We start from the raw sequence: 230686 nt of genomic DNA on the forward strand, positions 1-230686 counted from the left end.
CAACCCGTCCGTCTCGGACCACGAGCGCATTGCGGAATCGGTCAGCGGTACGCTGGCGAAGCGCAATGAGCCCGAGGTCCAGACCGGATTGCAGCGACTGCACCGATTCTTCCACGCTAACCCGACGGCGGCGCCGGCCATTGTTTTGCTGGCGGCCATCGCCGCGTTTACGATGATCGTCGGCGAGCGCTTCCTGGCGCCGTTCAACCTGTCGCTGGTGCTGCAGCAAGTCACCATCATCGGCACTCTGGGCATCGCCCAGACCCTGATCATTCTGACCATGGGCATCGACCTGAGTGTCGGCGCCATCATGGTGTTGTCCACGGTCGTCATGGGCCGGATGGCGGTCGAGTTCGGTCTGCCACCGGCGCTGGCGGTGACACTGGGGCTCGGCATGGGCGCGCTCTGCGGCGCCATCAACGGGGCCCTGGTCACGAAGGTCAAGCTGCCGCCCTTCATCGTGACGCTGGGTACCTGGAACATCTTCTTCGCGTTGAACCTTTGGTACTCGAAGAGCGAGACCATCCGCTCGCAGGACATCGAAGCCACAGCGCCCCTGTTGCAATGGATGGGCACCTCGTTCGAAGTCTTCGGCGCGCGGCTGACCTACGGGTCCCTCCTGATGCTGGCCCTGTTCGGTCTGGTCTGGTACGCCCTGAACTGGACCGCCTGGGGGCGTCACGTCTACGCCACCGGGGACGACAAGGACGCCGCCGAACTGGCCGGTATCCGCACCCAACGTGTGCTGATGTCCATCTACGTCGTCGCCGGCCTGGTCTGCGGTGTCGCCGCCTGGCTGATGATCGGCCGCATCGGTTCGGTCAGCCCGCAGGTCGGTTTCATGTCCAACCTGGACAGCATCACGGCCGTGGTCATCGGCGGCACCTCGCTGTTCGGCGGGCGCGGCTCGATCTTCGGCACCCTGATCGGCGCACTCATTGTCGGCATCTTCCGCAACGGCCTGGCGCTGGCCGGTGTGGATGTGCTGTGGCAGGAATTCACCGTCGGCCTGTTGATCATCGTGGCCGTCGCCATCGACCAGTGGATCCGGAGGGCTTCCGCATGAGCAACGCAACTCCCGTATTGTCGGCCAAGGGCCTGGTCAAACGCTTTGGGCGGGTCACCGCCCTGGACGAGACCGACTTCGAACTCTACCCCGGCGAAGTGCTGGCCGTGATCGGCGACAACGGCGCCGGCAAGTCCTCGCTGATCAAGGCGCTGTCCGGCGCCCTGACTCCGGACGCCGGCGAGATCCGCATGAACGGCGAGCCGGTTAGCTTCTCCAGCCCGATGCAGGCGCGCGAGGCCGGCATCGAAACCGTCTACCAGACCTTGGCCGTGTCCCCGGCGCTGGGCATTTCGGATAACCTTTTTCTGGGGCGCGAACTGCGCAAACCCGGCATTCTGGGCTCCGTCTTCCGCATGCTGGACAAGGCCGAAATGCGCCGCCAGGCGACGCAACAGCTGAGCGATCTGGGCTTGCTGACCATCCAGAACATCAACCAGGCCGTCGAAACCTTATCCGGCGGCCAGCGCCAGGGCGTGGCCGTGGCTCGCTCAGCCGCCTTCGGCAGCAAGGTGGTGATTCTGGACGAACCGACGGCCGCCTTAGGCGTCAAGGAATCCCGGCGCGTGCTCAACCTGATCAAGGACGTGCGCGATCGCGGATTGCCCGTGGTGCTGATCAGCCATAACATGCCCCATGTGTTCGAAGTGGCCGATCGGATTCACGTACACCGCCTCGGCAAACGCGCCGCCGTGATCCGGCCGGATACGCACACCATGTCCGACGCCGTGGCGATCATGACCGGGGCGGTGGAGGTGGAGTCCGACGCGGCTTGAAGAAGAGACCCTCCCACACCTGGAGCCTGTAGGAGCGCAGTCCCCTGCGCGACATGCTACAAGTGGCGAGAGAGTGCCACCGCTGGACGGTCGCGCACGGAGTGCGCTCCTACAGAGAGGGTCAAACCCACCCAAAACGAGACCACCCATGAAACGACTCCTCGCCGCCTGCTTCCTGGGCCTGATCATGACACTCAGCACGACGGCCGAGGAGCCGCTGCGGATCGGCGCCAGCCTGTCCGATCTGGGCAATCCGTTTTTCTACAGCCTGGCCGAGTACATCCAGGACGCGGCCAACGAACAGTCCGACCGGCCGGTGGATCTGACCGTGGTCTCCAGCGCCTACGACCTGGAGCGACAGCGTCGGCAGATCCGCCGGTTCATCGACGAACAGGTCGACATCATCTTGCTGAACGCGGCCGACAGCCAGGCCATCGAGCCCGACATCCGGCTGGCGCAGAAAGCCGGCATCGTCGTCACCGCCATCGACATCGACGCCCAGGGGGCGGACATCACCGTCACCACGGACAATGTTCAGGCCGGCGAGATCGCCTGCCAGCATCTGGTCGATCAGCTCGACCACCGGGGCCCGGTCGCCATCATCAACGGGGCCAATGTGTCCTCGGTGACCGAGCGCGTGGCCGGCTGCCGCGCGATTCTGAACAACTACCCGGACATCGACCTGGTCAGCGACCAGTTCAATGGCGGCGGCACCTATGGCGGTGGCCTGGAGGCCACCACCTTCCTGCTCAGCCAGCATCCGGATGTGCAGGGTATCTTCGCCATCAACGACCCGTCTGCCCTGGGCGCGGCCCAGTCCGCCGAACTGAGCGGTCGCGGGGATGTGAAAATCGTCTCGGTGGATGGCTCCCCGGCTTTTCTGGACGCCATGCGCGACAACCAGCCCAACCTGATGGCCACGGCGGCGCAATCGCCCCGCAAAATGGCCCGGTTGGCGGTCGAGAAGAGTCTGGAACGGCTCGAACGGTCCGGCGGAGCGCCGTTGACCATCCGCATTCCGACGCATCTGATCAGTCGGGATACCGTGGTCGACGAGGACGATGGAACGCAAACGCCCGGCTATTGATCATCGATCGGCCGGGCGCGCGTTTCGGGTGGAGGGTTTGCCCGGGGCAAGGCCCGGGCTGAACCGACCGCTCGCGGTCAGGGGTAGGCGACGCAGGTCGCCGCGTTGGCGCTGGCGTCGTAGGTCAGCGAACCATGGCTGATATCGCCGACGCAGAACTCGTAAGCGACGGTGCCCTTGATCGCCGAAGTCGACTGCAGCACCACATAGCCACTGGCATCGGTGGTACCGCTGACGGTTTCGTTATAGCTACCGGTCAGACTACCGGTAACGGTCGCGTTTTCGACCGGCTGTCCCAGATCGTCCGTGACCACAACGGTCACCTCGGCGGCTTCAGACCCTTTCACACGGCGGGTGTTGGCTGACAGGGCCGACACCTGGGTCGAAGTCGCCGTTTCACCGCCCGTGTCGCCGCTGATCGCCGGATCCTGATACACCCGGACATAGTCCACCTGCATGGCCGTCGGGAAAACCGTCGTACTGTCGGGGTCGCCCGGCCAGTCGCCGCCCACGGCGACGTTCAACAGAAGGTGGAAATCCTGGTCGAACGGAGCCGGGTAGGCGCCATTGTCCGAATACCACTCGGTCTGGGTCTGATACAGCAGGCCGTCCACATACCAGCGGATCTCGCCCGGCTCCCACTCAACGGCGTAGGTGTGGAAGTTGTCCGTGACCGAAGTCGATGGCGTGTAGACCTGACCGCTGTAGACGTTGTCCGGCCAAGAGCCGCCGTAATGCAGGGTGCCGTGCACGTCGTTACCGCCGGTGCCGCCCAGGTTCACCGCTTCCATGATGTCGATCTCGCCGCTGGCCGCCCAGCCGCCGTAGGCCTCGTCGGTCGGCAGCATCCAGAACGCCGGCCAGATGCCCTGGCCCGCGGGCAGTTTCATGCGCGCTTCGATGCGACCGTAGGTGAAGTCGCCTTTGAAAATGGACCGGATGCGGCCCGAGGTGTAGGCGGACCCTTTGTTGCGCTCTTCCCGAGCTTCGATGGTGAGCAGTCCGTTCGCCACAGTGACGTTGTCGGCCTGATAGTACTGGCGTTCGTTGTTGCCCCAGCCGCACAAGCCGATGTCGCAGCCGTCGCCGATCTGGTAGGACCAGAGCGATTCGTCCAGCGAGGAGCCGTTGAATTCATCCGACCAGACCAGTTCATAATTGGCCGCGAAGGCCGTTGTGGAAGCGGCCAGGCCAAGGGTGGCGATCGCAGCGCCAAGGGTTTTGCTTCGCATCATAAGTACCTGTCTTATTGTTGTTCGCCCAGTAGGCATTGATATCAGGATAGTGAAAGCGCTTTCATCTTCAGGCTAGACAAGCCCGTCAATCGATACAAGGTTCGAGGAGTTTTCGTCAGGTCTGAAAGAGGATGGGACAGTCGGATCGGATGGATCGTCGCCGGTGCATTATGATTCGACGCCGGCATCAGTGCGCCCCGGGTTCGATCCATTCCACGCTCGCCAATTGGCCGTCTCGCATCGGTGCGATCATGTCCACCTGATCGGCGATACCGGGCAGGTAGGCGCCGATGAGGCGTACCAGTGTATTGACCATCTCGTCCCCCACACGATCGCCCAGGGTATAGAGACCAACTGTGAAGGGCCCCTGGGGTTCGATAATATCCAACTCACAGATGCCGAATTGCGCCAGGTAGTTCGCCAGGGTACCGGTGTAGGTCATGACCGCATCGCTCTCCAGCATGATGTCGAGACTCGCGCTCATGGAATTGCTCGACCAGACCACCCGCTCGGCCAGGTGATAGACGTTGCGGTCCGCTTCTTTCAACTGGGTATCTTCGATCACCTGTCGACGATAACGGGACTCGTCCGGCGTGACGTCCACATGCGGATAGTCGAGCAGAGCATCCAGCGAACAGGGCCGGCCCAGTAACGGATGGCCGGGCCGGACAAAGCATTTGTCATAGATCCGGAACAAGGGCATGAACACCGCACCGGACCGCGGGCTCAGCCCCACGATCTTGTGGCCGATGAACAGATCGATGTCACCGCTCAACAACTGATCCATCGAGCGCAGATGGTTGGCGATGTCGATGTGCGCCGGCGCGCCCGGATGTTGGGCGCGGTACTCGCGAAACAGATCCCGAAAAAACAACTGCCACCAGGCGAACCCCACCCCCACCTTCAGCCCCCGCTCCTGGCGGGTGCGCATCTGCTCCAGCTTGCTCAGGGTATTCTCGTGTACCCGACGCATGATGCGCGCCTGCTCCAGCAGAGCCTCGCCATAGGCCGTCAGACTCATACCCTTGGGTGAGCGCACGAACAACTCCACCCCGAGCGACTCCTCCAGCTTCTTCATGTTGTGCGTCAGCGTCGGCTGGCTGATGAACAACCGCTTCGCCGCATGGCTCAGGCTGCGCATCTCAGCGACCATCAGGAATTGGCGTAGGGATTTTTCCATAACAACTCCAAGGGAGTGGTGGAGGATTTTCGTAGGGCAGAAGAGTCCCAGGCGACATCTGCCAAGTGGGCGCAGCCCACCCATTTGCCAGTGGACCAGCCATAGCCAGGGTAAAAACGGCAGATGTCGCCTAAGGCTCTTCTGCCCTACCTGTCTACCCCATAGATCCTATCTATATTGACGCACGAATAAAGCATTATATTTCTGCATCCCGCTTTCTTAATCTGTGCCTTGCCGAGTCACCGGGCTCCCCGCATTACCCGACGTTGCCTCGGCCGCGATTTCCAAAAAACCAAAACAAATACAAGTGCACAGGAAACCGACATGAAACCGATTCATCTGACAACCGCCTTTGCCCTGGCCGCGTCCGCCGCCCTGGGTGTTGGCACTATTCAGACCGCTCAGGCCGCAACCCTGAAAATGGAATGCGGCGCGACCGGCAACGACCGCGCCTTTTGCGACTACGTCGAACAGCGCTTCACCGAGGCTACCGGTCACGACCTCGAATTCGTCGAGTTGCCCAACTCTTCCTCCGAAAAACTCGGCCTGTTTCAGCAGATCTTCGCCAGCGGCCAGAGTGGTGTGGTCGACGTCTTTCAGGCGGACGTTGTCTGGCCCGGTATTCTGGCGCCGCACATGCTGGACCTGTCCGACGGCCTGGGCGATCTCGAACCCCATTTCTTCCCCGGCGCCTGGCAGAACAACGTCATCGACGGCGAACTGAAAGCCGTGCCCGGTTTGATCGACACCGGCCTGTTGTTCTACCGCACCGACCTGTTGGACCAATACAACGAGCAGCCCCCGCAAACCTGGGCCGAGATGGAACGCATCGCACGGAAGATCCAGGCCGCCGAGCGCGAGGCCGGGCACGACAACTTCTGGGGCCTGGTGTTTCAGGGCAAGGCGTACGAAGGGCTGACCTGCAACGCCCTGGAATGGGTGTCGTCCCACAACGGCGGAACCCTGGTGAACGCCGACGGCGAGATCACCATCAACAACGCCGGCGCCGCCGAAGGGCTGGACATGGCCGCCGGCTGGATCGGTGACATCGCGCCGCGCGGGGTGATGGGCTATCAGGAGGAAGAATCACGCGCGGTCTTCCAGAACGGCGATGCCCTGTTCATGCGCAACTGGCCCTACGCCTACCTGCTGGCGCAGGATGAAGGCAGCCCGGTCAAAGGCAAGGTCGGCATCGTGCCGCTACCGAAAGCCTCGGGCGACGGGCAGCACGCCGCCGCCCTCGGTGGCTGGCAGTGGGCGGTCAGCCGCTACACCGACCACCCGGACGCGGCTAAAGCCCTGGTCCGTATCCTGGCGGACGCCGAGACCCAGACCCAGCGCTTCCTGATGACCGGCGTCTCCCCGGCGCGCAAGGACGTCTACGACGACCCGCGCATCCTCGACAAGGCACCGTACATGAGCGAGCTGCTCTCCGTCTTCGAAGCGGCCATCGCTCGTCCGGCCTCGCCCACTGGCGACAACTACGCCCGGGTCTCCAACGCCTTCTACAACGCCGCCTTTGCCGTCCTGAACGGCGAAATGAGCGGTGAAAAGGCGGTGGCCGACCTGGAACGGCGCCTCGCCCGCATCAAGCGCAACGCCTGGTAAGCCCGCGATGACACTTGCGACCGAGACCCAAACCCGGAGCCGCGGCCTCGCGGCCCGGTTCTTCAACCACCGGGACCTCAGCCTGATGCAGCGGCGCGCCCGCAGCGCCTGGTTGTTGGTCGCGCCCGCTTTGATTTTGCTCTTTTCCGTGGCCGCCTGGCCGCTGCTGCGGACTTTTTATTACAGCCTCACCGACGCGTCGCTGAACGCGCCCGGGGAGGCAGCCTTCATCGGCCTGTCGAACTACCTCGACATGGGGGGCGATTTCGCCTTCGGCGTACTCGCCGACCCGCTGTGGTGGCGCGCCGTGACCAACACCCTGTTGTTCAGCGCCACCACGGTGTCGATGGAGCTGGTGCTGGGCATGCTGGTGGCGTTGTTGCTGCACCAGAAATTCGCCGGCCGCACCATCCTGCGCACCGCCATGCTGATTCCCTGGGCGATTCCGACCATCGTCTCGGCCAAGATGTGGGGCTGGATGTTCCACGACCAGTACGGCGTGGTGAACGACCTGCTCGCCAAGCTGGGCTTCATCGAGGAGCCGCTGGCCTGGGTCGCCGTCCCGGAGTTGTCGATGTGGGCCGTGATCATCGCCGAAGTGTGGAAAACCACGCCCTTCATGGCGCTGATGCTGCTGGCCGCCCTGCAGATGATCCCCGAGGACCTGTATGAGTCCGCCCGGCTCGAAGGCGCCTCCGCCTGGCAGCGGTTCTGGCGCATCACCCTGCCGTTGATCAAGCCGGCGATGATCGTCGCGCTGATCTTCCGCACGCTCGACGCCCTGCGCGTGTTCGACCTGATCTACGTACTGACTTCCAACAGCGAGGCGACCATTTCCATTTCCGGCTATTCGCGCCAACTGTTGGTCGAATACCAGGACATGGGCGGCGGTTCGGCGGCCTCGGTACTGGTGTTCATGCTCGTCGCCGGCGTGGCGGTCAGCTACCTGTTCATCGGCCGTGTCAAACTGAATGAAACCGGAGGGCACCACTGATGTCATTCACCCCCGCGCCCCGCTGGCACAAACTGCTCGGCCGCACCGGCCTCTACCTCGCCGCCGTGGTCGTTTTCGTCGTCAGCGTCTTCCCGTTCTACTACGCCTTTCTGACCTCGTTGCGCAGCGGCCAGGATTTGTTCACGCCGTCCTATCTGCCGGAAGTGTTCGACTGGAGTAATTACGTATCCGTGTTGAGCGACACCGGCATCGCCCGCAGCCTGTTCAACTCCTTTGCCGTGGCCACCCTGACCGTCGGAGGCTGCCTGCTGGTCTCGATCACCGCCTCGTTCGCGCTGGCGCGGATCCAGTTTCGCGGCAAGGGCACCCTGTTGCTGACCATCCTGTGCTTCTCGATGTTCCCGCAGGTGGCCGTGCTGTCCGGCATGTTCGAACTGATCCGCCTGTTCGGCCTGTACGACAACTTGGGCGCGCTGATCCTGTCGTACCTGACGTTCTCGTTGCCGTTCACCGTCTGGGTGCTGACCACCTTCATGCGCTCGCTGCCCGGCGACCTGGAAGAAGCCGGCATCATGGACGGCGCCTCGCTCTGGGTCACCATCACCCGCATCTACGCCCCGCTGCTGGCCCCGGCCATGATCACCACCGGCCTGCTCGCCTTCATCGGCGCCTGGAACGAATTCATGTTCGCCCTGACCTTCGTCATCTCGCCGGAGAACCGAACCGTCCCCGTCGCCATCAGCATGCTGCAGGGTGCGTCGAGATTTGAACTACCCTGGGCCAACATCATGGCCAGCTCGGTACTGGCCACGCTACCGATCATCGTACTGGTGCTGATCTTCCAAAGAAGAATCGTAAGCGGCCTGACCAGCGGAGCGGTAAAAGGATGACAACTTCGGCACAAACCCCGTAGGGCAGAAGAGCCCTAGGCGACATCTGCCGTTCGTACCGTGGCAATGGTCACACCATCGCCACATAAGTGGGCTTCACTTCAAGGTAGGGCAGAAGTGGTCCGACACGTCGGGCGACAGCGTTATCTGCCGTTAGTGCCGTGGCACTGGCTATACCATAGGCAAACAAGTGGGCTACGCCCACCCGGCGGATAACGCCTACGGCTCCGATGCCGGGGTGCCGGACCAGACGTACCATTCCGCCCTACACCTACAAACCCAACTCAACGTTTAATAGGTAATCAAATGACAAACCCCTGGTGGCACAACGCCGTCGTCTACCAAATCTATCCACGCAGTTTCATGGACAGCAACGGCGATGGCATCGGCGATCTGCCGGGCATCATCGACAAGCTCGATTACCTGGCCGAGCTGGGCATCGATGTCATCTGGCTGTCGCCGGTGTGCACATCGCCGATGGACGACAACGGCTACGACATCTCCGACTATGAGGACATCGCCCCCGAGTTCGGCACCCTCGACGACATGGACCGTTTGATCGCGGAAGCCAAACAACGCGGCATCAAAATCCTGCTCGACCTGGTCGTCAATCACAGCTCGGACGAGCACCCCTGGTTCGAAAGCGCACGCCAGTCGAAAGACAGCCCCTACCGTGATTTTTACATCTGGCGCAAGCCGAACGCGGACGGCTCACCCCCGAACGACATGGGTTCGGTCTTCGGCGGTTCCGCCTGGGAATTCGACGAGACAACCGGCGAATATTACCTGCACCTGTTCAGCAAAAAACAACCCGACCTGAACTGGCAGAACCCCAAAGTGCGCCAGGCCGTATACGACATGATGAACCGCTGGCTCGACCGGGGCATCGCCGGTTTCCGCATGGACGTGATCGACCTGATCGGCAAGGACCCGGACAACAAGATCACCGCCAACGGGCCGGACTTGCATCCGTTCCTGCAGGAAATGCACCGTGAAACCCTGGCCGGCCGCGATGTATTGACCGTAGGCGAAACCTGGGGCGCCACCCCCGAGATCGCCAAGCTGTATTCCCATCCGGACCGCCACGAACTTTCCATGGTGTTCCAGTTCGAACACATCCAACTGACGCACGACCCGGTGGAAGGCAAGTGGCGGCCGCGTCCGTTCGACCTGATAGAACTGAAGCAGGTGTTCGCCAAATGGCAGAACGAGCTGGCCGGCGAGGGCTGGAATTCATTGTTCTGGAACAACCACGACCTGGCGCGTTCCGTCTCCATCTACGGCGATGACGGCGAATACCGCGTCAAATCCGCCAAGATGCTCGCCACCGCACTTCACGGCATGCAGGGCACGCCCTACATCTACCAGGGCGAGGAAATCGGCATGACCAACGTGCACTTCGACAGCATCGACGATTACGACGACATCGAAACGCACAACCTCTACCGGGAAAAACGCGACGCCGGCTACACCGAAGCCGACCTGATGAGCGCCATCCACACCCACAGCCGCGACAACGCCCGCACCCCGATGCAGTGGGACGACACCGAGAACGCCGGTTTCACCCAAGGGCAACCCTGGCTCAAACTGAACCCCAATTACCCCGAGATCAACGTAGCCGCCGACCGCGTCAGTGAAGACTCGATATTCGAGCACTACAAACAACTGATCGACCTGCGGAAAACCCACGACATCCTGGTGCACGGCGACTTCGAATTAATCCTCAACGACCACCCACAGGTGTTCGCCTACCTACGTCGCCAAGGCGATGAAACCGTAGCCGTCTTCAACAACTTTTCCGCACAAGAAGCCCGCACCGAACTCCCGGAAACACTGCAAGACCAAAGCGGAGAATGCTGGATCCACAACGGAACAGAACGAATGGAATTATCACGAAACCTAGTCCTGGCACCCTATGAATCCTTCATGATGCGCCTATAACCCCGTAGGGCAGAAGAGCCGGAGGCGACATCTGCCGCGTGGGCGAAGCCCACTTATTTGGCCGCCGCTTGTATCGGTGGCACGGGTGGGCTTCGCCCACTTGGCAGATATCGCTTCGCTCTTCTGCCCTACACACTACCAACACTCAACCCCCGGAAACCCCAATGCAAAAAACCTGGTGGAAAGAAGCCGTGGTCTACCAAATCTACCCACGCAGCTTCATGGACAGCAACGGCGACGGCATCGGCGATTTGTCGGGCATCATCGCCAAACTCGATTACCTCAAAGACCTCGGCGTCGACGTACTCTGGTTGAGCCCCATCTTCCCGTCACCGAACGACGACAACGGCTACGACATCAGCGACTATCAAGGCATCCTCGACGACTTCGGCACGATGGAAGACTTCGACCGGTTGCTCTTCGAGGCGCATCAGCGCGGCCTGCGCATCCTGCTTGACCTGGTGATCAACCATACCAGCGACGAACACCCCTGGTTCCAGGAATCCCGCTCGTCGAAAGACAACCCGAAACGGGACTGGTACTTCTGGCGCGAAGGTAAAAAGAACGGCCCACCGAACAACTGGGAAAGCATCTTCAGCGAATCCGTCTGGTGCCACGACGACACCACCGACGAATATTACCTGCACCTGTTCTCCCGCAAACAGCCGGACCTGAACTGGGACAACCACGACATGCGCGCGGCCGTGTACGACATGATCCGCTGGTGGCTCGACAAAGGCGTCGACGGGTTTCGCATCGACGCCATCACCCACCTGAAGAAAACGCCGGGCCTGCCGGACATGCCCAACCCGGACGGTCGGGAGACGGTGCCCTCGACACCGATGCACCTCAACGCCGACGGCATTCAGGATTACATCGCCGACCTGTGCGAAAGCACCTTCGCGCATTACGACATCATGACCGTCGGCGAAGCCAACGGCGTCGGCGTCATCGATGCGCTGAACTGGGTCGGCGAAGAACAGGGCAAGTTCAACATGCTGTTCCAGTTCGAACAGCTCAAACTCTGGGGCTCGGATACCGAACATGGCCTGAACCTGCCGGAACTGAAAAAGACGCTGACCCGCTGGCAGCAAGGATTGGACGGCCGGGGCTGGAACGCCCTGTTCGTCGAGAACCACGACATCCCGCGCATCGTCTCCACCTGGGGCGACCCGGAATGCTATTGGCGTGAAAGCGCCACAGCCATCGCCACGCTCTACTTCCTGATGCAGGGCACACCCTTCATCTACCAGGGCCAGGAATTGGGCATGACCAACTACCCGTTCAGCCACCTCGACCAGTTCGACGACGTCGCGGTCAAAAACCTGGCCGCACAGAAACGCCGCGAGGGATGGACCGACGCCGACATCCTGGCCCACATTCAGGATAGCGCCCGCGACCATTCGCGCACCCCGATGCAGTGGACCGCCGACGCCAACGCCGGCTTCACCACAGGCACACCCTGGCTGGCGATCAACCCGAACCACACACACCTGAACGCGGACACCCAGAAGGACGACCCGGACTCGGTACTGAACCACTACAAAGCGCTGATCCGGTTACGGCGGGAAGAACCGGGCCTGGTGTACGGCCGCTACGACCTGGTGCTGGACGACCACCCGAGCCTCTACGCCTACCGCAGAACCGATGGCCACGACCGCTTCCTGGTGCTGTGCAACCTCACAGACCAAGTCGCCGACTTCAGCGACCTCGACGACGAACTGCGACGCCACAACCTGCTACTGGCCAACTACCTGGTTGCCGACCACACCCCAACCCGAATGGGCCGCCTGCGCCCGTTCGAAGCACGGGTCTACCGGTTGTAACGCATTACTCCCTCTCCCGCTTGCGGGAGAGGGCTGGGTGGTCCGACACGTCGGTGAGGGTAGAGCGCCAAAAGCGCTCTCCTAACCCTTCTCCAATGACAGCTCCTCACTACCGCTGGATGCCATCCCCACAACCGCCGCCCGACTCAACCACTCACAAAACACCATCTCACAATAACGAAACCCGCGACCGGGAAAACTCCCATCCATCAACCGCAGCAGACTGTACTTCAACGCCATCTCCGCATCCCCGGGGTTCACCCGGGCCAAACGCCGCGTCTGCTCAAAGAAATCCCGCCCACGCCCCGCGGCTTCCTCCGCCGTCAGCTCATCCTGCCCGTCGAACTCCCACCAAGCGATATCCCCCGGCCGATCCTCATCCCACCGCAAATCGCGTACATACCCCAGCTCATACCGGGTATGCGGCGCCGAATCCAACCCCGCGGGCCGGGAAGGCTCACCCAAAGCCCGCAACACCGCCAAAGCGAAGCCATCGCCAATCCAGAGCGCATAAGCCTGAACCAACTCCCGCCGCCCAAACACCGAAACCGACCCCACCGGCCGCCCACCCTCATCCTGTAGGAGCACACGCCGTGCGCGACCACCAGTATCCTCCTCCCGTACGAACGCACACCGTGCGCGACCGCCAATATCCTCCTCCCGTACGAGCGCACACCGTGCGCGACCCTCCAAATCCGCCATCCAAGCCTCCGCCACCGGCGACTCCAAAAACCGCTCAGGGTGAAACCCCGGGTCACCCCCGGCAGCCTCATGCAGATCACTCAACGAATAGAAATCACCCCGACGACGTACGGGATGGGACAGGACAAAAAGGGAATTATTTTGGGACGAGCGGGATTCTGGCGTACTATTGCACGTAGCCATTATGACCTCCTGTTCAGGTTGTGATGGCAAGCTGCCTTCGGGTGTGCCAGCACCCGGAGGTAGCGCCTATTTAATAACGATCAAACTATATCGATAGTGCGACCTTCTCTCTGTGTTTCGTGCTTACTTTTACTAAGCGCTCCGTGCGCAAAACGCACCCGTCAATTCACGCATGAAACACTGTAAAAATCAATGAATTTTTGCCGGCTATTGGCTCCCTGTCCCGCTTGCGGGAGAGGGGTAGGGAGAGGGTGTCTTTAAGGTACCTCCAAGGTAAATCCACTCGCTAAAGCGGACACGTTTGAAACAGCTCGCGTTCAAAACCTTGCACTCAGTCACAAAAACTTCTACACCTTATCTCATGGGTGACGCATATCCCGAAAAAAAACCCGAGATATGCGTCGGGGAGGACTCTGATCTCGGGGATAGTCGTCGTATGAGACGGTTTTTCCGGATTTGATATCTGGCTTTCTGCTTCATCGAATTGGGCTGAAAGTGCTTTGTTAGCTGGGTCTCGCTGTGGCAGCGTGCTAAGGTTGAAGGGTAAATGTGTCGGAATAAGGGGCGCAGGCGACGATGAAAAATAGCGTTAACTTTCAAAAGGTAGAGGTCTATGAGGGTATCAATCAGTAAGGAAGAGCGGGATAAAGTCCTTTCCGTAGAGGAGGATCATTTCAGTGACCTTAAGGCAAAGGAAATTGCGCCCTCAAAACTGAGCCAATCAATCTCTGCATTTGCGAATGCAGCGGGCGGAGAAATCTTTGTCGGAGTACGTGAATCACAGAATGGGGCAACTAAAGAACGCACTTGGGATGGATTCTCGGATGTAGAAGAAGCGAACAGCGTGCTGCAAATGTTGAATCAGATTGCGCCTCTCGCAGATTTTATATCGACAACGTTCTTGGAGTGTCAGGGGGAGTCAGGCCTGGTCCTGAAAATTGAGGTTCTACGGAATGCTGCTATCACAAAGTCTACTGATGGGATTGCTTATGTTCGCAAAGGAGCACAAAAGCTACCCATAGATACAGACGAGGCATATGAAAAGTTACGCCTTGATAAAGGAATTTCCTCTTACGAAACATATAAGGTCAAAGCCAGTCTTGATGTAATCGAGAACTCTTCAGTTACTCTGGACTTTCTCATGGGTGTCGTGCCCATTGCTGAGCCTGAACCTTGGCTTCGTAAACAGCAACTAATAATTGACGATAGCCCAACAGTTTGTGGAGTGCTGCTTTTTTCGGAAGAGCCCCAAGCACTTCTTCCAAAAAGAACAGCGATCAAGATATTTAGGTATAAGACAATTGAAAATGAACCAAGCAGAGATCACTTGGCATTTGATCCGATAACAATAGAAGGATGGGCATACAAGCTAGTTTATGATGCGGTAGCAAAGACTCAAGAATTGGTTGAGGAAATTAAAAAGCTTGGAGAAGCAAGCTTAATGGATGTTCAATACCCAGCTGAAACACTTCACGAAATAATAACAAATGCAGTATTGCATCGTGATTATAGTATCGCTACCGATGTTCAGGTTAGAATTTTCGACAATCGAATTGAAATAGAAAGCCCCGGAAGATTTGCTGGACATATAACAAGAGATAATGTCTTACATTCGCAATTCGCTAGAAATCAACAGCTGGTCAGGCTGATAAATAAATTCCCGAACCCACCAAACAAAGACGTCGGAGAGGGATTGAATACTGCGTTCGATGCAATGAGGAAATTGCGGTTACATGACCCCATAATAGTGGAGCAGCAAAGCTCTATTTTGGTCACGATTCCACACCAAAAACTGGCTTCCCCAGAAGAGATTGTGATGGAGTTCTTAGGCAAAAATCCAGAAATAACTAATAGGGAAGCTCGTGCCTTGTGCGGAGTTAGGTCAGAGAACTCGATGAAAGCTGTCTTCAAACGACTCCAAAAAAGAGAAATGATAGAACCCGTTCCAGGTCGCTCTCAGTTTAAAGCGGCATGGAGAAAGGTCTAAAGTTAACAAGCGACTGTGACCCCAAGTCAACCTAATCTGCCCCAAATTTTGTAACGCCTAGCTGATACACCACTCGCTATCGTTCTTCACCATGGTGTTCAGGATCGTCATCATTTTTCGCATACATGCGGTCAGGGCGACTTTTTTGTGTTTGCCCTGAGCGACCAATTTGTTGAAGAACCGGTTCATGACTGGGTTGTGCTGAATGGCACACATCATGGCCATGTATAAGACCGTTCGTATGGGGGCTCTACCACCTCGGATTCGACGCTTACCTTTAAGTTGACCGCTGTCTCGATTGAAGGGTGCTAACCCACAAAGAGCCGCGATCTGACGATTGGTGAGACGCCCCAGCTCGGGGAGTTCACCCAGCAGGGTAAAAGCAACACCGTCACCAATACCGGGCACCGAACGTAGGATGTCATGGGTACGGCGCCACTCTGTAACGCTGGCAACGGCTTTCTGAAGCCGTTCGTTGACCCACTCGATCTCTTTGTCGATCGTCTTCAGGAAGCGCCTGTGCGTAGCAACGAGAGCCTTGGGGGCTTTGTGCTGGCGATTGAGCTCTTGAGTACGGATTTCATTCAATTGCCGCTTTCGAGACAGTAAGTCCCTGACATACCTGACTTTTTTGCTGCTGATAGGCCGTAGCTCGGGCTGCATGACAACCCCAAATTCAGCAATGATCCGGGCATCGATCTTGTCGGTCTTTGCCAGAACACCCTGGGCTCGGGCGAATTGACGAACCTGGACCGGCTGTACCACGATGACAGGCAGTTCTTGCTCAGCACAGGCTTCAACGAGGGCTCGTTCATAACCACCGGTAGCCTCAACAAGGACCCGAGTCAGTTTATAGCGATTGAGTTTAGAAACTAACTTTTTAATACCCGACTCATCATTGGCTGATTGCCAGTGAACGTCGAGCTCATAGATGTGGACATCGAAAGTGGATTTACCCACATCGATACCGACGTGGCGCTGTGTTTTCTTGCTGTAACGATTGGGAATTGAGTTCATATCTCACCCTTGCTACATTCGGGCTTAGGAGCCCCTTCGACTGTTCGAGTTAACGAAGAAGATCAGTTCAGCGCTCACGCTTGTTAACGGTCTAGACCATGTCTGAGCCTGTGCTGCACCGAGCTACTGAACTGAAACCTGGTGGGACAGGTTGGGCTCCACTATATCGTTTTACTGAAATCCCTCAAATCGAAGGATTTTGATCACGCGGTTTCGTATAATAAGTGCAATTGGATAGAGAGGGAGGTCAGCTGGTAGACTCGGCGCTTTCCTCCGCCAAGAGAAAAAGCACTTATGAGTTACCACCAGCTGACCAAGAACGAACGATACCAAATTTACGCGCTTATGAAAGCCGGGCATTCACAAAAAGACATTGCAGATGTGTTGGGTAGAAGTGCCTCTACTGTCAGTCGAGAACTGAAAAGGAACCGAGGGCTGCGTGGTTACAGACCCAAGCAAGCCCAGGAACTTACCGATAAACGCCGTCACGAGGCTTACAAGGCGTTCAAGGTCACGGAGAGCATCCACGATATGATTGAACGGCTAATTCGTCAGGATCTGAGTCCACAGCAGATCGCAGACTATCTGGAAAGGCATATAGGGGTGTCACTGCATCATGAGACGATCTACCAGATCATACTCGCAGACAAGGCCAATGGAGGGGACCTCTACACACACCTGAGAGTGGCGTCAAAGCCTTATCGAAAGCGCTACGGCCATTATGATCGCCGTGGCAAGCTCAAGAACCGCGTAAGCATTGATGACCGTCCTGCGATTGTTGAAAGGGGCAACCGAATCGGTGACTGGGAAGGCGATACGGTAATAGGCAAAGGCCGTCAAGGTGCGCTTCTAACGTTGGTCGAGCGGAGAACACTGTACACTGTGATAGCGAAGCTTCCAGGCAAGCGTGCCGATGCACTGGCAGATGCGGCTATCGAAAACCTGGCATCGTATCGGGACAAGGTAAAGACCATAACCTTGGACAATGGCCTGGAGTTTGCCGAACATGAAGCCATCGCGGCAGGCCTAAAAGCAGACATCTATTTCGCACATCCATACGCTTCCTGGGAACGCGGAATCAATGAGAATACAAACGGACTAATTCGCCAATACTTTCCCAAGGGAACTGACTTCAACAAAGTGACCGATGAAGAGATCCAATTTGTCATGGACAGGTTGAACTCAAGACCAAGAGTTACACGAGGCGGGAAGTCGCCGAACGAACTATTTTTGGGGCGGCAGGTAGATTTGCTTGCCGCATGAATGGATTGCACTTATTACTTGAAACCGCGTCATACAAACGGCTGCACCGGACAAATTTCCGCTGTCACCTTTTGTGCAAAAACACGCACAAAAGCCGCCATCAAATATTTGCTCGGTTAGCCGGGCGTTATATTCTGGGTGCTATATGCAACAACTTTCCACATCTTTGGATTCCTTTCTCTCCTCCAAGGAACAAGTTGCCGTACTCAAAGGTGCTTGGGGCGTGGGCAAGACCCATTTCTGGGACGCCTACATTGACCGCAAGATCAGACAAAATGGTCTTCATCAGATTGCATATAGCTACGTATCGCTTTTTGGCCAGTCGTCCTTGGAAGGCGTAAAGGCAAAAGTCTTTCAGCAAGCTCGAGCGGTTCAGGCGAAAGATGTCATAGAGAAAGCATTTGATGAGTCCTTTTCAGAATCAACGTCACTAATGGATCGTGTGCCGTGGATTCGGGAGGGTCTTTCCAAAGCTAAAAGGCGTAGCCCTTGGCTAGGATGGTTCTCTAAACATGCCGACTCTATTCCTTACCTTACTAAATTCAGCGGACTGATTGGATCTGTTGAGTATGGCTTGGTGCAGGACTACATCGTTTGCTTCGATGACTTAGAAAGAAAACAAGATAGCCTCAGTATTAAAGAGGTTATGGGCTTAGTAGATGAGTTGGCTCGAAGGAAGCACTGCAAGGTAATTTTAATTTTCAACCAAGAAAGCCTGAGCTGCGAGGAGGAGCAAAAGGCGTACGAAACCTATCGAGAAAAGGTCGTGGACATCGAATTGACGATGCTTCCGGCAGTGCGGGAAAACTTCCAACTTGTCTTCGATAGTGCGTCCGTAGATTTTAAACCTGTTTTACGGGTTGCAGAGGAGCTTGGGATAGTAAATATTCGAGTCCTCATGAAAATGAAATCAACTCTCAATCGATTCGATGAGCTTCTTTCTGACGTCCACGAAATAACTCGCCAAACATTTGCAACCCATGTTGCAGTCCTTGCTTGGGGATACTTTGATCAAGACCCTCATTTAGATTTTAGGGGTATTGTTGAGCGTTTAAGTGGTAATCCATGGCTTTCATATTTTTCAAAGAAAGAAGATGAGGAAAATCCAGCAGATCGCCGGTTCAGAACTATATCATCGAATCTACAATTGAGAGGGTTTGATCTCGATCCATATATATCTAGGTACTTGGAAAGCGGTCTAATCGATGAGGAAGCATTAAAACGCGATCTCGAAGAAATTTCGCAAAACCAAATTAACCTTGAGGTGTCCTCCAAATTCAGTGAGGCTTGGGGTATCTACACTGATTCTTTTGAAGACAACCTGGATGAGTTCAAGGGTGCATTGATCGAGGCGCTTGGTGACCTGTCCCGAGTTTCACTAGGCGACTTTTCATCCGCCATTGATACTTTGGAAGAGTTCGGTGAAGACGTTTCAGGTTATGTCTCTGAATACCTAAAAGTGCATCAACACTCCCTTGGAATGGTGGATAGGACGCATCCTATGAGGTATGAGCGGATTAAAAATCCAGCACTTCGCAATGGAATCGATCAGATAGCAGATAAGGCAAAATCATTTAGTATTGATGAGGTAGCGGAAAAGATTGCTACTCAGCATGGGTGGAATCCAGAAGACATCAAATATCTGGAATCTCTTTCCAAAGATGACTTTAAGGTCTGGATGAAAAGCTCTCCCGAAAATTTAACAGTTAAGCTAAGAGGTGGGTTGTTGATGTTCAGGGACTTGCAATCTTCTAATCCGGAGGACGGAAAACGTTATGCGGCTATTGTGCAAAATGTCGAGACAGCATTGCGTGAAGTTGCTTCAGAAAACGAGTTCAATCGACGCAGAGTAAAGAATATCTATGAGGTTGAGTGACGAATATAACCAAGTCAGTCACAGCGACGTCTACTACATTGCGGCTTCGCCTCCATTTCGCAGCCGCGCGTGCTGAGCGGCGCTGTTAGGCACTAGAATGAAGGGGTCGCTATGAGCTGTACGTTTAAGTCAATCGGATTCGCTACTGCAATGTTGGTTTGCTGCACTGCCTTCGGAAAGGCTTCAAACTATCGCTGGCATATTTCCGGAAACGAGCTACTCGAAATCTGCGAATCGAACTCAGTGTCTTGTTACTTTTTTGCTATGGGTGGATTCGAAACGTACTCATTGCTCAAAGGAACGGGCCAGGCAACCACAGATCTAGAAGTCTGCATGCCTCCAGAGGCTACTGGGCACCAAATTGCTGACATAGTTACCGCCTACCTCAAGCGAATTCCCGCGGATAGGCATAGGCCTGCAGCGCTTCTCTCAATGTACGCGCTTAGCGAGGCATTCCCATGTGGCTATGAATAAGCTGACTTCAACCGACAACCGAAGGTGGTTTTTAGATCAAGCACAAGGCAGTTCCGCTTGCTCTGAAAAATGCCTAATTGTCGCTGAAGTTGACTGCCCAAAGCACTGGTGCGTATTGGGTTCTACGGTTGCCCCAGAATAAACTGAGTGAACGCGTTAGGCGTTGGGAGCCAAGTATGGAAGAATTTGGAACAAGGTCTGAGGAAAGTGTAGAAACACGGCAAGCAGCAGAGTCAGTTAATGAAAGAGTTTACTTAGCTGTGCAACAACTGTGTACCGGTCAAGGGGACGTTCGAGCGAGACTACAAACGGCTGTGTTGACGCTTTTACCACTTCATGAGAAAGAGTTTCCAGAGGAGCTAAGGAAAGATTTCAGCTGGGTTATATCTGAATCAAGCAAGTATCGAACGGAGATGCCTCAGTTTCGGGGTGACCTGGAGGCCACAATGCGTAGAATCAGGAATTCAACTGGGCAAAAAATTGCGGCACGTATTTTTCAAATTTTCTTACGGCTCCAGGACATTAGAGGGTTTCCTCTTATTGAGTATCGTGATCCGAGGGAGTAGGCCTAACAAACGGCTGTTGTCGCCCCTTCGGAGCTGGGACGGCCTTTCCGCCGCTTCGCGACTACAAGACCGCCCCATAGCCGGGCATTAAGTGAGAGTTGAATGAAAGCTAGACAGGTATTCTACGACTGTACATACGCAAGGGATTCTCTGGAGACTGCGCTTTCTGATGAACGCATAGAAGATGCGAAAATCATGTGGTTTGCGGCATTAGCGATGCTCAGGTCGATAGGCCATGTATTAAGAAAGGTGGATGCAAAGGTGCTAGGTGAACCCTTTCAACGCCTGTTGGACCAGAGGTTCCAAGCATGGAAGGACGACCCGATGTTTTACAACTTCATCGAGAGAGAGAGGAATTCAATTCTTAAGGAATATGATAGTTCTCTTGAAAAGGAGACTGTGCGTAAAGAGAGTCTACTGGAGTTAAGTGACGGGTCTGTTCTTGCTGTTAGTTCAGGAGAAGCTTTATTGGTGACAACGGAGGTGGCTACTCTCACTAAGCGCAGGGGAGAGAGTGCTGGTGTATCTCCAGAAAAGGCTCTCACCCTTGCATTAGAGTGGTGGGATCGAGAGCTCAAAGTCCTCGAAAATGCGACAGTGTAGAAACCATCTACAAGTAGCTGTTGTCAGACGTTGAACTTGACCCGGTTTAACGGACACAAAAGTCAAACTGACGAGGTGTCCAATGCAGGGACTAAGGACTATTAGGACACCAAGAATAGCAAAGATTCCGCGTTGCGTGCATTGATCGATCGAAGTCTCCAAGCATGTGAGTCCAGTTGGCCGGGGAAGAATAAAAATTACTTGGTATTCGGTCTGAAACGCTAGGTTTTATCCACAGCTTTACCCTGAAGGTGATTTCAGAATTTGGAAAAGGATTGGAGGGTTGTTTAGGTCAGCAACAGGCCGGCCGAAAGGCCGGGAGTTCGTTGGTACCCGAGTTTTCGGCGGGCGCTGACCATGGCGTGTACGGTTCCAACAAAGCCTTTGAAAGAGAACTCATAGTGTGTAGAAGAATAGAGCCACTTGTCAGGGTCGAAGTTCAGACGATCAAAATGGGAGGTAACGCCTTCTCAATTGTAGCGCGTTTTCCTTTACGCAGTTGTCGGCCAGTCCAGTCCAGCAACTTAAGGTAATCCTGTAGTTGAAACGCCTGGCCGGACGGCATATCGTCGTGAGGGTATCCAACAAAGTGGTTACGACAGGTGTCCCTGTAACCTTGGTCATCAACTTCGAAGACTGACTTCAGCAGGGTATGTTTGAGCACACCATCCACTATTTATTGAACATTGGATCGATACGAGCGTGTTTCATGAGGTGTATCAGAACGACAGCACTGGCCGACCCGTCTAAATTACTGAAAGTCATGCTGTTTGCCAGTTTCAAGGGCGTAACCTCAAGCCTCGGCTCACTCCTGTGAATTACGTCACGGACACCCGCGACTGTGGCCAGGATACTCTTGGGCCCCACTCGATAAGGAAAAGGACCATCATGGCAGATTTAAAATTCAACAGATCGGCGGGACCTGCGGCACCCGTGGTTGCATCGGCATTCGAAGTGGGGCCGCAAGTTTCTATCGAGTGCTGGCAGCCACCGGGACCAGTGCGAACCTGACACTGGAGGTCTACTGACATGCGGCGTTTAATGGCCCTGGCTCTCACGCTCACTTTGGGAGCCTGCACTACATCCCCAACCAAACAGGGCGAGCCCGTGGAGTTTGAGATACAGTCGGTGAATAGCGAATTCACCGTGAGATCTACCCATCTCCGTGAGGACTTCCAGGAACGCACTCTGTACGGCCCCATTGAACCAGAGGTTGTTCTTATACTGGTTCCATCAAAGGGCACCCAGAAGGAACTTGAGCAGAACCGCGAGTTGGATAAGGTCGATTCAGAGGCACGCACTTTTATCGGGGTAATCGCGGACCTGTCCGGCGAGAGGGAGCATTATTATCACGTTGACGTCGAAACCGTGAAACGGCTTTACCAAGGTCGCAAAAAAGGCTTTCACATCCTGCTACTGGATTGCAATGGACACCTCATTCTTGAGTCCGATGAGGTGTTGCCTGCTGAAGTGATTCGAAGGCATTTTCCGATTGACCCAGAGCATGAGGCCCGCCAAGAGAGGAATAAAGAAAGCGCCGCACATGAGGCTCTCTTACCAGCTTCAATGTGGGGCACCGTTCAGTATTACGAGTTTAAGCAAGTCGATCAGTACCAATTTCCGCCCCGGTATGTAAAGTTACAATCTGATGTGTCGTACTAACTCAACTTTCGGAGTTCGTTCGAAGCTGAATAGCGCTGATAACCGATTGATTTAGAAACAAAAAAGGCCTGCCGTTTGGTAAAATGTAAGGCGACTAAACCAAACGACAAATCACCAACGGAGGCCCACATGAATTCTCGCACAAGACAACCGGAACTGCCATCTCTGATCCGGCAAGTGCTTCACGAATCCCAGGCTTTCATCGACAACGTATTCGCCAACCATTGGAAACAGCTCAACCTGAACGCGCTCGTCAGAAAAGTCGGCTTCAACAAGCGCACCGGGCTGCCCGTGACCGAGGTCGTATTCCTGCTGATGGTCTGGCGCTGGCTCAAGGTCCAGTCCATCGCCATGTTCTCGCGACAGGGGCTGGACCTGTTTTCCCAGGCGAATAAGGACGTCATGTACGACCTGCTCAAACGGAACGACCTGAACTGGCAAGCCCTGCACGGCCAGACCGCCAAGTCGGTGTACCGTCAGCAAGATGTGGCCCAACATCAAGTTCGGGCCTACGTTCTGGATGACTCCATCCAGGCGCGCCGAGGTTGCAAGATGGAAGGAGTGTCCAGCCACTTCGACCACACCGAGGGCCGTCATGTCCTTGGGCACCAGGTCTTGACGCTGGGACTGGCCACCGAACAAGCGTTCCTGCCGCTGGACTCTCAGCTTTATGTGGGCCAAAGCCGGGTCCAGGCGCCGCAGGAAGACTTCGACGACCAGCGCTGTGTGGTGGCGCGCCGCTTCCGGGAGGCCACCCGGTCCAGCAAGCCCGAGATGGCTGCGAACATGTTGAAACGCGCCCGTCGTCTGGGCCTGAACGCGGAGTATCTGCTGGGCGACGCCTGGTTCGGCACCAAGACCATGATCCGCACCAGTCAAGAAGTGGCGGTGACCGCCATCCTGCGCATGAAGAAAAACGAGATGAAGTACCGGTTCTCGGAGAACGGACAAGCCATCATGCTCACAGCCAAGGAGTTGCATCAACGCGTGGCGCGCCTGAACTGGCGCAAGGTCAACAACCTGCCGTACCAAGCGATGTCGATTGACGTTCAGTTGGATGTCTCGGCCAAAGGGGAACCTCAGAACTGGCGACCGGTCCGTCTGGTCTTCGTCAGGGGTGTTGCGGATGGATCAAAGTCCACGGTGGGCAAGAAGGACTGGGCGCTGTTCTTGTCCACCGATACCGGTCTGAGTCTCGTCAAGATCCTGGAGCTGTATGCGCTGCGCTGGAGCATCGAAGTGTACTTCAAGGAGGCCAAGCAGCATCTGGGCTTGCTGCGGGAACAAACCATCTCCTTCGCCTCGCACACGGCGTCGATCCATCTGGCGGCGATGCGCTACCTGATCCTGGTCGCAGCGATGCTGGAGGATGGGGAGCGACGAGTCTGTGATCATCGGTCGGACATGGAGGCGCAACTGACTACGTTGAACTTCGCCCATCGGTTATGGTGGCTGTTCCGGGCGCTGATCTGGGAGACCCTGGATACCGTGTGGCCGGACGATCTGGATCAAGCACTGAAAGGAAACGTGCTGGACGCCATCGACGAACGCATGACAGAGTTCTTCACACGGTCGCTACAACTGGATGCGTTGTCGATGCGTCTTGAGCACGGGTGTTGACCATGCCTGGAATGCTCAAACGAACTCCGAAAGTTGAGGTACTAACCACTCTACCTGGCTTTCTGTCAGTTCACCGGCCAGAAGGATGTGACTATCAGTGCCGGAGGTAAGGATATAGATTGAACTCAGTGGCTCGGGATGGTGAATGATTGCAACAATAGGGGTGTCGTTGGAACCGAATCGTTTTATCATCGTGTTTGACTCCAACCGGAGCACGGAAGAAATAAGCTGCCAATCCGAATCGGAGTAGCTGTTTTCATCCAGATTGATCAAAAAGTCCGGAACGGATTTGTTAAACCGACCGCTCAGCTCGCTTAGTCCCGATTCGTCTGATTGACGAATAAAACTGACACTAAACGAGCCTTCCATGACGGAAGGATTGAACTCGATCTCAGCCCCTGGTTCAGACAGATTGAGGTGGTTCAAACGAACGACGCTTTCTTTAGGAAAGCAAAACTCTGTTTCGGTGAACTCATACCAGGCAGTAAGGTCTTGGCAGGGAGGAGTGCTGGCGCAGGCCGCAGTTACCGAAGAGATGATCACTAGCGTTAATATTCGGAAAAATAACATGGTTAGAATCCTTGAGCGGCCAATTCCATTCTGGTTCGGTATTTTAAAATGATGGTCTTTGCACAGGTCAATGAGTGACTGTCACGCATTCTGTCTCGAATGCTTCGAGTAAAAATTTGACGGTTGCTTTTCAGCCATTACGTCTAGAAACCCAATCAAGCTTACTGGCCTCCACAAATGAACGTACCGTAGTGTCATCGTCGTATTCAATCAACCGGTCCCTTGTATTCCGTATCAATTGGAAAGTGCTCTTGAATAACGTCAGCAGGCACTACCTCATCAGACTCCAGAATAAGCCGCCCCGAGTTGTCCAGTAGCAGAATGTGAAATTCATTGCTGCGCCCTTCGTATAATCGCTCGGCGGTACTTACATCGACAGAGTAGTAATCCTTCCTTAGACCCGTCAGATCGGCCATAACGACTATAAATGTTCGACTTTCCGGGTCCGCTTCGAACACCTCTCGCCACTGCTGAGACTCCTTCTCCGTGCCTTCTGATGGAACCAGCATTAGAGCAATCTCTGGAGCGTAAGGCCCGAAGTGAGTGCGCTTCTGGAAGTCTTCTCGAAGGTGGGTTGATCGCAGGGTAGGTTTGCCCTCTCGCCAATGGATATCAAATTCCACGGGTTCACCCGGTTTGATCGAGTTTGTACTACAAGCTACTAGTGAAAAAATGATTACTAGAGTGACTAGGTGCTTCATTCTAATACACCTCCAGTGTCAGGCTGGCATCGGTACCTGTCGCCTTGAGAAGTCGGTAGAAGCTGGCTGCACCACTTCGAATTCCTATACAGCCAAGAGTTCCGTAAACCCCACCATCTGGATGAATGCCCAGTCGGCCGCCTTCTTTGCCCCTATTGGTCGAGAAAGTCGGGTAGATCGGAATGAAGAACCCTTTCCCTGTTTCGTCACGGAATGAAGAAGCGATTGCACTGGAGTACGGCGTCACTTCACGACGCCCTAGCTTGTATGTACCCGTGGGTAGTTCACCTGGTGGGTGAGGCCCGCTGACGGCTTCCCATCGACCCTTGTCACCCCAGGTGAGAATGCCCGCTGATCGGTTGAACTTGAGATCGGCCATAATAATCCTTTCCCTGTTTAGGAGAGAAAAGGAGTATCCATTCTGCGTGCACGGGTGTCCGTGATGTTGTTCACAGGGATGGTGCAGTCATTACAGTTTGTGGTCTTTTGAAGACGGTGCGAGCACGCAATCGAAATATGCGTTGCCTAATCGGTGAATCCGTACTTTGGAAGGTCTTCACTACTTATGTTTGTGAATAAGAGCACAAAGTAAGGTCTGACACACACTTGTTGTAAGTGGTGGATTGATCATCAAATATACTCAATGCTAGTTTGGCGCGGAACAGTGTCTGCCAGGGCGGTACGTCCAGCGCAGCAAGACAAGGAGTCAGGAGAATCTTCATGCCTATAACCCGCGCCCACTTGGTCATAGCGGCCATTTTCGTATCCCTGCTGAGTGCCTGCACGGACGACGTTGGCGAAAGCGCCCCGGACGTCCGTTCTGTCACACCCGCCGACGGCGCCACCGCTGTCGAACCGGATCAGGTGGCATCCGCCGAGTTCAATACAGACATGCTTGGCTCCAGCGTAGACTCAAGCAGCGTGCACTTAACACGCAATGGTCAGGAACAGGCCAGTACCGTTAGCTTCGACGGCGCCAACAATACGGTGACTATCACGCCGGAACAGCCCATGAGGTTGCTGGGTGAATACCAGGTCACCCTGGATGCAAGCATAGCGGACCTGTCCGGCGAGCCGATGGCATCCAGCCACTCGTGGAGCTTTAGCGTACGCGAGGGCACTTGGCGCGCGGCGGAGACGATCGAGTTGCAGAACGCCGGCCCGGCTACGGACCCGCAAATCGCGTTCGATGGTTCCGGTAATGCTCTGGCGGTTTGGGAGCAGGACGACGGCACACGTTTGAATATTCGAGCCAACCGTTATATCCCCAGCACGGGCTGGGGTAACGCGCAAACCATTGAAACCGAAAACGCCGGAGATGCGAAAAGCCCGCAGATTGCATTCGACGGTTCAGGCAATGCCCTTGTTGTTTGGGAGCAGTACGACGGCACGCGTTTCAACATTCGAGCCATCCGATATACAACTGACAGCGGCTGGGGCAGCGCGCAAACCATCGAAGCGAACAATGCCGGAGATGCGAGAGGCCCTCAGATCGCGATCGATGGCGAAGGCAATGCCTTGGCGGTGTGGCGTCAGAACGATGGCACACGGACCAACATTCGGGCGAACCGCTTTAACCCTGAACATGGCTGGAACGACACGGCGGAAACCATCGAGGCCGAAGATGCCGGAGGCACGATAGACCCGCAAATCGCATTCGATGGCGAAGGCAACGCACTGGCGGTATGGGTTCAGCACGACGGCACGCGTTATAACGTTCGGGCCAATCGTTTTGATGCGAACAATGGCTGGGGCGCAGCGGAAACCATCGAAACCGAGAACGACGGAGATGCGGCCGACCCTCAAATCGCATTCGATGCCGCAGGCAACGCCCTGGCGGTGTGGGATCAATACGACGGCACGAACTATAACATTAGGGCCAACCGCTTTGATGCGGACAATGGCTGGGGTGCGGCGGAAACCATAGAAGCCAAAGACGATGGCGATGCGATCCTCCCGCAGGTCGCGGTCGACGGGGAAGGCAATGCCCTGGCGGTTTGGGCGCAACTAGACGGTACGCGTTTCAACATTCGGGCCAACCGTTTTGATGCCGACAACGGCTGGGGCACAGCGGAAACCATCGAAACCGACAATGACGGAGGCGCGTCGGACCCGCAGATAGCGTTCGACGGCGCAGGCAATGCTCTGGCGGTGTGGGAGCACAGTGACGGCAGCCGGTTCAACATTCGGGTCAACCGCTATACCCGGGACAATGGCTGGGGGTCAGCAGAATCCATCGAAGCCGACGATACCGGCAGTGCGCGAGACCCGCAGATTGCATTCGACCGCTCCGGTCGAGCGCTGGCTGTTTGGGAGCAGGTTGTCGGCACGCGGAATATTCGGGCCAACCGGTTCGATTAACGCTGGGTTCCTGAAACATGACCGGTGCCTTTAAGGTGTGATGGGTATAGTGAACCGGTGATGTTTTGGGGCGGGTGGGGATTGGAACTCAGTGGTGTTATGTGCATTGACACCTGATACGTTACAGGGTACGATCTGTGAATGATTCGAAGCTTCAAACATAAGGGCTTGGCCAAGTTCTTCAAGTCCGGCAGCACCGCAGGGATCCAGGCCGCTCATGTTAAGAGGCTTCGGCTTATTCTCGGTAGGCTAAATGCGGCATCGGACGCTAAAGATATGGATTTGCCCGGTCTTCGGCTGCATGAGCTCTCGGGCAATCGAGCCGGAATTTGGTCGGTAACGGTAAGTGGCAACTGGCGCGTGACGTTCCGGTTCGAGGACGGAGACGCCGAGATAGTGAACTACGAAGATTATCACTGAGGTACCGCCTATGTTGATGCACAATCCTCCCCACCCCGGTGAAGTAATACGAGAGCTGTGTCTGGATCCTCTTGGCCTCTCCGTAACCGCCGCTGCGGAAGCATTGGGAGTCAGTCGCAAAACCCTGAGTGCTGTGTTGAACGGAAAGGCCGGTATTAGCCCCGAAATGGCCATCAGGCTCTCTATCGCGTTTGATACCTCGGCGGAAAGCTGGCTGAATCAGCAGTCCCAATTTGAACTCTGGCATGCTGAACAACATCGTAACGAACTCAAGGTTAAGAAGCTCGTTGCCGCCTAAAGCGCTGCTTAGCCAAACCATGGAGGTATGAGAATTTTGGAAAAAGTGTCGGAAATGCTCATAGCCGTCGGTGGTGACCTGTTGGAAAACGTGAACAACCTGGAGGAAATGCAGGCACATTTGGACTTGGTAAAAACTGCATGGAATATGTCGCTGTGCTCCGGGAAAAAACGAAATGGAAGGCTCCATAAATTCATTGAGTCTCAGCGACCGTATGCGCCAAGCATAGAGGCGCTCGAAGGCCTCGAGCGGATGTTCATGCGAATCATGAAGCAGAAGGACGAGCTTTTCCCCGCAATAAAGAAAAAAGTAGAGTTCGCAACGGCCATAGAGACAAGTAAAGACAACTACATAATTCGGGCTTACTTCACTGGAGGTGCGACACATTAGCTTCCGCGGGACCCTGTCGGGAGCGGAAGGCATTGAAATAGTTGATTGTCACCAGAAGGTAGCTTCATGCGTAATATTGATGCCGTAACGCCCGGCGAGTTACTGAAAGAAGAATTTCTTGATCCGATGGGGATCTCACAGTACCGGCTTGCCAAAGAAATAGGTGTGCCAGCCCAGCGCATTGGCCAGATTGTTGCCGGAAAGCGTTCAATCACTGCGGACACCGATTTGCGTCTGTGCCGGTTTTTCGGCCTTACCAATGGGTATTGGCTGCGCGCACAGGCGGCTTATGATACCGAGATCGCTGAAGATGACTTGGCCGATCAATTGAAGAATATTCGGCCCTGGAACTCCGGATCGGATATGGGCCACAGGGCACACTAAGGAGGGGCTTGGCCTCCTCGTCACAGCCTTAGGGGCATTGGGAGTCGTGACGGTTGTTCGAGCCAGTGGCCAATCAGGAGACTTGTCATATTCCTTACGGCAGATAACGCTGTCGCTCTTCTGCCCTACCTGTTGATTCATTCAATATAAATGTTCCGGGTAAAATTAGCCCGTTGTCTGTCTCGCCCGTCTCTCCTCCAGGCCGTATGTTGCACACTGTTACCGCCCCGCCGTCGAATCTGAACTAAACTGATCCCAGTGATTGTCTCGTTTTCCAGAACGCTGTGGGACAGAACACCATGCCGATGAGGTTCATTCTCTTTCTGGGCGTCTGGCTGTTGCTGGCGCCTGTGTCCCTGCTGGCCGCCTGTGAACGGCCTGTGCAGGTCGGTTGGGCACCCTGGCCGCCTTATCAATATCTCGACAATGGTGACCGGCCGGCCGGTCTCGATATCGATATGGTCGAGGCGGTTCTCGACGAGATGGGCTGTGAGCGTATCTACCAGAATGTACCCTGGAAACGGCGCCTGTTGCACATCGAATCCGGAAAGCTGGACGTCATCGCGGGCGCCTCTTATGTGCCCGAGCGCGATGAATACGGTCGTTTCAGTCAGCCTTATCGGCAGGAGAGCGTTGTGGTGTTTGCCCGACCCGAGGACGCCGAGCGGTTGAGCGATGAGTCGAACCTGTTGGCGCTCGGGAATGAACGGGAACGGATTGCGACTGTGCTGGGGTACTATTACGGCGAGGATTTTGAACGGGCGATACGCGATCCGGATTTCCGCGACCGGGTCTTCGAGCTCCCCACCGAGGAAGCCGCTTTCCGCATGCTGGAGGCCGGGCGGGTGACCACCGTGGTGGCCGACCCTTATGTGGCCGCGCGATCGTTCAGTCGTAACCCGCAGTGGGGGCAACTGGTGCCGGTCGAAACCCTGTATCGGACCGATATTCATTTTCTGCTCAGTCGGGCATCGCTTCCGGCGGACTTCGCCACCGAGTTCGATGCCGCCCTGGAACGGTTGGAGCGTCGGGGAGTCCTGAACCGGATTCGGGATCGATACGAATTGCATCAGTCCGGGCTTGGCGATGCGAAACAGCCGTAGTCGGGGCTGTCGCTTAGGGGCATGTCCGGCCATGGTATGGTCCGGAGGGCTCAACTATAGTGAGTACCTGCTAACCCCAATTAAAAAGAGGGGCGGAACCATGGGGCGTCGTTGGTTCGTATTATGGGTCGTGGCCGCGTTGTGCCTGTGTTTGGGTGTGCCCGTACAGGCCGAATCCGACGTCCTGCAGGCGATCTATCCCCGGCATTTGGCCGATCAGGATGTGCGTCAAGCGAACGGCTTCGCCATGGTCGCCTTGGCGCTGGAACACAGCGGGGCGGATTTCAAACTGGCGCTGTCCGACGCGCCGATGTCCCGTCGTCGCCTGGAACTGGAGCTGAAGCGGGGTGACTTGATCAATGTCGTCATGTTGCCCGATGCCCCGACCTACGACGAAGCCTACCTGAAGGTGGATTTTTCAGTGGATAAGGGTCTGCTGGGCCAGCGCGTGCATCTGGTCAGTGAACAGTCCCTCGATGCGTTTTCGGGCGTAACCACCATGGATGAACTCAAGACGATGACCGGTTGTACCGGTTCGGCCTGGCGGATCACCAAGCAGTGGGAGGCGCACGGGTTCAAGCTGCTGAAAATCGAGAACTACGAGGAATTGTTCATCCATCTGGCCCGGGGCAGTTGCGACTATGTATCGCGCGGCGTCATGGAGATCCTGCCCGAGTGGGACGCCTACCATGACCGGTACCCCAACCTCCGCATCGAACCGAACCTGCTGGTGCAAACGCCGCTGCGTAACGTGATCTATGTCTCGCCGAATGCACCGGACTTGCGCGATGCATTGTCGCGCGGCCTGACCGAAGCCGAAGACAGTGGCGCGTTCGATGCGTTGTTCGAGCAGCTCTATGGTGACCGGCTCCGCGCCCTTAATCTGGGGCAGCGCCGGGTGCTGACCCTGGGCGACCCGCCGCCAGCTCCCTGATCAGAAAATCAATCCCACGTTACTTGAACGGCCCGGTGCCCGAATGGCGCCGGGCCGGCTTTACAGCCCCGTCCCGCCTCAGTAATCTTGCGCGCTTTTCAATACCCCACCGATAAGAGCCCGTTCAGGGCCACTCCGTCGAAAGAACGGAAACAACAACGCAAATGCACTGAGAGGCAAGATGACAAAACAGTCCATTCATGGCGGCTGGAGCCGTCGTTTGACGTTTATTCTGGCGGCCGCCGGTTCGGCGGTCGGTCTGGGTAACCTGTGGAAGTTCCCCTACATCACCGGGGAATACGGCGGTGGCGCATTTGTGCTGGTGTATCTGGTGTCCATCGCCCTGGTGGGCGTGCCGCTGTTCATCGCCGAGTCGCTGATCGGCCGACAGACGCGTGAAGCGCCGATTCGGGCGCTGGACAGTCTGGCTCAGGCGTCCGGGCGCAGCCGCGGCTGGCAGTCCATTGGCTGGCTCGGGGCGGTCAACGGCCTGTTGATCCTGTCGTTTTACAGCGTCATCGCCGGTTGGTCGCTGGATTACCTGCTGGGCATGGCCCAAGGCCGTTTCAGCGGCGCCAGTAACGATGAGGTGGCCGCTGTATTCGATGGCCTGCTCGGTTCGGTGCCCCGGCTGATTCTCTGGCATACGGTCTTCATGGTCGCCGTCGTCTGGACCATTGCCCGGGGTGTGCAAAAAGGCATTGGCGAGGCGATTCAATTGATGATGCCGGCTCTGTTCGCCCTGATTCTGGCGCTGCTGGTCTATGGCGCACTCGAAGGCGACCTGCCGGCGGCCCTGTCGTTCATGTTCAGCGTCGATTTCAGCCGATTGTCGCTCGAAGCCTGGGTCGTGGCGCTGGGCCATTCGTTTTACACACTGAGCCTAGGCATGGCGGTGATCATGGCGTACGGCGCCTATATGCCGTCCGGCGTATCGCTGGTGCGTACCGCCGGCATCGTCGCTGTGACCGATACCCTGGTCGCTCTGCTGGCCGGTCTGGCCATTTTCGCGTTGGTGTTCGGCAACGGACTGGACGCGGGTTCCGGCCCGGGGTTGATGTTCGTCAGCCTGCCGATGGCGTTCGCCCAGATGCCGTTCGGCAGCCTGTTCGGCGCCGCTTTTTTCCTGCTGGTGGCGTTCGCCGCCCTGAGTTCGGCAATCTCGCTGATCGAACCCATCGTCGCGTTCTGGGTGGAAAAAACCGGTATCGCGCGGACCAAGGCCACCGTCCTGCTGTGTCTGTTCGCCTGGTGCCTGGGCATGGCCACGGTGTTGTCGTTCAATGCCTGGTCGAGCGACACCCTGTTTCACGACTGGTTTGGCAAAACGCCCTTCGACAGTTTCGACTGGCTGAGCACCAACATTCTGTTGCCCCTGGGCGGTGTGTTGACGGCGCTGTTCGCCGGCTGGTTCGTATTGCCGGCGCTGCTGAAGCAGCAGTATCAGGAAGGGGGTGATTCCAAAGGCTTTTCGGTATGGCTGTTCGCTTTGAGGGTGATCTCACCGGCGGGCGTGACGCTTGTACTGCTGACGGGACTGGGCGTGAACCTCTGGGCCAGTGCGGCTCTGGCGGCCGGAGTCGTCATCGGGGCGGGCTGGCTGAGTGCCCCGCGCGGGTGGCGGACCCGGGAAGCCTAAACTTCCCGACGAGCCGGGTGCCCGACGATTTGGGCACCCGGCAAACACAATCGAGTCGGGGAAGGCCGACTCAGTTGGCCATGTCCTTCAGTTTCTTCAATGGGCGGATCTTGACGGCGGTGCTCGCCGGCTTGGCCGCGATCATGATTTCCTCTCCGGTGAACGGATTCACACCCGGACGTGCTTTGCGGGCCGGCTTCTTGACCGATTGAATCTTCATCATGCCCGGCAGTACGAATTCGCCACAGGCGCGCTTCTTGATGTGCCGTTCGATCAGATCGCCCAGTTCATCCAGAACCGCCTGAACGTCTTTCTTGGTCAGTTCGGTGTTCTCGGCAATCTCGGAGACGATTTGGGTTTTGGTGTAACGTTCTTTAATCGCAGTGGTTTTCTTGGCCATGCTCGCTTCCCGATGTGTTGATTCAGTGCTGTATGGGTGACGATGCCGTTTCGGCGCATACAAAGCCTGCCAACGGCATTGCTCTCGACTTTAGCGCATTGTTCGACGGTTGAATACGGGGAAAATGGGGCTTTGCGCGGGTTTTTTGACATTCGACCGGTAAAACGACCCCGGGCGATGCCATTTTGGGCTTTCCTGTCCATTCGCGAGGCCGGCCCGACCGGCCGCGCGGACGGTTCGCCCAACCCGGCTTGCGCGAAGCCGGTTGCGGCGGGTGTCCGACAGCGGTCGGTCGGGCCTTGAAAATCAGAGTACGCCAATCCGCCGGAGAGCGCCATCAGCCGGGACTCCTACTTTGGTCGTTACTTTCTTACGACGTTCCAGTGACAAAAAATGGCTGTGTGAGGGCTTGAGTTGACCTAAACTGGTTGGAAGCATGTTCAGCCAGTTGGAGCAGTGGTTGAGTGGCTCGGGTTGAGAAATCGCGGAGCGCCGCTCATCGAACCGGACGTCATGATTCACTCTCAGTCTTCGACTCCCGTCGGTCCGTTGTGGGAGAACCAGTCCCGAATCGACCCCCGACATGTCCAGATGGGGCATTTCGTCGCGCGTCTGGATAAACCCTGGGAAGATTCCCCCTTCATGATGCAAGGGGTGCTGGTCGACAACGAGGACACCAAGCTCTGGCTGGTCCGGCATTGCGCCTGGGTCGTGATCGACCTCGAACGCAGCCTCAACAAAGCTCCCCCCACTTCCCATGCCCGAATCACACCGGGAGGGCGTCAGCCTTCCGACCGCGACGCCATCACCCACCCGGTGAACATCCTGCGTCGTGCCCGGGTCGACCGCAAAACCATGAAAGCCGCGCTGCGCGGCTACATCGCGTTGGACAAACAAGCCCGCCGACTGATCAAGGCGTTCGCCGAAGGCGGTCAGTTGGATGTGCACACGGCCCGCAGCGTGGTCAAGGAACTGTCGAGCGCGATGGAGCACAACCTGGCGGCCATGGTCTGGCTGACCCGGATCAAACAGCAGGACAACTACACCGCCGAGCATTGCATCAACGTCGCCATCCTGGCGATGGGGCTGGCGCATGCCCTGGAATGGAAACAACCGGACATCGAACTGGCCGGAGTCGCCGGCCTGCTGCACGATCTCGGCAAGATGAAACTCGACACGAGCATTCTCAACAAGGTCGAACAGTTGACCCCCGAGGAATTCGAGCATCTGAAGTCGCACGCCCTGGTGGGCTATGAACTGCTGAGCGAAGACCCGGATGTCTCGGAGAACATTACCCAGGCCGTGCGCGATCATCACGAACGGCCCGACGGCCACGGTTACCCGCACGGTAAGCATGGCGCCGAGATCAGCCCGCTGTCCTCCCTGGTCGCCATTGTCGACGCCTACGACGCCATCACCTCGCACCGAGTCTACGACGCCGCACGTTCACACCACGAGGCGCTGGGCATCCTGTGGCAGCAACGGGGCAAGCAATTCGACAAGGACATGGTCGAGGTGTTCATTCAGTTCATGGGCTGGGTTACACCCGGTACATTGGTGCGCCTGTCGAACAATCAGTTGGCGATCGTTGTACAGGCCAAACCCGGTCAGCGGTTGTTACCGGTGGTCCGTCTGCTCGACCCCTCCAATGACGGCTACGCACTGGGCGAGACCTGCGACCTGTCGACGCGACTGACACCCGAAGGCGATATGCAACTGCGCATCGCCCAGGTCCTGCCCGATGGCGCCGAAGGCGTGGATATGGTGCGCATGTCGGCCGACTACATCGCCCGTTGAATCGTCACTGCAGCCAGTTCCGCTCGTTGTACGGCTGCATCTCCACCTTCTCCAGCTTGCGTCCCACCATGATCACCCAGCCCAGAAAGCGCCGGTCCCCGATCGAGGTGAACTCGAACTGGTAATACCGCTTGAACGCGAACAGGGTCTCATCCGACCGGCACGGGCGGATGCGGGCGAGGATGATGCTCTGGTCGAGCAGTTGCACGCCTTCTTCCTTCAGGGTGCGGCGCGCGTGGCCCAGCGCTACCTGGCGAATACCGAGGTGGTGCCAGAACCAGGCTCCGAAGGCGGCGAAGACAAGAATCAGAATGAGGGTTTCGTTGCTCAGCATAGGGTTAGGTTCGACGAGTCGCGCCTGATGGCCGGGGTTCGAGAGTATATTGGGATTCCCGTGGCGTTTTCACCCTTGGATGAGCCGGCCACGGCTATTGCGGCCCATCCTTCTGCCAGGGCCACCGGCCTTCGACTTCCAGGAACAGAGTCAGGCTCAGGAAGGTCCGTATCAGCACGATCACGGCGAGAATGCCGACATTCTGCAGCGAATCCGCTACGATCACGGTCCGGATGATGTCGCCGGCGATCATGAATTCCAGACCCAGAATGATCGAGCGACCCAGATTCTGCCGGAATTTCTTGTAGGCCACGCCTTCACCCAGCGCCCGATAGGTGCGCACGAAGACGGCCGTCGCCAGGCAGGATCCGATCAGCACCACCAATACACCGAATGCCTCGAGGGCGTAGCCGGTAACGGTCATGATTTGGATGAATTCCGATTCCATGGCGATGTTTCCGTAAGGTAAGGTACTCCTATTGTTAGTCGCCAAATGGCTCGAAGGCAAACGGAGCCGCAGGGGCGGACACCTCCGAAACGGTTATTCAATTGGAGGTATGTGGCCCGGGTAATGCGGGGTACACTGGCTTGTGTGGTAGTCGATCCGACGCTGTTGATCTGAAAATATGGAGTTCAAGTGGCAGTACGAGGTGGCCGTTCGCAGTGGGTGGTAGCTTTTTTGGAGTGGACCGTGAGGGTCGCGCTGGCGTGCGCCCTGGCCACCACCGTTAACGCCGACGTTCTGCCGGCGAACGATCTCCCCGAAGACGTGGCGGGCCAATTGGAACTGATGCGTGAACCACCCGGTAGCGACGGGTCCCTGGGTTTAGCGCTCGGCCGGCCGGAGGCCGACTGGACGACGTTGACCGAATCGTCCCCCAATTTCAGCTTCGACCGCGCCGCCTACTGGGTGCGCTTTCGGGTTCACAACCCCACGGAAGAAGCGATCCGCCTGATTTTCGATGTCGCCCAACCGTTGCAGGACTACATTGACGCCTGGGTGCTCGACGCGACCGGTTCCCCCATCGAGACCTGGCACACCGGCGACCGCCGCCCCACCTCTCAACGCCCCTTTCTGTACCGTGCCTTCGCCTTTCCGTTCACCGTCGAGCCCGGACAGGACATTACGTTCATCGCCCGCTTCGATACGCACGACGGCCTCTACGATGCACTGCCGATGCAACTGGTCGATCAGCCGACCTTTTTCAAGCAAAAGGATCGGGAGTCACTCTGGTTCGGGTTCTATTACGGCGCCATCGTCATTCTGCTGCTGTACAACTTGGTGGTGGGGCTGGTGACGCGTGAACGCGATTTCCTCTGGTACAGTCTCTATCTCGGCTGTTTCCTGGTCTGGAACCTGGCCTTCCGGGGGTACCTGGCGTTGGGCCCCCTGGCCAACGCGCCGGTTGTGAATAACATGGCCGTCGGTTTTGTCGGTAGCAGCATCTTTATTTCACTGATCGTCTTCACCAAACGGTTCCTGTATCTGAGTGAGCGCATGCCCCGCACCGATCTCCTGATGGTGGTTCTCGCCATTATGATGGTGGCTCCGATGGCGCTGTCCCTTCTGGATTACTATGCGCTGGTGTTTTCCATCGAAATTCCACTGGCGCTGGTCATAATGATGACAGTGTTGTGGGTCGGGATTTACCAGTCGTGGAAAGGGTATCGCGCCGGCAAGATCTATCTGTTGGCCTGGATTTTCCTCATCGTAGCCGCCTTCGCCTACTACGGCCGGGTTTATTCCCTGGTGCCGTCGACCTGGTTGACCGAGAACGCGTTGAACATCGGCTCGATGATCGAAATCCTGGTGCTGTCACTGGCGCTGGCGGATCGCATTTCCACCTTCAAACAACAGCGACTGGACGACCAGGCCTACCTGATTGCGCGCGAACAGGAGATGAATCAGGAACTGAAACAGCGGGTTGAAGAGAAAACCCAGGCGTTCAAACAACTGGCCGAACGGTACGAGCAGGAATCGATCACCGATGTGCTGACCGGACTGAGAAACCGCCGAACCTTCGACGACATCGTGTCCCAGACCCTGCGCCATCGCGACCGCGAAACCCCCTGGATGTGTCTGGCGCTGATCGACCTGGACCACTTCAAGACGTTCAACGACCGCTACGGCCATCCCGCCGGCGACGATGTGCTGGAACAGCTCGGCTACCTGCTGCAGGGGTTCTTCCAGCGCACCGACGACTTCGTGTTCCGACTCGGCGGCGAGGAATTCGGAGTGGTGTTCCGTGTGGACTCTCCGGACGCCGTCACCGAAATGATGGACCGTTTCCAGATTGCCCTGGCGGACACCGAGTCGCTGGCTTCTCTGGCCGGCGCCGAACCGCTCACCGCCTCCATCGGGGTGGCCTGCGTACCCGCCGGCGGCTCGATGAAACCGGCCGACTTGTATTCCCACGCGGATCAGTTGTTGTATCAGTGCAAGGAAGGGGGCCGGAATCAGTATCGGGTTGAGGTGATCGATTCACCGGGTGTCGATGCCCGACACCTCGTCTCAGAATAGAGGATCCCCGGGGTTTTCGGCGGCCTGCCGGATCCAATCCTTCATTTGCGCCTCGTCGTAGGGTTCGTTCTCAAAAATGTGAAAGTAACGCGTGTTCGGATCCTTGGATCCGACGGGCGGCAATGGGTCCAACGACGTACCGCGCAGGAAGGTCACCTTGATGTACTTGTTGAAGCAGTGGTAGCTGAGAAACCAACCATTGCCTTCGATGCCGTAAAAGGGTGAATTCCACCGAACGGCCTTTTTAACGTTGGGAACCGCGCTTTCTATCAGTTCATCGAGGAACCGGCCGGCGTCATGCTTCCAGCCCGGCATGGCGGCGATGTAGTCCTGCACTGGCGCGTCGCCGTCGGCCTTGGGAATTTGCGGGTTGCCGCCGGAGAGGAGTACTGGCTTGCCATCCGCGGGTGGCTTCGGGGTCGCCGTCTTTTTGCCGGCTTTCGGTGCTTTGGGTTTGGATTTGGTGGCCATGGTTGGGACCTCCCGGTTGAATCGGTTGGCTAGCGGTCGTTCGGACCCTTGCCATTGAAGATCGCTTCCAGGCTTTTTTCAATCCGCGACACGCGGGTTTTGGATTGTTTCGCGCCGGAGAAGTGCAGCAGGTAAGCCCGTTGCCGGCCGGGGGTCAGGGCGTCGAAGGCGTCTTTCAAACCGGGCACTTCATCGAGCTTGGTGATGAGCTCTTCGGGGTAGTCGAATTCCTCGGTTTTCTTGAATTCCACCTTCAGACCGGCTTTCTCGGCATCGATCGAAGCCTGAATGTAGCGGCGGATGAGCGGTTCCCGTTCATGGACTTCGTCGACGCTGGTGAATTCCAGCCGCCGCGCCGCCTGGGTGTTCTTGCCCGGTTGCCGGAGCAGACCCTCGGGGTCTTCCAGCAGTGAACCGTTAACGATCAACAACGCGCAGAAGTGTTTGAAACCCTGCAGGATCAGCAGGTTGGTGTTGTCGAGTGTGTAGCAGGGGTGGCCCCACTTGAAGTCTTCGGTCAGGGGGCTGTCGAGGCAGATGTCCCGCAGGGCGCTTTGTGCTTCCCGCCATTGTTTTGATCGGGCCAGATAGCCATCGACCATTTTGGCTTTGAGGTCTTGTTTCATGGAGGCTCCTTACTGTTTCCTGTACCGCCGCTCCGGCCGCCCGACGGTGCCGTAGTTCACCTCGGCGCTCAATTCCTCCGTGCTCACCAGGTACTCCAGGTATCGACGGGCCGTTGTGCGTGAGGCGCCGATGCGTTGGCCGACGGCTTCGGCGCTCCAGTCGTCGCCTTCGCTGACCACGGCCCGGATCTTGTCGAGCGTCAGGGTGTCGATGCCCTTGGGCAGGCGTGGGGCGGATTCCGATTGCGCTTCAGTGTGGCCCCGAGGGAGCAGGGCGTCCACTTCCTTCTGGGCGACCTTGTGCAGGCCGTCCAGGGTGTCCAGGTGTTGGCGGTAGTTGTTGATGGCTTCTTCGAGCCGTTCGTACACCAGGGGTTTGAGGATGTAGTCGAACACGCCGCCGCGCAGGGCGCTTCGTAACGTGGTCACTTCACGCGCGGCGGTGATCAGGATGACGTCGGTAGCGCTGTTGGCGGCACGCAGCTGGCGCAGCAGGTCGAGGCCGTTGCCTTCGGGGAAGTAGACGTCGAGCAGCACCAGGTCCGGTTGCAGGACTTCGACCAGGTCGCGGGCGTCTGCCAGGCTGTGGGCCATGCCGCACAGTTCAACGGCTTCGAGGCGCTCCACGAAACGGCGTTGGATCTCGGCGATTTGGCGGTCGTCTTCGACGATCAGCAGGCGGATGGGTCTCATCGGTCAGTCTCCTCGACCACCGACATCGATTGGGTCGGACGCTTCGGTAGATAGAGTGTGAACCGGGTACCGCTCTGCGGCAACCTTTCCAGCGTGATCGAACCGCCCCAGCGGTCGACGAAGCTGCGCACCAGGTGCAGGCCGATGCCGTGGTTGATCCCGGGTTTGCTGGTGAAGCCTTTCTCGAAGATGCGCTCCTGGTCGTCGAGCGAGATACCGGGGCCCTGGTCTTCGACCTCGAAAATGAGGTCATGGCCCAGATCGCTCATACTCAGATGCACCTCGCCGCCGCTGCTGTGTTGCTGGCGAGTGGCTTCGAGGGCGTTGTCGATCAGGTTGCCGAGCACACTGACCAGTTGGTCGCGCGGCAGGGCCTCGGGCACGGTCATCATGCGGCTGCCCGGGTCGATGATCAGTTTCAAGCCCATCTCGCGGGCGCGGTTGTATTTGCCGAGCAGGCAGCCGGCGATGACCGGGTCGGGTACCGCTTCAAGCAGCAGATGGATCAACGCCTGGTGGTCGCTTACCTCGCTGCCGATCAGCGCCAGCGCCTCGTCGGTGGCGCCGATCTGGATCAGACCGGCGATGGTGTGCAGCTTGTTGGAGTATTCGTGCGTCTGGCTGCGCAGGGTGTCGGCGTATTGCTGGATGCGGGTGAGCTGGCGGCTGACCTGGTCCAGCTCGTCGCGCGGGCGAAAGCTGGCGACCACGCCTATTATATCGCTGCCCTGTTTCACCGGCAGGCGGTTGACGATCATGTGCCGGCCCTTGAGCCAGACTTCCTGATCGAACTCCGGTTCGCCGCTGCCGAGCACCTTGGGCAAACCGCTCTCCGGCAGGACATTGGTGATGGGCTGGCCGGACAGGCGGGTTTCCGGCATCAGGCCCAGGGTTTCGATCGCGGTGCGGTTGAAGGTGGTGATGATGCCCTCGCGGTTGATGGCGATGATGCCTTCGCGAACCGATTGCAGGGTCGCATCCCGCTCCTCGAACAGCCGGGCGATCTGCTCCGGTTCCAACCCGAAAATGGCGCGCTTGAAACGTCCGGCGATGACGATGGCGGCGGCGACACTGCCGAGCAGCATCAGGGCCATGACGGTGAACAGCACCAGGTTGTAGCGGGCGATGGTGGAGCGGACCTGGTCCAGCGAATAACCGACCGAGACAATGCCGATGATCTCCTCGCCGGCCAGATCGATTATCGGCGCCTTGCCGCGCATGGATAATCCCAGACTGCCCAATGCCTTGTTCACATAGCCCTGGCCTTGCTCCAGCGCGATGGCACCGGTGTCGCCGTCGTCGTCGGCCATTGAGTGGCCCAGGCGGTCCGGGTTCGGGTGAGCCAGACGAATGGCGTTGTGATCTCCGATGACGATGAACAGGGCCTCGTTGGTGGCGGCGAGTTTCTGGCTCAACGCCTGCAGGGAGTCGACATCGCGCCGCTGCACACCGGTGATGATCTCGGGCATGGCGGCGATGGTCTTGGCCACCATCAGGGCGCGCTGACCGATCTCCTCATCCAGCGAGTCGCTGAGGTAGTACCAGGCGAAGCCGCCGATCAGGCCGGTCTGGAAGGCGCTGACCAGGCCCAGTACCAGGATCATCCGGGTTTTGAGTTTGAGTTTCTTGAGCACGGTTGGTGACACTGCAGAGTCATGGTTTTGGCCGGGTTGTTTTTATAGGCCTTCCCCTCTCCCCAGCCCTCCCGAGACGTCGGACCGCCCAAGGGAAAGGGGGCACATACTTCCCTCTCCCATTGGAAGAGGGATCGAGGGTGAGGGTCAATCCAATTTCTAGCCTACCCAATCTCCTCAAAAAACGCCCGTAAACAATATGAACAAAACGCCTTTAATGGTCTTTAAAGGCAATACGACCACAAACTTTATCCGTTCCCGCCCGCTGAATAATGTCGTCTCTACCGGTTCACAAACCGTTCGCCCTGTTCACAGTGGGGCGCCATATAAAAACAAGTATGAGAGGACAATCCGATGATCAAGCAAACGCTATCCTTAGTGGCGGCGGCCGCCGTCAGTGTGTCAGCCATGGCCTGGGAACCCTCGGGCAAAGTCGAATGCATCGCTCCGGCCGATCCGGGCGGCGGTTGGGACTTCACCTGCCGCAGCGTCGGTAATGTGCTGGAAGAGCTGGACATGGTGCCGGGCAGTGTACAGACCACCAACATGGCCGGCGCGGGCGGCGGCGTGGCCTTCGCGCACACCGTCAGCAAACGCAACAGCGACGACAAGCTTCTGGTCGCCGCGTCCACCGCCACCACCACCCGTCTGGCCCAGCAGCAGTTCCCGGGCATGAACGCGGGCATGGTCAAGTGGGTCGGCGCCCTGGGTGCGGACTATGGCATCATCGCCGTAAGCAAAGATTCCGAATACCAGAACCTGAATCAGCTGATGGACGCGCTGAAAGACAACCCGCGCGACGTCAAATTCGCCGGCGGCAGCGCCACCGGTGGCTGGGACCATCTGAAAGTATTGATCGCGGCCAAGGCGGCCGGTGTCGGCAACCTGCCGAGCGTGCCTTACCTGTCCTACAACAACGGCGGCGAAGCCATGACCCAGGTCATCGGCGGTCACGTCGATGCGTTTACCGGCGACATCAGTGAGGCCACCGGCTTCATGGATTCCGGCGACCTGCGCGTACTGGCGGTGCTGGCCGAAGAGCGTCTGCCCGGTAAGTTCGACCACATTCCGACCGCCCGCGAGCAGGGCATCGATGCATTGGGCCCGAACTGGCGCGGTTTCTACATGCCGGCCGATGCCGACCCGGAAGCGCAGGCTTACTGGGTGAACGCCATCGACGAGCTGTACGCCAGCGACGAATGGAAGTCCGTCATGCGCCAGAACGGCCTGATCCCGTTCCATCCCCCGGCCGGTGAGTTCGAAGACTTCGTTCGCGGCCAGGTGGATGACATCGAGCAACTGTCGCGCGAGATCGGGCTGCTGAAATGACAGCACGTGGCGACCGCATCCTCGGCCTCGCGCTGTTGGTCCTGGCCGTCGCGTACGGCTGGGCCGCACAGCAGTGGCCGGCTCCGTTCGGCGGCCACGAGGCCGTCGGACCGGAGACTTTCCCGACCATCCTGTCCGTGGTGCTGGCTTTGTCGAGTTGTTATCTGATCGCCAAGCCGGACCCGGATGCGCACTGGCCCTGGGGCCGTACGGCCATCGAACTGGTCATGGCCGTGGGCATTCTGGTGGTGTATGCCCTGGTACTGGAGCCTTTGGGATTCATTCCGGCGACGACGGTCGCCGTCGGTACACTCTGCTGGCGCATGGGCGCCGGCCCGAAAGGGGCCTTCATCACCGGACTGGTCAGTGCCGTGGTGGTCTTCTTCCTGTTCAACAATCTGCTTGAATTGAGCTTGCCCGCGGGCTTGCTGGCGTTCGAGTGACGACGGGAGTCGAGTGATGGACACTCTGCAGTTCCTGATTGACGGTTTCGCGGTGGCACTGGCCCCGCAAAACCTGATGTTCGCGCTCTTCGGGGCCTTTATCGGCACCCTGATCGGTGCCCTGCCGGGCCTCGGCCCGGCCAATGGCGTCGCCATTCTGATTCCGCTGGCCTTTACCCTCGGCCTGCCGGCGGATACCGCGATGATCCTGCTCACAGCGGTCTACGCCGGGGCTATGTACGGCGGCCGGATATCGTCGATCCTGCTGAACATACCCGGTGACGAACCGGCGATGATGACCTGCCTCGACGGCTACCCCATGGCGCAGAAAGGCAAGGCGGCCGAGGCCCTGGCGCTGTCGGCCGTGGCGTCCTTCATGGGCGGGTTGATCGGCACCATCGGACTGATTCTGCTGGCGCCGGTGTTGGCGAAATTCGCGCTGACGTTCGGCCCGGCCGAGTACTTCGCATTGTTCATGCTGGCTTTCGCCACCCTGGGCGGCATTACCGGCAAGAACCCGATGAAAACCGTGGTCGCGGCGACGCTCGGCATCATGATCTCGACCGTCGGTATCGATAACACCGGGGTTCAGCGCTACACCTTCGGCATCCTGAAACTCTACGAAGGCGTCGATTTCATTCTGGCCATCGTCGGTCTGTTCGCGATTTCCGAGCTGTTGCTGTTTATCGAAGAACGCGCCGGCGCGGGCCGCAAGCTGATCCAGGTCGGCAAACTCTTGCTCAGACCCCGGGACATCCTGCACGTATTGCCCACGACCCTGCGGGGCGGTTCGCTCGGCTTCATCGCGGGCGTATTGCCCGGTGCCGGGGCTTCCCTGGGCAGCTTTATCAGCTATACGCTGGAAAAGCAGTATCTGGGCAAGAAGGGACACTTCGGTGAAGGCGACCCGCGCGGCGTCGCGGCCCCGGAGGCCGGCAACAACGGCGCGTCCAGCGGGGCTCTGGTGCCGATGCTGACGCTCGGCGTACCGGGCAGCGGCACTACAGCCGTATTACTGGCCATGCTGATCTCGTTGAACATCACCCCCGGACCGCTGATGTTCACTCAGAACGCGGACATCGTCTGGGGTGTGATCGCGGCGCTGTTGATCGGCAACCTGTTGTTGCTGGTGCTGAACATTCCATTGGTCGGTTTCTTCGTCAAGCTGCTGTCGGTTCCGCCCATGTTTCTGCTGCCCATGGTGACGATGATCGCCTTCGTCGGCATCTACTCGATCAGCCACAGCACCTTCGATCTGTACTTCATGATTGGCTTCGGCGTTGCCGGCTACCTGTTGCGCAAGCTTGAGATGCCGCTGGTGCCGATCATCCTCGGCCTGCTGCTGGGCCCGGAAATGGAAAAGAACCTGGGCCACGCCCTGGTGATATCCGACGGCGACTGGAGCGTGCTCTGGGGCACACCGCTGGCCGCCAGTCTCTGGCTGGTGGCGGGGCTGGGGTTGATTCTGCCCTACATCGTCGGCCCGATACTGCGCCGGCGTATGCGCGCGGCGATCACCGAGGACGCCGTCAGCGACTGACCACCCTTTTGGACAGATCCCTTGGCAGGGGGTTCGGTTGGGGCATGGGGTCGCGTACTTCAGCCCCTTTTTTTGTTCTTGACGCTTGGGTATCGATGTTTGCTTCGGTGGTAGAACCCGCACCGGCTGCCGGGTACCTGTATTCGGGGTCGCCGTGAACCCATCCATGGGGGCTTGGCGGCAGCCATCCATTGCTGCCGACATCCCCGAATACAGGCACCCGGCATCCGGCGCTAGCCATCAGCGGACGTCGAAAACTCAGTAAAAGGAAAGCTCGCTCGGGATCCCTTAATAACACAACAAGACGGGACCAAATCATGATACATAGACACACCTATAGCCGGGCGCACTTGCGCCAAGGCCTTTGTACGTTGGCGGCGACTTGCGCTGTGTTGTTTTCTTCCTTATCCGGTCACGCCGAGTCGCTGGCCGAGCTGCATGTGCTGATTCCCGGTGGCCAGGGCGGTGGCTGGGATCTGACCGCGCGCACCGTCGGCGAGACGTTGCAGGGCACCGGTCTGGTCGGACGGGTCAGCTACGAAAACCGCACCGGTAACAGCGGCGGTGTGGCGCTGTCACATCTGGTGGAGGGCGTTCCGGAAAACGCCAACACCCTGATGGTGAACTCGACGCCGATCATTGTGCGCTCGGTGTCGAATATCTTCGATCACACCTACCGCGATCTGACGCCCGTTGCCGCTCTCATTGGTGACTACGGAGCGCTGGTAGTGGATGGTGACTCACCGTATCGCTCGTTTGACGAACTGGTTGCAGCGTTTGAAAAAGCACCTCATCGATTGCGTTTCGGTGGCGGCTCGGCGCGTGGCGACCTGGATAATATCGTCGCCGCGACCATCATGCGCGAGGCGGTCGGTAAACAGGCGCAGTTTCTGGAATACCGGGCCTACGACGGGGGCGGCCGGGCGATGGACGCGTTGCGTGCCGGTCGGGTGGATTGCCTGGTGACCGGTTTTGGCGAAGCCATCCAGTTGCAGCGTGATCAACAGATTCGCATTCTGGGGATTACGGCACAGAAACGCAGCCAGGCCTATCCCGATGTGCCGACCTTCGCTGAACAGGGTTATCGGGTCGATTTCGTAAACTGGCGCGGTTTCTTTGCGCCGCCGAACCTGGACGACCGGCACCTCAACGCCTACATCGACCTGTTCGATCGCCTGACCGCCAGTCCCGATTGGCAGACCGCCATGGCGCGACACGGATGGGTCTCGACTTATCGGACGGGTAAGGATTTCGAACGGTTTCTGAGCCGACAGGAAGATGAGTTGCTGGATGTTATGCGCGATCTGGGCATCTATTACCTGGGTTACTGACGCATCAGGGTATACCGGGTCGACGGAGGGCTGGTCGCATTGAATCGCCTTGATTAATCGCTATATACTTGGCTATATAACGAATTAAGGCTTTGCCCAAGGCGAGCCCAAGCCGGGAAAAACCATGACACTCAGGAGCAGACTGATCGGGGGGCTGATGTTGATCGGCGGGTGGGCTCATGCCGATACCCTGACCGTAGCGGTCGCGTCGAACTTCACTGCGCCGATGAACGACATTGCCGCCGCCTTTGAACAAGCGACCGGTCATACGGTGCAACTGGCGTTCGGTTCGTCCGGCAAGTTTTTCGCGCAAATTCGCAATGGCGCGCCGTTCGAAGTGTTTTTCTCGGCCGATCAGGCCAAACCCCGGGCGTTGGAGGAGCAGGGCAGCATCGTACCGGGCAGCCGTTTCACCTATGCCGTGGGCGCTCTGGCGCTCTGGTCATCGCGGGAGGATGTACCGGTCGACAACGCCGAGGTGCTGCGCCGGGGCAACTTCAACAAACTCGCGCTGGCGAACCTACGGTTGGCACCCTATGGCGCGGCCGCCGTGGAGGTTCTGGATGCTCTGGAACTGACCGAAGCCACCCGGCCGCACTGGGTACAAGGCGAGAACATTGCCCAGACCTATCAGTTCGTACGTACCGGTAACGCGGCGGTCGGGTTCGTGGCCTTGTCCCAGGTCATGTCGGATGGTGCGGTGCGGCACGGTTCGGCCTGGATCGTTCCGGGTCATCTGCACCCGCCGATCCGGCAGGACGTCGTGCTGTTGCCCCGGGGCGAGGGCAATGAGGCCGCCCGGGCGTTTCTTGACTATGTCCGGGGCGAATCCGCCCGCGCCATCATCGAATCCTACGGTTATACGGTGCCCGCATCCCCATGACCTTCTCCGACGCCGACCTGGCCGCGATCTGGCTGACCCTGAAACTGGCGACCACGGTGACCGCGCTGTTGCTGGTTCTCGGCACGCCCATCGCCTGGTGGTTGGCGCGCACCCGGTCACGGTGGAAAGGGCCGGTGGGCGCGGTGGTGGCCCTGCCTTTGGTGTTGCCGCCGACGGTGCTCGGCTTCTATTTGCTGTTGGTCATGGGGCCCAATGGTTGGGTCGGTCAACTGACGCAGGCGTTGGGGCTGGGGTTGTTGCCCTTCACTTTCTGGGGGCTGGTGGTCGCCTCGGTGTTTTATTCCCTGCCGTTCGTGGTGCAGCCAATCCATAACGCCATCGAAGCGCTGGGCGAGCGGCCGCTGGAGACGGCCGCGACTCTGCGTGCCGGGCCCTGGGACCGGTTTTTCACCGTGGTGTTGCCCATGGCCCGGCCCGGGTTCATCACCGCCGCGATCCTCGGCTTTGCCCACACCGTTGGGGAATTCGGGGTGGTGTTGATGATCGGCGGCAATATTCCGGGCGAGACGCGGGTCGTCTCGGTGCAGATTTATGATCATGTCGAGGCCCTGGCTTACGGCCAGGCCCATGGGCTCTCGGCCCTAATGGTCGCGTTTTCGTTTCTGGTGTTGTTGGGCCTGTATGGTTTTCAACGCAACGCCCGCTTCGGTATGACGTTCGGAGGCAGGCCATGAGCACTTCGCTGGAACCGGCCGAGCTCATTCAGGCACGTTTCCAACTTCGTTTTTCCGCTCAGACCTCGACCGGTTTCGCGCTGGATCTGGATACCGAATTTCCCGGGCGTGGTGTGACCGCGATATTCGGCCAGTCAGGCTCCGGCAAGACCACCTTGCTGCGTTGCGTGGCCGGGTTGGAGCGGGCCACCGACGGGCGATTGGTGGTCAAGGGCGAGGTCTGGCAGGACGAACAGGGTTTCCGGCCGACCCACAAACGACCGCTGGGTTATGTGTTTCAGGAATCGAGCCTCTTCCCGCACCTGACGGCGCAAGGCAATCTGGATTACGCCATCAAACGTTCCGGGTATCCGCACGACGAGGATCTTTATCAACGGGTGTTATCGATCATGGGTATTGAACCCGTACTGGAACGCTACCCGTCGCAACTGTCGGGCGGCGAGCGCCAGCGGGTGGCCATTGCCCGGGCGCTGTTGATCCGTCCGCGCCTGTTGCTGATGGACGAACCGCTGGCGTCGCTCGATGCCGCGCGCAAGCAGGAGATATTGCCTTATCTGGAAAAGCTGCACGCCAGTTTCGATCTGCCGATTCTGTACGTCAGCCATTCAGTCGATGAAGTGGCCCGTCTGGCCGATCAGGTTCTGGTGCTGGACGAGGGGCGCCTGATCGATCAGGGGCCGGTGTCCGAGGTGCTCTCGCATCTCGACCGGTCGCTGGGGATGGGCGAGGACGCCGGCGTCGTCTTGCAAGGCCGGGTCACGGAGCGCGACAACCGGTGGCACCTGGCGCGTGTTGCTTTTGACCGTGGTGAGCTATGGATCGGTGACGGCGGGGACCCCGTCGGCCAGCCGCTGCGTCTACGGATTTTGGCGCGTGACATCAGCCTGGCGCACAGCCCGCATGCGGATACCAGTGTGTTGAACCAGCTTCCTGTCGAGGTCGAGGACATCGCGGACGATCACAACCCGGCCATGGCCTGGGTCCGGCTGAAGGCAGGATCCGAGCGACTGATCGCAAGGGTGACGCGGCGCTCGGTCGCCCATTTGGCGTTGGCGCCGGGCCAGCGGATCTGGGCCTACATCAAGTCCGTGGCGATTGTTCGTTAGGAGGCTGTTGTTCCAGAATAGAGGTCGTAACACAGGCAAGGTCTTTTGGCACAATTTGCGCTCAGAGAGTAGGTTGGATCGGTCCGACGCTTCGGTAGCGCGTGAGCGCGTAATCCAACATCCAAACCGTGATCGTGTTGCAGACCGTGCCAACGATGAACCTGTTGGATTACACCTTCGGCTACCGAGACGTCGGACCGATCCAATCTACTCGACTATTCCCGGAGAACCTTCTAGTCGTCTTTCAGCAGAATCACACTCGATGCCTTGAAGATCGCACTGGCGGCCTGCCCGACTTCCAGGTCGAGCTCTTCGACGCTGATGTTGGTGATCACGGCACAGACCGTCTTGCCGTCACCCAGATCCAGAGTGACTTCGCTGTTCACCGCGCCCCTCACGACCCGAACGATTGGCCCGGTCAGTTTGTTGCGGGCGCTGGTGGCGAGGGCGGTATCCGTGCTCAGAATCACCGAGGACGCCTTCACCAGAGCCACGGCTGTGGCGCCCACCGCAAGATCCAGCCGTTCCAGACTGTCCTGGGTGATGATGGCGGCCACGGACTGGTCCCGGCTGATGCTCAGTGTCACCTCGGTATCCACGGTGCCCGGTGTGATCTGCGTAACAGTCCCCCGAAACTGATTGCGCGCGCTGGTGACCATGGAACCGCTCCTTAGGAAATGGGCTACATCGTTGATGGATTGAACGCGGTGCCCCAGGCGTTCGATGAAGTGACGGTGTTCTTCCCGCAGCGCCTGAAAGCCGCGCACAATGTCCCGCCCGAAATCGGTCAAGGCCGTACCGCCGCCCTTTGCGCCCCCCGCCGAGCGGGTCACCATGGGCTGGCTCGCCAGGTTGTTCATGGCATCGATCCGGTCCCAGGCCGTCTTGTAACTGATGCCGACCTGCTTGGCCGCCCTGGAGATGGACCCGCATTCATCCACAGCCCGCAGCAACTCGATCTGCGAGGCCGCGAACGCCTGTTCGCTGTCGGTGAGCAGGAAGACATCGCCGCGCAGGCGGCCGGGGTGGTCGGGCATCGGGAGTCCTGTGGGTCGGGGCATACGAAGACGGTCCGGCTATTGTGGTGGGCCTATACCCGCCAATCAAGTGCAGACCGACCGCAGTGCGGTGAGCGGTGGCGGAAGATCACTCCTGGGACCGGTGGCTTGTGGGTGGACTGAATTAAGACTATATTTGGTCCTCTGTGCACAGTCGGTGACCGTCATGAAACTTTCCAATCGCATCAAACCCATCAGCTACCTCAAGTCTCACACAGCCGAAATCGCCCGGACCATCGGCGAGCAGGACGGCCCTCTCTACATCACACAGAACGGGGAGGCCAAACTTGTGGTTCAGGATGTGGACAGTTATGAGCAGACATTGGAAACGCTCGCTCTGTTGAAGATCCTGGCTCTGGGTAATCGCCAGATCGACAATGACAAGGTGACATCCGTCAGCGAGGGGATGGCGCGTATTCGCGAAAGAAAGCAGGATTCGTGATGGGGTATGCCGTCAAGCTGACCGCGGATGCCTTGTACGATCTCGAAAACCTGTATGAATACATTGTTTCCCATGATTCACCCGCTAAGGCGGATTACGTACTTGATCAAATCGAAACGGTCATCAACGGCTTGTCCGATTCTCCGAATCGAGGATCAATCCCGAAAGAACTACGGTCAGTCGGCATCAGTGACTATCGGGAGCTCTTTTTCAAACCGTATCGCATCCTCTATCGAGTGAGGGCGGACCAGGTCTTTGTCATGCTGGTGACCGATGGTCGACGCGATATGCAGAGTTTATTACAGCGTCGATTGTTGCGGGTCTGACCGATGCGGTTGACTCGGATTATCGTTACCTCACCATAAAGGTTTCCAGTAAAAAAGGATTTCCTAATGCCCAAAGCTCAACCCATATCAGTCCAGGAGATGCTGGACAGTGTCCGTTTCCTTCCGGATCGCACACCCCATACCACTGACAAAGAAGCCGCACCCGCGTTCGCCACGCTATCCGATTATCGGGACGGTGGCCTGTTTGTTGGCCATTTCGCGGGCAACAGCGAATGGGAGCGTCATTCCCAGGGCGACGAGATTGTTTATGTCCTGGACGGCACAACCCGGTTGTTTTTGTGGGTGGAGGGCGAAGAACAAGGTCACGACCTGAAAGCAGGCGAGCTGATGGTTGTGCCGCAAAACATCTGGCACCGGTTCGAAGCGCCCGACGGCGTGAAGATTATGGCTGTCACACCGCAGCCGACCGACCATCGAGTGGATCGACCGGAATGATTTTGATCGGTGGCGCGTCAGTGGCCTGGGGAATGACCTTCCTGGCTCGACAACTCTGCCCCGCCACGTAACAAACCCAACTGCAATTGATGCGACGCTACCGCCACTTCGGCGGCTTCCTGCTGCAATTTATCGTGTTTGACGAGCCATACGGCCACTTCGGCCCAATCGTATAGTGGTGTGGGGCTATCAAGCCCGTAAATCGGCTTCGGAAAACCTTTTGGACCCCGGGTTCCTTTCGCATAGTAATTGACGGCGGCGCGAGTCAATTGAGTGCGACGGGCGATATCGGAGAGATTGACAACCCCACCTTCTTGATACGAGCGGATTTGGAACCCGGCGTTTTTGATCGCCAGTGTTGCGCTGTTCAACGCGTCCAGCGCTGTTTCTGCTTCCCGGTCGAATTCCAGATAGACCGTTTCCCCATAGGCGCATACCAGGGCATCATCACAGCCGGCTTCGAACAGACGATCTTCAAGGTTCTCTGAATCGGGGTTGGCGTTGCCGAGAACGATGGAAAAATGAAAGGTTTTCATATCTTACCTCCCGTTTTGGGAAAACGACCGGTTAACTTAAAACTTGATCTGGAAGGCATTGATTTACTTTTCGCTCAATTTGACGAGCATGATTGGTCGGATTTCTAGGCGTGCTCCATACACTCATTTGGTGTTCCTTGTGTTCTGGGCTTCCATCGCCACAACGCAATCTGCAAAAACAGTGTGATGACCGTCCTGTCTCGACCCATTTCCAACCGGACCTGAGAGCATAATCGATCGCTGCCTGAATCTCCTTGTTGGGATGTTTTTTCATAACGCGCCAAATGCGTATCCTTGTCCAAGCAATTTCTTCACATTACACGATGTGTTTACATGTGTCAACGACCGGATTTCTTGAATTCTTACGCAAAGATTACGCCCGCTTTGTCTCCCTTATAGCGCTCTTACGCCCCTACGGCCTAGCATTTCCGGTGCAGTACTCGCCGTTCGAGGCCACCGATATGCTGGAACTGAAACCGGCTCTAAAGATCGCCACCTTCGCCATGATCATCTGGTCGTTTTGCATGATCTCGACGCTGATTCTGGCCGATTTCGGGAATCCGCGCGAAGTGCAGTCGATCATTCTCAGTGCTTTAATTTGCCTGGCGATTGGCCTGACGTGCTTCATGTTCAGCCGCGGTGAACTGAATCGGATGCGTCCGCGTCCCATGTTCCTGGTCACAGCCTTCAATTGGGGGTTGTTGTGTGTGACGGGGGCTCTTCCTCTGTACTTGGGCTGGCCGGGCATCAGTTGGGTGGATGCGTTGTTCGAGAGCGTCTCGGGGGTAACCACCACGGGCTCCACGGTTCTGACCGATCTGGATGATGCGCCACCGACGCTGCTGCTGTGGCGTTCGATGAGCCAATGGGTGGGCGGCATCGGTATTATCCTGATGGCGGTGGCGGTACTGCCGTTTTTGAAGGTCGGGGGCATGCGGTTGTTCCAGACCGAATCGTCCGAGTGGTCCGATCTGCACAGCAACCGAGTCGGTCGAGTCGCCGCCTGGATCGGTGTCGCCTACACCGTCCTGACCGTGATCGCTTTTCTGGTCTACTGGGCGCTTGGCATGTCGGCGTTCAACGCGGTCAATCATGCCATGACCAGTCTGGCCACCGGCGGGTATTCCACCTCCGATTCGTCCTTCGGTCAGTTCGCGAATCCGGCCCTGGTCTGGGCGGGAAGCATCTTCATGCTGCTCGGTGGGCTGCCATTCATGCTGTACGTGCAATCGGCCCGGCAGCGCCGGTGGGTGCTCTTGCAGGATGTCCAGGTGCGCTTGTTGCTGAAACTGGTGGCGGCTGCCGGTCTCACCATCGCTCTGGTACGTTGGTGGTCCGGCGCCGATGGGGGGCTCTTTTCCTTGTTGACCCATGCCGTGTTCAATGTGGTCTCGGTGATCACGACCACCGGTTACGCAACCGAGGATTACACGTTATGGGGCAGCTATGCCGTTCTCCTGTTCGTGTTTCTGATGTTCAGCGGCGCCTGTTCGGGCTCCACTTCGGGTGGTGTAAAGTTGTTTCGATATCAGTTGCTGGCCTTGTTCATGCGTGAGAATCTGTTCCAGTCTTTGCACCCGTCGGGCCGGTTTTCTCGTCAGTACAATCAGCGGCCGGTCAGTGAAGGCGTGCTGGTCGCCTCGCTGGCGTTCGTCTTCATGGTGATTCTGAGTCTGATCGGGTTCACACTGGCGCTGGCATTGACTGGGCTGGACACTGTGACTGCCGGATCGGCCGCGCTGACGGCACTGATGAACGTTGGACCCGGATTTGGCGACACCATCGGTCCGGCCGGGAATTTCGCCAGCCTGAACGCTCCCGCCAAGCTGATCCTGTGTGTGGCCATGGTGATGGGGCGCCTGGAATATCTGGCCTTGATCATACTGTTTACGCCCCGCTTCTGGCGTTGGTAAGGACTGCGCATGCCACTGACTCTGAAACTGGGTTCCACCGCGGCCATCAGCGTCGGACTGCCCATCCTGGTGACCGGTCTCGGCTACCTGCCGACGGACTGGATCAGCCATTCCACACTGTTGATGCTCTATCTGATGGCAGTGCTGTATTGCGCGCTGAAAACGGATTGGCGCGGAGTACTGGTCAGCGCCGTTCTGGCGTTTTTGCTGTTCAACTATTTTCATACCCAGCCGCGCTACAGCCTGTGGATGCACGATGTGTCCGAGCTGATGGCTGCGTTGGCCTTCATCGTGTTCGCTTTGCTGGCCGGCGGGCTGGCCAACCGCTTGCGTCGTCAGGTGTTGCAGTTACAGTTTCAGGAACGATTCCTGACGGCTCAGCTGGACCTGATCAATGCGCCATCCGACAGTGATACCGAGGTCGAGTTCCATGACCTCCTGAACCGGTTCGCGGAGCGTGTATTCGGCGACCGTTTGTCGCTGCACCTGGCGCCGGACGAGACCGACCCTCTGACCGGCGCCCGGGCACTGAAAGTGACCCTGACATCGGATCGGGGTTTGCCCCGGGGCTGGGAAACGCTGATGCGTGGCCTGGGCGAACAAGTGGCGACCACCCTGGAAAAACAGCAGGCGCTGGTGGAGCGCAAACGGGCCGAACGCCGGGCGAATGAGGAAGGCTTGCGCAATGCGTTGCTCTCGTCCGTTTCGCACGATCTGAAAACACCGCTGGTGACCATGATGGGGTCGGCCACCAGCTTACGCGAACTGCATGAGGATCTGTCGGAAGCCGACCGGCTGGAACTGCTGGATTCGATCATCGATGAAAGTCGACGTCTGGAGCAATACATCCAGAACCTGCTGGACATGACTCGGCTGGGGCACGGCGAACTGTCGCTGAACCGACAATGGATCTCGGTCGACGAGCTGTACCATGTGGTTATTCGTCGGCTTGGTACACATGACATCCAACGTGTTCAATTCGAGTCACCGGCGGATGTACCGCCGCTCTGGGTGCACGCCGCCCTGATCGAGCAGGCGTTGTTCAACGCACTCGACAATGCCTTGAAAGCATCGCCGTCCGAGGCCGGGGTGCTGTTGACGGTTCGACTGGAAGCCGACCGGGTGCACCTGGATGTATGCGACCGGGGTGAAGGTTTGCCGCAATCCGAATGGGAGGCGGTGTTCGAACCGTTTTATTCCTTCACACGAGGGGACCAGTACACCAAAGGCTCCGGTTTGGGGCTGACCATTTGCCGGGGCATGTTGCGCGTCCATGGCGGCGACGCCTGCATCCTGCCCGCACCCGAAGGTTACGGCCACCGTTTACGGCTCACCCTGCCTTTGACGACCCCGCAAGCCAGTGAGACCCGCAGTGATGACGACGATACTGACGATTGACGACGAACCGCAAATCCGCCGATTTCTGCGCATCAGCCTGACGTCGCAGGGGTTCGATGTGATTGAAGCCGAGGACGGTCGAACCGGGTTGGCGCAGGCTGCGCTGGCGAAGCCGGATCTGGTGATCCTGGATCTGGGGCTTCCGGACCTGGACGGAAAGGAGGTGCTGCGGCAGTTGCTCGTTGAACAACCGGTGCCGGTTCTGGTGCTATCGGTACGGTCGTCGGAATTGGAAAAGGTCACAGCGCTGGACATGGGGGCCGAGGATTATGTGGTCAAACCCTTCAGCGTGAACGAACTGCTGGCGCGCGTACGGCGCATCCTGGCTTCGCGCGGCCCAGCGACCAGTGTCGCCGCCGAGCCGGGCTACCAGGACGACCGGTTACTGATCGATACCGAACAGCACCGCCTGCTGTGTGATGGTCAAACGGTCAATCTGACGCGTAAGGAATGGGCTGTGTTAAGCCGATTGATCCAGTCGCCGGGCCGGCTGGTTACGCAATCCAGTTTGTTGGAATCCATTTGGGGAAAAACGCACCGGGACGATACCCAGTACCTGCGAAACGTGATTCGTCAGCTGCGACTGAAACTCGGTGACGACGCCGCCAACCCGTATTATCTGGAAACGGAACCGGGCGTTGGCTATCGATTCCTCGACCGGCGATGTTGAGCGGCCTATTGAACCACCAGTTTTAATCCAATGGCTGTGATCGCGTCACCCTCCATCTGGCGGATGGTGAGGCGTAGCGGACCGAGGCGGATGCGATCGCCGACCACGGGGTGTTTGCCCAGGCGACGCGACGGCAGGCCCGCCAGGCTGAGCGCCATTTCCGAATCGTCGACCCGGATTCCGTAGGAACTGACCAAATCGCTCACCCGGGCGTCCGGTTTGAGTACGAATTCGCCATAGAAATTGTGCGCGGCGAGCAGTCCGTGCCGGGCCTGGCCGGAAAACTGACCGGCCACGTCGTCGATGTCTTCGCTGCGCAACAGCATCCAGACCCGGTCGCCTTCCTGAAAGCGCGGCGGGAAGTCGACTTCGACCGGCCGGCCGCCTCGAATCAGGGCAACGCATTGCGGGTTTGCGGCTTCCTGCTGACCGGTGAAAAACAAGGAGGACAACACCGGTGCGCCCGGCCGTACCTCGAATTCATCCAGTTCCAGGTTCATCTCCGGTTCCCGGACCAGAGGGTAGCGTTTCAACGGCGCCGGCGTGGGTGGAATCACCACTTTCAGCCAGCGTGCCATGACCGGCACTGTGGAGCCCTGGATCAGCAACGAGACCAGGACGACGGCGAAGGTGATGTCGAAGATCAACTGGGAATTGGACAGACCCGCCATCACCGGGTAGATCGCCAGCACGATGGGCACGGCCCCGCGCAAGCCCACCCAACCGATATAGGCGCGTTCGCGCCATTGAAACCGGAACGGCAACAGGCACAGCACCACCGCCAGCGGCCGGGCGAACAGGATCAGGAAGACGGCGACGGTGAGCGCGACCAGGCCGTGTTCGAGCGCATCCGTCGGTGTCACCAGCAACCCGAGGATCAGGAACATGCCGGCCTGAGCCAGCCAGGCCAGACCGTCCATGATTTGCGAGACGGCTTCGACCGGTTTGACGCGGGCGTTTCCGATGGTCAGGCCCACCAGGTAAACCGCCAGAAAACCGCTGCCGCCGATGCGGTTCACACCGGCGAACACCACGACGCCGAAGGACAGGATCAGCAACGCATAGAGCCCGTCGGCCAGCTTGAGGTGGCGCAACAACAAGGTCAGCAAACGACCACCGGCCCAGCCTATGGCGCCCCCGAGCAGGAACTGCAGCAGGATGGTGTACAGCACAACCCCGGGCGTCAGTTCGGCCTCACCCGACAACAAATCGATAATGATGACGACCAGAAAAATGGCCATCGGGTCATTGGCGCCGGATTCTATTTCCAGCGTGCCACCGACCCGTTCGTTCAACTGGATTCCGCTGTTGCGTAGCAGGTTAAATACGGCCGCCGCATCCGTTGACCCGACAATGGCACCGAGCAGCAAGCCGTAACGCAGGTCGATGTCGAGCAGCCAGGTGGCGAACAGGCCGACGCTGGCCGCGGTGAGCAACACGCCGAGGCTGGCCAGGGTGACCGAGGGCCAGAGCGCTGCGCGAAACGTACTGGCCTTGGTGCGCATGCCGCCGTCGAGCAGGATCACCGCCAGGGCCAGGTTGCCGACCAGAAAGGCGAGGTTGAAGTTGTCGAACGGAATCCGGCCGATGCCGTCCTCGCCGGCCAGCATGCCGATACCCAGGAACAGCAACAGAAAAGGCAGACCGAAACGGACCGTCAGCGAACTGGCCAGGATGCCGATCAGCAGCAAGAGGGCGCCGATCAGCAGCAGTGCATTAATGTCGACACTCACGTCAACGGGCTCCCTCCTTCAGTGCTTGAGTCAGTGTTTTCGTAGCGTGGCTCAATCCGGTTGAATCGGTGTTTCGAAACCGGGGGGTTTCAGCGCCAGAATCGAACAGTCGACGCTCTGTAACAGCGATTCGGCGGTGTTGCCGATCAACAGGCCGGCCACACCGCTGCGGCTCAGGGTACCCAAGACCAACAGGTCGATGTCCAGATTCCGGACCATGCGATCGATGACCTCCGTCGCCGGCCCCGGCTCGACATGGATCTGGCATTGAGCAGCCCGTTCGCCCAGGGTGGTTTGACCGAGGTGCGTCAATCGGCTGAGCAGCGACCGGGCCAGATCCTTCTTCATGCGCTCGATTGCGACCGGATCCAGTCCGCCGTGGATTTGCAGGAAGCTCTCGTTGTCGAGCTGGCTGGCTTGCACCAGATGACAGGCCGTCTGCAGGCGATCGCGGATCGCATCGGCGGTTTCAATGATATGCGGGTTCAGTGAACGGCGTTTGTTCGACTCATCACCGGGGTCGTCCTGGTTCAGGTCCACGGCGGCCAGCAGCTGCCGGGGCGGCTGATGTACACCACGACGAACGACCCAGACCGGGCAAGGCGCCTTGCGAATCAGGTGCTGGGCCAGGCTGCCGAGTAACCGATGTTCCAGGTCTGGCGTCTCGCCCGCCAATACGATCAGATCGACCGATTCCGACTGCACCCGTCGAACCACCTCGACCAGGGGTTTGCCGAAGGCTACATAGGCTGTGGCATCGATACCCTGGGTACCAAAATCGTCGGCCAGGGCGGTCAGTTCGTTGTCGGCTTGTTCGCGCAGCCGGTTTTTCAATGTCGCCGCGTCCGGCAGCCGGGTGGAAAACCGCCAGTGGACGGACGGTTCCCGCAGCACCGTCATCACTGTCAGTCGGGCACCGAATGCCAGGCACAGCTGCCGTGCCTGGCGCAAGGCGCTGTCCTGGTTCAGCTCCGGCTGCGAGTAGAGCAGGATGTGGCTGGGGGCGAACATGGGCAATCTCCTGGTTCGGTTCAACGGGGTGCGTTCCGGTCCGCCTGAAGGATCAGGCGGGCGGCCTGGTCGGCCGCGTCGCGGAACGGCAGAAACACCAGATCCACACCTTCCCGGGTCAGGGCATCGACTTCGCTCGGCCGGTGAGTGGTTACTGCGACACGCCCTCGATAGTCATGTTGCCTGAGTGCGTTCAGCAAGACCAGACGTGGGTCCTCGTGTGTCAGACTGGTGTCCGAGCCCCGGACCGTCGATATGATCCAGTCGGTGTGCGACAAGGGCAGATAGCCGATAAAGTCCGGGTCGCACGCGTCACCGTAGAAGGCTTCCATTCCGTTTTCCCGGCACATCTGCACCACTTCGGGATTGAAATCGACCACGGCCAATTTCAAACCCTGGGTCTGGAGTTGCCAGCCGATTTCCGACCCGAAGCGACCATAACCGTAAATGATGGCATCGTAATGGCGCGACATCGGATGGGGTTCTTCCGGGTTCGAGTCGGACTGGCCCCTCCGCTCGAACGCGCCGAGATAGGGTTCAAGCCAGCGATATAGGGTATGAGAATAGGTGATCATATAGACTGAAATCACAATGGTGATCAGCCCCACCAGCGTAACTAGACCCAGGGCTTCGGTACCGACATGACCCAGCGTCAGACCCATGGCGATGAACACCAGGGAGAATTCGCTGATTTGCGCCACTGTCAAACCGGCCAGGAAACCGGTGCGTTTGCCGTACCCCATAAACCCCATGATGATCATAACGATCAGCGGATTACCGATCAGCACGAACGCCGACAGGACCAAGGCCGGTATCACCTGGGCTCCCAGCAGATGCAGATCCAGCTCGCTACCAAGGGCGATGAAGAAAAACAATAACAGGAAATCCCGCAGCGAGGACATGCGCGAGACGATGGCCTCCCGGTAGGGCGTCGACGCCAGGGCCACCCCGGCGAGCAAGCCGCCCAGCTCCATGCTGAACCCAAGCCGGTGGCCGATGGCCGCCATCAGGGAGGCCAGTCCGAGACCGAATACCAGCAGTAATTCGGAGGAGGCGGCCACGCGTTTCATCAGCGGGTTGGCCAACCAGCGAATGAATACCCCCACCACGGCGACCATGACCAGAGCGCCCAGGCCGATACCGATCAAGCGATCCGGTACTGTCTGTCCGGAATCATCACCGGCCCCCATGCCGAGGGCGGACAAGGCGATCATGGCGAGTACGACAACCACGTCCTGGACGATCAGAAAGCCGATGGCGATCTTGCCGTGCAGTGAATCGACCTCGCGTTTGTCGGACAGCAACTTGACGATAATGATGGTGCTGGAAAAGGTCAGGGCGATGGCGATGTAAGCCGCGGTTACCGCATCCAACCCCAATAGGAGCGACAAAGCGAACCCGACGAGGGATGTGAACACCACCTGGCCCAGGCCGGTGGCGACGGCCACGCGACCGAGGGTGCGAATCAGCGTCAGATCGAGCTTCAGACCAACCAGAAACAACAGGACGGCGATGCCCAGTTCGGCCAGCAACTGAATGTACTCGGTGTCCCGGACCAGCCCCAGGACCGACGGCCCGGCGAGGATGCCGACGGCGATGAAGGTAACGACCATAGGCTGACGCAACCGTTGACCGATCAAACCGAGGACCGCCGCCAACGCGAGCAAGGCGGTCAATTCGTAGAAGGGGTTGGTGTGAATCAGCTCCAGCAAGGGGGCTCCTCCAATCAATCGAACGGGTTGGATTTCAGGTTCATCGAATACCGGCAGGCCTATAACTTACCTCTTTCGGGTCGTTCCGCATGGATGCGGATCAATGAAATGGGTTAAGGTTCGTGTAAAGCCCTCCATCTTCAAGCACCGGGACGCTCAATGCTGGCCGACAAGATCAAGAACTTTGAGACAAACATCCTGCTGTACGGCATCACCCCGCCCAAGAAAGGCACCGAGGCGGACAAGATCCGCGACATCGCCGACCGTCAAATGGCTCGCCTGCGATCGCACGACATCGACGGGCTCATTCTCTACGACATTCAGGACGAAGCGACCCGGACGGACGAGGAGCGGCCTTTCCCGTTCATCGAAACACTGGACCCGTACGATTACGCCCAACAGCACCTGTCGGAACTGGCGGTGCCGAAAATCATCTATCGCGCCGTGGGTAAATACGCACCGGACGAGCTGGCCGACTTCCTCAATCGGGCGTCACCGGACCAGACGCTGACGGTCTTCGTCGGGGCCGCCTCCCGTTCCCAGAAAGTCGCGCTGACCCTGCCCAAAGCCTATCGACTGAAGCAGGAAACCGGCTCGGAGTTGGTGTTGGGCGGGGTGACGATCCCCGAACGGCACACCAGCAAAGGCGACGAGCACCTCAGAGTATTCGAAAAAGTCGCCCAGGGCTGCCGATTCTTCGTCTCCCAGGGTGTCTACGACATCAACGCCTCGAAGAACCTGCTCTCCGAGTATTACTACTATGGCCGGGAGCAGGGCATTCCGCTGGCCCCCATCATCTTCACATTGACGCCATGCGGCTCGCAGAAAACACTGCAGTTCATGAAGTGGCTGGGCATCAGCATCCCCAAGTGGCTGGAAAACGAGCTGATCCACAGCCCGGACACCATCGACCGGTCCCTGGAATTCTGCGAGCAGAACTGGCTGGAGCTGAAACGCTTCGCCGACGAAAAAGGCATTCCCATCGGCTGCAACGTCGAGAGCGTGGCGATCCGCAAGGTGGAGGTCGATGCCTCCATCGAACTGCTCGAGCGGGTGGCGCGCAGCATGGGGCGGTGATGCCGCCCCGGCCACGGCCCGTTTTCAACCCTTCCGACCGCCCCTCGAAATCCTGAAAACGTCTGTTTCAGGTTGACTTCACCGTGTGAACCTCTAATGTAAGCGCTTACATCACGGTAATCATTCGTTGAGTCAGGTAGCCCTTCATGAAACCGATACCCTATTACTCGCACTGGCCGGCTATTACTTCCGCCATCCAGTCGACGACCGAAGAAACCATTTTTGTCGACCGCATCGTCGAACAGATGACGCTCGAAGAGAAAGTCGGGCAGATGATCCAGCCGGACATCCGTGACGTGACGCCGACCGAGGCCCGGGAATACAAGCTCGGCTCCATCCTGAACGGCGGCGGCGGCTGGGTGAACGACGACAAGCGGGCCAGCGCCGGGGATTGGCTGGGCCTGCTGGATCAGTACTGGGACGCCCTCGAAGCCGCCTACGCCGACCGGCCCTTCCGCATTCCCTACCTCTGGGGCACCGACGCCGTTCACGGCCACAACAACATCTACCGGGCGACCGTCTTCCCGCACAACATCGGGCTGGGCGCGGCCCGAGATCCGGATCTGATTCGCCGCATCGCCGAGGCCACAGCGACCGAAATCTGCGTGACCGGCATGGACTGGACCTTCGCGCCCACCGTGGCCACGCCGAGAAACCTGCGCTGGGGGCGCACCTACGAGGGCTACTCGGAAGACCCGACCATCGTCTATCACTACGCGGGCGAAGTGGTGCGCGGCCTGCAACAGTCCGCCGAGGCGCTGAAAACCGATCGGGCGGTGCTGTCGAACGTGAAGCACTGGGTAGGAGACGGCGGTACACGTCACGGCATCGATCGGGGCTGCAATCACTACGATGAAGACCTGCTGCGCAACATCCACGCCATGGGGTACTTTTCGGGCCTGGAAGCGGGCGCGCAGATCGTCATGGCCTCGTTCAGCACCTGGGAAGGCGAGGCGAACTACGATCATTCGCCCGACGACGGCGTGGCCTTCAACAAGAGACTGACCGGCAGTCGTTACCTGATCAATGACGTGCTCAAAGACAGGATGGGCTTCGACGGCCTGGTGATCTCGGACTGGAATTCCCACGCTGACGTGTCCAAGTGCACCGATAACAACGCCAACTACGCCATCAACGCCGGCATCGACATCCTGATGGCCACCGGCAGCTCCGATTGGCGTCAGGTCTACTGGAACGCCGTTGCCGGCGTCGAACGGGGCGAGATCCCGATGGCTCGAATCGACGATGCGGTGCGGCGCATTCTGCGGGTGAAATTCCGCGCCGGCATGTGGGACAAGCCGAAGCCGAGCCAGCGTGCCCTGGCCGGCAGGGGCGACCTCTTGGGTTGCGAGGAACATCGGGCGGTCGCGCGCGAAGCCGTGCGCAAGTCGCTGGTGTTGCTGAAGAACAAGAATGTCCTGCCGCTGCCCCGCACGAAGCCGATTCTGGTCACCGGCAGCGCCTGCGACGACCTTCAGAAACAAACCGGCGGCTGGACCCTGACCTGGCAAGGCAGCGAAAACACCCGGGAGGATTTTCCGGGCGCCAAGACGTTCGCCGATTCGGCCCGGGAGATTCTCGGAGCCGACCACTGTGCCGTCGATCCCGGCCTCGCCTGGGCCAACCCGCAAGACTTTGACACCGCTGTGTTGGTCATCGGCGAAGACCCGGCGGCCGAGATGTTCGGCGACATCGCCCCCGGCCATTCGCTGGCACTCTCTGAGATCAAGCGCAAATACCAGGCCGATCTGGCCCTGCTCAAGCGCCTGAAGCAGGCGGGCGTTCGGGTCGTGACCGTGCTGTACTCGGGCCGGCCCCTGTACACCAACGAGGAGATCAATCATTCGGATGCCTTTGTCGCCGCCTGGCTGCCCGGCACCGAAGCCGATGGTATTACCGATGTCCTGTTTGAACCCGGCAACGGCCAACCCCGCTACGATTTCACCGGGCGGCTGTCGTTCAGTTGGCCGAACCGGCCGGATTCCGAAGCGGTGAATGCGATTCCGGAGCACATTCCGGACTATAGCGTGCCCGAGGAGGAGCAGGATCCGACCGGTGAGCACAAGCCGCTGTTCCCGTTGGGTTATGGCCTGAGTCTGCAAGGCGAATCGTCCCGACTGACCATCGACCTGGACCGCCTGCCGGTGTCGAGCGGGTCGATGGCGAAATCCGATGCCGTTGCGGAAACACTGGAGCTGTTCGGCACGCGGGCCAACGGAGACTTTAACTTGATGCTGTCCACGCGTGACGACTCAAACGAAACGCCGGTATCGAGTAACCAAACCACACGGCGAGACGGTGTCACCATTGTGCCGATCGATTATCGGCATCAGCAGGATGCACGTCGTGTTGCGGTCGAGTCGGGGTCGGCCGTTGTGCGCGTCGCCGCCGGTGATTCACAAGGTTACGATCTCAGTGAGTACGCCGGGCCGGATGTCGTCTTGAGTATCGACATCCGGCTCGATTCCGACTGGCCGGCCGGCAGCCGGGTCGCGATCGACGGCACCTCGGGGACGTCGGGTTATCTGGATGTCTCGAATTATCTGCCCAATGAACCCATGAACGACTGGGTCACAGTACGAATCCCCCTGGCCGACTTCGGTTTGGAAGCCGACGCCTTGCGGGGAACTGTGTCACCCGTCCGGCTGGAAATTCCATCCGCCTGCCGGTTCGATCTGGGCGATATTCGCTGGGCTGTCTCCGAACAGCACTAGCTCCAATCTATCGTAGTGCGGGTTGCCGGGCACAACCGTGATGCGGGCTGTGCCCTCGGCCAGGCCTTCGGCCCGGTTCAGGGGCGACCGGCTTGTCGGGCGGCCTGAATGATGTGCTCGCCGATCAAGTCTTCGTAGTCGGTCCACAGCGGCTGCATGGCGGTTTGCCAGGTGGCCAGTTCGTCGGCCGAGGGTTCGTACACGGAGATGTTCTTCATCCGCTCCAATTCAACTTTGTCGTTGGTGCTCTTGGCGGTGGCCACGGCGTTACCGTATTTCAGCGACATCTCCAGAGCGAAGCGGAATTCGTGGCGATCCGCTTCGCTCAATCCGTTCCAGAAAGCCGAATTCGTGATCAGCATGTAATCCAGCACGCCGTGGTTGGAGATCATCATGTAGGGCTGGTGTTCGTAGAACGCCTGGGAATAGATATTGGACCAAGTGTTTTCCTGCCCCTGAATGCGTTGTTCGGCGAGTGCCCCGTAGACCTCGGAAAACGCCATGGGAACGGCCTCGGCGTTCAGCAATTCGAACTGTTTGATCAGCACATCCGAATTCATGGTGCGAAAGCGCAACCCGGCCAGATCGTTCGGTCGGGTGAACGGTCGGCTGGCGGTCAATTGCTTGAGGCCGTTGTGCAGATAGCCGAGCCCGAGGATGCCTCGGCTTTCCATGCTGGTGAGCAAGGCCTGACCGGTCGGGCTTTGCTGGAAACGATTGACGGCGTCCATATCCGGAAACAGAAACGGCAGGTCGAACACCTTGAGTTGCTGGGTATAGCCCTCGAATTTGGACAGTGACGGCGCCGCGAAATGAATACGGCCTTCGGCGATGGCGGTAACGGCTTCGTCGTCGTCCATCAGGTCGGCGTTGGCGTGTATGACGATCTCGTATCGGTCGCCGAGTCTGCGCTCGATCATCGATTTGAACATCTCCGCCATCTTGCCCTTGGGCGTGTTGGGCGAGACCACGTGAGAGAATACCAGTGTCTGCGGTTCGGCCCACAAAAGCATGGGCAGCAAAAATGTTAGAAGGCCCAGCAGGGCGGGGCGGGTACGACCGTTCATCATGTGACTCCTGTTCGCTTATTGTTGTTGGCTCACAGGAGTGGTCTGCGCAAGAACAGGGCCAAGGCGGCACGATGCGGCTTTGTGTCTGATTTCCAAAGAGTTTCGCCCACAACCGGTGTGCGGGCGAGCGGGAAATGGGTGGTTGAGCACCCAGCGGCAAGGTCGGAATGGGTGGAGGGCGACCCCTTGCTCCGGCTTAGGGTTGGACGAATTGGTAATCGACCCGCTCGATCCGGCCGCGCCAGTAAGTCTGTTCGCCGGCGTCCAGTAACCAGGCGACTTCGCCTTCGGTGGGTATCCACATCCCGTCGCGCTTTTCGTACTTGAACCAGCGCCCTTCCCAGGGGGTCGGAACGCTTTGCTCGCCCAGGGTGCGTACCCGGGCGTCGGCGCGGACGGATTCGATCAGGTTGTCGTCGTTGAACCGGAACACCAGAGAGACCCGGACATCACCATCGACCAGGGTCGCGCGGGCGGAACGGTCGTCGATGGCGGTCCACTGAACACCCTGACCGGGCAACAGGACGGTCGGATTCCAGGCCGCTTCGGCCAGCCAGCGCATCAACTCCCCCTCGGCGATGTCCCCACCGCCGCGCAGATTCACCGGGGATATCCAGCCCAGCAGCGAGGCGTGCAGCACGCCTTCACCGCTCAGGTAGGCATCGTGCACGCGAATGGGGGCGCCGGGCAGCATCCGAATGCGGGCATGCCAGTCAAAACCGGGCCGCTGGGCCGTGACGACCTGGTTGGCCGTGAACGGTTGCCATTGCTGGCCGGTTTCGCTTTGGTTGAAGGTACCGCTCTGGCGCAGCGAGACGCGGTCGATCAGGGGCTGCCCGTCGGTCAGCGCGCGCCGAAAATAGGCGCGAACCGGGGCAGGCAGATCGTCGAACGCGCTGAAATCGACGGTCGCGTCGGTCAACGGCCGGTGGGCGTCGTCCAGTCGGCTCAGAATGGACCGCGTTTCCGCGCTCCAGCGCCAATGACCGCTCACCGCGACAAGCACCACAAGCGCGATCAGGCTCAGCAATGTGATGATCAGAATTTTCCAGGGCATGCGCCGTTCTCCGTGTCTACCCCAAAGCGGCAGAAGCCAGATAGGAGCGACGGGCTTTTTCGATGTGGACCTTGGCGTAGTTTTCGGCGAGATCCGGTTGGCCGTCGCGTACGGCGTGCAGGATGTCGAGGTGCTCTTCCAGGGCCTGGTAGGAGCGTCCCGGCGTCGCCTCGCTGACGTTGGCGAAGGCGCGGATGTAGTCGCGCAGGTCGGACAGCATTTCGTGCAGGCGGGAGTTGCGCGAGGCTTGCCAGATGATGTCGTTGTAGCGGATGTTGATGTCGGTCGAGTCGTCCGGGTGCAGGGCGTCGGCCGGTTGTTTCAGATGGGCTTCGATGTCGGTGATCAGGGTGTCGATCTCGGCGCGCATGTCGTCGTCCATTTTCTGCGCGGCCAGACGCACGGCGATGGTCTCCAGCGACCCCAGGATCATGAAGACTTCCTCGATCTCGTCGCGGGAAATTTCGTTCACGACGACACCCTTGCGCGGCACCGTGGTCACGAATTTCTGTGACTCGAGCCGGAACAGCGCTTCGCGAATCGGCGTGCGGCTGATGTTCAGTTTGTCCGCCAGGGTGCGTTCCTTGAGCCGGTCGCCGGGCTTGTATTCGCCGCGCAGGATGGCTTCTTTCAGGTAGGAATACACCTTGTCTCGAATCGGCGCCAGGTCTTCCTGGTCCCAGCGGGGAATGGCGGTGGGGGTGCCCTCGGTCATGGCCTGTGTCGTCATGGTGAATGCCTGCCTAGTGTACTGGTTTCTGCCACGGGACTGTAGGAGCGTACGCCGTGCGCGACCTCAATAGGTGCTTCGAAACTCGCCACAGGCACCTTTCATGTCGCGCAGGGGCCTGCGCTCCTACAAACCCACAACTACCGGTGAGGCAAGGTTGCGCAGCACCTTGCAGACGCTCATGGCAACGATATGACCGGTTTTCGGGTTGTCCGGCGAGGGGGTGTTCTGCACTTCCACTTTGAGTTCGCCGAACTTGCCGAGCGCTGTGACTTCGTGGACGTTACGCTCGATGGTCGGGTCGACGACGACCTGGACCTCGGTCTCCTCGAAGCCAAGGCCGGCGAGACTGAGCGCGGCCGAGACATTGACGCTCTCCGGAAACAGTCGGGCGGAATCCCGGGCGTTGCCGGTGTAGATCACCGTCGGTTCCGTGATCTCGTCGAGGTTCACTACCGTTTCCGCATGGGTCCCCCGCCAGGCTTTGACCGGCTTGCGCGTGGTCAGGCGGACGCTGTCCAGGCCGTCTTCGGCGGCTGCGGCGATGCGGTCCAACCCGGCGACAGCGGCCGATGGCAACAGTATCTGTTTGCCGGAGGTTCGAGCGGCGGCGACCAGTCGGTTATACAGCTCGGCATCGCCGAGCGCGCCGACGGAGATGACCACGAAGTGGCAGCCGGCTTCCAACGCCATCTCGCCATATTGAGCGACGGCGCCGTGGCCGGCTGTTTCGACGATCACGTCCGGTCTTTGACTGAAAAAGTGCTCCGGATCGTCGGTCAGTAATCCGGTCAGGCTGGCCCCGGTCGAGTGATTCGAAACGGATCTGACCAGCACGCCGGATAATCGGCAGCCTTCGATTTCATTGCAGACCAACCGTTTGACTACATCACGGCCAGCGGTACCAAATCCGATAATACCCACATTTAACATCGAGTAACTCCTTGGAAATTTTTGGGCTCACGTTTCGGGAGTTCATTAGGAAGTGTACGAATGGCTAGCGCCGGATGCCGGGTAGACCGATACAGGGATGTCGGCCGCCTGGACGGCGGCCGTCAAGCCCCCATGGATGGGTTTACGGCGACCCTGTATCGGTCTACCCGGTAGCCGGTGCGGGTTCTGCCACTAACAGTACCCATACTCCGAAACTTTAGAGTAGGTACGGAACTCAGCCCCAGGCGACCTTGACGTTGCCCAGCAGGAAGGTCTGGCAGGCCAGGCGATAGCCCTGCTCGATGTCTTCCTCGGACAGGTGGTTTTTCTCTTTCTTCTTCACCGGGTCGGTGTGTTCCTGGCCTTCCTCGATGCGACACCGGCAGGTGCCGCAGATGCCGCCGCCGCACTTGAACGGAATGCCGCCCTGTTCGCGCAGCGAGACGCGCAGCAGGTTGGAGTTCTCCGGTGCCTGGACGGTCTTGCCGTCGTTGGTGACAAAGGTGACTTCGATCATGGGTCTGCCCTCCGGTTACTCGGCTTCCGCCAGTTCGTGAGTGAAGTTGAAGCTGTCGGAATAGATGCGATCGCCGTCCATGCCCAGGCGGGAAAAGGCGTCCCGGGCCGAGAAGATCATCGGCGGTGGCCCACACAGGTAGGCATCGAAACCGGACAGGTCGGTGTGGTCTTCGCAGATGGCTTCGTGAACATAACCGCGACGGCCGCTCCAGTCGTCATCGGCGTCGGACAGCACCGGCACATAGGTGAGATGGGAGCGCTGTTCCAGCCACGACCGGATGTCGTCGTGCAGGTACAGGTCCCGCTCCTTGCGCACGCCCCAGTACAGAAGCACTTCGGGCGGGTTTTCCAACTCGTCGAGTGACTCGATGATGCTCTTGATCGGCGCCAGACCGGTACCGCCGGCGACCATCAGCAAGCGGTTGTCCAGCGAATCGTCCTGCAGCCGGAATTCGCCCAGCGGCAGTTCGACGTCCAGAGTGTCGCCGACCTGGTAGTGGCCGTAGAGCCGTTCGGTGAAACGGCCGCCCGGTACCCGGCGGATGTGCAGGTCGTAGAGGTCTCCGCGCGGCGGCGAAGCCATCGAGAAGGAACGCGGCGTGCCGTCTTCCAGGATCACGTTCAGATACTGGCCCGGGTGGAAGGCGACGTCGGTCGCCGTCGGGATGCGCAGCACCAGGTGGGTGACGTCGTGGCACAGGGCGTCCATCTGAACAATGGTGGCTTCGTGGTAGTCCGGCTGAATGAAACCGGCCGGACGCAACCGGGCGTTGATGTGCAAGTCGGAGCAGGCACGTGCCTGGCAGGCGAGCGCATAGCCCTGGCCGGCTTCTTCCTCGGTCAGTCCGAAGGGTTGTTCCTCGTAGTCGACCGAGCCCTGATTGACCTTGATGCGGCAGGTGCCACAGCCCCCGAAGCGGCAGTCGTGCACCAATGCCAGCCCGGCCCGTTCGGCCGCGTCCAGCAGGGGTTCACCCGGGTTCACCTCGAATTGGGTGTCGGTATCGTTCAATGTCACACGAAAGGCCATAAGCACCTCCAATAAAGCGTGTCGGTCTGGGCCCGGCACACGGCCGGGCCCGGGCCCGGGCCGTTACCGTTTGATATCGGCCTCGACGACCACCTCGTGGCCGTTCGGGCCCAGCCGTTCGGCCAGCGCTTGCAGCGCGGCCAGGCCGGCTTTGGTGTCCTGTTCGCCGTTGCCGCCGGACAGACCGACGCCGCCGATGACCTCGTCATCGACCACGATCGGGAAGCCGCCGACGAAGACCGCGAACTTGCCCTCGAAACTCCACTGGATGCCGAAGGCTTCGTTGCCGGGCAGGGCGGGGCCGTTCGGCGCGGTGTTGAACAGGTGAGTCGAGCGCTTGTGACCGGCGGCGGTGAAGGCCTTGTTCCAGGCGATCTGCGGGCCGGTGATGCGCGCGCCGTCCATGCGTTCCATGGCGATCGGGTAGCCGCCGTCGTCGACGATGCAGATGCTTTCCAGCACACCGATATCAAAGGATTTTTCTTTGGCGGCTTCCAGCATCTGCTTGGCGTCGTCCAGTTCCAGTCGATATACGTGTTTCATGAGTCGGGCTCCTCGGCTGTTCAGCGTCCGATGTAGACGGTTTTAAGTTGGGTGAAGAAGTCCAGACCGGCGCGACCGGATTCGCGGAAGGTCGAGGTGCTGGACTGTTTGACGCCGCCAAAGGGCGCGTTGACCAGGTTGCCGGTGGTGGTGCGGTTGACCTTGACCGTGCCGGCTTCGACGTCCAGCGGAAAACGCTGGATGTAGTCGATGTTCTGGGTGACCAGGGCGGCGCTGAGGCCGAATTCGACATCGTTGGCTTTGGCGATGGCGTCTTCGTAGCCCTCGACCTCGATCACGGCGATCACCGGGCCGAAAATTTCCTCACGGGCGATGCGCATCGGCTGGGTCACGTCGGTGAACACCGCCGGGCGAATGAAGAAGCCGTTGTCGTACCCCTCACCGGTCAGGCGTTCGCCGCCGATCAGGTGGGTAGCTTCCTGGCGGCCCAGTTCGACATAGTTCAGAACGTTGTCGAGCTGCTGGGCGCTGGCCAGCGGACCGATCTGGACGTCGGGGTCCATGCCGTTGCCGACCTTCAGGCTCTCGACCTTGGCGACCAGGGCTTTGAGGTAGGCGTCTTTTTGCCCGGGCGTGATCAGCACTCGGCTGGTGCCGGTGCAGGCCTGGCCGGTCAGCGAAAAGCCACCGGCGACGGTCAGGTTCACGGCGGTGTCGATGTCGGCGTCGTCCAGCACGATCAGCGGGTTCTTGCCGCCGAGCTCCATCTGGGTGCGCGTGGTCAGGCCGGCGCGCTGGTGGATCTTCTGGCCGGCCGCGTTCGAGCCGGTGAAGGTGATGGCCCTGATCGCCTTGTGGGCGGCCAGCGGCTCGCCGATGTCGCGCGCGCTGCCGGTCAGGAAGTTGAACACCCCGTTTGGTATGCCGGCATGGTGCAGGGCTTCGGCCAGGCGCAGGGCGATCAACGGGGATTCGGACGACGGCTTGAACACCACGGTGTTGCCGGTCATCAGCGCCGGCGCGATCTTGCGGGCCGGAATCGAAATCGGGAAGTTCCAGGGCGTGATAACACTGACGACGCCGAGCGGTTCGCGCTGGCTATAAACCAACATGTTCGGGTCGTCACAGGGATAGGTTTCGCCGGTGATGGTGCTGGCTTCGACCGCGTAAAACCGCAGTGTCTGAGCCGAGCGCTGGATCTCCATCTTGCTGTTGGACAGCAGCTTGCCTTCTTCGCGGGTCAGTTCCTCGGCGAAGGCGTCGACGTGGTCGTCCAGGTAATCGGCGGCCTTGTTCAGAATCTTGGCGCGCTGGCCGACCGGGGTCGCCCGCCAGCTTTTAAAGGCGTGGTCGGCCGCTTCGATCGCCGCCACGACGTCGTTCTCGCTCGACGCCTGGAACTGGCCGAGGCAGTCGTCCTGGTTGGCCGGGTTTCGGTTCTCGAACAGTCGACCGGAGGCGGACGCCTGCCATTCACCGTTGATGTAGTTCAGATAGGTATCCATGGGATGGTTCGCTCCGGGCCCCGGCGTGTGCCGGGCACAGGGGCCCTTGGCCCGCGAGGGTGTCGCGGGCGGGCCGGGGCCGTTAACAGGAATGAAGGGCGGTGTAACCGGGGATCAGGCGGCCTGACCCATGTCGAGCTGGTCGATGGGCAGCTCGTCCACGACATAGTCGTAATACAGTGCCGTGGTGTAGAGCAGACGCATCTGGGCGCCGATCTCGCACACTTTCAGGCAGCGTTGCTGCAGTTCGACGGTGTCGGCCAGTTCCAGCACGATCTGGTAGCCGCGCTCGCCGTGAATTTCGTCGGAGACGATGTGCAGGTCGAAGAATTCGACTTCCTCGTCGGTGAAGCCGTACTTCTCGCGCAGTACCGGGGTCTGCTTGCGGTAGATGGACGGGACCTGGGATTCCAGACCGACGACCAGCGCCGCCACGGCCACAACCGGGTGCTCACGCATCGCCATGGCGTAACACCAGCTCTGCAGACCACGAGTGGTCGGAGACATGTTGTCCGGGTTCTCGACGCGTTCGCGGGTGGTGCCACAGGCTTCGGCGAAGCGGATCAACAGATCGGTGTGGCGGTCGCCGCCCAGCTCTTCCTCATACATGTTCTGCAGCAGGAAGTCTTTCGCTTCGGTGTACTGCTCCGGTGTGTTGGCATAGATGTAGCCCAGGTAGTCCGCGAACGGACCAACATAGTGGTAGTGGTTTTCCGCCCAGCGCGCCAGGTGGTCGCGGCTCAGCTTTCCGCTGGCCCAGGCCACGCTGAACGGCGCCTTGTTGGCGCTCTTGCCTTTGATGGCTTCTTCCAGTGCTGAACGGAACTCGTCGCGGTTCATCAACTTGGTCATGGTGTCACCCTCGTTTCGTTGTGGGGCCGGGTGCCTGTGGCAGTGAGCCCATTGTCAGTTGTTGTTTTGGTGGTCGTTCAAGGTGTCAGACAATCTGGTTTGTCGGTTCTCGGTATTTGGTATACCAAAGAATGAGGATCAAGTTAGTGGTATCCCTTAGGGGAGTCAATGCATAAAATCGATTATTTCTTGGAAAGTAGGTTTGGATCGACTGTATTAATCGCCTGGTTGACCGAAAAAGACGTTCTTTTTCAATCGATTATGTGCATTCCGCACTGAATGTATCCTTTTGTAATGGAACGCTGATGGACACCATAAATGAGAAATAATCTTATTTAATCTACAGATTTCCCTTCTTTTGGTATACCATTGGTGGGTGTCAGTCTGGTCCATCCGATCGGTTCGGGCGCCACCACCCAGTTGAACGAGGTTCCCCATTGTGAAAGACGCAAGCCCACAACCAATAAACAACCAGGCCCGCGCGCGCTTGGCCGTGGTGTTGGGAACCCTGCTCGCCGTCCTGGACCTCGGCATGATCAACATCTCCCTGCCCACCTTCGCCCGTTCCTTCGACGTGGCGGAATCCCAGGCGGTCTGGGTGTCCACCGTCTATCAACTGGTCAGCGCCGCGACCCTGTTGATCGCTTCCGCCGTCAGCTATCTGTTCGGCCGCCGCTGGGTCTATGCCGTCGGGTTGGGCCTGTTCGTGCTCGGTTCGCTGGGTGCGGCTCTGGCGCCGTCGCTGACGGTATTGATCGGTTTCCGGATGCTGATGGGGCTGGGCGCCGCCGCCATGCTGGCGCTGGGACCGGCATTGCTGAAAGCCGTTTACCCGGCGCATCAATTGGGGCGGGCCCTGGCGTTGAACGCGCTGGTGGTGGCCTTCGGACTGGGTTGCGGGCCAACGCTCGGCGGGCTGGTGTTGTGGCTGGGCGACTGGACCTGGATCTTCCTGTTGAACCTGCCGCTGGGGCTTGTCGCCCTGATCCTGGCGTTGCAGAGCGTGCCGCGCGACAAACCCCAGCCGGTAATCTTCGACGCGCCGGGCGCGGTCTACTCGGTTCTGATGATCGGCGGCCTGATGCTCGCGTTCGAACGCTTCAGCCACGGCGCCTCAGCGGTCTGGGGGCTGTCCCTGCTGACGTTGGCCTCGATTTCCGCTGCCCTCTTCGTGACCCGTCAGCGCCGCGCCCCCAGACCCCTGCTGCCGCTCGACATTTTCGACAACCCACGCTTCAGCTACGCCATCCTGGTGACCCTGTTCGCCTTCATCGCCCAGGGCCTGGCGTTCGTCGCGCTCTCCTTTCTCTACCAGACCACCCTCGGCTACAGCGCCCTGACCGCCGCCCTGCTGTTCTCGCCCTGGCCCATCACCCTGTTGTTCTCCGGCCCGATTTCCGGTCGACTGTCGGACCGTTTCAACCCGGCGCTGTTGTCGACCTGGGGGCTGGTGGTCTTCGTGCTCGGCATCGTGTTGCTGGCCTGGGGCGGTGCGCAGGAAAGCCTGGCCTGGTTGGTATCGGCCTCGGTTGTCTGCGGCCTCGGATACGGCTTCTTTCAGGCTCCGAATAACCACGAAGTCATGGCCAATGCCAGCGGCCCCCGCAGCGCCAGCGCCTCCGGCGTGCTGGCCTCCGTACGGACGCTCGGGCAGAGCCTCGGCTCGGCCAGTTTCGCGTTGATTGTGTCGATGAGTGGCGGGAACATCGCCGTGACGTTGTGGACCGGGTTCGGGTTGGCCGTGTTGGCGCTGGGGATCAGCGTCAGGCGTGTTTGGGTGGCGGGTCAAATGGCAGGTAGGTTGGATTAGACCCGAAGGGTCGTAATCCAACGTTTGATGATGTGGCGGTGGAATGTGTTGTGGCAAGGATGGATGTCGGATTACGCGCTCTCGCGCTAATCCGACCTACGGACTGAGGCAATAATCGATGTAGGGTGGGCACGGCCCACCAGGGGAGGATACCGCGCCCGCGGAATTGGCCACCGGTACATTCAGCGTCGGTGGCAAAATCACCGCCCAGGCCGAGTTCCAATGGTGGGCGGCCTAAGCGTCGGACCGTCCCACCCTACGGTTGAGGCTACTCAAGCCACCTCAGACTCCACCAACTCCGTATCCATGGCTCCGGCCTGGGCCAGGCTGGCGAGCTCTTTTTCGGCGGCTTGCACCGACTCGAACGACTCGAAAAACTTCACCGGTATCGAATTCCGGGTGCCGTTTTCTCCCACTTCCTGAATCACGACCCGGGCGCCGGGACCGGTGACTTCGGCAATGGTGAACACACTGCGCTTCTTGTTGAAGAAGAAGTAATCAAACTGTTTCACCGGGCTCAGACCCTCACCGGGAATGGCCTGGTACTCGTTCGGTTTGCTGGTGATCAAAACGTACATGGCGGCCTCCTCTCAGCGCTCGATCAATTCACGAACCGAGGTGGCCAGCTTCGCCAGCGCCTCCTCGACTATGGCTTCGCCGATATCGAGGCTTGCCTTCGTCGCATCCCCGATATTGCCGTTGCGGGTCATCTCCTCGTAGAAATAAAAACCCTGCACCGGCTGCCCCGGCCGCAACGCCTGCCAGCGTCCGTCCTCCACAATGTCGCCTTTCACCAGCCGATCCTCGCGAACCAACTGCGGCGCCAGATACAGCGCCTCCGACACCTCCCGCTCGCAACTGTGCCCATAGAGCTTCGACTCCACATGCGCCTTGATCGACTCCGTCGCCGACGCCGTCGTCTTCGCGGAATAGCACTCCACACCCAATTCCTGCGACAACGACTGTGTCGCCAGATTCAGCGTCGACTGGTTGCCGCCATGACCGTTCAGAAACAGAAACCGCGTCAAACCGTGCTGCTTCAGCGACGTCACCATATCGCGCAACACCGCCAACAGCGTCTCGGGTCTTAGGGTAATGGTACCGGGGAAATTCATGTGATGCGGTGACACGCCCATGTTCACCGTCGGCGTCACCAACGCCAGAGGAAACAACCGCTCCCCCAGCTTACGAGCCATCGCCTCCGCCAGAACGGCATCGCAACTCTCGTTCATGTGTGGCCCGTGCTGCTCATGCGCACCCACGGGAATAATCGCCAGGCGCGCGGTGGCCAGCGCCTCTTCGACCTCGGGCCAGGTCATCTCGGTCAGATTGTAAGCGTTCATCTTGCTGTCTTTCCTGTTTGTAGGGGTTCAGTGACGCAGGCGTCACACCGTTACAAATCAGATCAGAACTGCCACCTTGCTTTATGGTATACCATATACCATTGTGATGGCACAAGCGCCTCTTTCTGGGTAGGTGCCTGTGCCTGTCGCTCGGGCCGTGCGTGAACTTTACTCCGCCCGGCTTGGAGGCACGTCCCTGTGCCGCCAAGCCTAACGCAGGCATCCATGCCTGCTGCTGCGTAAAGTCCCCCTACGTCCCTTTAGATGAGCCAATATCAAGCAGTCATCAATCCAGGTTTAACGGTAGTGGTGGAGAGTTTGCCACCGTTCTATTCCGGCAGATGTCGCCTGGGGCTCTTCTGCCCTACGGTCCGAGGAGTGGGTTGGCAGGACCAAGCCAGGAGTCCAAGGGGCTTCGTTTGGTATTCCAAAAGGAAATTAGTTGGCCTTATTGAGGAGGTCAAAATGGATTCAACCGGCTTACACAGTTCGGAAACGACCACGTCATTCTGGGAATCCAGGGATAGATCTGAGGCAGAGCTCGATAGCGGCCGCCGGTGGGGGTAGACCCCTCGGGGGATGTGTGAGGCATGGATGCCGAGGTCAAGCCCCCATGGACGGGTTCACGGCGACCCCCGAGGGGTCTACCCCCACCGACGGTCGCGGATTCCCGGCACTCAATTGGATTCAACCCCTCTAAACCGGGGCACCCATCCAAACGACAGGCACAAATAGGGTCACTCGCAACTGGCCAGGGCCACCTGGGAGGACAGCAGAATATGCTCGCGCACCAACTGACTGATCGCCGCGGTATCGCGCTCCAACGCATATTTCACCATCAGATCGTGCTGTTCATCCAAGGTCGAACGGACATCCGGATTGCGCGGTGCCCGTCGCCGGTAGCGATCGAACTGCTCATGCAACTGATGGATGAAACGAATCATCCAGGTCGACTGACAACTCGACAACAACACCTCGTGAAAATGGGAATGCAACGCCTCCCACTCATGAATCGGCAGCGTCTTGTCCACCGCCGCCCGCTTCAACCGATGACCCGCCGCCAACAACCTCGACTCCCAATCGGCATCGCCATTCTCCAACGCCTTCGTCACCGCCATCTGCTCCAACTCAATGCGCAGATTCACAATGTCCTCCAGCTCCTTGCGGCTCAACTTCGGCACGCGAAACCCGCGCTGGTCCTCCTGCTCCAGCAGACCCGAGGCCGCCAGGCGGTTCAACGCCTCGCGCAAAGGGCTCAGGCCGACGTTATACAGTGTGCGCAAATTACTGATCGCCAGCTTCTCGCCAGCCTTGAACTCACCGTTCAGCAGATCCTCCCGCAGAACGTCGTAGATACGGCCGGACTTTGTCTCGGCCCTTGGAACGCTGTTACTGGTCATAATTCGCTCACTACCCAAACACACAAAAACCAGTTTAATCCAAGAAAAAGTTGACGGCGAGGAATTTCATGGATATGTTTCTAAAAAATCGATTTTTTAATAATAAAAACGATCATTAGTGAATCGGTCGATCAGAATGATTGCGAATCGATCGAATCGAGAACAAGAACGACCACAGGAACCTGCATCATGCGACAGTCACAGCTTTCGGTTTCCTTTCTGAAGATCGGCCTGCTCGGGTTTGGCGGCGGGCCGTCCATGGTCCCGCTGATTCACGACGAAGTGGTACGCCGCCGGGCCTGGCTCGAAGACCAGGAATTCGGCGACATCCTAGCCATCGCCAACACCCTGCCCGGTCCCATCGCCACCAAGCTGCCGGGCTACATCGGCTACCGGGTCGCCGGGATTCCCGGGTGCATCATCGCCGTCATGGCCATCATCTTCCCGATGATCATCGCCATGGTCGGCCTGCTCGGGCTCTATTCACGCTACCAGGGCGTCAGTTGGATCAGCGGCATGGGACAGGCGGTGTTGCCGGTCGTCATGGTGATGATGCTGCAACTGACCTGGGATTTCTGGAAAAAGTCACGCGACACCCTGGGTGTCCCCATAGGAGGCGTTATGGTGCTGTCCGCTGCGGTTCTCATCTACGGTCTGGGTCTGCACCCGGCCCTGATCATTGTCTTTTTGCTGGCCTCGGCGCTGCTGTTGCCCGCCAAACTGCCCAAGCGCGGTTAAGGAGGCCGGATCGTGTTGTATCTCAGTATCTTCCTGGCCTTTTTTGTTCCCAACATCATCGGCTATGGCGGCGGACCCGCCATCATCCCGCTGATCGAGGCCGAAGTCGTCGGCCGCTACGAATGGATGTCGGCGTCGCAATTCGCCGAAACCCTGGCGCTGGGCAATGCCCTGCCCAGCCCCATCGCCACCAAGATGGCCGGCCAGATCGGCTACGAAGTGGGCGGTGTGACCGGTGCCGTCATCGCTGTTCTGGCCACGGTGGCCCCGTCCTTGCTTCTGATGTTGGCCGCCCTGGGCCTGATGATCCGCTTCAAGGACGCCATCCAGATCAAACGCATGAGCCAATGGGTGCGGCCTGTCGTGGTCGTGCTGATGGGCTTGCTCGTGGTCTCGTTCTTCGAGGAAAGCATGGCCGCTTCGGGCTGGATGCACACCGCCCTGCTGGGCGGAGCGGCGGCCCTGGCGTTGATGAAGTTTAACTGGCACCCCGCCGCGGTGGTGGTGTCGTCGCTGGCCTATGGCGCCCTCTTCCTGGGCTAGGTCGCAAGAGTAATGCGGGCGATGCCCTGCGAACTGACAGAGAAAGGTGATTTTATGCCGAATATCAAGATCCACAAAGGCGGCGAAGCCTTCGAAGGCGAAGTCCCCGCCAACTCCAATCTGGTGGTCAGGGCAGGCATTCGCCAGTTTCCATACCCGCATTTGAGCTACGGCTGCGGCATGGGCAAATGCGCCAAGTGCATGTGCCAGATTATCGACACCGCCGAATCGCTGCCGGAGCCGAATTGGAAAGAAAAGAAGATGTTGGGTCCCAAACTGGCGGAAGGCTATCGCCTGGCCTGCCAATTGTGGATCAACGACGACCTGGAGATTTCGCAGGACAGCCAACAGGCGGTCCAGGCGACACCGACGACACAACAAAAAGTACACAACGCAGGAGGGTAGCGCTTACAGAATGACACAACCAAACGATTGGGAAGCAAGCCGAAACCATAGGATGATTAATCCATAAACCTCGGTCAGCCAGAGGATCCGCCGAATGCATACTGTGACGCAGGCACTTGAAAACCGAGCCATAACGCTGCCCCGGCCCAACCCGCCGGCCGGTAACTATCGCCCGGTAATGGTTCATCAGGGATGGGTCGCCATCTCCGGTCAAACCCCGAAACAGGACGGCCAGCTCGTCTATCGGGGCAAGGTCGGACGCGACCTGGATGAACCCGAAGCCATCGAGGCTGCCCGCCTCTGTGGACTCAACCTGCTCAGCCAGTTGCATGTGGCGTGTGAGGGCCATTGGGACAATCTCTTGCAGTGCATGAAACTCACCGTGTTCGTGAATTGCACCGATACGTTTGACCGGATGCCGCAGATCGCGGATGGCGTATCCAACCTGCTGGTGGAGTTGCTGGGCGACAAGGGTCTGCACAGCCGTTCCGCCGTCGGGGTGGCCTCCCTGCCGGGAGGGGCCGCGGTCGAGGTCGACGGTCTGTTCATCGTTCGAGCTGACTGACTATAAATACAAATACAGAGGTCACACATGACTGAATCCGTATCCCTGACTCTAGCCCACTGGATGTATCTGGCGGGCATCGTTGCCATCTTCATCACCATGATCTGCCGCACCACTGTGGTCGTGCCGGCGGTCCTGGGCACTTTTCTGGTTGCACTGACGTACAGTGGCAGCCTGATCACCGCCTTCACCTCGTTGTTCAATGCAAGCATGGTGGCCGCGGCTCAGCTGTTTAACATCTTCCTGATCATCGCCTTGATGACCTCCCTGCTCGGGGCTCTGCGAGCGCTGGGGTCGGACGTGAAGATGATCATGCCGTTCCAGAAAATCATGGTGAACGGGCACATCGCCTTCATCATCCTGGCCGTGGTGACTTACACCATCTCGCTGTTCTTCTGGCCGACACCGGCCGTGCCGCTGGTGGGCGCTATCCTGATCCCGGCCGCCATCGCCGCCGGTCTGCCGTCGATGGGCGCCTTGCTGGCCATCGCCATCGCCGGCCAGGGCATGGCGCTGTCGTCGGACTACATCATCCAGGTCGCACCGGGCATCAGTGCCAAGGCCGCCGGCGTGGAAACCTTCCTCGTCGCCGACCGCACCTTCGTGCTGTCGCTGGTGACCGGTGCGGTTGCGTTGATGCTGGCCTATCTGAAAATCCGTCGCGACATCGCCGCACCCAGCCAGCAACTGCTGGATAACTGGAGCAATACCAACGTAGCCGAAAGCGCTGACGTGGAGCAGGAAAACAAGGCGATTCAGAAACGGACCCGTGGCACCTTCCCGCACAAGGCGTCCATGGCCAGTGTGTCCAAGACCGTTGCCTCCGACATCGCCGAGGAAGCCGAACCCGATCCTTACGCGGCGATGCGTGAGAAGTGGTCCAAGTTTTTCTCGATCATGGTGCCCGTTACGTTTGTGATCATCGTGGCCTACATGATCCTGGCCAAGTTCTCTGATTCCGTTCCCACCATCCAGGGCGGTGACGGCGCGGCTCTGGTCGGCGGTGTGGCGGCGCTGATCCTGCTGTTTTCCACCTGGGCCGGTGCCGGTCGCAAGTTCCTGTCTGTGGCCAGCGACCACGTGACCGACGGCCTGGTATTCGCCTTCAAGGCCATGGGCGCCGTACTGCCCATTGCCGGTTTCTTCTTCATCGGCAACCAGGAAACCGTCGGGTCGATCCTCGGTCTGGGTGCGGATGAAACAGCTCCGGCCTTCCTGTTCGACCTGGTGCAGGCCGCCGCCTGGGCGATTCCCGAGAACTCGCTGTTCGTGGCCTTCTCGCTGCTGCTGATGGGCATGATCACCGGCGCCGACGGCTCAGGCTTTTCCGGCCTGCCGCTGACCGGGGCTCTGGCCGGTGCGCTTGGCCAGACGGTCGGTACCGACGCCGCCACCCTGGCGTCCATCGGTCAAATGGGCGCCATCTGGACCGGCGGCGGTACACTGGTTGCCTGGTCATCTTTGATCGCCGTGGCCGGTTTCGCCCGGGTGCCGGTGCTGGACGCGGTCCGCACCCTGTTCCTGCCGGTGCTGATCGGTCTGTCGGCTTCGACTTTACTGGGTGTGCTGATCTGGTAAATCCGAACCATTCATAGCCTTTAAGGCCCGCGATGCTCTCGAGCTCGCGGGCTTTTTTTTTGAGAATGTGAAACCTCTTGGTGGGCAACAAAGCGGTTTCGGATACAACGCCAGGCGTTTACGTCAGCGTCAATCCCTCCAGGTCGGTAGGGACGCCTGAATCTACAGTCCGCTTGATCTGCATCAAGCCTGTTAGATATCGCCATTGATTGATAATCGGTCTCAATTAAGATCCCGGTCACTTCGATAACCAAGAGACCTGCCAATGACCCTGAACGATCTTCCCAAGGCTCGATCGGCGACCCTGATCGGATTCAGCCCCGAGGTGTCGGATATCTCCCGCTTTCTGTCCATGGGTCTGGTTCCCGGTGCCGCTATTCAGGTGCTGCGTGTGGCGCCGTTGGGGTGCCCGCTGCAGGTCAAGGCCGGTTCGACCTTGCTCAGCATTCGCCTAACCGAAGCGGAAAACATTCGAGTGGAGGAGACGCGATGAGCGGGACAGCAACTCCGCTGACCGTGGCCCTGATCGGCAACCCCAATTGCGGCAAGACAACGCTGTTCAACACCCTGACCGGCGCCCGTCAGAAGGTCGGGAACTGGCCGGGCGTCACGGTTGAACGCAAAGTGGGTTATTTCGAACAACCCTCCGGTCAGTCGGTCGAATTGGTCGACTTGCCCGGTCTGTACTCACTGGAACAGGCTCAGTACGGCCTCGATGAATCCATTGCCCTGAACTTTCTGACCCAGAGCCCGGTGGATGTGGTCATCAATATCCTGGATGCCACTTCACTGGACCGGCAATTGCTGTTGACCCACCAGTTACGGGACCTGGGTATTCCGGTTCTGGTGGTGGTGAACATGCTGGATGTGGCACGGCGGCATCGGGTCGATGTCGATCTGGACCGTCTGTCGGATCAACTGGGTTTACCGGTGATCGGCCTGGTCGCGACCGAGCAAGATAGCGCCGAGGCGGTCAAGAGCCGTTTGATGGATGCCGTATCACGTCCAGCGCCCGCCCCGGAACCGTCACAGCCGCTGGAACACCGACTGGCGTCCCGGCTGGATGATATCCGGCGCTGGGTCGGGGGCGCTGTGCGTCAGGACGAGACTCACCGAACCCTGACCGACCGGGTTGATCGGGTGGTCCTGAATCCCGTACTCGGGCTGCCGATCTTTCTGATGATGATGTACCTGCTGTTTACGTTCGCAATCAACGTCGGCGCCGTGTTCATCGACTTCTTCGACATTCTGCTCGGCGCCTGGCTGGTCGATGGAACCCGAACCCTGTTGTCGACATTGCCGGTGCCGGAAGCCGTGATCGTCTTGCTGTCCGACGGTCTGGGCGGTGGCATCCAACTGGTGGGGACCTTCATCCCGGTCATCGCCTTTTTGTATCTGGGGTTGTCTGTTCTGGAAGGGTCCGGCTATATGGCACGCGCCGCCTTTGTGGTCGATCGGCTGATGCGGGCAATCGGATTGCCGGGTCGGGCGTTTGTGCCGTTGATCGTCGGCTTCGGCTGTAATGTCCCCTCGGTGATGGCGGCGCGGTCGCTGAACCGCGAATCGGACCGGATGGTGACCGTTGCGATGGTGCTGTTTATGTCCTGTGGAGCCCGTTTGACAGTGTTTGCCCTGTTTGCGGCCGCCTTCTTCCCGGATCAGGGGCAGAATGTGGTCTTTACGCTCTACCTGTTCGGGATCGCCATGGCCGTGTTCACCGGCTGGCTGTTCCGCAAAGCGTTTCCGCGGGAAACGCTCAGTTCCTCGATCATGGAATTCCCGGCCTACCATCGCCCGATCCTGCAAAACCTGTTGATTGCGACCTGGCATCGGTTGCGGGCCTTTTGTCTGCGGGCCGGCAAGACCATCGTCACGGTCGTGGTGGTGCTGTCGTTCCTCAATTCCTGGGGTACCGACGGCAGTTTCGGCAACGAGAACCGCCGGAATTCCATGCTCAGTGCCTTGAGTCGCCAGGCTACGCCGTTGTTGGCGCCGCTGGGCGTTCAGGAAGACAACTGGCCGGCCACGGTCGGCATCATCACCGGAATATTCGCCAAAGAGGCCGTGGTCGGCACGCTCGACGCCCTCTACGCCGATGTCGCCGGCGCGACCGAGTCGGACGGCGAACCGCTGTCGCTGTGGACGGAAACCGAAGCCGCCTTCGCCAGTGTCCGGGACAACAGCCTGGCCCTGGCGGACAGCCTGACCGACCCCCTGGGCATAGGCGTGGCGGACTACGGCTCGCTGGATGCGGCCGCCGAGGAGCAGGGTGTGCGTACGGCTACCCTGGAGACGATGCACGCCCTGTTCGTCACCCCGTTCGCCGCCTTCTGCTACCTGGTGTTGATCCTGCTTTATACTCCGTGCGTGGCCACCATGGGTGCCCTGATGCGCGAATCCGGCCGGCGCTGGGGGGCGGTGGTGATCGCCTGGAGTTCCATTCTGGCGTACTCCGTATCGGTGATGCTGTACCAGGTGGGCACGCTGATGGCCCATCCGCTTTCGTCTATCCTTTGGGTGGCGGCCATGCTGCTGGTGCTTGTGTTGGCGTTCCGGATCTTGCGGTGGTTTGGGCGCCCGGCCATCGGAGCGGCTGAGCGTATTCCGCTGGTGCAACTGTGAATGAGATGATGGAAAAGACGGAGGCGTCCCATGACCCCGACCTCCAACCTGAAACGACCCCGCCATCCGATGCCGGACGACATCCGGCTGGTGCTTGAATCCAGGGCGTTGATGGACGACTACCGGGCTCGTCCCGACTATCAGCAAAACGACTACATCGGCTGGATCACCCGCGCCAAACGGCCCGAGACGCGTGAGAAGCGGCTGCGACAGATGTTGGACGAGCTCGAACGCGGCGGTGTTTATATGAAGATGGCGCATCCCGCGTCGCGCAAGACGGAATGACCGGCTTGGGATATCATGGGCGTTTTCCGCCACGCATGGCTGTAAGGACGCATGCCTCGATGAATTCCCCGACTCCTGTTCTGCTCGCGCTGGGCCTGCTGGCCGGCTGTGTATCCACACCCGAGGTTTACCGGGACGCTCCCGTCTCGGAAGTCGCGGCGATGGCCGAATCCGAGGATCCTGACGACCGTCGCATCGACGATATCAACAGTTGGTCGAACCCCGATAACGACCACGAAGACAGTGGTTTTTTCGGGTCATTCGTCTTCGAGGGTGGCGACGAAGACTATCAGTCGGAAACCACCTCGTCCGAAACCTTTGGTTACCACGATGATCTCGGCGAATCCACAGCCGAGGTTTCCATCCGCACGCACAATCGTGTCGGACCGGATTGGTCCGGTTCCGACTGGGACCAGGGCTACCTCTGGGCCGGCCGACGGGCGCCGGACACGACCCGCTGGTCCAAGTACACCACCGGCTGGGGCTGGGAACTCGGCGTGGCGGGGCTGGGCCTGTCGAACTCGGTCAATGCCAGCGCTTATGTCCTGCCGGTCTCGTTCGAGGGTGAGAACGCCCAGAGCCTGGACGATCCCTGGCTGATCGCCTGGGAACTGAGTCTCAATATGCGCTATCCGGTGACGGAGCATGTCAGCCTCTCAACCGGGGCGGGCCTCGGTTCCGGTCTGATGTTGTGGGATTACGCCAATCCTCTGATCGATGGAGATGAAGAAATAGCATCGGACAGCATCGGTTTTTTCAGCCTGGTTATGCCGCTGTCGTTGCAATCCCATTACGGTCCGGTGATGACGGAGCTGGTCGCGACGCCGACCGTGCGCCTGGCCGGAGACCGAACCCAGGCCGGTTTCAACAACGACATCACCCGGGTGCATACCGGCATTCCGATCACCCTGCGGCTGGGTGTCGTGTTCTGACGGAATCGTGACACCGGGGCCCGCCCCGGATACAAAAGACTACGCTTTGCGTCTTTACACCACTTGTCAATGAAAACAATTCGCATTATAGTTGGTGTTACGTTCTGACTATGACCGTGATAGCCGCTATGTACGTTTGTGTGTGTAAAGGGGTCACCGACCGCGAAATCGAAGCCAAAGCCATCGACGGGGCCGATTACGCCGATATCCGTCGCGAACTGGGTGTTGCGACCGATTGCGGCAGTTGCGGTCAGTCCTGCAAGAAACTGCTTAAAGACTACGAAATGGCGGCCACGGCCGAGTTTTCCGCCGCCTGACGACAACTTTTCGACACCGTCGCCCGACGGTGTCGCTCTCGCTTTCCCTCTCGAAGCCCATCCAAAATTTTCTGTCGCCCGCCGCATCTTCGCCTACACTGACAGGAGCCGTCATTCACGATTGATTCTTCTCCTTCGGGCGAAGAACCCGGAGCCGTCGTGAACGCGTGCGCCCAGTCTATTCAACCGGGAGAAAAGGATGCCGACTGCACTGAATTTTGACGATCTCGATAACCTCATCGAAGGTGCCGCCTTTCTCGGCAGTGGCGGCGGCGGTCCGGTGTCCCTGGCCCGCACACTCCTGGCAACCATGAAACAACAAGGCCTCGTGCCCGAGCTCGTGGATTGGACCGAGGTGGCCCCGGATGCCTGGGTGGCCTCCGTCGCCGGTATCGGTTCCCCGAATGCCGCAGCCGCCGTCGAAGCGCCGTTTACCGTGGCACCCCGACGCATGGTCCAGTCTTTGGAACAAGCCCTCGGACGCTCTCTGGATCTGTTAATTCCGGGCGAAACCGGGCCGATGAACAGTTTGATCCCGATGATCGCCGCCGCCCAGTTGGGCAAGCCGGTACTCGACGGCGATGGCGCCGGCCGGGCCATGGCCACCCTGGCGATGAGCACGTTCAATGAAGCCGCGCCGGTCCAGCCCTATTTGCTGGGGAATGAGACCGACACCGCGGACAACCAGGTGACCGCGAACCTGACCGTGCATACACCGGAACAGGCGGATGCGCTGACCCGGGGCATCGTCAGCGAAGCCAGTTTCGGTTCCAGCGGGGCCTTCGCCACCTGGCCCTGTCAGGCGGGCCGGCTGGGCGAAGTGGCCGTGCAAGGGTCGGTGCGTCAGGCCATTGAGGTGGGCGCCTTGCTCAAACAGGCACGGGCGGCCGGTACGGACCCGCTCAACGCCCTGCAAGCTTTATTCGGCGACCGCATGCACTGTCTGTACTCCGGCTTCATCGACCAGGTCGACAGCCACACCGCCCAGGGGTTCGACATTACCCAGATTCGCATGAAGGCCGATGGCGAAGCCGGTCTCACGATCTATGCCCTGAACGAGAACATGATGGCCTGGCGAGACGACCTGCCGCATCCGTTGGGCATCGGCCCGGACAGTTTGTGTTATGTGTCCGAAGACGGCCACGCCTTTACCAACGCCAATCTCGACGACTACCTGGGGCACAAGGACAAGCGCGTTCACCTGATCGGGCTCGAGGCACTGCCAGCCTTACGTAAACCCGTTATCGTATCGGCGTATCGGACCGCCTTGAGGCCCATGGGCTATCCCGGTCCCTATCGACCCCTTTCGCATTGGAACGACGACTGACATGGACGTGATTGAACACCTGTTCTTCAAGGGAATGTGGCAGAACACCAAGGACACTATGTTCCTGATCGAGGTGGACGGGGATGACTTCCTGATCCACAGCATCAACCCGGTTCTGGAAAAAGCGGTCGGCGTGCCCAGCGAAGACCTCCAGGGCAAGAAACTGACCGATCTGTTGCCGGACCCGACCGAGCAACTGGGTCACTACCGTGAATGCCTGAGCGAAGACCGGCCGATCTACTACGAAGAAGCCGGCACCGTTCCGGATGGTACCACCCATTATTTCCATACCATGCTGGTGCCGATTCAGCATGAAGGTAAGCGATACATACTCGGTTCGTCGCGCAACATCGATGACCTGAAAGAAGCCGAAGCCGTGCTGGCCCACGCCAAAGAGGAGGCCGAGTCGGCCAACCGGGCCAAGAACCTCTTCCTGGCCAACATGAGCCACGAACTGCGCACGCCGTTGAACGGCATCGTCGGCACGATTTCCCTGCTGCGGGCTCGCCATCGGGAGGCGGAACTGCTCGAACATCTGGATCTGATCGAACGCTCGGCAGCGGCCATGGAGCGCCTGACCGCGGATATCCTCGATCTGTCGAAGATCGAGAACAACCGGCTCGACATCGATCTCGCGCCTTGCGACCCGCGTGAACCGGTGCGCGATTCCTTTATCCTGCTTCAGCCCCAGGCCGAGGAGAAAGGCCTCGACTATGTCTGCGACGTGGACGACACACTGCCTGGCCAAGTGATCGCCGACGCCGCCCGCATTCGCCAGATTCTGTCCAACCTGTTGGCCAACGCCATCAAGTTCACCGATCAAGGCCAGGTTAAACTGCAGGTGACCTTCGAACCCAGGACGGCCGGGAGCGGCATACTGGCGTTCACCGTCAGCGACGAGGGCATCGGCATACCGGCCGACAAACTGGGCAATATCGGCGTTCCGTTTTATCAGATCAGCCCGGAACGCAATCGCGGTCACGAAGGGTCCGGCATCGGACTGTCGGTGTGTAAGTCGCTGGCGGAGCTGATGGACGGGCGCTTCCACATCGACAGCCAGCAGGGCGAGGGCACCCGCGTCAGCGTTCACGTGCCGGTGCGCACCGTCAGCAGTGTGAGCGACAGCGGCGAAGCCCCGGCACCGGACCTGCCGACCGGGTTGCGTATTCTGGTCGCCGAGGACAACCCCGCTAACCAGATCATCATCCGGCGCATGGTGCAGTTCCTGGAAGCCGAGGTCGAAATGGTCAAGACGGGACTCGAGGCGATCGAACGCCTGCACGCGAGACCGTTCGATCTGGTGTTGATGGACATCAATATGCCGGAGATGGACGGCATAACCGCGACCCGGCAATTGCGGGACGAGGGCAATCGCGTGCCGATCATCGCGCTGACGGCCGCCGTGATCGAAGAAGAGCGCAAGGAGTGTCTGCAGGCCGGCATGGACGGGTTCATCGCCAAGCCGGTGCGGGTCGAGACACTGAAAGCCTCGATCCGGTCAGTGCTCGATCACAGAACCACGTAAAACAGCACCGCGAAGAAGTGCAGTACGCTGCCCGTCAGCACGAACAGATGCCAGATCGCGTGGTTGAAAGGGATGCGTTTCCAGGCGTAAAACACCACTCCGAGGCTGTAGGACAAGCCCCCGGCAACCAACAGGCCCAGGCCCGTGGAAGGCAGCGCCTCTCTCAAAGGGGCGAATGCCGCGACGATCGACCAGCCCATCACCAGATACAACCCGACCATGACCGAGTGAAAACGCCGCAACTGCGTCAGGTGAACGATGGTTCCGAGCACGGTCAGCCCCCAGACCACGCCGAACAGGCTCCAGCCCCAGGGCCCGTTCAGGGTCACCAGGGTGAAGGGCGTGTAGGTCCCGGCGATCAGGAACAGAATCGAGATGTGGTCGAACAACCGAAGCGCTGCCCGCGCCTTGGGGTGTTGAATGGCGTGATACAGCGTGGAGGCGCTGTACAGCATAAACAGGGTGGTGCCGAAGATGGCGGTGCTGACGATTTTCCAGGGGTCGCCCTGGACGCTCGCGAAGGCGACCAGGACGGCCAGACCGGCGACCGACAGCAAGGCGCCGATGCCGTGAGTCAGGCTGTTCGCCCATTCCTCGACCAGTGAGTAGGTCGGCATTGATGTTGACATGGTAACGGGGCTCAATTCTCGAATAATCCTCCCTTAGCTTGAGCTATTTCTGTGTAACTTCAATGAATCATTGGTCATTTTGGAATTGGGTGCATGAATAGCCGGTTCGGAAGCATCGATCTTTCCCTGGGGATGGCGCCATCGCACCGCTACTAAAGGAAGGGTGCGATGGTAGAAGCCCGATCAGTGCAACTGGGCCTCATCGGTCGGCGCCAGGCGATAGCGGCCGAGTTCGATGTCGCCGCCGATATCGGTGCTTTTTCCGTTGCCGATGAATTCCAGGCCGAGGTGCTGCACCGAGGTCAGGTCGAAGTCGGCCGGTGCACTGTCGAGATCGGCTTCCCGGATGTCGTCGACAGTCAGGGTGTTCCAGCCGGCGGTCAGTTCGCCGCTGCCGATCCAGCCGAAACTGGCGTAGGTCCAGTCGCTGTCCTGCATGAACAGTTTCAGGCCGAGTTGGCCGTCGTCGATGTAGGCGGCGGGTAGGTACAACTCGACCGTCAGTGTCAGCCCGGTCAGGTCGACTCCTTCGCTCAGCGAGTGGCTCAGTGCCAGTTTGTCGTCGGTGGCGTTGCCCCAGGTCGGCGACAGGACCAGACTCTCGTTACCGGCGTTGTGGCCTTTGGTCGCAGTGACGCTGCCGCCCCAGGTCTGGATTGACCAGGCCTCGGTTGTGTCCGTGGTGAAATCCTGGTCGAGACTGAAAGGCCCGGTATCGGTCCCTGGCGGTTCGGCGTCGCTGTAGTCGCCGTTGCCGTCGCGGTGGACGGCTTCGACGTTGTCGATGTATAGCCTGCTGTCGGTGTCGGTATCGCCGACCGCGTTGACGTAGACGGAAAAGCTGTTGATCTCGGACGGATTGAAAGTGCCGGCCGGATTATCCCAGGGCGCTTGCAGTAAGTCGCCAAATGGAATGCTGACGCGTTGTGGGCCGGTCAGTTCCGGAATCGGTGTGGCATCGCCGCGGCTGTTCACGTCTTCGAGGGTCAGGTTGGAGGTGTTGTACCCGAGGATGTAGTAGGCCTCCCAGGTCCGACCGGAGGCATTGATCTGTACCACCAGGCGTTGTCCTGTGGCATCCGGGTTGATCCAGAATTCCAGCGTATTGAACGCACGCCAGTCGAGTTGCGCCAGGGACCGGTTCAGGCCGGTGTAGCCCTGGGAGCCGATTCGGTAATGGTAGGCGAGTCCGTAGTCGCCGGATTCCAGTAGATCCGGGGCCTGCGTCAGTGACGGGGTCACACCGTCACCGGCGCTGGTGTAACGCTGCTGCAGGAATTCATCGAGCCCGTAATAGCCTTCGAAGTTATCCACCCGGCCGGGTATGGTCGCATTCGGTTCGTTGTCGACGATGATGCGTGCGGTTCGGGATTCGGAGGTTCCGCGGTAATGAACAGTCAGCTCGCTGGTGAAGACCTCGTCTTCAGGCCAGAGACTGATATCGATGGTGCCGGTGTAATAGAGCCCATCGGTGGGCGCGGTTAAATCGATGCGGTCGTCACCCAGCGTGAAGGTGGCTGAATCGACATCGTCGAGGGTGATGCGGGCCCGGATGGTCAGGGTGTCGCGGGCCTTGGCCAGATCCACGGGGTTCATAAGATACACCACGGGCGTATTGGGTTCGGCCTCGCCCGGATCGGAATAGACGTTGTCCAGATCGCCGTTGAATTGGGTGAAATCATCCGCGTGGAAGGCCTGGAAATCGGCCAGGGTACCGTTGTCGATATCCCGCTGGGTATCGGTGGGCACCCAGTAGTGCGGTTTGCCGCCATCGACGCCGTCGGGTGCGTTTCGCCACACCAGCAGATACGCCACCTTGCGCGCGTCCGGGTCGTTCTTCAACGCGTTCAACAGGGTTTGGTACCAATCACTGTCGGTTTTGCCGGCTTCGACGTCACCGGCGCCGATGCCGATCTCGGCGATGGCCGGAATCTTGCCGCGTTCCTCGGCCAGTCGGGAGACCAGGGCGGCATTCGTCACGACAGTATCGAACCAGGCAGCGTTGTTCTCGGCCGGTCCGTAAGCATCGAAGGCGATCACATCCACCCAGGCGTCGCCGGGGTAGCGCTCCAGATAGGTCTCTTCGTCCCCGCCGGGAATGGCGTCGGGCGAGTAGGCGTAGAGCAGGTTGTGAACTCCCTTGATGTCGCGCAGGTATTCGACGGTGAACCGGTACAGGTTCTTGTATTGCGAGGGTGTGGATTGAGCGGCGCCCCACCAGAACCAACTGCCGGTGTTTTCGTGCAGCACCCGGAAAATGACCGGAATAGGCCGGCCGTCATCGTCGGTCAGGGTGTTGGCCCAGTCGGCCATCTGATCCAGGAAATCCCGATAGACGTCGTGCTTTGAGCCGCCCGGCAATGCGGCGGCCACACCGGGCGTGGTGTCCCAGGAGGTGCCGGCCGGCCAGGGTTCGATATCGCGTTTATCGACGGTGACCGGATTGTCGAAATGGGTGCTGACGGTGAGGATGCCGCCGCGCTCGTACGCCAGCCTGGCCTGGGCGGTGATGTCCCCTTCCGATTTGGGATCGACGATAGACAGGGTGTCCCAGCCGTAGACGGCGGCGAAATCCCCAACGGAATTGAAGGTATCCGATTGGGTGCCGACGGTGCGGTCGATGGTCAGCCCCTGCGTCGTCTCATGCTGGTGACCGAAGAGCACGGAATCCGCAGTGTCATCGCGCAGGTAACGGAACAGGGCACGAGTCTCAAGGCTTGCCTGGTCATCGACCAGTATCAGGGTGGTGTCGGGGTCGGTGGGTTCGGCACCGGAGCCATCGCCGTCGTCATCGCGGGGTTCGGAGGTGGCCTGGCAACCGCACAGCAGGGCGGCGGCGGTCCATATCAGCGGGTGTTTCATGGGGGGTTATCCTCTTGTTGTTTTAATCGTAACGTTACGATTTTTGGGTGTGTCAGCGTGTCCCTGTGAATCGCAGGATTATCCGATGCGTTCGAGAACTTCCAGACAGAGACGGCTGTTGTGATAAGGGCACTTCCAGGGGCCCATGCGCTCGTGGCTCCGGTCCGGTCGATTGTCCGGCGACACGGCCCAGTACCAGTCGCCCAAGGGGTCGCGCTGATGGCGTTGGATATAGGCCCAGACCGACTCGGCCCGATCGAGCCAGGCGGATTCGCCACTCAGTTCAAAAGCATTGACGAAGCCGACGATGGCTTCCGCCTGCACCCACCAGGTGCGGGTCTTGTCCGGGCTCCCATCCGCCCGACGTTCGTTCCACAGTGGACCGGAGGATTCGAGGCCGGTCAGCACGGAGTCGCACATCGCCATCACCACGGGTTTGACGCGGGATTGCACGGATGGGGATAACAGGCGGGCGGCTTCCCACAGCAGCCAACTGCCCTCGATGTCGTGCCCGAAGGAGCGACTCGACGAATGGACCGTCCAGTCGCTCTGGGCAAACAGATGGAAGCGGTGTTCGCCCGCGTCGTAGAGCGGACCGGTGAGCTGATCGAGGAGGTGTTCCATGCTGCGGACCAGATCGGGGTGCGGGGCGATTCGGTAGAGTTCGGTCCAGGCTTCCAGCAAATGCAGGTGGGTGTTCATGCTTTTGGCGGTCAGGATGCCGTCTTCGGTATCGCACAACCGGTCGTTGGCAGTTGATCGCCATCCGGCATCGAAGGCTTCCAGGTAGCCGCCGTTGGTGGCGTCCCAGGCGTGACGCTCCACGGCCCGCCACAAGTGGACCGCCTGATCGCGCGCCGAATCATCCCCACTGGCCCGGGCCCAGGCCGCCAGGGCATAGATCACGAAGCCCTGGTTGTACATGTGGTTCAGGTCATCGGTGATCCGGCCGCTGCGATCGGTGGCCCAGACGACCCGGTCATCCTGGATGGCCCGGTCCACCAGCCAGCGATGGGCGTGTTCCGCTGCCTGGCGGTACCGGTCCACCCCGGTCACCCGGTAGGCGCGTGCGAAGCTGTAGAGAATGCGGGCGTGCAGCAGGGTGCTTTTATCAGCCTCTCGCGCAATCTCGCCATCCTGGTCCTGGTGGCAAAAGAAACCGCCGGCGTCGGTATCGATCATCGCGAGCCAGGGTTCGAGAATGTTCCGGTGTAACTCGTCCGTCAGCTCGACCGACAGGTTCTTGAGGCGCTGCTTGTCGCATGTATGAAACGCTACAGTCACGAAAGAGACTCCTTATACAGCGATCGGGTCAGTCGAACCCAGAGCGCCAGGGGAAATGAAAGAAGGCCATAGAACGCGGCCAGGGGATGTAAGAGCCACATAACCGGCGCCAGGCACAGGCAGGGTAGAACCAACAACAGGGAACCGGGCCGCTCGGGAATGCTGAGCAACGCCCTGACGGCGCTGGGTTCACTGAAACGCCGGCTCAGCCAGACCGGCAATACGGCTATCCAGATCAGCAGAGCAAAAGTGGTGGCCGCCTGTACAGCGCCCCAGTTGTAGCGAATGGTGAGCTGACGATCGGCCAGCAACAGGGTCGCAATCGCGAGCCAGATCAAGCCGATGCGCTGTGCCGGCCAATACCAGCGTCGCGCGGTGCGGATCAACCAGGGGCGCAGTGGTTCGACACGTCCGGTCTGAACGTCCCGCAGGCGCAGAATCAATAACGCCAGGGCCGGAACGAGACTGAATACGCCCAGCCCAGCAACGACCGCGAGCCAGAACAGCAACTGGTAGCCGGTTAACCGGACCAGCCAGACAAGGGCCTCGTACAGGGGGTGTTGCGCCCAGTGCATGACTTTACCCCTTGACCGAGCCGTGGGTGATGCCGCTGAAGATCTGCCGTTGCATGACGAAAAACAGGATCAGCGAGGGAATAATGATCATCACGATGCCGGCTGAAATTTCGGCGTAGTTGGTGCCGAACAGATTGGTGAATCCATACAGCACCGTCGACACTGTGCGCTGGCTTTCGTCCGTCAGGTACAGAAACGGCAAATAGAAATCGTTGTAGACCATGATCGAATTCAGAATGATCACGGTTGCGGTCGCCGGCCACAGCAGCGGGAAAATCAGTTTGCGATAAATGGTGAAATAGCCGGCGCCTTCCATGATGGCGGCTTCGTCCAGTTCGATTGGAATGTTGCGCACGAACTGCAGATAGATATAGATCGTGACCACATCCACACCCGAATACAGCAGGATGACCGAGAGCTTGTTGTTGATCAGACCCAGCCCGCGAATGATCTCGAAGGTCGCCACCTGGGTTGTAACGTATGGCACGACCATGGCGATGATGTAGGCGAACAGAATCAGGGAGCGGCCGCGAAACTCGAATCGCGACACCACATAGGCCACCATGGTGCCCATGATAGCGACGATCACCAGTGTCGCCGCCAGGATCAGACCGGTGTTGAGAAACGCCAGCCCCAGATTACCCTGTTGAAACACCGTCACGTAGTTATCGAAATGAAGCCAGTTATCCGGTGCGGTCATGGCTCCAGAAGCCTGGTATTCCTCCAGTGTTTTGAACGAGCTGACGACGACGGCATAGGGCGGTACCAAGACCGCCGCCGCACCCACCAACAAAGTGGCGTATTTGAACAGGAACCAGAACAGGCTGATTGGCGTCTGTTGTTGCCGCCATTTGTCCAGCCGTTGCGACAGGGTTCGATTTGACCGGCTCATAATGCTTTCTCCTGACTGACCGTGCGTTGCACCAGCAGAAAAGCAAACACCATGATCAACAGCAGAACCGCCATGGCCGAGGCAATGCCGTAACTCTGGAATTGGAAAGCCTGTTCGACCGTGGCCATGACAAACGTCTTGGTGCCGTTGGCGCCACCGGTGATCAGCAACGGTATCTCGAATACCTCCAGGGATCCGACCAACGCCAGCAAGGCCTGCAACATGATCATCAGCTTGATGGCCGGCAGTGTGATGAAGCGAAACTTTTGCCACTCATTGGCGCCGTCGATGGTGGCCGCTTCGTAGAGGTCGCTGGGAATCGACTGCAGGGCGCCGTAGAACACCACCAGATTGAAGCCGAGATAGCGCCAGACCGAGGCGCCTACCAGCGACCAGGGAACGACGTCCTTGTCCATCAGCCAGGGTTGGCTCAAGGCGTCCAGACCGATCAGACTGAGAAACGAATCGAGACCGCCATCGACCTGAAAAAATACGCGAAATACGAAGGCGGACGCCACCTGATTCAACACGAAAGGCAAGAACAGCAAAACCTTGAACAGATCACCGCCCGGCAATTTCTGATTCAGGATGATCGCGAACCAGAGAGCCAGACCCAATTGAATCAGCGAGCCAAAGAAGTAGTAAAAACTGTTCAGCAACGGTGCCAGCAATTCGGGATCCCAGTAGAGAATTTCCACATAGTTGGCGAAACCGACAAAGTCCATGACGGGTGAGAATCCGTCCCAGTCCATAAAGCTGAGGTAGACCAGGCGGGCCGCCGGGTAAAAGGAGAAGACGGTCAGCAACCCGACAGGGAGAACCAGAAAACAGACGATGATGATACGACGTTGAGCCAGATCGCTCAGCGTGCGCCGTTCGGCGTTCACAGGCGCAGGGGCACTGTGGTTGAGGGCGGTCATGATGGCAACCTCGAATGATAGCGGACAGTGGCCAGAGAAGGACGATGGTCGTCGAACGGCGACCCCACTCGGGTGGGGTCGCCATCGATGATCATTGGGTGACGCGACGTACGGCGTTTTCCCAGCGACGGTTGATGCGGTCAATCTCCTTATCGAAATTGTCGGCGAGCAAGAGGTCGCGGATGTAGGTGCCGGTAAAGATGTCGAGGCGCGCCCGGTTCGCTACTTCGGTGAACTGAGACGAGGTGGCCTCGACTTCGATGATGTCCGGCTCATAGGACATGATTTCGGCCAACTGCGGCATGCTGGCCTCGTCGTCCATCATCGGCGGTATGAACCCGGCGGTGTGGGCGAAGTCGGACTCGGCGATCAGGAAGCGGACCCAGGCCTTGGCTGTGGTCTTGTTGTCCGAGAAGGCGCTGACGCCGTAGCCCCAGTCGTGAGAAAGCAGGGCCTTGGGCTGACCGGAGTTGTCGACCGGGATCGGCATAAAACCGATCTCTTCCTGCCAGTTATCGTTGTAGGTGCCGACCTGTGGGATGGACCAGTTGCCAAAGAACCACATGGCGAAGTCGCCGTTGGCCAGCTTGCCCTTGGACTCTTCCCAGTTGTTGGATACGTAATCGCCCTCGGTCCAGCCGTTCTCGAAAAAGACCTTCAGGAATTCAATGGCTTCGCGGTTGGGTTGGCCCTCGGCATAGGGGGCTTCGATGTCGAGCATGTCGTTGAAATGTCCGTAGTCGCCCGCCATCAGACCGGCCAGTTTGTCCCACTGTTGCATTGGCCAGCCCGCACCCATGTTGATGGCCAGCGGCACCGAACCGGTGGCTTTGATCTTGCGCGCCGCCTCATGTAATTCGTCCACGGTCTCGATCGGCACGTCGACACCGGCTTTTTCCAGTGTTGGCTTGTGATAGACCAGACCCTCGGCGGATACGCCCTGGGTATAGCCATAGTCCTGCCCGTTAACCGACCAGCGGTCTTCGAAGTAGATCTCGCCGGCCAGGCCCAGATCGTTCAGCGATTCGAAGAAATAGCTGTACTGGTCGCGCGGAATGGAATCCAGAATCATGACCACATCGCCGAAGTCCCGGCTTTGCATCCGGGGCTGCAACTGGCCCTGGTAATCGGTCAGACCGATGACCTCGACCTCGGTCACGCCCGGATATTTCGCCTTGAACGCCTCTTCCCAGCGGTCGTAGTGGCCTTGTTCGATCAGATCGGTCCGATTGGTGTAGAAGGTAATGTCACCGGATACGTCGTCGTTTTGCCAGGCCGGAGTGCCGGCCAGGACAGGCGTGGAGAGTGTGGCGCCTGTGATCAGGGTCGCCGCCAGGGCGGTCGTGCGGTTCATGATGATTCCTCTTTTTGTTGTTTGGCATCTTTCAGGGTGTCAAAACCGAGCCGTGTCACGATCCCTTGAATTCGTAACGTTACGAATTTTAGCAACAGGGCAGCGTCAGTTCGCGTTCGACATCGCCATAATCGTAACGTTACGAATTTTGGGCTGTCAATGAAAATTAGGCTTGGCCGAAGGGATAATCACTGGAAGTTTGGTTAAGCTATTGAAATAGAAGGTTATTTTAGATTATTCAATCAGCCGGACTGAGTCGATTCCAAGGGAGTTGATTGTCGAATGGCCATGAGTCTGATGCATGGCAAAGAAATCGTAACGTTGTTATTTTTGGCTGTGTATGCGTATCATGACTAGACTATCGCTATCCCGACTCGACTGGAGTGCCTCATGTCACGATCACGCAGCCTGCCTCTGGACGGGCAGTGGACCCTGTCCGACCCGACCGAACCCGGGCTTTATTACACCGCCTCCCTGCCGCTCGATGTTCACCGGATCCTGTTGGACAACGACTGTATTCCGGACCCGTTTCACCGCGACAACGAAGACGCCGTCCAATGGGTCCACGAACGTACCTGGCAACTCGAAACCGAATTCGAGGTGTCCGAGGCCGATTTGAACACCGGTAATGCCACCTTGACGATGGATTTCGTGGATACCCATGCCACCGTTGCGGTGAATGGAGAGGAGGTCGGGACCCTGGCCAACTTCTTCCGGCGTTTTTATCTGGATGTGCGGTCGGTCCTGAAGCCGGGCCGCAACCGGTTAACCGTCACCCTGCACGACAACGCCGCCCTGGGTCGAAAGCGGGCGGCCGAACAACCCTTCCCGATTCCCTACAGCGAGTCCAACAACCAGATTCCGCACATGAACCTGGTGCGCAAGACCCAGTGCGACGCGGGCTGGGACTGGGGGATCTGCTTGTTATCCGCCGGAGTCTATGTACCCCCGGTGTTGACGTTCCACGCCGGTCGTCTGCTGGAGACAGTGCGTGTCGAACAGTTCCACGAACCGGGTCGGGCGCGATTGGCGGTCACGGTGGATACCCATGGCCCTGCGGACGAGGAGGAAGTCGTCACCGTCAAGTTGACCGATGCCACCCCGGTCGAGTGCCGGTTGGCGCCGGGCCAACGGCGGAAGACGGTCGACGTGGTGGTGGACAACCCCCGGCTGTGGTGGCCCGCTGGCTACGGCGATCAGCCGCTGTACCGTTTGAGCGCTCATCTGGAGGGTCAGCGCTGGGAGCGGGATATTGGTCTGCGCTCGTTGCATTGGGACCTCAGTGCCGATGAAGCCGGCAACCGCATGTGCGTTGTCGTCAATGGCGTCGATATATTTGCCAAGGGCGCCAACTGGATTCCGGCTGACGCTTTTCCGGCCCGGCACACGCGCGAACGTTACAAGAAACTGCTCGGCGATGCGGTCGCCGCCAACATGAACATGATCCGGGTCTGGGGCGGCGGTTTCTACGAGCACGATGCCTTCTATGAGACGTGCGAACGCCTGGGTCTGCTGGTCTGGCAGGATCTGATGTTCGCCTGTTCGCTGTATCCCAGCACGCCCGCATTCATCGAGGACGTCAAGCCGGAGATCGACTGGCAGGTCCGCCGCTTGCAGGCTTACGGCTGTCTGGCGCTCTGGTGCGGCGACAACGAAGTGATCGGCGCCATCAACTGGTACGAGATCTCGCGCAATAACCGCGAGAAATATTTGGTTAACTACGATCGGTTAAACCGGGTGCTGGACGAGGGCGTTGCCGAGGCCGACCCGACGCGACGGTTCTGGCCCAGCTCGCCCTGTAACGGCGAACTGGATTTCGGCGACGCCTGGCACGACGACAACAAGGGCGACATGCACTACTGGGACGTCTGGCATTCGGGCCAATCGTTCTCGGCGTATTATGGTGTGCAACCGCGATTCTGTTCCGAATTCGGTTACCAGTCGTTTCCGTCGCTGGAGCTGGTCGAGCGGTTTACCGAACCGATGGATCGCAACGTCACCAGCCCGGTGATGGAGGTGCATCAGAAAAACCCGGCGGGCAACTCCAAGATCGTCGAGATGTTCACCCGCTACTTCCGGTTCCCGGTCGGGTTCGATCAGTTCCTCTACCTGAGTCAGGTGCAGCAGGCGGTGGCCATGAAAACGGCCATCGAATACTGGCGCAGTCTGCGACCGCATTGCATGGGCACCCTATACTGGCAGTTGAACGACAACTGGCCGGTGGCTTCGTGGAGCAGTCTGGAGTACGCCGGTGGCTGGAAGCAGATGCACTACCACGCCCGGCGTTTCTACCAGCCTGTACAGACGTTCTGGATCGGGCAGGGGCCCGAACAGCGGCTGGTTGTGGTCAACGATCGGCCCGAAGCGGTCGAGTTGGAGGGCGAGTGGTTTCTGATCGGGTTTGATGGCGAAACGCGTCAGAGCCGGCGCATACAGTTGACGGTTCCGGCGGGCGCCAGCCTGACCATCGACGAGGTCCGTTCCGAACAACCGGCCGGCGAATTCGGCTGGGTGACGGCTCGTGCCAGTGCGGCCGGGACGACCTACGACTGTGAGGCCACGGCCTATTTCGATCTGTGGAAACACCTGGAGCTGCCTCTGGCCGTGGTCACGGCCGATGTCGGCGAAGACGACCGGGGCCAGTATGTCGAACTCGCCACCGACCGACCGGCCCATTTTGTCACCCTGGGGGCGCCGGGTGCCGGGCATTGGAGCGACAACAGTGTTACTCTCTTGCCCGGCCGGAACCGACGCCTGCGCTGGCACGGCGATCGTCCGGATCGGATCGACCCGAGGGTCGATCACCTGGTGCGCAGTTATCGCTCCTGAACCGGTACCGGAACAGGGGCCAATAGGAGTCTTGTTGACGATGGCGAAAGGTGGCGGGCTGGCCGTACGGCCCCGTGCGACATTGAAAACCCTGGCGGATCATCTGGACCTGTCGGTCACCACCGTCTCACGGGCCCTGAAAGACGGCGAGGAGGTCAAGCCGGAGACCATCGCGCGCGTTAAAGAGGCGGCAGCGAAGCTGGGGTACCGGCCAAACACCTCGGGCATCGGCCTGAAAACGGGCAAGACCTACGTCATCGCCCTGATCATGCCGGTCATCAAGCCGGGTGAGATTGTCGGCGACGTCGGTACCCTGCCATTGATCGAAGGGTTGACCGCCGCGCTCGCGAATACCCCCTATCATTTGACCATCATCCCGCGTCGGCCCGAGCAGGACGACCTGGAACCGGTGAAATACGTGGTCGAACACGGTCTGGCGGACGGATTGATCCTGAACATCACCCGCAGCGAAGACGAACGGGTCAAGTACCTGAACGCCGAGGGCGTGCCGTTTGTCACTTTCGGGCGCACGGAATTGGCGATTCAGCATCCCTATTACGACATCGACAACGCCGATTTCACCCATCGGGCGGCCCAATTCATGATAGACCGTGGCCGCCGCCGGTTGATGATGCTGACACCGCCGAGGGAGTTCCTCTACAGCTGGCACCGTCAGGTGGGCTTCAAACGGGCGCTGATGGAGGCCGGTCTCGAGTTCGACGAGGAGCGGCAAATTGTCATCGAGGGTAACGCCGTCGACTACCGCGCCTTGTCCCGGTCGCTCGCCGAAGGTGACTGGACACCGGACGGCTATGTCTGCGGCACCGAGATTTCCGCCATGGGCATCATGGCCGGGCTGCACGATGCCGGCGTGCGCGTGGGCGAGGATTGCGACGTTGTGACCATGGAAACCTCGCCACTGCCCGACTATTTTCGAATACCAATAAGCGGCTTCCATCAGGACCTGCACCATGTGGGCCGGAAGCTGTGCCAACTGCTGCTCGACGCCATGGAACACCGTAAACCGGTGGAACAATTACAGGTCATTGAGACCGCTGAATTCATTAACCGAACGGATCGAACCTCATGAAATCCATTGTGTGTTTCGGCGAACTGCTGATCGATTTTCTGAACTTCAACACGGCCGAAGAGGGCGGTTTCCAGTTGCCCGAATTCCGCCAGTACCCCGGTGGCGCCCCGGCCAATGTCGCCGCCGCCGTCGGTCGCCTGGGTGGCCCGGCGAGTTTCCTGGGCCAGGTCGGAGACGACCGCTTCGGCCGCTTCCTGAAAGCATCAATGGAAGCCATGCGGGTCGATATGCGGTATCTGACCGTCCATAAAACCGCGCACACACCGTTGGCGTTCGTCTTCCTGGATGACACCGGCGAGCGCAGTTTCGAATTCCTGCGCCACCAGTCCGCCGACGTGCTGATGACCGAACAGGATCTGCCGGACGGCGCCTTCGAAAACGCCGGCCTGTTCCACTTCTGCTCCAACACCCTGACCGACGCCGACATCGCTGCCACCACCAAGGCCGCCATCGCCAAGGCGCGCGCGGCCGGTGCGGTGATCAGCTTCGACGTCAACCTGCGCCACAACCTCTGGCCGGATCATCAGGTCGACGCCGGCGCCATCCAGCGATTCCTGAAGCTGGCCGATATTGTCAAGGTTTCGCGCGAGGAAGCGGACTGGATCGAGGAGAACGGTTTCGCGCTGACCGACTGGCTCGAAACCGTCAGCGCCGTCTGGGTCACCGATGGTGGCGGTGCCATCCGCATTGTCACTCGCCAGGGTGAGCATACCGTGGAACCGCCCAAGGTTCAGGTCGTCGACACCACCGCCGGGGGCGACGCCTTTACTGGCGGTCTGCTGCAGGCGCTGAACGGCCGCGACCTGGCGAAAATGAGCGACGACGATCTGGCCGCCGCTACACGTTTTGCGGCTGCCTGTGGCGGTGTCGCCGTCAGCCGGGCCGGTGCATTGCCTTCGTTGCCGGAGTGGCAGGATGTTGAGCGCGATTGGCCCTTTTAACTGAGTGTTTTCCCCCTCCCTAGCCCTCTCCCGCTGGGGAGGGCGGGTGGTCCGACACTTCGGAGAGGGTCAATCCACAAACAGGAACCCAACCATGAACTTCCGAGACCCCGATTTCCTCATCAATCACATGCGCCAGATCCTGGGCTTCTACGACCCCATCGTCGTGGATCCCAGCGGCGGTTTCTACCAGAACTACCTCGACAACGGCGAACGGTTCGACCCCGGTTTCCGGCAACTGGTCAGCAGCACCCGGATGATCTTCAACTACGCCATGGCCGGGCGTTTTTTCAATCGTGACGACTACCTGAACAACGCCCGCCACGGCCTGGACTATCTGGAGCGTGTGCACTGGCGCGACGACCATCAACTGTATGCCTGGACCCTGCGCGATCACGAACCGGAAGACCTGACCCAACAAGCCTACGGCTACGCCTTCGTGCTGCTCGCTTACGCCGCCTGCCGCAAGGCTGGAATTCTGAACGATAACAGCGATCTTGAGCGCACCTACAACCTGCTCGAACAACGCTTCTGGCAGCCTGATCACGGCCTGTATGCCGATGAGCTGAGTGCCGACGGCACACTCAGCCCCTACCGCGGCCAGAACGCCAACATGCACCTGTGCGAAGCGATGATCGCGGCGTTCGAAGCCAGTGGAGACGCCAAATACCTCGAACGCGCCAAAGTGCTGGCCCACAACATCGCCGTGCGCCAGGCCGACCTGACCGATGGACTGATCTGGGAACACTTCACTCCCGACTTCGGCATCGACTGGGACTACAACAAGAGCGATCCTAAAAACCTCTACCGCCCCTGGGGCTTCCAACCCGGCCACCAGACCGAGTGGACCAAGTTGCTGCTGATGCTGCACCGGCACGACCCGCAAGACACCCATATCGATCGCGCCCGGCGCCTGTTCGACCGGGCCTGGGACGCGGCCTGGGACACAGAACATAGAGGGCTGGTTTACGGTTTCGATCCGCAGGGCCACTGGTGCGACGATGAGAAGTACTTCTGGGTTCAGGCCGAGAGCTTCGCCGCCGCCGCCCTGTTGCGGCAGGCTACCGAAGACAACCGATATTGGCAGCGCTACGACGACCTCTGGCAGTACAGCTGGGACCATTTCGTCGACCACCAGTACGGTGCCTGGTACCGCGTGCTGTACCGCGACAACCGTAAGGTCTCGAACGAGAAAAGTGCCGCCGGCGCCAAGTGCGACTACCACACCCTGGGCGCATGTCTTGAGGTGTTGCGGGTGCAGGGAATCGATAGCCTCTAGCGAATGAATGTTGGTCGGTTTTACAGCGGACACGGTTGCCAAAGGTGATTCTTTTTAAAATCAATCAGTTAAAGAAGTGGCCTACTAATTGCTGACCGGTTGGACGATGTCTCGGACATCGGATTGCATTTTTCTCGAATAAGGAGGCAAAAAATGCGCAAGCTATGGAAATCCGTGCTGTTGGCGGGTGGTTTGGTCAGTTTTGCGGTCGCCGGTCATGCGTCACTCATAACGATGGAAGATACGACCTACTTCACCGCAAGCGGTACCAATGCGGCGGAAGATTATGTTGATCATGGCTGGGGCGATGTCAATAAACTCGATGGAATGACCGACTATGTCAGCTGGATGCATCAATACGACTTCGACCCTCCCGCCGATTATCTGGTCAGTGGCACTTTGACCATTTATTTGGTCGATGACGAAACCGACTATTGGTATAACCCCTTCTCTTATGAGCTGGGTAGTGGATATGCCGAGGACGGTACTTGGGATTTTGGTGAGGTGGATACCAACGACTACGGTTACGGCCTGGATGTGGCGTATCTTGAGGATGGTCAGTTCAACGTCACTGTCGAATCCTGGTTTGGCGATTTTTACGTCGACAAGTCTGTACTCACAATAGATTACGTTCCGGTCCCCGAGCCGACCACGCTGCTGTTGCTGGGTTTGGGGCTGGGTGGTCTCTATTTGTCCCGACGCCGCAAAACCCTGAAAGCCTGATATCACCGCACTGTTACGATCAACAGAAGTAATCTCTTTACCGGATTTGACCGGTTGACTCAGCCCGCTTATGCGGGCTTTTTAATGTGCCGAAGGGTGTGATAGGTGTCGATTATGTCCGCTTTTACCATGGATTCGGCGATAGGTAAGCTTTAAGATGCCGATTCGGTTATATCAGTCCGCAACAGGAGAAGTACCGAGAAAGTAGTACTCCTCGTTAATAGAAGGAAATGACAATGAAAACAATGACAACCGGAATAGCACTAGTTGCCTCATTGGCACTGGTAGGCTGCAACTCAAGTGACAGCGGAAGCGGTGGTGGCGGTGGTAGCTCCAGCGTCAGTCTTAAGTCGCCGACATTCATCATTACAGAGTCGAATCGGGACTCTGTAGACAGTGTGGCCTACAGCTATGCTGGAAATGTAGATGCAACTGATCAGCTGGATGATACAACGAGCCGGGCCTTGTCATTGGGTGAGGACCAGATCAGCCGAGCGCTTCAGCCTCGCGAGATCGCAGCTCGCTTTAATGAGTCAGAAACCGAAGCCTGTTTTGATTCCGGTTCGGTGACCTACAGTGCTTCAGGCAGTGGTATCAATGAGAATACCGGTGAAATGCAATCCAGTGGTTCCATGAAGGTATCAATGGACTTCAACCAATGCAAAAGCACTTACTCATTCGATGATGGCCTGATCAGCATTTCCATGTCCTGGAGCGGATATGATGGTTATAACAGTTTTGACACTCTGTCTTTGAATATTACATTCAATGACTACACGTCCAAATCCTACTACGGTGACGGATCTCTGGATACGAGTGAATCGATTCACGGTTACATGGATATGTCCCTGGCCAATGATGAAACCAGCGCTTCGCTCGGTCTGTCCATATCCTCATCGGAGATTGATAACAAAGTTATTAATATAGAAACCACCTCACCAATCAAGCAGCGTGGCTCGGACTACCCCTACACCGGCACCATAGTCGTTACCGGTGGTGATAACACCACAGTCACCTACACTGTCGTTTCTAACGGTGTTGAGGTCAGTCTGAATGGTGGACAGGCGGAACTGATCACCTGGAGTGACATGAGCTACTATTATTAAACATCTGATAGTGCTTTAGTGCGACTCCCTCCTCCCGGGCAAGTTCATTTGGTGAGCCTGGGCGGAGGGGTTCAAATGGGAGAGGGTCGGTGAGTAATCAACATCTGGAGTCTCTGGCCAATCAGATAAAACAGGCCTGCCTGAAGGCCGCACAGGAAGGCTTCGAAGACGCTGAGCTGAGCGGTCTGTGCCGCGAGGGCTGCGTGGAAGCGGCTTTAAGTGCCATCGAGATGGTCGATATAGACCAACTGCTCGAGTCGAATTTGGAAGATACCGAGGGATCCTGATCCAGATTGTCATGAATTTGACGATAACCCGCCTATAAATATTGGAAGTGACGAAAACCCCGGTCTAGGCTGTGAGAGATGTAAAGGAAACCGGGTCGGCCCGGTCCGGACAGTCGGGGATATCAATGGTGAAACGCGTACCGCTGCACCTGCTGATCAGCCTCAGCATGGTGGCCAGTCTTCTGGTGCTGAGCGTGATACTGGTTTCGGTCAGTTATCAAAACACCAAATCCACATTGGTGGAGGCCACAGAAAGTGCGGCCGGCAATGCCGGAACGCTGTTGGACGGTCATCTCGATCGTTTGATTCAGCCGGTTCAAGCGGCTGTCCGGCAATTGCAATTTGACCCGCTCGCGACGGCCGCGCGACTCGATCAACGCATTGCCCGTCTGCCGGTTCTTGCCCAGACTCTGGATTCAAACCCGCTGTTGAGCGCTGTCTATGCCGGCTATCCGGACGGCGATTTCCTGCTGCTGCGCCATCTTCGCGCCGAGCGCGCCCGACTTCTGGTAGACGCTCCACCCGATGCCGCTTACCTGATGCAGAGTGTGGTGCGCAGCGACGGGTCGATGCAGGGCGAATGGTGGTTTCTGGGCAGTGACCTGACGATCATCGAGCGGCAGGAACGGCCCGACTACCGTTTCGATCCTCGCACCCGTCCCTGGTATCAGGAAGCCCAGCAATCGGGCGATCCTGTTCTGACGCAGCCCTACCTATTCTATACCACCGCCGAAATCGGCATCACGCTCGCTTTGAAGACGCCGTGGGGCAGTGTTCTGGGCATGGATGCGTCGGTCGAAGATCTATCGGATCAGATGTTGGAATTTCCGTTTACCGCCGGCACCCAGATCGCCTTGATCGACAGCGACCAGCAGGTGGTGGGTTATCCGGACCTGTCGCGAATCGTGGTAGAAGACGAGGGAGGCGAGCTGCGGTTGGCGCATTTGTCCGACCTCGGGTTGCCGGCTCTGGGGCGACTCGCGGGCGAGCGCATTGCCGCAAATCGCCTGGTCGACTTCGCGCTCGACGGACGTCAATGGTATGGACTGTGGGCGCCTTTGAGCGCGTTTGCCGGTGACGATTTGCGCATGATGCTGGCCATTCCCGCTGACGAACTGCTTGATGGCGCGCTCTCCTTGCTGCTGCGGCAATTGGGTTGGTCCGCGCTGATTGTGCTCGTCGCCTTGCCGTTGGGGTGGTGGATTGGTCGGCGGATCGGTCTGCCGCTGGACGCGTTGACCCAGCAGGTCACCGCGCTGGGCCGGTTCGATTTCAAGACCCGTATCGGCGTCGATTCCCGCGTGCGGGAGGTGCATGAACTGGGCGTTCAGACGGCTCGAATGGCCGCCATGATCAACAGTTTTTCGGATATCAGCCACAACCTGAATCGAGCCACCGATCTGGACCGGTTGTTGGAGCAGGTGCTCACTGGCCTGATGCGGGCTACGGAAGCGGAAACCGGTGCTGTCTACCTGTACGATGCCGATCGCCAGTGTCTGAGGCTGGCCGAACAGATCGGATTCGAGGAAGAGCCAGCCGCTACAGTGAGTGCCGAATCCGGGCAAAAGGATCAACAAACGGCTGTACGGCAGGCATTGGAGCGGCACGGTCGTTCAGTCATGGTGACTCCGTTGCGCAACCGCGAAGAACGGGTGATTGGTGTGTTGGCTCTCGGTCTTCCCGATGGTTCCGGGCAGGGTGAAGCGACATTTCGGCGGTTTGTAGACCGGTTGGCGGGATCCGTGGCTTTGGCGATTGAAACCCGGCAACTTATCCGCGACCAGAAAGCGTTGATCGAAGGCATTATCAAGGTGCTGGCCGATGCCATCGACACAAAATCTCCCTACACCGGCGGTCATTGCGACCGGGTACCGCAATTGGCGACCATCCTGCTGGACCGGGTTGAAGCGGCCCGTGAAGGCCCATTCGCCGACTACAAGCTGACCGATACCGAGCGCTATGAATTCTCGATCGCCGCCTGGCTGCACGATTGCGGCAAAGTCGTGACCCCGGAATACATCGTCGACAAGGCGACCAAGCTCGAAGTGTTGTACAACCGCATCCACGAAATCCGTATGCGATTCGAAGTGCTTTGGCGCGACGCCGAACTGGACTACTGGCAGGGGCGTGATCGGGGCGAGGACGCCGGCGGGTTGGCGCAACAACTCGATGAGACCCGGCACCAACTGCAACAGGAGTTCGCCTTCCTGGCCGAAATGAACATCGGCGGCGAGACTCTGAGCGACGACGACATCGAACGTATGCATCGCATCGGCGATCGTACCTGGATGCGGCACTTCAGCGACCGTCTGGGACTGTCGCGGGCCGAACAGCGTCAGCTGGCCCGGTTCCCGGAGCCTGAATTGCCCTGTCTTGAAACATTGCTCGACGACAAAACCGAACATCGAATTCCCTGGGAAGGCCATGTTCCGCCGGTGGAGCGGGATCATCCCGACAACCGATGGGGCTTCGACATGACGTTACCGGAACATTCCGCCAACCGGGGCGAACGGTATAACCTCTCAATCCGGCGCGGCACCCTGACCGGTGAGGAGCGTTTTCAGATCAACAACCACATCGTCGAAACCCTGAAAATGCTGACCACGTTACCGTGGCCCGAACACCTCAAGCGCGTGCCCGACATCGCCGCCAACCACCACGAACGCATGGACGGAAAGGGGTATCCAAGGCGTCTGAAAGGCGATCAAATGTCCGTCAGCGAGCGCGTCATGGCCATCGCCGACGTCTTCGAAGCCCTGACCGCCGCCGACCGGCCCTACAAACCGCCCAAAACACTGTCCGAATCGTTGAACATCATGGTGGCTATGGGCCGGGATGGGCACCTGGACCGGGATTTGCTGCAGTTGTTTATCGAATCGCGGGCTTATCGGGTGTATGCGCAGGGGTTTTTAAAGCCGGAGCAGATGGATGAGGTGGATGAACGCCGTTTGAGCCAGAGCTTATTTGAGACCACGCTCTAATAGCTGCTAGTTTGTGTAGTGCATATGCACTACTGTTCGCCGAACTGTTTCTAGACTAGTATTTTCAGTGGCACAAGCCAAAGAGATCAATACACTAGCCGGGGGGATATTCACTATGAAGGCATTAACTAATTTGCTGGCAATACTTATGTCAGCGCTATTTCTGACCGCCTGCTCGGGTGGTGGCGATTCTGACGATGACGGTGACTCTTCTGGTGGCGGCTATTCAGGAAATTCTTCAGCTGCGACCGTAGATGACTCTAATAAAGATGACGTTAGTACCGCGTCAAGGGTTGGTGTTGAAAAAGCAATTGAAAGTGAAGCAGCCCCCGGTAAAGACGCCGGTTCCGATGTACCTAATGAAGCCGTTTTTATTTTAGATCAAACCGTGGCAGCTATTGAGGGAACACAGTCTCGCTCACTGACTGTTGAGAGTCGGCAAACAGTGGATCTTTCCTCGTCTGTCTGTAATTCCGGTGGATCGGCTTACTACGAAACCGATGGTTCCTCGAACAGTTCCTATGGAACTTTCACCATTGTGTATGATAATTGCAGCTATACCTATGGTGGGGAAACAACAACTGTAGATGGTACTGCATCCTGGACCAATAACGAAGATGGGTCTTTCACGTATGTGTATGACCTTACTGTAACCTATGGTTCAGAATCCTATACTGTAACCGGGACATATTCTTGTGACTCCAACTATAACTGCACCTATGAGGATAATTTCACTCAAAATGGTGTGAGCTATAAAATATCCAATGTCAGCGTGACCAATAATGGCAGCAGTTTTGATGTTTCAGTCCGCGTTTATCACGAAGATTATGGATATGTGGATGTCGTGGGTGATGATTTGGTTGCATGTGATAATGGAGGCTTCCAAAGCGGAACAATCACTGTTTCTGACAGCACTTCAACAGATGTATTGACCGTAAGCTTTGTAAGTTGTACTGAAATGACAGTGACCTTTAACGGTTCTTCGCAAACGGTGGCTCAATAACCTTAATTTAGAGTAAAGCCCACATTATGTGGGCTTTACTCTTCCTATTATCCAGGGTTTACGATTAACCACATAAGCAGGCCAACACTTGGTTCTCTTTTCGATTAATTCGATGAAGACTCAATGTCAGTGGCTTGGTTACTAATTTTACCCCGGTGGTGACCGCCACCCTTCATTCCCTTCCCGTGAAACTCCATATACTCCATTAACGCTTCCACTTGAGTCGGCTGCAACACCGTACCCAATTGGTCTGCCAACTGCTGATGAGCCGCCGCTCTCAGGGCATCCCGCTCTTCCTGTGTCGGTCGCTGCGCGCCAGAATCGCGGCGCTCCCGCATCGCCTCGCGCTGGGCTTCGGCGAAGCTTTGCATAACCTCGATCACTTCAGTGGACTGTTCCTCGGTCAGGTTCAATTGTTTGAAAATGTATTCGAAGCGCTGACCGGGCTCGCGTGGGCCTTTGTCCCCACCGCCCCAGGCGAAGGCGCCGGTGGAACCGGCCGCGAGGGCGACTACCAGGCCGGTGGCGATCAGGGTTTTCTTGCTGGTTGCTATGGTTGATTTCATTGTGACGGTCTCCTGCGTCTTGCGTGTTTGAATGTCGGGGCTTTCCCCCTCTGGCAAGACCCAGTATCACCGCCCAATTCGCACCCAATGTGGAGCGATTGTGGAGTACGATTTATTTACAAGACAGACGGCCGCTATTCGAACTTGTACCCCGCCCCGTATACGGACCGCACGAATTCCTGATCCGGCGCCAGCTGGTTCAACTTCTTGCGCAGGTTCTTGATGTGACTGTCGATGGTCCGGTCGTTGACCAGACGTCGGTCGGGGTAGATCTCGTCCATCAACTGGTCGCGCGAGTAGATGCGGCCGGGGTGAGTCATCAGCACCTGCAGCAGTCGCATTTCGATGGCGGTCAGTTCGGTTTGTCGGTCGCCGTAGCGGACCAGGTTGTCGTTGTCCGGCAGTTCCAGTCTGGTTTCGTCTTTCGGGGACGGTGTTTGGTTCAGTTGAGTGCGCCGCAGCACGGCCTTTACCCGGGCCACCACCTCGCGCGGACTGTAGGGTTTGCAGATGTAGTCGTCCGCGCCCAATTCCAGCCCGAGCAGACGGTCGATTTCCTCTACCCGGGCCGTGGTCATGATGATGGGTGTGGCGGACGTCTTGCGGACCTCCCGGCAGATCGTCAAACCGTCGGTGCCGGGCAGCATCAGATCGAGCAGAATCAAATCCGGGTGATGATCGGTCAGCCAGGGCATGACGTCGTCGCCGTGGTGGATCAAAGCGGTCTCGAAGCCGTCGCGATGCAGATAGTCCCGCACCACCCGGGCCAGTTTGGTTTCGTCCTCGACGATCAGAATCATCGGTTTCATGCGCTTCTCCCGCTCGGAAAACGGATCTCCAGAGTCAGCCCGCCCAGCGATGAGGGTTTGGCCTCGATGTGGCCCTGGTGGGCGTCCACCACGTTGTGCACGATCGCCAGGCCCAGGCCGGATCCGCCGGTGGCTCGGTTGCGGGATCCTTCCACCCGATACAGACGTTCGAACAAGCGCGGCAGCGCCGCTTCCGGTACACCCGGAGCCGAATCCGACCAGAGAATGCGGGTGGATCGGGCGTCCTGTGTGACATCAATGTCCAGAATGCCCGGAGCCTCGGCCGAGCTGTCGGTATAGCTCAGACTATTCTGCATCAGGTTGGTGAACAACTGAATCAGCCGGTTGCGGTCCCCTTGAATGAGGGCGGGTGAATCACCGGCGTGGATCCGGACCTGGAAGCAACCCTGTTCAAGAGCGGACTGAAAATGGCCGCGCACTTCGGCGATGATGTCGTTCAGGTCAACCGCCTCCTTGCGATAGCTCAAGGCACCGGCGTCGGACAAGGACAACTCGTACAGGTCCTCCACCAGCCCTCCCAGACGTTCGATCTCCTGATGCAGCGACTGCAGCGTCTCGGCATCCGGTTGTCGGATACCGTCCTGCAGTGCTTCCAGCTCGGCGCGGAGGACGGAAATGGGCGTGCGCAATTCATGCGAGATATCCGAGATCCAGCGTTGCCGCGCACTCAGGTTCTGGGCCAGGGTGCCGGACAGAGTGTTGAAATCCCGGGCCAGATCGGCCAACTCATCACCGCCGTCCGTCGGCAGCTGAACCTCGTAGTCTCCGCTCGTCAAGCGGTGGGTCGCGGTTTTCAGCCGGCTGATGGGTCGAACCAATCGGCTGGCGAACGGAATGGCCACAGCGGCGGACAGCGCCAGCGATACCAGTGCGATCCAACGCAACTGTCGACGTTGCTGGTCGGCGAACAGCCGGTCGAACTGGGCCGTCAAGCGCAGGCTTTGCGGGACGCCGAGCTCCCCCACCACCTTGCCCTGCCACTCGATCGGTAACCAGATCATCGGGCCATTGCCCCGATCGTCGCCGAGCACATAGTGGCCACGGGCATCCTTCAACTGAATCGGCGGCGGACTAGGTGGGTCCCTGTCCCGCTCGGCTTCCGGCGGGCGGCCCCGGAGTCGGTCACCGTAAACATTCCGGTCGATAATGCGTCTCCAGCGCTCGGGCTGCTGACCGATCCACTGCCAGCCGTCCTGGTCGGCATAGGCTTCGGCAAGGCCCTCGAGCAGGGGCGCTAGCCGCCGCGACTGGACCTCATTGAGGTAGGCGGTGAAGCCTGTGCTGAAGGCGCGGTTGTTGGCGATGACGATGGCCGTGGTCAGCAGGGTATTGGCCAGGAGAATGACCAGGAAGAGCTTGTAGCGGAGTTTGATGCGCATGGTGGACGTGATGACCGGATTTGGGATCAGGATACCCGAATAATGTGCATTGAGTGTGCATTTGCGGTAAGAGGCGATATCGGCCGCGTTGGATGATCAGCCCGGGAATCATTGTCCTTGCCCGAACCTGGCCGCGGCCGATGTCGCCTTGGGCTCTTCGGCCCTACGATTGCCAGGAGTCATGTTCAGTTGTCTTTTAAGAGTGGTGATGAGATGGATCCGAGGCGATTTTTAGCGGTTTATTGGTCTGGGTTTAGATCTGTTTGGGATGGGGTACACAACCTTGTCATAGAGGCTTGCCAAGATGTTCGTTTTCTGGCAATTGTTGACCGCTTGGTCAGTGGCGATGTTTTGGTAACTGACTGAGTAAGGAAACTAAAAACTGCTAAATGCCTGGAGTAGGTGGCTGTTACCGAGTGCCGGGAGGTGGGGTTGTCCTCAGGGGATGTCCGAGGCATGGATGCCGAGGTCAAGCCCCCATGGATGGGTATTCGGCGACCCCTGAGGGCAACCCCACCTTCCGGTACGGATTCCTGGCACCTATTGCTACAAGCCACAAAGGGGAAGCTCATGAAACTGTCCGTACTGGCTACATCCGTAGCCGGTCTGGTTCTGACCGGCACCACACTGGCCGCAACCGTCGAATTGCGCGTCATGGAAACCACCGACATCCACATGCACCTCGTGGACTACGACTACTACTCCGACAGCACCAACGTCACCGTCGGCCTCGCCCGCACCGCCGCCCTCATCAACCAGGCCCGGGCCGAAGCCGCCAACTCCGTCCTCGTCGACAACGGCGACCTCATTCAGGGCAACCCGCTCGGCGACTACGTCGCCAAAGGCCGCGTCCTGCGCTTCGGCGAAACCCACCCCGCCTACAAAGCCATGAACCTGCTCGACTACGACGTCGGCAACATCGGCAACCACGAGTTCAACTACGGCCTGGATTTCCTCAACAAAGCCCTGCACGGCGCCAACTTCCCGTACATCGTCTCCAACGTCGTGGTCGACGACGGCGACGATGACCCGAGCAACGACCAACCCTACTTCCAGCCCTACCTGATCAAGGACAAAACCGTCACCGACGCCGACGGCCAACTGCACCGCCTGCGCATCGGCTACATCGGCTTCGTTCCGCCGCAAATCATGGTCTGGGACAAGGACAACCTCACCGGCCTGGTCAAGGCCACCGACATAGTCGAGACCGCCCGGCGTTATGTTCCCGAAATGAAGGCCAAGGGAGCCGACATCGTCGTCGCCATCCCGCATTCCGGCATGGTCGACTCCCGGCGTGAAGGCATGGACGAACACGCCACCCACTACCTGGCCCAAGTGGACGGCATCGATGCCATCATGTTCGGCCATTCCCACACCGTCTTCCCGGGCGACGCCGTCTTCGACGATATGGAAGGCGTGGACAACGAAAAAGGCACCGTTTTCGGTGTGCCGGCCGTCATGCCCGGTTTCTGGGGCAGCCACCTGGGCGTGGTCGATCTGACGCTCGAAGGCGACAACGGCGACTGGCGCGTGGTGGACAGCCAGACCGAAGCGCGGCCCATCTTCAAGCGGGAAGGGCGTGAAACGGTCGCCCTGGTCGAACCCGTCCAGGAGATCCTCGACGCGGTCGCCACCGAACACCAGGGCACGCTCGACTACATGGCGCAGACCGTGGGCGAGACCACGGCCAACATCAACAGCTACTTCGCCCTGGTGCAGGACGACCCGTCCATCCAGATCGTCAACAACGCCCAGACCTGGTATGTCGAACAGATTGTGCGCGGCACCGAATTCGACGACCTGCCGATCCTGTCGGCCGCGGCACCGTTCAAGGCCGGCGGTCGCGGAGGCGCCAACTACTACACCGAAGTACCGGCCGGCGACATCGCACTGAAGAACGTGGCGGATCTCTACATCTATCCGAACGACCTGAAAGTGGTGAAACTGACCGGCGCCCAGGTCATCGAGTGGCTGGAGCGCGCCGCCGGGCAGTTCAATACCATCGACCCGTCCGTCTCCGAACCGCAGCCGCTGGTGAACGAGTCCTTCCCGAGCTACAACTTCGACGTGATCGACGGGCTGAGCTACCGCATCGATGTGACGGTTCCCCCGCGTTACAACAGCGAAGGCGTCCAGGTCTCCGATCAACACCGGATCACGGACGTCCGCTATGACGGTGAACCAATCGATCCGGAGCGGGACTTCCTGGTCGCCACCAATAATTATCGGGCCGGAGGCGGCGGTTCCTTTCCGGCACTGGACGGCTCCACCATCGTGATCGATGCGCCGGATAAAAACCGCGACGTCATCGCCAACTATTTGTTGTCCCAGGGCACTTTTAATCCGTCGGCCGACGGTAACTGGCGTTTCGCCGATTGGGGTAACTCCGAAGTGGTATTCAAGACATCGCCCGATGCCGAACGACTGGCGCCGGACACTGTCACGGTGGTCCGTCAAATGGATGATGGATTCGTTCAATACCGGTTCCGGTAAGACCTTCCGCCCGGTGCGACCGCACCGGGCAAACGCGCTCACTGTTGGTCGTTGTCAAACTTTTTTGTCAAAAGGTGTCGCATCTGTCCGCCTCTGGAGAGGCTCTGGCATGCATGTTTCGCCATTTTCGGCCAATTGTACCCCTACAATTTAAAGGTGGTGGTATTGTGCATCTTTACACATACCGCTAGCTTTCAAGTCGAAGGTCTCAGACAGAATCCGGAATGGTTCAAACGTGCTGGACTTCCAAATTTGATCCATTAAAGACGCGGATATGAACAGAATCGATCACTCCATTCGTAGTGCAGTCAATGGAGTCGATTTCAGCGACATCGAGAGCCAGTTCAATGAGAACATCGGGGCATTCATTGCGCAGGTCCGGCATATGAATCAGCTCCGGGTGCCGGATGTCATGTCGCTGCTGTCGGTTTCAAAGAAAACCTATCTGGAGATGGAAAAAGGCAAGCGACAATACCGCATGCACCTCATTGCATGGTGGTGTTTCGTCATGGGTCTTTCTCCGCTCCATATCCTGGCCCAGTCCAACTATTTCGCGCACCTGCCCATCGGCGATTACCGCAATATACGCCAGATCAAACTGGCGTTGATGCTGCAACGCCTGTCCACCGACGACTGTCTCAAGGCGCTGGCCGACCTGATCGACGAGTGCCCGAGGGACATTCACCGGGATGCGGAGCCTTCCCTGTGTGTCGATGCCGAAGAACTCGGGGAGGTGCGGGACTTCTTTTATTCGCAGGAGTACTACGAAATGATCGGGGACGCCATGCGCCGGTTCATGGCCGACAATCACCTTACCCGTCGCGAGTTCGCGCGATTTTTGAACGTGACCACCCGGACCGTTCGTCGCATCCTGAATGCCGATGTCGCGCTCAATTACAATTACTACGCCCGCTTCTACCTCTCCACCGGTGTGTACCCGATGAAGGTGATCGAAAACGGCCCTTACCTGAAAATCCGGCTCAAGCTGGAACAGCGCTTTTTCCTGATCAATGAACTGATCGCCGGCTACGGGAGTTCTCCGGATCGGCTGGACAACTACCTGATGCACCTCGACAACCGCGAGCCGGACGACGGTTGGCAGGCGCTGTTCGACGAATACTGAGCCATCCGCTCCGGCGGTCAGGGGTGGATCAGGGCCCAGGCACTGTAGCCGCCGTCGAGACTGTAGACGGTCTCGAAACCCTGTTCGCTCAGCCACTGGGCGACCGGCTGGGAGCTGTTACCGTGATAACAGCAGACCACCACGGGCCGGTCCGTCGGCACCTCCGCCAGCCGTTCCTGGACATTGTCGTTGGTCAGATGAAGGGCTCCGTCGATGTGCCCGCTCTCGAAAGAGACCGGATCCCGAATGTCCAGCACGGTCACTTCGTCTGATTCGTTTTTCAGGTGTTTGAGTTCGTCCACACTGAGGTGTTGAAAGGACATTTTTTTCTCCACTTCAAATGGGTACAGAATGGCCGATTCGAGGCACCGAATCCAGCTCGAAATCGGACCTTTTTCGGGCGCTGTTCGGATCGTTAGTGCACCATAATAGTGCACTAAAAACCTTTCGAACCCTAAGTAATAATGGCGAGCCTGTTTTTTCCTGGTTTGTAATGCTGTGTAACCGGATTGCTCAGAGTTTGCACTAACTGATTGATTTGAGCACAAAAATGACGCCAGAAAATCGGCGTCGCCGGTTTGAGTAAATGGTCAACCTTTGGGGGCCATAAATTTAGGGGAATCAGAAAAATCCGGCTAATGTCCGGATTTTGCAGTCTTCATGCGGGGTTTGGAAGCCCGAAGGCCAGGTTCCGGGTGCTCCATGATAAGCAGCATGACAGAGGGCTCTTTTGTAACAGGGCGTTCCAATCATTTGGCTATTTCTAACGATCAATTTCTTGCCATGCCCCCATTGTTTTGCCATTCTGATATAGCTCTAAAGGATTTTGGGTCCACCCTGTCCCGACACCGATACTTCAAGACACTCCGTTTTATCGGCCGAGGGAGGTGGCCCAAACTCACGACCAACACGCTCTGGAATGAGCCGAGACAGGGTCAGTTCGACGGGGGCCCTGCAGCGAATGGAGGTTTATAACAATGATGAAACCCAAGCACTTCAAAAAACTGGTAGGCGTTTCCTGTTTCGCCGTGGCCGCCATGGGCGCGGCGAGTGTGGCCAGTGCCGCTAATTGGCGCTATGCCCACGAAGAATATGAAGGCGACGTTCAGGACGTCTTCGCCCATAAGTTCAAGGAATACATCGAAGACAACTCCGACCACACCATTCAGGTCTACCGCTTTGGTGAGCTGGGTGAGTCGGACGACATCATGGAGCAAACCCAGGCGGGTATTCTCCAGTTCGTCAACCAGTCTCCCGGCTTTACCGGTTCCCTGATTCCCGAAGCACAGATCTTTTTTATTCCCTACCTGATGCCGACGGACTTCGACACCGTGGTCCAGTTCTTCCGCGAAAGCGAAGCCATTAACGAAGACTTCCCGGAACTGTACGCCGAGCAGGGTCTGGAACTGCTGAAGATGTATCCGGAAGGCGAGATGGTCGTAACGGCCGATGAAAAGGTCACCAGTCCGAGTGACTTCAGCGGCAAGAAGATTCGCGTGATGACCAACCCGCTGTTGTCGGCCACCTACGAAGCCTTTGGCGCAACGCCGACTCCGCTCCCCTGGGGTGAAGTCTACGGCGCTCTGCAAACCAACATGATTCAGGGCCAGGAAAACCCGATTTTCTGGATTGAATCGGGCGGTTTGTATGAGGTATCTCCGAACCTGATCTTCACCAAGCACGGCTGGTTCACCACAGCCATGATGGCCAACCAGGACTTTTTCGACGGCTTGTCCGGCGAAGATCAGCAATTGATCCGCGATGCGTCCGACTATGCCTTCGATGAGATCATCGTCCACATCGATGGTCTGGCGGATGAATCGCTTGAAAAGATCACGGAAGCGAGCGACGAGGTTACCGTCACCCGTCTGACCGACGATCAGATCGAAGAATTCAAGGCCCGTGCCCCTCAAGTTGAGGAAACCTTCATCGAAATGACCGGTGACAGTGGTCGCGAGCTGTTGAATCAATTTAAAGAAGATCTGGAAGAAGCCACCAACTAAGACACCGGAAGGTGCCGGTAACCTGGTCGTAGTGTAGACCCGGTTACCGTCGATACAGGGACGTGTCGGACAACGGCTTTTTAATTGCCCTCGATATGCGAAAGTAACCAACGGTCGCTTTTTGCATTTCGAGGGCGACAACGAAAGGCGATCAGGACGATCTTTTTTCGTGGTCCGATCCACAACGGGTATACGGACATCCCGGCAAGATAGATAGCCGCTTGCATCGTATTGTAAGAGGCAGGCAACCTTGCATGGTTTGCAATTCGTGTTTTGGAGCAGGCTGGATGCCTATTTCAATAACCTGTTCATAGTTTGCCAGCGTGCTGGCCAATGAGCCGGTGGCACACCACCGGCCGGATTCCTAGGGAGTGAAAACAGGTCATGACCGAACAAGCCCCAGAAAAATACCAATCAGGCTTACCCGGTTTTCTCGGAACCATCGATGTCGCCATCAGTAAGGTCGAGGCGGTCATCCTTGCGTTGGGTGTGATCCTGATGGCCGTCAATACCTGTGCCAATGTAGTGGCGCGTTTCATACTCGGCCGTTTTTTCGACGCCGTACAAGGCGGGCTCTTCTTCTCCGGAGAGATCAACCGCATCCTGATTATCATGATTACCTTCGCCGGCATCGGCTATGCCGCTCGCCACGGCCGCCACATCCGGATGTCCGCTATCTACGATGCGTTGCCGGTGGCGGGGCGCAAAGTGTTGATGATCGTAATCGCCTTTTTCACCAGCATCGTCATGTTTTTCCTGTGTTACTACTCGGTGCTGTACATTGTCGATTTGTTTTCCCGTGGACGGATCCTGCCTGCCTTGGGATTCGAGATCTGGTGGATCTATCTTTGGGTGCCGATCGGGTTCGCCATCACCGGAATCCAGTACTTCCTGACGGGTATCAAAAACATCAGATCGAAGGATGTTTACCTGTCCACTGGCGTCCTGGATGGCTATGCCGATACGGAAACAGAAGTCTGATAATAACAACACCCTGATTGTAGGAAGGATACTCCCATGGCAATGACCCTGATGCTGATCATGATCGGGCTGCTCTTGCTCGGTTTTCCCATGATGATTCCGCTGATCACCGCTTCGGTGGTCGGTTTTTATATGATGTTCAGCGGCTTCGGCCAAATGGAAACGTTTATTCAGCAGGTGCTTGGCGGCATTCGTCCGGCCTCGCTGATCGCCGTGCCCATGTTTATTCTGGCGGCCGATATCATGACGCGCGGACAATCCGCCGATCGTCTGATTAATATGGTGATGTCCTTTATCGGCCACATCAAAGGCGGTTTGGCCATCAGTACAGCCGCCTCATGCACACTCTTTGGTGCGGTATCGGGTTCCACTCAGGCGACGGTGGTCGCTGTCGGGTCTCCGCTGCGGCCGAAAATGCTCAAAGCCGGATACTCGGACCCGTTCACACTCGCACTAATCATTAACTCCAGCGACATTGCGTTTCTGATTCCACCCAGTATCGGCATGATCATTTATGGGGTGATCTCGGAAACCTCAATCGGCGAACTCTTTATTGCCGGTATTGGGCCCGGTCTGCTGATCCTGATGCTGTTTTCACTGTACTGCCTGTTTTATGCCATTAAAAATGATGTGCCGACCGAACCCAAGTCCACTTGGGCAGAACGGGGACGTAGTATTGTTGAAGCCGTCTGGCCTTTGTTTTTCCCTGTTATCATTGTCGGTGGTATTTATGGAGGCATCTTCAGCCCGACTGAAGCGGCGGCGGTGTGTGTGCTGTATGCGTTCCTGTTGGAATTTATCGTATTCCGGTCATTGAAAATTCCGGATGTATATCGTATTGCGAAATCCACGGGCCTGATTACCGCAGTTGTCTTTATTCTGGTCGGGGTCGGTAACGGGTTTTCCTGGATCATCTCCTTCGCGCAAATTCCGCAGGCGATTCTGGAAGCCGTCGGTATCGACAATATGGGGCCCACGGGAGTACTGATCTCCATCTGTATTGCCTTTTTCGTGGCTTGTATGTTTGTCGACCCGATTGTCGTTATTCTGGTCCTGACGCCCATTTTCGCACCCGCCATCGCCGCGACCGGATTGGATCCGGTTCACGTGGGGGTATTGATCACCCTGCAGGTGGCCATCGGCTCGGCCACGCCACCGTTTGGCTGCGATATCTTCACGGCGATCGCTATTTTCAAACGCCCCTACTGGGAGGTCATTCGTGGGACACCTGTATTTGTCGCCATTCTGATCTTTGCGGCGGGATTGATCATTGCCTATCCACAAATCGCGCTCTTCCTGCGTGACTTGGCGTTCGACAAATAGAGCGAGGAGGGAATCAAGGTGTTTAAGAAAATCCTGGTTGCCGTCGATGGGTCCAAGAAGGCGCTCGAAGCCCTGGACAAGGCCATCGAACTGCAACAGCTGACACAAGCTGAAATCTACCTGCTGTGTGTGTTCAAGCACCACAGCCTGTTCGAAGCCTCGCTATCGATGGTGCGCCCGCAGGAGATCCAGATCCCGGATCAGGCGCTGACCGAGTTCGCCAAGGAAGTGGTCGAGATGGCCAAGCAACATGCCAAGGAAAAGGGCGCGACCGAAGTGCGAGGCTTCGTTAAAGGCGGCCGGCCGTCCAAGGTGATTGCCAAGTTCGCCCAGGAAAAAGGCGCCGACCTGATCGTGATGGGGTCCCACGGGACCCACAGTAAGGACGGTATGATCCTGGGCAGTGTGGCGCACCGGGTGACGAGTTCGGCCAAGTGCCCCGTCATGGTCGTCTGACCGCCAACCGACTTTCATTACCTCTCCGAGGACCCTCTGAACTGGCCCCAGGGGTGTCGTGTAACGCTTTGCACGACACCCTTGATTTGAAGGGAATGGAACACATGCAGCCGTTACACCTTTGTTCGGCTGTTTTGTGACATCCCTGGACTGGTTCACAGGCTCCTTAACCCAATCGTATGGGAGCTCCTTGCAAACACGACAACGAGTGGAGGTAATCGCCTATGCCCAACATCCCTTCCGTCATGAAATCGGTCCAGCTCGTGGGCCACGGTGGGTTGGATCAATTGCACTACAACACCGATGTACCGGTGCCGAGTCCCGGCCCCGGCGAGGTGCTGATCGATGTCCATGCCTGCGGCATGAACAACACCGATGTCTGGGTGCGGGAGGGCGCCTATGGATCGGAGACCGACCCGGCGTCGGTGTCGACCTGGCGTCGCGGCCGATCGACGCTGACGTTTCCCCGCATCCAGGGTACCGATACCGTTGGTGAAATCGTCGCCGTGGGAGACGGGGTCTCCGACCGTCGCATAGGCGAGCGGGTGATGGTCGACTTCAGCATCTACAACCGCCCCGAAGGGGATGAAAGCCTGGCGGACATCGACTACATCGGCCACGGTCGCGATGGCGGTTATGCCGAATACACTGTTGTGCCCTCGGAAAACGCCTATCACATCACCGCCGATATCTCGGATGCCGAACTCGCCACCTTCTGCTGTGCTTACCTGACCGCCGAACAAATGCTCGACCGGTCGCGGCTGGCTCAGGGGGAACGCGTACTGGTCACCGGGGCTTCTGGCGGTGTGGGCTCGGCCATTATCCAGTTGGCCCGGGTGCGCGGGGCGATTCCCTATGCGGTGTCCAGCAAGGGTAAGGAAGCGGCCTTGAAGGACATTGGCGCCGAGGATGTGATCCTGCGCGATACCGAGGATCTGGTGGCCGAGGTTGAACGTGTTGCACAGGGGCAGCCCATCGATGTGGTCGCCGACCTGGTGGCGGGGTCGATGTTCAATGACCTGTTGCGCATCCTCAGACCGGAGGGCCGCTACTCGACCGCCGGCGCCATTGGCGGACCGGTGGTGGAGCTGGACCTGCGCACCATGTATCTGAAGCAACTCGAACTGCACGGTTCTTCCCAGGGGACCCGCACGGCATTTCGGCGACTGGTGGACTATATCCAAAGCGGACAGATCAGGCCTTTGCTGGATCGCACTTTCCCGCTGTCCGAATTTCACCGGGCGCAGGAGACGTTCATGTCGAAGCAGTACATCGGCAAGCTGGTCGTTGTGCCGGACCGCCACTGGGACACGGTAGGAGCTCCTCATGACGCATCCTGAACGCACGCTGGAGTTGATCGACACCCAATCCGGCGGTGATGTCAGCCGGATTGTGACCTCAGGTATCGAACCCTTGCCCGGTAAAACAGTGCTGGAGAAAGCCCGCTACTTGCAGCAAGAAGGCGACGGGCTGCGCCGGCTGCTGTTGTCCGAGCCCTACGGCGACCCGGCGATGTCGGTCGATCTGATCGTCGAACCGCACCACCCGGAAGCGCAAGCCGGCTACATCATCATGGAAGCCATGGGCTACCCGATGTATTCCGGTTCCAACACCATTTGCACGGCCACCGCCCTGCTGCAAAGCGGGGCGATCCCGATGGTGGAAGGCGAACAGCAGGTGGTGCTGGAATCGCCGGCCGGACTGGCGCGCATTAAGGCCGTGGTTCGCAACGGCCGGGTGGAGTCGATCACGACCCAGGGCGAACCCGCCTATGTGGCCGAGGAGGGGCTCTCGGTGGACGTGCCGCACTATGGTCGGGTCGATTTCGACCTGGTTTGGAGCGGGGCCTATTTCGCGCTGGTCGATGCGACCCAGCATGGTTTTCATCTGAACCGGGAGGAGGAGATCGCGCTGACGGCCTTCGGCGATGCTTTTGTCCGCGCCGCTCGGCCGGGCTTGCTGGAGGAACACCCGGAACTGGGCAATGTCGGGCCCTTGCCGTTCGCCCATTTTATGGGGCCGGTGCGCGAATTGGGCGAAGGCCGCTTCGAGTCGCCGTCGGCGACCTATGTCCATCCGGGGGTGATCTGCCGCAGCCCGACCGGGACCGGGACGTCAGCCCGCTTGGCGCTTATGGCCCAGCGCGGTGATATCCACAAGGGTGAGTCGCTGGAGACGATATCGCCGAGGGGGAATCGGTTTATCGGGACTTGCTTGGGCGAGGAAGGCCAGGTCGGGCAGTATCGGGCCTGGAACAGTCACATCACGGGGCGGGGTCGGATCATCGCGCATTCGCGCATCGTGGTGGATCTGGAAGACCCGCTGGTGGATGTCTCCGACCTGGAGCACCTGTTCAGTCCTCACCCCTAGCGGGGTCCTCCGCAGGATAACCGAGCCCTGTTAGGGTTCGTGGTTGAACCCGGGGCGGATGCCGGGGTTACCCATCCAGGGTCGCCATGAACCCATCCATGGGGGCTTGACCTCGGCATCTTGCCTCGCACATCCCTGGATGGGTAACCCCGGCATCCGCCCCTAGTCTCCGGTGCGACCTCTCTCGCCGACTGGTAGATTCGTTAGTAGGGTGGGCACCGCCCACCAGGGCACTCAATTTAACCACCAGACCCGCATACGCCGTCTCTTCAACCCCATCTTCCCTACACCCATTCCCTAGCCGGCAAAAACTCGTTCAACAACCGCGCTTCCTCACTCCCCTCCTCCGGCTGATGCCCATACACCCACTGAACATGAGGCGGCAGCGACATCAAAATGGATTCGGTGCGTCCGCCGGACTGCAGGCCAAATAAGGTGCCCCGGTCGAAGACGAGGTTGAATTCGACATAACGGCCGCGACGGATCTCCTGCCAGTCCCGATGGTGCTGTTCGTAAGGTGTGTCCTTGCGCCGGGCAAGGATGGGGCGGTAGGCGTCGAGGTAGCTGTTACCGACGGCCTGCATGAACTGGAAGGTGGTGGCGAAGTCCCATTCGTTGAGATCGTCGTAGAAGAGGCCGCCGATGCCTCGGGCTTCCTGGCGGTGCTTGAGGTAGAAGTAGTCGTCGCACCAGGCTTTGAAACGGGGATAGATGTCGTCGCCGAAGGGCGCGCAGGCGTTTTTGGCGGTCCGGTGCCAGTGTTGGCAGTCCTCCTCGAAGCCGTAGTAGGGGGTCAGGTCGTAGCCACCCCCGAACCACCAGACCGGGTCCATGCCGTCTTTTTCGGCGACGAAGAGGCGCACGTTGGCATGGGATGTCGGGGCGAAGGGGTTGCGCGGGTGGATGACGAGCGAGACGCCCATGGCCTGCCAGCGGCAGCCCGCAAGCTCGGGGCGGTGAGCGGTGGCGCTGGGTGGCATGGTGTCGCCCATGACGTGGCTGAAACCGACGCCGCCTTTTTCGATGACCGGGCCGCCTTGCAGGACGCGGGAACGGCCGCCGCCGCCTTCGGGGCGTTGCCAGCTTTCTTCCTCGAAGCGGTGGGAGCCGTCTTCGGTTTCGAGTGCCTGGCAGATGGTGTCCTGCAGGCCGAGTAGGTAGTTCTTGACCGGTTCGACGTCGATGCGTTGGCTCATCGGGGCTCCGTGGTTCTGATTCGGGTTCAGGCGCGCAGCAGTTGGCCGGTCGCCAGGTCGCGGATCTGGCTGGGCTGGGCGCCGGGCAGGGTGTGGCCGGGCAGGATGGCGTCGACTTCCAGGCCCAGTTTGAGACGAATCTGCAACAGGTCGGTGATGCCGGGACGGCCGCTGCGATTGGCGCTGGTGGAAACAATGGGTGTGCCGGCGGCGGAGCAGAGCGCGCGGGCCAATGGATGACCGGGCACACGTACGGCGATGGTGTCGCGCCCACCGGTCACCCATTCCGGCAGTTCACCATTGTGCGGAACCACCCAGGTGTGCGGTCCGGGCCAGCTTTGTTCGAGCTGATCGATCTGGTCGGCACTGAGCGGGGCGAGCCAGGGGGCGAGTTGGTCGAAGTCGCTGCCGATCAGAATCAGACCCTTGTCCACGGCGCGGCCCTTGATGTCGAGGATGCGCCCGACCGCGTCGGGATTCCAGGGGTCGCACCCCAGGCCCCAGACTCCCTCGGTGGGGTAGGCGACCACACCGCCGGCCTGGATGATCCGTCCGATTTGTTCGATCTTGAATTGAAGTCTGGGTAACACGTTCAAGCCCGTCCATAGTGTTGAGGACGGAAGGTTACTCAGAAGCCTGGTTGGTTACAAACTCAAGTTTTGTATGAGGCTGTGGTCCGTAGGTTCCGTGGCTGGGTTCGCCCCTGAGACGGGGGTAGCCCTCCCTGGGGCCGCCATGAACCCGTCCATGGGGGCTTGACGGCAGCATCCCTGCTGCCCACATCCCCTGGGAGGGCTACCCCCGCCTCAGGAGCTTATTGCCGTGCCAACCTACAGCCCTCCCAGGGTTGGGGAGAGGGTGCTGCGGTTTGTGGCACTATCCCAGTTGTATCCCAGTTGTTGGATTCCGCCCTATGGGCCACCGAAGCCGGGGTGCCGGACCAGACGTACCGATCCAACCTACGTTAGCCGGTGCGGTACCATACCTACAATCGGCTATAACCCCCGGGCTGCTGCTGAATCCAGCCGGCCAACTCCAGTTCCAGCAACGGCTCCAGCAGGGCGTGCGAGGCACAGTCCAGATGGTCACTGAGCACATCCAGCGGCTGGGGTTCGGCTGAGAGCAGGGTGAGCAGACGTTGTTGCATGTCCGGTAATTCTGGATCGGGTTTCGGATCGACTGTGATTTGAGGGGTGGGTGGCTGATGACAGGGATGCAGTGACGTCAGCAGGTCCTCGGCTTTGGACAGCAGGTAGGCGCCGTCCTGAATCAGCCGGTGGCAGCCGGCGGCGTTGGGGTTGTTGATGTCACCGGGGATCGCATAAACATCGCGACCCTGGTCGAGGGCGTGTTCGGCGGTGATCAGCGAACCGCTGCGTTCGGCGGCCTCGACCACGACGACGGCGTCGCTGAGCCCGCTGATGATGCGGTTGCGGCGCGGGAAATGACCCGGTTTGGGTTGGGTGCCCAACGGATGTTCGGAGATCAGGGCACCCTGACGGGCGATGCGCTCGAACAGGGTGCGGTGGTTGCGCGGGTAGACGACGTCCACGCCACAGCCGAGTACGGCCAGTGTCTGACCACCGCTGTCCAGGGCGCCTTCGTGCGCACAGCCGTCGATGCCCGCCGCGCCGCCGCTGGTGATGACGAACCCGGCCCGGCAGATATCCCGCCCCAGGGTCTGGGCGTTGCGACGGGCGGACAGGCTGGCGCTGCGGCTGCCGACGACACCGATTTGCGGCCGGTTGAGCAGGCTCGGGTCACCGGTTAACCAGAGCAACAGGGGCGGGTCGTCGATCTGGTTCAGCAGTTCCGGGTAATGTTCACACTGAAAGCTGACCAGATGATGGTCGGGGGCTTCGGCCCAGCGCATCTGTTCCAGGGCGCGGCGGTGGATGGGGTGCTGTTCGCCCAGATACTGCATTTCGCGCAGTACGGCCTTGATCGACTCGGGCAGAGGCCAGCGTTCCGGGTGGGTGATCAGGTCGTCGGGGTGATCGACCAGGTTGAGCAATTGATGGCAGCGCTTCAGGCCGAGGCCGGGTGTCATTACCCAGCGCAGCCAGCTCAGACGTTCGTCCGGCATGGACAGCTCCTTCTGTGGTTGGGGAGCCTCCGACTGCATCCTTGAGGCTCCCGTCTATCGGTATTCGGTTAGGGTCAGAACCCGGGCGAGCTCACTGTGTCACCGACGCTCATCGGCATGTCGGCTTCCAGAATCAGGCCGTACGAGACACGGTCGAAGACGCGGAAGATCATCATCAGGCCGGCATCCTGACCGGGCAGCTGCAGACGATCCCCGGTGACCGGGTCGGTCACACGACCTCCCTGCTGGAAGACACGAAAGATATTGCCGGGCTCGACGCCTTCGCGTTCGCCACGGTTGACGATCACCACGTCGAACTGGCCAATGCTCTTGACGCCCCGGGCGACGCGCAGAATCTCGCCCTCGACGCCTTCGGGCGGTTCGCTGGGGTAGAAAACGGCACTGAGCAGCGCTTCGTCCGACGGCAGCAGGCGGTCTTCCAGCATGATTTGCTGGTTGGAGCGCTGCAATGTCATGGTGCCGATGTCCCGCGCCGTGGTCTCGAGACGCGCCTGGCCGAGTTCGATGGCTTCGAAGCCCAGGGATTCGCGGGTTTCGGGGTCGATCAGTTCCTCACCCTGGCGGTAAATCTGGTATACGCGCAGGTCCTCGTCGAAATCGCCCCGGCCGTAGACGGTGTCGCCGGCACCCATAAGCAACCGGCCTTCCAGGCCACTGACAATGTAGGGGGCGGTTATGAGGGTGTCTTCGGCGACGACGCGGTTACCGGACAGGAAACCCTCGACGTGTTCGCGCGGGATGGCCGGAATGGCGCCGAAAATCGGTGTGATGCGCGCCGTGGGGCGCAGTTTGACGACTCCGCCTTCGGCGTCGTCCGGCGAGACCCGCAATGTACGCGATTCCGCACCGCGCGACAGGGTGGTCAAACGGCGTTCACCGTCGACCATGATCAGGCCGATGACATCACCGGGGTAAATCAAATGGGGGTTTTCGATCTGGGGGTTGATGTACCAGATGTCCTGCCATTTCCACGGGTCTTCCAGGAACATTTTGGCGATGTCCCAGAGCGTGTCGCCCTTGACCACCACGTAGCGGTCCGGCACGTCCTGATTGATGGCGACCCGGTCGCCCGTGGCATCTTCCGCCCACGACGAAACAGAGCCTAGGCAAAGGACGAGTAAGGCTGCGATGAATTTCCTCATGGCCTGTTTCCCTATACAATGCAACGCCGACGGTGGCTGGCCGCAGGCTATGGAATGGGTTTTTATCGGCAAAACCCGGTTACACCGGGTTAAGAGTGAACACTTTTAGTTTAGCAGTCAATCGCTTGGCGAAACATCTTAAAGCCCACTCTCAGCTGTGACCACGGCAGATAGTTGCGAAATTGCGAGCGATGTCACACTTGCACACATCCCCGACATAGCCCAAAGCTATGAATTGAAACGAAATCCCCTAATTGAACACACAATGATCAGCTCCATAATGTAGAATAACGATCATTGGCAATACGACAGATTAATTCAGGTACTACCATGGCAAAACTCGATATCCTCGAATACCCCGACCCGCGTCTGCGCACGGTCGCCAAACCCGTCGCCGAGGTGGATGATCGCATCCGCACGCTGGCGAAAGACATGCTCGAAACCATGTACGACGCCCCCGGTATCGGCCTGGCGGCCTCTCAGGTGAACGTTCATGAGCGTGTGATCGTTGTCGACGTGTCCGAAGACCAGACCGACCCGCACGTGTTCATCAACCCGGAATACGAAAAACTGGGCAACACCATCGAATACCAGGAAGGCTGCTTGTCGATTCCGGGTTTTTACGAGCAGGTGTCCCGGTCCGACAAAATCCGGGTGACCGCCCTGAATACCAAGGGCGAGACATTCGAGATGGAGGCGGACGACCTGCTGGCGATCTGCATCCAGCACGAAATCGACCACCTCGACGGCAAGCTGTTCGTCGACTACCTGTCGAACCTGAAGCGCAACCGCATCCGCAAGAAGCTGGAGAAGCAGCACCGGATGGCGGTGAGCTGATCGATGGGATTGAACGTCGTATTTGCCGGAACACCGGATTTCGCCGCCGAACACCTCAAAGCCGTTCTCGATTCCCCTCACCGGGTGGTGGGGGTCTATACCCAACCGGACCGACCCGCCGGCCGGGGACGCAAACTGATGCCCTCACCGGTGAAGGCCGTGGCCGAAACGGCCGGAATCCCGGTCCATCAGCCGGCCTCCTTCAAGGAACCCGGCGCCATCGAACAGTTGTCGGCCTTGAACGCGGACCTTATGATCGTGGTCGCCTACGGGCTGTTGCTGCCCCAAAGCGTTCTGGATACGCCGCGACTGGGCTGCATCAACGTGCACGCCTCCCTGTTGCCGCGTTGGCGCGGCGCCGCTCCGATCCATCGAGCCTTGCTGTCCGGCGATGAACGCACCGGCGTCACCATCATGCAGATGGACAAGGGCCTGGATACGGGCGATATGCTGCTCAAGTCCGAGTGCGCCATCGACCCGCGTGAAACCAGTGCGAGCCTGCACGACAAGCTCATCGAACTTGGACGCCCGGCCCTGATCGACGCCCTCGACGGGCTCGAAGCCGGCCAACTCATCCCCGAACCCCAGGACAACAGCCAGGCTACTTACGCCCACAAGCTGAGCAAAGCCGAAGGCGAGATCGACTGGCACCAGTCCGCCCAGGCCATCGACCGGCAGATTCGCGGTCTGACACCCTGGCCGGGTGCGTACACCCGGTGGCAGGGGCAGACAGTGCGTATCCATGATGCCGAAGCCATAGACCGGACGCACCCCGGCGAGCCCGGCCACCTGGTCGTCGAACGCGACCGCCTGTTGGTCGTGTGCGGTGAGCAATGCCTGGAGCTTCGTACACTGCAACTGCCCGGCAAGAAAGCCATGGCCATTCGCGACGTGCTCAACGCCCGCCGCGACGCCTTCGAACAGCATCCCCATTTTTCAAAAAACAGTGGAGACACCCGCGCCACATGAGCGACGTCCGAGTTCTGGCCGCTAAAACCTTAGTGCAAGTGGTCGACGGCGGCCGCTCGCTGAACGACTTGATTCCCCAATACCGCGCCGAACTGGACCCGAGCCAGGGTGGTTTCTACCAGCAGCTGGTCTACGGTGCCTTGCGCCACTACCTGTCCCTCGACGAACTCGCCCGTCGACTGCTGAACAAACCCATTCAGCGCAAGGAGCGGGTGGTGCACATGCTGCTCGTGCTCGGCATCTACCAACTGTGGAAACTCGACCTGCCCGAACACGCCGCCATTTTCGAAACCGTCGACGCCACCAAACCGCTGAAAAAACCCTGGGCCAAAGGCGTCCTCAACGCCGCCCTGCGCCGGTTTACCCGTGAAAGCGACGCCCTGCTCGACAAACTCCAGAACCGCGAAGGCTACCCCGGCTGGATGGCCCGCGCCCTGCGCCAGGACTACCCCGACCACTGGCAGGCGATTCTCGCCAACGGCAACCTCCAGGGCCCGATGACCCTGCGCATCAACGAACGCCGCCAAAGCCGCGAGGAATGGCTCGCCCGTGCCGACACCGAAGGCCTCGCCGCAACACCGTGCGAACCGACACCCTCGGCTGCCACATTGGCCGAGGCCGCCCCGGTCCAGGCCATCCCCGGTTTCGTCGACGGCGATGTCAGCGTCCAGGACGAAGCCGCCCAGCAATGCACCTGGCTGCTCGCCCCGCAGAACGGCGAGCGCATCCTCGACGCCTGCGCCGCCCCCGGCGGCAAGACCGGTCACCTGCTCGAACGCGCCGACATCGACCTCACCGCGCTCGACATCGACCCCGCCCGCCTCGACCGCGTGCGCGAAAACCTAGACCGCCTTAACCTCAACGCCAACCTGGTCGCCGCGGACGCATCCGACCTCAAAGCCTGGTGGGACGGCCAACCCTTCGACCGCATCCTGCTCGACGCCCCCTGCTCCGGCAGTGGCGTCATCCGCCGCCACCCCGACATCAAACTGCTGCGCAAACCCAAGGACGTCGACTTCCTCACCCAGGTCCAGGCCCACCTCCTCAAACGCCTGTGGACCACACTAAAACCCGGCGGTCGACTCCTCTATGCCACCTGCTCGATCTTTCAACGCGAAAACAGCGCACAGATCCAGGCGTTTCTCGACAAGACCGACGACGCCCGTCTTGTACCGCTTGAGCTGACAGGTGACGCCGAGGTACCCGTCGGGGTACAGTGGCTGCCGCAACCCAATGGGCATGATGGGTTTTATTTCGCGTTGATTGAAAAAACAACGACCGGTTGAGCAAGTCGGGAAACCTGCCTGTGATGACCAGCGGCGGATGCCCGGGATGCTCATCCAGGGATGTGGGCAGCATGGATGCTGCCGTCAAGCCCCCATGGACGGGTTCACGGCGACCCTGGAGGAGCGTCCCGGGCAGCCTCCGTGGGTTCCTGGCACCGTACTAACTGTTCCCGAAAGGACACTTCGTGAAAATCATATTACTCGGCGCCGGCCAGGTGGGTTCCACACTGGCGGAGAACCTGGCCAGCGAAGACAACGACATCACCATCGTCGATACCGACGGTGAACGACTGCGTGAAATGCAGGACCGCCTCGACATCCGAACCATCAACGGCCTGGCCTCCCTGCCCGATGTCCTCGCCCAGGCCGGCGCCGAAGACGCCGACCTGCTGATTGCCGTCACCAACAGCGACGAAGTCAACATGGCCGCCTGCCAGGTCGCCTATACCCTCTACCGGACGCCGACCAAAATCGCCCGCATCCGCAACCCCCAGTACACCCGCTACAGCGAAAAACTCTTCTGCCCCGAGGCCGTCCCGGTCGACGTCCTGATCAGCCCCGAGCAACTGGTCACCAACTACATTCGCCGCCTGATCGAAACACCCGGCGCCCTGCAGGTGCTCGACTTCGCCGATGGCAAACTGCAGCTGGTCGCGGTCAAGGCCTACCACGGCGGTCCGCTGGTCGGGCAGGAACTGCGGTTCCTCAAACAACACATGCCCTCCGTCCAGACCCGGGTCGCCGCCATCTTCCGCAAGGACCGACCCATCATCCCTCGCGGCTCCACCGTCATCGAAGCCGAGGACGAAGTCTTCTTCATCGCCGGCAAGTCCGATATCCGTGCCGTGATGAGCGAACTGAGACGCAAGGAAAGCAATTACAAACGCATCATCATCGCCGGGGGCGGCAACATCGGCTACCGGCTCGCGGCCGACCTGGAAACACGCTATTCGGTGAAGATACTGGAACGGTACGAGGAGCGCTGTCGCTGGCTGAGTGAAAACCTCAATCATTGCATTGTGCTGAAGGGCGACGCGTCCGACCAGGAGCTGCTGCTCGACGAGAACATCGAGGATACCGACATCTTCCTGGCTCTGACCAACGACGACGAGGCCAACATCATGGCCTCGATGCTGGCCAAGCGGCTGGGCGCGCGCAAGGTGATGACGCTGATCAACAACTCAGCCTATGTCGACCTGGTTCAGGGCGGTGAAATCGATGTCGCCATCTCCCCGTCGCAAACCACCATCGGCAGCCTGCTGACCCACGTGCGACGCGGCGACATCGTCAATGTTCACTCCTTGCGCCGGGGCGCGGCCGAGGCGATCGAGGCGATCGCGCACGGGGATCGCAACTCATCGAAAGTGGTCGGGCGGGCGATCGAAGACATCGACTTGCCGGAAGGCTGTACCATCGGTGCCATCGTGCGCGATGAAACCGTATTGATCGCCCAGGGCGACATGGTCATCGAGTCGGACGACCATGTGATCCTGTTCCTGATCGACAAGCGGCGCATTACCGATGTCGAGCGGTTGTTCCAGGTCGGCCTGACCTTCTTTTAATCGATTCACCCTGCGGCCCTACGGAAGGAGCGGATTCGCCCATGCATTTGCGACTGATCACCAAGGTACTCGGCCTGTTGTTGATGGTGTTCAGCCTCTCCATGCTGCCGTCGGTGCTGGTGTCGTTCATCTACAACGACGGCATCCACGACGCCTTTATTCTCGGGTTCCTGATCACCCTGTTCACCGGGTTCGCCATCTGGATACCGGTCCGTCATCACCAGGCGGACCTGCGGACCCGGGACGGGTTTGTCATCACCGTCTTGTTCTGGGTGGTGCTCGGGCTCGCCGGCTCGATACCCATCACCCTGGCACCGGCCGCCACCGAGACCTTTACCGACTCCTTCTTTGAAAGCTTTTCCGGGCTGACCACCACCGGAGCCACGGTGATCACCGGTCTGGATGAACTGCCCAAGAGCCTGCTGTTCTACCGTCAGCAACTGCAGTGGATGGGCGGCATGGGCATCATCGTATTGGCGGTGGCCGTCCTGCCGATGCTGGGTATCGGCGGCATGCAGCTGTACCGGGCCGAGACACCCGGCCCGATGAAGGACGCCAAGCTGACGCCGCGCATCGCCGAGACCGCCAAGGCGTTGTGGTACATCTATTTCTCGCTGACGCTGGTCTGCACACTGGCCTATTGGGCCGCAGGCATGACGCTGTTCGACGCCATTTCGCACAGTTTCTCGACCGTCGCCATTGGCGGGTTTTCCACGCACGACGCCAGTATCGGCTACTTCGACAGTCCGGCCATCGAGCTGATCGCCGTTGTCTTCATGATCCTGTCGGCTGCGAATTTCGGGTTGCATTTCGTCGCCTGGCGCAGCCGCAGCGTGAAACATTACCTCCTCGACCCCGAATACCGGACCTTCCTGATGATCGTCGCGGGTCTGTCGGTCATGACTATCGGGCTCCTGGTGTTTACCCGAACGTATGATCCGGTCACCTCGGTTCGCTATGGCTTGTTCGAAGCCGTCTCGATACTGACCACGACCGGCTTCGGTACCGCCGACTTCGCGCTCTGGCCGCTGTTCGGCCCCTTCATGTTGATTCTTGCGTCGTTTGTCGGGGGCTGTGCGGCCTCGACCGCCGGCGGTATCAAAGTCATCCGCTCCATGCTGTTGATGAAACAGGGGTTGCGTGAAATCAAGCGGCTGATCCATCCCAACGGCGTCTTCCCGTTGAAAGTCGGCAAGCGTCCGGTCGGCGACCGGGTGATCGAAGCCGTCTGGGGCTTTTTCAGCATGTATATCCTGGTTTATGCACTGATCCTGTTCGGCCTGCTGGCCACCGGCATGGACTTCCCGACCTCCTGGTCCGCCGTCGCCGCCTCGTTGAACAACCTGGGCCCGGGTCTCGGCAGCGTCGCCGCTCATTACGGCGCCATACCGGACACCGCCAAATGGTTACTGTGCATCGCCATGCTGCTCGGCCGTCTGGAAGTCTTCACCCTGCTGGTCCTGTTCTCACCGCAATTCTGGCGCAGTTAAAGCTTCTGCCCAGTAGGAGCGCATGGTCCGCACACGGGTCCCCTGCGCGGCCAAGCCGAATAGGCGCAATTTCGTTCAATCCTGTAAGAAATCGATCCGTTAACCTGCCCCGGTATCAAACACAAAGGGAGACAATCTGTGCGTTACCACCTCGCCCAACTGAACCTCGCCACCTTCCGGAAACCCATGGAGGACCCGGTCAACGCGGATTTCGTCAATAATCTGGACCGGGTCAACGCCACCGCCGAGGCGCAACCGGGCTTCGTCTGGCGGCTGATCGGCGAAGGCAACGATGCCATGGACGTCCGCCTGTTCGAGAACCCGAATACCATCGTCAACCTCTCGGTCTGGGAGGACATCGAGTCCCTGTTCTACTTTGTCTACCAGAACCCCGCGCACCGCGACATCATGCGCCGGCGCAAGGAGTGGTTCGACAAGATGGACGTTCACATGGTGCTTTGGTGGGTGCCGGTCGGTCACACACCGACGCCGGCGGAAGCCAAAGCGCGACTGGAGCGACTAAAAGAAGCAGGGCCGACATCGGAGGCGTTCACCTTCAAGCGCTCCTACCCGGCTCCCATGGACTCCGCCGAGTCCGATACGGCCCGATGACCCTTCACCCCCGGATATGTATAATGCGGCGTTTCGATTCCCGACCATCCAGCTATCAGGATCTTCGCCGTGACCGAACAGACATCATCCAGCCTGAACACTTTCCAGGGGCTGATTCTGACCTTGCAGAAATACTGGGCCGACCAGGGCTGCGTCATTCTGCAGCCGCTCGATATGGAAGTGGGCGCCGGTACCAGTCATCCGGCCACCTTCCTGCGCGCCCTGGGCCCGGAGACCTGGAATGTGGCCTATGTGCAGCCCTCACGCCGGCCGACGGACGGTCGCTACGGTGAAAACCCGAACCGTCTGCAGCACTACTACCAGTATCAGGTCATCCTGAAGCCGAACCCGAGCAACTTTCAGGAGCTGTACCTGGGCTCGTTGAAGGCCATCGGCATCGACCCGCTGGTGCACGACATCCGCTTCGTCGAGGACAACTGGGAAAACCCGACACTCGGCGCCTGGGGGCTGGGTTGGGAGATCTGGCTGAACGGCATGGAGGTGACCCAGTTCACCTACTTCCAGCAGGTCGGCGGCATCGAATGCTATCCGGTCTCCGGTGAGCTGACCTACGGTCTGGAGCGTCTGGCGATGTACATTCAGGACGTCGACAACGTCTATGACCTGATCTGGACCATCGGTCCGGACGGCTCCAAGGTGACCTACGGCGACGTTTATCTGCAGAACGAAATCGAGCAGTCGACCTACAACTTCGAACACGCCGATGTCGACAATCTGTTCCGTCAGTTCGAATACCACGAAGGCGAAGCCCGGAAACTGATCGACACCGGCCTGCCGTTGCCGGCTTACGAGCAAATCCTCAAGGCCGGACACACCTTCAATCTGCTGGACGCCCGTCACGCCATTTCCGTGACCGAGCGCCAGCGCTATATCCTGCGTATCCGTACGCTGTCCCGCGACGTGGCGCAAGCCTACTACGACGCGCGCAAGGCCCTTGGTTTCCCGATGGCACCGAAGCACCTGCGCGATGAAATCCTCGGAGCGGACGCGGACAGCAAGGACTGACTACCATGACGACACACGCCGATTTTCTGATTGAACTGGGCACCGAAGAGTTGCCCCCCAAAGCCCTGAAAAGTCTGCAGGACGCCTTTGCCGAGGGTCTGCTCAGCCGCCTGGGCGACGCCGGCCTGAACTTTGGCGCCGCCGATCGCTTCGGAGCGCCGCGCCGACTGGCTGTTGTCCTGAAAGATCTGGAACTGAAACAGCCGGATGAAGCTTTCGAGCGCCGGGGGCCGGCCGTCAAAGCCGCCTTCGATGCCGACGGCAACCCGACCAAGGCCGCCGAAGGCTTTGCACGCAGCAACGGGGTCAGCGTCGACCAGTTGGAGCGGATGGAAACCAGCAAGGGCGAGTGGCTGGTCTACCGCGGTGTCGAACCGGGCCGCGCGACCAAAGACCTGCTGCCGGACCTGGTTCAGGCCACGCTGGATGCGCTGCCGATCCCCAAGCGGATGCGCTGGGGGGCGAGCCGTGACGAATTTGTGCGGCCGGTGCAGTGGCTGGTCATGCTGCTGGGCGACGATGTGGTGCCGGCGAGCATTTACGGCATCGAAGCCGACCGTTTCACGCGGGGCCATCGTTTTCACGCCCCGGATCCGATCCGCATCAAGCGACCGACCGACTACGCCGACGTGTTGAAAGAACAGGGTTGGGTATTGGCGTCTTTCGATCAACGACGCGCCACCATTGCCGAACAGGCCAAAGTCGCCGCTGAAGCCAAGGGCGTCACGGCGGTGATCGACGACGATCTGCTCGACGAAGTCACGGCGCTGAACGAATGGCCGGTGGCGCTGGTGGGGCAGTTCGACGAACGCTTTCTGGATGTGCCGGCCGAGGCGCTGGTCTCGTCCATGCAGGAGCACCAGAAGTATTTCCCGACCATGGACGAACAGGGCCGGTTGGCGTCCTACTTCGTCTTCATCGCCAACCTGGAGAGCAAAGACCCGAGCCAGGTGATATCCGGCAACGAAAAAGTCATCCGCCCGCGTCTGGCCGATGCCGCTTTCTTCTGGGACACTGACCGCAAGACCCCCCTGGTTGAGCGGGTCGAGAAGCTCAAGTCGGTGACCTTCCAGCAGAAGCTGGGCTCCCTGCACGACAAGGCCGGACGACTCAAAGCTATCGCCGGAGAGATCGCCCGCCGCCTGGGTGACGATGTCGAGGTCGCCGAACGCGCCGCCTGGCTGGCCAAGGCCGACCTGGTGACCGACATGGTGTTCGAGTTCGACGACATGCAGGGCATCGCCGGTTACTACTACGCGCTGCACGACGGCGAACCGGACACCGTGGCCCGCGCCATTCTGGAACAGTACAAGCCTGCGGGCGCCGGTGACGAACTGCCGACCAGTCGCGCCGGCATGGCCGTGGCGCTGGCGGACCGGCTGGATAACCTGGCCGGCCTGTTCGGCATCGGCCAGCCGCCGACCGGCACCAAGGACCCGTTCGCGCTGCGTCGCGCCGCCCTGGGGGTGTTGCGCATCCTGGTCGAACGCGAACTGGATCTGGACCTGCACGAACTGGTGGCGTTCGCCGCCGACCAGCACGCCAACCTGCCGCAACGCGAAACCGTGGTCGATCAGGTCGTCGACTACGCGCTGGACCGCTTCAGTGCCTGGTACCAGGACGACGGTTTCCGTCCGGATGTGTTCCAGGCCGTGCGTGCCCTGAATCCGAGCCGCCCGCTGGACATCGACCGCCGCGTCAAGGCGGTGGCCGGGTTCAGTGCCATGGCTCAGGCCGAAGCGCTGGCCGCGGCAAACAAGCGGGTGGCGAACCTGCTGAACAAAGCGGGCGACAACCTGGGTACGGAACTGGCGAAAGGGTTCAAGCAGGGCGGACCGGCCTGGTTGGCCCGTCAGGCCAATCCGTCACTGTTCGTGGAATCGGCCGAGACCACGTTGTGGGATGCGATTGAAACGGCGGAGCACGACGTCGCACCGATGCTGGATAAAACCGACTACCAGGGCGCGTTGCAACGTCTGGCGACGTTGCGCGACGAGGTCGATGCCTATTTCGACCAGGTCATGGTCATGGCCGAGGATCCCGCCGTGCGAGCCAATCGTCTGGCCGTGCTCGCGCGCTTGCGACAGTTATTCCTGCAAGTGGCCGACATCTCCGTTCTACAGCAATGATCTTCCGGGAACAGGGCGAACTTGGTCGCTCTGTTCCCGTCAGGAAAGGATCATTTCACTTTTTCGACATCGCACCCCGAATCAATCCGGGTACACTGGGCGTCCTTTTTTCCAACCGATGAGAGTGGACGGCATGTGGTTGGCCTACGTGCGAACATTTATTTTTTACGTCTTTTTCTACGCCCCCTTCACGATTCTCTGGGCGAGTTTCTGCGCGTTGTTCGCTTATTTATTGCCTTACCGCTGGCGCTATCATTTCGTGATCGGAACCTGGGCCCGATTGACCGTCCTGGCCAGTCGCTGGATTCTCGGCATCAAATACCGCATCAGCGGGCTTGAGCATCTGGACGGTACCGTCGGCGTGGTCGTCTCCAACCACCAAAGCGCCTGGGAAACCTTCTTTCTGCAACGCCTGTTTCGTCCCCAGACCCAGGTGGTCAAGAAAAGCCTGTTGAAGATCCCCTTCTTCGGTTGGACGTTCGCCATGCTGCGTCCCATCGCCATCGACCGCAGCAACCGCAAGGGGTCCATGACCCAGATCCTGGAGCAGGGCGTTCCCCGACTGCGCGACGGCATTTATGTACTGATCTTTCCGGAGGGGACTCGGGCGGAACCGAATCAATTACGACGTTTCCAGCGCGGCGGTGCCATCTTGGCGAAGGAGGCCGAGGTGCCCATTATCCCGGTAACCCACAATTCCGGGGATTTCTGGCTCAATAAGCGGTTCGTCAAGCTGCCCGGCACCATTGATGTGATCATCCACCCCAAGGTCGATCTGACGGACAAGACACCGGAAGAAGCCACGCGCGAAGCGCAGAAACGGATTGCCGACGGCCTTGCCGAGATTCACAAGACCAGTCGGTCGGCCATTCTGGATCAGCCGGTAAAAGCCTCCTGAATCCGACAGCCTCCTAACGCGTTAAATAATGCTGGCGGATCACGTCGTTGAACACCTCGACGACGTCGGGGTCGAATTGCGCGCCGGACTCGGCGTTCACTTCCCGCACGGCAGTAAACAGGGTCTTCTTGTAGGTTCGGTCGTGCCGTTCGTTGGTCATCGCGCAGAAACTGTCGGCGATGGCGATCAGGCGGGCACCGGTGTGGATTTGCTCGCCCTTCAGGCGGTTGGGGTAACCACTGCCGTCGAAACGCTCGTGGTGTTGCATCACCATGGCCGCGGCTTCGTCCCAATCCCCGAATCGTTGCAACAGCCGCGCTCCGACATGAACGTGCATCTGCACCTGATAGACTTCCTCGCGTTCCAGCACACCTTGTTTCTGCACGATACCGGCCGGCACGAACGCCATGCCGAGGTCGTGCAAATAGACGGCGGCCGCCAGTTGGGTTGGGTCGACCGGTTGCCCGAGGGCATCGTTCAAATTTCGACACAGATCCAGCACCTGTTCCGACCGGCCCTTGCGATAGATGCTGAGGCTGTCCAGTTGGCTGGCGAGTTCTTTCATCAGGGTGATGTCGCCGGGCAATTCCGGCAGAGCACCGCGTTTTTGCTGCGGCGGCTCGCCGTGAAGCTCGGCCAGGACGTCGCGGCAGAGGCCATCCCGGTCCGGATCCGGCGCTTCGCGAATGCGCCGGATGGCTTTGATCAGGTATTGGCGAATGTCTTCGTCGGCGCGGCCCTGTTCGACCAGTTGCCCCACCAGTTCGCGACTGATATCGATCACTTCGAGCATGAAGTTCCCGAGCCCCTGACCGTAGGCATAGTGTCCCTGTCGCAGGTCGCAGGCGATTTCTTCCAGATCGTGCAGCAGTTCCACCATGGGATCGAGCGAGACCATGCGGCAATTGCCCTTGAGTGAATGCAGGGCGCGAAACAGACGGTGAACATCGTCTTCCCGTCCGGTCTGATTCAGCCGCTGAATGCAGGCATCGATTTCTTCCTGGGAGTCATTGACGGTGGCTCGAAAATCCTCGATCAGACCCTTGTCCAGGTCGCTGAAATCCGGGCATTCGAAATGCGACATAAGGCTGTGTCTCTGAACGACTGAATGGTGGCGATAGGCCGTGTCCTTCTGAGTATAGACAGCTCTGGCTAACACGAAGCCCGACATTTATAGCCAGTTTTCATAAGGGAGGAGTGGGGTGGAACCCGGCGTTATCGGTCGCCGGGTTGTATCGAGGGGCGGAGGCACCCGCCCCGGCAGGGGATCAGCTGTTCTTGTCGATCGCATCCTGGATGTCTGCCTGCGGATAGGCGCCACGCAGGATGGAGTCGCCGACGATAAAAGTCGGGGTGCCGGTGATGTTCAATTGCTGCGCCAGTTGGTGGTTCCGGGATATGGTGTCCTGGACCCAGCTTTTCCCGGCTTCTGTTTTAACCGCTTCGACATCGACGTCGAGTTGCGCCACGGCATCCCAGACTTGGCTGTCCTGTTGCAGGCTGCCTCGCTGGTCCAGTAACCGCCGGTGGAAGGTTTCGTATTGCTCTGGATAGAGGGCGTTGACTGCCAGAGAGGCGCGCGCGGCCGTCATCGAGGTTTCGGATAAAATCGGGAATTCCTTATAGACGACGCGCAGGTCCGGATTGTCCTCGATCAGTGCCTGCAGCGTGCTGTTGACGCGCTTGCAATAGCCACAGTTGTAGTCGAAAAACTCGACCAGGGTGATTTGACCATCGGGGTTGCCGCCAACCGGGTCGCGCTCGGCGTTCACCAGTTCGTTTTCCAGACCGGAAAGTTGCTCGCTGGCCGCGGCTTCTTCCGCCGCCTGTTCACGCTGGCGCAGGACATTAATGGCTTCGACAATGACTTCCGGGTTTTCGAGCAGGTAGTCGCGCACAATGCGTTCGACTTCCTGTTCGGACATTTCCTCGGCACGAACGGTCAACGCGGTCAGAGCCATCAGGGGGATCAGGACCAGCATGGTCCAGCGGGATTTTTGAATCATGGGTGCTCCAGAAATGTTAGGGCAGAGAATTGGGATTGGACGTTTGACCCGGGCGGGGACGGAAAGTTCCGCCACTCATTGCCCGAAACGGTTTTTCGATTCAGCGAGATAAGCGACTTCCTCATCGGTCGAAGGACGGTCCAGGCTGGCGTTGCGATGTGGATAGCGACCAAACCGCTCGATGATCGCGCGGTGTTCGTCCGCGGCCCTGGCGAAGCCTTGCAGCAGATCGTCCTGATCCGAGAATTCGGATCGCAACTGTTCAATGGCGGTCTGAAGCGCGTGGTGTAGCGCCAGATCTTCGGAATGCATCAGCGGCATCAGGCAAAACATCCGCCCGCTCAAGGCCAGGCCACCGTAGTGACCATTGTCCCGGGCCTCAAGCGCCCAGCGCTGAGACAGTTCATCCCAGGCGAAGGCCCGGGCCGTACCACGATAGAGATTGCGACTGAATTGGTCGACGAGCACGATCTTCGCCAGGCGACCCTCGGGATGTTCGAGCCAGGCGGCCAACTCGCCCTCGACGGCACGCCGGTGCAGCTCGCCGAAACGTTGTTCAATCTGTTGATCGACGTCGGAACCGCCGCTGAACCAGCGTTTTTGAAATGCGGGTTCCGGGGGTTCCCGGTCGCCGAACCAGAAATCCAGAACCGGTTGCCAGGGTTTCATGGGTGCCTCAGGCGGCCGCTTGGCCTGTCTCCGTATCAGTCTGGGAGTTTAGCAGACTGGCGGCGACCAGCGTCCAGTAGATTTGCAGACTGTTGACCCAATAGTCGCAGTGTTGAGCGATGGTGGCGGCCGTCACCGAATCCTGAGCGGTTGCGCCCCGCAGCAATTGGTCGCTCAGGCTGCGGCCCGGAGCGGCCAGTAACGGCAACGCCGGAATCGGCTTGAGTGCATTCAGCCAGCGGTGGTAGAGCGCCATCAATTGGCGATCCCGGATCCGTGCGGGTTCGGACTCCGTTTCCACCGTCTGCCTGGCCCAGAGGGTCATCTGTTCGGCGTTGTTCAGCGCCAGGTAGACCGCCTTGGCCAGCGGCAGGCTGCGATGGCGCAATGCCGACTCGTCCCAGTACGCGGAGGCCGCCTCACGCCACTGTCGGCTCAAGTGGTTCAGATCCTGCTTCGGCGCCTTCTTGTTCAGCCCGAGCGCGTGGCGGATGGCCGCTTCCTGGTTTTTCAGCGTGGCCCGATAACGCTGTTTGAGCTGGCTGGGTCGGAACCGGGTGGCGGGTGCACTGCCCGTCGGCGGCATTAAAGCCGACGCCGGGAAGGCGTCTCCGGTCAGACGGTGTTTCGCCCGTTGCACAGTCTGGAACTGTTTCCAGGCGGACAACGCCGGAGTGGTGAAAGACCGTGCGCTGTCCCGGTTCAGGGCTTTGCGGTAACCACTGGCATTGGACAGCGCCCAGGTGGCCGGCGCGCTGATGCGAAACAGCCCGGGGCTGTCTTCCTCGGCGTCGCTGTTCGAGGGCGGCGCGGCACGCAGCCAGTCCGACCAAGCCGTCGGTTGAATGGCCAGGTGTTCGCAAAATTGCTGAAATTGGGACCAATTCGCCTCCAAAGGGCCCAACTGACTGCGCAACCGCTGCAATTGTTGAGCAACCTGACGGCCGATCAAGGCGTCGACCATGGTGTGTTGGCGTTGCTCCTGATACTCCAGCATCGGCTTGATCCAGCCGGCCAGGGGGTCGCGAAGCCTGGGAACCCGCCGGGTCAATGCTCGATGCGCGAATTGGAACAGTCCCCATTGCCAGTGATAACCGCGCGGCGCCAGCGCCCCCAGCTGATATGCGATCTCGCCGGCGGTCTGCTGCAGGGTGGTCGCTTCCAGAAACGGCAGGCCCAGTTCCAGTTCGCACTGTCCGCGCAACCACTGCGGGAGGGATTGATGCATCCGGATCAGAGGCGCTTCGCTGACACGCAGGGTGACCACGGAGGGCGCATCCAGGTAATGACTGATTTCATCGCACAGGGTGTAAATCAGATGCTCGGTATCGGCTTCCAGCTTCACCCCGTCGGCCGGTTCGCGGACCGGGCGCAATAACCAGGCCGGCACCAGCAGGGCGGCGGCGATCAAACCCTGCACCGCGGCGGCGACGGTCTGCTCCAGCCAGACGGACAGCGACAACAAGGGTAGCGCCAGCATTAAGGCGATCAACGGCAACAGGACATAGCACAGTGCGGGCACACCGGCCAGAAGCGCCAGGCTCAATCGCGTATCCAATTCCTCGTCCGGATGGTGATAGCGACCGGCGAAATAATGACTCAACCCGCCGTCCAACAAATGGTGGCGCAGTTCCTCGGGCGAGATCTTCTGATTGGCCGCCACGGTCTCGGCTTTCACCATGAGACCGGCGCGACTCAGCTTCCGACCCAGGGCACGGGCTTTTTCCTCGTTCAGATTTCGGGCCAGAATGGTGCGCCGACTGGCCATCAGATCGGCCAGTTGCGCATCGTCGAGCTTGAGCTGTTGCTTGAGCGCGAAACTGAGCTGGGTTTTATTTACGGAGGCGCTGCGAAAGCCTTCGCAGACCAAATGGTAACGGGCGGCGGACATGACGGCTGTCCCGACAATTCATAGTGGATAGGACCGCCTAGAATTCGCCAGTTCAAGCGGGCAGGCAAGGGGAAAATGGTCAGTTTGTGCGTTAGTGCACAGGGGGAGGGCATCCTGCCCATTCCCCCGGACATTCAGTTGGCCAGCATTTGCAGAATTCTGGCCTTGATCATCTCGATCGCCACGCGGTTCTTGCCGCCACGGGGCACGATGATGTCGGCGAATTGCTTGGTCGGCTCGATGAATTCCAGAAACATCGGGCGCACGGTGCGTTTGTACTGCTCGATCACCGAATCCACCGTCCGGCCACGCTCGGAAATGTCCCGGCGCAGACGACGCAGCAGGCAGACATCCAGCGGAGTATCCATGAACACCTTGGCGTCGAGCCGCTTGCGAATGGCCTTGTCGTGCAGAATCAGGATCCCCTCGATGATGATCACCGGGACCGGGCTGAGCGGCCGCTTTTCTTCGGACCGGTTGTGCACGGTGTAATCGTAGATGGGGATATCGACTTCCCGACCCTGGTGCAGTTGGTCGATATGGTCGATCAACAGGTCGTGATCGAAGGCATTGGGATGGTCGTAGTTGATCGCCGTTCGCTCTTCGAACGTCAGGTCGCTTTGTTCCTGGTAGTAGCTGTCTTCCTTGATGATGGCGATGGAATGACCGCCAATGGTGTTGCGGAGTTCTTCGTAGATGGTTCCGGCCAACAGACTTTTTCCGGAGGCGGAGGCACCGGCGATGCCGATAAAGATGGGGGAGACGCTCATGAACAGCTTCCAGCTTGCGGCCCGGTTCGGGCACTGTATTGGGGGTCAGGCTGGGATACCAGTGTACCAACACTGTTCCGTTTTGTCTCTGACCTACCGGTTAGGTTTTGGTGGTTGATTGTAGATTATTCTACGGTGCCGGTGGGTCGTTCGCTCCCTGGTTGCCAGGAATCCGCACCGGGTACCGCGCAGCCCTCTGGCGGTCCGTCAGCGGCCACACCGCCTGCCCCGCACGGACCCTGGGCAACCAGGGTGCAAGCATCCCACTGGCACAACATCAAAACTCTGTTGCGCAATCCGGGTTGTAGGAAAATTACAGGACCCGTGATTCCGAAGGCTACAGGGTCTACAATGGCCGTCCCGAATTCATTGTCACCTTCGAAGGAACTGCCATGTCTGTGATCAAAATGTCTGACCTGGATCTGGCCGGTAAGCGCGTCCTCATCCGGCAGGACCTGAACGTCCCGCTCGACGATCAGGGTAATGTCACCTCCGACCAGCGCATCACCGCCTCACTGCCCACCATCCGGGAAGCCCTCGAACAGGGCGCCAAAGTCATGATCATGTCCCACCTGGGTCGCCCGACCGAAGGTGAATACGAAGAAAAATACTCCCTCGCCCCCGTCGCCGCCCACATGGGCAAGCTGCTCGGCCGCGAGATCCCGCTGGTCAAGGACTGGGTCGACGGTGTCGACACCGACGCCGATGTCGTCATCCTCGAAAACGTCCGCTTCAACGTCGGTGAAAAGAAGAACGACGACGACCTGGCGCAAAAGATGGCCAAACTGTGCGACGTCTACGTCATGGACGCCTTCGGTACCGCCCACCGCGCCCAGGCATCGACACACGGCGTCGCCAAGCACGCCCCGGTCGCCTGCGCCGGCCCGCTGCTCGCCGGTGAACTGGAAGCACTGGCCAAGGCGCTGGACAACCCGGCCCGGCCGATGGTCGCCGTGGTCGGCGGAGCCAAGGTGTCAACAAAACTGACCGTGCTGGAAAGCCTGTCCCAGGTGTGCGACCAGTTGATTGTCGGCGGTGGCATCTCCAACACCTTTGTGGCGGCACGCGGCTATAATGTCGGCAACTCGCTGCACGAGAAGGACCTGATTCCCCAGGCCAAGGCGCTGATGGATAAGCTCGACATTCCCGAACCCATCGACGTGCGTACCGGTAAGGAATTCAGCCCCAAGGCCGAGGCGACGGTCAAGCCGGTCGATCAGGTTCAGGACGATGAGGAAATCATGGACCTGGGCCCAGAAACAGCCGCCAAGTTCGCCGAAGTACTCAAGGGCGCGAAAACCATTCTGTGGAACGGCCCATGCGGCGTGTTTGAATTCGACAACTTCGCCGGCGGCACCCGAGCCATCGCCGAAGCTATCGCGGACAGCGGTGCGTTCTCCGTACTCGGGGGCGGTGATGTGATCGCGGCCGTGCAGAAGTTCGGAATGGAAGACAAGTTTTCCTACATTTCCACCGGCGGCGGCGCTTTCCTGGAGTTCGTGGAAGGCAAGAAACTGCCGGCGGTCGAGATCCTGGAGCAACGCGCCCAGGGTTAACGATCTCCGCCGCCTCGTACCCCGGGGCGGCGGTTGAACCAAAGACCGAGGACCGGTCGTCGCGGCGGGCGGTCCATCAAGCCAATTGAGGAACCGAAGCCATGTCTCAGAAAGTACTCGATGTCGTCAAACCCGGTGTCGCCAACGGCGATGACCTGCAGAAGATCTTTGAAATCGCCAAGGCCGAACAATTCGCGCTGCCGGCGGTCAACTGCGTCGACACCAACACCATCAACGCCGTCCTCGAAACCGCCGCTCGTGTCAAATCGCCGGTTATCATCCAGTTCTCCAACGGCGGCGCCGGCTTCTTCGCCGGTAAAGGCCTGAAACTGGAAGGTCAGGATACCCAGGTTCTCGGCGCCATCGCCGGTGCCAAACACGTTCACACCATGGCCGAAGCCTATGGCGTCCCGGTCATTCTGCATACCGACCACGCAGCCCGTAAGCTGCTGCCCTGGATCGACGGCCTGCTCGACGCCGGCGAGAAGTATTATGCCGAAACCGGCCGCCCGTTGTTCTCCTCGCACATGATCGACCTGTCCGAGGACAGCCTGGAAGAGAACATCGCCACCTGCGCCGAATACCTGGAACGCATGGCCAAGATGGGCATGACGCTGGAAATCGAACTGGGTGTCACCGGCGGGGAAGAAGACGGTGTCGACAACTCCGACGTCGACGCCTCCAACCTCTACACCAAACCCGAAGACGTTGCCTACGCCTACGAAAAACTGAACGCCATCAGTCCGCGTTTCACCATCGCCGCCTCCTTCGGCAACGTCCACGGTGTCTACAAGCCCGGCAACGTCAAACTGACCCCGACCATCCTGCGCGATTCCCAGAAGTACTGCTCGGAAAAATTCGGCCTGCCGCACAACGCCCTCAACTTCGTCTTCCACGGCGGCTCCGGCTCCACCGAAGCCGAAATCGAGGAATCGATCAGCTACGGTGTCATCAAGATGAACATCGACACCGACACCCAGTGGGCCAACTGGGACGGCGTGCGCGAGTATTACCAGCAAAACGAAGGCTACCTGCAGACCCAGATCGGCAACCCCGATGGTGAGGACAAGCCGAACAAGAAGTACTACGACCCGCGCGTCTGGTTGCGTAAAGGGCAGGAAAGCATGAGCAAGCGTCTGGAGAAGACCTTTGCGGATTTGAATGCCTTAGACCGCAACTGATCGTGTTGTAGGAGCGTACTCCGTGCGCGACCGACTTGTGCTTAAGGCATCTCGGGAATCGCGCACGGAGTGCGCTCCTACGTAATTCCTGCATTTGGGTTAAACCTTTAGGCGAGCGACGGATGTGCGGGGTGCTTAAACGGGGATATCTGAGGCATGGATGCCGAGGCTAAGCCTACATGGAAGTATTCACGGCGGCCCCGTTTAAGCACCCCGTGCAGCCGGCGCGGATTTTGGCTTGGACTGTCACAACCAACTGGTTTCCAATCGAAGGCTTTGCCCCTCCAGGTTGGCTTCCATCCAGTCCTCGAGGCGTTGTGTTGCCGCATCCACCTGGCCTCGATCCGTTCCGATGATCACAATGGCCGCCTCGCCCCGATCAGGCTCCGACCAGGGTGCCATGGTAAAGGCCGTATCCGGCTGCTCCCGGCAAAACCGGCGCAACGGACCGAAAGCCCGCTGAAGGTCCGTGGTATTTTGGACATTGGGAAAATAACGCTCAATTTCGACCAATCGAATGTGTAAACTCATGGCTGAATCGTGGATCCGTGTCAATTTTGATATCGTGTGTGCGGACAACCGAAGTATTCAACATCCAGTGAAGGAAACTCGGGAGATGATGGGTAATCAGAGCCAACGCCTGCTTCGAATTGTAGCGGCAATCGCCCTCGGCATGCCAACTCTCCTATGGGCCGAGCCCCACTGGAAAGTCCGAATGGACCCCGCCCTGGCCCTGGCCAACTTTCCCAATCTCGAGGTCGACCGTGCCGTTGGCGACACGCTGTCGTTCGGCTTTATGCTGTGGCACAACAACGGTGACAATCTGTTCGAGCAGGCCCGGACGTCCGCCGGTGTCCGGATGGACTGGTTCGAAGACTCGGTGTTCAGCGCCGGATGGCATTCGAATCTGATCCTGAAAACCGACTGGAACGAAACCGAAATCGATCGCTGGCGGCTGAAAGGTACCCAGACTTACCAGTGGGCCTGGGGGCGTTTCTTTCTGAACGCCGGTATCGGCGTTCAACTGGTAACCGGCTCCGGGGCTGACGAAAGCAGCTACTATGACTACGAATCCTGGCTGTTGCCGGCCTGGGAAATATCCATCGGCCGGTCGTTTTAGGGAGACGTTGGCATGAATCGCTCGCTTGGAGTCCTTTTGCTGATCAGCCTGCTTTCTCCGGGTATCGCATCCGCGGAAGACCGACTCAATATCCGCACCAACCCCTTGATGGCACTGGGTACCGTGGTCAATCTGGAAGTGGACGTTCGCCTCGGTGAGCGCTGGGCGCTCGGGCCGGTGCTGAGCGCCAACGGCACGGAACCGGACTATCACGTCGGGTTGCGTTTGAACCGCTATGAAACCGGGACCTTCGACCAGGGTTGGTTGCTGTCCATGGCGGCGACCGGGGGCTCTGAACTCGGGGACTACAAGGTCGTCAACGACGTCTATACCGATGAGCGCGATCGTGGCTGGAAAGCCGCTCTGGGATTGAATCAGGCCTATCTGTGGCGGTGGGATACCTTCAATACGACAGTGGGCCTGGGTGCTCGGGTCGAATACCATGAACTGCAGGACCGCCTCTCCCTGCATTCCGACGTCCATTTCTCGATCGGGTGGATCCGCTGAACCGGTCCGTAAATCCCACACTACAGGCCGCCGATTGTCTCCCCTTGCACAATGGCGACACGGGCTTGATCGAGAATGTCAATCGCCTAATCTGTAGGAACGCTTTTCCCACCCTCAGCCGCTGATAAGGACCCTCCATGTTCGAGAACCTCCAGGCCATTGGTGTCACCGACACCGACAAAATCGAGAAATACACGCTGCGCACCGAAGGTGCTTACGACATTCTCAAAATCTATTACAAGCGCGACAAGCGGGAAATGTTCGCCCGCAGCGAGAAATTCAAATACCCGCGTCAGCAGAAGCGCGTCAAGGTCGACAGCGGCACCGGCAAGTACATGAACACCACCGAGATTGCCCCGACCCTGCGCTATGTGATCGAGGAGCTGGACGCCATCGCCAAACGCGAGGTGAAGGAAACCGACGTTAAGAAGAAAATCCTCGGCGACCTGCGTCATCTCGAAAAAGTCGTTCAGAACAAGATCGAGGAAATCGAAGCCGACCTCGAGAAGCTGTGACCGCCAGACTCCCTGGCCATCCCCGCCGGGCGTCCCTATACTGGGCGCCCGTTCGTTCCTGATTTTCCCGCGCTGCGTCAGGACGACACCGTCCGTTCCCTGCATTTGTCGTTTTGAGGCCGCTTGTGCTGTCGCTGTTGCTGTTTTCGTTGCAAGTCACCGGACCGATCGCCCTGGTCGTGATTCTGGGGGTTCTGTTTCGCCGTTGGGGCTGGGTCAATGACGCCTTCGTGCAGGGTGGTTCCAAGCTTGTCTTCAACGTGGGTCTGCCCAGTCTGCTGTTCCTGAACATTGTCGGTGCGCGGCCTCAGTCCCTGCCGGGGGGCGGCATCATCCTCTTCGCTCTGATGCTGGTGGCGGGCTGGTTTTTGATTTTGTCCTGGCTGGCCCCCAGGTTGACCGCCCATCGGGACGAGCGTGGCGTTTTTGTTCAGGGCAGTTTTCGCGGCAATATGGGCATAGTCGGCCTTGCCTTCTGCCTCAACGCCTTCGGTGTCGAGGCGGCCTTGCTGGCTTCGGTGTATCTGGCCATCCTGACCCTGGCGTACAACATCCTGTCGGTGATTACGCTCAGCCATTGGTCTTCCCGGCAAACGGCCGGTCATCCGATCGTGGCCGCCATCAAGGACATCCTGCGCAACCCCCTGATCATCGCCATTCTGGTCGCAACCGGCATTGTGCTGCTCGACTGGCCGGTACCCGAGTGGGTGCTGGATACGGGCGATTACTTCGCGCGCATGACGTTGCCGTTGGCGCTGATTTGTGTCGGTGCCAGCCTGTCCTGGCAGGGGTTTGTCGAGGCCGGACGGGTGACGACCTGGGCCTCGGTGTTCAAGCTGGTGGGCATTCCGCTGACCGGCGTGTTGATCGCCCGTTGGCTGGGCTACGGCGGTATAGAACTGGGCGTTTTCTACCTGATGACCGCCGCACCGACGGCCGCCGCGAGTTATGTCATGGTCCGCGCCATGGGCGGCAACGCCAACCTGGCCGCGTCCATTATCGCGACCACGACGGTGTTGAGCCTGGTCAGCACGAGCATAGGCTTGGTCCTGCTGAAGGCTTTGGGCTGGGTATAGGTACTTGGCTTAGGCCGCCAGTTCTTCCTGTTCGTCTTCCAGGGTGAACTTGCCTTTGTCGTTCTTCACCACCCGCCCCACGGCGATGTTCGGATCGTGGGTGAAGAACAGCCGCCCATTGCGGCTCGCCAGGTCCGACAGCAACCGGTGTTTCTCATCGATCAACGCTTCCGGATAGCGGTCGTACCCCATGGTGATGGGCACGTGTACCCAGGCGGTGCCGGGAATCAGGTCCGCCGCGAACACCAGGGGTCCGTCGGGTAAGGTGATTTCGGTCAGTAACATGCCGGGCGTGTGGCCGTCGCTGTGATGAAAGCGGTACTGGTCACCCAGCGTTCTCGAACGGGTGCCCTGAACCCGCTCCACCCGGCCGGTGGCTTCCAGCAGCCCCGGCAATTCCGGTATGAACGAGGCGCGATCACGCGGATGCGGCTTCAGCGCTCGCTGCCAAGCCTGCTCTCCGACCACGTAACGCGCGTTCGGGAACACCAGTTCCGGCTCCTTGCCTTCCTCCCAGACGCTGAGCAATCCACCGGCATGATCGAAGTGCAGGTGCGATAACACAATGATGTCGATGTCTTCGGGCGATACGCCCAGATCGGCCAGATTGGCCATCAATCGATGGTCGCTTTCCTGAACGCCGAACCGGTCTTTCTTGTCCGGCGGGAAGAAGGCGCCGACGCCGGTCTCGAACAGGATGGTGCGATCGTCCTCTTCGACCAGCAGACACCGGCAGTTCAGTTCAATCCGGTTCAGGTCGTCGCACGGGTACCACCGCTGCCAGAGCGCCTTGGGTGCGTTGCCGAACATGGCGCCGCCGTCGAGTTTTTGGGAATTGCCCAGTACAGATCGCACTTTCATGTCGGTCGTCTCCTGCGGAGGTTGTTTATGTTATCGGGGTGCCCTGAACCCGCAACGGCTGCACGGGGTGCTTATTCAGGGTCGCTGTAAACCCATCCATGGGCGCTTGGCCTCGGCATCCTGCCTCGGACATCCCTGAATAAGCACCCCGCGCATCCGCTGCTTGCCAATGGTGGTTGCTCGAATCCAATAAAGATTCAGGCTAAGAGCACCTGGCTCAGTCGCCAAGACTTTAGTGAGTGAGGAGTAGGGTTGAGAGCGTCAATAGGGCGTTACGTGTTTGAAGGGAAGCCCCTGAGCGTCAGGGGCGTCGGCGTTTGGGGGAGAGGGGTTTGACGTTGGTGTCCGCGCGGGACTTGGCGGGATTGGTGTCGGTGACCAGGCGGTCCAGCTTGTCGTCGATGCGCTCCAGGGCGGTGGCGATGCGCTCGAGTATGGGCGCATAGGCGGCGTCGGTGTCGATGGCCGGGTCGAGTGTCGGGGGCAGGCCGCCTGAAGGATTGGCCACGTCGTCCGGGTCCAGGCCGAAGGATTCGCCCATCAGGTCGTGGCGGATCTCGACGAGATCAAGCGGGTCGATGGTGGTGCGGTCCTCGGAGTAGGCACAGAGCATCAGGCCGTCGCACAGTTTGTTGATCAGACGCGGGATGCCTTTGCTGATCTCATTGATCTGCTTGATGGTGTCGGCGTCGAACAGGGTGTCGCCTTCGTAGCCGGCGATGAACAAACGGTGATCGATGTATTCGCCGGTCTCCTTCAGTGTGAGGCCGGCGAGGTGGAAGAAGAGTTTGACCCGTTGGGAGAGCTGGGGAATCTGGGCGATGTGTTTTTTCAGTTCGGGCTGGCCGAGCAGGATGACGCGCATAACCGGGCCGCCGGCGCCTTCGAGGCCGGCGAGCATGCGGATGTCTTCGAGGTTTTCCTGGCTGAGGTTCTGGGCTTCGTCGACGGCGAGCACGACGGGAATGCCGCGTTCGGACATGGTCTGCAGGTAGTCGTTGATGGCGAACAGCATGGAGACTTTGTTGGTGTCTTTGACGGGCAGACCGGCCTGGCGGACGATGAGGTGGAAGAGGTCGTCCGCTTTGAGGTTGGTGTAGGCGATATGGAACAGTTTGAGGTCTTTGCTGAGGCCGCGCATGAGCTTTTTTAGCAGGGTGGTTTTGCCGGAGCCGACTTCACCGCTGATGACGACGAACCCTTCGGGGCTCCATACGGCGGAGTCCATGTAGACGAAGGCGCGTGAGTGCTGCTGGCTCATGTAGACGAAGTCGTCTTCCGGGGCCATCCGGAAGGGGTGCCGTTGCAGACTGAAATGTTCAAGATACATGCTGACAGTGTCCTTCGGTTGATGGCTTGGTTGGTTTTGTTGCCGGGAACCTGTACCAACCGCCCGGGATGCTCTTCCAGGGACCGCTGTACATACATCCATGTACGCTTACTTCGGCCCGGGCTGGCGCACCAGTCCATGGCTCAGATGCCGATGTGTCGGACCACCCTTCCAGAGCATCCCGGGCGGTCGGTACTAGTCTAAGGTACCTGCTCAATCCATGACCTACCTTCATAGGTTAAATCTCGTAATACTCCCGATACCACTCAACAAAACGATCCACTCCGGTTTGGATGGGGGTGGTCGGTTTAAAACCAACGGCGCTCTCCAGGGCCGAGACGTCGGCGTAGGTGGAGGGTACGTCGCCGTCCTGCATGGGCATGAGGTTGCGAGTCGCTTTGCGGCCGGCGGCTTGTTCGATCGCTTCGACGAAGTCGAGCAGGTGCACCGGTTGGTTGTTGCCGATGTTGTAGAGGCGATAGGGCGCATAGCTGGTGTCGGGGCGTGGCTTTTGGCCGGTCCAGTCAGGATCGGGTTCGGCAATGTGGTCGCTGGCGCGAATGACGCCTTCGATGATGTCGTCGATGTAGGTGAAGTCGCGCACCATGTCGCCGTTGTTGTAGAGGTCGATCGGTTGACCGGCCAGGATGTTGCGGGTGAATTTGAACGGGGCCATGTCGGGTCGTCCCCAGGGGCCGTAGACGGTGAAGAAGCGGAGGCCGGTGGTGGGAATGTTGTACAGGCTAGAGTAGGTGTGGGCCATCAGTTCGTTGGATTTCTTTGAGGCCGCGTACAGTGAAACGGGGTGGTCGACGTTGTGTTGTTCGCTGAACGGCTGGGCTTCGTTGGCACCGTAGACGGAGCTGGAGGAGGCGTAGGTCAGGTGCGGGACCTGTTGGTGTCGACAGCCTTCCAGGATGTTCAGAAAGCCGACGAGGTTGGCCTGGACGTAGACGTGCGGGTTGTCGATGGAGTAGCGCACGCCGGCCTGGGCGGCCAGGTGGATGACACGGTCGAACTGGTGACTTTGGAACAGCGCTTCCATGCCCGGCCGGTCGGCGACGTCGAGGCGATGGAATTCGAAGGCATCGGAGGGCTGCAGTCGGGCGAGCCGGGCTTCTTTCAGGCTGACGTCGTAGTAGTCGTTGAGGTTGTCCAGACCGACAACGGTGTCGCCCCGGGCCAACAGGGCCTGGCTGAGATGGAAACCGATGAATCCGGCCGCGCCGGTCACCAACACCTTCATGTCTTTCTCCTGTACGGGTTGCCCGACCGTTCAGGTCAGGCGAATCATTTCGTTGTGGTGCAGCATGACCTGTTCGGGTTGCTGCTGATGGTAGCTGTCGCTGACGGTGGTGAACCGGAAGTCGTTGAGTAACCGCTCGAGGCGACCGTAGCATTTGTCCAGATTGGTGTAATGCCGGAATCGGGACAGCCAGCTGGCGCTATTGTAACGCGGTTGGTCGGGATCGATCTCCCAGGGATGCAAATAAAACATCTGTGGGTAGCGACCGTTCTCGCTGGCTTGTCGGAACAAGGCTTTGAACAGTGGGTAGGGGAACTGGCGAAAGTAGCCGCCACCGGCCGCGGGCAGGGTCGTGCCCAGTACTTTGGCGGTGGTCAGTGGGAATTCCCGGATCAGACCTCCGTTACCGGTGCGAATCGTGTAGGGCCCGCGTGGTGAATTGGGAATGCCGTAACGGTCGTGCCGTATTGGGAAGATGCTGGAGTCCCAGGTGAACCCGAGCTCTGTCAGGATGTCGAGTGCCCAGAGCGAGTCGTGGGTGATGGAGTAGCTGGCCGCCCGATAGCCGGTCACCGGCTGCTGCACGATGTCTTCCAGGAGCGCCTTGGAACGCCGGGTCTCCTCGGTGAAGACGGCCGGTGTCTGGGAATAGATCAACTGGTGGCTGTAGCCGTGCGAGGCGATCTCGTGACCGGCATCCGCCAGTTTGCGAATCAGGTCGGGATAGCGTTCGGCGACCCAGCCCAGTACAAAAAAAGTCGCCTTGGTGTCGACGCGTTCGAACAATTCGAGCAGTCGTTCCGTGTTCCGTTCAACGCGGGAGGGAAGCGAGCCCCAATCCGAAGGGTCGATGACTTTGGCCAGGGCGGCCACGTGAAAGTAATCTTCCACGTCGATACTGAGGGCGTGCCGGATGTCGGACTGAGTGTCGGAAAATTTTACAGTCGAGTGGCTGTCCATGGCTGACGTAACTCCCTGTACTTCATGGTGGCGGACTGTCCTAGCATACTGGTTGCCTGCCGGGATTTCACTACTCTTGTGTGGATTGGCCGTAGTTCGGGTGAGGCGACCGAGCGTTGCGTTGGACCAAGCCTCGGAGCAGGCATCTTCGGACAAGGGCTGGTGCCTGAAAACTACTTTGAATTTCAATACGTTACACGATGTAACAGTGTTGGAGTGACAAAATCCAGATTCCGGGGCTATGTTAATGAAGCCGGATGTGTCGAGGCTTGAGGCGTCGCCAAGCAAGGTAAACGTTGCGGAATACCTCTTGAGATTAACCGATGCTCGGCGCACAATAGTCCGACACACAAGGAGTGGCATTGTGACCTGATCAGCTCTGTGCCCTTGATCATCACATCCCTAAGGCTAAAGGATGGCGGCTGTGTCTTATATTCGATTTCGAAAACACTACCTTCATACTCCCTATCTGGTGCTCGGGGCGCTGGAATTCGCCCTGTTGTTCGCCACCCTGTTTCTGCTGCAATTCCTGCAGTTGAGGCTGGGTCTGTTCACCACCGGTTTTCACGCCACACCCACCAAGGCGTTTATCTTCGCCACAGTGCTCAGTTTCGGCACACTTGCCATGGGTGTTTATCTGGCCATGGTCCGGGAGGGATTCGCCTCCATGTTTTTCCGCACACTGGTCGCTTTCTGTTTTTTGGGGGGCGTCGGTTTGTCGGTGCTCTATCTGGTATTGCCCAGCTTCGACCCGGGCAGCTCCAATCTGTTCTGGGCGGTTACATTGGCCACCGGTATGGTGACGGTGACCCGTCAGGGTTTTGTGCACCTGGTCGGGTCCGAGCAATTGGCTCGGCGGGTCGTGGTGTATGGAACCGGATCCCTGGCGAAGCGGTTGATGGATGAATGCGAGAATGACCTGAAGGCGTTGGGTATCCGAATTGTTGGCTGCATCGAAGATTCCGAAGACAGCCATGTAGAACCCAAACACCGCTTGCCCAAACCCCAAAACTGGTTCGATTTTTGTAAAAGTAACGACATCGCTGAAATCATCATTGCACCGCAGGAGCGCCGCCGTACAAACGGTGGCACCTTCCCGTTGACCGAGTTGATGGCCTGCAAGCTTCGGGGTATCGAAGTGACCAGCGCTCTGTCTTTCTACGAGCGGGAGCTGAAAAAGGCCAAGTTGGAGCTGGTTCAACCGTCCTGGATCATGTATTCGGATGGCTTCAAAGCCTCCAAGAGTCGGGATGTTTCCAAGCGCCTGTTCGATTTGCTGATTGCCCTGACGCTGCTGTTCCTTCTATTCCCCGTGATCCTGGTTACCGCACTGGCGGTCTTTCTGGAGAGCGGTCGACCCATTTTATACAGTCAGAACCGGGTGGGTGCACATGGACGTCTGTTTCGTATGTACAAGTTTCGCAGCATGCGCCAGGATGCCGAAAAGGAAGGCAAGGCCGTATGGGCCTCCCAGAATGACAGCCGCGTGACGCGTGTCGGGGCTTTCATACGCAACACCCGATTGGATGAGCTCCCTCAGCTGTACAATGTGATCAGGGGGCAGATGAGTTTTGTTGGCCCCCGCCCCGAGCGGCCTGAGTTTGTCGAAGACTTGAAGGAAAAGATTCCTTTTTATGACACCCGGCACTATGTCAAACCCGGTTTGATGGGGTGGGCGCAGTTGAAATACCCGTATGGCGCATCCGTTGAAGACGCCAGATGCAAATTGGAATATGACCTTTACTACTCCAAAAACCACAGTTTTCTCATGGATTTATTGATCATGATCCAGACCGTGGAAGTGGTTTTGTTGGGTAAGGGCGTTCGATAAGCGAGTGATGGCAGGATGAAGACGATATTGACGAAATTGGTGGTGGTTCTGTTGACAGTTCTGACCTTGGCCGGCTGTGCGGGACGAACTCAACCCGGTGCGCCGCCGGAACTGGATTCGACGGCGGATCCGTATCGGATTGGTGTGGGTGATACCGTTGCGATTCATGTCTGGCGCAACCCGGAGCTGACCCAATCCATCGTTGTCCGGCCTGATGGCTATATTTCGATGCCGCTGATGGGTGACTTGAAAGCCGACGGTCGGAAACCCGAAGAGCTGGCGGAAGTCATCAACCGGGCACTTAGCCAGGTGATACGCAGCCCGGAAGTGACGGTGATGGTTACGAATCCAGCCAGTGCTGAATACTTGAATCGGGTGAGAGTGACTGGTCAGGTTCCCAATCCGCTGTCCATTCCCTTCAAACAAGGTATGACGGTTTTGGATCTTGTTCTTCAGGCGGGTGGTGTCACGGACTTTGGAGCTGGAGATCGCGCCACTATACAGAGGTTGGTCGAAGGGGAGTATCAGGAATTCAAGATTGACCTGGATGGAATCTTGAATGATGGAAATATGACAACGAACTACACGTTACAACCCGGAGATCTGATCAGCGTACCGAAGAAGAGATTGCTCCGAGGAGAACTCTGATGGACCTGCGATTCATTATCGACACACTAAATGCCGTTAAGCGTGAGCTGGTTCGCATGCGTTGGGTTGCTGTACTGGTGTTTATTCTGGCAACCAGCGGTGTATTGGTAATGGGCTATACGAGCCCGAAGTCCTATACTTCCAGTGCTCTGCTTTACGCGGACAATTCCAACATTTTACAGCCGTTGTTGCGGGACCGGGCGGAAGTAACCGCCATCGACCGCCTAAACGAGGCTCGTGAAATGTTACAGAGCCGTACTCTGTTGGAGCAGGTGGCTATGGATGCCAGTCTGATCACAGCCGACCAGTCCGATCGCCAACGCAATGGAACCGTCAGCCAATTGCGCAATGCCATTAACCTACGAGTAACCGGTGGTAGTTTTATCCAGTTGAGTTACAGCAGTGGCGATCCTGACCAGTCGTTCCAGGTCATGAGTGCGGTACTGAATCGGTTTATCGAAAAAACGGTGTCGGACAAGCGTAGTGAGAGTCGTGAGGCGTTTGAGTTTATTGATTCCCAGGTGCAGTCCTATAAGCGTCAGTTAGAGGTGGCCGAAAATAAGCTCAAGGAGTTCAAATCAAACAATCTCGATGGCACAGAAGCAGCGGTGCAAGGACGAATCGAGAGGCTGCGCTCCGATATTCAGGAATTGACCTTGCAGATTGAAGAAACCGAATCTCAAGTTAGGTTGACCCGTGAACAACTGGGCAAGGAAAGTCCGTATCGCGAAGTAATGATCGACCGTGGGCAGACCAGTCTGGACATGCGACTCGAAAACCTGCGCCAGCAATTGGATACCCTGCGACTAAGTTACCTGGACAGCCACCCGGATATCGTTAATGTCAAGGATCAGATCGCTGAACTTGAGCAGCAACGTAAGAACGATACTTCGGATGGCCGCCAGGGTGCGGTTACAGAGGTAATCGAAAATCCAATTTATGAAAACTTGAGCATTAAGCTGGCCAACAACGAAACCCAGCTGGAGGTACAGCGCAAACGATTGGATTCGCTGAAAACCTTGCTTCAGGAAGCCTATGAACGTGCCGAGCGAGTGGCCAATAACGAAACCGTATTGCAGGAATTGACTCGGGATTATGATGTGACTCGGGACGTTTATGAAGATATGTTGCAGACACGGGAAAAGGCTCGCCTGTCGATGACACTGGATGTGGAGGGTCAGGGTGTCAGTTACCGAATTCAGGAGCCCGCTTCCTACCCTGCTCGTTGGGATGGACTGCAGCTCTATGAAATCGGAGCGGCCGGTCCCGTCTTGGGAGGCGGCCTGGTATTGGGTTTGTTAACGGCATTAGTGTTGTTTGACAATCGAATCCGTTCCGGACGCAATCTCATGATGCAGATGCCGGAGGACATTCCGATCCTGGCCACGATTCCCCACTACAAGAGCTCATTTGTTTCACGGTTGTTACGTTGGGATGTTATTACTATCGCCTTGCTGATCAGTTTGTTCATGGTGGGTTATCTGGGTGTATTGGCATTCAGTGTCATGGGTATTCAACCGGATACATTGGTTGAGTGGATTTCCAGTCGGTTAGAGGGTTAACACCAATGGAAGGCAACAAGCTATACAATGCTCTGCTGAAGACCCAGGCCAAACAGGTAAGAACGACCTCTGAACGACGGGCGAATGGTGCTGTTGTCCAATCGGAACCCAAATTGAAAGAGCCGAACTGGACCGTCAATTCCGATGAGGTAGATGGAAATACACCGACTCAATATGACACGGCCGCATCGCTGGCTCAGATTAATAACCCCAATCCCTGGACACGTGACGAACTCAAGGCACGCAAGATCATCTATCCAGGCATGCAACAGAAGGCGATTCTTGATGCATATCGGGAAATCAGGATTCAGCTAAGAGACAAGTCGGGTGAATCCAACTTCAGCGTTATGGTATCTTCGCTCAGCCGTAAGGATTCATCGGTGCTGTCAGCATTCAACCTGGCGGCCACATTTGCTTTGGATGCCTCAACCTCGGCACTGCTGGTCGATTGTAATCCATATGATCAACATTTGAACCGTTTGGTGTCCACTCCGTTGGGCAAGGGCATTACAGATTACGTGGCCCATGAAGGTATGCCGGTCAAAGACATAATTTATCCCAGTGGCATTGATCGGCTGAGCGTGGTTCCTGCGGGACATCTATCGACGTCGGCCGTGGAGCTGTTCTCTGCTGTTCGTATGAAGACTCTAATGAACGAATTGCGTGGCCGATATCCGGATCGTTACATCGTCATTCATGCACCATCGTTTCGCTTCAGTACCGAGGCGCGAATTCTGGTGCGCTATGCGGATCACGCTCTGTTAACCGTCCCGTTTGGAGAAATTACGCCGGAAGAAGTGGTGTCGGCAGTAGATGCATTGGGGACTGACAAGTTTTCGGGCCTGGTTTATCAGGAGTAAACAGTGGGACGGACCCTGTATCGCCATCCTCTTGTCTGGGTAATGGAAAAGCCATCGGGAATTTTCACACTGGCTGCTTGCCTGATGGGGTTAACAACTTCTTCAGTCCAAGCTGTTTCGGTGCTCAGTACAGAGGCAACGCTCTATACAGAGGCGGGTTATGCCGAATCGGAAGGTGAGGGTGATCCATTTGCAGGCCTGGGTAGCAGCGGTGAATTCGAATATGCGTATCTGGTGGGGCCGCATCATTTTAATTCTGGTTACTTGCTGCGGTTGATCGCTGGATATGAAGGTAACGCATTCTGGCGTTCTCGTTTGACCGGGTCAAGTCGATACCAATTTACTCATGGTTCCGGCTTGTTTGATCTAAACGGCATGCATATCCTGCAATCGGTCAATCCAAACCCCGGTTTCATACTGGACCCTGAAGGTTTTACAACTGAACATATCTTAAGCGCAGGGAGTGGAGTGAATTTAAGTCCTGGTGATGTAACGCGAATTCGATTGGAAACTCAGTACTCCCGTTCACTTCATGAGGATGAATCATTAAATGGCGAAATACTCGAAGGTCGTGGAGTGCTTACACGGCGACTTAACCCCATAAGCGAGATTAATACCCAAGTCAGTCGTACTATCGTTGAAGAAGGTGATCCAGCTCAAGTCAGTCAGATCGACAGGGCTACAGTCGGTTATCGACGTACACTTGATAATGGAGAGTTGTCGGCCTCGTTTGGTGTGAATCTGGCTGAAACAGAGCAAACTGATGTAGAGGTTTACAGTGGTAGTATGGAACGTGTCTGGGTCTCCGACTATGGTCGTACTTCTATCGGATATGATCGTGAAGTAACCAATACTTTACTTGAGCTGACCACGGAAAACATTGTTCCGGAAGCAACCGATCAAGACTTGCAGCAGGAAGAAACGATTAAATTGAACTCTCTGGCGCTAAACGATGAGTTACGCTGGGCATACCAGACAGTTCGCGCCTGTATTCGATGTGATCTAAGCATGTCTGCTTCCCTGTCACAACAGGAAAACCTGGATACTGGAATTCGCAGTGTGGGCTACGATGGAAGAGTGGCATTCCTGATTCGTATAGATGATACACAGGAGTCGCAGCTGTCTTACCGTTGGCAGGCGGAGTCCCCCGAGTTTGGGGAGGTGTTGTTGGCAGAGTCAAATCGAATTGAGTGGAACTGGAGCCGGCAAGTAACGGAGCACGTTTCCTTTCGAAGCGATGTCTCGCAAGCATGGATCAGCAATGATGTCGATAGCAGTCGATTCACGATCCGTATTTCCGGAGCATACCGATGGGGCCCTGATCAATAGAGTTCCATGGTGAGTGCCGAACTTTGGTTCATCGCACCGTTATAGGTGAAAAGACCACAAATCAAGTGGCGGGGGCTTATCGCGAACCGATCGACACAGTGAATGAGCAAAGCTTTATGCTCAAGGAGAGGACATTGTTCAGCCAAAAACGACCTATAAAGATGCCTTCGGATTGCCCTCCACAGTTGATAGTAGTGATCGACACGGAAGAGGAATTTGATTGGAGCGCTGATCCCGATCCCAACCAAAACACGGTTCGATCCATGGAATTCATCGATCGGGTTCAGTCGATCTTTAATGATTATGGAATATGCCCCTGCTATGTGATTGATTATCCTGTTGCTAGCCAGGCTTCTGGCACGGCTTTACTGAAGAAATTTTACGACGCGGGTCAATGCGAGATTGGAGCTCACTTACATCCTTGGGTCAATCCGCCAATACTGGAACCGATCTCTGTACGAAATATGTATCCTGGTAACCTTGATCCGGAACTGGAGCGCGGCAAGCTGTTGCATTTACGCAACACCATCGCCGATGTCTTTGGGGAACCTCCAAGGGTTTATAAAGCGGGACGTTACGGTTTTGGCCCCAACACTGAAAGCATCCTGTCTGAGTTGGGGTTTGAAATTGATCTGTCACTTTGTCCACCGGTCGACTATCGTTCAGATGGCGGTCCGGATTATCGACAATTTTCAGCCGAGCCATTTTGGTTCGGTTCCCAACCACTGCTGGAAATTCCAGTGACCGGTGCGTTTGTAGGCTGGGCTAAAGGGGCAGCTTTACCGATTTATGAGTTAGCTAATCGATTTAAAGTATTAAAGGCACCGGCTATTTTGTCGCGGTTATCGGCACTTGACAGATTGATGCTGTCACCTGAAGGGTTCAAACCCAGGGAGCACATCAAGTTGGCCCGGGCTTTATATAACCAGGGCGTAAGAACCTTCACCTGGAGTTTTCACAGCTCAAGTGTTGTTCCGGGTAATACGATCTACGTTCAGGAAGAGTCGGAATTGAACGAATTTCTTCAAGCGTTCCGACGTTTCTTTGATTTTTTCTTCGACGAATTGGGTGGTAGAGCTACTACGCCCACTCGATTAAAGACAATGATGGAGACTGTCACATGAAAGTGCTTGGGATATCACCGCTAGACAAGGATGCAACCGTTTCCGTGGTTGAGGATGGCGAAATTGTCTTTGCTGCGGGTGAGGAACGGTTTACCAGGAATAAGCAACAAGATGGATTCCCCCGTCAGGCATTGGAGAAGGCGCTTGATTATACGGGCAGTCGGATGGAGGAATTTGAGCAGGTTTGTTATCCCTTTTTAACCTGGGAAAACGAAGCCAAAGTCTTCAACCAGAATCTGGCGGATGAACGAGCTTTCATTAAGTCTTTTAAAACACAAGATCTGAACCATCAAGTCAAAGAAGCACTTAGTCGAGTACCTGATCGCAACGAACCTATTCATGGGCTGGAGCATCCCAACAGCGTCATGGAGAAAGGGTTGTTGCACAGTTCCTACTACAGTATGGCTGGGGCACAGCGCCTGGCATCCAACAATGCGGCCATTAAAGGATCGAAGCACTGGGGTGAGGAAGCAACAGAATCGTTCAAACACTGGGAGAGTGTACTCACCGAAGGGCTACAGGACTTTGGTTTTTCAGGCGCCGTAAAGCGCATGGATCATCATCTGTCTCATGCAGCTAACAGTTTTTATTGCAGTGGATTTGACCGTGCATTGTGCGTGACACTTGATGGATACGGTACTGGATTGGCGGGTTCGGCCAGCGTGGCTGAGGATGGCAAGATTCGCCGTCTGCATGGCGTCAAGTATCCGAATTCACTGGGTACACTGTATGAACATGTTACTTCCAGCCTGGGGTTCAAACCCAGTCGACACGAAGGCAAGATTGTCGGTTTGGCTTCGTATGGTGATCCTTCCGTTTTGGGTGATATTTTGCTTGGTCGGATCGAGCAAATGCCGGGTGACTTCCGAATCTACGAAGCCAATAATGTCTACTTTTCCCGATATCTTGCATCGAAGTTTCCGAAAGTTGATGTCGCAGCGGCGTATCAGTATGCGCTGGAACAGGTGGCAGTAAACTATGTTAGTCATTGGGTAAAACAGACAGGCTTGGATACCCTGGTTTTGTCGGGTGGAGTGGTGGCTAACGTCAAGCTGAATCAACGGTTGTTCGAAATTGAAGGAGTTAACCACATCTTCGTCTATCCAAATATGGGCGATGGTGGATGTGCCAGCGGAGCGGCGCTCTATCACGGGTGGCCCGGGGGGCAGCGGGATAGCATTGGTAGTGTCTACTTTGGCCCCGACTATTCTGAATCCGAAATGGAAAAGGCTTTGGGGGCTTCGGGCCTTAGCTATGAGCGGCCCAATGACCTGGCTCAGCAAGTTGCACAATTGATTCATGATGGTCAGGTTGTTGCCCGGTTTGACGGACGGATGGAATATGGACCTCGTGCCCTCGGTAATCGTTCCATTCTCTATCATGCCCGCGAGCCTGAGGTAAACCAATGGTTGAACAAGCGTCTCGGTCGTACCGAATTTATGCCGTTTGCCCCGGTTACACTGTTTGAGTCTCGAGAACGGTGTTACCACAACATTCAGGGAGCAGAGCATGCGGCAGAATTCATGACCATCACCTTCGATTGTACCGACTTCATGAGGGAGAGTTGCCCTGCAGCGGTACATGTGGATGGTACGGCACGGCCACAACTGATTCGACGTGAGGCCAACCCGGGTTATTACGACATCGTCAGCGAATACGAAAAACTCAGTGGTATACCCAGTTTGATCAATACCAGTTTCAATATGCATGAGGAGCCGATTGTGAATACGCCGGAGGATGCCGTCAGAGCTTTTATCAAGGGTAATCTGGACTATTTGGCGATAGGACCTTTCTTGGTTCGGCATCCTCAACTGACGAGTTGATTTCCAGCATGGAGGTGAGTATCTGGTGGGATTGACCTGATCGATGGCTCCCAAACTGACCACACGGTCGAATCATTTGTCGGCGTCGTTGATGGATGAACTGGAAAACGATTGGCGAGACCTGGAGCGCCGGTCGATGCCAGCTGTCTTTTTGTCCTGGCAGTGGATTGGTGTATGGCTGCATGTCTACAAACCGGCAGGAAGGTTGGTTAGGATTTATGAATCCAGTCGATTGATTGGTGCATGCATCATAGTAGACGCCAGCGAACGCCGTCATGGCCTGTTGACGTCCAAGTGTATACGTTTGCACCAAACAGGTCGGTCGTACGAAGACCAGATCTGGATTGAATACAACGGTGTGCTCAGTGAGCACGGACGTGAGCGAGATGTAATTGAAGCCTGTCTGGCTCACCTTTGCTTGAAGGATGACCGTTGGGAGGAGTTCGTGATCGGTGCCATCGATGAACGCGATGCGGACTGTTATGCCCGTTCTACAGGACTTGCAAAGCACGTTCGCTGGGAGGCGCCTTGCTATGGTGTCGATCTACACGGTCTGGCGCAGAATCAACAGTCCTATTTGGACAGTCTGAATCGCAATACGCGTCATCAAATTCGACGTTCGATGCGGCTTTACAACGACCGGGGCGGATTGCATCTCAGTCGCGCCGAGTCGCTCGATAGTGCTCTGGCCTCGTTTGAATCGATCGGTCCCAGGCATTTGGCACGTTGGGGAAATGGGGTCGATCAGAGTGGATTTGCCAACCCGGATTTCATACGGTTCCACCGGCGGATGATTGAACAACATTGGCCGAACGCCAGCATTGACTTGTTGAACATATGGTCAGGCGACGAGCTGGTCGGAACTTTTTACAACTTACTGTATCAAGGCGTAGTCTACTTTTACTTAAGCGGCTTGAAGGTCGAAGAGGACAACCGCTTGAAACCGGGGTTGGTGGGTCACGCGATGAGTATCGAGCACTATCGGTCGCGAGGGTTTGGCTTCTACGACTTCATGGGTGGTTCCGAGCGTTATAAAACTCAAATGGGTCGTAAGCACCGTAATCTGGTACAGATTTCATTGCAGAGAAATCGCTTCAAGTTTCGTCTTGAGCAGGCCGCTCGGCTTGTTAAACATCAATTGCTGAGAACCCGACGCAACACTGTGGGTCAATCGAATGAATAGAAGTAGCTCGAATGTGCATGGAAGAAGTCATACAATATTGTACCGGATCAAGGGATTAGATCTATGATGCGAAAGGTACCTTACCGTCAGCTTGATCGAGATCGTGTTGACGCTTATGTGTCTCGTCATCCGAATGCCACCGCCTATCACTTTAGTGCGTGGATGGGCGCTGTGGAGAAGGCTTATCAGCATGACGGATGGTATATTGTTTCTGAAAACGATGCAGGTACTATCGATGGGTTGCTACCGCTGTGCCGTCTAAAGCTTCCATTTGGGCGCAGTTCTCTGGTCTCTCTCCCTTTTTGTGATCTGTCTGGACCGCTAAGCGATAGCATAACGATCGAGAAGCAAATGATCGAAGAAGCCATTGGTTTGCTGCCGGAGCTTGGTGCACGTAAGCTGGAACTTCGTCGGGCTGGTGAATCTATGGTAGACAGCGTGACTCATGAGTCGGGTGGTGCTGTCAAAGTGAGTATGCTGGCTGGGTTGCCGGATTCAGCAGAAGCTCTGTTTGAAGGATTTAAGGCCAAGTTGCGGAGTCAGATTCGAAAAGCGGAGAAGAACGGACTGAGCTTTGAGCTGGGCGAAGGAGCAGTGGGGGTAGAGCATTTTTATAAGGTGTTTGCCCGCAATATGAAACGTCTGGGATCGCCAGTTCACGATCGCCGCTGGTTTGAAGCGATACAGGCACTTTATGGCAAACAAGCGGTGATTGGCTTGGTACGTTACGACGAGCGGATTGTTGGAGCCGGTCTGATCCTGATTCATCCTCATCGCGTGAGCATTCCCTGGGCGTCGACCCTGGCCGAGTACAACCACTTGGCACCCAACATGCTGTTGTACTGGGAATTGATGAAGGTGGCTTGCACTCATAATGCCAAGTTGTTTGATTTTGGCCGGTCCACCATGGGTGAGGGTACCTTCCGATTCAAGAAGCAATGGGGAGCAGAACCTCGACGACTGAGTTGGGATGAATACAACCGTACCGGCTTGGTCAACCCAGTGACACCCGCTAAGCCCTCTTTGATGAGCCGACTGCGCCCTTGGGTGGAGTCTGGATGGCAGGCTCTACCCGATCCGATTGCCAACCGGGTTGGCCCTAAACTTCGACGGTATATCTCCCTATGACCAACGTTCTGATTTTGTTGACACTGCTGTGCTTTATAGTGCCAGTCTATGTTTATTTCGGATATCCTGCTTTGCTTTGGATGTTGAATCGGCTGGGGTTTCGCAAACCGATCCATTTGGATGATTCATGGCCGACAGTGACTTTGATCATCTCCTGCTATAACGAACACCGAGTGATTCGTGAAAAACTGGACAATGCGCTTTCACTGGACTACCCCCGGGATAACTTTAAATTGTGTGTCGTTTCTGACGCCTCCGATGACGGGACTGACGAAATCGTTCAGGAATACATCGACCGTGGTGTCACTCTGATACGTCAGGAAAAGCGCTTGGGTAAAACAATGGGGCTTAATCATGCCCTGGAGAATATCGACAGTGAAGTGGTTGTCTTTTCCGACGCAAACGCTCTATATGAAACAGGTGCTATTAAAAATCTGATTCGAAATTTCGCGGATCCCTCCGTGGGCTATGTTGTCGGAGCTGCCCTCTACACTGACTCAAAGGAGTCGGCATCCGGCAAGAACGAAGACCTGTACTGGCGTTATGAACTGGCGATAAAGAATTGGGAGAGCGAATTACATTCAGTGGTCGGAGGTGACGGAGCAATTTACGCTATTCGCCGGTCTCTATGGCAACCATTGCAGGTTCAGGACATCAATGATTTCGTCAACCCGATGCAAATTATCGCAGCTGGTTATCGAGGGGTGTTCGAACCGCAGGCACGTTGCTATGAAGAAACCGCTGGATCGTTCGCTCGGGAGGCTGCACGTAAGGAGCGCATCGTTAATCGCAGTTTTCGTGGCTTGCTGCGCGTAAAGTCGGTCATGAACCCTTTCAGTTCTGGATTTTTTGCATTCGAAGTCATTTCCCACAAATTATTGCGTTGGCTGATACCGTTCTTCCTTCTTGGTGCGCTGATCGGTTGTGCCTGGCTGTCGATACTCGGTGTTCTGCTGTTCCAAGTGCCTCTGACCGGAGCTATCATACTGATAGCCCTGGCTTCGATTGGAGCTATGTTGGCAAACCGGGGCGTATCGCACTTTCTTTTCTCGACGCCCTATTACTTCGTTCTGATTAATTTCTATTCTATGCGCGGTATCATCGCCGCTTTACGGGGCCAGACCCAGGTTACCTGGAATACCGCTCGGCCCGGTGACACCATTAATGAATCCAAGGTCGTCAAGCCGTTCAGTTTGCTGCTTGGTTCAACCGGACTGTTGATTGTTAGCCTGATCTGGCCCTATCTGGCCTGATCCAATATGGGAGGCTGACGGATGTCAAAGTTTGCATTGCTCTTTCTGGCCATTTTCTTTGGAGGCATCACCGCCGCATTTTTCTATAGTGCAACGGGAGCCTTCGTACTGTATGAACTGGTTTATTTTTTCAACCCGGACAATCGATGGTGGTCAGCCAGTATTCCCGGTTTGCGCTACTCTTTGATCAGCGTAATGGTCATGATGATGGCGCTGGCGATCAACTATCGGCGTTTGGGCAGTAAAAGCCCTTGGCTGGACCAACCGGTATTCAAATGGATGGTCGCCATTCTCTGCATGTATTACGTGATGTACATACACGCACTGGATATTCAGTCCCACGACAGGTTTACCTTCGAGTTCACGAAGTTGGTGATCATCATGCTGATTGCCTATAAGCTGATTCATTCCGAACGAGCTCTGGATGCTGTGTTGTGGGGGTATCTGATTGGGGCTACTTATCTTGGGTATCTTACGACGGTCACCGGCCGGAATTCTGGAAACCGCGTTGAAGGAATCGGACTTGTAGACGCACCGGATTCAAACGGAGCGGCCGCAACCCTGGTACCTGCTGCTACCTTGTTGATGTATTACTTTTGGAAGGGTAACAAGAAGGTTAAATTGTTGTGTTGTATCAGTGGCGCTTTCATCGCTAATGGACTGGTTCTGATTAACAGCCGGGGTTCCTTCCTCGGGGCGGTTGTCGGAGTGGTTTTCTATCTCTGCTACATGTTGTTTTCCCGATACCAGAAAGAAGGGCAGCGCGCGACGGCTATCATGACTTTGGTGCTCGGGTTGGCTGGTGGCCTCTATGTGACTGACGATACGTTCTGGGATCGAATGGATACCCTTCGATCGGTTGAAAATAAGGAACAGAGTGGTGCCAGTCGGATGGACTTTTGGTTAGTGACCTTCGATGTGATGAAAGATTACCCTATGGGCGTTGGGATCGCTGGTTATCAACGAGTCAGTGCAAATTACCTGGAAGAATCACAGTTGGCCAAAAATGCGGGTGTCAGGGCCGTACATTCCTCCTGGTTTCAGGGGTTGGCTGAGTTGGGTTGGCCAGGGCCGATTCTGTTTTTCGGAATGATGGTCTCACTGTACAGGCTGTCTTCCCGGACCAAGAACTATTTGTTGCAGCACGACCGAACAGACGAGTACTTCAAAGTATTGGCCATAGAAGGTGCCTTATTGGCTTTCATGGTATCCGCAACGTTTATTGACCGTTTCCGGGCGGAAATTCTGTACTGGATGATCCTGTTTCTGGCGGCCGCCAGCAATGTATACTATCTGCAGCATGTCAACCAGCGCCAAGGACAGACAAACGGTCTGATCAGAAGGCGAACCTTGACCAGGGAGTCCCGTCTTACATGAAACCTCTTAGAATTTTACAATTTATTACACCGGCCGGGTTTTACGGTGCAGAACGCTGGGTTCTGGCACTGGCCAACAATCTGAGTGCCGCTGAGGTTGTGTGTGACCTGGCCGTTACCGATGAAGGTGCCGGACAGGATCTCAGCGTAGCCGAGTTTTACCCAAAGCAGATTGGCCAAGTGCACCGAATTCCCTTGAAGCACCGTTTCGATATGACAGCGATTCAGAAGTTGTGTACGCTCATTCGCTCACGAAATATCGATGTAATCCATACTCATGGATACAAGTCGGACATTCTCGGCCTAATAGCCGCGCGCCGCTGTAACATCAAAGCCGTTTCCACGCCTCATGGTTTTTCCGGAAACGTTGGTTTCAAGTTAAGTATGTTCATCAAGGCCGGAACCTTTTCCTATCGTTATTTTGACCGCGTCGTACCACTGTCTCCTGAGCTATTGGAGGATGTGCGCGGATTCAGAGTACCGGAATCCAAAATCGACTACATTGCGAACGGAGTGGATCTGAGCGAACTTGACCGCTTTTTCAAAATGTCGAGTGAGGAACGAGAGGATTTCCACCTCGGTTTTGTCGGTCAGATGATTCCCCGTAAGGGATTAAGAGACTTAATTGATGTCTTCCATCGGCTCTGGGAACGCCATCCAAGGGTTCGATTAACCTTGGTTGGCGACGGTAGCCAGAGACGGGAACTGGAATCCTATGCCCGCTCGCTACCATGTTCCGAACGGATACGTTTCCTGGGATTTCAGCCTGATCGGATACCGATCATGCGTGAGTTCGATATGTTTCTGATGACCTCCAGCCTGGAAGGTATCCCCCGATGCATGATGGAGGCCATGGCGATTGGTATTCCTGTAGTGGCCTACGATATCCCGGGAGTCGACGAGTTAGTGACACACGGAAAGACGGGTTCTTTGGCACCATTGGGCGATATAGAAACATTGTCGAATGAGTGCGAAGCCTTGATGTTGGATATTGAGCTGCGCCAACGATTGACCGGCAATGCACGTCGAATGATAGAAGAGACCTATTCCGCTGCACGCATGGCGAATGAATACACCGCGCTTTTTCGGACTTTGGTCGGTCCTGCATCGTCCGGCAAGACTAGCTTGTCGGGAAAAGGAGTTTAACGATGTGCGGTATTGGTGGCTTTCTTCGCGTCCAGAACGCATCGCCTGACCGTCAACACGAGTGGCTATCCCGGATGGGCCAGTCAATTCTACACCGTGGACCGGATGCCGGTGGCGTCTATCTCGATGACGGTGTGGGGCTGGTTCACCGGCGGCTGAGTATTATCGACCTTTCGGAAGCCGGAAACCAACCGATGGTTTCCATGTCGGGACGTTATGTGGTTGTTTTTAATGGGGAGATTTACAACTTTCCCGAGATTCGGGAACGATTGGAAAAACAGGGCGTCACATTTCGTACACACAGCGATACCGAGGTTTTGCTAACACTCTATGAAACCGAAGGCGAGCGTTGCCTGGACGAACTGAATGGCATGTTCGCCATTGCCATTTGGGATAAGGTGGACAACCATTTGTTCCTGGCTCGGGATCGACTGGGTAAAAAACCACTGTATCTTTATTCCGCCGGCAGTCATTTTGCGTTTTCCTCGGAGATCAAGGCACTGCTTGAATTGCCTTTCGTCAAGCCAGCCATTCGTCAGGACGCCGTTAAGGATTACTTTTTCTATCAGTATGTTCCGGATGGTAAGTCTATCTTTTCCGGTATCGAAAAGCTGTTTCCGGGAGAATGTCTACGGGTGGACGCTTCCGGCATACACCGCCGACGTTACTGGGATGTCTCTTTCGATAAACCCATCGATCTTCCTGCACACGAGATCAAGTCTGAATTGGCGACCCTGATTGAAGACAGTGTACGTATTCGTATGCTCAGTGATGTTCCATTAGGCGCTTTCCTCAGCGGTGGAGTTGATTCAAGTGCAGTAGTCGGATTAATGGCGAAGCTTAGTCAGGATCCCGTGGTGACATGTTCCATAGGATTTGACACCGAAGGCTACGACGAAGTGGTCTATGCGCGACAGATTGCCAATCAATTCCATACCGATCACCATGAATACACGGTTCGAGAAAGCGTGACCGACCAATTCAGGGAGATTGCTCGATACTTCGACGAGCCATTCGCCGATCCTTCTTTTATTCCCACTTTTTACGTATCCAAGTTAGCTAGACAGGCTGTCACGGTCGCGTTGGCTGGCGATGGAGGGGACGAGAATTTTGCCGGGTACAGCAAGTACACAGTAGACCAGACTGAGAATAACTTGCGACGCTGGATACCTGGACCCATTCGTTGCCATCTCTTCCCGACCTTGTTAAAGGGCCTCCAACCAATGAACCAATGGCCATCCAGAAAGGCTAAGAGTTTGTTGAGCGCTCTGATGCGTGAACCGGATGAAGGCTTTTTCCTGACCAATGCCTTTTTCAGTCGGCCGTTATGGGACTATCTGGTCAGACAGGATTTTGAACGTCAATTGGACGGCTATGATCCGGCCAGCCTGACTTCCGATTATTACCACCGGGCCGATACCGACGACCACCTTAGTCGTGTGCTCTACACCGATATCAAGACATATCTGCCAGGCGATATACTGGTCAAGGTCGATCGAATGAGCATGGCTAATTCTCTGGAAACCCGGACTCCATTGTTGGACTACCGCGTAGTCGAATACGCGGCTCGTATCCCGTCTTCGTTGAAGCTTCGAGGACGGGACAAGAAACATATTCTCAAAGAGTCCATGAAACCACTACTCTCGGATGACATTTTATATCGCAAGAAGATGGGGTTCTCGGTTCCGTTAGCACAGTGGCTTCGAAATGAATTGCGCGCGACCGGTGACGACTATTTCAACCGACGGAATTCGGGCCTCGCCGAGGTATTCGACATGTCCCGCGTTCGTAATTTGTGGCAGGCGCATCAGCAGGGGCAATCACTCTACACCCAGGAGTTATGGAGTATGTTGATGTATGAAGTCTGGTGGCAGAACTACGTTGGGGCGGGAGTTAAGTCGCCCAACCGGGAGTTGTGCGCGTGACTCGACATCCGCAACCGTTGCGTATACTGCATCTGACTTTCAATATGGACATCGGGGGCACTGAACAGGTGATCAGTCAGTTGGTGACGCACCTGGATCCTGATCGGTATCAGTGCTCTGTCCTATGCATCGATGGTGAGATCGGTCGTCTCGGCGAGCGATTGGAAAATCGGGGGGTTCCCGTAGCATCCCTTGAACGCCGCCCTGGTCTGGACTGGGAACTTATTAAAGCATTGCGTAAACGAATACGCGACGATGGCATACATCTGGTCCATTGCCATCAATACACTCCCTACACCTATGGCTGGTTTGCAACGCGATTTCTAGGAGTACCGCTCGTTTTTACCGAACACGGCCGTTTTCATCCGGATCAATACCGAACCAAGGCCGCACTGATCAACCCTATTATGGCTCTGACGACTCAGGCGGTAACCGCCATTTCGAGTGCAACCAAAGCGGCCTTGCGTCGATACGAATTCATTCCCGGGTTCAAGGTACAGGTGATTTATAATGGCATCGAGGGTCTGAAGTCGGTCAAGGATGAGCAGGATCGATTGCGGAGGGAACTAGGTATCGGTCGCGATCAGCCGGTCGTTGGGACTGTCGCGCGTCTTGATAAAGTCAAGAATCAGTCCATGATGATCCGGGCGTTTAAAGCCATCAAGACACAACATCCCGATGTCTGCCTGCTGTTGGTGGGAGATGGTCCGGAGAGGGTAACCCTGGAACAATTGGTTCAGGAGTTGGATCTCTCCTCCGATGTGATATTCACTGGCTTTATTGTGGAACCCAAGGCTTACCTGGCTTTGATGGACATTTTTCTGTTGTCCTCGTTCACCGAAGGCACCTCCATGACCTTGCTTGAGGCCATGAGTCTCGCCATTCCCGCAGTCGCTACAGATGTCGGCGGCAATCCGGAGGTCGTCGTGGACGGTCAAACCGGTCGCATTGTTGAAAACAATGATGCGTCCGCATTCGCGCGGGCCATGGACGAATTACTTACCTATTCCGAAGAACGTCACCGTTTGGGAAAAAACGCGCTGGACCGCTTCAAGCAAGAGTATTCGGTCGATCGGATGGTCGACCGCTTTGCCGCGTTGTATCAATCCATCGGTCGGAAGGAGGTCTGACCCATGGCAAGTGTGCGCAGTGCGCTCCTGTATTCCGCAACGTCCAAGTATTCGATGCGATTGCTGGGATTGATCTCGACCATGGTACTGGCACGACTTTTGACGCCATCCGAGATCGGTACGTTCGCCATCGCGAGCTCCATTGTCATGCTGTTGACCGAATTCAGAATGCTCGGTGCTGGGGTTTATCTAATACGTGAAAAGGTTCTGAACAATGACAAGATTCGCTCCGCCCTGGGATTGACTGTATTGATTTCCTGGGGACTGGGAATGGCTATAGCCGGTTCTTCACCCTGGGTCTCGAAATTCTATCAGATGCCTGAGATCACGACTCTGTTTATTATATTATCGATCAGTTTTTTCCTGGCACCGTACATCAGCATTCCCACTTCCTTGTTGTCGCGGGATTTGAAATACCGACAGATCATGATTATTCAAATGTCGGCGGCGATTGCCAATTTCATTTCATCGGTACTGCTAGTGATAATGGGGTACAGTTTTTACAGCCTCGCCTGGGGGCGCAGCATCGCCAGTACCGTTCAACTTTTGGCTGTACTGTGGTACCGGCCCAGGAACATTCCCTGGCGTCCGTCATTTCGGAACATGAAGTCGGTAGCCAAGGTGGGTATCTATTCGTCTACCGCCAACATACTGAAAAAGTCTCAGACGACGGCTCCGGATTTGGTGATTGGTAAAATGGGCACAACCAGTCAGGTGGGTATGTTTTCCCGTGGTATGGGGTTTGTTGATTTTCTCTCACAGTCCATCGAAATGGGTATATCTCCGGTCGCGCTGCCTTATCTCTCGTCCGTTCGGCGGCAAGGCGGCGATGTGTTAATGGCCTACACCAAGGCGGCGTTGTTGATCGGGTCTTTGACCTGGCCAGTGCTGGCCGTGGCCAGCCTGACCAGCTTTCCGGCTATTCGGTTGTTCTTCGGTGATCAGTGGGATGCCGCTGCCCCGATCGCTGCCATATTGGCCTACTGGGCATTGTTTCGCTCGGTCCACTCGCTGTCACCTCCCTTGTTTCTAACGACTGGCAAGGAGGCGTGGTTAGTGGCCAAGGAAGCGATAACCTTTATTGTTTTTATTCTGGGTATCATTCTGAGCTACAGATACGGGCTGGAAGCCGTTGCCTGGTCGTTGGTCTTCTCTGCAATCTTCAACATGGTGTTGACGAGCTGGGTTCTAAAATACTGTATTCAACTCAACATCGTGCCATTTATACGTGCAATGTTACCTAATATTGTACTGACTGCCATTTGTTGGGCGGTTACCTGCATCATCGATCTGTTTGTGAATTTCGATCAGTCGGACCCGGTTTTTTCCATTGCTATTGTGGCTTTGGTATTGCCTCCAGTTTGGCTGCTGACAGTGATGGTATTAAATCATGATATTTATCAGGAAATTAAAAACCTAGTGTTAAAAAAGAGACGTTCCATTATTTACTAGGAAGGGAGTGGAAGGCTCTTCCGATGAAGTTGTAATAGATAGATTCGAGGTTGGATCACCGATTCAACCAATGTGATGTGTCTACACCAAACTCGTGCTTGATCCGATCGACGTCGGACCGGTAAAAATCGGCCAGGTAATCCAACTGCTTGGATGTGGGCTGAGGTTTTTCGGCGGGTTTGGAATCAAGCTCCGCCAGTCCGGTGAACAGCCTCTTTATTTTGTATGGGTAGGTTTTTTGTTCGATGTTCTGGTGGTAGAACTTTAATATGGAGCGACCTATGGGGCCTTTGCGAGTCACGACCTTGTTGGCGTTGTGTTGAGTCGTCAGGTCAACATCCTGAAAATCTTCGTCGACGCCTAAAAACCGGTAAATGCCACGCACGGTCGCCTCGGGCTTGAACTTCAATTCATCCATCGTAAACAGATGAATTTGCTCGCGGGAAAAATACTGAAGGTACTGATCGAGTTGGTAGGCATAGCATCCTTGCCATAGAGTCGGATCTTTCGGGTGATGGGCAAGTATGTCATCAAACATTCGCGTTTCATGACCAGCGGCAATGCGTTGTAAATAGTGGGACTTGAACCGTTCAATCGGATCGCGTAGCAGGTATATCAGTTTGATGTCCGGGTTGTAGGCATGGATGCGTTTCGGAACGTCGGGGTTGGCCGGAAAACGGGTATAGCTGGTCGAAGCCTCACCGATGGCCGTTTCGTGGGCTTTACTGAAATGCTTTTCATACCAGGCGAAACCCTTACGCCAATATTTGTCATTGGAGAAAAAGTTAATTTCCTTGATTTCAGACATGAAAATGTCCGGATGGGATTCCAGATATTTGAACAAGCTGGTGGTGCCTGATCGAGCGGCGCCAATAACCAGGAAATTGGGTTTCAAGGGTGACTCTCCTCCATGAATGACAAGCGGTGGCCTGGGGTGAAACTCAGGGTCCGTTGGACGGAGCAAGGATAGTATGGCGACCAGGCCTTTGCAATAGACCGCTATGTAGCGGGATGCTGCGTTAAGGTGTTCGGGATGCCCTTGCCAACGTTAGGATCAAGGTATAAAGTTCAAGTCCCGTTCTCCTAGAAAGGTCGGTTCGCATGGACGTTAAACCAGACAACCAGGGATTAAAGGTATTGTTTGTCGCCTACCACTACCTGCCAACCAAGGGCACTGGCATTCCCGGTTCGATGCGAACCATCAAGTTCGTCAGAAATTTGAACAGTTGCGACTGTCATGTTCTGACGGTGCGAAAACCCGATGTCGTTGAATCCGAGTCACCTCTCGGTCACCTAACCCCGCCGATCAACGGTGAAACAGTGCACCGTGCGGGGGCACTCGATCTGTTCGCAATGTTATTGCGTGTACGCCGCCGAATTAAGCGCTTGCTTGGCAAGACCGGTGATCGGGGTGCGCATACGACCCAGGTGTTCAAAAGCCAGTCTTCGAAGCCCGATCAATCGAAGAGTGCGATCCAAAGGTTCAAGGACTTTATTTACAACCTGTTTTATTTTCCGGACCAGGAAAGCCCCTGGATTCCGTTGGCTGTGATTAAAGGTTGGCGAGTGGTGCGGCGTGAACGGATAAACGTCATTTTTGCGACAGGATCTCCCTGGTCTGGATTATTGGCCGGGTATTTTATCAGTCGGTTGACGGGCATCCCTCTGGTTGTGGATTTTCGTGACCCTTGGGTCGGCAATCCATTTCATCACTCCAAAGGCCGCTTCCTGGACCGACTGGCGATTCGTATGGAAAAACGCTTGGTTCGACACGCTACCACAGTGTCACTGAACACAGACGCCCTGCGAGACGAATTCCTCACCCGTTACCCCGATGTGGACGAAACCAAGCTGATTGTGTTGCCAAACGGTTACGATCGCCAGGAATTCGATGGCCTCGGTGGTGATTCCGCTATTGGGAGCCGTTTGGATGAGATCACACTGTGCCATGCGGGATTTCTTTACGGCGTGAGAGATCCGGGTCCGCTTCTCGATGCCATTCGTCAAACTCAAACGGACCTGGACCAGCAGGGAGTTCGGGTGCGTTTTATACAGATCGGGCATGTTAAGCTGGACTACGACATCAATCAGCGGTATGCGGATCTGATCGACAGCGGTGGTCTTGAGCTTCTGCCTCAAAAATCATACAGAGAGTGCCTTGAGTATCTATCCAGTGCCGACATGCTGGTTAATATCCAGCCCGGCACACAGACCCAGATTCCATCGAAGATCTACGACTATCTGGCGTTGAATAAGCCAATTCTCAATATTACTCCAGCCGACGGGGCCTTGGCTCGTATGGTGAGCGAATATGACTTTGGTGCACTGTGTAGCCCCGAAGACTGCTCCGCCATTGGTAGCGTGCTTCGGAAGCTGGCTCGGGACAAGCGGGATGGTCGGCCCTTTGAGCCATACGCCAACCGGAATCAATTCGACATCGAGCGAATCAGCGAGAAGTTGAATGCCCGTTTTCAGTCAATCGTATTTGGTACTTCAAGCGAATCAGTGGAGAGCGCGAGATCATGAGTGGGATTGAACAGGTGTTCATATTAGGGGCGCCGCGCTCGGGGACGACCTTTCTATCCAGTCTTCTGGAAAACACCCGCTTTGGGGTGCCTGTGGAAACCCATTTCATCACTAAATATTACAAGATTCTTGACCGTTACGGTGATCTTTCCAATGCAGGCTCTTTTCGCCGTTTGATGGAAGACATCCTGGCCGAAAGACCGGTCCAGCAATGGCGACTGCAATTGGATATTGATGAATTTTACCACTCGTTGGACGGGGACTATCGGTACGCCAATATTGTCAACCGTCTGGTGTTGAGGCGGGAAGCCATGAGTGGTTATCAGGCCTGGGGGGATAAAACCCCTCACTATCTGGGCGATGTGGATATTCTGTTCACTCTCTTTCCGGATGCCAAGTTCGTTTATATTGTGCGTGACGGTCGCGACGTGGCCTTGTCTCTGTTGCAGAAAAACTGGGGTCCAAATAATGTCATGCGATGCGCAGAATATTGGGCCCGTCTCAATGACAAAGCCGAGACGATTGATCGTATTAAAGCCCGCGGTAACTTGTGGGAATTAAGCTACGAAGGGTTGATCGAAGAAACGGAGTCATACATTGATCGCGTATACGGCTTTCTCGATGAGACCATAGACAAGTCGACTAAGAACCGTCTGGTTCAAAGTGTCAAAGGCAGTAATTACAATAAATGGAAGACCCAGATGTCACCGGAACAGATTCGAACCTTCGAGAGTGTGGCGGGAGACACCTTGATCCGGTTTGGCTATGAAATCCAGACCGACTGCAAACCCCTGCCGGCCTGGAAAGCGATGCTTTACCGTATGCACGACCAGTATCGACGGGTTCTATTCCTGTTTGAAATCAATGTCATCGACGGCATCAAGATCCGTTTCTTTGGTAAGGAGCCTTTCAACGAATGAGGTTCTCATAGACCAGGACCTTACCATGGCTCCACCCGATCGATGCGATATCCAGGTCTCCATCACCGTCCAGGTCCACTACTAAGGCTCCGTCGTGATGTTCGTCGCCCCGGTGGATGAGATGGGGGCGCCAGTCACTGCCCATCCCGTTCCGATTCTCCAGCCAGACCAAGCGAGCCTGGTCGGGTTGGTCGAGATCATGCTCACCGACGATAATGTCTATATCACCGTCTAGGTCAATGTCCCCGATGCCCAGGCTCATAGGGCCTGTCAGGGTGGGCAGTGGGTGTTCCAGCCAGGGCTCGTAAAGGTCTTCAGGCTGCTCGTACCAGACCAGTTTGCCGGCACGGCTGGCCGATTCGAAGCCTACGACAATATCCAGTCGACCGTCATTATTGAGGTCGACAAGGCGGTGCCGGTCGGGCCGTTCCCGGGTGCGGCTGATCCAGTGGGTCTCCCAGCCCGAGTTGCTGCGCGCAAGCCAAGCCGTGCCTGTGACAATTTCAGGCGATTCGTCGCCGTCCAGGTCAATCACGGTTATCGCTTCGTCCTGGGAGAAATCCGATATCCGTCGCCAGCGCCAGATGCTATGGGTGGGTTCTACCGGAACTGATAAGGCTTGCAGGCCTTCGTTCTGTCGATGCCAGGACAATATAGCCTGTGGCCCGCCCTGTATCCCGGTTGCCCAGTCGATGCCTTGTAAAAAGTCTCCGCTCGCGGGTTCGATATTGGTATGGAGCTCGAATCGACCTTGGCCGTCGTTCTCGGCCCAGGCAAGTTGGTCACCGGACTGCTCATAGTCGTACTCCCGAATGCCGAGCCGGTTCAAAAGGCGTCTGAGCAGACCGGGTTGCTGGTTGTAACCCCGCCAACCCGATGCCAGGACATCGACATCGCCATCGTCGTCAAAATCCTTCAGCAGTGCCACGTTGGCCGCGGGATCGCCAAATGGGGTTCGAGTCCAGGTACTGCCAAGTGACTCGGGTTGTCGATACCAGTGGCCGCCGCTGGCCAGATCGGTCGCACCGTCACCGTTCAGGTCGGCGGCGAGAATGAAAGTCGCCTGCCCCGGCCGGCTATCGTCAATCAAGTGGCGTCGCCATCCGATTCGGGAGCTAGACTGGTTGCGCCAGAGGTAAACCGGGTACTCGTAGTCCTTATCGTCCTCGAACTGCCAGTTGGTACCCATCAAGTCGATATCGAAGTCATTGTCGATGTCCGCCGCACGCATGCTGTGGGAAGAAAGCTCGGAAATGCGATTCCGGCGCCAACCTTCTTCACTTTTCATATAGAGTTTGACTGGATTATCGCCTTCGCCCTGGTTCATTTCCGCCGTCACTATATCGAGGTCCCCCGTGCCGTCGATGTCGAGGGCTGCTACAAAATGGTGCGCCGCCTCGACGCGAGCATCGACCACTTCTTCTCGCCATGTTCCATCTGGATCAGAGGGTGCTTCGAACCAGGACAAACGATAGTATTGACCGGCCTGCTCGGCAGGCGAAAGCACGATATCCGGCCGGCCATCCCGATTGATATCGGCAACATCGATGAAGACGTCGGGCCAGGACCAGTCACCGGCATAGTCCCTGGTGTTCCAGTCGATATCGTTGCTTACTGTCCCCGGGTTCTTCAGCCATTGCTGATTGACCACGATGTCCGGGTATCCGTCCCTATCCATGTCCGCAACGGCCAAACCTTCGCCGTGTACCGAGGGGATGTGGATATGGGAAAAACGCTGACCGTCGTCTTGCCGCAGTATATGAACAAGATGTCCGTCATGGTGGCCGAACAGACTTTGGTTGCGTCCGACCAAGTCGAGGTCGCCATCGAGATCCAGATCCGTGACTTCGAGATCATGCAGAAGCAGCGGGCTGATGCGTTTGGGAGCCCATTCGGGGCCTTTGAGCCAGATAACCCCCTGATCGGCGACTAAAACGATATCATTGTGTCCGTCGGCGTTGATGTCGGCGACTTCAATGTCGGTGCGAACTTTATAATTTTCGGTTATAGAGTGGCGCTGCCAGGTCGGGTTTTCGTACCACACCAGTTCCCCACCCGCGCCGGTTCGATCGAACAGTCCGACCTTGCGAAGCAGTCGCTCGCCCAAAGACAAGCGCCGGGGCTGGTGGCCTCCGACGACTACATCGAGTAAGCCATTTCCATTGATATCCCCCAGCGTTTTACCCCATGGAGCACGGGGGCCATGACTGTCCAGTATTTCCAGGGTGAACCGGGATTCGGCCGATGACGTTGACGGTGTTGAAGGATCGCAAGCAGCAACAACTAGAAGGGCGATCAGTAACAAAGGAATCAGTATCTTAAAGAGCTTAGGTCGTATTGGAATAAAGAGAAGTGGGTTCATAAGAATATTCCTTGAGTCGTACCCCGGGAGACTTCCTTGTTGGGTTACAAGACCCTGATAGGCTAATAGCAATGATACCTGAATGCCAGTGTTAGACAGATTGCCCGTATTATCAATGAGTTACCAAATCGAACACAGATCCGGATTGAAACCTGTTCGAGTTCGACTAAAATCATTGTGATTGAAAAAACTGTTCAGCCGCCCCTCTCTCGTGGTATAAGGTGTACGCGGAAAGGAAGTAAGGGCCGTCTTTCTGTCGGGCTCGAAGGGTATAAGGATTCAATGCACGGAAAGCCCAACGATCAAGCAAAGGATGCAAGGATGTCAGTTGTTCCCTCCTCATCAGTAGCAAAAGTAGCCATAGGCTTGCCTGTCTATAATGGTGAACGTTACCTCGAAGAAACGCTGGATTCTGTTCTCAGTCAGACATTCGACGATTTCGACCTGTTCATAGCCGACAACGCCTCCACGGATCGAACCGAGACCATTTGCCGTGATTACGCCAGCCGTGACCACCGGATTCACTACATACGCAACCCGCTTAATCTTGGCGCCGCCAAAAACTACACGTGTTGCTTTCAACCCGCCAAGGCACCTTATTTCCGTTGGCAAAACGCTGACGACCCCATCGAACCGACGCTGATCGAACGTTGCGTGTCGGTACTGGATTCTGAACCGGAGGTCATTCTGGCCTACGGTAAGAGTAAAATCATTGACGAGAACGGCCTCGTTACCTCGGACTATGAAGACAACCTTAACCTGACGAACCCGGTAGTCTCCCAACGATTCAAAGAGTGTATTCACAATATCGGGCTGCAAAACCTGATGTACGGCTTGATTCGGCGAGATGTTCTGGAGCGAACCGCGCTGCTCGGTGATTACCTCGCATCGGACATTAATTTGATCGGTGAACTGTCACTTTATGGCCAGTTTCGGGAAATCCCGGAACACCTATTTAACCGACGCATGCATCCTCAGGCCAGTAGTTGGGATCGCAAGGACATAGATCGCCAGAAAGATTTCTGGAATCCGGCAAAGCGTAGGCTTGTCATGCAAACCTGGCGTAGCATATATGAATTTTACAAGGCCGTTTATCAGGCACCGATACCGTTGAAGGACAAGGCGATAATCAGCCGTTTCCTGATTAAGCGGGCCTATTGGCACAAGACGTATATGAAGAATGAATTGGTGGATCTGATCCGATTTGGCATCTTGAAAGGTTAACTGGAGTAACGGAGCGACTATGAAAGTACTGGTAACCGGGCACAAGGGATTTATTGGAACAGTGATGGTGCCCATGCTGTTGGAAGAAGGGTTTGATGTCACCGGCATCGACACCGACCTGTATCGGTATTGCACCTACGGCGATGAACCATTGGAGGTACCCTCTATCAATAAAGACGTCCGCGACGTCGAAAAAGAGGATTTGCAGGGTTTTGACGCTATCGTACATCTCGCCGCCCTGTCTAACGACCCTCTCGGTAACATCAATCCGGACCTGACCTACGACATCAACTACCATGCATCCGTACGATTGGCGGAAATGGCGCGTGATGTAGGCGTGAAGCGCTTTCTGTTCGCCTCCTCTTGCAGCATGTACGGCAAAGCAGGTGAGGATGTGCTGGACGAGACCGCAGACTTCAACCCCGTGACACCGTATGCCAAATCCAAGGTATTGGTTGAACGAGACGTCTCCGCTATGGCTACCGATGGTTTCAGCCCGGTCTTCCTGCGTAATGCGACCGCTTATGGCGTATCGCCGCGTATTCGCTTCGACCTGGTAATCAATAACCTTGTTGCCTGGGCACACACTACCGGCAAGATCCTGATGAAGAGTGACGGCACTCCGTGGCGACCGCTGGTTCACATAGAGGACATCACACAGGCAGTAGTTTGTGCATTGAAAGCGGAACAGAGCGTGATTCACAATTTGGCTGTGAATGTCGGCAGCAATGAAGAAAATTACCAGATGCGGGATCTGGCGCGCTTCGTCAAGGAGACCGTTCCCGGTTGCGAGATAGAGTACGCTGAAGATGCGGGTCCCGATTTGCGATCCTACCGTGTTAGTTTCGACAAGATACATCGCGTGTTTCCGGACTTCAGCACCCGATGGACAGCGCGTCAAGGCGTGGAACAATGCTACCAGTCCTATTTGAGATTCGGTCTTGGACGGGACGACTATGAAGGCATCAAGTACAAGCGCATCGCTCATATCATGAATCTGATCGAAGACGGAAAATTGAACACCGATCTGCGCTGGCAGATCTAGTTCAGCCTAGATGAGCCGTGCGCCTGCTCGGCTCAAGTATTACCGGGAAGGAGCCGAACCAAGATGAACTTCACCGAATCACCCATCGCGGGAGCCTATATTATCGACGTCAATCGAATCGGGGACGATCGTGGCTTCTTCGGCCGTTTATGGTGTGAACAGGAATTTGAGAAAATGGGACTGGTGACCCGGATTCGCCAGTCGAATATTGGCGTCAGCCGTACGGCAGGTACGCTCAGAGGCCTCCACTATCAAAGAGCCCCCCACCAGGAAGTCAAAATCGTCCGATGTTCGCGTGGAGCTATGTACGATGTGATTGTTGACCTTCGTACTGATTCACCCTCCTACGGACAATGGTTCGGTTTGGAGTTGAACCAGGATAATGCCACGATGTTGTATGTGCCCGAGGGTTGCGCTACGGGTTACCAAACGCTGGTGGATGATACCGAAATGTACTACCTGACGTCGGAGTTCTATCACCCTGAGTCCGCTACTGGAGTGCGCTACAATGATCCGTCTTTCAATATTCAGTGGCCGATGGAAGTAACGGTCATATCCGACAACGACACTCAATGGCCGGATCATACCGGCTAGCGCAAAACGGGGAATTGCCATGATCATCGTCGATACAGCGATCGCCAAACGACTGGAAGAAGACCGACCCATACGGGTCGCCATGGTTGGCGCAGGTTACAGTGCCAAGCACATCGCCTCCCAGATTTTAAGTTCGTTTCCCGCTATCCATCTGGCGGTTATTGTGAACCGAACACCGCCCAATGCCCTGGCAACCTACCGGCAAGCCGGTGCCGACAACGTCGAGACGGTCAATACCGTCGGCCAGGTACAGGATATTATTGCCCGTCGGGGTCACGCGGTGACAGACAATCTGGATGCGGTCATCGACGCACCGGACATTGATGCTGTAATAGAGACCACTGGTGAAGTGGAGTATGGTGCCTACGCAGCTTTGAAGTCGATTCAGGCGGGCAAACATACTTTTGTTCTCAACTGCGAAATGGATGCCACGGTCGGCCCTTTATTGAAAGCCTATGCTGATGAACGCGGGGTTGTTTACTCCAACTCTGACGGCGATGAACCGGGTGTCGCATCCAATCTGGCACGGCATGTACGCACCATGGGGCTGGAGGTGGTCGGTGCCGGCAACCTGAAAGGGTTCTATGATGTGCATCGGACACCGGAGACTCAGCGAGCCTTTGCCGAGGCGAATAACCAGAAACCGCATATGATGACGTCATTTGTCGACGGCACCAAGTTGTCGATGGAACTCACGGTAACGGCCAATGCCCTCGGATTTGGAGTGGGAAAGCGTGGAATGCACGGAGTGGCGTGCGACGATGTCCGCACCAGTCTGCAACATTTCCCGGAAGGCGCCTTTCAGCCCGGTAAAGGTATCGTAGATTTTTTGCTGGGAGCTGCGCCGTACACCGGTGCATTTGTGGTCGGACATACCGAGCACCCGATGAAGCAGGACTATCTTAAATATCTGAAGATGGGTGACGGACCCTTTTATATATTCTATACACCCTTTCATTTACCCCAGTTGGAAATCCCGATCACGGTGGCTCGCGGGGTTCTGTGCGGAGATGCGGCGGTCGCACCTAAAGGCGCGCCGCAGTGTGAAGCCGTCGCCATCGCCAAGCGGGACCTGAAAGCGGGCGACACACTCGATGGCATCGGTGGCTATACCAACTACACTTTAATCGATAACTTCGATGTCAGCCTGAAAGATAACCTACTGCCGATGGGTGTATCCGAAGGCTGTGTCATGAAGCGTGATGTACCGATAGACAAAGCCCTGACGTACGACGATGTGATTCTACCCGATAACCGGCAGATCGATCAGTTGCGTCGCGACATGATCAATCGATTTTTCTAACTCACTCTAGGAACCGGAAGCCTGTGTTATGAAAGTGGTCTTGTTTTGTGGAGGTCTGGGTATGCGTCTGCGTGAATACTCGGACAGCATTCCCAAGCCCATGGTACCGATTGGACACCGTCCCATCGCCTGGAATCTGATGAAGTTCTATTCTCATTTCGGTCACAAGGACTTCATCATGTGTTTGGGTCATAACGCGCATGTCATCAAGGACTATTTCCTGAAATATGATGAATGCCTGACGAACGACTTCGTTCTCGAAGGGGGCAAAGCTCAGTTGGTCAAGACCGACATTCATGACTGGCGCATAACCTTTGCCGATACGGGTTTGAAGTCAAACATCGGCATGCGACTGAAAGCGGTCGAGAAATACCTGGATGATCTGGACCCTGATGATCTATTCATGGCCAACTACGCCGATGGTCTATCCGACGTGCCTTTGAACCAGATGCTGGAGTATTTCCAGGGAACGGACAAGGTCGCCTGTTTTCTCTGCGTGAAACCTCAGCAAACCTTCCATTATGTGCGTTTAAACGACGACGGCACCGTTCATAGCATCCAGGACACGACCAATACCGGCTTGACCGTTAATGGTGGCTACTTCATCTTCAAGAAGCGGATATTCGACTACGTCAGGGACGGCGAGGAGCTGGTTCATGAACCTTTCGAGCGACTGATCGCTGAAAATCAGTTGGTCGCCTATCAATACGACGGCTTCTGGAAGTGTATGGATACGTTCAAGGATAAGCAGGCATTTGACGAGCTTTATGCAAGTGGTGATTGTCCCTGGGCCGTATGGAGATCGAAGGAATAGGCATGCTGACGGCAAAAATCTTTGAAGGTATCGAACAACCTCATGTGCTGTGCCTTGGCGCCCATTGCGATGATATCGAGATTGGATGTGGGGGAAGCATTCTTAAGTTGCTGGAAGACTATCCGGGTCTTAAGGTTACCTGGGTGGTTTTTGTATCCAACGAACAGCGACGGATGGAAGCTGAAGAAGGAGCGGTGGAATTCGCGGGTAACGCTGGTGAATTGAACGTTCACATTTTTGATTTCAAGGATGGATTTCTTCCCGCTCATGTGGAAAGAGTCAAGGAGACCTTTGAACGCTTAAAGCGAGAAATCGCGAATCCCGACCTGATACTTACACATTATCGCCACGATTTACACCAGGATCATCGTCAGGTTTGTGAACTGACTTGGAATACATTCCGTAATCACCAGATTCTAGAATATGAGATTCCGAAGTGGGATGGCGATTTAGGAGTGCCCGGTGCTTTTATTCCATTGACCAAGGCTCAGGGTGAACGAAAAATTAGGCTGCTTCAGAAAATATATAATTCTCAACAAACAAAGTCTTGGTTCACCGACGACCTGTTTTGGTCTTTGATGCGCATTCGCGGTATGGAATGCCATTCATCGTCAACCATTGCCGAGGCTTTTCACTTACGCAAAGTGATGCTTGGTTAAAACGTTAACCTGTTACTATGGAACAAACATCCATTATGCAAAAGGGCTCCATAAAAATTGGTGTTTTCGGACACTACGGCAACAGGAATCTTGGTGATGAAGCCATTATCGAAGCCGTAATCCAAAACCTGAGACACCACATACCCGACTGTGACATCGTATGTTTGTCCATCAATCCCCACGACAGTCGTGAACGTCATGGCGTGGAAGCATTCCCGATTCGTTACCGTAAGGATTTTTTCAAGCCGGCCCGGGAACCGACTTCCACGCGACAAAACAGTTCCTCTATAAGCAAGAGCCATTCAACACCCAATAATACCGGGTTAAAAGCTACCCTGAAACGAATCCCGGGTCTGAAACTTGGCGTAAAAACACTGGGCCGAATACTGGACGGTTGGCATGGGTTAAAGCAGGAAGTTGGCTTTCTGAAGTCCGGCAGACGCTATCTCGATGATATGGATCTGCTTCTGATTACCGGTTCCAATCAATTCCTGGATAACTTTGGTGGAGCCTGGGGATTTCCGTATACCTTAATGAAATGGACCTTACTGGCCAGGATGGCCAATACCAAAGTTGCCTATGTTAGCATCGGCGCTGGTCCGCTCGAACGGCGGTTGAGTTTTTGGATGCTTCGCGTCGCCTTGAAACGAGCGGACTATGTGTCCTACCGAGACGAAGGGTCAAAGCGATTGATTGAATCCCGAATATCGATCGATGCCCCGGTCTACCCGGATCTGGCTCATGCGCTTCGATATCCTTCCCCCGGGCACCAACCGAAGTTGGAAGAGGGGGCCTTTCATGTGGCTGTAAACCCGATGCCGGTATTTGATCGGCGATATTGGTACCAGGCAGACGATCAGAAATTTTCGGCCTATGTGGGCAAGCTGACAGATCTTTGCCGTCATGTATTGAAGAAAGGGCACCATCTCACTTTGTTCAGCACCCAGGCAAAAGACGAGTTGTTGGTGGATGAAATGCATCAAACACTGGTCAGTGATCCAGAGATTGCACCGTATATGGACCGGGTGTCCTGCGCCAAGAGTCAGCAAGTCGGGGAGTTAATGAGGGTCATCGACGGCGCAGATCTGATAGTGGCCACTCGATTCCACGCCACGGTATTACCTTTGCAGCTGAATAAGCCGGTTCTGGGAGTCTGCTACTATCGAAAGGCCGCAGAGCTACTGGACGATATTGGTCTGGGCGACTTTCATGTTGATATCAATGATTTCAGTACCAACGAATTGGTTGAGAAATTCCAACTACTGACAGAACGGTGTTTGAACGATGGCTTGTCCTTGAGCTATCACAATGAGCGATATCAGGCATTGCTGGAAGAGCAATACAGGAAGATTGCTGATTTGGCCGAATTGTCCATACAGGGTCAGGTTCATGCCTTGAACCAATAGGCCGTGTTTCATGTTGGGAAATTTGACGAGTATGAATGAGCAGACAGGCTCAGGTTACGTGGCAACAGAATCCAGACCTGCGAGTTTTGAACCAGTACCTGTTCAGTTGTGATTCGTCTCTCAGTCGAAGAATGCATGGTCGAAAGCCCGGTCATTCGACCATTGTTTTATTAAGAGAAACTGTGGGGCAACTCACAGTCGTGCAGTATTTGAAAGGGATACGCCCATATTTTGACGAACAGTTGTTTAATGTAAGTTTGTGACAGGGGTTTGGAATTGGCAGTTGTGTTTGATTCTTGCAAACCTACTATAGGCCCATGCTTAAACAGCTGTACCACTAGAGGCAAATTGAGAATGAGCAAGTTCATGAAAGCGACTCCTTTCGGCATGGTAGCTAGTATCGTATTTTCAGGGATCAGTCTCGGCGCTTCCGCCGAAATTCTGTTCGAAGAAAATTTTGATGACCAGGCGGATTGGACCAGTGCCATGCACAGCACTGATCGCGTTCAGACCGCCGGCTCCCACGTAATGCCCGAGGGCTGGTACGCGATTCGCCAGGATCCTGCCTTCTCACCTTCCACCGGATATCCGAATGGCCATGAATCCATCGAGATTCTCGGTAGTAACACGGATAAGGCCCGGGGTGGTGTCGGTAAGAGCATGGTAGCATGGCGCGACAGCAACGGGCCGGACTGGTATTGGGGTTCCGATTCGATGTTGACCCAGTACTTCCCGGAAGGTTATGACGAACTCTACGTCAGTTTCTGGATTCGGTTTGATCCCGAGTGGACACCCTATGGTGAGACCGGCATGACCAAGTTATTCAGGGTCTCCAGTTGGGATCCGGATGCCGGAAACCTGTACAAGGCATTTGGCGACGGACCCAATGGTCCCATCGTGCTGTGGGATTATGAAGCCAATTCTTACGGGGCTCGCAACAAATTGGCGTTGCGTGGCCACCCGACCAGCGATCACTACTTGATGAACAATCCAAGCACCATCAACATGCCGCGTAAGTTCGGCAATGGTAGTGCATCGCTCAACTTCGATGACAACATCCGTGACTTGAATGGGGACGGTACCAACGACAACACGATTGACAGCCTGTTTAACCTGATCACTGGTGAACCGGTCTCGGGAACTGTCTCTCACGATGAACTGTGGGGGAATGAGTGGCATAAAATCGAGTTCCACGTGAAAATGAACTCAGGCCCGGGGGTGTTTGATGGGGTTCTGGAGCAGTGGATGGACGGCCAGTTGATCTTCAAAAATCATCAAATTCCTTGGATGGGTCACAACAGTGACGGGTCAGCCAAGTGGAACGTGGTGTCTTTCGGAGGTAACTCTCATTTTCATGCTTACGATGAAACACAGGTGCAACGTCAGGAGTGGCGAGCATACGACGATATTGTAATCTCCACCACTCTGCCCAATTCGCCGTTACCGCCGAACAATGTGCAGATACAGGTTTCACAGTAGGCGTTTTGTGATTTCACGGATCATCCCTCGAAGTAAACCGAGGGAGCGTCCGGCCAAATAAAGCACATCCAGGCTGAATATCAAAGCGAGCTTCACCGGGTTAAATTCCTGTGTGGATGCTCGCTTTAGTCGTTTCAGGGACAAAATTCCTGCCGGAAGCAGCGCGGCCAGTGCCGCAGCTAAGCCTGTAAAAGTCTGGTTCAACGCAATAAAGAAAAAGCTCGAAGCTACCATCAGAGTAAACCATAAGACGAGATAAAAAACCGGGTCGGCGATGGAAGACTTCCAGTGTGATATATAATTCTCAGCATGCCACTGTTGCCGGCGAATGAAAGAAGTCATACTTTTTGCATTTCCCAAGTGAACAACCGCCAAATCAGTAATTACAGGTACTGAATGACCGGATGCCTTGAGTTTTCTCGATATATCGGTGTCTTCGCCCGAGGTAATCTGTTCGTTGAAACCGCCCACAGACTCGAATACGGATTTTCGGATAAAAATGTTACAGCCGATCAGTTCGGTGGGCCTGGTTGAACCATGGCGACACTCAAGAAGCCAGAAAGATTCCACCCAACTGGGTGACGCCCCCAGCTTGATGCCACCCCCGACAACATCGACGCTCAAGTTCTGTAGAGTCTCCACCCCCTTTTTCAGCCACCTCGGGTCCACTACACAATCGGCATCCAGAAACGCCAGGATGGATCCGTTTGCTTTCCCAGCTCCATAGTTTCGGACTGCGCCGACATTGACGTTGGGTAACTCGTATACTTCCACGGGAAACTGACGTGCCAAATCGGGTGTTCCATCTGTTGACGAGTTGTCCACCAGGATGGTTTCAAACCGGTCCCTGGGATAATCAGAAGCCATAATTGAATCCAGGCAGGCGTTGATGGAGTTTGCTTCATTGTGAGCCGGCAGGACAATGGATACTAAAGGCCATTCCATATCATCGTCATGCATCATCTCTGCGTATCTCCCACGAGACTGACAACGCCTTTGAACTTCCCGTTAGCGCCCCGTTCGATAGCCCGGGTGTATTCGATGTCGACTTGCATACTTTGTCCGGTGCGCGTTAATAAATTCTGTTTCAGCAAAGCTTCGTCGATAGCCACCCCTGGTTGTGCGGTTACAACTTTAATCCTGCATCGATTCAATCGTTCCTGAATCACTTGAGCTTCCTGTATTCCACTGAGCCCTTTGAATATGTGGTCGATACGACCAATTCGCTTACCATCTTCGGTCAGAATGACATCATCGGTACGGCCGAGTATCTGCCGGAAGTAGGGTAAGTCTGAATCGCAAGCGCACCGCTTGCTACCCAGAATTGCAGTATCTCCGATTCGGTATCGAAGAAGCGGCATGGCCTTGTTTGTTAAACTGGTGGCCAATATTTCCCCGGCTGTGTCGGTAACCGGTCGATCTTCGGTATCGACCGTCTCTACCATTCCGATGACAGGGTTGAGGTGATACATGCCCTTGCTGCATTGCCCCGAAAAAAGTACATACTCGGCTGTCCCGTAATAATCTCGCACGGGGCAATTGAATACAGTCTCGATTCGAGTTCTCTGCCAATCCATCAGTGTTTCCGAATTCGTAATCACGACCTTGGGCCTGAACTGAGGTGCTACACCGAAATGATGGTATTGACTGGCAATATCGTAGATGGCCGACGGGTAACCAATAATCTCCTCGGGTGCGAACCGGTCCAGTTCCCGCTGGTAGTGAGGGAAGTTGCTATTGTTGATATGGTAACTGGAAAATAATCGTTGGTTCTCAGCGCGATTATATCGTGAAAACGGTGGGTTCATGTTTTCAACGGGTTGAATCATACGTCCGGCAAAAGTCGCACGGCGAGCACCAAATCGTACACCGTGTTGCTCTTCGTGGTCGACCACCAGGGCCATAGCCAGTTTGTAGGTATACTCATCAACATTGAGAACGAGCGGAGTACCCGTACTTCCACTGGTATGCTGAACCATGTACGGACGGATTTCAGGGTTACGAAGTTCATTAGCCCGTTTACGAATGGTTTGTTTATCGAGAACCGGTAGCTTTGTCAGATCCCGGGTATGGGTAAAGTCCTGTTCGCTGAGACCCCAGTCTGCCAAAAGCTTTTGATAATAAGGAATGGACCCGCGACAATATTTGACCATCTGGTGCAGCCTTTCCGCCTGATAGGCTTCAAGCTCATCTCTTGTCAGGATCTTGGCCGCATCGATCGAGCGTCGTATATCATGATAAAGACCGGTATAGCGCTTTCGGTATAATTGATAGCCATAGGCTGAAATCAGGAGGTTCTGAAGCCAGGGCGGGGAGATTTGGTATATGGAATCGGTAATGCCGCTCATGTCAGGTTGGCTCCACCGTTTGTCTCGATGATTGATTGTGGTTGGACTGTTTAGAGAACCGCGATTGAATGAAGCGTGCCGGGTTGCCGCCATAGACTGCACCGGCTTCGACTGGCCGAATGACCACGCTTCCGGCCGCAATGATGGCTTGTTGATCAATATCTGCCATGACCAGAGCTCCGTTGCCCAGCCAGCAATCCCGACCTATGAGGATTTTAGTGTAGGTGCCACCCTGTTGCTGTATCGGTTGTTGGGTATCGTCAAATAGATGCTGTTTATTGCCGCTGAGAATGTGAACGCCACTGCCGAGCAGCGTATCCTCTTCGATCGTACACATCCCAATATTGGACTGTGGTCCAATATATACACCTCGTTTCAACGTCGTATTCCGGTGTGACAGGACTGTTAAAAATCCGATACAGATGTCGTCCGACGTTTGTGGGCATGCCCAATGGTAAAAAGCCGCGCGACAATAGATGCCCAGTTTCCCCGGGATCAGGCTCAGCCATTGAGACAGGCTCTGGAACAGGCTGTCCGACTGTCCAAACAAGGTAAACAGTTGAAGAAGCAGGTACAACGGCAGTAAAAGGAGCAGGAATACCTTTTTTACGGCGGTCTTGAGTGCGGCTTTCATAACCATTATCGGTCTACCCTTGCTTGTAGCCAAGCTCGTTCCCTGGTCGGGCGAAATGTCAGTACGCCCTTGAACAGTTTAGTGGCGATCTTGGCAGCAATACGTGTAGTCGTCAGCTTTGGCGGCGGGCCGAACTGGTCGGACCTTTGCGATGTGGGGATCGCACGCCCTTTGAAATTGTCATTCGGTTGTAAAAGGTGGGGACCAAAATTCTGCAACAAGATGATTTGGATTCTCGCAAAGTAACTGGTATCGCTTTGTTCCAGGTGACGGCAAACATAATTTAACCACTCCTGACCCTTTCTATGAAAGCCACCCGAATCCTTTTGGTCGTATTCCGCAGCCAGGTACATCAACATGGCCTTACGGATGTCCTGAGCGGCCCAGGTGTCGTTTGGGTACTCAAGGTTTTCAGGGTGCATGAGGAAGGGAGCTTCATGCCGGCGCATCCACTGACAATAGTTTAACAGGCTGGCTTTGGCATAGTTGTAATGAGCACCCTCTTCATCGAGCCGCTCTTTTAGCCACAAGTAGTGTGCGAGGCTGGTCAGAAAGACAACATAGGACCAGGCGACCTCAACGTTCTCCAAACCTCTTCCCTGGATGTCATCGTCGGGATGAACCGTATTTCGAATGACGTACTCGGCGCGACGTAAATATTGGCTGTCTTGGGTGACATCGAATGCGTCGATCAGCGAATTGATGTAGTTTCCCGTCCCCCGTGTGAAAGGGTAACGGTAGGGATGCGGCGCCTTTCCCTTGAACAACTGCTTGAGCTGGTTCAACTCGATTTTTTTAATCGATAGCAACTGAGCTAGGAGTCCATCACTGCCTTCATGTAAGGCAATCATCCAGTCGGCCAGTTCTTTGACCGCTGACTTGGAGGAAGGGTTGCCAGTCAGAAAGTAATGGTATTTCAATCCTGTGGTGTAGCAGTGCTCTGTACCCGGACCGCCACCGGTCTGACCGGGAATAGAACTGGTATTATTGTGTTGGCTGTAGGTGCGATGCGTTGCTGTGCGGGCATCCAGATAGTGATCCGTATGCCAGAACAAGCCGTTGTTGTACTCACTTCGGTCTTCTTGGGTATGATAAATGTCAATATCGCAGACATGGTGAGCCAGGTCGTCCATCAAGGTAAACCAGTGGCAATCGCCAGTCAGCAAGAACTGTCGGGCAAACCCGTATATCGCGTCGTATTGGTTATTGTAGTGTGAAATGAACGGAGTATCGCCTTCGGGCTGATACAGGGTTTCATGATCCGCGAAAATATCCCCGAAGTTTCGCCAGCCATATTCATCAATGACTTCACGCTTGCGGAAGAAGTTGTTGTCACCTACAAGGCTTTGCGCAAGCAAGGCTTGTAACGAATCATCCTGCTTCAGAGGTCTGAACCAGGGAAAGGCATCGGTTTTGGATACCCATTCAGTATCGTATTGTGGGATCAATGGGTAGTGTGTACCCGTTAAAGTCGAAAGCTCGGCACCATAGTCAATCGCGACACTCTGAGTTTTCCGCTCTCCGCCCTGTAGTTCGTGTGCTCCTGTAGCCAGTGGCGGAAAGAAATGGCATTGAACCACGTATTCCGAGACACTTAATGCACTCGGGAAGTTTTGCCAGAACAGAGGCATACTGATCTGAAACTTGTTGCTTTCGGATCGAACGAAAATCACTGGATCGGGTCGCAAACCGGACTTCAGCACGCGCCCCTGATTGTCCGACAGGCGATAACCAATGAATTCAGGCGTAATGCATCCACTCGCATCCACGTGATTCTTGCTGTCCCAGTGTTGGCCCCCGCTGGATGCCTGATGAAGAGTGACGGTACCAGACAATGGCAGCTCAGGGCTGGTTTCTTCACTGGACCCTAGAGCCAGGCTCCTCTCGACCTGTTGTCCGGTCTGAAGCTCAAGAAATGTTGACTGAAAGTGTATGGACCCGGGATCTCCGAGGTCCCAGAGCCCCCCAGGGTGCTGGGACCGTTTGGGGTTGTGTAAGCAATATTCGACATCGACCCGGGTGCTGTCCCGATAAAAACTGAGTCGGCACTGAAAGTGGGCCAACACGGAATTATCCGATTGTAGCCAACGACCTGTGGCTTTAAGTGTCAGTCGAACCTTGCTGTCCCTTTCCTCCGGCTCCCATTCGACGACCTGCCCAAGACAAGGGCGTCCCGACGTGTCGATCAACTGTAAGCGGGCCTCTCCTTCGCCGGGACTGTCCATCATAGACCAGGCCGGCTGATGCAGGTCCACTTGAAAAGTGGCGGCTCCTGTATGGACAAGTATTACATCCCGTAGATATTCGCACCGTACAATGTGGGAATCATTGGCGTGACCGCAGGGCATTAACTTAAGTGAGCGTTGATCGAAAGCGGGGATGTCGACCAAAGTATCGATCAGCAACCAGCGAACGCTGCCATCAGGCCAGTACGCCACGGGCCGGTACTGGAGGGGGTAAGAGGTCTGCTCGTTATCTGTCAGACACAGAGATTGTTTCGGCGTAAGTTCACCACGAGCAACAGGCATGCCAAATTTAATGGGTTCGCCGTGTCGAGTGATGCCGTATTGTTCCAGTAATTGAACGGTTATGGGTTCCATAAGTCAGCCCGTGCCAAAGTCCGTTTTGTGGATGATCAGTATAACGGTTTTCCCTAACTCATAAAGGGATCAATGTGAGGTTGTGCGTTGCCGAAACGGCCGGTGAAGCAAGGCCAATTCGACCAATCGTCGGGCGTGTCTGAATTCCTCCGATCGTGCATAGGCTACGTTTAGCAACGTGAGTGTTGTACCGGCCCAGCCAGCCATGAACACGGCCCCCAGTAACATCAACCCAGGCAACCCCCCTGTGGCATAGTTGCTCGTCCACTCTGATAATCCCAGTCCGGACAGGCAGCCCAGCGCCGATGGAAGACAGAGCCAGAGGTAGCGTCGCAGTCCCAGCGCCGACCATCGATTCAACACGACCAACAGTGCCAAAGTCGTGGCCATGGCCAGCCATCCCCGGAGCCATGCCATATTCCAGAGGGAGTCTCTACCCCACAACCACAGGATCGTAAAGATGAGAATTGTGGAGCTAAGATCAAAAATAAACAATGATTTGACGCGGCCCAACGCTATCACCGCATCACTGATCAACGCGAAGAGGCAGAACGTAATGAAAAACAGTGCGAAAGCGGCCATTAAATGAGCATAGGGCTGCCAATCCTGGCCCAGAAGTACGGTGACAATGAGTTCCGGATAGGCCAGCATGAAAACACTGACCGGTAGCAATATCGATGTCGCCAAGGCGAGGGAGAAGCGGATGCGATAGGCCAGTATTGCGGGGTCGTCGCGCCCTTGGGCGATAGCTGCCAGCAAGGGTTGGCTCATCGGAATTATCACTGAAACCGCCGGTAGAATGGACAGCTCCCTTACCAGATTGTATCCGCCGAGCGAACTGGAGCCGAAAAGCTTGGAAACCATCAAATTGTCGATCTGAGAGCGCGTGAAACCGACCAGACCACGCATCAGCAGCCAGCGGGAGAAATGCCATTGTTGCCAAACCCGTTTCAGACTCATACTGGGTCGATAGGCACAGACACGATAAGATCCAAGCGCCAGAATGGCGGCTGAGATAAGGTTGCCGATGATGATTGCCCAGTGACTGGCGTGTACCAGTGCGATGCCAACTACAAAGACAAAGGCCACTCCTTTTTGCCAAAGGTTCAGCCAGAATACAGGCCGGTAGTTCAGGTTTCGGGCGAGTAACATCAGTTCCGGCGTTTTCAGCGCCCGAATCGGTAAAGCGAGGCTTGCAATCGGCAATGCGGAGGTCAGGGCTGGAGTTTCGAAGTATCGTGCGAGGGCGGGTGAAGCGATGATAATCAGCACGGCGATACCGGATTTCATCAGGATATCCAGGGTCCATGCGGTGTTCAAGTCGTCGTCGACGACGCTGTCCTTTTGAACGATGTATTGCTGATTGCCGGTTTCGACCAGCAATTCAAAAAACTGCAGCGCAATGGTCACCAGAGCCACGATGCCAAAGTGCTCCGGAGCCAACAGTCGTGCCAGGATCAAGGTGCTGATGATACCCAGCGTTCGCTGCAGAAATTGAATCGCCACCAGGAAACCGGAGCTCTTCAATACGCCCTGGGTCACCGACATTTACGATGCCCCCCCCTGGTGTATTCGCTGGATGACGGGCATAGGTATTGCGCACTTCATGGCGCTCTTGTTTCCAGTCTCAGGTTGGCCAGGACATCGGACAGTCGGTCCATTTCAGACTGGCAGGAAAGCGAATGGCATGAAGTCTGTAATGTCACTAATGCGAAACGATTGTCATTCAAGAATGTGCCGGGGATTTGCAGCAATTTCGCAACACGGTAGCTGTCAGTTGAGAATCGGCTGACTTTGTACCGTTGGGCCACGGCGACCTGTTTTTGGTTGATGACATTCCGGTACAGTCTAATATCTCCGTTTTGCGACTTGGGAGCCGACATTTGCTGCCAAAGGTCGGAATCCACCGAATTCCCTATATAAGGCACAAGCTTTTTATCGCTGTGATCCCGTTGGTACTGTGCCAGGTTGAGCCAAATGTCGTGATCCGGAATGTGGTATTGCTCCGATTGCAGTATATCCGGGATGTTAATGGGCAAGGGTGGCCGGCCATGGCTGTTGGTGCGGAACTGCTCATTGACTACAATCCAGGCTGGTTGTTTGTCGACACTGCCTTGGGCGAACGCCAGCAGGGCGGGGCCTACAAGGACCGCGATCAGGATCGAGCTCCAGCCTGTCTTGTTGGTCCGATATATCGATTGTGCCGTCGATGGTTCGCGTCGTTTTACCGGTGCCAGATACAGCGCAGGCAAAGCGAATACTGCATAGATTAACCAACCATAGGTTTCGTGTTCTTGCATCAAGCTGCTCTGCATTTCGCTTTGATAGCCTATTATGACCAAGCCGGTGATGCGTACCCAGTTCGAGAGAATGCCCAGTGCCCCGGCCAAAGCAATGGCCGTCAGCCAGCCGCGCCAGCGGTAGTCGTTCAACAAGGCGATAGTGGCAGCCAATAGGATGGATATCGCGAAATATCGGATTCCGGAACAGCCATCGGCAATCAAGAGCCGGCCGTAGGGGAGGGTGATGCTGCTTCCCTCGATCAAGGCGGTCATACCCATCCAGCCCACGATCTTACCCACAGCCAGACTCGCCAGGGAGACCAGCGGTGCAATTAGGTCTCCCCAAAAGGGTAGCGACAGGGACAGAACCAGCAGGTGCGGAACAAGACGAATTGCAGCGTGGAAGCCCAGCATCACCCAGGTGACGGTGGCAATGCCGAAGGGCAGCATCAGGTAGGACAATGTGTCGATGTTGACCAGTTCCAGTACGACCCAACTCAGCGTAGCGGTGATCAGGAAAAGACTGCCCAGAATGGGCCAATTGGACTTCTGGACCCGGAAGTAGGGTTCGGGCTTGCTCTCCCGGGGCGGGTGTACGATTAACAGGCCCAGATAAAGAAGAAAGGTGGGTAGTCCGTGGGCCAGGACCTGATCAAACCTCAACCAGAGTTCGAACAGACGCAACCAAGTGGGTGCGAAAAGCACCACCGCCAAAAGGGTCGAGAGCAGAAAGGGCCAGGAACGCGGCAGATTATGCAGTGAAGTCCTTAACATTCGGTATCGTCCTAGAACAGCTGATTCATAATGCGAAAGCTTGCCTCTGGACGATAGAGTAGCGTGTTAAAGCGTTGCGGTCAGCCACTTGGCTGGAAAACGGAGTTATCTTTACTCACCCCAAGGGGCGACACAAATTCGTTCCCGCGCTCCGCGGGACGAGTACATCCGTGTACAAAAAAGCCAGCTCGGCGGCTGGCTTTTATTTACCTGTCAGGACAGATTTGCAAGGGTCAGGCTTTCTGGCGATGACGCGCCACACCCAGACCGAACAGGCCCATGGCCAGCAAGGCGAGAGTACCTGGCTCAGGTACGGCGATTACGTCATGCAGACCGACCACCATATCGGTGAAGTCTTCATCACCACCATTCCAGATGTCTTCCCAAGCCAGGACCAGATCCCATGCATTGGTCGAACCGCCTTGGCCCTTGGTCTCGTAGACGCCCAAATGGTCGTATCCGTCACCGTTAAGGGCGGTGTGCGAGTAGTAAGTGTGACCGGTATTGGTCACATCCAGGTAGAAACCGAATTTCTTACCGCTTATGCCGGCTTGGTCGTCACCGATGGACAGACCGGCTGTGCCATCGTTGTCAATGAAGGCAATATCGTTCAACAGGTCGAAATTGACGGTTTGGATGGCGCCGGTTTCATCAGCGGCATCGAACACCTGAAGTGTGTCGCCGAGTACGATGTTGCCCATGGCATCGGTCGAGTACGAATAGATGCCCATATTGCTTTCGTAAGCGGCCTGTTCCAGGGTGATCATCGCGAAGAAGTCATCCTCGTAACCATCGGTATCGGTCACGCTGAAGCTTTCCGCAGCGCTGCCGCCCAGGCTCGGTGCGCCGGAGTAAATATTGTCCAGAGTCGGTACGGCATGTGCCGCAGCACTGAGTACCATGGCCCCACTCAGAATCAATACCTTCTTAAGGTCCATTTTAAAATCTCCAAAGGTTGGGGAAAGATATCAAATCCACAGTGCAACCAGGCTGTCTCATAGAGACCCTTGGCTTTCCGTCCCACTCTCACGAGAGGTTTGGCGATGTGACGCAAGTCTCAGGATTTGCGCCTCCCAAGTGTGATGCGAATCACATGCCAACCTCTAGAATGCCCTTGTTTCTCAGGGTTTCAGTGGGAGATAGGTAGCTGGGTGTAAGAAATATCGACACCATTTCGATGTGGGTGGGCCTAATACAGGCCATACCTGCGTATGACCTGTAAAATTATCCAACAGTGGTCAAAGTGCTGCTTCCACCGTTTTCAGATGATTGGCGATATCGGCATTATCCGGCGCCAATTGGCTGGCTCGCCGTAGAATTTCCACGGCCTGGCGATTTTGTCCCGATAAATGCAGGATCCAGCCATGTGTATCGATAACTGCGGCGCTTGACGGTGCCAGGCGGGCGGCTTCACCGGACAAGTTCAACGCCTCTTCCGGTGACCTTTCCCGGATCAGCCAGGCCAGGTTATTCATGGCTGCGATGTGTGCGGGGTCACGGGCCAGGGCTTTACGATAGGAGGCCTCGGCCATGACTGCTTTGCCCTGGCTGAGCTGGATGTCCGCCAAGGCGACCCAGGGTCCCGCGGACTGGGGTTGGCGTTCGGCCCACTCCATGGCCAATTGCTCCGTGTTCTCCGCTCCGGTTCGATGCGCAAGACGGATCATTTCAGGCGCCAATTCGGGCTCGGGATCTTGTCGCCACTGCTCTTGCAGATACTGGAGCGCGGCCTCTTCTCCTTCGGTTTGTCGCAGAACAAGGGATTGAGTCAGCATGACCGGAGCGGTCTGGCCAAATTTGTTCTCGATGCTGTCCAGCAGTTGCTGGGCTTCGGCATGCTCACCCTCGGCGGTGACAATTCGAACCAGGAGCAGATTGAAGCCGAGATCGTTCGGCCGGAGACTGATCGCTTCAGCCACTTTGGCACGGGCCGTTGCCCACTCCTGTGCCCGGGCTGCCTGTTCCGCTTCAGCGGAAGCGAGTTGAGCATTGACTCGATCGAGCATGTCACTGTCGTTGCTGGAGTATTGGGCCAGGACAGCGCGCGCGGCGTCGAACCGGCCTTGTTGCACGCGGATTTGAGCGCCCAGAGCCGCCCCGGGCACGGCAAGTTCCGGCCGTTGGTCGCCGAGCTGAATCAACCATTCCGCCACCTGATCGGGATTGTGCTGGGTCGCGTAGAGACGACCGGCCATTTGCAGTGAATCAAATGAATCGGGTTCCAGTTCGGCTGCTCTCAGGTAGGCATTGATGGCGGCGTCGGTTTGCTGTTGCTCCTGGTAAATGGTGGCAAGCGCACGATGTGGTATTACCCAGTCCGGTTTGGCCGTTACCTGATCCTGAAGTCGACGGATGGCATTGTCGGTCTCACCCAGACGGAATTCCGTCAAGGCGGCCAGAACAGCGGCATTGGCGTCATCGTTGCGGGTTTCAATCAAGGTGTTTTTGACTTCTTTGGCTTCCGCTTTATGGCCCTGTTCCATCAGCAGGTGGACGTAATAGTTCGTGGTCGGCCAATCACCGGGCGCCTGCGAGAAGGCGGATCGCAGTTGTCCCAGTGCCTGCTCCACCTGGTCGTGTTGCACATAGTATTGTGCCAAAGCGAGCCTCAACCGGGTTCGGCTGTCATCAATTTGCAACGCCTTGTTCAAGCTCACAACACCCTCGCTGGCCTTGTTGGGCAGTGTCAACGCCAAAATGCCGTGCATGGCCAGCAGGTCGACATCCGTGGGTCTGGCCAGCAGTGATCGTTCAAGAGTCGCCAACGCCTGGTCACGTTTGCCTTTGTCGATCTGGGCCATGGTGGCCAGGCGGATGAACGGTACCGGAGAGGTTTCGGCGTCGATGTTATCGGCCAGGAGCGACTCTCCTTCTGCCAGTTCACCCTGCTGCAGTTTGACCGCGCCCAGCAACATGGCGATCAGGTCGTTGTCAGGGTTTTGCTGGATCAGATCTTCCAGGGTCAGTCGGGCCGTATCCAGATCACCCTGGCCGATGGCTTCCAGAGCGGCTTCGGTGTTCTGCCGCATATCATTGTTCGTATTGTCCGCCAGGATCTTGTTGTAGACCTGGGCCTGGGTGAGTTTGCCCTGCTCTGTGAGGGTTCTGGAGAGCAAACCCATGGTTTGACGTCGTATGGGCAGGAATATATCGGACTGCGGCATGGCGGATAACCCGTCTGAGAGCGCACTGGCCGCCGCATCCAGCTCGTTCAGTCGATAGTGAATAAGCCCCTGGAGATAAAGCAGTTCGGGGCGGTCGCCGTTTTGGGTCCGCCACTGTTCAAGCTGCTCAAGCGCTTCCAGATTATTGCCCTGATGGATCAATCCTTTCGCGAGCCCGGCGGTGGCCTCCGGGTTATCCGGCTGATCGTTCAAAAGAGAGCGGTATTGGTCGATAGCCGTCGCGGTATTCCCGGCTAGCCGTTCGATCTCGGCCTGCAGCCAAAGGTGTCTTGCTCGCTCCTCATTATTGCGGGGGGCGAAGTCGGTCAGGGTTTCACGCGCGGACAGGTGTTTGCCCTGAAGGACATAGGCTTCGGCCAGAGTCAGCCCGACATCGGAGGAATAGTCCTGTTGCCAGGGCTTCAACAAGTCGGACGCTCGCTCTCCGGCGCCGACTTCCAGATAGAGATTCGCCAGAGCCAAAGCGTGTTTGACGTTGGCGGCTTCCTTCTGTATCGCGTTGCGTACTTCCAGAAAGGCAGCGCGGTATTGTCCCTGATTGGCGTAGGTTTCACTGCGCTGGATGTGCTCGGTGGCTTCCGATTCAGTGGACTGAAGGTTACAACCGGAAGTCATTAGCAATGGAAGACAGGCGGCGCTGGCAATGAATAACCGGCAAAGAGTACTCATGTTCGATCCCTCGATATGGACGGGTTGTCTGGATTCAAGGCGTATTTTTTGATCATATCGTACAGAGTCGGTCGCGTAATTCCCAAATACTTCGCGGCCGCTGAAATGTTGTTATTGGTAATCGACAATGCTTGCATGACGGCCTTGCGTTCCGCGGTTTGACGGACATCCCTCAGGTTCAATCCAATATGGCTGTCTTCCTGCTGTTTCAGGCCCAGATCCGAACTGCGGATGTGTTTGCTGTCGGCCAGCACGATGGCGCGTTTGACCTTGTTCTCCATCTCGCGGACGTTTCCGGGCCAGTCGTAGGCTTCTATCGAGGCAATGGCTTCGTCGGTATATCCGGTAACGCCCGCATAGCGGTCCACAGCATACTTGGTCAGGAAATGCCGGGCCAGAACAGCCTTGTCTCCGGGCCGGTCTCGCAAGGGTGGAATGTCGATCACCATCTCGGCTATTCGATAGAAAAGGTCCTCGCGAAAGGTGCCCTCCCTGACCATCGATTCAAGGTTTTTATTGGTCGCACAGATGACCCGCACATCAACGGGAATGCCGCTGCGACCGCCAACTCGCTCGATGACCCTTTCCTGCAGGAAACGCAGCAGTTTCGACTGTAAAGGCATAGGCATATCGCCGATTTCGTCCAGGAACAGAGTCCCGCCATCGGCGACCTCGATGCGTCCGGGTCGGGTGCGGTCGGCTCCGGTGAAGGCGCCTTTCTCGTGGCCGAACAGCTCGCTTTCCATCAGGTTCTCCGGAATAGCGGCGCAATTGATGGCGGCGAATGATTCTCCCGAACGTTGGCTCAAGCTGTGCAATGCCTTGGCCAGAACCTCTTTGCCGGTGCCACTCTCGCCGATCAAGGTGCAGGTAACCTCGGAGGGCGCGATTTTCTCGACCAATCGACACACCGAGAGCATGTCCGGATGATTGGTGATGATGCCGCCGACCGTACCTTGGGCGCTGGATCGCATCTTGTTCTCGTATTCGAGTTCCGAGACATGAAAAGCCCGGTTGACGACATGATCGAGCTGGTCCGTATCGATCGGCTTGATGTAAAAATCGAATGCGCCCAGCTCAATAGAACGCAATGCATTGTTGTGATCATCCTTACCGGTCAGGACGATAATCTTGGCCTGGCCGGTAAGCGACAGGATATCCGACACGCAACGAAATCCTTCGCTGACACCTTCGGGGTCGGGAGGCAGGCCCAGATCCTGGATAATGACCATGGGTTCGTGCTGTCGTACCGCGGCCAATGCGGCCTCACGGTCACTGACACAGACGATTGTCGTGTCGAAATCGTCAAAATGCCACTTCAGTTGACTCTGCAACCCTTCGTCATCCTCGATGATCAGTATGACTCTGTCAGGCTTGTCCATTTGGTTGCTCCGTCCGTTCTGGGTTGACCCAGGTGAATGGTCATGGTGGTACCGACACCGGGCTGGCTTTCGACTTCCAGAGAGGCGCCCAGCTCTTCCAGGTAACTGCGTGTCAGATAGACGCCAATACCCATCCCCTGGCCTTCTTTGGTGGTTTCAAAGGGCTTGAACAGCTGTTGATCGATAAAGTCCTGTGTCATGCCCATTCCGGTATCGATGATCTGGATTGAAGTCAGGTTGTCCGTGTAGGTCTCGATGCGGACTTCGATCGATCCTTCGTTGTCGGTTGCATCCTGGGCGTTCTTGATCAGGTGTTTGAGGGCCAGTACAAAACGATCCCGGTCCGCTTTCAGGAAGTAGTCGGTACCGAAAAACAGCAGTTGGGGTGTGGGCTTACCGCTGGCACACGCTGAAATGCTGGCTCGAACCGCTTCCAGAATCGAGAATTCCGATATGACATCGCGATGGGTTCGACTGAACTTCTGCATCAATTGATTCAGACGGTCAACCGAATGACTGACGGTGCGGATCATATCGTCGACAAAGGCGGGATTCTGTTTGTGTCGCTCCGAATTCTTCACCACAAGTCCAAGCTGCGCAATCAGATTGTTCATATCGTGCATAATGAAAGCCGATAACTTGTGGTAGGTGTCCAGTTGCCGGGATTCGGACAACATGGCTTCCTGAGTGTAGATCAGGATGTGATTGGCCAATTGGCGGCCCATGGTTTTCAGGATATCGAGATCTTCCCAGGTCGGGTCGCTGTCGAACGTGGTTCTTTCCAGGATGACGAAGCCCACCAAATGCTGCTGGGTGATCAACGGAACGAGCAGTTGGATGTCGGGGTCATTCACAATCCAGTCCGGCAGTTGATCGTTGTAATGGGTCAGGGGGCCGTCATGTGCCTTGGGTGCGAATACCCACTGCTTGTCCGCCATGGTGCCGATAAAGGCATCGCCAACGCCTACGGTCGCTGCCTGGGCGTCCGGTCGGTTGCTGCGATCGTGAACACGCCGGTAATACGGTCCCCGGCGTACCCATACCGACCCTCCACTGGCATGAAAGGCGGCGGCCACGACCGAGTAAACCGTGGCGTATACCTCCCTGTCGGTGGCCGCTTTGGCCAACGCCTGGTTTACGTTCAGCCATTCACGCCGGTAGTCGTACTTGTGGCGGAAAAAGTGCTTGCTGATCCAGACCTGGATGGACTGGCGTATCCGGTTGGACAAAAACAAGGCCGACAATGCCGCCAGTGCGAAAAAGAACATCAGCGTGAATAGATATATACCCCATTCACCGCCGAGTGTACGAACATAGTAACTGCCCAAAGCCAGCAGCAAAACCCCGCAGGAAGTCAACAACAGGGAGGTTGAATAGAACACCATTGGTCGGGACAAACCGAGACTGGCCGGTTCCTCGTCGTTATCCCGGAACAGCAGGCCGGCGCTGATGATCAGGAACGAAGCGGCCATCAGCAAGGCTGCCCGGGCTTGCCAGAGCAGAAGATCCAGAGACCGGCTGATCATGCCCTGAGAGTACAAATAAACGTCGAACAGAAACACCAGTGCCAGGCTTAGACCGATCAGTCGAATGAAGCGGCCACCATTGGCATTGCGCACCAGTTGTTCCAGGCACACCAAACAGAGTATGGACAGCAGCAACAGCTCAAAGGCGATGGAGGTTGCCCCGTAGTATTGCCCGGTGGCGATGTCCAGCAAGCTGGTGAGCCAGACGGCAAGGCCGAGACCGATCAGCAGTTTCAATCGGGGTGGCCAGGGTTCCTGGCGAAATTGCTTTAATGTAAAGCCGAAAGCGACGAGCCATGCCGTCAATTGGGTACTTTCAAGGGAGAGAAGGAGTTTTTCGGAAACGCTGTTGTAGAGCAGAGAGGCGGTCAATACGCCCAGCCAAAGGGTCTGAACCAGGGCGGCCAGGCTGAGCGGCAGCTTCCAGCGTTCCTGCAGCCCGGCCCGCAACAGGAAGACAGTCAATAAACAGGATAGGGAGAAGGCGCTGAGGTAGGCGATGATGGTAACGGCGCTGAATCCCATAGCACGAAGTCCCTGAGCCGAGGTTCCATTTCTGACGAGGTCAGTATAGCCGAATAACTGTCGGTTTGTAATACACTTTTATCTATCGAGAAGGTGCCAATTGTATGGCACCGAAGAGGAATTATATCAGGAGTAATTTATTGAGCAGTGACAAAATCGCTGTAGATGCCGTTGTTGTCCACGACAGCAATTCTAACGGTAACGTCTTTGGGATTCTTTACTTCCTCGATGTGATATGACGTGACGCTATAGCCATCAACGAAGATAGTTTCATATTCAGTCTTTTCACCCTGCCAAAGTCGAACTTCATAGCCTTTAATGTCGGTCAGTTCCAGGGGGGAGCCATCTGACCGTTCCAGGGGTTGCGACCAGTACAGAGAAACACTTCCCGTTCGATTCATATCAGTCAACGCGGCATCGCAGGCGGTCAAGCCGGCAATACAAAGGACAACGAACAGTTTGAGCAGTCTAGACATCTAATTGCATTCCCTGAACAGCGTTGATGGGAGTGGGAGGGGCCGCAGAAGCTTGTGGGTCTCCGAATTAACGCGGAACCCTAATGTTAATTAATGTAAGACTCAAGGAATCGGATCACAAAATTTGTCGAACACTGCCCGGTTAATCCCATAAACACGACATAAACCGGGGTTTTCAGGCTTTTGTCATTCAAATCCTGACTAGTAAACCCTTGTCGCCCCCATTGGCAGGACTACAATGCCCCGATACATCAACAGTTGGAGCACTCAATGGATGTCAGCGTAGTGGTACTTGCTGCCGGCAAGGGATCCCGTATGAAGTCCTCAATGCCAAAGGTTTTGCATCCTCTGGCCGGCAAGCCCCTCGCACAGCATGTCGTCGATACGGCTCGTCAATTTGCCACGGACATTTCTCTGGTGATAGGCCACGGAGCTGAGCAGGTCCGCGCCCAATTCAAGGACCAGCCTGTCCGGATGGTATTGCAGGAAGAGCAATTGGGGACCGGGCACGCCGTCGCCCAGGCGCTGTCGGAACTGCCGACAGCGGGCGTGGTGCTGGTGCTGTATGGCGATGTTCCCCTGATTCGGGCGGAGACCCTGGCCCGCCTGACGGCCCAGGTCAGCGACCGGAGTATGTCTTTGTTAACGGTCAACCTGGACGATCCGTCCGGATATGGTCGTATTCTGCGCAATGGCGATGGCCTGGTACAGGCCATTGTCGAAGAAAAGGACACCAACGAAGCCCAAAAAGCCATCCGGGAAGTGAATAGCGGGATTCTCGCGGTTCCAGCCTGGATGCTGCATGACTGGTTGCCCCGCCTCGGAAACGACAACTCCCAGGGCGAATATTACCTGACCGACCTCATTGCCATGGCCGTGGCCGAAGGCATCATGGTCGAAACCACACAACCGGCGATGCTCGAAGAGACGCTGGGGGTGAACAACCGTATTCAATTGGCCCAACTGGAGCGTTACTACCAGCGCATGCAGGCGGAGCATCTGATGTTGAGTGGCGCTACCCTGAGAGATCCGGACCGGGTCGATATCCGGGGCGAGGTCACTGTGGGTTCGGATTGCGAGATCGATATTAATGTGGTGTTCGAAGGCTGGGTCGAGTTGGGTCGCAACGTGTCCATCGGTCCGAACGTCGTGCTGCGCAATGTCCGTATTGGCGAGGGCGCCCGAGTCGAGTCCCATACGGTCATCGAGGATTCCGAACTCGGAGCGGGTGTCATCGTGGGTCCGTTTGCCCGACTGCGTCCAGGTAACCACTTGTCTGAACGGGCAAAGATCGGCAATTTCGTCGAATTGAAGAAAGCCCGCATTGGTCCGGGCTCCAAGATCAATCATCTCAGCTATATTGGGGATGCGGAGTTGGGCGAGGCGAGCAATGTCGGCGCCGGCACCATCGTGTGTAATTATGACGGGGTCAACAAACACCTGACTCAAATCGGCAGTGGCGTGTTCATTGGTTCCAACAGCACCCTGGTCGCACCGGTCACCATCGAGGATGGGGCCTTCATTGGCGCCGGTACGGTACTGACCAAGACCGCTCCGGCGGAAAAACTGACGCTGGGCCGATCGCGCCAGGTCACCATAGAGAATTGGAAGCGTCCTGAAAAGGCCGATTGATTCGGTCCCGGACAGTCGTATAAACCGCAGGCCTGACCGGTATCGCCGTTCAGGAGGGAACCTTAAAGGAGAAGCATTATGTGTGGAATTGTCGGAGCCGTCGCCCAGCGGGACGTCGCGGAAATTCTGGTAGAAGGCCTGAGACGGCTCGAATACCGGGGCTATGATTCGGCCGGCGTGGCCATCATTGATGGTGACCGTCTGAATCGGGTCCGTCGGGTCGGTAAGGTCTCGGAGCTGGCGCAGGCTCTGGAGCAAGAGCCTATGGCCGGGGGTACGGGGATCGCCCATACCCGCTGGGCCACTCATGGTCAGCCGAACGAGGTCAACGCGCACCCGCATGTGTCCGGTGAAAACATCGCCGTGGTCCACAATGGCATCATCGAAAACCACGGAGCATTGCGCACTCAACTGCAGGAAGCGGGTTTTGAATTTGTCTCCGAGACCGATACCGAGGTCATCGCTCACCTGATCGAGTTCGAACTGCGCACGGCCGATTCATTGCTGCAGGCGGTCCAACGCGCTCGTAAACAATTGGTGGGCGCTTACGGTACCGTCGTCATCGATCGGCGCGATCCTTCACGAATTGTAGTGGCCCGCTCGGGCTCCCCCCTGGTGGTCGGTCTTGGCATTGGTGAGAACTTTGTGGCGTCCGACCAACTGGCGTTGTTGCCCGTGACCCGCCAGTTCGTGTTCCTGGAAGAGGGGGATGTGGCGGAAATCACCCGGCGCGATGTGACCGTTGTCGATGTCAACGATCAACCGGTCGAGCGCGAACCCCAGCAGAGCGATGTTCAGCATGATGCTGGCGACAAGGGTCCTTACAAGCACTTTATGCTGAAGGAGATTTTCGAGCAGCCCACAGCCATTACCAACACGCTGGAAGGGCGAATCACCGAAACCGGTGTGGTTACCGAGGCTTTTGGAGCGGGAGCCAACGATCTGATGAGCGGCATCGACTATGTCCAGATCATCGCTTGTGGTACGTCTTATCACGCCGGTATGGTGGCTCGATATTGGTTTGAACAAATCGCCGGAGTGCCCTGTCAGGTCGAGATCGCCTCCGAGTTCCGGTATCGCCGGTCTGTGGTGCCCCCGAATGCACTGTTTGTGACCATTTCCCAATCCGGCGAAACCGCCGATACCCTGGCCGCTCTGAGGCAGGCCAAAGAGCTGGGCTATAAAGCCAGTTTGACCCTGTGTAATGTGCCGGGTTCTTCCCTGGTCCGGGAAAGTGATCTGGCCTATATGATGCGTGCGGGGGCCGAAATCGGCGTGGCCTCAACCAAGGCGTTCACTGTGCAATTGGTGGGGCTAATGCTGTTGGTATTGAGTCTGGCCCGTCACAAAGGCGTCGATGACGCGACCATCGCTCGGATCGTGACCGGCCTGCGTGCCATGCCGGGCGACATTCAGAACGCTCTGGAGCAGAACGACACCATCGCCGAGTTGGCCAAGGATTTCGCTGATAAGCACCATGCCCTGTTTCTGGGGCGTGGCAGCCAGTACCCGATTGCCATGGAAGGGGCGTTAAAACTCAAAGAGATCAGCTATATCCATGCCGAGGCCTATGCGGCCGGTGAGTTGAAGCACGGTCCTCTGGCACTGATCGATGAAGAGATGCCGGTCATCGTGGTGGCGCCGAACAACGAACTGTTGGAGAAACTGCGTTCGAACATGGAAGAGGTGCGTGCCCGTGGTGGCCAACTCTACGTATTCGCCGATCGAGCGGCCAAGTTCAATAACGGCGAAGGCACGAAACTGATCGAGCTTGAGCACGTCGAAGACGAATTGGCGCCGATCCTCTATACACTGCCATTGCAGCTGTTGAGCTATCACGTAGCGATCATCAAAGGCACGGACGTTGACCAGCCGCGGAATCTGGCGAAGTCTGTCACCGTGGAATAGTTCTAGCTCCGGAATATACCGCGATTAATAAGCCGATGAAGGATTCTTCATCGGCTTTTTTTTGGGGATCATGGTTACGCATTGACCTCATTGAAGTTCAAATGAGATTCAGGGAACTGCGGCATCACGTGCAAAGCCGATTAACAAGGTCGGGCATGGCTGCGGGTCGGCCCTTGCGATTGAGGGAAGTCCCGGTGATGCGAGCGGCTACGCACAAGCGGTCATCCACTTTGCGGTGGATATTCTGTTCGAATACAAAGCGAATCCGGTCCCGCATGTGGACATTCAGACCCACATAGAAGTGGTCGCCGCTGGTCAATGGAAGTTTGTAGTCAATTTCCGCCCGTACCACCACCAGATGGATACCCTCTTCGGTCCATGCGGCGAAGTCGATCCCCTGATGCAGCAGAAATTCGTGCCGGGTGTGTTCCAGATAGTTCTGGTAAACTGCATTGTTGACGATGCCTTGCAGATCACATTCGTAATCCCGCACCTTGAACGATTCGGTGAATCGGTAGTTCACGCTTCGAAACCCTCCAGAACATTGACGGCATTGGTACCGATGGCGTCTACATCATACCCGCCTTCCATCGTGAACAAGGTAGGCAGGCCTAGTTGCCTCAAGCGTTCTCCCACCCGGAGGTAATCGGTTGATTTAAGTTTGAAGAAGGAGATCGGGTCTTCCTCGAAAGTGTCCACACCCAGTGCGATCACCAGTGCGTCAGGTCCGTACGCCCGGATCCGCTTGCAGGCTTCTTCCAGACCGATCTGCCATACGTCGAATGGGGTGCCGGGGGGATAAACCAGGTTCAGGTTGTAACCTTCTCCCTCGCCTTCCCCTTCTTCATCCGGAAACCCCAGAAAATGGGGAAAAGCCAGGTCCGGATTGCCGTGCAAGCTGACGGTCAGAACATCGGAACGACCGTAGAAGATGCTCTGGGTTCCGTTACCGTGATGGAAGTCGATATCCAGTACCGCAACCCGCCTGGCGCCTTGATCCAGAAAAGCCTGGGCGGCGATGGCCGCATTGTTCAGAAAACAGTAGCCACCGAACAAATCGGCATGGGCGTGATGTCCCGGGGGCCGGCACAGGGCAAACGCAGCCCGATCGCCGTCGCGAATCAGGGCTTGGGCGGTCAGTGCCACATCGGCCGCTGTGCGGGCGGCGTCCCAGGTGCCCTCGGTAATGGAGGACTCGGCGGAGAAACTGTAATAACCGATCCGACCGTCGATGTCCTGTGGAATCCGCGCCCGCATGCCTCGGCCCGGCCAGATGGCGGGAATGGCCTCGCCGGGCTTTCCGGCAGCGGTCCAGTCGGACCAGCAGTGTTCGAGGAAGTGGACATAATCGTCAGTATGCACAGCCAGTATCGGGTCCAGGCCATGGCTGTCCGGAGCCAGTACGGGTCCCAGTTCACGTTCCATGACCCTTGCGAGAATGGTTTCCGCGCGGGACGGCGATTCGTAGGGCTCAACGAGGATGCCGCCGTCCAGCTCCGTCTTGGCGGTTCGGCGGTGATGTAGGGGGGAAAAGACGGTCTTCATGATTTCAATCACCAATGAACAGGTCGCTCGTACTGTCTCATATTACTAAACAGTGGCTCAATAAAATGTCATTGGATCATGGAGGTTCATTCCCGAAATCAAGGTTGCCTGCCGCTGAATAAACGTCGAACGAAGTGGCGTAGCCAGGGCGTGTAGGTCCATCCGTGGCGTGAGGCAACGGTACATTTATAGTGATAGTACAATGAGCGTTGCATTTTCCCGTCTTTAAGGAAATGGTTCGCCAGGCGATTATAAGTACTGGACAGTCGTAGTTTTAGAATGTCGGTCTCTTTCTTGGGAAGAGACTGGCAACCGATAATAGATTTTAATAGCTCAGGCTCTTCAAGCTTGTATTCCAGGCTTTGGGATAATGATGCCGGCGTTTGATTGACAATAAACGTCTTGTGATCGAGAAAATGAATCCGGGCGTGTTTCGCCAGTTCGAAGGCGAGGCTGGTCCATTCGAAATAATCCTTGAGGTCCTTGAAATATTGTTCACCTATGGTGGATGTTCTGAACAAACCACCACAGGAAGCGAGCCAGTTTTCATTCACCAGGGCTGTTGCAGGGGAGGTGGTTCCCGATGGAAAAGATTTGAAGATTGATGTCAATAGATGGTTGTCAAGCTTACGAACAAATCCATTAGTGACAACGGCATCAAGCTCTGGATCATTTTTGAGAGGGAGCAATCGTAAAGATAAGGCATCTTGCGTGAATTCGTCATCATCGTCCAGAAAGGTGAAGAATTCGGTGTTCACGTGTTGGCGGCCGACAAAACGCGCTTGGGATACACTCGGAGTGTCTATCTCAAGCACTTTGAGATCGGGATCTGCTTTAAGCGATCGACTTAAGTCGGGATCGTACTGTTGGCCGTTGATTACGATGATTGGCTGTGCCCGTACATTGACTTGATGGCGCAGGATATCAAGCGAGTGCAACAGGCTGTCGGCCCGTTCCGCTTTAGCGAGAGTGGGAATGATGACGTTAACTGAATCTGGATTAGACATTCCTGGTCCTTGATGCCGTATACTTCCAAGAAGAATACGGGCTTTGAGTCGTACATCCGTTATTGAAGGACTTCGTCTTTACGGTCGACAGTGACGAAGCGGTAGACTACATGAACGGGCACCTGAAGTTCAATTGTCGAGAATTTAAGATGATAGTCCAGTCCAGCGATATAGCCAGGTCCGAGCATCGGAATTGGGATGTGACTCTCAGTTCCGCTGGTCTCCGACGAGCCTTTTTTGAAGCCCGGAAAACCGCTCAACTCGCCGCTTGACACCATCGCGCCACACAGGCTCCGACCCGGCAATAGCAAGGGACTGCCTGGCCCGCGTCAACCCGGTATAGATCAACTCCCGACTCAACATCGCCATCGGCGTCTCGGGCAGAATAATGGCGACTCGTTCGAACTCCGAGCCCTGGGTCTTGTGAATCGTCATGGCGTAGACGGTTTCGAACCGGGGTAGACGCCCGGGGGCGACCGGGCGGTGCTCCTCGCCGGTCTGGAACCAGGCCAGTAACTGGCCTTCGTCGTCCGGCCAGATCAGGCCGATGTCGCCGTTGTAGAGCCCGACGCCGTAGTGGTTCTCGGTAATCATGATCGGTTGCCCTTTGAAAAAGGGCGCCCGGCCGGGATTGAGCATCTTCAGAATGCGTTCGTTCAGGGCTTCGACACCCAGGGGGCCTACCCGGGTGGGGCACAACAGCCGGAATTGGAAGAGGGCGTCGAAGGCGGCGGCTCTGTCGAGGCTGTGGGCAATGGGGCGGTACCAGTCCTCGACCCAGCGGGAGATGCGGTTTTGAATGCGCTCCGTAGGGACCCACTCCAGGTCATTATGGCCGGCGATCAGGGTATTCAGGCTGCCGTCCGCATCGCCTTCGATGACCTGTCGGGCGAGCCGGCCGATTCCGCCTTCGCCGTCGAAGCGACGGCTGTGATAGAGGTAACTCAGATAATCGGCCGGGCCCGGATTCTTTCCGGAGGCATCGACAGTGAAGCCGAATTGTTTCAGTGCCTTGGTCCGGGTCGGACTGTAGCCCGGATGCGGTCGCTCGGCGAGATCCGCGAGGACGCTGCCGGCGGCGACCGAGGGCAACTGGTCGGCATCGCCGAGCAGAATCACCCGGCAATGCGCGGGCAACGTCCGGAACAGTCGGGCCATCAAGGGTAGATCGACCATGGAGACTTCGTCCATCAGCAAAATGTCGATGTCGAGCGGGTTGCGCGCATCGTGGCGGAACCCGGGCTGGTTCGGGATGACACCCAGCAAACGGTGCAGGGTGGTCGCTTCATCGGGGATGGCGTCCAGCGTGACCAGATCGACCCGACCACCGAGATCCGACTTGGCGGCCCGGATCGATTCACCCAAACGCTGTGCGGCTTTGCCAGTGGGGGCCGCCATGCGAATCGTGGGGGCGTCGGGCAACGTCATGGCCAGCAGGGCCAACACGCGGGTGACGGTGTAAGTCTTGCCCGTGCCGGGTCCGCCGGCGATGATGCTGAAGCGGTTGAACAGCGCATTGGCGGCGGCCACGGCCTGCCAGTCGGTGTGATTTCCGCCAAGATCGAACAGGGTGGCAAGGGCTTCACGGGCGGCTTTGAGGTTCGGTTGCGTCGGAGCGTCCAGGCGCAGGCGCAAACCCTCGGCGAGATCGCATTCAAACCGCCAGTACCGGCGCAAATAGAGCCGTTGGTGTTCGTAGACTACCGGCGCGTCCTCATCCGGGCCGATGGGGAGCGAGCTGAGCCGGGCATGCCAGTCATCGAGTGCGGGAAAGCGGTAGCCCGAATCCGGCTGGTCATCAACGGCCCATTCGGTCCGCCCGGCCCAGGCACTGAGCAGCAGGCAGCTGTGCCCTTGCCTGAGCGCGTGACTGACCCCGACCAGACTGTAGAACAACCAGTCCTCGTCACAATGCAACCAGGCACAGAGTCGTTCGGCGAGGAAGAGATCGACTTCGGCAACGTCTTCCAGCGTTTGGCGCAAGCTCAACAGGTCCCTCATGACACCGTCTCCGTCTGGCCGTCGAAGAGTCGATCAAGCGCGTTCAGGGCATCCAGATCCATCGGCCGGTGATAGATTCCGGTGGAATGCCCTGGTGCCATACCGCGCAGATACAGATAGTGCACGCCGCCCAGATGCCGTTCCGGGTCGTAGTCCGGGAGTCGTACCCGTAGGAAGCGGTGCAGCGCCAGCCCGTAAATCAGATACTGCAGGTCGTAATAGCTGCCACGAACGCTCTCGGTCAGGGCTGCGTCGTGATAGCGGTTCAGGGCATCGCCCAGGTGGGTCGATTTGTAATCCACCAGGTAATAGCGGCCCTGCCAGTGATAAATCAGGTCGATGTAGCCGTGCATCATGCCTTTCAGACGGCGCAGATCCGGCAGGAAGACCGGTTCACCCTCGCGATGACGCCGCAGGGTGTCGGCCAGCGAGCGCATGGCGGAGCCGTTGGCATCGGGATCCCGCATCGGGAAGTAGAATTCGGATTCACGCAGTGTCTGGTTCAACTCGAGATCGGCCAGACAGGCGCCACTGGGTAATTCCGTCGCCAGAATATCGTGCAGCCAGGCGGTCAGTTGGGTATCGGCCTGGTCGAGGTGACCGAGCAGGTTGTCGTAGCGGTAGTGAGCGGCGGTCAACGCGGATTCGAAATCCGGATGGGCGAAATCCAGCCCTTCCAGCAGATCGTGCAGCAGGTTCCCGGCTTCGGCGCCCCGCGCCAGGCTGAAACGGAGAGGCAGTTTGTCCTTGGGCGTCGGTGCCGAATCGGGTTCGTCCTGATCACGGTCGGGGTTGGACAGCCCGCCGTGACGGGCATTGCGCGTCAGTGCGGAGAAGGAACTGAGCCACCAGTCCCGTTCGATGCGGCCGGTGAAACGGGCGATTTCGGGTTCGGGGCGATCCGACAGGGATACATCCGGTTCGCTGGTTTCGGACTCGTTTTCCAGGGACAGCCGATCGGCCGTTCCCTCGTCCACCTGGGATTGAACGCACTCGCTCAATGCCTCGAACGAATCGACCTTCAGGCAGCGGGCCAGGGGTGAGCGATTCACCTTGTCGAACGCCGCCGCCAGAATGTAGAGACGCTGCTCGGCGCGGGTGGCCGCGACATACAGCAGGCGGATGTCCTCGGCGGCCTGTTCTTCCTCCCACCACTGGATTTCCTCATCGCTCGGATTCAGCGCCAGGCGCGCGCTGAAATCGGTGCGGTCGTGGTAGCGCACCAGCATCGGCGTCTGGCGTGGCGAGCGCCCGTAGCTGACGAATGGTAGGAAGACAATGGGGTATTCCAGGCCTTTGGCGCCGTGCTGGGTCACCACCTGGATCAGGTCGGCATCGCTTTCCAGCCGCAATTGCGCCTCTGCGGCCAGGGCGTCGTCCTGCCGGGCCTGATCGAACCAGTGCAACAGGGACCAGGGCTGGCGATGGTGCTGGCTGGCCTGTTGCAGCAATTCCAGCAGGTGCAGGCTGTTGGTCAGCGTGCGTTCGTGGCGGTCCGGGCGCGGATGGACGTGTCGTTGGAACAGGGCGAGGGCCATGCTCATCAAACCCTGGTTCAACCAGCGTTCGCGCAAGTCGGTCACTTCCGCCTGCAACCGCGCCCAGGCGTGTTCATCCTGCTGCAGTTGGAACAGCTGCGTGGTGTCCAGTCCGAACCAGGGGGTCGCCAGGGCCGCGACCAGGGTGCGATCGTTTTCCAGATCGAGAATGCCCTGCAGCGCCAGCGACAGACTGGCCGCCTCGGGGCTTTGCAGCACATTGTCGCGCGCGCTCAGGTAAACCGAGGCGAGCCCGTACTGTTGCAGGGTCTGCTGCAGAATGCCGGCTTCGTTCCGGTCCCGAACCAGCACGGCGATATCACCTGGGCGCACCGGCCGGTCCTCCCAGCGGGCTTCAAGCAGCAAACGGCGAATTTCGCGAGCGGACCAGTCGGCGAGGTCCGCCATCGTCGCCTTGGAGAAGCCTTTCGATTGGTCGTCGGGCTTGGGCAGCAGCCCCCACTGCAAGGCGCCCCGTTTAACGGGATCGTTTAAACCCGCCAGTGTCGGCTTGCCGGCTTCGACCGGTGTGTAGCCGATACCAAAACCGAACACCTCGGTGGATTCCGTGGGGGCTTCATCTTTCTTGAGCACCGGCAGGGGATGGCCATAGAACAACCGGTTGTAACCCTGGATGACGTCGGGATGCGAGCGAAAGTTCTTACCCATAACCCAGTGACCGTCGGCGTCGTGACGGGCCTTGAGATAGGCGAAGACGTCCCCGCCCCGAAACCCGTAAATGGCCTGTTTCGGGTCGCCGATCATGCACAGCAGCGGTTGCCGGCCCGGGCCGGGCCGGTAAATGGCGTCGAGAATGGCGTACTGGTCCGGGTCGGTATCCTGGAACTCGTCCACCAGCGCCGCCGGAAACTGATGAGCCAGGATCTCGCCGAGCCGGTCGCCACCGGGCGCCTGCAGGCGCTCGCGCAGCAGCACGATCAGGTCGTTGAAATCCAGTTGATCGAGCCGGTCCTTGTCCTGCGCCAGATGCCGGCGTGCGTACTGGACACCGGCCCAGGCCAGTCGGGCCTTGGTTTCGGACGCCAGATCGCGCAGCGTGTTGACCAATTGCCACAGCACCGGCAGTTCAGCTTTCTTTTTGGCCGTACTGAACGCCTGCTTGATGAAGTCGCCCGTGAACAGGTCGGGGATCTGACCGGGCCAGGGTTGCCCGGCGAGGTTGGTCAGCGTCTGCGCATGGTCCTGCCAGATAGCCTGGTTCGCACCCTTGCGCGACTTGATGTTCAGTGTGTAGAAGGCTTCCGACTCGTCCGGCCAGGCGGCACGGAAGGCCTCCCAGGCTGGCTGCGGATCGGTCACCTCGGGCTCCGGCAGCGGGTCGCTGGCGGCGATCAACCGGTCCCAGTCCTGCGCGAACTGCTCGGGCGTCGGCCAGTATCGATAGAGCTCCGCGAATTGGTCGGAACCGGCTTCCTGACGATACCAATCCCGCAACGCCTCCAGAATGAGCGCCCGGCTGTCGGTTTCCATCTCGGCCGAAAAACTGATGCCGCTGGCAAAGGCCTGCTGGGTGAGTACGCGTTTGCAGAAACCGTGGATGGTGTAGACGGCCGCCTCGTCCAGATGCAGCAAGGCCTGGTTGAGTCGGGCTCGGGCCTTGTCCGGCCTCACCCGCTCGCGCAGTTCATGGAAAAACGGTTCATTGAGCGTTTCCCACTCATCGTGCGCCTGGCGGAGCAACGCACCCAACCGGCCGCGCAGTTCCTGGGTGGCCGCCTTGGTGAAGGTCATCACCAGGATTTGGTCGGCGGTCAGATCCCGTTCCAGCAATAGCCGGATGTACAGCCGGGTGATGTTGTATGTCTTGCCCGTGCCGGCGCTGGCTTCGATCAGTTGGCGGCCGGTGAGGGGCAGGGAAGCGGCGTCGAGTTGGGGCATGGGCCGTGGGAGTACCGGAATCAATGGCGATACCGGCATTCTGACAAGGTGCTTCGGGGCTGGCAAATGCCCGCGCTCGGATTACGCGGACGACCGGCCCGAATGCCCGGCACCGGAGGAATGATCGAATCAACCCACTTGCGTGAACAAGGGCTCGTACAGGGCAATCATAGCGTCGTACAGGTCATCATGTGGCGGCGGTTCCGGCCAGAACCAGCTGAGATACGGATCCTCGGACAGCCCCGTTTTGACCATATCGCCTTGCCACAGGCGGTCGAAATGGCTGGGTTGGTACCCGCCTCGTTGTCGGGGTCTGGCCATCTCGACGCCGATGTCGGCGTTGTACGGCAGCGGTTCGCACAGGCCTTGTTTCCACACGGCGAGCCAATTGCCGAGTGTTTCCTTGGCCGTGGTGCGGTCCATCGGCGCGAACGTCCGTTCGTAGACATCGTCGGTTTTGCGCTCCCGGTACAGCCCCAGGGTGGTGGTGTCGCCCGACAGGTTGGCAACCAGATGGTGCAACCAGAGGCGGACGAAGTCCTTGCCTTTGGCGTCGGCGAGGCGCCAGAACAGGAGACGGCCGTCGGGCAGCCGCGGCAAGGTCGCGGTCAGGGTCTGGCCGGCGATGCGTTCTTCGACCGGTTCGTGGATCAGTTCCGCGCTGCCCAGTGCGTTCAGGCTGTCTGCAAAGTGGTCGGCCTGGTCCAGCCAGGTCGCCAGTTCGGGTTCCACCAACGGGTGGTCGGGCAGATCGCCTGAAAGCCGGGCACGGTTCATGACCTGGCTCTCCGTTGTATCCACCAGGCCGAGGCGACTGTGCACCAAGCTGTCTTGCAGTTTATAGCGTTGCAGATGGTCGGTGGTGAAGGGTTCGCTGTCAGCCAGTTGCGGCCGGTCGTCGAAACCGAGATACAAGCCGAGTCGCTGGCGGGCGAATTGGCGCGACGGGTGGTCGAAGAAGGCGATCAGCTCGTCCAGACTGACCGACTCCGGCCAGTCGGGTTCGGGCAGTCGAACCCGGGTCTCGGGTTCGGCCAACGGCGCGTGCAGGCGCAGCCAGTGACCGTCGAAACTGGGCCAGGTCGGCTGTTGGTCGCCGCGAATGTAATTTTCGATGCTGAACGGCTGCAGCGGCAGGGTATGGATCGCATCGCGGCGCCAGCCGCTGGAGGCTTCGAGGTAGTCGAACAGTTCGGTCAGCACCAGCGATGGCTGGCGCTCGGTGTTGGTGTTCACGTCCCGGCCCTGGTAGCTCAGGTAAAGTGCTTCGCGGGCCGAGAGCAGGGCTTCCAGGAACAGGTAGCGGTCGTCGCCACGTCTTGATCGGTCACCGAACCGTGGCTTGTCGTCGGCCATCAGGTCGAAGCCGAGCGGCGGCCGTTGGCGTGGGAATTCGCCGTCGTTCAGGCCGAGTACGGCCAGCACCTTGAACGGAATGGAGCGCATCGGCACCATCGAACAGACGGTAATCTGTCCGGTTAGGAACTGGCGGCCGGTGCTCTGACTGCCCGCAAAGCCGTTTTGCAGCACCTCGCGTACCACGGCCAGTGGAATCTCATCGTCATAGCCGGCTTCCTTGCAATGCTCGCCGAGATCGCCGATGGCCTGGCGCAGGTCGTCGTGAGCCGGATCGAAGGCATCCTCGCTGGCGAACAGGGCCCGTTGCAGCCGTTCTTTCAGAAAAGCCTGCCAGTCTTTGGCCGTACGCGGTCGATTCAGGTCGGCGGCGAGCGCCTGGAGGCGTTCGATAAAGGCCATCAGGCGGCCCAGTTGCAGCGCCTCGGCCCCTTCCACCTGGGGCAGCAGCAGTCGCTCACCAACGACAGTCTCTTCGTCGCCCCAGGCGAACCCGACCAACAGCCGCTCCAGACCTTGCCGCCAGCTGTAGTGGTCGCTCACTTCGCGGCCGCTCCAACGCTGTTTGTGGTCGGCGTCCAGCCCCCAGTGCACGTTGGCCTGCTGCAGCCAGTGCGCCAACTGGTCGATGTCGTCCGGGGTCAGGCCGAACTGGGCCTGGATGGCGGGCACGCGCAGCCAGCCAATCACCTGGTTCACCTGGAAGCGGGCATCCGGCAGCGTCAGCAGGTCGAGAAAGGCGGCAACGGTGGGGTCGGCGTCCTTCAGGTTGCGGTCCGCGATGGAGCAGGGCAGCGGCGGTACGCGTTCGGACAAGTCGTCGAACCGACGCGCGAACACGGCTTCGACGAAGGGTGCGTAATCTTCCACGTTCGGGCACATCACCACCACGTCCTTGGGCGTCAGGTCCGGCCGTTCGTTGAACTGGTGCAGCAGCCAGTCGTGCAGCCCCTGCACTTCGCGCAATGCGCTGTGGGCGCGGGTGACACAGACGGAGTGATCGCTCACATCGGTCGGTGTCCGGCGGCCGTCGTGCAGGCGCAGCAGATCGCGCTGCAATTGACCGAGCAGGGTAGGCGCTTCGTTTTCGCGGAACACCGGGCTTTCCAGATCGGCCCGTTCGGTGAGGAGTTTAACGAAAGCCTGGCCCTGTTGGCCAAGGTTGGCGATCAGCGGGTTGCCGACCTCCGGTAGGGTGTCCTGTGTCTCGCCGGTCTCGACCCAGGCCGCGCGCTGACGCGCCGCCTGTTTCTCGCTGACTACGTCGCCCCAGTAGTCGTCGCTGGGGTTCAGGTAAAGCACATGAATGTCGAGGCCGCCTTCGTCGGACAATGCCTTGAGAAAATCCAGCCAAAAGGGCGCCAGGGCGTTGATGCCGAACAAAAACAGGCGCTCCGGCAAGGGTTCTGAAGGGGTGGCGATGCGGTCGATGGCCTGGCGGGCCTTGCGGACCGGGTGGCCGGCGCCGCCCGGTTGGGCGATCAGCCGTCGCCACAGATGCGCCTGCCAGTGGTCGCCGCGACCGGCGTCCCAGTCCAGAATCCAGTCCGGCCGATAGAGCAGGTATTGTTCATAGAGGTCCGCCAGTTGACCGGCGAGCTGGAAACGGCGCACGGCCTGTTGCCCCCGGGACTGACGCTGCCAGTAATGGGTCGGCTCGGCAAAGGCCGGGTCCTGACGCACAGCCTCGCTGGCCAACAGGTCATTCAGTCGCCAGATCAGTACTTCCCGGCGGTAGGGTGAGGCTTCGGGTACATCGTCCTTGCCGAGGATCTGGCGGACGAGTGTCCAGAACTGGGTGACCGGCAGCGGGAAACGCAGGTTCATGCTGATGCGCCGGTCCGGATGCTCGGCCAGTTTCATGCTCAGCCAATGCTGCATGCCCTGGTGCTGCACCATGACGATGTCCGGCTGCAACGGGTTGTCGACCGGCACTGCCAGCAGAGTCGCGAGCGGTTCGACCAGGACTTCGAGTTGGTTGCCGGGCAGGGTGTGGAGCATCCGTCAGGGGCTGGTAAGAGTTTGAGCCAGTGTAGCACGACTCCATGGATGGAGGAGGTAGAGTGAAGCAGGATGCCCGAGCCGACGACTCCATGGATGGAGGAGGTAGAGCGAAGCAGGATGCCCGAGCCGACGACTCCATGGATGGAGGAGTTAGAGCGAAGCCGTGTTTTCGGGTCTATCCTGTGAATAGCCATTTGGGTGCGGGGTGTCCGTTATGTCCTGGCTGAGACCGGTGGGTCTGGTTGTTCTTCTTGCGCTGTGTTTTGGGGTCGCTCAAGTGGCGGCCGACGAAAAACGGGTGCGAGTGGCGACGCTCGGAGACTATCCGCCCTATTGTTTTTACAAGGAAGGGGTTCCGCCGAAGTCACATGAAGTCGTACCGCCGGGATCGGATGCGGAAAGTTTTCAGGGATACAGTTGGGATATATTGCGCGAGAGTTTTCATGCCCGGGGTTACACCATTGAGCTGGTGATCACGCCCTGGGTCCGAGCCATGGCCAATGTCCGCGAAGGCGATGCCGATTTGCTGTTCCCGGCGGGTAAAAACAGCGAGCGCGAGGCTTACTTCACGTATCCCCGAGTCCCGATCAACGACGCGGCGTTTCGCATCTACGTGAATCCGGACAGTTCCATAGAGTGGACCGATCTGTCCTCACTGGATGGTCTTACCATCGGGCTGGTGCGCGGTTACAACTTCGGTGACGACTGGGCGCATCAAAACGAGATCGAAAAGTACCCGCTGAACACGATCGAGCAAGGGTTTCGCATGCTCGCCTCGAACCGACTGGACGGTTTCGCCGGTTACGAAACCAACTGGGATTACGTGCTGAAAGAAATGGGTCAGCAGGGACGGTTCGAGAAACTGCCGGTATTCGGCTCCAGCCGGGAATACGTAGTGGGGCTGACATCCAACCCCGCTACCGACACCCTGTTGCGGGAATTCGAGGCGGGGTTGGCGACCATTCAGGACACTGGGGAATTCCAACGCATCGTCGAGCGATGGCGCTGACCCGGATACACACAGACCGGGTCAAACGCTCTAAGCCAGCTTTTCCTTGAAAAAGGCAATGGTTCGTTCCCAGGCGAGTTCCGCCGCCGCTTCGTCGTAGCGCGCCGTGGAGTCGTTGTGAAACCCGTGATTGGTGTCCTGGTAGACATGCGCCGTATAAGGCACGCCATTGGCTTTCAGCGTCGATTCATACTCGGGCCAGGAGGCGTTGACCCGGTTGTCCAGTTCCGCGAAATGCAACAACAAAGGTGCCCGAACCCGATCGCGGATCGATTCGGCGGGCGGGGTGCCATAAAACGGTGCGCCGGCATCTACGGCGTCCGGAATACTGGCGGCCAGCATGTTGACGACATAGCCGCCAAAGCAAAAACCGACGACTCCCAGTTTGCCGGTGCTTTGTTCATGGGTTTTCAGGAAGCCGGCCGCAGCGATGAAATCCGACTCCATCCTGGCCCGGTCCAGTGAACTTTGCAGGGCGCGTCCTTCGTCGTCGTTGCCCGGATAACCTCCGACCGGGTACAGGGCATCGGGTGCGAAGGCAACGAAACCGACCTTGGCGAGACGACGGGCAACGTCCTTGATGTAGGGGTTCAAGCCCCGGTTTTCATGAATCACCAGTACGGATGGCGCTTTCGCCAAACCCGTGGGAACAACCAGATAACCTTCACCTTCGCCATGCCCGTCGGGTGAGGGAAAACGGACATAGCTGGCCTGGATATCGGGGTCGTTGAACGAAACCTGTTCGGCCAGAGCATATTTGGGCAGCAAGGCGCCGGTCAGGGCGCTCATCGCGAAGCCCGCTGCGACCAGTGTGGACAGTCGCGCCATAAAGGTTCGGCGGTCGATCAGACCATGGGCGTATTCGTCGTACCAGTCAAAAGCTTCCTGGGGGATCGGTCGAGGGGTGGTGTTCGCGCGCATCTTGGGTGCTCTCTCCGTTGAGCCGAATGGCCTGGACCGCAGCGCTCAGATGCCTTTCGGATGGGGTCAGTCAATGGACCGGTATGAATCCGACCCGGTCCCTGAGGGATAGCACAAGAATCATAGCCGTTTTTTCGGCAATGGCAGGTAACCGACTTTTCACCGTGGGTAAAGTATTCGTCAGGCGGGTCGGAAGCCGGTTATTCGTACCTCAACGATTCGATCGGGTCCAGTCGCGCCGCCTTGGCCGCCGGCAGCAGGCCGAACAACACACCCACACCGGTGGAAAAACCGAGTGCCAGGAAGACCGCCCAGAGGGGCACCACGGCGGGTGTGAAGTTGGGGATCATGTTGGCGATGACCTTGCCCAGGCCGAAGCCGGCGGCGAGACCGATCAATCCTCCCAGCAGACACAGCACCACAGCCTCGATCAGAAACTGCAGCATGATATCGGCACGCGTCGCGCCCAGCGCTTTGCAGATGCCGATCTCGCGGGTGCGTTCGGTCACCGAGACCAGCATGATGTTCATGATGCCGATGCCGCCGACCAGCAGGCTGATGCCGACAATGCCGCCGAACACGACGGTGATGATGCCGGTGACCTGGGCGATGGACTGCTGGATTTGCTCCGAACTCTCGATCTTGAAATCGTCCGGTTTGCCCGGCTGGATTTTGTGTTCCTTGCGCAGCACCTGGCGGATTTGCTGACGCACCCAATCGAGTTCGTCGGGGTCGGCCTTGGCCAGGAAAATCATGAAGGGGTTGGCATGCGTCGGGGTGATGCTGTTGGCCGTGGTGAACGGAATGTAAGCCACGTTGTCGAGGTCCTGTCCAAGGAAGTTGCCCTTGATTTCAAGCAGACCGACAATCTTGAACCAGTCCAGCCCGAACTGGACGAATTCCCCGACCGGATCGTTCGGCAACTTCAAATCGCGTCGAACCTTGTCACCGATGACCATGACCCGGCTGCGGCCGATTAAGTCCGCGGCGATCAATTCACGCCCGCGGTCCGCGAACGTATCGTCCAGCACGAACAGGTCCGGTTCGACACCGCGCACGTCCACGCTGGAACGATTGCCCCGGTAGGTCAGGCCCTGGGCCGCGCTGAGAAACACCTGGGGCGTGACCGAGTCCAGACCCACCACTCGTTTACGAATCGCGAGCAGGTCGTCCTCGCTCAGATAGACGTCCCGACCTTCGTATTCCTGCTGGTTGAAGTCGGGCTGGATGATCAGCGAATTGGAGCCGAGCGATTCGAACTGTTGATCGATCGACGCCTGAAGTCCCTGCACCAACGAGACCACGGTAATGATCGACGCGACCCCGATGATGATGCCCAGCGAGGTCAGAAAGCTGCGCAACGCATTGGCTCGAATCGAGTGCAGGGCCGACCGGAAACTTTCCAGGATTAGGAAAATCATGCGGGTGCCTCCCGGCTGTCGGTCGCCACATGGCCGTCGTGCAACTGGATTTGCCGTTCACAATAGGCGGCGATGTCGGTCTCGTGCGTGACCATGATGATGGTCTGGCCTTCCTCGTGAAGCCGTTTGAACAGGGTCATGATGTCCAGGCTGGTTTTGCTGTCCAGGTTGCCGGTTGGTTCGTCCGCCAGCAGGATCGATGGCTGGGTGACCAGGGCCCGGGCAATGGCCACGCGTTGGCGCTGGCCACCGGACAACTCGTTGGGTTGATGGTGCATGCGTTCACCCAGCCCCACCTGTTCCAGCATCGCCTGAGCGCGGCGGGTACGCTCACGCAAACCGACCTTGGCGTAGATCAGCGGTTGCATGACGTTCTTTAAAGCACTGACCCGGGGTAACAGGTTGAAGCTCTGGAAAATGAAGCCGATTTCCCGGTTGCGCACCCGCGCCAGTTCCTTGCCGCTCATGCCGGAGACCCGCGAGCCGTCCAGCCAGTATTCGCCGCTGCTCGGGGAATCCAGGCAGCCGAGGATGTTCATCAGGGTCGACTTGCCGGAGCCCGAGGCCCCGATAAAGGCGACGTACTCGTTTTGCTCGATACCGAGATTGATGTCGCGCAAGGCGTGCAGGGTCTCGCCGCCCATGTGGTAGACGCGGCCGACGTTTTTCAGCTCAATCAGGGACATCAGGAAGCCTCGTCGCTGTCCGCCGGCACCTTGGCCGTGACAGCCTGGCCCTCGGTCAGGTCGATGAGCGTGCGGACCGGCCCGGCGATCACCTTCGTCTCCGGTTCCAGGCCGGATTCGATGGCCTGATAGCGGTCGTCGGACGGGCCCAGCGTGACTTCCCGGCGCTGGGCCTGGCCGTTCTCCAGTACCCAGACGTAAGCGGTGCCGGCGTCGATGTCCTGTTGCACCGCTTCCAGTGGCAGCGCCCATTGCTCGCCGGCACTGGTGGTGATGATTTCCGCGCGACAACTCATGCCGGGGCGGATCTCCAGGTCGCGGGTGTCGGTGATCAGCACCTTGACGGTGAAGGAGAGGCCACTGCGTCCCTGGGCCTGGCGGGCGGTCAGGGCGATGGTTTCCACCCGGCCCTCGAGTGGCGTATCCGGATAGGCCACCGCGAAGACCTTGACCGTCTGGCCGCGCGAGACCCGTCCGATGTCGGCTTCGTCGATTTCGATCTCGGCGTAGGTGCGGCTGGTGTCGGCCACGGTCATCAACGCCTGGTCGCCGGTGTTGCCGCTGATCGCCATCTCGCCTTCCTTGATGTCGAGCGCGGAGACGGTGCCGTCGATCGGCGCACGTACCAGGGTTTTCTCCAGGCGCTCCTGCGCCTGTTCCAACGCGAGCTGGGCGACCGCCAACTGTTGTTGCGTGGCTCTCAGGTCGACCCGGGCCAGCGCCAGTTGGTCTTGCAATGCCTGCACCGAGTCGGCGTTGGCGACATTGCGCTCGAACAGCAGCTGTTGGCGATCCAGTTGGTTCTCGAGTGCGGCTATCTGCACCTGACCGCGCTCGATGTCGATCTCGCGCAGACGCACGGCGGCTTGCTGGTTTTCGACATCCGACTGGAACTGATCCTGATCCAGTTGGATCACCACCTCATTGCGCTCGACCGCATCGCCTTCTTCGACCAGTACATCGGAGACCAGGGCCGTGACCTCGGGTCGCAACTTGCGCTCATCGCCGAAAATAATGCTGCCGGAAGCCAGTGTCAGCGTCTCGATGGTCTGGCGTTCCAGACTCACCGTTTCCACCGGAGTCCCGGTGTCGCGACCGGTCCAATTGGCCACCAGCGGTGTTCCCACGGCCAGAGCCAGAATGACGATCAGAATCAGTGCCTTTTTCATGGTGTCCTCACCAGACGATGAAGGCGGCCCAGCCGCCGAACAGCAATACAAACGGAATCAGAACAGTGACGATGGCGCCACCCCAGCTAGCGCCGGTCAGGGTTTTGAAGCCAACGATCAACAACAGCGCCACCCAGAGGTTGGACAGCGACAGAGCGTTGATCATGCCGGTCCAGGGGTGGGTTTGAGGCCAGTGCAGGACAAGGTTGTTCAGACTGGTCAGATCCAGTGTGGCGAAACTGACATACCGGTCTCCGGCCATGGCATAGCCGACGGCAATGGTGATCAGACCCACAAGCGACGGCAGAAAGGCATAGCACACCAGGCTGAACCAACGGCCGTATTTCAGTTCGGCATCGGTCCCGACCGAGGCAACCATGTGCAAATACAGTGCGACCAGCGCGTAGACGACCAATAGGAACAGCACCGGCATCACCCCGCTGAACGGCAGAAAACCGGCCATCTGTTCGCTGGCCATCGCCAGTTCCTCCGGACTCATCGTCTGACCGGACAGTGCAATTTGCTCGGCCATAAAGGCCTGCGGATCAACGGAGGTGAAATACCAGGTGGTGACAGCCGTGGTGGACACCAGGATCAATAGCAGTGGCACCCAGGCGGAAACATGTTGATCGCGAACCTGGGCGAAGGCTTGTTTTGGAGATGTGTACGTGTCTACTATGGCTTGAAGGCTGGCGTTCATGACCGGTCCTTTCAGTGAAGTTAAGCAGAACTCCATTTTCTCTACTGTAAAAGAGGGTCTGGAAGAAAGGAAGTGACTTATGTCACAGGAAGGTGAGCTTTATTTGAGGGTAAGTGTGGGGTGACAATCTGTATTTTTGGTACGATGTTAGATCCTGTATTGCTGATTGACATGGTTCTATGATGTGAAATAGTGCGTAATTCTGTGCCATTAAGAACCATTTGAATCTAAAGGAATTGTAGAAGTGAAATCAAAATATCTGGTTGGAAGTATATTGTTTGCTGTTTTGGTGGGGTGCAAGGAAGAAATACCTGATGCAGAAAACAACACCAATGATGATTCTATTAAAGTTGAGTATCCAGATTGCAAGACGGTATATAACACTAATGGGACGTCGGATAGCCCCATTGAATTCGATGTAACCCAAGGCTGTAGCTATGAAAGTACCGTTCCAGATGAAGAGGGAGACTCAGTATATCTCAACCTATTGCCCGGCTTGTATTACATTGAGTCGCGAAGTGGCGACGGCTCTCCATTTCTGGATATCGAAACGTATGATCTTGGCGAAGATCGTGATCGGGAGGTGTATTCCGGGTTTTTTTCCAATGGCCTATCGGGAATGTCTGAAATCTATGTGGATCAAGGTGAGTTTCTGAGGCTTAAAATAACCGTCAGTGAATTATCAGAATTGTATGGCGGCCCCGATGGGTTCAATGGCCCATACAAGTATAAACTCGTTTTTTATGGTGTCTCTTTACCAAAACGTGACTTCGCATGGGAGGGGAAATGGAGTGTCGAGCGCACTTTGACAGTGACCAATGGTACATGTGGTGATCAATTCGATTGGTTGGATTATACCATTTACGAAGAAGGTGGTCTGGAAATGGATTACCGTGTGGCCGATGGCACGCTCTTTCAGAAAGCACCCTATGACAACTATTTTTTCTCTGAAACTCCGTTGTTTGCTCTTCAAAGTGACGGTACAATTAGACCGAGCCAGAATAGCATTAGAAATCGGTACTACAACTTGGATGAGCTGTATCGAGACGAGTCATTCTCAGTGGAAGGGAAAATCAGTGCCGTTGATTCAAGTTTTCAAGGAGAATACAAATACGAAATGACCGCTATCGAATTCGACGAAGGTCAAGAATCGACTTACCGTTGTACAATGGAAGAGACATTTAATGGGACAAGGATAGAGTAAGTTGTACCCGAATACGCCTACTGGTTGAAGAAATAGGGCGCCCCCGAGGGGCGCTATCACTAATTATTCGAGGCGAACTTCGACGCGACGGTTGGCTCGGCGCCCCTCGGGAGTCGTGTTGTCCGCGACCGGCTGGCTGTCGCCGAAACCAATGGCGGTCAGTCGGTTTCGGTCAATGCCCTGCTCAATCAGATAGGTTACGACGGATTCAGCCCGCCGCTCCGACAACCTTTGGTTGAAGTCCGGGTTGCCGTCGTTGTCGGTATGGCCGATGACGGTGATGATTGCTCCGGGGTTGCGGTTGAGCCACGTCGCCAGCTGATCCAGCGCCGGTTGGTCTTCGGAACGAACCTCGGTGGACATGGAGGCGAAGGTGATCGGAATGGTCAGCACTTCGGGCAGTACCGTCAGGTTGACACTGACCGGACCCGCCTCGCGCCGACCGTTGGTGACCCAGTAGTCGAAATCGAGTGTCTCGACCGTCGAGCCGTCGTGTTGATAGACCAGAATGTCGTCCACCCTACGAACCGTGCCCGCTTGGGGTTGGGTCATGCGACTGACTGACAGCGGCTCGGCGTTGGGATCCGAGTCGTTGGCCAAAACATCGAGTCTTGAGACGGTGTTGAACCCGACTTGAAATTGATCTTCGCTCGGGGTCGGCGCGACCGGATTCAGGGTCAGGCTGACCTGCACGGGGCCGACTTCGTTTTCGCCGTTGGTGAACCAGTACTGGAACGCGTCCGATGTTTCGTCACCGCCTTCGTGACGGTAATGAATGGCCAGACCGTTGTCGACCACCTGAACTTGGCCGGCCGAAGCCCCTTCGACCCAGATGATGCGCAACGGCAAGCCGCTCGGATCGGAATCGTTGGCGAGGACGTCGAGTGTCTGTTCGCTGTCACGGTCCAGTGTGAAGCTGTCCGGTTGTCCGATGGGCGCGGGAATGGGCGCTGGCTCGGATTCTGGTGTAATCGGCTCCTGGACCGGTTCCGGCTCAGGGGGCTGTCGGGTGTTCAGGCGGAAGGTGAGGCCCAGAGTGAGTGTCTGGGTGGTTTCGCTGTCCAGGCCGTACACGCGCCAGCCGGCCCGGGTCGACCATTGCGGCGTTAAACGGTAGTCGGCCAATAGGCCACCGTACCAACCGGCGCCGTCGGTCTCGTCGGTACGTGCGGTATCGCCGTTGATGTCGTCCAGTTCAAACCGTTGCCACCAATAGTTCGCTCCCAGTTCGCCGCCCAGACTGAGCGGCCTCAGGCGATCGGCGTCGAACCCCTGCCAACGACCGGATACGCCAAGTGCCAGTCCGTTGCCGCTGTCCGGATGAATGCCTACCAGCGCATCGTACAGATCGTCGAGTTCACTCTGGGGAATGCTGCCGCTGTAGGATAAGTCAACCGGACCCAGGCTGAACCATTCGGCCTGGGCCGCCAGAGTGAACGGGCTATCGTCTCTTTGCCAGAAATCCCAGCCGGCACCCAGTCGCCCGGTAAAACGAGCCGTGTCCGGAGCGCTGACGGTTACATCGTCGAAGCCCGCGTCATCGATTTGTTGCTGGTAGTCGTCCTGGGTCAGGGCAGTGGCGGCCCCCGCATCGAGCGAGAACCACAGAGGGCCGGGTTTCTCTTCGTTGGACCAGGCCGGTGTGGTAGCGGCGACCAGTGCGGCCGCCAGGCTCAGTTTCAGGGTTGAATGGGTCAATGTCATCAACTCAGTTCCTTTTGCCGTGACGGGTGGATACGACCAACAGCACCGTGAGCAGGCTCAACAACCAACCGACGGTGCCGCCCTTGGACTGGCCGCCGCTGTTGAAGCTGACGGTCGGGTCGGTCGGGGTTGTGGCTTTTGGGATGCCCACAGCACCCGGGTCGACCACGGCACCGTTGACCAGGCCGTCGGCGTCGTTCGGGCCGCCATCTTCGATGGTCAGTTGCACACAGTAGTAACCGTTTTGCAGTCCGGCCTCCCAGCTCTCGTCTCCCGGCGGTGGGCAGTAGCCCGGGTTGCCGGGAGCGGAGTGCAGTTCATTGTTGGCATCTTCCACGAACGTCCGCCAATCACCGTCCTGGAACTTGCGGTAGACCCCGCCTTCCGGCAGCGGGTTACTCTGCGGTACGACGATGCGCACGCTCTGGCCGAGGGTCGGCAAGTCGTGGATCTCAAAGTCGAAAATACCGCCGCTGTGGTCGAAGACCGTATCCGGACCGATGTCGGCCTGTTCCGCGATGTCGTCATCCGTCAGGCGGGCACCACCGGTGCTGCCGACCAGCGCGAACTGGCCAAGACGGCAGCGTACACCCGGATCGCACTCGACCAGATAAGAGTCGGTTTCGCTCGCGACCTCGGGCAGGACGTTGGTGGCGACGATGTTGTCCAGATAATCCGGAATGCCGTCGTCGTCGTTGTCGGCTGTGCCTTCGGTAGCGTCGTCGATGCCGTCGTTGTCGCTGTCGTCTCCGGTGTTCAGGGTCGGCAGCGCAGTCACCACGCGGAAGTGAAGCTTGGTCTGGTCGGTTGCGGATTCACTGTCCGTTACGGTGATGCCCACCTTGTAGCGACCGGCGCTGAGACCGCTTGGGTCGAAGACCAGGGTATTGTCAGCGGTGTCGCCATCGGTATCGACCAGTGCGGTGTCGCTGTCGCTCCAGTTGTAGCTGTGGCTCTCGTCCGGGTTCGGGTCGGTGACCGTGGCGGTGACTGTGACCGGGCCGCCATCGGTCGTGACCTGGATGGTGTTCTTGCCACCCTGGGTCAGGCTGAGGCGGGTATCCGGCGCAACATTGGTTTCAACAATGCGTAGGCGGTGGACCGTCTTGGCGCCCGCGTTGATGTCGTAGATGTCCGGATTGGCCGGATCGTAGCCGTCCTGCAGATCCTGGGCGTTGGTGGTGCGGTCGTCCAGTCGAACGATCAGGACTTCCTCGTTTTCTGGAATGGCATCGTCGGTCAATTGAACCTCAATGATCCGTTCGATTTCACCGCCATTGAAGGTAACGCGATCAGTGATTAGATCGTGGTCGTCCTCATCTGCTGTACTTTGGCTGTCGATCACAAATGGCACATCGAGTGGATAGGCTGGTGATTCGCCATTCAGAACCACTTTTATCCTCGCGGTGGCACCTTCGACACTAACCTGATCCTTACTCAGAGACACCAGCGGCCGGACATTGACGATCTGTGTCGCGGTACCGACGTTGCCTTTTGCGTCTGTCGCCTGCCAGGTAATTTCATTGCGACCCGGGGGCAGTAGTGCCTGGTTGTTGATCAGGTTTTGGGCGTTGGCGTTGCAACAGTTCTCGCCGTCGATGTTATCGGAGGCCAGCGCCGCGAGGGCGTTCTCCACCTGGGTGCCGGTCGCATCGGACGACAGTCCCAACAGTTGTTTCCTCGGTACGGGCGTGTAGAGCGCTACAGCGTCGATGGTCAACTCGTCCGGCGCGGTGACGACCGGGGCGACGGTATCGCGGTAGTCGGTCGGGTCGTTCGGATCGGTGCCGTCCAGGCCTTCCTGATAGTCGATCACACCGTCGCCGTCGGTATCGACGCTCGGCGCCACGGTCAGGGTGAAACTGCCAAGCGCCGTACTGTCGGTACCGTCGGACACGCTGATCTCGATGCTGTAGTCGCCTTCGTCGCCCGGCGCGGCCGTGCCGCTCAGTTCGCCGGTGGCGGTATCGAAGCTGGCCCAGCCCGGCAGGCTGGCGATGCTGAAGGTCAGCGTATCGCCGACATCGACGTCGCTGGCGGTCGGGACGAAGCTGTATGGGACGCCCACAACGCCTACTGTGTCCGGCGTACCGCTGATCACCGGCGCGTCGTTGGTGTTGGTCACCTCAATGTCGAAGGCCGTGAGGCTCGAACTGGCTGTTCCGTCACTGACACTGATCACAACGCCGTCGTAGCTGCCAACGTGATCGTTCGTCGGTGTGCCGGTCAGTGCGCCCGTGTTGGTATCGAAACTGGCCCAGTTCGGCATGTTGGTAATGCTGAACGTCAGGGTGTTGCCCGGGTCGACATCCGCCGCCGTCGGGGTGAAGCTGTAGTCGCTGTCTTCGGCGACGGTGGTGGCCGGTGTGCCGCTGATCGTCGGCGCATCGTTCACGTTGGTCACGGTCAGATCGAAGGCGGCCAGACTGGCGCTGGTGGTGCCGTCACCGACGCTGATGACAATGCCGCTGGTGGTGCCAAGGTCACTGTTGGTCGGCGTGCCGCTCAGTGTGCCGGTAGCGGTGTCGAAGCTGGCCCAACTTGGCTGGTTGGTAATGCTGAAGGTGAGGGTATCGCCCAGGTCCACATCGTCCGCGGTCGGCGTGAAGCTGTAAGCCACGTCTTCGGCGACTGTAGTGGCCGGAGTACCGCTGATGGTGGGCGCATCGTTGGTGTTGGTCACCGTGATGTCAAAGCTGGCCAGGTCCGTGCTCGCTGTGCCGTCGCTGACGCTGATGACAATGTCGCTATAGTCACCCACGTCGTCATTGGCCGGTGTGCCGGTCAGGGCGCCGGTGCTGGTGCTGAAGGTCGCCCAGCTTGGCTTGTTGGCGATGCTGAAGGTCAGGGAAGCATCCAGGTCCACATCGTTTGCGGTCGGGGTGAAGCTGTAGGCGCTGTCTTCATTGACACTGGTCGCCGGTGACCCGCTGATGGTCGGTGCATCGTTGGTGTTGGTGACGGTCAGGTTGAAGGTGGCCAGGTCGACGCTGACGGTGCCATCGCTGACGCTGATCAGGATGTTGCTGGTGGTGCCTACATCGCCATTGGCCGGGGTGCCGGTCAGCGCGCCGGTATTGGTGTTGAAGCTCGCCCAGCTGGGTTTGTTGGTGATGCTGAAGGTCAGCGTATCGCCTACGTCAACATCGGCGCTGGTCGGTGTGAAGCTGTAGGCGCTGTCTTCGGCGACCGTGGTGGACGGAGTGCCGCTGATGGTCGGCGCATCGTTGGTGTTGGTCACGGTGATGTCGAAGCTTGCCAGGTCCGTGCTCGCGGAGCCGTCGCTTACGCTGATGACGATGGTGCTGTCGGTGCCGACGTCATCGTTGGCCGGGGTGCCGGTCAAGGCGCCGGTGCTGGTGCTGAAGGTCGCCCAGGTCGGCTTGTTGGTGATGCTGAAGGTGAGCGGATCACTTTCCAGATCACTGGCCGTCGGGGTGAAGCTGTAGGCACTGTCTTCGGCTACGGTGGTGGCTGGGGTTCCGCTGATGCTCGGTGCATC

The 230686-nt window shown here is 57.7% G+C and carries 196 protein-coding genes and 1 riboswitch (2 of these 197 running past the window's edge); of the genes, 114 read left to right on the top strand and 82 right to left on the bottom strand.

The features are described from left to right. The 3 genes from IE111_RS07255 to IE111_RS07265 all read left to right on the top strand — a co-directional run. A protein-coding gene (locus IE111_RS07255; protein WP_189607883.1) for an ABC transporter permease crosses the window boundary here: on the top strand, positions 1-1066 show its 3' portion. 17 nt of this gene lie to the left of the window's left edge; only the last 1066 of its 1083 coding nucleotides appear in the window; the start codon falls outside the window, past its left edge; the stop codon is at positions 1064-1066. After that, positions 1063-1842 (top strand): ATP-binding cassette domain-containing protein, encoded by a 780-nt coding sequence (locus tag IE111_RS07260; RefSeq protein WP_189607884.1) that lies wholly within the window; start codon positions 1063-1065, stop codon positions 1840-1842. The genes IE111_RS07255 and IE111_RS07260 overlap by 4 nt, the downstream gene beginning before the upstream one ends. 148 nt (positions 1843-1990) lie before the next feature. Then, positions 1991-2929: a substrate-binding domain-containing protein gene (locus tag IE111_RS07265; RefSeq protein ID WP_189607885.1), complete on the top strand. Its 939-nt coding sequence runs from the start codon at positions 1991-1993 to the stop codon at positions 2927-2929. Between the two features lie 77 nt (positions 2930-3006). Here the strand turns inward: IE111_RS07265 and IE111_RS07270 are convergent, their stop codons facing one another. Together IE111_RS07270 and IE111_RS07275 are read right to left on the bottom strand one after the other, a co-directional pair. After that, the gene (locus IE111_RS07270; protein ID WP_229805275.1) at positions 3007-4164 is read right to left on the bottom strand and encodes a family 16 glycosylhydrolase; all 1158 of its coding nucleotides are present in this window, start codon (positions 4162-4164) and stop codon (positions 3007-3009) included. A gap of 187 nt (positions 4165-4351) precedes the next feature. After that, positions 4352-5344, bottom strand: a complete 993-nt coding sequence (locus IE111_RS07275; protein ID WP_189607887.1) for a LysR family transcriptional regulator — start codon at positions 5342-5344, stop codon at positions 4352-4354. A 324-nt stretch (positions 5345-5668) separates the two neighbouring features. Here IE111_RS07275 and IE111_RS07280 point away from each other — a divergent pair, with 324 nt between their 5' ends. The 5 genes from IE111_RS07280 to IE111_RS07300 all read left to right on the top strand — a co-directional run bounded on the left by IE111_RS07280 (position 5669) and on the right by IE111_RS07300 (position 12564). Next, positions 5669-6952, top strand: coding sequence for an ABC transporter substrate-binding protein (locus tag IE111_RS07280; RefSeq protein WP_189607888.1), 1284 nt, complete (start codon positions 5669-5671; stop codon positions 6950-6952). Between the two features lie 7 nt (positions 6953-6959). Further along, positions 6960-7946, top strand: a complete 987-nt coding sequence (locus IE111_RS07285) for a carbohydrate ABC transporter permease (RefSeq protein ID WP_189607889.1) — start codon at positions 6960-6962, stop codon at positions 7944-7946. Further along, positions 7946-8797, top strand: coding sequence for a carbohydrate ABC transporter permease (locus IE111_RS07290; RefSeq protein WP_189607890.1), 852 nt, complete (start codon positions 7946-7948; stop codon positions 8795-8797). Before IE111_RS07285 ends, IE111_RS07290 begins: the two co-directional genes overlap by 1 nt. Before the next feature lie 306 nt (positions 8798-9103). Continuing rightward, complete coding sequence (locus IE111_RS07295) at positions 9104-10738, top strand: glycoside hydrolase family 13 protein (RefSeq protein WP_189607891.1); 1635 nt, start codon at positions 9104-9106, stop codon at positions 10736-10738. A 164-nt stretch (positions 10739-10902) separates the two neighbouring features. After that, positions 10903-12564, top strand: a complete 1662-nt coding sequence (locus tag IE111_RS07300) for a glycoside hydrolase family 13 protein (RefSeq protein ID WP_189607892.1) — start codon at positions 10903-10905, stop codon at positions 12562-12564. Positions 12565-12645: 81 nt separating this feature from the next. Here the strand turns inward: IE111_RS07300 and IE111_RS07305 are convergent, their stop codons facing one another. After that, positions 12646-13122 (bottom strand): hypothetical protein, encoded by a 477-nt coding sequence (locus IE111_RS07305; RefSeq protein ID WP_189607893.1) that lies wholly within the window; start codon positions 13120-13122, stop codon positions 12646-12648. A gap of 940 nt (positions 13123-14062) precedes the next feature. Between IE111_RS07305 and IE111_RS07310 the strand changes: the two genes are divergently transcribed. Next, positions 14063-15436 (top strand): RNA/DNA-binding domain-containing protein, encoded by a 1374-nt coding sequence (locus tag IE111_RS07310; RefSeq protein ID WP_189607894.1) that lies wholly within the window; start codon positions 14063-14065, stop codon positions 15434-15436. 57 nt (positions 15437-15493) lie between these two features. Here the strand turns inward: IE111_RS07310 and IE111_RS07315 are convergent, their stop codons facing one another. Next, positions 15494-16453, bottom strand: a complete 960-nt coding sequence (locus tag IE111_RS07315) for an IS110 family RNA-guided transposase (RefSeq protein WP_189607895.1) — start codon at positions 16451-16453, stop codon at positions 15494-15496. Between the two features lie 294 nt (positions 16454-16747). Here IE111_RS07315 and IE111_RS07320 point away from each other — a divergent pair, with 294 nt between their 5' ends. The 6 genes from IE111_RS07320 (at position 16748) to IE111_RS07345 (ending at position 24517) form a co-directional block, all read left to right on the top strand. Further along, positions 16748-17716, top strand: coding sequence for an IS30 family transposase (locus IE111_RS07320; protein ID WP_189607896.1), 969 nt, complete (start codon positions 16748-16750; stop codon positions 17714-17716). Between the two features lie 145 nt (positions 17717-17861). Next, complete coding sequence (locus IE111_RS07325) at positions 17862-19592, top strand: P-loop NTPase fold protein (RefSeq protein ID WP_189607897.1); 1731 nt, start codon at positions 17862-17864, stop codon at positions 19590-19592. 150 nt (positions 19593-19742) lie between these two features. Next, entirely contained in the window at positions 19743-20066 is a 324-nt protein-coding gene (locus IE111_RS24790) for a Rap1a/Tai family immunity protein (RefSeq protein ID WP_373300874.1), read from the top strand. Between the two features lie 668 nt (positions 20067-20734). Beyond that, the gene (locus tag IE111_RS07335) at positions 20735-21235 is read left to right on the top strand and encodes a hypothetical protein (protein ID WP_189607899.1); all 501 of its coding nucleotides are present in this window, start codon (positions 20735-20737) and stop codon (positions 21233-21235) included. A gap of 1029 nt (positions 21236-22264) precedes the next feature. Next, entirely contained in the window at positions 22265-22897 is a 633-nt protein-coding gene (locus IE111_RS07340) for a hypothetical protein (RefSeq protein ID WP_189607900.1), read from the top strand. 129 nt (positions 22898-23026) lie between these two features. Beyond that, positions 23027-24517: an IS4 family transposase gene (locus IE111_RS07345; RefSeq protein ID WP_189607901.1), complete on the top strand. Its 1491-nt coding sequence runs from the start codon at positions 23027-23029 to the stop codon at positions 24515-24517. A 15-nt stretch (positions 24518-24532) separates the two neighbouring features. On the opposite strand, the gene IE111_RS07350 is transcribed toward IE111_RS07345, so the two are convergent. The 3 genes from IE111_RS07350 to IE111_RS07360 all read right to left on the bottom strand — a co-directional run bounded on the left by IE111_RS07350 (position 24533) and on the right by IE111_RS07360 (position 26167). Beyond that, entirely contained in the window at positions 24533-25087 is a 555-nt protein-coding gene (locus IE111_RS07350) for a hypothetical protein (RefSeq protein ID WP_189607902.1), read from the bottom strand. Positions 25088-25293: 206 nt separating this feature from the next. Further along, positions 25294-25788, bottom strand: a complete 495-nt coding sequence (locus IE111_RS07355) for a hypothetical protein (protein ID WP_189607903.1) — start codon at positions 25786-25788, stop codon at positions 25294-25296. 1 nt (position 25789) lies between these two features. Then, positions 25790-26167 carry a L,D-transpeptidase family protein gene (locus tag IE111_RS07360; RefSeq protein ID WP_189607904.1) on the bottom strand — a complete coding sequence of 126 codons (378 nt, stop codon included), beginning with the start codon at positions 26165-26167 and terminating at the stop codon, positions 25790-25792. A gap of 341 nt (positions 26168-26508) precedes the next feature. Between IE111_RS07360 and IE111_RS07365 the strand changes: the two genes are divergently transcribed. The 8 genes from IE111_RS07365 (at position 26509) to IE111_RS07400 (ending at position 33317) form a co-directional block, all read left to right on the top strand. Beyond that, the gene (locus tag IE111_RS07365) at positions 26509-28149 is read left to right on the top strand and encodes an Ig-like domain-containing domain (RefSeq protein ID WP_189607905.1); all 1641 of its coding nucleotides are present in this window, start codon (positions 26509-26511) and stop codon (positions 28147-28149) included. Between the two features lie 141 nt (positions 28150-28290). After that, on the top strand, positions 28291-28569 hold the full coding sequence (locus IE111_RS07370; protein WP_189607906.1) for a type II toxin-antitoxin system RelE/ParE family toxin: 279 nt from the start codon (positions 28291-28293) through the stop codon (positions 28567-28569). A 10-nt stretch (positions 28570-28579) separates the two neighbouring features. Further along, positions 28580-28867, top strand: coding sequence for a HigA family addiction module antitoxin (locus IE111_RS07375; RefSeq protein ID WP_189607907.1), 288 nt, complete (start codon positions 28580-28582; stop codon positions 28865-28867). 27 nt (positions 28868-28894) lie between these two features. Continuing rightward, on the top strand, positions 28895-29257 hold the full coding sequence (locus tag IE111_RS07380; RefSeq protein ID WP_194523964.1) for a hypothetical protein: 363 nt from the start codon (positions 28895-28897) through the stop codon (positions 29255-29257). A 66-nt stretch (positions 29258-29323) separates the two neighbouring features. Next, positions 29324-29641 (top strand): HigA family addiction module antitoxin, encoded by a 318-nt coding sequence (locus IE111_RS07385; RefSeq protein WP_189607909.1) that lies wholly within the window; start codon positions 29324-29326, stop codon positions 29639-29641. 299 nt (positions 29642-29940) lie between these two features. Further along, positions 29941-30744, top strand: a complete 804-nt coding sequence (locus IE111_RS07390; protein ID WP_189607910.1) for a substrate-binding periplasmic protein — start codon at positions 29941-29943, stop codon at positions 30742-30744. 100 nt (positions 30745-30844) lie between these two features. Continuing rightward, a complete protein-coding gene (locus tag IE111_RS07395) occupies positions 30845-31678 on the top strand; it encodes a transporter substrate-binding domain-containing protein (RefSeq protein ID WP_189607911.1) in 834 nt (277 codons plus the stop codon). Between the two features lie 181 nt (positions 31679-31859). Beyond that, complete coding sequence (locus IE111_RS07400) at positions 31860-33317, top strand: sodium-dependent transporter (RefSeq protein ID WP_189607912.1); 1458 nt, start codon at positions 31860-31862, stop codon at positions 33315-33317. 70 nt (positions 33318-33387) lie between these two features. On the opposite strand, the gene IE111_RS07405 is transcribed toward IE111_RS07400, so the two are convergent. Continuing rightward, positions 33388-33717 (bottom strand): HU family DNA-binding protein, encoded by a 330-nt coding sequence (locus tag IE111_RS07405; protein WP_189607913.1) that lies wholly within the window; start codon positions 33715-33717, stop codon positions 33388-33390. Between the two features lie 513 nt (positions 33718-34230). Between IE111_RS07405 and IE111_RS07410 the strand changes: the two genes are divergently transcribed. Then, entirely contained in the window at positions 34231-35514 is a 1284-nt protein-coding gene (locus tag IE111_RS07410) for a cyclic di-GMP phosphodiesterase (protein ID WP_189607914.1), read from the top strand. A 4-nt stretch (positions 35515-35518) separates the two neighbouring features. On the opposite strand, the gene IE111_RS07415 is transcribed toward IE111_RS07410, so the two are convergent. Beyond that, on the bottom strand, positions 35519-35848 hold the full coding sequence (locus tag IE111_RS07415; protein WP_189607915.1) for a DUF3301 domain-containing protein: 330 nt from the start codon (positions 35846-35848) through the stop codon (positions 35519-35521). A 94-nt stretch (positions 35849-35942) separates the two neighbouring features. Next, positions 35943-36296, bottom strand: a complete 354-nt coding sequence (locus tag IE111_RS07420) for a DUF1622 domain-containing protein (RefSeq protein ID WP_189607916.1) — start codon at positions 36294-36296, stop codon at positions 35943-35945. Between the two features lie 243 nt (positions 36297-36539). On the opposite strand from IE111_RS07420, the gene IE111_RS07425 reads away from it, so the two are divergent. Beyond that, positions 36540-38369, top strand: a complete 1830-nt coding sequence (locus tag IE111_RS07425; protein WP_189607917.1) for a sensor domain-containing diguanylate cyclase — start codon at positions 36540-36542, stop codon at positions 38367-38369. On the opposite strand, the gene IE111_RS07430 is transcribed toward IE111_RS07425, so the two are convergent. The 4 genes from IE111_RS07430 to IE111_RS07445 are packed head-to-tail and all read right to left on the bottom strand — an operon-like array spanning position 38361 to position 41805. Beyond that, positions 38361-38840 (bottom strand): DUF1801 domain-containing protein, encoded by a 480-nt coding sequence (locus tag IE111_RS07430; RefSeq protein WP_189607918.1) that lies wholly within the window; start codon positions 38838-38840, stop codon positions 38361-38363. The two genes, IE111_RS07425 and IE111_RS07430, sit on opposite strands and share 9 nt — an antisense overlap. A 29-nt stretch (positions 38841-38869) precedes the next feature. Then, positions 38870-39466 carry a YdeI/OmpD-associated family protein gene (locus IE111_RS07435; protein WP_189607919.1) on the bottom strand — a complete coding sequence of 199 codons (597 nt, stop codon included), beginning with the start codon at positions 39464-39466 and terminating at the stop codon, positions 38870-38872. A gap of 9 nt (positions 39467-39475) precedes the next feature. Further along, positions 39476-40159, bottom strand: a complete 684-nt coding sequence (locus IE111_RS07440; RefSeq protein ID WP_189607920.1) for a response regulator — start codon at positions 40157-40159, stop codon at positions 39476-39478. Further along, positions 40156-41805 carry an ATP-binding protein gene (locus tag IE111_RS07445; protein ID WP_308427513.1) on the bottom strand — a complete coding sequence of 550 codons (1650 nt, stop codon included), beginning with the start codon at positions 41803-41805 and terminating at the stop codon, positions 40156-40158. Before IE111_RS07445 ends, IE111_RS07440 begins: the two co-directional genes overlap by 4 nt. A gap of 342 nt (positions 41806-42147) precedes the next feature. Here IE111_RS07445 and IE111_RS07450 point away from each other — a divergent pair, with 342 nt between their 5' ends. The 7 genes from IE111_RS07450 to modC all read left to right on the top strand — a co-directional run bounded on the left by IE111_RS07450 (position 42148) and on the right by modC (position 49120). Then, complete coding sequence (locus tag IE111_RS07450) at positions 42148-43122, top strand: Bug family tripartite tricarboxylate transporter substrate binding protein (RefSeq protein ID WP_189607921.1); 975 nt, start codon at positions 42148-42150, stop codon at positions 43120-43122. Beyond that, the gene (locus IE111_RS07455; protein WP_189607922.1) at positions 43119-43565 is read left to right on the top strand and encodes a tripartite tricarboxylate transporter TctB family protein; all 447 of its coding nucleotides are present in this window, start codon (positions 43119-43121) and stop codon (positions 43563-43565) included. The genes IE111_RS07450 and IE111_RS07455 overlap by 4 nt, the downstream gene beginning before the upstream one ends. Before the next feature lie 16 nt (positions 43566-43581). Continuing rightward, positions 43582-45105 carry a tripartite tricarboxylate transporter permease gene (locus tag IE111_RS07460; protein ID WP_189607923.1) on the top strand — a complete coding sequence of 508 codons (1524 nt, stop codon included), beginning with the start codon at positions 43582-43584 and terminating at the stop codon, positions 45103-45105. Between the two features lie 389 nt (positions 45106-45494). After that, positions 45495-46436 (top strand): tripartite tricarboxylate transporter substrate binding protein, encoded by a 942-nt coding sequence (locus IE111_RS07465; RefSeq protein WP_189607924.1) that lies wholly within the window; start codon positions 45495-45497, stop codon positions 46434-46436. A 124-nt stretch (positions 46437-46560) separates the two neighbouring features. Further along, positions 46561-47319, top strand: a complete 759-nt coding sequence (modA, locus tag IE111_RS07470) for a molybdate ABC transporter substrate-binding protein (protein WP_189607925.1) — start codon at positions 46561-46563, stop codon at positions 47317-47319. Beyond that, positions 47316-48014 carry a molybdate ABC transporter permease subunit gene (modB, locus tag IE111_RS07475; protein WP_189607926.1) on the top strand — a complete coding sequence of 233 codons (699 nt, stop codon included), beginning with the start codon at positions 47316-47318 and terminating at the stop codon, positions 48012-48014. Before modA ends, modB begins: the two co-directional genes overlap by 4 nt. Beyond that, positions 48011-49120 carry a molybdenum ABC transporter ATP-binding protein gene (gene modC, locus IE111_RS07480; RefSeq protein WP_189607927.1) on the top strand — a complete coding sequence of 370 codons (1110 nt, stop codon included), beginning with the start codon at positions 48011-48013 and terminating at the stop codon, positions 49118-49120. Before modB ends, modC begins: the two co-directional genes overlap by 4 nt. A 233-nt stretch (positions 49121-49353) precedes the next feature. Here modC and IE111_RS07485 read toward each other — a convergent pair whose 3' ends face one another. Continuing rightward, on the bottom strand, positions 49354-50157 hold the full coding sequence (locus IE111_RS07485; RefSeq protein ID WP_189607928.1) for a TOBE domain-containing protein: 804 nt from the start codon (positions 50155-50157) through the stop codon (positions 49354-49356). 187 nt (positions 50158-50344) lie between these two features. Here IE111_RS07485 and IE111_RS07490 point away from each other — a divergent pair, with 187 nt between their 5' ends. From IE111_RS07490 to IE111_RS07500, 3 genes are all read left to right on the top strand, one after another. Further along, positions 50345-50620 carry a type II toxin-antitoxin system Phd/YefM family antitoxin gene (locus IE111_RS07490; protein WP_189607929.1) on the top strand — a complete coding sequence of 92 codons (276 nt, stop codon included), beginning with the start codon at positions 50345-50347 and terminating at the stop codon, positions 50618-50620. Further along, a complete protein-coding gene (locus IE111_RS07495; protein WP_189607930.1) occupies positions 50620-50946 on the top strand; it encodes a type II toxin-antitoxin system RelE/ParE family toxin in 327 nt (108 codons plus the stop codon). Before IE111_RS07490 ends, IE111_RS07495 begins: the two co-directional genes overlap by 1 nt. A 66-nt stretch (positions 50947-51012) precedes the next feature. Next, the gene (locus tag IE111_RS07500; RefSeq protein ID WP_189607931.1) at positions 51013-51402 is read left to right on the top strand and encodes a cupin domain-containing protein; all 390 of its coding nucleotides are present in this window, start codon (positions 51013-51015) and stop codon (positions 51400-51402) included. A gap of 17 nt (positions 51403-51419) precedes the next feature. Here the strand turns inward: IE111_RS07500 and IE111_RS07505 are convergent, their stop codons facing one another. Then, positions 51420-51938 (bottom strand): XRE family transcriptional regulator, encoded by a 519-nt coding sequence (locus IE111_RS07505; RefSeq protein ID WP_189607932.1) that lies wholly within the window; start codon positions 51936-51938, stop codon positions 51420-51422. A 461-nt stretch (positions 51939-52399) separates the two neighbouring features. Between IE111_RS07505 and IE111_RS07510 the strand changes: the two genes are divergently transcribed. The 3 genes from IE111_RS07510 to IE111_RS07520 are packed head-to-tail and all read left to right on the top strand — an operon-like array spanning position 52400 to position 55919. Continuing rightward, on the top strand, positions 52400-53851 hold the full coding sequence (locus IE111_RS07510) for a TrkH family potassium uptake protein (RefSeq protein ID WP_189607933.1): 1452 nt from the start codon (positions 52400-52402) through the stop codon (positions 53849-53851). Between the two features lie 9 nt (positions 53852-53860). After that, on the top strand, positions 53861-55249 hold the full coding sequence (locus IE111_RS07515; protein ID WP_189607934.1) for a sensor histidine kinase: 1389 nt from the start codon (positions 53861-53863) through the stop codon (positions 55247-55249). Beyond that, positions 55227-55919 (top strand): response regulator, encoded by a 693-nt coding sequence (locus IE111_RS07520; RefSeq protein WP_189607935.1) that lies wholly within the window; start codon positions 55227-55229, stop codon positions 55917-55919. The genes IE111_RS07515 and IE111_RS07520 overlap by 23 nt, the downstream gene beginning before the upstream one ends. Positions 55920-55924: 5 nt before the next feature. Here the strand turns inward: IE111_RS07520 and IE111_RS07525 are convergent, their stop codons facing one another. Genes IE111_RS07525 through IE111_RS07535 form a run of 3 tightly spaced genes read right to left on the bottom strand, consistent with a single transcriptional unit; the run spans position 55925 to position 60375 of the window. Beyond that, positions 55925-57652 (bottom strand): potassium/proton antiporter, encoded by a 1728-nt coding sequence (locus tag IE111_RS07525; protein ID WP_189607936.1) that lies wholly within the window; start codon positions 57650-57652, stop codon positions 55925-55927. Between the two features lie 51 nt (positions 57653-57703). Beyond that, the gene (locus tag IE111_RS07530; protein WP_189607937.1) at positions 57704-58663 is read right to left on the bottom strand and encodes a universal stress protein; all 960 of its coding nucleotides are present in this window, start codon (positions 58661-58663) and stop codon (positions 57704-57706) included. Positions 58664-58683: 20 nt separating this feature from the next. After that, entirely contained in the window at positions 58684-60375 is a 1692-nt protein-coding gene (locus IE111_RS07535) for a cation:proton antiporter (RefSeq protein WP_189607938.1), read from the bottom strand. 159 nt (positions 60376-60534) lie between these two features. Here IE111_RS07535 and IE111_RS07540 point away from each other — a divergent pair, with 159 nt between their 5' ends. Both IE111_RS07540 and IE111_RS07545 read left to right on the top strand, forming a co-directional pair. Next, complete coding sequence (locus IE111_RS07540; protein WP_189607939.1) at positions 60535-61452, top strand: methylenetetrahydrofolate reductase; 918 nt, start codon at positions 60535-60537, stop codon at positions 61450-61452. A gap of 146 nt (positions 61453-61598) precedes the next feature. Then, positions 61599-64166, top strand: coding sequence for a glycoside hydrolase family 3 protein (locus IE111_RS07545; RefSeq protein ID WP_189607940.1), 2568 nt, complete (start codon positions 61599-61601; stop codon positions 64164-64166). A gap of 77 nt (positions 64167-64243) precedes the next feature. On the opposite strand, the gene IE111_RS07550 is transcribed toward IE111_RS07545, so the two are convergent. From IE111_RS07550 to IE111_RS07590, 9 genes are all read right to left on the bottom strand, one after another. Continuing rightward, a complete protein-coding gene (locus tag IE111_RS07550; protein WP_229805276.1) occupies positions 64244-65236 on the bottom strand; it encodes a DctP family TRAP transporter solute-binding subunit in 993 nt (330 codons plus the stop codon). Between the two features lie 196 nt (positions 65237-65432). Next, positions 65433-66293, bottom strand: a complete 861-nt coding sequence (locus IE111_RS07555) for a DUF6920 family protein (protein ID WP_189607941.1) — start codon at positions 66291-66293, stop codon at positions 65433-65435. A 16-nt stretch (positions 66294-66309) separates the two neighbouring features. Further along, positions 66310-67023 (bottom strand): GntR family transcriptional regulator, encoded by a 714-nt coding sequence (locus IE111_RS07560; protein ID WP_229805277.1) that lies wholly within the window; start codon positions 67021-67023, stop codon positions 66310-66312. Between the two features lie 126 nt (positions 67024-67149). After that, positions 67150-67956, bottom strand: a complete 807-nt coding sequence (nadX, locus tag IE111_RS07565) for an aspartate dehydrogenase (RefSeq protein WP_189607942.1) — start codon at positions 67954-67956, stop codon at positions 67150-67152. A 235-nt stretch (positions 67957-68191) separates the two neighbouring features. Further along, positions 68192-68473, bottom strand: a complete 282-nt coding sequence (locus IE111_RS07570; RefSeq protein ID WP_189607943.1) for a 2Fe-2S iron-sulfur cluster-binding protein — start codon at positions 68471-68473, stop codon at positions 68192-68194. A 15-nt stretch (positions 68474-68488) separates the two neighbouring features. Next, positions 68489-69505, bottom strand: a complete 1017-nt coding sequence (locus IE111_RS07575; protein ID WP_189607944.1) for a 2Fe-2S iron-sulfur cluster-binding protein — start codon at positions 69503-69505, stop codon at positions 68489-68491. 63 nt (positions 69506-69568) lie between these two features. Beyond that, positions 69569-70048 carry a GlcG/HbpS family heme-binding protein gene (locus IE111_RS07580; RefSeq protein WP_189607945.1) on the bottom strand — a complete coding sequence of 160 codons (480 nt, stop codon included), beginning with the start codon at positions 70046-70048 and terminating at the stop codon, positions 69569-69571. Between the two features lie 20 nt (positions 70049-70068). Continuing rightward, on the bottom strand, positions 70069-71514 hold the full coding sequence (locus IE111_RS07585; protein ID WP_189607946.1) for an aldehyde dehydrogenase family protein: 1446 nt from the start codon (positions 71512-71514) through the stop codon (positions 70069-70071). 114 nt (positions 71515-71628) lie between these two features. Then, positions 71629-72366, bottom strand: a complete 738-nt coding sequence (locus IE111_RS07590) for an iron-containing redox enzyme family protein (RefSeq protein WP_189607947.1) — start codon at positions 72364-72366, stop codon at positions 71629-71631. Positions 72367-72805: 439 nt separating this feature from the next. On the opposite strand from IE111_RS07590, the gene IE111_RS07595 reads away from it, so the two are divergent. Further along, on the top strand, positions 72806-74176 hold the full coding sequence (locus tag IE111_RS07595; protein ID WP_189607948.1) for an MFS transporter: 1371 nt from the start codon (positions 72806-72808) through the stop codon (positions 74174-74176). Positions 74177-74448: 272 nt separating this feature from the next. On the opposite strand, the gene IE111_RS07600 is transcribed toward IE111_RS07595, so the two are convergent. The 3 genes from IE111_RS07600 to IE111_RS07610 all read right to left on the bottom strand — a co-directional run bounded on the left by IE111_RS07600 (position 74449) and on the right by IE111_RS07610 (position 76919). Then, positions 74449-74754, bottom strand: coding sequence for a ferredoxin (locus IE111_RS07600; protein WP_189607949.1), 306 nt, complete (start codon positions 74752-74754; stop codon positions 74449-74451). A gap of 12 nt (positions 74755-74766) precedes the next feature. Beyond that, on the bottom strand, positions 74767-75519 hold the full coding sequence (locus tag IE111_RS07605) for a creatininase family protein (protein ID WP_189607950.1): 753 nt from the start codon (positions 75517-75519) through the stop codon (positions 74767-74769). A gap of 737 nt (positions 75520-76256) precedes the next feature. Beyond that, positions 76257-76919, bottom strand: coding sequence for a GntR family transcriptional regulator (locus IE111_RS07610; protein ID WP_189607951.1), 663 nt, complete (start codon positions 76917-76919; stop codon positions 76257-76259). A gap of 189 nt (positions 76920-77108) precedes the next feature. Between IE111_RS07610 and IE111_RS07615 the strand changes: the two genes are divergently transcribed. From IE111_RS07615 to IE111_RS07670, 12 genes are all read left to right on the top strand, one after another. Further along, the gene (locus IE111_RS07615; protein WP_189607952.1) at positions 77109-77657 is read left to right on the top strand and encodes a chromate transporter; all 549 of its coding nucleotides are present in this window, start codon (positions 77109-77111) and stop codon (positions 77655-77657) included. Positions 77658-77669: 12 nt separating this feature from the next. After that, positions 77670-78200, top strand: a complete 531-nt coding sequence (locus IE111_RS07620) for a chromate transporter (RefSeq protein WP_189607953.1) — start codon at positions 77670-77672, stop codon at positions 78198-78200. Positions 78201-78254: 54 nt separating this feature from the next. Further along, positions 78255-78605: a 2Fe-2S iron-sulfur cluster-binding protein gene (locus IE111_RS07625; RefSeq protein WP_189607954.1), complete on the top strand. Its 351-nt coding sequence runs from the start codon at positions 78255-78257 to the stop codon at positions 78603-78605. Between the two features lie 94 nt (positions 78606-78699). Continuing rightward, positions 78700-79170, top strand: coding sequence for a RidA family protein (locus tag IE111_RS07630; RefSeq protein WP_229805278.1), 471 nt, complete (start codon positions 78700-78702; stop codon positions 79168-79170). Positions 79171-79197: 27 nt separating this feature from the next. After that, positions 79198-80748 carry a hypothetical protein gene (locus tag IE111_RS07635; protein ID WP_189607955.1) on the top strand — a complete coding sequence of 517 codons (1551 nt, stop codon included), beginning with the start codon at positions 79198-79200 and terminating at the stop codon, positions 80746-80748. 265 nt (positions 80749-81013) lie between these two features. After that, positions 81014-81241 carry a FeoA family protein gene (locus tag IE111_RS07640; RefSeq protein WP_189607956.1) on the top strand — a complete coding sequence of 76 codons (228 nt, stop codon included), beginning with the start codon at positions 81014-81016 and terminating at the stop codon, positions 81239-81241. Continuing rightward, a complete protein-coding gene (gene feoB, locus IE111_RS07645) occupies positions 81238-83370 on the top strand; it encodes a ferrous iron transport protein B (protein WP_189607957.1) in 2133 nt (710 codons plus the stop codon). The genes IE111_RS07640 and feoB overlap by 4 nt, the downstream gene beginning before the upstream one ends. Before the next feature lie 30 nt (positions 83371-83400). Further along, positions 83401-83655, top strand: a complete 255-nt coding sequence (locus IE111_RS07650; protein ID WP_189607958.1) for a YdeI/OmpD-associated family protein — start codon at positions 83401-83403, stop codon at positions 83653-83655. 59 nt (positions 83656-83714) lie between these two features. Beyond that, positions 83715-84587 (top strand): hypothetical protein, encoded by an 873-nt coding sequence (locus IE111_RS07655; protein WP_189607959.1) that lies wholly within the window; start codon positions 83715-83717, stop codon positions 84585-84587. A gap of 128 nt (positions 84588-84715) precedes the next feature. Continuing rightward, complete coding sequence (locus IE111_RS07660; RefSeq protein ID WP_189607960.1) at positions 84716-84904, top strand: (2Fe-2S)-binding protein; 189 nt, start codon at positions 84716-84718, stop codon at positions 84902-84904. 199 nt (positions 84905-85103) lie between these two features. After that, on the top strand, positions 85104-86231 hold the full coding sequence (locus IE111_RS07665; RefSeq protein WP_189607961.1) for an S-methyl thiohydantoin desulfurase family protein: 1128 nt from the start codon (positions 85104-85106) through the stop codon (positions 86229-86231). A 1-nt stretch (position 86232) separates the two neighbouring features. Continuing rightward, positions 86233-87756 (top strand): response regulator, encoded by a 1524-nt coding sequence (locus IE111_RS07670; protein WP_189607962.1) that lies wholly within the window; start codon positions 86233-86235, stop codon positions 87754-87756. Here the strand turns inward: IE111_RS07670 and trhA are convergent. The 7 genes from trhA to IE111_RS07705 all read right to left on the bottom strand — a co-directional run bounded on the left by trhA (position 87741) and on the right by IE111_RS07705 (position 96272). Continuing rightward, positions 87741-88385, bottom strand: coding sequence for a PAQR family membrane homeostasis protein TrhA (trhA, locus tag IE111_RS07675; RefSeq protein ID WP_189607963.1), 645 nt, complete (start codon positions 88383-88385; stop codon positions 87741-87743). The two genes, IE111_RS07670 and trhA, sit on opposite strands and share 16 nt — an antisense overlap. A gap of 183 nt (positions 88386-88568) precedes the next feature. Then, complete coding sequence (locus IE111_RS07680; RefSeq protein ID WP_189607964.1) at positions 88569-91247, bottom strand: glycosyl hydrolase; 2679 nt, start codon at positions 91245-91247, stop codon at positions 88569-88571. 78 nt (positions 91248-91325) lie between these two features. Then, positions 91326-92531 carry an AGE family epimerase/isomerase gene (locus IE111_RS07685; RefSeq protein WP_189607965.1) on the bottom strand — a complete coding sequence of 402 codons (1206 nt, stop codon included), beginning with the start codon at positions 92529-92531 and terminating at the stop codon, positions 91326-91328. After that, the gene (locus IE111_RS07690) at positions 92528-93106 is read right to left on the bottom strand and encodes a DUF624 domain-containing protein (protein ID WP_189607966.1); all 579 of its coding nucleotides are present in this window, start codon (positions 93104-93106) and stop codon (positions 92528-92530) included. Before IE111_RS07690 ends, IE111_RS07685 begins: the two co-directional genes overlap by 4 nt. A gap of 4 nt (positions 93107-93110) precedes the next feature. After that, positions 93111-93998, bottom strand: a complete 888-nt coding sequence (locus tag IE111_RS07695) for a carbohydrate ABC transporter permease (RefSeq protein WP_189607967.1) — start codon at positions 93996-93998, stop codon at positions 93111-93113. Then, the gene (locus IE111_RS07700) at positions 93995-94918 is read right to left on the bottom strand and encodes a carbohydrate ABC transporter permease (RefSeq protein WP_189607968.1); all 924 of its coding nucleotides are present in this window, start codon (positions 94916-94918) and stop codon (positions 93995-93997) included. The genes IE111_RS07695 and IE111_RS07700 overlap by 4 nt, the downstream gene beginning before the upstream one ends. 91 nt (positions 94919-95009) lie before the next feature. Then, complete coding sequence (locus IE111_RS07705; RefSeq protein ID WP_189607969.1) at positions 95010-96272, bottom strand: ABC transporter substrate-binding protein; 1263 nt, start codon at positions 96270-96272, stop codon at positions 95010-95012. A 390-nt stretch (positions 96273-96662) separates the two neighbouring features. On the opposite strand from IE111_RS07705, the gene IE111_RS07710 reads away from it, so the two are divergent. From IE111_RS07710 to IE111_RS07750, 9 genes are all read left to right on the top strand, one after another. Further along, positions 96663-99101, top strand: coding sequence for a glycoside hydrolase family 2 protein (locus IE111_RS07710; protein WP_189607970.1), 2439 nt, complete (start codon positions 96663-96665; stop codon positions 99099-99101). A gap of 40 nt (positions 99102-99141) precedes the next feature. Continuing rightward, entirely contained in the window at positions 99142-100191 is a 1050-nt protein-coding gene (locus tag IE111_RS07715) for a LacI family transcriptional regulator (RefSeq protein ID WP_189608112.1), read from the top strand. Continuing rightward, positions 100188-101132: a carbohydrate kinase family protein gene (locus IE111_RS07720; RefSeq protein ID WP_189607971.1), complete on the top strand. Its 945-nt coding sequence runs from the start codon at positions 100188-100190 to the stop codon at positions 101130-101132. Before IE111_RS07715 ends, IE111_RS07720 begins: the two co-directional genes overlap by 4 nt. 94 nt (positions 101133-101226) lie before the next feature. Next, the gene (locus tag IE111_RS07725; RefSeq protein WP_189607972.1) at positions 101227-102411 is read left to right on the top strand and encodes an AGE family epimerase/isomerase; all 1185 of its coding nucleotides are present in this window, start codon (positions 101227-101229) and stop codon (positions 102409-102411) included. 153 nt (positions 102412-102564) lie between these two features. Then, positions 102565-103134, top strand: a complete 570-nt coding sequence (locus IE111_RS07730) for a PEP-CTERM sorting domain-containing protein (RefSeq protein ID WP_189607973.1) — start codon at positions 102565-102567, stop codon at positions 103132-103134. Between the two features lie 236 nt (positions 103135-103370). Continuing rightward, complete coding sequence (locus tag IE111_RS07735; protein WP_189607974.1) at positions 103371-104240, top strand: hypothetical protein; 870 nt, start codon at positions 103371-103373, stop codon at positions 104238-104240. Positions 104241-104329: 89 nt separating this feature from the next. Continuing rightward, complete coding sequence (locus tag IE111_RS07740) at positions 104330-104527, top strand: hypothetical protein (protein WP_229805279.1); 198 nt, start codon at positions 104330-104332, stop codon at positions 104525-104527. A gap of 125 nt (positions 104528-104652) precedes the next feature. After that, complete coding sequence (locus tag IE111_RS07745) at positions 104653-107508, top strand: HD domain-containing phosphohydrolase (protein WP_189607975.1); 2856 nt, start codon at positions 104653-104655, stop codon at positions 107506-107508. 115 nt (positions 107509-107623) lie between these two features. Next, positions 107624-108511: a hypothetical protein gene (locus IE111_RS07750; RefSeq protein ID WP_189607976.1), complete on the top strand. Its 888-nt coding sequence runs from the start codon at positions 107624-107626 to the stop codon at positions 108509-108511. Between the two features lie 104 nt (positions 108512-108615). On the opposite strand, the gene IE111_RS07755 is transcribed toward IE111_RS07750, so the two are convergent. The 3 genes from IE111_RS07755 to IE111_RS07765 all read right to left on the bottom strand — a co-directional run bounded on the left by IE111_RS07755 (position 108616) and on the right by IE111_RS07765 (position 111286). Further along, positions 108616-109077: a hypothetical protein gene (locus IE111_RS07755; protein ID WP_189607977.1), complete on the bottom strand. Its 462-nt coding sequence runs from the start codon at positions 109075-109077 to the stop codon at positions 108616-108618. A 134-nt stretch (positions 109078-109211) separates the two neighbouring features. Beyond that, on the bottom strand, positions 109212-109886 hold the full coding sequence (locus tag IE111_RS07760) for a response regulator (RefSeq protein ID WP_189607978.1): 675 nt from the start codon (positions 109884-109886) through the stop codon (positions 109212-109214). Then, entirely contained in the window at positions 109883-111286 is a 1404-nt protein-coding gene (locus IE111_RS07765; RefSeq protein WP_189607979.1) for an ATP-binding protein, read from the bottom strand. Before IE111_RS07765 ends, IE111_RS07760 begins: the two co-directional genes overlap by 4 nt. 570 nt (positions 111287-111856) lie before the next feature. On the opposite strand from IE111_RS07765, the gene IE111_RS07770 reads away from it, so the two are divergent. After that, entirely contained in the window at positions 111857-113779 is a 1923-nt protein-coding gene (locus IE111_RS07770; protein ID WP_189607980.1) for a bifunctional 2',3'-cyclic-nucleotide 2'-phosphodiesterase/3'-nucleotidase, read from the top strand. Between the two features lie 274 nt (positions 113780-114053). Next, entirely contained in the window at positions 114054-114902 is an 849-nt protein-coding gene (locus IE111_RS07775; protein WP_189607981.1) for a helix-turn-helix domain-containing protein, read from the top strand. Positions 114903-114919: 17 nt separating this feature from the next. Here IE111_RS07775 and glpE read toward each other — a convergent pair whose 3' ends face one another. After that, positions 114920-115225 carry a thiosulfate sulfurtransferase GlpE gene (glpE, locus tag IE111_RS07780; RefSeq protein WP_189607982.1) on the bottom strand — a complete coding sequence of 102 codons (306 nt, stop codon included), beginning with the start codon at positions 115223-115225 and terminating at the stop codon, positions 114920-114922. A 714-nt stretch (positions 115226-115939) separates the two neighbouring features. Between glpE and IE111_RS07785 the strand changes: the two genes are divergently transcribed. The 6 genes from IE111_RS07785 (at position 115940) to IE111_RS07810 (ending at position 122035) form a co-directional block, all read left to right on the top strand. Next, a complete protein-coding gene (locus IE111_RS07785; RefSeq protein WP_229805291.1) occupies positions 115940-116905 on the top strand; it encodes a TRAP transporter substrate-binding protein in 966 nt (321 codons plus the stop codon). Between the two features lie 384 nt (positions 116906-117289). Next, positions 117290-117886, top strand: a complete 597-nt coding sequence (locus tag IE111_RS07790) for a TRAP transporter small permease (RefSeq protein WP_189607984.1) — start codon at positions 117290-117292, stop codon at positions 117884-117886. A gap of 36 nt (positions 117887-117922) precedes the next feature. Next, the gene (locus IE111_RS07795; RefSeq protein WP_189607985.1) at positions 117923-119209 is read left to right on the top strand and encodes a TRAP transporter large permease; all 1287 of its coding nucleotides are present in this window, start codon (positions 117923-117925) and stop codon (positions 119207-119209) included. An 18-nt stretch (positions 119210-119227) separates the two neighbouring features. Beyond that, complete coding sequence (locus IE111_RS07800) at positions 119228-119665, top strand: universal stress protein (protein WP_189607986.1); 438 nt, start codon at positions 119228-119230, stop codon at positions 119663-119665. Positions 119666-119889: 224 nt separating this feature from the next. After that, positions 119890-121005 carry an alcohol dehydrogenase family protein gene (locus IE111_RS07805; RefSeq protein WP_189607987.1) on the top strand — a complete coding sequence of 372 codons (1116 nt, stop codon included), beginning with the start codon at positions 119890-119892 and terminating at the stop codon, positions 121003-121005. Continuing rightward, positions 120992-122035 (top strand): proline racemase family protein, encoded by a 1044-nt coding sequence (locus tag IE111_RS07810; protein ID WP_189607988.1) that lies wholly within the window; start codon positions 120992-120994, stop codon positions 122033-122035. Before IE111_RS07805 ends, IE111_RS07810 begins: the two co-directional genes overlap by 14 nt. A gap of 284 nt (positions 122036-122319) precedes the next feature. On the opposite strand, the gene hemF is transcribed toward IE111_RS07810, so the two are convergent. The 4 genes from hemF to IE111_RS07830 all read right to left on the bottom strand — a co-directional run bounded on the left by hemF (position 122320) and on the right by IE111_RS07830 (position 126480). Further along, entirely contained in the window at positions 122320-123231 is a 912-nt protein-coding gene (gene hemF, locus IE111_RS07815) for an oxygen-dependent coproporphyrinogen oxidase (RefSeq protein WP_189607989.1), read from the bottom strand. Between the two features lie 26 nt (positions 123232-123257). Next, positions 123258-123821, bottom strand: coding sequence for an L-threonylcarbamoyladenylate synthase type 1 TsaC (tsaC, locus tag IE111_RS07820; protein WP_229805280.1), 564 nt, complete (start codon positions 123819-123821; stop codon positions 123258-123260). A gap of 395 nt (positions 123822-124216) precedes the next feature. Then, entirely contained in the window at positions 124217-125317 is a 1101-nt protein-coding gene (gene dprA / locus IE111_RS07825) for a DNA-processing protein DprA (RefSeq protein ID WP_189607990.1), read from the bottom strand. Between the two features lie 74 nt (positions 125318-125391). Beyond that, on the bottom strand, positions 125392-126480 hold the full coding sequence (locus IE111_RS07830) for a LysM peptidoglycan-binding domain-containing protein (protein WP_189607991.1): 1089 nt from the start codon (positions 126478-126480) through the stop codon (positions 125392-125394). A gap of 330 nt (positions 126481-126810) precedes the next feature. Between IE111_RS07830 and def the strand changes: the two genes are divergently transcribed. The 9 genes from def (at position 126811) to IE111_RS07875 (ending at position 137289) form a co-directional block, all read left to right on the top strand. Further along, positions 126811-127317 (top strand): peptide deformylase, encoded by a 507-nt coding sequence (def, locus tag IE111_RS07835; RefSeq protein WP_229805281.1) that lies wholly within the window; start codon positions 126811-126813, stop codon positions 127315-127317. 3 nt (positions 127318-127320) lie between these two features. Beyond that, entirely contained in the window at positions 127321-128286 is a 966-nt protein-coding gene (gene fmt / locus IE111_RS07840) for a methionyl-tRNA formyltransferase (RefSeq protein ID WP_189607992.1), read from the top strand. Continuing rightward, positions 128283-129572 carry a 16S rRNA (cytosine(967)-C(5))-methyltransferase RsmB gene (gene rsmB / locus IE111_RS07845; RefSeq protein WP_189607993.1) on the top strand — a complete coding sequence of 430 codons (1290 nt, stop codon included), beginning with the start codon at positions 128283-128285 and terminating at the stop codon, positions 129570-129572. The genes fmt and rsmB overlap by 4 nt, the downstream gene beginning before the upstream one ends. Before the next feature lie 185 nt (positions 129573-129757). Continuing rightward, positions 129758-131134, top strand: a complete 1377-nt coding sequence (trkA, locus tag IE111_RS07850; protein ID WP_189607994.1) for a Trk system potassium transporter TrkA — start codon at positions 129758-129760, stop codon at positions 131132-131134. Positions 131135-131175: 41 nt separating this feature from the next. Next, the gene (locus IE111_RS07855) at positions 131176-132624 is read left to right on the top strand and encodes a TrkH family potassium uptake protein (protein ID WP_189607995.1); all 1449 of its coding nucleotides are present in this window, start codon (positions 131176-131178) and stop codon (positions 132622-132624) included. A gap of 138 nt (positions 132625-132762) precedes the next feature. After that, entirely contained in the window at positions 132763-133236 is a 474-nt protein-coding gene (locus IE111_RS07860; RefSeq protein ID WP_189607996.1) for a DUF3291 domain-containing protein, read from the top strand. A 69-nt stretch (positions 133237-133305) separates the two neighbouring features. Then, entirely contained in the window at positions 133306-134262 is a 957-nt protein-coding gene (gene glyQ / locus IE111_RS07865; protein ID WP_229805282.1) for a glycine--tRNA ligase subunit alpha, read from the top strand. A gap of 5 nt (positions 134263-134267) precedes the next feature. After that, positions 134268-136391 carry a glycine--tRNA ligase subunit beta gene (glyS, locus tag IE111_RS07870; RefSeq protein WP_189607997.1) on the top strand — a complete coding sequence of 708 codons (2124 nt, stop codon included), beginning with the start codon at positions 134268-134270 and terminating at the stop codon, positions 136389-136391. 133 nt (positions 136392-136524) lie between these two features. Then, positions 136525-137289: a lysophospholipid acyltransferase family protein gene (locus IE111_RS07875; protein ID WP_189607998.1), complete on the top strand. Its 765-nt coding sequence runs from the start codon at positions 136525-136527 to the stop codon at positions 137287-137289. A gap of 13 nt (positions 137290-137302) precedes the next feature. Here the strand turns inward: IE111_RS07875 and IE111_RS07880 are convergent, their stop codons facing one another. The 5 genes from IE111_RS07880 to udk all read right to left on the bottom strand — a co-directional run bounded on the left by IE111_RS07880 (position 137303) and on the right by udk (position 142625). Beyond that, complete coding sequence (locus IE111_RS07880; RefSeq protein ID WP_189607999.1) at positions 137303-138373, bottom strand: HD domain-containing phosphohydrolase; 1071 nt, start codon at positions 138371-138373, stop codon at positions 137303-137305. Between the two features lie 184 nt (positions 138374-138557). Further along, entirely contained in the window at positions 138558-139295 is a 738-nt protein-coding gene (locus IE111_RS07885; protein WP_189608000.1) for a DsbA family protein, read from the bottom strand. A gap of 75 nt (positions 139296-139370) precedes the next feature. Next, entirely contained in the window at positions 139371-139964 is a 594-nt protein-coding gene (locus IE111_RS07890; protein WP_189608001.1) for a DUF924 family protein, read from the bottom strand. A gap of 7 nt (positions 139965-139971) precedes the next feature. After that, positions 139972-141855, bottom strand: a complete 1884-nt coding sequence (locus IE111_RS07895; protein WP_189608002.1) for a hypothetical protein — start codon at positions 141853-141855, stop codon at positions 139972-139974. A 134-nt stretch (positions 141856-141989) separates the two neighbouring features. Further along, positions 141990-142625: a uridine kinase gene (gene udk, locus IE111_RS07900; RefSeq protein ID WP_189608003.1), complete on the bottom strand. Its 636-nt coding sequence runs from the start codon at positions 142623-142625 to the stop codon at positions 141990-141992. 392 nt (positions 142626-143017) lie between these two features. On the opposite strand from udk, the gene IE111_RS07905 reads away from it, so the two are divergent. Then, the gene (locus IE111_RS07905) at positions 143018-144181 is read left to right on the top strand and encodes a phosphoglycerate kinase (protein WP_189608004.1); all 1164 of its coding nucleotides are present in this window, start codon (positions 143018-143020) and stop codon (positions 144179-144181) included. Positions 144182-144282: 101 nt separating this feature from the next. Further along, complete coding sequence (gene fbaA, locus IE111_RS07910; protein ID WP_189608005.1) at positions 144283-145362, top strand: class II fructose-bisphosphate aldolase; 1080 nt, start codon at positions 144283-144285, stop codon at positions 145360-145362. Positions 145363-145608: 246 nt separating this feature from the next. On the opposite strand, the gene IE111_RS07915 is transcribed toward fbaA, so the two are convergent. Then, the gene (locus IE111_RS07915) at positions 145609-145893 is read right to left on the bottom strand and encodes a hypothetical protein (RefSeq protein ID WP_189608006.1); all 285 of its coding nucleotides are present in this window, start codon (positions 145891-145893) and stop codon (positions 145609-145611) included. Between the two features lie 184 nt (positions 145894-146077). Here IE111_RS07915 and IE111_RS07920 point away from each other — a divergent pair, with 184 nt between their 5' ends. From IE111_RS07920 to IE111_RS07935, 4 genes are all read left to right on the top strand, one after another. Continuing rightward, positions 146078-146482: a hypothetical protein gene (locus IE111_RS07920; RefSeq protein WP_189608007.1), complete on the top strand. Its 405-nt coding sequence runs from the start codon at positions 146078-146080 to the stop codon at positions 146480-146482. Positions 146483-146494: 12 nt separating this feature from the next. Next, positions 146495-146989 (top strand): DUF3575 domain-containing protein, encoded by a 495-nt coding sequence (locus tag IE111_RS07925; protein ID WP_189608008.1) that lies wholly within the window; start codon positions 146495-146497, stop codon positions 146987-146989. Between the two features lie 137 nt (positions 146990-147126). Further along, a complete protein-coding gene (locus IE111_RS07930) occupies positions 147127-147504 on the top strand; it encodes a DUF3461 family protein (protein ID WP_189608009.1) in 378 nt (125 codons plus the stop codon). 125 nt (positions 147505-147629) lie between these two features. Further along, positions 147630-148580 carry an AEC family transporter gene (locus IE111_RS07935; RefSeq protein WP_189608010.1) on the top strand — a complete coding sequence of 317 codons (951 nt, stop codon included), beginning with the start codon at positions 147630-147632 and terminating at the stop codon, positions 148578-148580. Between the two features lie 9 nt (positions 148581-148589). Here the strand turns inward: IE111_RS07935 and IE111_RS07940 are convergent, their stop codons facing one another. From IE111_RS07940 to IE111_RS07955, 4 genes are all read right to left on the bottom strand, one after another. Continuing rightward, positions 148590-149441 (bottom strand): MBL fold metallo-hydrolase, encoded by an 852-nt coding sequence (locus IE111_RS07940; protein WP_189608011.1) that lies wholly within the window; start codon positions 149439-149441, stop codon positions 148590-148592. Between the two features lie 301 nt (positions 149442-149742). Then, positions 149743-150771, bottom strand: coding sequence for an ExeA family protein (locus IE111_RS07945; RefSeq protein ID WP_189608012.1), 1029 nt, complete (start codon positions 150769-150771; stop codon positions 149743-149745). 238 nt (positions 150772-151009) lie between these two features. Next, positions 151010-152017 carry an NAD-dependent epimerase gene (locus tag IE111_RS07950; protein WP_189608013.1) on the bottom strand — a complete coding sequence of 336 codons (1008 nt, stop codon included), beginning with the start codon at positions 152015-152017 and terminating at the stop codon, positions 151010-151012. A 30-nt stretch (positions 152018-152047) separates the two neighbouring features. Beyond that, positions 152048-152977, bottom strand: coding sequence for an XrtA system polysaccharide deacetylase (locus IE111_RS07955; RefSeq protein ID WP_189608014.1), 930 nt, complete (start codon positions 152975-152977; stop codon positions 152048-152050). Between the two features lie 424 nt (positions 152978-153401). Between IE111_RS07955 and IE111_RS07960 the strand changes: the two genes are divergently transcribed. The 15 genes from IE111_RS07960 to IE111_RS08030 all read left to right on the top strand — a co-directional run bounded on the left by IE111_RS07960 (position 153402) and on the right by IE111_RS08030 (position 172747). After that, positions 153402-154808, top strand: a complete 1407-nt coding sequence (locus IE111_RS07960; RefSeq protein ID WP_229805283.1) for a TIGR03013 family XrtA/PEP-CTERM system glycosyltransferase — start codon at positions 153402-153404, stop codon at positions 154806-154808. A gap of 15 nt (positions 154809-154823) precedes the next feature. After that, positions 154824-155456: an XrtA/PEP-CTERM system exopolysaccharide export protein gene (locus IE111_RS07965; protein ID WP_189608016.1), complete on the top strand. Its 633-nt coding sequence runs from the start codon at positions 154824-154826 to the stop codon at positions 155454-155456. After that, positions 155456-157018, top strand: coding sequence for an XrtA system polysaccharide chain length determinant (locus tag IE111_RS07970; RefSeq protein ID WP_189608017.1), 1563 nt, complete (start codon positions 155456-155458; stop codon positions 157016-157018). Before IE111_RS07965 ends, IE111_RS07970 begins: the two co-directional genes overlap by 1 nt. 5 nt (positions 157019-157023) lie before the next feature. Continuing rightward, positions 157024-157878, top strand: coding sequence for a P-loop NTPase family protein (locus IE111_RS07975; RefSeq protein ID WP_189608018.1), 855 nt, complete (start codon positions 157024-157026; stop codon positions 157876-157878). A 3-nt stretch (positions 157879-157881) separates the two neighbouring features. Continuing rightward, complete coding sequence (locus IE111_RS07980) at positions 157882-159207, top strand: hypothetical protein (protein ID WP_189608019.1); 1326 nt, start codon at positions 157882-157884, stop codon at positions 159205-159207. Positions 159208-159230: 23 nt separating this feature from the next. Beyond that, positions 159231-160331: a polysaccharide deacetylase family protein gene (locus IE111_RS07985; protein ID WP_229805284.1), complete on the top strand. Its 1101-nt coding sequence runs from the start codon at positions 159231-159233 to the stop codon at positions 160329-160331. After that, a complete protein-coding gene (locus IE111_RS07990) occupies positions 160328-162154 on the top strand; it encodes a carbamoyltransferase family protein (RefSeq protein ID WP_189608020.1) in 1827 nt (608 codons plus the stop codon). The genes IE111_RS07985 and IE111_RS07990 overlap by 4 nt, the downstream gene beginning before the upstream one ends. Positions 162155-162245: 91 nt before the next feature. Continuing rightward, positions 162246-163337, top strand: a complete 1092-nt coding sequence (locus IE111_RS07995; protein WP_189608021.1) for a GNAT family N-acetyltransferase — start codon at positions 162246-162248, stop codon at positions 163335-163337. Positions 163338-163400: 63 nt separating this feature from the next. Next, entirely contained in the window at positions 163401-164465 is a 1065-nt protein-coding gene (locus IE111_RS08000) for a FemAB family XrtA/PEP-CTERM system-associated protein (protein ID WP_189608022.1), read from the top strand. Beyond that, positions 164462-165718 (top strand): glycosyltransferase family 2 protein, encoded by a 1257-nt coding sequence (locus tag IE111_RS08005; RefSeq protein WP_189608023.1) that lies wholly within the window; start codon positions 164462-164464, stop codon positions 165716-165718. Before IE111_RS08000 ends, IE111_RS08005 begins: the two co-directional genes overlap by 4 nt. A gap of 21 nt (positions 165719-165739) precedes the next feature. Next, entirely contained in the window at positions 165740-167095 is a 1356-nt protein-coding gene (locus tag IE111_RS08010) for an O-antigen ligase family protein (RefSeq protein ID WP_189608024.1), read from the top strand. Beyond that, positions 167092-168240 (top strand): glycosyltransferase family 4 protein, encoded by a 1149-nt coding sequence (locus tag IE111_RS08015; protein WP_189608025.1) that lies wholly within the window; start codon positions 167092-167094, stop codon positions 168238-168240. Before IE111_RS08010 ends, IE111_RS08015 begins: the two co-directional genes overlap by 4 nt. A gap of 2 nt (positions 168241-168242) precedes the next feature. After that, the gene (gene asnB, locus IE111_RS08020; protein ID WP_189608026.1) at positions 168243-170165 is read left to right on the top strand and encodes an asparagine synthase (glutamine-hydrolyzing); all 1923 of its coding nucleotides are present in this window, start codon (positions 168243-168245) and stop codon (positions 170163-170165) included. Then, entirely contained in the window at positions 170162-171295 is a 1134-nt protein-coding gene (locus IE111_RS08025) for a glycosyltransferase (RefSeq protein ID WP_229805285.1), read from the top strand. The genes asnB and IE111_RS08025 overlap by 4 nt, the downstream gene beginning before the upstream one ends. A gap of 3 nt (positions 171296-171298) precedes the next feature. Continuing rightward, positions 171299-172747 carry an oligosaccharide flippase family protein gene (locus IE111_RS08030; protein ID WP_189608027.1) on the top strand — a complete coding sequence of 483 codons (1449 nt, stop codon included), beginning with the start codon at positions 171299-171301 and terminating at the stop codon, positions 172745-172747. Between the two features lie 55 nt (positions 172748-172802). On the opposite strand, the gene IE111_RS08035 is transcribed toward IE111_RS08030, so the two are convergent. Continuing rightward, the gene (locus IE111_RS08035) at positions 172803-173642 is read right to left on the bottom strand and encodes a sulfotransferase family protein (protein ID WP_189608028.1); all 840 of its coding nucleotides are present in this window, start codon (positions 173640-173642) and stop codon (positions 172803-172805) included. A 206-nt stretch (positions 173643-173848) separates the two neighbouring features. Here IE111_RS08035 and IE111_RS08040 point away from each other — a divergent pair, with 206 nt between their 5' ends. Both IE111_RS08040 and IE111_RS08045 read left to right on the top strand, forming a co-directional pair. After that, entirely contained in the window at positions 173849-175273 is a 1425-nt protein-coding gene (locus tag IE111_RS08040) for a glycosyltransferase (RefSeq protein ID WP_189608029.1), read from the top strand. Further along, positions 175270-176193, top strand: a complete 924-nt coding sequence (locus IE111_RS08045) for a sulfotransferase family protein (RefSeq protein WP_189608030.1) — start codon at positions 175270-175272, stop codon at positions 176191-176193. Before IE111_RS08040 ends, IE111_RS08045 begins: the two co-directional genes overlap by 4 nt. Here IE111_RS08045 and IE111_RS08050 read toward each other — a convergent pair. Beyond that, positions 176183-178555 carry an FG-GAP repeat domain-containing protein gene (locus IE111_RS08050; protein ID WP_189608031.1) on the bottom strand — a complete coding sequence of 791 codons (2373 nt, stop codon included), beginning with the start codon at positions 178553-178555 and terminating at the stop codon, positions 176183-176185. The genes IE111_RS08045 and IE111_RS08050 overlap by 11 nt on opposite strands. A 321-nt stretch (positions 178556-178876) precedes the next feature. Between IE111_RS08050 and IE111_RS08055 the strand changes: the two genes are divergently transcribed. From IE111_RS08055 to IE111_RS08090, 8 genes are all read left to right on the top strand, one after another. Further along, positions 178877-179779 (top strand): glycosyltransferase family 2 protein, encoded by a 903-nt coding sequence (locus tag IE111_RS08055; protein ID WP_189608032.1) that lies wholly within the window; start codon positions 178877-178879, stop codon positions 179777-179779. Between the two features lie 19 nt (positions 179780-179798). After that, positions 179799-180824, top strand: coding sequence for an NAD-dependent epimerase/dehydratase family protein (locus IE111_RS08060; RefSeq protein WP_189608033.1), 1026 nt, complete (start codon positions 179799-179801; stop codon positions 180822-180824). 63 nt (positions 180825-180887) lie between these two features. Beyond that, positions 180888-181418 carry a dTDP-4-dehydrorhamnose 3,5-epimerase gene (gene rfbC, locus IE111_RS08065; protein ID WP_189608034.1) on the top strand — a complete coding sequence of 177 codons (531 nt, stop codon included), beginning with the start codon at positions 180888-180890 and terminating at the stop codon, positions 181416-181418. A gap of 19 nt (positions 181419-181437) precedes the next feature. After that, a complete protein-coding gene (locus IE111_RS08070) occupies positions 181438-182721 on the top strand; it encodes an NAD(P)H-dependent oxidoreductase (protein WP_189608035.1) in 1284 nt (427 codons plus the stop codon). Positions 182722-182749: 28 nt separating this feature from the next. Then, a complete protein-coding gene (locus IE111_RS08075; RefSeq protein WP_189608036.1) occupies positions 182750-183535 on the top strand; it encodes a sugar phosphate nucleotidyltransferase in 786 nt (261 codons plus the stop codon). 2 nt (positions 183536-183537) lie between these two features. Then, on the top strand, positions 183538-184194 hold the full coding sequence (locus IE111_RS08080; protein ID WP_189608037.1) for a PIG-L deacetylase family protein: 657 nt from the start codon (positions 183538-183540) through the stop codon (positions 184192-184194). A gap of 17 nt (positions 184195-184211) precedes the next feature. Beyond that, entirely contained in the window at positions 184212-185600 is a 1389-nt protein-coding gene (locus tag IE111_RS08085; protein WP_189608038.1) for a polysaccharide pyruvyl transferase family protein, read from the top strand. 354 nt (positions 185601-185954) lie between these two features. Next, on the top strand, positions 185955-187079 hold the full coding sequence (locus IE111_RS08090) for a hypothetical protein (protein ID WP_189608039.1): 1125 nt from the start codon (positions 185955-185957) through the stop codon (positions 187077-187079). On the opposite strand, the gene IE111_RS08095 is transcribed toward IE111_RS08090, so the two are convergent. From IE111_RS08095 to IE111_RS08145, 11 genes are all read right to left on the bottom strand, one after another. Continuing rightward, on the bottom strand, positions 187071-188042 hold the full coding sequence (locus IE111_RS08095; protein ID WP_189608040.1) for a glycosyltransferase family 2 protein: 972 nt from the start codon (positions 188040-188042) through the stop codon (positions 187071-187073). The two genes, IE111_RS08090 and IE111_RS08095, sit on opposite strands and share 9 nt — an antisense overlap. Next, the gene (locus IE111_RS08100) at positions 188039-189427 is read right to left on the bottom strand and encodes a phenylacetate--CoA ligase family protein (protein ID WP_189608041.1); all 1389 of its coding nucleotides are present in this window, start codon (positions 189425-189427) and stop codon (positions 188039-188041) included. Before IE111_RS08100 ends, IE111_RS08095 begins: the two co-directional genes overlap by 4 nt. 1 nt (position 189428) lies before the next feature. Next, complete coding sequence (locus tag IE111_RS08105) at positions 189429-190061, bottom strand: acyltransferase (protein ID WP_189608042.1); 633 nt, start codon at positions 190059-190061, stop codon at positions 189429-189431. Positions 190062-190066: 5 nt separating this feature from the next. After that, complete coding sequence (locus IE111_RS08110; RefSeq protein WP_189608043.1) at positions 190067-192661, bottom strand: RIFT barrel domain-containing protein; 2595 nt, start codon at positions 192659-192661, stop codon at positions 190067-190069. Between the two features lie 69 nt (positions 192662-192730). Beyond that, positions 192731-194209: an oligosaccharide flippase family protein gene (locus IE111_RS08115; RefSeq protein WP_189608044.1), complete on the bottom strand. Its 1479-nt coding sequence runs from the start codon at positions 194207-194209 to the stop codon at positions 192731-192733. A 56-nt stretch (positions 194210-194265) separates the two neighbouring features. Next, a complete protein-coding gene (locus tag IE111_RS08120) occupies positions 194266-195717 on the bottom strand; it encodes an exosortase/archaeosortase family protein (RefSeq protein ID WP_189608045.1) in 1452 nt (483 codons plus the stop codon). Positions 195718-195950: 233 nt separating this feature from the next. Continuing rightward, positions 195951-196655, bottom strand: a complete 705-nt coding sequence (locus IE111_RS08125; RefSeq protein WP_189608046.1) for a DUF4114 domain-containing protein — start codon at positions 196653-196655, stop codon at positions 195951-195953. A gap of 39 nt (positions 196656-196694) precedes the next feature. Next, positions 196695-196769: riboswitch (cyclic di-GMP riboswitch) on the bottom strand. Positions 196770-196955: 186 nt separating this feature from the next. After that, a complete protein-coding gene (locus IE111_RS08130) occupies positions 196956-199571 on the bottom strand; it encodes a tetratricopeptide repeat protein (protein WP_189608047.1) in 2616 nt (871 codons plus the stop codon). After that, the gene (gene prsR / locus IE111_RS08135) at positions 199568-200953 is read right to left on the bottom strand and encodes a PEP-CTERM-box response regulator transcription factor (protein ID WP_189608048.1); all 1386 of its coding nucleotides are present in this window, start codon (positions 200951-200953) and stop codon (positions 199568-199570) included. Before prsR ends, IE111_RS08130 begins: the two co-directional genes overlap by 4 nt. Continuing rightward, on the bottom strand, positions 200926-203004 hold the full coding sequence (gene prsK / locus IE111_RS08140) for an XrtA/PEP-CTERM system histidine kinase PrsK (protein ID WP_189608049.1): 2079 nt from the start codon (positions 203002-203004) through the stop codon (positions 200926-200928). The genes prsR and prsK overlap by 28 nt, the downstream gene beginning before the upstream one ends. A gap of 137 nt (positions 203005-203141) precedes the next feature. After that, entirely contained in the window at positions 203142-203480 is a 339-nt protein-coding gene (locus IE111_RS08145; RefSeq protein ID WP_189608050.1) for a fibronectin type III domain-containing protein, read from the bottom strand. 270 nt (positions 203481-203750) lie between these two features. Between IE111_RS08145 and glmU the strand changes: the two genes are divergently transcribed. Together glmU and glmS are read left to right on the top strand one after the other, a co-directional pair. Continuing rightward, complete coding sequence (gene glmU, locus IE111_RS08150; protein ID WP_189608051.1) at positions 203751-205112, top strand: bifunctional UDP-N-acetylglucosamine diphosphorylase/glucosamine-1-phosphate N-acetyltransferase GlmU; 1362 nt, start codon at positions 203751-203753, stop codon at positions 205110-205112. Between the two features lie 78 nt (positions 205113-205190). Further along, positions 205191-207020, top strand: coding sequence for a glutamine--fructose-6-phosphate transaminase (isomerizing) (gene glmS, locus IE111_RS08155; protein WP_189608052.1), 1830 nt, complete (start codon positions 205191-205193; stop codon positions 207018-207020). A 124-nt stretch (positions 207021-207144) separates the two neighbouring features. Here the strand turns inward: glmS and IE111_RS08160 are convergent, their stop codons facing one another. The 6 genes from IE111_RS08160 to recC all read right to left on the bottom strand — a co-directional run bounded on the left by IE111_RS08160 (position 207145) and on the right by recC (position 218367). Then, entirely contained in the window at positions 207145-207543 is a 399-nt protein-coding gene (locus IE111_RS08160) for an acyl-CoA thioesterase (RefSeq protein ID WP_189608053.1), read from the bottom strand. Beyond that, positions 207540-208565: a histone deacetylase family protein gene (locus tag IE111_RS08165; protein WP_189608054.1), complete on the bottom strand. Its 1026-nt coding sequence runs from the start codon at positions 208563-208565 to the stop codon at positions 207540-207542. The genes IE111_RS08160 and IE111_RS08165 overlap by 4 nt, the downstream gene beginning before the upstream one ends. A gap of 98 nt (positions 208566-208663) precedes the next feature. Continuing rightward, positions 208664-209572: a glycosyltransferase family A protein gene (locus IE111_RS08170; protein WP_189608055.1), complete on the bottom strand. Its 909-nt coding sequence runs from the start codon at positions 209570-209572 to the stop codon at positions 208664-208666. A 207-nt stretch (positions 209573-209779) separates the two neighbouring features. Next, on the bottom strand, positions 209780-211573 hold the full coding sequence (gene recD, locus IE111_RS08175; protein ID WP_189608056.1) for an exodeoxyribonuclease V subunit alpha: 1794 nt from the start codon (positions 211571-211573) through the stop codon (positions 209780-209782). Continuing rightward, positions 211570-215010, bottom strand: a complete 3441-nt coding sequence (gene recB / locus IE111_RS08180; protein ID WP_189608057.1) for an exodeoxyribonuclease V subunit beta — start codon at positions 215008-215010, stop codon at positions 211570-211572. Before recB ends, recD begins: the two co-directional genes overlap by 4 nt. Positions 215011-215139: 129 nt before the next feature. Further along, on the bottom strand, positions 215140-218367 hold the full coding sequence (gene recC, locus IE111_RS08185; protein ID WP_189608058.1) for an exodeoxyribonuclease V subunit gamma: 3228 nt from the start codon (positions 218365-218367) through the stop codon (positions 215140-215142). A gap of 217 nt (positions 218368-218584) precedes the next feature. Here recC and IE111_RS08190 point away from each other — a divergent pair, with 217 nt between their 5' ends. Beyond that, positions 218585-219379: a substrate-binding periplasmic protein gene (locus IE111_RS08190; protein WP_189608059.1), complete on the top strand. Its 795-nt coding sequence runs from the start codon at positions 218585-218587 to the stop codon at positions 219377-219379. 30 nt (positions 219380-219409) lie between these two features. Here the strand turns inward: IE111_RS08190 and IE111_RS08195 are convergent, their stop codons facing one another. The 5 genes from IE111_RS08195 to IE111_RS08215 form a co-directional block, all read right to left on the bottom strand. Further along, complete coding sequence (locus tag IE111_RS08195) at positions 219410-220300, bottom strand: dienelactone hydrolase family protein (protein ID WP_189608060.1); 891 nt, start codon at positions 220298-220300, stop codon at positions 219410-219412. Positions 220301-220500: 200 nt separating this feature from the next. Further along, positions 220501-221721, bottom strand: a complete 1221-nt coding sequence (locus IE111_RS08200; protein WP_189608061.1) for an ABC transporter permease — start codon at positions 221719-221721, stop codon at positions 220501-220503. Further along, positions 221718-222407 carry an ABC transporter ATP-binding protein gene (locus IE111_RS08205; RefSeq protein ID WP_229805287.1) on the bottom strand — a complete coding sequence of 230 codons (690 nt, stop codon included), beginning with the start codon at positions 222405-222407 and terminating at the stop codon, positions 221718-221720. Before IE111_RS08205 ends, IE111_RS08200 begins: the two co-directional genes overlap by 4 nt. Continuing rightward, the gene (locus IE111_RS08210) at positions 222407-223576 is read right to left on the bottom strand and encodes an efflux RND transporter periplasmic adaptor subunit (protein WP_189608062.1); all 1170 of its coding nucleotides are present in this window, start codon (positions 223574-223576) and stop codon (positions 222407-222409) included. Before IE111_RS08210 ends, IE111_RS08205 begins: the two co-directional genes overlap by 1 nt. Positions 223577-223583: 7 nt before the next feature. Further along, positions 223584-224276, bottom strand: coding sequence for a YIP1 family protein (locus IE111_RS08215; RefSeq protein ID WP_189608063.1), 693 nt, complete (start codon positions 224274-224276; stop codon positions 223584-223586). A 244-nt stretch (positions 224277-224520) separates the two neighbouring features. On the opposite strand from IE111_RS08215, the gene IE111_RS08220 reads away from it, so the two are divergent. Beyond that, the gene (locus IE111_RS08220) at positions 224521-225480 is read left to right on the top strand and encodes a hypothetical protein (protein WP_189608064.1); all 960 of its coding nucleotides are present in this window, start codon (positions 224521-224523) and stop codon (positions 225478-225480) included. A 63-nt stretch (positions 225481-225543) separates the two neighbouring features. On the opposite strand, the gene IE111_RS08225 is transcribed toward IE111_RS08220, so the two are convergent. Both IE111_RS08225 and IE111_RS08230 read right to left on the bottom strand, forming a co-directional pair. Then, entirely contained in the window at positions 225544-227184 is a 1641-nt protein-coding gene (locus IE111_RS08225; RefSeq protein WP_189608065.1) for an OmpA family protein, read from the bottom strand. Between the two features lie 4 nt (positions 227185-227188). Continuing rightward, positions 227189-230686 carry the end of a beta strand repeat-containing protein gene (locus tag IE111_RS08230; protein ID WP_189608066.1) on the bottom strand. Its footprint extends 8616 nt past the window's final position, so only the last 3498 of its 12114 coding nucleotides appear in the window; the start codon falls outside the window, past its right edge; it ends in the stop codon at positions 227189-227191.

The sequence above is a fragment of the Saccharospirillum salsuginis genome (genome assembly GCF_014651855.1).
GTDB lineage: Bacteria > Pseudomonadota > Gammaproteobacteria > Pseudomonadales > Natronospirillaceae > Saccharospirillum > Saccharospirillum salsuginis.

Excerpts from the sequence above, each read along its gene's own strand:
- IE111_RS07485 (WP_189607928.1), bottom strand. The coding sequence starts at position 50,157 with ATGCCCGACCACCCCGGCCGCCTGCGCGGCGATGTCTTCCTGCTCACC.
- IE111_RS07630 (WP_229805278.1), top strand. The coding sequence starts at position 78,700 with ATGCATACTGTGACGCAGGCACTTGAAAACCGAGCCATAACGCTGCCC.
- IE111_RS07615 (WP_189607952.1), top strand. The coding sequence starts at position 77,109 with ATGCGACAGTCACAGCTTTCGGTTTCCTTTCTGAAGATCGGCCTGCTC.
- IE111_RS07550 (WP_229805276.1), bottom strand. The coding sequence starts at position 65,236 with ATGATGAACGGTCGTACCCGCCCCGCCCTGCTGGGCCTTCTAACATTT.
- IE111_RS07670 (WP_189607962.1), top strand. The coding sequence starts at position 86,233 with ATGGACGTGATTGAACACCTGTTCTTCAAGGGAATGTGGCAGAACACC.
- IE111_RS07990 (WP_189608020.1), top strand. The coding sequence starts at position 160,328 with ATGAAAGTGCTTGGGATATCACCGCTAGACAAGGATGCAACCGTTTCC.
- IE111_RS07385 (WP_189607909.1), top strand. The coding sequence starts at position 29,324 with ATGCGTAATATTGATGCCGTAACGCCCGGCGAGTTACTGAAAGAAGAA.
- IE111_RS07455 (WP_189607922.1), top strand. The coding sequence starts at position 43,119 with ATGACAGCACGTGGCGACCGCATCCTCGGCCTCGCGCTGTTGGTCCTG.
- IE111_RS07905 (WP_189608004.1), top strand. The coding sequence starts at position 143,018 with ATGTCTGTGATCAAAATGTCTGACCTGGATCTGGCCGGTAAGCGCGTC.
- IE111_RS07895 (WP_189608002.1), bottom strand. The coding sequence starts at position 141,855 with ATGTCCGCCGCCCGTTACCATTTGGTCTGCGAAGGCTTTCGCAGCGCC.
- IE111_RS07325 (WP_189607897.1), top strand. The coding sequence starts at position 17,862 with ATGCAACAACTTTCCACATCTTTGGATTCCTTTCTCTCCTCCAAGGAA.
- IE111_RS07725 (WP_189607972.1), top strand. The coding sequence starts at position 101,227 with ATGAACTTCCGAGACCCCGATTTCCTCATCAATCACATGCGCCAGATC.
- IE111_RS07450 (WP_189607921.1), top strand. The coding sequence starts at position 42,148 with ATGATCAAGCAAACGCTATCCTTAGTGGCGGCGGCCGCCGTCAGTGTG.
- IE111_RS07880 (WP_189607999.1), bottom strand. The coding sequence starts at position 138,373 with ATGTCGCATTTCGAATGCCCGGATTTCAGCGACCTGGACAAGGGTCTG.
- IE111_RS08105 (WP_189608042.1), bottom strand. The coding sequence starts at position 190,061 with ATGAAAGCCGCACTCAAGACCGCCGTAAAAAAGGTATTCCTGCTCCTT.
- modC (WP_189607927.1), top strand. The coding sequence starts at position 48,011 with ATGAGCACTTCGCTGGAACCGGCCGAGCTCATTCAGGCACGTTTCCAA.
- IE111_RS07945 (WP_189608012.1), bottom strand. The coding sequence starts at position 150,771 with ATGTATCTTGAACATTTCAGTCTGCAACGGCACCCCTTCCGGATGGCC.
- IE111_RS08090 (WP_189608039.1), top strand. The coding sequence starts at position 185,955 with ATGAGCAAGTTCATGAAAGCGACTCCTTTCGGCATGGTAGCTAGTATC.
- IE111_RS07805 (WP_189607987.1), top strand. The coding sequence starts at position 119,890 with ATGCCCAACATCCCTTCCGTCATGAAATCGGTCCAGCTCGTGGGCCAC.
- IE111_RS07680 (WP_189607964.1), bottom strand. The coding sequence starts at position 91,247 with ATGAAACACCCGCTGATATGGACCGCCGCCGCCCTGCTGTGCGGTTGC.
- IE111_RS07505 (WP_189607932.1), bottom strand. The coding sequence starts at position 51,938 with ATGAAAACCTTTCATTTTTCCATCGTTCTCGGCAACGCCAACCCCGAT.
- IE111_RS07415 (WP_189607915.1), bottom strand. The coding sequence starts at position 35,848 with ATGCTGAGCAACGAAACCCTCATTCTGATTCTTGTCTTCGCCGCCTTC.
- IE111_RS07500 (WP_189607931.1), top strand. The coding sequence starts at position 51,013 with ATGCCCAAAGCTCAACCCATATCAGTCCAGGAGATGCTGGACAGTGTC.
- IE111_RS07340 (WP_189607900.1), top strand. The coding sequence starts at position 22,265 with ATGCGGCGTTTAATGGCCCTGGCTCTCACGCTCACTTTGGGAGCCTGC.
- IE111_RS07965 (WP_189608016.1), top strand. The coding sequence starts at position 154,824 with ATGAAGACGATATTGACGAAATTGGTGGTGGTTCTGTTGACAGTTCTG.
- IE111_RS07495 (WP_189607930.1), top strand. The coding sequence starts at position 50,620 with ATGGGGTATGCCGTCAAGCTGACCGCGGATGCCTTGTACGATCTCGAA.
- IE111_RS07545 (WP_189607940.1), top strand. The coding sequence starts at position 61,599 with ATGAAACCGATACCCTATTACTCGCACTGGCCGGCTATTACTTCCGCC.
- IE111_RS07375 (WP_189607907.1), top strand. The coding sequence starts at position 28,580 with ATGTTGATGCACAATCCTCCCCACCCCGGTGAAGTAATACGAGAGCTG.
- recD (WP_189608056.1), bottom strand. The coding sequence starts at position 211,573 with ATGAGGGACCTGTTGAGCTTGCGCCAAACGCTGGAAGACGTTGCCGAA.
- IE111_RS08005 (WP_189608023.1), top strand. The coding sequence starts at position 164,462 with ATGACCAACGTTCTGATTTTGTTGACACTGCTGTGCTTTATAGTGCCA.
- recB (WP_189608057.1), bottom strand. The coding sequence starts at position 215,010 with ATGCCCCAACTCGACGCCGCTTCCCTGCCCCTCACCGGCCGCCAACTG.
- feoB (WP_189607957.1), top strand. The coding sequence starts at position 81,238 with ATGAGCGGGACAGCAACTCCGCTGACCGTGGCCCTGATCGGCAACCCC.
- glyS (WP_189607997.1), top strand. The coding sequence starts at position 134,268 with ATGACGACACACGCCGATTTTCTGATTGAACTGGGCACCGAAGAGTTG.
- IE111_RS07655 (WP_189607959.1), top strand. The coding sequence starts at position 83,715 with ATGAATTCCCCGACTCCTGTTCTGCTCGCGCTGGGCCTGCTGGCCGGC.
- IE111_RS08055 (WP_189608032.1), top strand. The coding sequence starts at position 178,877 with ATGTCAGTTGTTCCCTCCTCATCAGTAGCAAAAGTAGCCATAGGCTTG.
- IE111_RS07285 (WP_189607889.1), top strand. The coding sequence starts at position 6,960 with ATGACACTTGCGACCGAGACCCAAACCCGGAGCCGCGGCCTCGCGGCC.
- glpE (WP_189607982.1), bottom strand. The coding sequence starts at position 115,225 with ATGTCCTTTCAACACCTCAGTGTGGACGAACTCAAACACCTGAAAAAC.
- IE111_RS08000 (WP_189608022.1), top strand. The coding sequence starts at position 163,401 with ATGATGCGAAAGGTACCTTACCGTCAGCTTGATCGAGATCGTGTTGAC.
- IE111_RS07970 (WP_189608017.1), top strand. The coding sequence starts at position 155,456 with ATGGACCTGCGATTCATTATCGACACACTAAATGCCGTTAAGCGTGAG.
- IE111_RS07355 (WP_189607903.1), bottom strand. The coding sequence starts at position 25,788 with ATGAAGCACCTAGTCACTCTAGTAATCATTTTTTCACTAGTAGCTTGT.
- IE111_RS08085 (WP_189608038.1), top strand. The coding sequence starts at position 184,212 with ATGGAACAAACATCCATTATGCAAAAGGGCTCCATAAAAATTGGTGTT.
- IE111_RS07405 (WP_189607913.1), bottom strand. The coding sequence starts at position 33,717 with ATGGCCAAGAAAACCACTGCGATTAAAGAACGTTACACCAAAACCCAA.
- IE111_RS07735 (WP_189607974.1), top strand. The coding sequence starts at position 103,371 with ATGAAAACAATGACAACCGGAATAGCACTAGTTGCCTCATTGGCACTG.
- IE111_RS08195 (WP_189608060.1), bottom strand. The coding sequence starts at position 220,300 with ATGCGCGCGAACACCACCCCTCGACCGATCCCCCAGGAAGCTTTTGAC.
- IE111_RS07790 (WP_189607984.1), top strand. The coding sequence starts at position 117,290 with ATGACCGAACAAGCCCCAGAAAAATACCAATCAGGCTTACCCGGTTTT.
- IE111_RS07390 (WP_189607910.1), top strand. The coding sequence starts at position 29,941 with ATGCCGATGAGGTTCATTCTCTTTCTGGGCGTCTGGCTGTTGCTGGCG.
- IE111_RS07710 (WP_189607970.1), top strand. The coding sequence starts at position 96,663 with ATGTCACGATCACGCAGCCTGCCTCTGGACGGGCAGTGGACCCTGTCC.
- IE111_RS07730 (WP_189607973.1), top strand. The coding sequence starts at position 102,565 with ATGCGCAAGCTATGGAAATCCGTGCTGTTGGCGGGTGGTTTGGTCAGT.
- fmt (WP_189607992.1), top strand. The coding sequence starts at position 127,321 with ATGGGATTGAACGTCGTATTTGCCGGAACACCGGATTTCGCCGCCGAA.
- IE111_RS07570 (WP_189607943.1), bottom strand. The coding sequence starts at position 68,473 with ATGATCGAAGTCACCTTTGTCACCAACGACGGCAAGACCGTCCAGGCA.
- recC (WP_189608058.1), bottom strand. The coding sequence starts at position 218,367 with ATGCTCCACACCCTGCCCGGCAACCAACTCGAAGTCCTGGTCGAACCG.
- IE111_RS07490 (WP_189607929.1), top strand. The coding sequence starts at position 50,345 with ATGAAACTTTCCAATCGCATCAAACCCATCAGCTACCTCAAGTCTCAC.
- modA (WP_189607925.1), top strand. The coding sequence starts at position 46,561 with ATGACACTCAGGAGCAGACTGATCGGGGGGCTGATGTTGATCGGCGGG.
- IE111_RS07700 (WP_189607968.1), bottom strand. The coding sequence starts at position 94,918 with ATGACCGCCCTCAACCACAGTGCCCCTGCGCCTGTGAACGCCGAACGG.
- IE111_RS08225 (WP_189608065.1), bottom strand. The coding sequence starts at position 227,184 with ATGACATTGACCCATTCAACCCTGAAACTGAGCCTGGCGGCCGCACTG.
- IE111_RS07920 (WP_189608007.1), top strand. The coding sequence starts at position 146,078 with ATGGACCCCGCCCTGGCCCTGGCCAACTTTCCCAATCTCGAGGTCGAC.
- IE111_RS08100 (WP_189608041.1), bottom strand. The coding sequence starts at position 189,427 with ATGAGCGGCATTACCGATTCCATATACCAAATCTCCCCGCCCTGGCTT.
- IE111_RS07430 (WP_189607918.1), bottom strand. The coding sequence starts at position 38,840 with ATGGCCACCAAATCCAAACCCAAAGCACCGAAAGCCGGCAAAAAGACG.
- IE111_RS07310 (WP_189607894.1), top strand. The coding sequence starts at position 14,063 with ATGAGGGTATCAATCAGTAAGGAAGAGCGGGATAAAGTCCTTTCCGTA.
- IE111_RS07830 (WP_189607991.1), bottom strand. The coding sequence starts at position 126,480 with ATGAGGAAATTCATCGCAGCCTTACTCGTCCTTTGCCTAGGCTCTGTT.
- IE111_RS07665 (WP_189607961.1), top strand. The coding sequence starts at position 85,104 with ATGCCGACTGCACTGAATTTTGACGATCTCGATAACCTCATCGAAGGT.
- glmS (WP_189608052.1), top strand. The coding sequence starts at position 205,191 with ATGTGTGGAATTGTCGGAGCCGTCGCCCAGCGGGACGTCGCGGAAATT.
- IE111_RS08075 (WP_189608036.1), top strand. The coding sequence starts at position 182,750 with ATGAAAGTGGTCTTGTTTTGTGGAGGTCTGGGTATGCGTCTGCGTGAA.
- IE111_RS08095 (WP_189608040.1), bottom strand. The coding sequence starts at position 188,042 with ATGATGCATGACGATGATATGGAATGGCCTTTAGTATCCATTGTCCTG.
- prsK (WP_189608049.1), bottom strand. The coding sequence starts at position 203,004 with ATGGGATTCAGCGCCGTTACCATCATCGCCTACCTCAGCGCCTTCTCC.
- IE111_RS07555 (WP_189607941.1), bottom strand. The coding sequence starts at position 66,293 with ATGCCCTGGAAAATTCTGATCATCACATTGCTGAGCCTGATCGCGCTT.
- IE111_RS08010 (WP_189608024.1), top strand. The coding sequence starts at position 165,740 with ATGTCAAAGTTTGCATTGCTCTTTCTGGCCATTTTCTTTGGAGGCATC.
- IE111_RS08050 (WP_189608031.1), bottom strand. The coding sequence starts at position 178,555 with ATGAACCCACTTCTCTTTATTCCAATACGACCTAAGCTCTTTAAGATA.
- IE111_RS07280 (WP_189607888.1), top strand. The coding sequence starts at position 5,669 with ATGAAACCGATTCATCTGACAACCGCCTTTGCCCTGGCCGCGTCCGCC.
- IE111_RS07370 (WP_189607906.1), top strand. The coding sequence starts at position 28,291 with ATGATTCGAAGCTTCAAACATAAGGGCTTGGCCAAGTTCTTCAAGTCC.
- IE111_RS07890 (WP_189608001.1), bottom strand. The coding sequence starts at position 139,964 with ATGAAACCCTGGCAACCGGTTCTGGATTTCTGGTTCGGCGACCGGGAA.
- glmU (WP_189608051.1), top strand. The coding sequence starts at position 203,751 with ATGGATGTCAGCGTAGTGGTACTTGCTGCCGGCAAGGGATCCCGTATG.
- IE111_RS07695 (WP_189607967.1), bottom strand. The coding sequence starts at position 93,998 with ATGAGCCGGTCAAATCGAACCCTGTCGCAACGGCTGGACAAATGGCGG.
- IE111_RS07775 (WP_189607981.1), top strand. The coding sequence starts at position 114,054 with ATGAACAGAATCGATCACTCCATTCGTAGTGCAGTCAATGGAGTCGAT.
- IE111_RS07515 (WP_189607934.1), top strand. The coding sequence starts at position 53,861 with ATGCCACTGACTCTGAAACTGGGTTCCACCGCGGCCATCAGCGTCGGA.
- IE111_RS07575 (WP_189607944.1), bottom strand. The coding sequence starts at position 69,505 with ATGGCCTTTCGTGTGACATTGAACGATACCGACACCCAATTCGAGGTG.
- IE111_RS07460 (WP_189607923.1), top strand. The coding sequence starts at position 43,582 with ATGGACACTCTGCAGTTCCTGATTGACGGTTTCGCGGTGGCACTGGCC.
- IE111_RS07750 (WP_189607976.1), top strand. The coding sequence starts at position 107,624 with ATGAAGGCATTAACTAATTTGCTGGCAATACTTATGTCAGCGCTATTT.
- dprA (WP_189607990.1), bottom strand. The coding sequence starts at position 125,317 with ATGCCGGACGAACGTCTGAGCTGGCTGCGCTGGGTAATGACACCCGGC.
- IE111_RS07925 (WP_189608008.1), top strand. The coding sequence starts at position 146,495 with ATGAATCGCTCGCTTGGAGTCCTTTTGCTGATCAGCCTGCTTTCTCCG.
- IE111_RS07660 (WP_189607960.1), top strand. The coding sequence starts at position 84,716 with ATGTACGTTTGTGTGTGTAAAGGGGTCACCGACCGCGAAATCGAAGCC.
- IE111_RS07625 (WP_189607954.1), top strand. The coding sequence starts at position 78,255 with ATGCCGAATATCAAGATCCACAAAGGCGGCGAAGCCTTCGAAGGCGAA.
- IE111_RS07950 (WP_189608013.1), bottom strand. The coding sequence starts at position 152,017 with ATGAAGGTGTTGGTGACCGGCGCGGCCGGATTCATCGGTTTCCATCTC.
- IE111_RS07260 (WP_189607884.1), top strand. The coding sequence starts at position 1,063 with ATGAGCAACGCAACTCCCGTATTGTCGGCCAAGGGCCTGGTCAAACGC.
- IE111_RS07795 (WP_189607985.1), top strand. The coding sequence starts at position 117,923 with ATGGCAATGACCCTGATGCTGATCATGATCGGGCTGCTCTTGCTCGGT.
- IE111_RS08145 (WP_189608050.1), bottom strand. The coding sequence starts at position 203,480 with ATGTCTAGACTGCTCAAACTGTTCGTTGTCCTTTGTATTGCCGGCTTG.
- IE111_RS07510 (WP_189607933.1), top strand. The coding sequence starts at position 52,400 with ATGCTGGAACTGAAACCGGCTCTAAAGATCGCCACCTTCGCCATGATC.
- prsR (WP_189608048.1), bottom strand. The coding sequence starts at position 200,953 with ATGGACAAGCCTGACAGAGTCATACTGATCATCGAGGATGACGAAGGG.
- IE111_RS07605 (WP_189607950.1), bottom strand. The coding sequence starts at position 75,519 with ATGAACGCTTACAATCTGACCGAGATGACCTGGCCCGAGGTCGAAGAG.
- IE111_RS07955 (WP_189608014.1), bottom strand. The coding sequence starts at position 152,977 with ATGGACAGCCACTCGACTGTAAAATTTTCCGACACTCAGTCCGACATC.
- IE111_RS08170 (WP_189608055.1), bottom strand. The coding sequence starts at position 209,572 with ATGTCTAATCCAGATTCAGTTAACGTCATCATTCCCACTCTCGCTAAA.
- IE111_RS07365 (WP_189607905.1), top strand. The coding sequence starts at position 26,509 with ATGCCTATAACCCGCGCCCACTTGGTCATAGCGGCCATTTTCGTATCC.
- hemF (WP_189607989.1), bottom strand. The coding sequence starts at position 123,231 with ATGAGCCAACGCATCGACGTCGAACCGGTCAAGAACTACCTACTCGGC.
- nadX (WP_189607942.1), bottom strand. The coding sequence starts at position 67,956 with ATGTTAAATGTGGGTATTATCGGATTTGGTACCGCTGGCCGTGATGTA.
- IE111_RS07410 (WP_189607914.1), top strand. The coding sequence starts at position 34,231 with ATGATTCACTCTCAGTCTTCGACTCCCGTCGGTCCGTTGTGGGAGAAC.
- IE111_RS08080 (WP_189608037.1), top strand. The coding sequence starts at position 183,538 with ATGCTGACGGCAAAAATCTTTGAAGGTATCGAACAACCTCATGTGCTG.
- IE111_RS07275 (WP_189607887.1), bottom strand. The coding sequence starts at position 5,344 with ATGGAAAAATCCCTACGCCAATTCCTGATGGTCGCTGAGATGCGCAGC.
- IE111_RS07690 (WP_189607966.1), bottom strand. The coding sequence starts at position 93,106 with ATGCACTGGGCGCAACACCCCCTGTACGAGGCCCTTGTCTGGCTGGTC.
- IE111_RS07560 (WP_229805277.1), bottom strand. The coding sequence starts at position 67,023 with ATGACGACACAGGCCATGACCGAGGGCACCCCCACCGCCATTCCCCGC.
- IE111_RS07855 (WP_189607995.1), top strand. The coding sequence starts at position 131,176 with ATGCATTTGCGACTGATCACCAAGGTACTCGGCCTGTTGTTGATGGTG.
- IE111_RS08030 (WP_189608027.1), top strand. The coding sequence starts at position 171,299 with ATGGCAAGTGTGCGCAGTGCGCTCCTGTATTCCGCAACGTCCAAGTAT.
- IE111_RS07420 (WP_189607916.1), bottom strand. The coding sequence starts at position 36,296 with ATGGAATCGGAATTCATCCAAATCATGACCGTTACCGGCTACGCCCTC.
- IE111_RS07975 (WP_189608018.1), top strand. The coding sequence starts at position 157,024 with ATGGAAGGCAACAAGCTATACAATGCTCTGCTGAAGACCCAGGCCAAA.
- IE111_RS07635 (WP_189607955.1), top strand. The coding sequence starts at position 79,198 with ATGACTGAATCCGTATCCCTGACTCTAGCCCACTGGATGTATCTGGCG.
- IE111_RS08205 (WP_229805287.1), bottom strand. The coding sequence starts at position 222,407 with ATGTCCCTGATTGAGCTGAAAAACGTCGGCCGCGTCTACCACATGGGC.
- IE111_RS07315 (WP_189607895.1), bottom strand. The coding sequence starts at position 16,453 with ATGAACTCAATTCCCAATCGTTACAGCAAGAAAACACAGCGCCACGTC.
- IE111_RS07590 (WP_189607947.1), bottom strand. The coding sequence starts at position 72,366 with ATGACCAAGTTGATGAACCGCGACGAGTTCCGTTCAGCACTGGAAGAA.
- IE111_RS07530 (WP_189607937.1), bottom strand. The coding sequence starts at position 58,663 with ATGTTCGCCCCCAGCCACATCCTGCTCTACTCGCAGCCGGAGCTGAAC.
- IE111_RS07380 (WP_194523964.1), top strand. The coding sequence starts at position 28,895 with ATGAGAATTTTGGAAAAAGTGTCGGAAATGCTCATAGCCGTCGGTGGT.
- IE111_RS08130 (WP_189608047.1), bottom strand. The coding sequence starts at position 199,571 with ATGAGTACTCTTTGCCGGTTATTCATTGCCAGCGCCGCCTGTCTTCCA.
- IE111_RS07810 (WP_189607988.1), top strand. The coding sequence starts at position 120,992 with ATGACGCATCCTGAACGCACGCTGGAGTTGATCGACACCCAATCCGGC.
- IE111_RS07930 (WP_189608009.1), top strand. The coding sequence starts at position 147,127 with ATGTTCGAGAACCTCCAGGCCATTGGTGTCACCGACACCGACAAAATC.
- IE111_RS08115 (WP_189608044.1), bottom strand. The coding sequence starts at position 194,209 with ATGTCGGTGACCCAGGGCGTATTGAAGAGCTCCGGTTTCCTGGTGGCG.
- IE111_RS08200 (WP_189608061.1), bottom strand. The coding sequence starts at position 221,721 with ATGATTTTCCTAATCCTGGAAAGTTTCCGGTCGGCCCTGCACTCGATT.
- IE111_RS07345 (WP_189607901.1), top strand. The coding sequence starts at position 23,027 with ATGAATTCTCGCACAAGACAACCGGAACTGCCATCTCTGATCCGGCAA.
- IE111_RS07940 (WP_189608011.1), bottom strand. The coding sequence starts at position 149,441 with ATGAAAGTGCGATCTGTACTGGGCAATTCCCAAAAACTCGACGGCGGC.
- IE111_RS08070 (WP_189608035.1), top strand. The coding sequence starts at position 181,438 with ATGATCATCGTCGATACAGCGATCGCCAAACGACTGGAAGAAGACCGA.
- fbaA (WP_189608005.1), top strand. The coding sequence starts at position 144,283 with ATGTCTCAGAAAGTACTCGATGTCGTCAAACCCGGTGTCGCCAACGGC.
- IE111_RS07640 (WP_189607956.1), top strand. The coding sequence starts at position 81,014 with ATGACCCTGAACGATCTTCCCAAGGCTCGATCGGCGACCCTGATCGGA.
- modB (WP_189607926.1), top strand. The coding sequence starts at position 47,316 with ATGACCTTCTCCGACGCCGACCTGGCCGCGATCTGGCTGACCCTGAAA.
- IE111_RS08125 (WP_189608046.1), bottom strand. The coding sequence starts at position 196,655 with ATGGACCTTAAGAAGGTATTGATTCTGAGTGGGGCCATGGTACTCAGT.
- IE111_RS08190 (WP_189608059.1), top strand. The coding sequence starts at position 218,585 with ATGTCCTGGCTGAGACCGGTGGGTCTGGTTGTTCTTCTTGCGCTGTGT.
- IE111_RS07395 (WP_189607911.1), top strand. The coding sequence starts at position 30,845 with ATGGGGCGTCGTTGGTTCGTATTATGGGTCGTGGCCGCGTTGTGCCTG.
- IE111_RS24790 (WP_373300874.1), top strand. The coding sequence starts at position 19,743 with ATGTTGGTTTGCTGCACTGCCTTCGGAAAGGCTTCAAACTATCGCTGG.
- IE111_RS08045 (WP_189608030.1), top strand. The coding sequence starts at position 175,270 with ATGAGTGGGATTGAACAGGTGTTCATATTAGGGGCGCCGCGCTCGGGG.
- IE111_RS08110 (WP_189608043.1), bottom strand. The coding sequence starts at position 192,661 with ATGGAACCCATAACCGTTCAATTACTGGAACAATACGGCATCACTCGA.
- IE111_RS07755 (WP_189607977.1), bottom strand. The coding sequence starts at position 109,077 with ATGAAATCAACCATAGCAACCAGCAAGAAAACCCTGATCGCCACCGGC.
- udk (WP_189608003.1), bottom strand. The coding sequence starts at position 142,625 with ATGAGCGTCTCCCCCATCTTTATCGGCATCGCCGGTGCCTCCGCCTCC.
- def (WP_229805281.1), top strand. The coding sequence starts at position 126,811 with ATGGCAAAACTCGATATCCTCGAATACCCCGACCCGCGTCTGCGCACG.
- asnB (WP_189608026.1), top strand. The coding sequence starts at position 168,243 with ATGTGCGGTATTGGTGGCTTTCTTCGCGTCCAGAACGCATCGCCTGAC.
- IE111_RS07335 (WP_189607899.1), top strand. The coding sequence starts at position 20,735 with ATGAAAGCTAGACAGGTATTCTACGACTGTACATACGCAAGGGATTCT.
- IE111_RS07650 (WP_189607958.1), top strand. The coding sequence starts at position 83,401 with ATGACCCCGACCTCCAACCTGAAACGACCCCGCCATCCGATGCCGGAC.
- rfbC (WP_189608034.1), top strand. The coding sequence starts at position 180,888 with ATGAACTTCACCGAATCACCCATCGCGGGAGCCTATATTATCGACGTC.
- IE111_RS07745 (WP_189607975.1), top strand. The coding sequence starts at position 104,653 with ATGGTGAAACGCGTACCGCTGCACCTGCTGATCAGCCTCAGCATGGTG.
- IE111_RS08060 (WP_189608033.1), top strand. The coding sequence starts at position 179,799 with ATGAAAGTACTGGTAACCGGGCACAAGGGATTTATTGGAACAGTGATG.
- IE111_RS08165 (WP_189608054.1), bottom strand. The coding sequence starts at position 208,565 with ATGAAGACCGTCTTTTCCCCCCTACATCACCGCCGAACCGCCAAGACG.
- IE111_RS08215 (WP_189608063.1), bottom strand. The coding sequence starts at position 224,276 with ATGAACGCCAGCCTTCAAGCCATAGTAGACACGTACACATCTCCAAAA.
- IE111_RS07600 (WP_189607949.1), bottom strand. The coding sequence starts at position 74,754 with ATGTACGTTTTGATCACCAGCAAACCGAACGAGTACCAGGCCATTCCC.
- IE111_RS07705 (WP_189607969.1), bottom strand. The coding sequence starts at position 96,272 with ATGAACCGCACGACCGCCCTGGCGGCGACCCTGATCACAGGCGCCACA.
- IE111_RS07540 (WP_189607939.1), top strand. The coding sequence starts at position 60,535 with ATGCTGGCCGACAAGATCAAGAACTTTGAGACAAACATCCTGCTGTAC.
- IE111_RS07350 (WP_189607902.1), bottom strand. The coding sequence starts at position 25,087 with ATGTTATTTTTCCGAATATTAACGCTAGTGATCATCTCTTCGGTAACT.
- IE111_RS07765 (WP_189607979.1), bottom strand. The coding sequence starts at position 111,286 with ATGCGCATCAAACTCCGCTACAAGCTCTTCCTGGTCATTCTCCTGGCC.
- trhA (WP_189607963.1), bottom strand. The coding sequence starts at position 88,385 with ATGTCAACATCAATGCCGACCTACTCACTGGTCGAGGAATGGGCGAAC.
- IE111_RS07520 (WP_189607935.1), top strand. The coding sequence starts at position 55,227 with ATGACGACGATACTGACGATTGACGACGAACCGCAAATCCGCCGATTT.
- IE111_RS07760 (WP_189607978.1), bottom strand. The coding sequence starts at position 109,886 with ATGAAACCGATGATTCTGATCGTCGAGGACGAAACCAAACTGGCCCGG.
- IE111_RS07360 (WP_189607904.1), bottom strand. The coding sequence starts at position 26,167 with ATGGCCGATCTCAAGTTCAACCGATCAGCGGGCATTCTCACCTGGGGT.
- IE111_RS07290 (WP_189607890.1), top strand. The coding sequence starts at position 7,946 with ATGTCATTCACCCCCGCGCCCCGCTGGCACAAACTGCTCGGCCGCACC.
- IE111_RS07320 (WP_189607896.1), top strand. The coding sequence starts at position 16,748 with ATGAGTTACCACCAGCTGACCAAGAACGAACGATACCAAATTTACGCG.
- IE111_RS07265 (WP_189607885.1), top strand. The coding sequence starts at position 1,991 with ATGAAACGACTCCTCGCCGCCTGCTTCCTGGGCCTGATCATGACACTC.
- IE111_RS08120 (WP_189608045.1), bottom strand. The coding sequence starts at position 195,717 with ATGTTAAGGACTTCACTGCATAATCTGCCGCGTTCCTGGCCCTTTCTG.
- IE111_RS07785 (WP_229805291.1), top strand. The coding sequence starts at position 115,940 with ATGGGCGCGGCGAGTGTGGCCAGTGCCGCTAATTGGCGCTATGCCCAC.
- IE111_RS07720 (WP_189607971.1), top strand. The coding sequence starts at position 100,188 with ATGAAATCCATTGTGTGTTTCGGCGAACTGCTGATCGATTTTCTGAAC.
- IE111_RS07610 (WP_189607951.1), bottom strand. The coding sequence starts at position 76,919 with ATGACCAGTAACAGCGTTCCAAGGGCCGAGACAAAGTCCGGCCGTATC.
- IE111_RS07440 (WP_189607920.1), bottom strand. The coding sequence starts at position 40,159 with ATGAGACCCATCCGCCTGCTGATCGTCGAAGACGACCGCCAAATCGCC.
- IE111_RS07295 (WP_189607891.1), top strand. The coding sequence starts at position 9,104 with ATGACAAACCCCTGGTGGCACAACGCCGTCGTCTACCAAATCTATCCA.
- IE111_RS07770 (WP_189607980.1), top strand. The coding sequence starts at position 111,857 with ATGAAACTGTCCGTACTGGCTACATCCGTAGCCGGTCTGGTTCTGACC.
- IE111_RS07585 (WP_189607946.1), bottom strand. The coding sequence starts at position 71,514 with ATGGATACCTATCTGAACTACATCAACGGTGAATGGCAGGCGTCCGCC.
- IE111_RS08210 (WP_189608062.1), bottom strand. The coding sequence starts at position 223,576 with ATGAAAAAGGCACTGATTCTGATCGTCATTCTGGCTCTGGCCGTGGGA.
- IE111_RS07270 (WP_229805275.1), bottom strand. The coding sequence starts at position 4,164 with ATGATGCGAAGCAAAACCCTTGGCGCTGCGATCGCCACCCTTGGCCTG.
- IE111_RS07875 (WP_189607998.1), top strand. The coding sequence starts at position 136,525 with ATGTGGTTGGCCTACGTGCGAACATTTATTTTTTACGTCTTTTTCTAC.
- IE111_RS07715 (WP_189608112.1), top strand. The coding sequence starts at position 99,142 with ATGGCGAAAGGTGGCGGGCTGGCCGTACGGCCCCGTGCGACATTGAAA.
- IE111_RS07915 (WP_189608006.1), bottom strand. The coding sequence starts at position 145,893 with ATGAGTTTACACATTCGATTGGTCGAAATTGAGCGTTATTTTCCCAAT.
- IE111_RS07435 (WP_189607919.1), bottom strand. The coding sequence starts at position 39,466 with ATGAAACAAGACCTCAAAGCCAAAATGGTCGATGGCTATCTGGCCCGA.
- IE111_RS07300 (WP_189607892.1), top strand. The coding sequence starts at position 10,903 with ATGCAAAAAACCTGGTGGAAAGAAGCCGTGGTCTACCAAATCTACCCA.
- IE111_RS08040 (WP_189608029.1), top strand. The coding sequence starts at position 173,849 with ATGGACGTTAAACCAGACAACCAGGGATTAAAGGTATTGTTTGTCGCC.
- IE111_RS07580 (WP_189607945.1), bottom strand. The coding sequence starts at position 70,048 with ATGAAACACGTATATCGACTGGAACTGGACGACGCCAAGCAGATGCTG.
- IE111_RS07995 (WP_189608021.1), top strand. The coding sequence starts at position 162,246 with ATGGATGAACTGGAAAACGATTGGCGAGACCTGGAGCGCCGGTCGATG.
- rsmB (WP_189607993.1), top strand. The coding sequence starts at position 128,283 with ATGAGCGACGTCCGAGTTCTGGCCGCTAAAACCTTAGTGCAAGTGGTC.
- IE111_RS07885 (WP_189608000.1), bottom strand. The coding sequence starts at position 139,295 with ATGATTCAAAAATCCCGCTGGACCATGCTGGTCCTGATCCCCCTGATG.
- IE111_RS07400 (WP_189607912.1), top strand. The coding sequence starts at position 31,860 with ATGACAAAACAGTCCATTCATGGCGGCTGGAGCCGTCGTTTGACGTTT.
- IE111_RS08015 (WP_189608025.1), top strand. The coding sequence starts at position 167,092 with ATGAAACCTCTTAGAATTTTACAATTTATTACACCGGCCGGGTTTTAC.